The sequence below is a fragment of the Duganella sp. GW821-FHT07F09 genome (genome assembly GCF_059418705.1).
The window spans coordinates 516,487-723,161 of sequence record NZ_JBWKQJ010000003.1; the positions used below are offsets into that span (position 1 = coordinate 516,487).

Here is a 206,675-nt window from a genome sequence, read left to right on the forward strand (position 1 = left end):
GCGGATGAAGTCGTCCGTACCGAAGACGCGCACACTCGTTTGCTGGAAAGCCATGTCTGATATAACCGCTAACGCCGCCATGAGCGACGACCCAAGCGCGCGCTACTACGTAGCCGACCACCACCCGGAGAACGGCACCCTGCTGGGCTTCTGGCTCTACCTGATGAGCGACTGCCTGCTGTTCGGCGCGCTGTTCGCCGCCTACGCCGTGCTCGGCCGCAGCTATGCGGGCGGCCCGTCGGGCGCCGAGCTGTTCGAACTGGGCACCATCGCCCTGAACACGGCGTTCCTGCTGCTGTCGTCGATCACCTATGGCTTCGCCATGATCGCCGCCCAGCGCAAGAACCTGAAGTTCGCCATCATCTGGCTGGGGATCACGGGCCTGTTCGGCCTGGCGTTCCTGTTCCTGGAAATCGAAGAGTTCATGCACTTGATACACATCGGTGCCGGTCCGCAGCGCAGCGCGTTCCTGACCTCGTTCTTCGCGCTGGTCGGCACCCACGGTCTGCACGTGACCTTCGGTACGATCTGGCTGATCACCTTGATGTTCCAGCTGAAAAAACACGGCCTGACGGTCGAAAACAAGCGCCGCATGATGTGCCTGTCGATGTTCTGGCACTTCCTGGACGTGATCTGGATCGGTGTATTTACCTTTGTTTACCTGATGGGAGTCCTGCCATGAGCGCGCCACACAACCACGACCACGGTCACGGCCACGGCCATGATGACCACGGCCACGGCGAAGACGGCGCCCACGGCAGCCTGCGCGATTACGCCATCGGCTTCGTCCTGTCGGTCATCCTGACGGCCATTCCGTTCTGGCTGGTGATGGCCAAGGTGTTCGACAAGTCCAGCACCACGGCCGCCGTGATCCTGGCCTTCGCCGGCGTCCAGATGGTCGTTCACATGGTCTACTTCCTGCACATGAACGGCAAGAACGAAGGCGGCTGGTCGATGCTGGCGCTGCTGTTCACGCTGGTGCTGCTGGTGATCGTGTTGGCCGGCTCGATTTGGGTCATGTACCATATGAACCTGAACATGATGCCTTCGATGGGCTCGGATGTGCACAGCATGCACGACATGAAATGACGACTGGCGCATCGCGCCAACGTTCCCGCGCCCTGCGCGTCACCCTGGCCCTCGTGGCCGGGGTGATGTTCGCAGGGTTTTTTGCTTTGGGAACCTGGCAAATATTCAGGTTGCAGTGGAAGCTGGCGTTGATCGAGCGCGTCGACCAACGCGTACACGCCGCGCCGGCGCCGGCGCCCGGCATCGCCGACTGGCCGAAGCTGAGCGTCGAGGACGACGAGTACCGTCGCGTGCGTATCCGCGGCGTGTATCTGCCGGCCTCGACCACGTGGACCCTGGCGTCGCTGGAGCGCGGCATCGGCTATTGGGTGCTGACGCCGCTGTGCGCGGCCGACGGCGGCATCGTCATGGTCAACCGCGGCTTCGTGCCGGCGGGAACGGGCGGCTGGAGTCCGCGCCCGGCGCCGGCGCCGGCAGCGGCCAACGCCTGCGCGACGGTCGCTGGCGGCCCGGCGCTGACCGTCACCGGCCTGCTGCGCGTCAGCGAAAAGACCAGCTCGCTGCGGGCCAACGAGCCGGCGCGCAACTACTGGTACACGCGCGACCTGCAGGCGATCGCCAAGGCGCGCGGTCTGCCGGCGGTGGCGCCGTATTACGTCGATGCCGACGCCGCCTCCGCGCAGGTCGACCTGCCGGGTGAAGGCGTGCGTCCGATCGGTGGGCTGACGGTGATCTCCTTCGTCAACAACCATCTGGTTTATGCCGTCACCTGGTTCGCGCTGGCGCTGATGGTGGCGGCAGCCGCGTGGTGGGTCGCCCGGGATACACGCAGGGCGGATTAGCGGGCGAGGCCCGCTAACCGCCCCGGGGCCCATCGAAGGAACGCCCTACCTGCCGGTAGGGCTTAAGAGCGCAGCGTAATCGGCCATGCATGCGTCACCGAGGGCTCCCGCATGGCCGATTACGGCGTTCCGCCTAATCCGCCCTGCGTGGAACCCGACAAGGGATGGATCACGTAAAATAGCAGCGATGGCGACAAAATACCCCAACCCCTTCGACCGCGGTCGTCCCAACGCCCCCGTGGTCGAACCGCTGGCCGCCGTGAAAGCGTCGGCCAACACCATCACGCACGCGGCCGGCCACAAGAACATGCAGCAGCTGATCCAGCTGCGCTGGATCGCCGTGATCGGCCAGATCACCACCATCGCCGCCGCCTCGCAGCTGCTGGACGTGCAACTGCCGATGCCGGCCATGCTCAACGTGCTGGCCTGCCTGATCGCCTTCAACATCGCCAGCACCCTGCGCTGGCAGGAAAACCAGTTCGTCTCCAACAACGAGCTGCTGCTCGCGCTGACGGTGGACGTCGCCAGCCTGACCGCCCAGCTCTATTTGAGCGGCGGCGCCACCAACCCCTTCGTGTTCCTCTACTTGCTGCACGTGATCCTGGGCGCGGTGCTGCTGGAAGCCTGGTCGACCTGGACCATCGTCGCCGTCACCGGCGCCTGCATCGCCTGGCTGGCGCTGTTCTCCGAACCGTTGCGGCTGCCTCAAGACCACGAACGCGGCATCCTCAGCTTGTACGTGCAGGGCATGCTGGTGTGCTTCATCCTCGACGCCGCGCTGCTGGTGGTCTTCATCAGCCGCATCACGCGCAACATGCGCACCACCGCCGCCAAGCTGGCCGCCTTGCACCAGCGGGCGGCCGAAGAGGAGCACATTATTCGCATGGGCCTGCTGGCCTCGGGCGCCGCGCATGAACTCGGCACGCCGCTGGCCACCCTGGCCGTCATCCTCGGTGATTGGAAGCGCATGCCCGAGTTCAAGGGCAATCCGGTGCTGTTGGAGGAAATCGCCGAGATGCAGACGCAGCTCAAACGCTGCAAGTCCATTGTCAGCGGCATCCTGCTGTCGGCCGGCGAGACGCGCGGCGAATCGTCGGCCGCGACCACCATCAATACCTTCCTCGACGAGGTGGTGGCCGAGTGGCGCATCGGCCGTCCGGTGGTGGCGTTCGAGTTCGAGAACCGCATCGATCCCGATTTGCCGGTGGTGTCCGATTCGACGCTGAAGCAAATGATCTGCAATGTGCTGGATAATGCGCTGGAGGCGTCGCCGCAGTGGCTGCGCATGGAAGCCAGCCGCGAGGATGATGCGCTGGTGCTGCAGGTGACCGACGCCGGCCCCGGTTTCGCCGAGGCGATGCTGGCCCAATTTGGCAAACCGTATAATTCCAGTAAAGGACGGCCGGGCGGAGGGCTCGGGCTGTTCCTGGTGGTGAACGTGGCGCGCACCTTGGGCGGCGCCGTCACCGCCAGCAATCTGGAGCGGGGTGGGGCGATGGTGCGTTTGACGCTGCCGTTGTCGGCCATCGAAATCAAATCGGAACAAGCTAATCATGAGTACTGAAGAACGTTTGCTGTTGCTGGTCGAGGACGACGCCGCTTTCGCCCGCACCTTGAGCCGTTCGTTCGAACGGCGCGGCTACAAGGTGTTGCTGGCCGAGAACGTCGACGAGACCAGCGCGGTGCTGGTGGACCACTCGCCCGGCTACGCCGTGGTGGATCTGAAACTGAAGGGCAACTCGTCCGGCCTGGCCTGTGTGCAGATGCTGCACCAGCACGATCCGGAGATGCTGATCGTGGTGCTGACCGGCTTCGCCAGCATCAACACGGCGGTCGAGGCGATCAAGCTGGGCGCCTGCCAGTACCTGGCCAAGCCGTCCAACACCGACGATATCGAGGCGGCGTTCGAGCACGTCGCCGGCTCGGCCGAGCTGGAGCTGACCAACCGGTCGACGTCGATCAAGACCTTGGAGTGGGAGCATATCCACACGGTGCTGGCCGAGACCGACTTCAATATCTCGGAAGCGGCGCGCCGGCTCGGCATGCACCGCCGCACCCTGGCGCGCAAGCTGGAAAAGCAGCGGGTTAAATAATGGCACAAGCTTCATTTCCCGGCTTCGAGCCCGAACCGGAACTGACGGACCGGATATTTTTCGCGGTGATGCCGGATGGCGCGGCGGTTGCCGGGATCAATCAGCTGACGGCGGAGTTGAAAGCCCGTCACGGCATGCGCGGCCGGCCAATCGTCGATGCCAAACTGCATGCGACCTTGTGCAATCTGGGTGACTTTCCGGGCATGCCGGCCAGCCTGGTCGCGCGCGCGGAGCAGGCGGCGGCGTTGGTGGCCGCCAGCACGCCGGAGTTCGACGTCGCCTTCGATTCCGCTCAGACCTTCGTGAATCGTTCCCGCAACCGGCCGTTCGTGCTGACCGGCGGCGACGGCGTGGTGGGCCTGGTGGCCCTCTATAAAAATCTGGCGCAAGCGCTGCTCAAGGTCGGCATCGCCGGCAATCCGCCTGGCTACACGCCGCATGTCACGCTGCTGTACGACGACGTAACGGCCGCGCCGGAGCCCGTACCGGCGATCCAGTGGACAGTGCGGGAATTGGTGTTGCTGCACAGCCGGATCGGCCAGAACCAGCCGGTGTACGCCACTTTGGCGCGCTGGCGGCTTGCTAGCTAATAGCCAGAAGGGCTTCCTGCGCGACAACGAGGATGTATGCTGTGGGCATAGCCGCAAGCGGTGAATACAACCCATATTCACCGCAAGATATGCGGTAAATATCTTGCGTGTGCGGCGAAAGCGGTTAATAATCACCGCATGAATAGCGGCGATTACATGTATATTTGGCAGACCCCTGACTGGCCGGCGTGGTGCTTTGACCTGTCCGTACTGGCCGCTCCCATGGCCGAGGTTAGCAGGGCGCAAGGCCGTCTGGTCGGGCGTTTGGCAGACGTCGGCCTAGCGCTGCGCGACCAGGCAAGTCTGGCCGCGTTGACCGAGGACGTCGTCAAGACCAGCGAAATCGAAGGGGAGGCGCTCAACGTGTCTTCGGTCCGCTCGTCCATCGCCCGCCGGTTGGGCGTCGACATCGGCGCCCTTGCGCCGGCTGATCGCCATGTGGAAGGAGTGGTCGACATGGTGCTCGATGCGACGGCCAATTGCCACGCGCCGGTCACGCGGGATCGCTGGTTCGGTTGGCATGCGGCGCTGTTTCCTACCGGGTATTCAGGCCTTTCCAAAATCAATGCAGGTGCGTGGCGCGACGATGTCAGCGGCCCGATGCAGGTGGTCTCCGGTCCCGTCGGCAGGCAACGGGTGCACTTCGAGGCACCTCCCGCGTGCGTGCTTGAAGCTGAAATTGCTCTGTTTGTCGACTGGATAGACACCGATTCGAACGTTCCTCCGCTGATCAGGGCCGGTCTGGGGCATTTGTGGCTGGTGACACTGCATCCGTTCGACGATGGCAACGGCCGCATCGCGCGGGCCGTCTGCGACCTGCTGCTGGCGCGCGCCGAGGGATGTCCCCAGCGCTTCTATAGCCTGTCCGCGCAAATCCAGCGCGAGCGCAAGGCATACTATGAGATTCTGGAGCGGACGCAGAAGGGTTCGATGGACGTCACCGAATGGCTGCTGTGGTTTTTCGATACGCTGCGAGGCGCGGTCGAGCAGGCTCATGTCGGTCTCGACGTCGTTTTGGGGAAAGCGCGCTTCTGGCGACAATGGGCGGAGGCGCCGATGAACGAGCGTCAGATCAAGCTGCTCAACAAGCTGCTTGATGGCTTTGAAGGCAAGCTCACGACCAGCAAGTGGGCCGCTATCGCCAAGTGTTCGACCGACACTGCGCTGCGTGACATCACCGATTTGGTCGGGCGAGGAGTTCTGCGTAAAATGGATGCCGGAGGACGCAGTACGGGTTACGAGTTGACCGAAATCGCACCATAATCGCCGAAGGTAAAACCGTCATGCTGATCAGACGCTGTGCCGTGCTGTTTGTCGAGCCCCGCGAAGAGCTCGATATCGATTGGTCGTCGCTGTTCGCCGGCGAGAGCGCCTTGGGCGCGACGGTGCGCTGGATCGCGCTGGCGCCGCATCTCGGCGCCGAGGTCGAGATCGGCGGCGACGAAATGCTGGCCCTGGGTTGCATCAGCCTGACCTTGTGGCAGGAGCGCGCCGTCTGCGAGCAGAAGTCGTCGGCCGACGTCATCGCGCGTTTGCTCGCGCACGGCCTGCTACTGAGTGATGCGCCCGAAGGCGCGGCGATGCGCGAACGCGACGAGGTGCTGCGCTCGCAGCATTGGCGGCCTTTGTCCGCCACCGCGCATATATTCAGCCGGTGGGGCGATATGCGGGTCGACAAGGGCATGCAGTTCCCCAGTTTCGAGGAGTTGGTCGAATCGTACGGCACGCCGCCGGGACCTGTCGTCGAACGCGGGGCCCCCATTGACGCACTGACGCTGCCGGTTCCCGAGAGCGCCGGTTTGGACGAGACGTTGTTCAGGCGTTATACCGGACGTAACTTCGATCCTGTCGCAACCTTGCCGCTGGCAACCGCATCGCGGTTGCTGCAACGCGCCTTTGGCTCCCAGGGCGAGCGCGAGATGGCCCCGGATGCCTTTGTGTTGAAGAAGCTTAGTCCCTCCGCCGGCGGCCTGCATCCGACCGAGGCGTATGTGCTGGCGCAGCGCGTGGAGGGTGTGGCGCCGGGGCTGTATCATTACCACCCGGTGCGGCACGCGCTGGAGCCGCTGGTGGCGATGGATACCATTCGGACGGCGGAGCTGGCGATGCGCATGGTGGCCGATCAGGATTGGTTTGTCGATGCGCCGATGATGGTGGTGCTGGCGGCGCGCGTGGAGCGCAATTTTTGGAAGTACCGTAATCACGCCAAGGCTTATCGGGCGCTGTTGCTGGACGCGGGGCACTTGTCGCAGACGTTTTATCTGCTGGCGACCGAGGCGGGGATGCCGGCCTTTGTGACGGCGGCCGTGAATGAGGTCGATATAGAGCAGGCGTTGGGGCTTGATCCGTTGAAGGATATGGTGGTGGCGGTTTGTGGCTGCGGTGCGGCGTCGGGGGCGCAGGATACCGTGGAGATGCGGTATGAGCCTTGATGCCGATATGCGTCCCTGACGGCGCTTGCATGGCGGATTACGCTTCGCTAATCCGCCCTACGTGTTTTAGATTTGACTGACTACTCCTATGTTGACCATGAAAACTCTTTTTTTGCTGCCGGTCTTTTTGTTCGCCGGGTATGCGTTTGCCGATGCACCTTCAGCCACTTGGGACAAGCAGGCCAGCGGCGTCGAAGGGCGCTTGCGCGGCGTGAGCGCCGTCGATGACAATGTGGCCTGGGCCAGTGGCGCGGGCAATGCCGTGCTGCGCACCGCCGATGGCGGCGCCACTTGGCGCAGCCTGACACCGCCGGTCGACGCCAAGGCCACGCCGCTCGACTTCCGCGATATCGACGCCGTCGACGCCCGCACCGCCTACCTGTTGAGCATCGGGCCGTCCACGGCCTCTCGCATCTTCAAGACCACCGACGCCGGTGCCTCCTGGACGCAGCAGTATGTCAATCCCGATGAAAAAGGATTCCTCGACGCGATGACGTTCTGGGATGCGAACAATGGCCTGGTGGTCGGCGATTCGATCGACGGCCGCTTCCAGATTCTGCGCACCGCCGACGGCGGCGCGACATGGAACAAGATCGCCGCCGCCGCGCTGCCGCCAGCGTTGCCGAACGAGGGATCGTTCTCGGCCAGCGGTTCCAACATCGCCATGGCCGGCCGTGACGACGCCTGGATCGCCACCGGCAGCCGGGTGCTGCACACCGGCGATCGCGGTAAAACCTGGAGCGTCGTGCAGGCGCCGCTCGATAGCGGCGAGTCGGCCGGCATCTTTTCGATCACGTTCCGCGACGCGCTGCATGGCGTGATCGTCGGCGGCGACTATAAGCGGGAAGGCGCGGCCGTCAACAACGTCGCCGTCACCAGCGATGGAGGGAAGAGCTGGTCGCTGGTGCGCGAAAAAGGATTGTCCGGTTACCGCTCGGCGGTGAAGTACCTGCCCGGCGGCGGCAGGTCGCTGGTGGCGGTCGGCCCGTCGGGCGCCGATGTGTCGCGGGATGATGGCAGGACGTGGGCGCCGTTGGCCTATCCGACATCGGTCGCCGGCTTCGACGCGATCAGCTTTGCCGCCGGCCGCAAGACGGCTTGGGCCAGCGGCAATAAAGGAGAACTCGCGCGGGTGAAATTCGATTGAGGCGCGGACGGCGTTCAGCGTTGGCCCGACAGGAAGAACGGAATCGCGCCGGCGGCATTTTCAAGTTTGCCTTTGATGGTGTGACGATTGGCGGCGAGGACTTCCTTGGACGGTAGGCTACGCAGCGCTGGAATCTGGGCGGCGTCGATGCGGATGCCCAAGCCGCCGAGCGCCATTTGCGGGTCGCTCAGGAAGCTCTGGCGGAAGCCGTCGTCGCCGGACAGTTTGGACAGCAGCAGGTCGAGATCGTGCGGGGAATGCGAGGCCATGTGGTCACCTTTCGTGAGGGGGGGGGCAGGTTGATGCGTATCAATACGCAAGTCCATGCTAGGACAAAGCCTGAGCGACCTCAAGAAATTTCAACATAGCAATATGCTAGTGAGTCTGCCCGGTGTTTTCCATGGTCGTGGGCGGCGTTGATGATTGTTTGGCGATCTCGTCGTGCGCGCTGTGCATGACGATCTCGAACGCTTGCTGGAAATCGCTCAACAGTTGCGGCAACGCGGTTTCCCTCGCTCTGAGACGCTCCTCCAGCGCCGTCGCCGTCTCAAATAGATCGGGTGCGGAAATGTTTCCAGCCGCGCCACGGATCTTGTGTACAAGTTCGGCCGCCCGCGCCAGATCGTCGGCGTCGATTGCATCATGAATGTGTTGCAAAGTGGTGCCGAAGTCGTGGGCGAACAGGCTCAAAAGCCGCGTCAGCAGCGCGCCGTGGCCGCCCAGGCGTTCCAGCGCGGCGTTCATGTCGATGCCCGGGCGCGCGCTGGGCGGCGCCGCCGGCGCCGGGCCCGCGCCGCGCGGCGCGTCCGGCTCGTTCCCCGGCGCGCGTGCCGCATCGTGCTTCACCCAGGTGGCGAGCACGGCGTACAGCGTGTCCGGGTCGATAGGCTTGGTGACGTAGTCGTTCATGTCCATGTTCAGGCAGCGCTCGCGGTAGCCGGCCACCGCGTGCGCCGTCATGGCGATGATCGGCAGCGCGGCCTGGCGCTCGTCGGCGCGGATCAGCGCCGTGGCCTGGTAGCCGTCCATGTCGGGCATCTGTATGTCCATCAGCACCGCGTCGTACGGGCGCGCGTGGACCATGCGCGCCGCCTCCTCGCCGCTGGCGGCCAGGTCGACCCGGACCCCGGCGCGTTGCAGGATTTCGCTCGCCACCTGCTGGTTGATGCTGTTGTCGTCGACCACCAGCACATGCGCGCCGCGTATGCGCTGGACCGCGAACGAGGGCGGGGCGGGCGGCTTGACGGCGGACTGTCCGGCGTCCAGGCCGAGCGCCGTCATGATCGCGCTGCGCAGCAGGTAGGGGTTGGCCGGCTTGTCGATGAAGGGCATGCGGCGGGTCTGCTCGGCCGCCTCGATATCGTGCTCGCGCGCGTAGGCGGTGACCATGAGGATGGCCGGCACCTCGGCCAGCGCCGGGTTTGCGCCGATGCGGCGCAGTGTTTCCAGGCCGTCCAGCTCCGGCATGTCGGCGTCGATCAGCAAGATGTCGTATGGCTCCAGCTGCAACGCGGCGAGCGCCGCCGCGCCGGAGGCCACGGCGCGCGCCCGCAGTCCAAGGCCGACCAGCTGGATCGTCAGCATGTGGCGCGCCGCTTCGCAATCGTCGGCCACCAGCACGCGCTTGCCCAGTACCTGCGCCGGTACCGGCAGCAGGCGTGGCGTCTGGTCGGCGGCCGGCTGCAGCTGCACGGTGAAACTGAAGCTGCTGCCGACACCGGGTTCGCTGTCGACGGCGATCACGCCGCCCATCTTGCGCACCAGCTGTTGCGAGATCGCCAGTCCCAGTCCGGTGCCCCCGTAGAGCCGCGTGGTGCTGGCGTCGGCCTGGGCGAAGGCCTGGAACAGGCGCGCCTGCTGCTCGCCGCTGATGCCCAGGCCGCTGTCCTCGACGGTGAAGCGCAGCGCGAAGGCGCCGGGGGCGACCTCGGCGGCTGCCAGGTTCGGGTCCAGCTCGACCCGCAGTTCGATGTGGCCGCGCGCGGTGAATTTGAGCGCGTTGCCCACCAGGTTGACCAGGATCTGGCTCAGTCGCAGGGGGTCGCCCAGCAGGTTGGCCGGCACGTCCGGGGCCGACCAGATCACCAGTTCCAACCCCCTTTCGGCGGCGCGCCACGAGAACAGGTCGGCCAGCTGGTTGAGCGTGTCGGGCAGGTCGAAGGGCAGCGCCTCCAGTTCCAGCTTGCCCGATTCGATCTTGGAGAAGTCCAGCACATCGTTGATGATCTCGAGCAGGCTTTGCCCCGCGCGGCCGATTTTGCGGAAGTAGTCCAGCGGCTGCGGCGGCAGGTCGAGGTGTGTGCCAAGTCCGGCGAAGCCGAGGATGGCGTTCATCGGCGTGCGGATCTCGTGGCTGATGTTGGCCAGGAACTCGCTCTTGGCGCGGGTGGCCGCCTCGGCATTGGCGCGCGCCTGCTCGATCATGCGCAGCGCCCGCGCCTTTTGGTAGGCCGACACGAACGGTTCCTTCAGCGCCTTGAGCAGATCGAGGTCGCTCGCTTCGAACTTGGTCTGGTACTGGTAGTTCTCGAAAATCAGATAGCCCTCGACCTGGCCGTCGATCACCACGCGCACCGCCAGCATCGCGCAGACGTCGCCCGGTAGCGAATTGTGATGGTGAATTTCGAAGATGTCCGGCGCGATCATCGATTCGGGCGGGGCGTAGCGCAGCTCCGCCTGGCGCAGGTCGATGCTGTAGGCGTCGGCGGCGGCGTCGATGCGGCCCCAGGCCGCGCGCAAGGTGAGCGTCTCGGTGCCGGCTGCGCGCACCAGCGCCAGGGCCGAATCGATGCCCTTGATGACGGTCGATTCCTGCAGTATGGTCTGCAGCAGCGCGTCGAAGTCCAGCTGCTCGTTGATCGATTTGACGATGGCGTTGAGTTTTTCCAGATGCCGGGTGCGCGAGTAGACCAGCGCCTGCAGGGCCTCGCCCTTGTTGTGCAGCTGCCTGACGCGCCAGCGCACCAGCGCCCATGCCAGCAGGCCCGCGGCCAGCAGGTAGCCGGTCCTGGCCCACCAGGTCTGGTGCCAGGCCGGCAGCACCACCACCCGCAGCGACAGTTCATCGACATTCCACAGGCCCTCGCGGTTGCTGCCGCGCAGGCGCAGGCGGTAGGTGCCGGGCGGCAGGCTGTTGTAGCTGGCCACGCGGCGGCTGGCGTCGGCCTCGGTCCAGCGGCGGTCGAATCCCTCCAGCAGGTAGGCGTAGCGGTTGCGCTGTGGCGCGGAGTAGTCCAGCGCCGCCAGTTCGACCTCGAAGTTCTGGGTGTCCGGCGTCAGGGTCAGGGTCGGACCTTCGGGCGCGCTGAGCTGGTCGGGCGTGAGCGCGCGCTGATCGACCCGCACCGCGCTGATCACCAGCGGCGGACGATAGGCCCAGTCGTTCAGGCGGGCGGCGTACACCACCGCCATGCCGGAGGTGGCCCCGAACAGCAGATCGCGTTCATTGGTGACGGTGCTGGCGCCGATGAAGAAGGTGCGGAACGCCAGCCCGTCGGCGCGGGCCAGCGCGCGCGCCTTGAGCGTGGTCGCGTCGACCACGGCGATGCTGTCCGAGGTGGCGGCCCAAATGCGGCCGGCGGGATCCGACTGCAACGCCATGATGGTGCCGGTCGACAGTCCCTCGGCGACGCCGACCCGTTCGAACACCGGCGCGCCCCTGGCATCGCGCCCGGTCATCACGCAGATGCCGCCGCCGTAGGTGCCCACCCACAGCCGGCCGCGCCCGTCGATCACCAGCGAGCTGATAACGGCCTCGGAGAGCGCGGTGGGGAGGGCCGGCGCGGCGTGGATCTGCTCTATCTTTCCGGTCGCCGGATCGAGGCGATTGAGGCCGTTGCGGGTGGCGATCCACAGCGCGCCGTCGACATCGGGGACCACGGCGTGGATGCGGTTGTCGGTCAGCCCGCCGCCCTCCTGCGGGCCCTGGACGTAGCGCTTGATGGTGCCGGCGGCGACATCGTAGCGCAGCAGTCCTTCGAAAGTGCCGAGCCAGAGCTGGCCGTCGCGCTTCAGGATGGTGCCGATGCGCGGATACTGGTTTTCCTGCGGCAGGGCGATGCGTTTGACGGCCCTCCCGCCGCCCCGGGTGCGGTACAAACCGAGCTGGGTGCCGATCCAGGCCTCGCCGGCCTCCGCCTCGGCCAGTGCCAGCACCACGCGGTTGGGCAGCGCCGTTTCCGGCTGGTGCGGGTCGGGGCGCAGCGCCGCGCGCCGGGCGCCATCGGTCGCCACGATGTCGATGCCCTGGTCGGCCAGCGCGATCCACACTTCGCGGCGGCTGTCGGTCATCAGCGCGGTGACGGCCGCCTCCAGCTTGCCCTCGCCGCCGAACACCGAGTCGATGCTCTCGCTGTGCGGATCGTGGATGTCGACGCCGCGCTCGGTGCTGACCCAGATCATGCCGCTGCGGTCGCGCAGCAGCGCGGCGGTGCGGTCGTTGCTGAGGCTGAGCGGCACCGCCGGCTGGTGCAGTATGCGGTTGCTGCGGCCCGTGGCGGTGTGATACTCGACGATGCCGCCGCCGTAGGTGCCGGCCCACCAGGTGCCCGGCGTGCTCTCGGCGACCGACAGCACCATATTCGATTCCATGTCCTTGACGCCCTTGAGCGCGACCAGCTGGCCGCTGTCGGCCAGCGGATCGACCGTGCCCATGCCGCTTTTGAGCGTGCCGAAGGCGATCTGTCCCCGGCTGTTTTCGCCCAGCGCCATGACGGTGTCGCTCCAGCCGCTCCGGCCGGCGGCGCCGACCGGGATGGCGGCGATGGCGCCGCCGGGTTTCATCCGCGCCAGTCCGGTGCCGGTGCCGATCCACAGGTTGCCCGAGCGGTCCACCAGCAGCGCGCGGACCTGGTTGTCCGGCAGGCCCGGCGCGGTTTCGCGGGTATGGCTGGTCACGGTGCCCGCGACGGCGTCGTAGAATTTGAGGCCGGTGGGGGTGCCTATCCAGAGATTGCCCTTGGCGTCGCTGGCGATCGCGCTGACCAGGCCATGGCTCAACTCCTCGTTGATGCGGACGAAGTATTCCTTGCGATTGTCGTACATCGCCACGCCGGCGGTGGCGGTGCCGACCCACAGGCGGCCGCGCGCGTCGACGTGCAGGGTTTGAATGAAATCGCCGGGAATGCTGGTGGGGTCGGTGGCGTTGTGGTGGAAGCTGCGCACGCGGTAACCGTCCCAGCGCGCCAGGCCGCTCTGCGTGCCGATCCAGATGTAGCCGTCGCCGTCCTGCGCCAGCGCCATGCTGACGGGATGCGGCAAGCCCTGTTCGAGTCCGAGATGTTCAAACAGCGGCGTGGCCAGCTTGTCCCAGCGCTCGGAGCCGGCCCTGGCGGGGCCGGACAACATGGCGCCGGCCAGAAGGCACAGGCAGGCCGCCGGCGCGAAGGCGACACGGGACGGCGGGACGACACGGCATAGCCGAAAAAGTCGACCAAGGGCGGCGATACAGGCATGCAGTGATAGGGCATGGATGTTCAAATCAGGGCATTCTCCCGGCAAGTGATTATCAGCATACGGAATAGCCGGCCGAAAGTCCATGCTTGCGGCGCGAATTCGCCGCCGCTTGTACAATCGCCGTCAGCACCGCCTTACAAGGAATTACCCTCTCTATGAAACCGTCGCTATGAAACCTCAATTACTGGTGCTGGCCGCCAGCCCCTCCGCCGCCGTCATGGAACAACTGGACCTCCACTTTCAATGCCACCACGCCTGGCGCCAGCCGCGCGAGGCGCAGCCGGATTACATACGCGGCGTGGCCGCCGGTGTGCGCGGCCTGCTGACCACGGGCGCGATCGGCGTCGGCCCGGCGCTGCTGGAGCAGTTGCCGGCGCTGGAAATCGTCGCCGTCAACGGCATCGGCACCGACGCCGTGGCGCTGGAGGCGACCCGCGCGCGCGGCATTGTCGTCACCAATACTCCCGGCGTGCTGACCGACGACGTGGCCGATCTGGCACTGACGTTGTTGCTGGCGGCGGCGCGGCGCCTGCCGGCGCTGGACCGCTACGTGCGCAGCGGCGCCTGGGAGGCGGGCCAGCCGCTGGCGCCCACGCGCGCCCTGCGCGGCAAGGTCTGCGGCGTGTTCGGCTTCGGCCGCATCGGCCAGGCGGTGGCTGCGCGGGCCGAGGCGTTCGGCATGCGCACGTTGTACTTCCAGCCGCGCGCGATCGCCGGCGTGGCGCAGGAGCGCAGCGCCTCCCTGCTGGAACTGGCGCGGGCGAGCGACTATCTGGTGGTGTGCGCGCCCGGCGGCGCTGCCACGCGGCACGCGGTGGACGCGCAGGTGCTGGCGGCGCTGGGGCCGGAGGGCACGCTGGTGAATATCGCGCGCGGTTCGCTGGTGGACCAGCAGGCGTTGATCGCGGCGCTGCGCGAGGGCGTGTTGGGGATGGCGGCGCTCGACGTGTTCGACGACGAGCCACGCGTTCCGGCCGCGCTGCGCGGGCTCGATAACGTGGTGCTGGCGCCGCACGTGGGCAGCCTGACGGTGGAGACCCGCCACGCGATGGGGCAACTGGTGGTGGATAACCTGCTGGCGCATTTCGACGGGGGCGCGCTTCCCACTCCCGTCGTATAAATTGCCGTGTGGTAATTAAGGCGTCATATTCGTCGCGTATAGTGATTAATGTCGGTGTTATAACATTAATTACTCGGAAGAACTGTCGCGATGAAACTCCCTCAATTGAAAACCGGCGCGCGCGTGCTGGCGTCGTTCGCCATGCTGCTGTTCGCGATGGGCTGCATGTCGGCCGTGTCGCTGTGGCGCCTGCAGTCGGCCAACGACACCGCGTCCAACCTGGTCGATGAAAAACTGGCCAAGCAGCAGCTGACGTCCGAGCTGCTGGGCGTGGCCGAGCTCAATGGCTTGCGGGCGATCTCGATCGCCCGCAGCGACAGCCTGGAAGTGGGCGACATCTTCCACGCGCAGTTGGTCGCCGGCGAAAAGGTGGCGGCGGGTATGGATCGCCAACTGGCCGCGATGCCGGCCGACGGCGTCGAGCACGAGCTGTTGGTGGCCGTCGGCGCCAGGCGGGCGGCGTATCAGGCAGTGCGCGCAGACCTGTTCAAATTGAAGGACGGCGGGCGGATACAGGAAGTGAGCGACTTGCTCGACACCGGCCTCGGCGCCGCTTTCGGCGCCTACACCGGCGCGCTGCAGAAACTGCTGGCGTATCAAACGCAGGAGGCCAGGACGATGGCGGCGCTGTCGGCCAGCCAGTACCAAAGCAGCCGCGCGCTGCTGATCGGCCTTGGCTTGGCGACCTTGGCGCTGGGCGCCGTGCTGGCGTTGATGCTGACGCGCAGTATCGTGCGTCCGCTGACGCGGGCGGTGGCGCTGGCCGAACAGGTGGCGGCCGGCCAGCTGCACGTCGTCATCGAGCATGGGCGCGGCGACGAGATCGGCCAACTGTTCGACGCGTTGAGCCACATGACCGGCCGCCTGGCCCACACCGTCGGCCGGGTGCGCGACGGCGCGGTGGCGATCGACTCGGCCTCGCGCGAGATCGCCAACGGCAACATGGATCTGTCGCGCCGCACCGAGCATCAGGCCGGGGCGCTGCAGGAGACCGCGTCGGCGATGGTGCAACTGACGTCGGCGGTGCGCGAAAACAGCGGCAACGCGCGCCAGGCCAACGCGCTGGCCTTGTCGGCGTCCGAGGTGGCGGAAAAGGGCGGCAAGGTGGTGTCGGAAGTGGTGCGGACGATGGCCGGCATTAACGACTACGCGCACAAGATCGTCGACATCACCGGCGTGATCGACAGCATCGCCTTCCAGACCAATATTCTGGCGTTGAACGCCGCCGTCGAAGCGGCGCGCGCCGGCGAGCAGGGACGCGGTTTCGCGGTGGTCGCTTCCGAGGTGCGCAACCTGGCGCAGCGTTCGGCGGCGGCGGCCAGGGAGATCAAGAAGTTGATCAACGACTCGGCCGAGCAAATCGCCAGCGGCAGCGCGCTGGCCGAAAACGCCGGCGCGACGATGGACGAAATCGTGCTGAGCGTGCGCAGGGTCACCGCCATCATGGCCTCGATCAGCACAGCCAGCGCCGAGCAGGAACACGGCATCGGGCAGGTCACCACCGCCATCGGCGAGATGGACGGCGTCACGCAGCAGAACGCCGCCCTGGTGGAGGAAGCGGCGGCGGCCGCCGGCGCGATGCAGGCGCAGGCGAAAGAACTGGCGCAACTGGTGGGCTCCTTCCAGATCGACGCCACGACGCGCAAACCACCGATGCCTACGAAATCCGGCGTCCATCGGATCCACGTAGGGCGGATTAGCGCAGCGTAATCCGCCACGCATGCGTTGCGGCGGCCCATCCACTGGCCGATATTGCTGTAAACTAAGGGAGCCCAGCACTACTAACTCTCCCGAACCATCCATGTCCGCTCCCAAATCCCCCTCCGGCACCCCGCCCATGTTCAACCTGGCGTGGCCGCTGCTGGTCGAACTGGGATTGGCGATAGGCGCCGGCGTGGTCGGCACCGCGCTGGCCTCGCGCATCTCGGACGCCGCCGGCGGCGCCTTCGCGATCGCCAGCCAGGTCTCGGCCACCCTGTTCATCCTGTTCCGCATCATCGGCGCCGGTGTCAGCGTGGTGGTCACGCAAAATCTCGGCGGCGGCCAGCGTGACGCCGCCGACAAGGTCGCCCGCGCGGTGGTCGGCGCCAGCACCTGGCTCGGCGCGGTCGCGGCGCTCGCCGCGCTGGTGGGCGCCAATGGGTTGCTGCACCTGCTCAACGCGCCGCCCGAGGTCTTCCCGCTGGCCGCGCCGCTGTTGATGGCGCTGGCGCCATCGCTGTTGTTCGACGCCTGGAACGCTTCCATGGCCAGCGTGATGCGCGCCCATCTGCGCACGCGCGACACGCTGCTGGTGCTGATCGCCATGCACGCCAGCCACCTGGCGCTGGCCATCCCGCTGATGTACGGCTGGGGCCCGGTGCCCGCCATGGGCCTGCCCGGATTCGCGGCGGCGTTGGCGGTCAGCCGCGCCATCGGCCTGGCGCTGCACCTGTGGCTGTGGCGCATCCACCTCGGCGTCACCCTGGTGCGCGGCGACTGGTGGCGCTTGCCGCGCCGCGAGCTGGCGGCGGTGCTGCATATCGGCCTGCCCGGGGCGGCCGAGAATATCGCCTACCGCCTGGCGTTCATGTTCAGCGTGGCGACGGCGGCGCAACTGGGCGCCACCGCCCTGGCGACCCAGGCCTACGTGCTGCAGTTGATGGGCGGGGTGATGATGTTCAGTATCGCCACCGGCCTGGCGGTGGAGATCGTGGTCGGCTACCTGATCGGCGCGGGCGACCTGCGCGAGGCGCACGCCGTGGTGCGGCGGGCGCTGAAAATCGGCTTGGTGGCGTGCGTGGTGATCGCCGCCGCCGCCGCGCTGGCCGGGCGCTGGCTGCTGGGATGGTTCACGCAGGACCAGCAAATCATCGACGCCGGCATCGCGCTGTTGTGGATCACGGTGCTGCTGGAGCCGGGCCGCACCTTCAACCTGGTGGTGATCAACGCGCTGCGCGCGGCCGGCGACGCGCGTTTTCCGGTGATGGCGGGCGCCTTGTCGATGCTGCTGGTACTGGCCGGCGGCAGCTGGGTGCTGGGTGTGGTGCTGGGCTGGGGCCTGGTCGGCGTGTGGATCGCCTACGTCGCCGATGAATGGATACGCGGCTTGATCATGTGGCACCGCTGGCAAACCCACGCGTGGGTGCCGCACGCGCGGGCCTCGCGCAAGCGGCTGCGGCCCGTGATCGTGGTCGAGGGATGAAAAAACCGCCCGGATGCGGGCGGTTTTTATCGCGCGGTTTTACTGCACGGTGAGGATCACCTTGACCGTGTCGTCGACCTGCGATTTCTCGATATAGCCGATGGCGCTCGGGTCGGCCGCCACGGCCTTCTTCACTTCGGCGCTGGAGGCGTACTCCTTGGGCGCGCTGGCCTTGCCGGTGAAGACCAGCTTCGACCAGATGGCCTTGACCTGCGTGGCGTCCTTGTCCAGCACCTTTTTATAGAACTCGTTGCGCAGCGCGCCGTCGGTGTGTTCGATGGGCGTGAACAGGGTCGATTTACCGAGGAAGAACTGGCCCGCCTGTTCGCTGAACATGCGCGTGGCGGGGTTCTTCGGATTGACGATCACCACGATCTCCGCCGCGAACGAAGGCGCGGCGAACGCGCAGACACCCGCCGCCAGCAGCAGCTTGCCGATAGTCGTTTTCATGTGGCTCTCCTTAGAAGACGAAATCGATGGCGGCGGCGTAGACGGTCACGGATCTGCCGTTGAAGCCGGGCTTGACGTTGATCAGGGTGCCGTTGCCGCCGCCCTTTGGTTTAAGGCGGTCGACCTGCACCTTCAACGCCGCCGATTTATAGAAGTCCCAGCGGATGCCGACGGCGTCGCTCGATTGTTCGCCGCCCTTGATCGCGCCGTTGAGCCCCGCCACCAGGCCGGCCAGCGGGCCGGTGGTGGGCAGCGATGAGAATTCGCGGATGCTGTCTTGCTTGACGTCGCCGTGCACATAATAGGGCACGAATTTTCCGTAGCGGTAGCCCAGCATCGCGTACCACGAAGTGGTATCTGGCACGAGGCGGGTATCGGTCTTACGCACGCCGTATTCGGCCTGGGCGATGATGTTCTTGTAGTCCATGACCAGGCCCAGCGAACTGAAAGTGCCCTTGAAGTCGATCACGTCCAACTGGTCGTCGATACCCAGGCGGGCCGCCTTGGCGGCGCCGACCAACTGATCGAGCCCTTGATTATGGATGCTGACGTTGGCCTGCGCATGGCCGATGCGGTAGGTGAAGGGACCATTTTCGAGCGACACGTAGGCCGCGACCGTGCCGACGTTCGAGACGGTGCCTGGAGTCTTGGATTTGGCCGTTCCGGCGGCCAGTTGCGCCGTCACCGTGCTGTCGCCGTAACCGTGCTGGTAGAGGATGTCGCCGCCGTTGATGGAGTCCATCGGCACCTGCGCGTAGACCTCGGTCGGTGGGCGCAGCATCGTGTTGGCATAGCCGACGTTGCGCACGTCCGAGATCATATAGATCGGCGCGGCGATGCGGCCGAGGCGTACGCTGAAATCGTCGTTAATCTTGTACTTGGCGAACGCCCATGCCAGCGTGCCTTTGTACTCGTCGTATTCCCCGCGTTTGAGCACCAGGCCCTGCGCGGTAAAGGACAGATTGTCGCTGTATTTGGCCGTGGCCTGCACGCCGAAGTTGGAATCGACGCCGGTGCGGAAGTCTTTGCCGGCGCCGGAGGCCTGGCTGACGCGGCCGAACTCGGCCAGATCGGTGTTGGTCCTGGTGAGCGCGCCGGTGCCGAATCCGCTGATGGTGATCGGCAGGCCGTCCTGCGCGTAGGCCGTGGCGCAAAAGGCGCCGAGGACCGCCAGCGCCATCAGCGACTTCATCGCGGGAGTGAAAACTGGGGTGCTGGCTAAAGTGCGGTTTGCAAGCCTGGTTTGTTTCATCGTGTTCCCTCCGGTGGTTGTGTCTGGACGTCTTGGCTGTCCTGATCGTCTTTTTTAGTGTGGCTCGGAAGGCGTTGATTTGGGTCAAATTTATACGGAAATGTCACAATTTCGTTGTTCATGGGCAACGACTTGCAATATGGGATCGCTATCATGTGACACAAACGGCAAGCTTTCCTAAGCCATGTCTGTGATTTTCGGCACGTCCGCCGGCGCCGGGCGCAACCGGGTCATGACACAAAGTCGGCGGCAGGGGGGAGGGGTGTCAGCGCGCGTCGGGGCGCGGTGTCGTGGGCAGGTTGCGCACGATGGCGCGCAGCATTTCCTCGACGTCGATCGGCTTGGCGATGAAGTCGTTCATGCCGGAAGCGATGCATTGTTCGCGCTCCGAGGCCATCACGCCGGCGGTCATCGCCAGCACGGGCAGCGTCAGTTTCAGTTCGGACCGGATCAGGCGGGTGGCCTCGAAACCGTCCATTTCCGGCATCTGCACGTCCATTAAAACCAGGTCGTAGCGGTGCGACTCTGTGCGCAGCAGGTCGACCGCCTCGCGGCCATTCTCGACCGTGTCGATGATGGCGCCGGCGTAATCGAGCATGCTCTTGGCAACCAGCTGATTGATCGGATTGTCCTCCACCAGCAGGATGCGCGCACCGTCGACGCGCAGGCCGGGGGGCGGTCCCGAGGCGGGCGACTGCGCCGCATCGGCGGCGGACCCGGAATCCGGCGTCGCCGGAGCGCCGGCATTTTCCGATTTTTCCTTGTCCGCCGCCGATGTTTCGCGCGCGGCGCGCGCCAGCCGCACGGTATCGTGCAGGCGCTGGCCGGTGACGGGTTTGAGCAGCACCGCGTCGGCGCTTTGCGCGCCGTCGGCGAGCAGCAGCTTGCCCTGGCCGAAGGCGCTGACCATCAGGACGATGGGCGGCGCGCCGGGGTCGGCGGCGCGTATCGCCGCCATCGTCGCCAGGCCGTCCATGTCGGGCATGTTCCAATCCACCAGCACGGCGCCATAGCGGCCGGCGGCCCCGCGCAGCAACGTCAGCGCCTGCTCGCCCGAGCCGGCGCAGTCGCAGCGCCAGCCTTGCGCGCGTATCGTTTTGTACAGATAGCGGACGCTGACGGGATCGTCGTCGACCACCAGCAAATGCTGCGCGGGCAGGCCGGCCGCATCGTCGGCCGCCGGCGCGTGGGCGCGCAGCATGGGCACCGTCAGCACGAATTCGCTGCCGACGCCCGGCGTGCTGCGTACCTCGATCGCGCCGCCCATCAAGGCGGCGATGCGGCGCGAGATCGCCAGTCCCAGGCCGGTGCCGCCGAAGCGGCGCGTCATCGAGGCGTCGGCCTGGGAGAAGGGCGCGAACAACTGCGCCAGGCTGTCGGCCGGGATGCCGATGCCGCTGTCGCTGACGGTGAAGCGCAGCGTGGCCGCGGCGCCAGCCGCCGGGTTGACGCCGGCGGCGCCGGCCACCAGTTCCACCAGCACCGCAACCGAGCCTTTTTCGGTGAACTTGATGGCGTTGCCGACCAGGTTGACCAGCACCTGCTGCAGCCGGTGGCCGTCGCCGAGCAGCGCCTGCGGCACGCCGGGCTCGATGCCGATGGCCAGCTCCAGGTCCTTCTCGCCGCCGTTGACGGTCATGATGTTGGCCAGCGTCTCCAGCACGGCGCCGAGCTGGAACGGCGCCGGCGACAATTCCATGCGGCCCGCCTCGATCTTGGAGAAGTCCAGCACGTCGTTCAGGATGCCGAGCAGCGAGTTGCCGGACGTCCGTATCATCTCCAGGTACTTTTGCTGGTCTGCCGACAGCGGTGTGTTGCTCAGCAAGTGCGTCATTCCCAGCACGGCGTTGAGCGGGGTGCGGATCTCGTGGCTCATGTTGGCCACGAACTCGGTCTTGGCGCGGCTGGCCGCTTCGGCCAGGTCGCGCGCGGCGATCAGCGAGCCTTCCGACTCTCTCAGCGCGCCCGTCATTTGCCGCGCCAGCGCGGTGGCGTAGACGTGGCGCGCGGTCAGCGCCCGCACCACGCCGAAGAACAGCAGGCTGATGATGACGCCGGCCAGCAGCACGATGTGCGATTTCTGGCGGTCGATGGAGCGCTCGAAGGCCGGCAGCGACGTGAAACGCAGCGTCCAGCGGTGCTGCAGCAGCTCGAGCGGCATCTCGCGCGCGAACGGATTGGGATAATGCAGGCGGTCGTTCTCGGTGCGGTCGGCGGCGCTGGCGTACAGGCGCGCCCTGGCGTCGGCCTCGTCGCCGTCGAAGATCTCCAGCCGGATCGCGTGCGCGCCCGCGTGGTTTTCCGCCTGCCCGCCGGCGCCGAGCAAGTCGCGCATCAATTCCTCGGCCAGGATAGGGCTGTAGGCGTAACCCTGCAGCGCCGCCATGCGCTGCTCCGGCGTCGCGCCGGCGGACAGTCCCGCCTGTTTGCGGTAGACCGGAAAATACATGAGGAAGCCCGGCTGGTGTCCGTCCCTCGCGCTCTGCACCAGTTCCACCTTGGCGCTCAGCGCCGGCATGCCCGAGCGCGCGGCGTTGCGCAGCGCCACCTTGCGGATTGGTTCGGAAAACATGTCGTAGCCGAAGGCGCGGCGGTTGCGCTCGTCGAAGGGCTCCAGGTACAGCACCGCCACCGAGGCCGGCGGCGGGGGCGCCGCTTGCGTCGCATCGAGCGACCAGACGCGGAACTCCGGATAGCCCTCCTGGCGCACCTGGCGCTCCAGTGCCGCGCGCTGGTCGTGGCGCAGGAAAATCCCGTAGCCCAGCCCCATCACGCCGGGGAAGTTGTTTGGCAGGTCAAGGCCGGCGGCGAAGTCGCGCCACTGGGTGCGCGTCGGCTCCTGCTCGGCCTTGAACAGCGCCTGGGCACCGCGCAATCCCGATTCGTAAAGGGCCATGCGCTGGACGATGCCGCGCGCGATCTCGGCGGCCTCCGCGTCGAACCGTTCGCGCGCGCGCCGTTCGGTGTCCACCGCCACCAGGTGCCACACCAGAACCGTCAGGCCCACCCCCAGCAGCAAGGTCGCCCATTGCGCGGCGCTGTGTTCCCGCACGTTCGTCTGCAGCCGTTTGCGTTCGCTGGCGTCGGCGCTCAGCACCAGGCCGATCAGGCTGCACAACACGATGAAGCTGTCGAGCGAGATCAGCGCGTCGTTGAGGGTGCCGGCGGCGAAGGGACCGAGGCCGTTGACGGTGCCCAGCACCGCGCCGGCGGCGGCGCACATGTACACGGCACTGGCGCCGCGCAGGCCGTAGCGGTAGGACGCCCAGGCCACGCACAGCACGAACACATAGGGCAGCCATCCGAGGTGGTCGTCGGGCGAATAGGCGCGGAAGAAGACCATGGCGATCAGCGCCAGCAACGCCGCCAGCGACAGCGCCACCTCCAGCACGCCAGGCCAGCGCCAGGCCAGCGACCGATCCATCCGCCAGACGACGATCGCCGGCGTCACCAGCAGCACCCCGGTGGTGTCGCCGACCCACCAGGTCAGCATGACGGTGGCGTAGGCGTCGGCGCCGGCCAGGCCAAAAAGCACCAGGGTGGTGGCGCCGATGCCGGCGCTCACCAGGCACATGGCCATGGCGACCAGTGCGAACTTGTAGACGTTCTGCAGCTGGCCTATCGGTTGGGTGGCGTCGGCGTAGCGGCGTATCAGCCAGGCGCCCGCCAACGCTTCGAGGGTGTTTCCGATGGCGATGGCGCAGGAGGCCAACGCCACGGCGCCGCCCAGGGGCAGGCCGTTGGCGTGGAAGGTGGCGAGATTGGCGGCGAAAGCTCCCAACATGATAGCCGGCCAGGCGCGGTAGCCGAGCAGCAGGATGGCGGCGAAGGCGATGCCGGACGGCGGCCAGACGGGGGTGGCGTTGGTGTTGGCGAAGGCCAGCAGCAGGCTGGCGCGGGCCACCAGCGCGTAGCAAAGCGCCAGCAGCGCAAGCCCGAGTAGCCGTTTTGGCGTGTTGGGCGCGCCGGCTTCCCCGGTCCAGGCGGAGGCCAGGGAGCGCTCGGATGCGGCCGGGGAATCCGTATCGTGACCTACGCGCATGGCAGCATGTTCTAGTTATCGGAATGGCACACGGCCACTATATCGTATTTACATCCGGGTTTGCGCGTTTCGCGCCGCCGGCATGCATTTCGCGCCGTTTGCGCGCCGTTCGTCGCACCGGCCGCCGGCGCCGGTCGCCTCCCCCTAGAGTGGAGTCGTGATTCCACCACCCTGACCAACCTTGCCAACGGAGCCCGACATGACACGCCAGACCGCGACAGCCATCCTTGCCTTCCTCTTCACCGCCACCGCCGCCAGTGCGGCCGACCTGACCATCGCAGTCGATGGCGTGGCCAGCGCCGATGGCAAGGTGATGGTCGCTATGTACAATTCCGCCGATGCGTTTCGCGGCAAGCCTTACCGGGCGCTGATGGCCCCGGCGACGGCGGGCACCGTCACGTTGAAGTTCACGGAGCTGCCGGCCGGCGACTACGCCTTCGCGGTCTATCACGACGCCAATGGCAACGGCAAGCTGGATATGAACGCCGCTGGCATGCCTGTCGAGGACTACGCCTTCAGCAACAACGCCATGGGCAAGCGCGCCGCGCCAAGCTACGAGGACGCGCGCTTTCAGTTGCCGGCCGGCGGCGCCGCCGTCAGCGTCAACCTGCGTTGAGAGGGGACTCCGATGAGCCAACGCCGTCAATTCCTTTCCCGTGGCATCGGCCTTGCCGCCCTGGGGGTGTCCGCCGGACCGGCGCTCGCCGATAGCGAGACCTCCCGCCGCTTCCACCAGGCGCTTGAGCGCGATCCGCGTCTGTCCGTATACGCCGATACCAGCGGCGAAATGGCAGGCGTCGCAACGATGTCGGGCCGGATGCCGCCGGACTTGAACGGTGTCTTCTACCGCAACGGGCCGGGACGCTTCGAGTTGGGCGGCGAGCGCTATCACCACTGGTTCGATGGCGACGGCTTTGCCCAGCGCTGGCAAATCGGTGGCGGCAAGGTCGTTCACCGTGGCCGGTTCGTGGCGACGAAAAAGTTCGAGGACGAGAGCCTGGCGGGCCGCTTCCTGTACCCGGCGTTCGGCACCCAAATCGAGCGCCGGGCGGTGAAAAACAATGACAGCGTCAACGTCGCCAATACCAATCTGCTGCCGTTCAACGGCGCCGTGTACGCGCTGTGGGAGGGCGGCTCGGCGACAGAACTCGATCCGGAGACACTGGCCACGCGCGGCGTCAAGACCTGGCGCGCCGATCTGAAGGCCATGCCTTTCTCCGCCCATCCGAAAATGGACCCCGACGGCGGCGGCCTGTGGAACTTCGGCAATCCACCTGGCGGCGACCGGCTAATCATCTACCGCCTGAGCGCCACCGGCGAGGTAATGCGCACCGCCATGGTGCCGGTGCCCGGATTGAACATGGTGCACGACTTTGTCGTCAGCGGGCGCCATCTGATCTTCCTGGTGCCACCGTACGCCATGCGCGCCGATGCCGGTCTCAGTCTGGCAGAACGGCTGCGATGGGACGGCGGCGCCCGGCCGCTGCGCGCGGTCGTGATCGACAAGAATACGTTGGAACTGCGCCAGGTGTTCGAGTTGCCCGCGCGTTCCGTCTTCCATCTCGGGAACGCGTTCGAGGACGGTGCGTGCACGCGGCTGGACGCTGTGCTGCACGAAGGCGACATCCTGCCCGACCCCGCGCTGCCGATGCGCGGGGACATGCGCGAATACCGCGAGGCGCGCAGCAGCACGGTGCAGATCACGCTGGACTATGCCAGCGGCCAGGCGCGCGAGGCGCGGCTGTTCGGCGTCAGCGAATTCCCGCGCGTGGCGCCACAGGTGGTGGCGGCGCGCCACCGCAGGTTGGCGGTGCTCGGCGCCGACGGCGTCGGCAAGGATCTGGTTATGAATACCGTCAATCTGATCGACACCGACAGCGGCAAGGCGGATAGCTATGCCTTCGGCGCCGGCTGGCAAGTTGAGGAGCATGTGCTGGTGCCCCGGCGCGGGGCGCGCTCGGAGACCGACGGTTATCTGGTGGGCGTGGCGCAGGACACGCGGCGCGGGCAGACGGTGCTGACGGTGTTCGACGCGCACAACATCAAAGCCGGTCCGAGGGCGCTGGCGCGACTATCTTATCGCGCGCCGGTTTGCTTTCATGGTAACTTTCTGGCGACATGAATACCACTCACGACACCATCACGGGCGGCAAACCGCATCCGATCGCGCATCCGCTCGAAGTCATCCCCTTTTTCCGGCGCTGGCCCCACTCGGTGCCCCGCAACGTCATCTACACGGTCATCTTCAGCTGTGCGGTGGCGCTGGTGCTGACGGCGGTCGACATGGCCGGGGGAGCGAGCAGCCAGAGGCTGCGCAGCGATTTTCCTACCACGCTGGTCATCTCCAATTTGATCGGTGGGCTGGTGTATGGCGGGATGCTGGCGTTGAATCGCTCGCTGGACGGGTGGGTGGCCCGCCTGCGCGGTGCCCGGCGCATGCTTTTCTACGTGGCGCTGATGTCGGTCAGCGTGCCGTTTGGCATAGGACTCGGGAATCTGCTGATGAGCAGGGCCGATCCCCTGATGGTGCTGGGCCAGCGCGGCGTGTGGGTGTATTCGCTGGCGACGGGGGTGATGGTCGCCGGTTTCATGTACCTGGTCCATCGGAGCGGGGAACGGCGGATGCAGGCGGCGATGGCGGCGGCGCGCAGCAATGAACTGATCGCATCGAGCCAGCGGCTGCTGGCCGAGGCGCGCCTGCGCGCCTTGCAGGCGCAGATCGAGCCGCACTTCCTGTACAACACGCTGGCCAACGTGGTCGGCCTGATCGGCACCCAGCCGGCGTGCGCGCAGCATATGCTGGAACGATTCATCGACTACCTGCGCGCCAGCCTGGCGGCCAGCCGCGGCGACCAGGCGACCTTGGCCAGCGAGGCGGTTTTGCTGGCGGCGTATCTGGATGTGCTGGCGGTGCGCATGGGCGACCGGCTGCGCTACCGCATCGACGTGCCGGACGATCTGCGCGGCTTCGCGATCGCGCCGATGCTGCTGCAGCCCGTGGTGGAGAACGCGATCACCCACGGCCTGGAGCCGAAGGTGGAGGGCGGCGAGATCGCCATCAGCGCGCGCGTGCTGGGCGACCGTGTGTGCGTGGAGGTCAGCGACACCGGCGCCGGCCTGGCCGGCCAAGGCGCGGGGTCGAGGAAGCAGGGCGGCGGCGTGGGCTTGAGTAACCTGCGCGAGCGCCTGGCCAGTTTGTACGGCGGCGCGGCTCGGGTAGAATTACTGGAAAATCAACCTTGCGGCGTGACGGTACGCCTGATGCTGCCTTTGAATGCGAGTCCGACATCGATACCTTCCGCGCCCTGATAGCCGACGACGAAGCGCACCTGCGCGATTATCTGGAGGGGCAACTCAACGCAGTGTGGCCCGAATTGCGGGTGGTCGCCAAGGCGGCCAACGGACTCGATGCGCTGCGCCTGATCGACGAGCAGGCGCCCGACGTGGTGTTCCTGGATATCCGCATGCCGGGCATGACAGGGCTCGACGTGGCGGCGCGGCTGGTGGCGGGGAGCAAGCCGCCGCACATTGTGTTCGTCACCGCGTTCGACCAGTATGCGGTGGAGGCGTTCGAGCATTCGGCGGTGGATTATTTGTTGAAGCCGGCCAGCCTGGACCGCTTGACGAAGACGGTCGTGAAGTTGAAGGCGGCCTTGCGGGCGAGGCGCGAGGCGCCGGCGGCGGGCGGCGTGACGGCGGCCGCTTTGCAGGCCTTGTTGGCGCAACTGGGTGGCGCGGTGGCGGTGGCTCCCGCGGTGGCGGAGCCGCTGCAGTGGATACGCGCTTCGCAGGGCGATCAGACGCGCCTGATTTCGATCGACGAGGTGGTTTATTTCCAGAGCAATGACAAGTACACGAGCGTGTTTCTGGCCGATGGCGAGAGTTTGATACGCACGCCGATCAGCAAATTGCGCGAGCAGCTCGACGAGCGGCAGTTCTGGCAGATACATCGTAGTGTGATCGTCGCGGCGCGTCATGTGGCGGGAACCCGGCAGGATTTTCGCGGACGCTTGATGGTGCAGCTCAAGGGGCGTAGCGAGCAGCTGGTGGTGAGCCGCAATTACGTGGATTTGTTCAGGCAGATGTAGAGAAATTCTAAAACACGTAGGGCGGATTAGCGCAGCGTAATCGGCCATGCATGCGCCGCCAGCGGCTCATCGATGGCCGATTACGGCGTGCCGCCTAATCCGCCCTACGTGTCCATGTGGTCACGCGGGCGTCGCCTTACTTGGCGACGACCGGCTTGACCTTGGCCGCGGCTTCCTTGGCGCGGGCGCGCGCCGTTTCCACGTCGTCCGCCGTCGCCAGCGCCACGCCCATGCGGCGGCGCGCGAACGATTCCGGTTTGCCGAACAGGCGGATGTCGCTGCCCGGCACGCGCAGCGCTTCGGCCACGCCTTCGAACGCGATGCCGGCCGCTTCGTGCTGGCCGTAGATGACGGCCGAGGCGCCCGGCGCCTTGAGCGCGACATTGACCGGCAGGCCCAGAATCGCCTTGGCGTGCAGTTCGAATTCGCTTTGCACCTGCGTCGCCATGGTCACCATGCCGGTGTCGTGCGGACGCGGGCTCACTTCCGAGAACCATACCATGTCGTCCTTGACGAACAGCTCGACGCCGAACAGCCCAAGGCCGCCCAGGTCGGCCGTCACCTTGCCGGCGATGTCGCGCGCGCGTTCCAGCGCCACCGGGTCCATGCGGCATGGCTGCCACGATTCGACGTAGTCGCCTTGCACCTGCACGTGGCCGATCGGTTCGCAGAACTGCGTTTCCACCCGGCCGTCGGCGCCGATCGAGCGCACCGTCAGCAGCGTGATCTCGTAGTCGAAGTCGATGAAGCCTTCGACGATGACGCGGCCCGAGTCGACCCGGCTGCCGGCGGCGGCGTAGTCCCACGCGGCCTTGACTTCGGCGGCGCTGTCGATCTTCGACTGGCCTTTGCCCGACGACGACATGACAGGCTTGATCACGCAGGGGAAGCCGATGGCGGCGGTGGCCGCCTCCAGTTCCGCCAGGCTGCTGGCGAAGCGGTACGGCGACGTCGCCAGGCCGAGCGTCTCGGCGGCCAGGCAGCGGATGCCTTCGCGGTTCATGGTCAGCTGCGCGGCGCGCGCGGTGGGGATGCAGGTGATCTTGCCGGCTTGTTCCAGCGCGGCCAGCGTGTCGGTGGCGATGGCTTCGATCTCCGGCACGATCAGGTCCGGCTTTTCCTGCTCGATCAGCGCGGCCAGCGCGGCGCCGTCGGTCATGTTGATGACGTGGGCGCGGTGCGCGACCTGATGGCCGGGCGCGTTCGGATAGCGGTCGACGGCGATCACTTCCACGCCCAGGCGCTGCAGCGCGATGATGACTTCCTTGCCTAGTTCGCCCGAGCCGAGCAGCATGACTTTGGTGGCGGTGGGGGACAGCGGCGTGCCGAGGATGCGTGGAGTGTTCATGGTTGGTTCAGGAAAAAGAAAGTAAAGGCGTCAGAAAGAGTAGACCAGGGTCACGGAGGTTTGCGTGTCGGTGTTCTTTTTATCGTCGGGCACGTTGGTGTCGCTGCGGACGCTGAACGCGGCCTTCAACTGCATGGTGTTGTTGATCTTGGTGCGCAGCGACGTTTCCGCTTCCGAGTGCGTGTTCGAGGTGCCGCGTTCGACCATCAAGGTTTGCTGGAACAGGGCGTTTTCGCTCAGGCGCCATTTGAAGTTGCCCGCGCCGCGGATGGTTATGCCGTTCTCGGTCTCGCCGGTGTCGCGCGCGCCGCGGAAGTAGCCAGGACCGATCTCCACGTCCACGGTCTTGGTCTCGGACTGGTAGACCTGGGTGCCATAACCGACGCCGATCGTCGAGTAGCGGATGTAGGCGCCGAACCTGTCGTCGACGTGCGTGGCCAGCGCGAACAGGCGGTCGCGGTCCTGCATCAACTTGTACGCGGCCTTGGCCGACAGCGAATAGCGCTGCGCCGAGCGCTCGCGCACTTTTTCGCCGTCGTTGTTGGTGACCTGCTCGTCCTTGAAGTAGCCGGTGGCGATGTATTCGTTGCTCCAGTCGGGAAGTTCCTGCTTGGAATCTATCTTGCCGGTAACGGAGGTGCCGACAGTATTGCCCGAGGTGGAAATCGCGCCCAGTTCGGCGGAGGTGCTCCAGCCGTAGGGCGGGTCTAGATCGACGGCGGCCGCGTGGCCGCAGGTGAGTGATAGCGCTAGCGCGGGTACGAACAACAATTGTTTCATAGGCATGGGAGGGCGGGGCCGGGCATTGCCGGCGGTGCGTCGTCTTGTACGGAAGAAGCCGCTATTGTACCCGACACCGATTACGTGTGGTTCCGTACAGAGCGGGCCGGTTCAACGGAGGATCATTGCCCCATTAGCTGAACGGGGTAACCATCATGAAGACATCACTGAAACCGACAAAAATGCTGCTGTGCGCCGGCCTGTTCGCCGCCACCGCCTGCGCCACCTCGTTCACCGGCGCCGCCATCAACCGCTGTGTCGACCCGCAGGGCGCCGTGCTGCTGACCGACGCCGATTGCCCGCAGGGCAGCCGCGTCGCCAACGACGAGGCCGTTAGCGACACCGGCGCCGATGGCATCGTCATCAACAGCGGTGTCGAGCGCGTCGTCCCCGGGATTCAGGGCGGCGCCGGTCTGCCGCGCAGCCGCTGGGCCGATTTGCCGCGCCCCTTGGTGCGCAAGGCCGGCGGCACGGATGCGATGACCTTGCAGGCGGCCCGCAGCACGCTGCAGATGCAAGACGAATTGCGCCGCCAGAGCCGCGTGGCGTCGCGTTAATTGGCATGGCCGGCTCGCTCGCGCGGCCGACAAAGCCTGCGCCGGCGTCAGGCCGCTTCGCGCCGATCGGCGGCCACGACGTAGCGGTTTTTACCGGCATGCTTGGCCGAGTACAGCGCCCGGTCGGCATGGCGGTAGCTGACCGAGAGGTCGGCCCCCTTGTCGAATTCGGCGATGCCGATGCTGATCGTGCGCGCCGGCACGCAGGCCGCCCGTACCTCGTCCAGTAGCCGGCCGGCGAACACGCACGCGTCGGCAAGGTCGCCGTGGAAGACGACGCCGAATTCCTCGCCGCCCAGCCGCCCGCACAGGTGGTTGGCGGACAGCTTGCCGATGACGGCGGCGGTTCTTTTCAGCACTTCGTCGCCGGCGTCGTGGCCGAGGGTATCGTTGATTTTCTTGAAGTCGTCGATGTCGATCATCAGCAAGTGCAGCGGCCCCGCCGTTTGCTGGGCGGCGCGGGCGTCGAGGGTGAACTTGCGGCGGTTGCTCATGCCGGTGAGGCTGTCCTTGAACGCCAGCACCGTCAATTCCTTGCGGGCGCGGAAATTACCAACGCGCAATGTCAGAAAAAAAATGTTGAGATAGACGCCGATGCACAGGCTGCCGCCAACGGCGACCAGCGCCAGGTTGAAGTCGAGCTGCCCCGGCTGGCCGGGGAAATTGCCCACGCCGAGGACCAGCCAGATGACGGCGACGGTGGCGACGTAGTTGATCAACCCGCTAAACACCGGCGCCGAGGCCAGCGCCATGGCGATGCCGATCGGCAGCACCCAGAACACCGGATACGCGGTTTGGTCCACTAACAGCCGGAACGCGATGGCGGTGGTCACGGCCCCCAGCACGCCGCTGGCGATCAATTGGCGCAGCGAGCGGGCGCGGACGGTCATCAACAGGCTGGCCAGGATACCCGGCGCACCCAGCAGCACCTTCAGGTGACCATTGCCGTTGGAGCCGAACAGTAGGGTGATCGAGCACAGCCAGGCGATCAGTCCGAAGGCCTGGGTCAGGATGACGACCGGACGGCCCTCGACAAAAAATTGTCGTTGCTGTTCGGGATCGCCGATGAAATAGGAGTAGGCAAAAAGTTTTCGCATGCGCGTTCGCATATAATTTCCCAAGAGTATAAATCTTGTGCATCGGAAAAAATAGTGATTTTCGTGTAAATGTAGGCGAAATCGCAGGAGTTGCTTAAACTTATCAACAATTACTTAAATGCAATTACCTCGCCGGCGCCTCACGGCGCGACCGAATAAGTGCGTTTCAAGCAGCGCAGCACAAAGGTCGAGCGGCTGTGGCGCAGCCCCGGAAGCTTGTATAGTTTGCGGCGCAGGAACTCCTCGTAGCCTGCCGTTCCGGCCACCGCCACCTTGATCAGGTAGTCGTATTCGCCGGTCAGCAAATAGGCTTCCATCACCTCCGGCAGCTCGGCCAGCGCCTTGCCGAACTTGTCGAAGATGTCGTCGTCGTGGCGATCCAGCGTGACCTCGATGATGACGGTATCCGGATAACCCAGCGCCGTCTGGCTCAGCAGCGCGGTGTAGCCCTCGATCATGCCGCCTTCCTCCAGCGCGCGCACGCGGTTCCAGCACGGCGTGGTCGACAGGCCGACCTTTTCGGCCAGCTTGGTGTTGCTCAGCCGGCCATCCTGGCGCAGCTCGCGCAAGATGCGGCGATCGATCTCGTCGATTTCCATGTTTTGCTCCCGAAAAGATGAATATTCCATGGATTTTACATGTTCCGGGATGATGTTCTTGGAAAGTGGCGGAATCGGGGAAATTCCGGAAGCCTATTTCGCCCCGTTGTGGATATTCTGATGGCATGAATACCACACAGAAAAACTATCGTTTTTGCATCGAGCCGGATGCGCCCATCGCCACGCTGGAGGCGGCGCTGGCCGTCGTGCGCCGCCTCGGCATCGAGTTGCGCGGCCTGCGTACGACCGCCGGCGCCCACGGGCTGGAGGTGCATCTGCGCCTGGCCGCGCCGGAGGAGGATCCGCTGGTGTTGTGCCGCATGCGCCTGCACAACGTCATCGGCGTGCAGGCGATCCGCGAGTCGCCGCCGTCCGGGCCGCTGTGAGCCCGTATGTTTACGTGAGGCTGTACTTCACCAGGAAAACGATGGCGATGATCCAGACCACCGGCTTGACCTGGCGCGCCTGGCCGGTCAGCAACTTGAGGCCGGCGTAGGTGATGAAGCCGAAGGCGATGCCGTGGGCGATCGAGTAGGTGAACGGGATCACCAGCGCGGTGATCGCCGCCGGCACGCTTTCCGTGGTGTCGCTCCAGTCGACGTCGACCAGGTCGCGCAGCATCAGGCAGGCGACGAACAGCAGCGCCGGCGCGGTGGCGTAGGCCGGCACCACGCCGGCGATGGGCGCGAAGAACAGGGCGGCCAGGAACAGCAGCGCCACCACCAGCGCCGTCAGGCCGGTGCGGCCGCCGGCCTGCACGCCGGCCGCGCTTTCCAGATAGGCGGTGGTGCTGGAGGTGCCCAGCACGGAGCCGGCCACGATGGCGCAGCTGTCGGCCAGCAGCGCCTTGTTGAGGCGTTCCATCTTGCCGTTGACCAGCAGGCCGGCGCGGCTGGCCACGCCCATCAGGGTGCCGGTGGCGTCGAACAGTTCCACCAGGAAGAACACCAGCACCACGTTGAACAGCCCCATCGAGATGGCGCCCGCCAGGTCGAGGTGGAACAAGGTCGGCGAGATCGACGGCGGCAGCGACATGAAGCCCTTGAAGGTGTTGCCGCCGAAGAAGAAGCTCAGCACGGTGACGGCGACGATGCCGATCAACAGCGCGCCCGGCACGCGCAGCCGGTCCAGCGTGACGATCAGCAGGAAGCCGAGGATGGCCATCAGGGTGTGCGGATTGTGCATGTCGCCGACGGTGACCAGCGTTTCCGGGTTGGCCACCACCAGGCCGGCGCTTTTCATCGCGATCAGCGCCAGGAACAGGCCCAGGCCCACGGTGATGGCGACCCGCAGCGAATGAGGAATGCCGTTGACGATGTGCTCGCGCACCTTGAACACGCTAACGGCGATGAACAGGCAGCCGGAGATGAACACCGCGCCGAGCGCCGTCTGCCACGGCACGCCCATGCCGAGCACCACGGCGTAGGCGAAGTAGGCGTTCAAGCCCATGCCCGGTGCCATGCCGATCGGGTAGTTGGCGTACAACCCCATGATGAGGGTGCCCAGCGCGGCGGCCAGGCAGGTGGCCACGAACACCGAGTCCTTCGGCAGGCCGGCGTCGCCCAGGATGGCCGGGTTGACGAAGATGATGTAGGCCATCGTCAGGAAGGTGGTGACACCCGCGATCGCTTCGGTGCGGATGGTCGTGCCGTGCTCGGCGAGCTTGAAGAATTGGTTGAGTGACATGGCTGGTCATGGTCCTGGTAGACCCGGTATCGCGGGGAGGGCGAAGGATAGCACGACCCCGGCGCCACCCCGGACATCGCATATTGTATTGCCTTTTAGATATAGAGGTGTCAAAATGCAAAATCTGCTGCCTGTTTGACAGCACTAGTTGCTTTATCGATACGGGGCCACCGCACCAACATGGAATTCGCTTTATGAAAGCCCGTATCTGGGGCGCGCGCGGCTCGTTGCCGGTGGCGCTGAACCACAAACACATCCGCGCCAAGCTGGTCTCGGCGCTGGTGGGGGCGATCGGCCGCGATCTCGACTCGCGCGAAAAGGTGGCGTCGTACGTCGACAACGAGCTCGATTTCGACGTGCGCGGCACTTATGGCGGCAATTCCAGCTGCGTCGAGGTCGAGGCCTGGGACCCGGCGGCCACCACCGACCACATCATCCTCGACCTCGGTTCGGGCGCGCGGCCGCTGGCCGGCGCCAAGCTGGCGCGCTACGGCCCGGCCAATCCGCAGACCTACCATGTGTTCATGTCCCATCTTCATTGGGACCACATCATGGGCTTTCCGTTCTTTACGCCAGCCTACATTCCGGGCAACCGCATCATCATCTACGGCTGCCACGCCGAGCTGGAGACGGCGTTCCGGCGCCAGCAGGACCCGATCAGCTTCCCGGTCGGCTTCGACCAGCTGGCGGCCACCATCGAGTTCGTGCGCATGGAGCCCGGTGTGCCGGTGATGGTCAAGGACGTGAAGGTGACGGCCAAGCGCCAGCTGCACCACGGCGATTCGTATGGCTACCGGCTCGAGCGCGGCGGGCGGGCCATGGTCTACAGCACCGATTCCGAGCACAAACTCGATGACGCCGACGGACGCGGGGCGTTCGTGGAGTTCTTCCGCGACGCCGACCTGGTGATCTTCGACGCCATGTATTCGCTGGCGGAGTGCGTGTCGGCCAAGGCCGATTGGGGCCACTCGAGCGGCGCGGTGGGCGTGGAGCTGTGCCGGCTGGCCGGCGTGCGCACGCTGTGCCTGTTCCACCACGAGCCGGTCTACGACGACGCCCGCATCTCCGGCGTGCTGGCCGAGACGCGCCGCTACGCCGCCGCCACCGGCGAGACGCCGCTGGAGGTGGTGTCGGCCTACGACGGCATGGAGATCGACCTGTAAGGTCTCAGTCGGCGATCGCGTGGCCGTCGCGGCCGTTGTGCTTGGCCGCGTAGAGCGCGCTGTCGGCGCGCGCCACCAGCTCGGCGGCCGATTCCCCCTCGCCATGGTGCAGCGCCAGGCCGATGCTGGTGGTGACCGCCATGCCGGTGTCCGCCACTATGAACGGCCGCCGGATCGCCTCGACGATCTTGAGCGCCATCCGCGCCGCCTCGTCGACGTGCGCCACCTGTTCGAAAATGATGATGAATTCGTCGCCGGCGACGCGGGCCACGGTGTCCGAGGCGCGCACGTTGGCCGTCAGGCGCGCGGCGAATTCCTTGAGCACGGCGTCGCCGGCGCCGTGGCCGCGCGTATCGTTGATGGCCTTGAAGTGGTCGATGTCCAGGTAGGCCAGCGCCAGCGGCTGGCGATTGCGCCTGGCGCGCACGATCGCCAGTTGCAGTATCTCTTCGAACATGCGGCGGTTGGCGATGCCGGTGAGCGTGTCGATGCGCGCCAGCTGCGTCAGGCGCTGCTCGATTTCCTTCATGCGCGTGGTGTCGTGGGTCAGCGAGTAGATGCCGACGACGGCGCCGTCGGCGCCCAGCTCCGGCACGAAGGTGGTCTCCAGCGCGTGTTCGCCGCCGTCGATCCTGGCGGTGTGCTCGTAGGTGGCGTTGTGGCCCCGGTAGGCGCGGTCCAGGTGCGGCTGCGCCAGCGCGTACTGGGTCTTGCCGATGCCTTCGACCAGGTGGCGGCCGATCATTTTGACCGGGTCCATGCCGAACCAATGCAGGAAGGTGGCGTTGAGGAATTGGAAGGTGCGCGCGTGGTCCAGGTAGGAGATCAGCACCGGCAGGTTGTCGGCCAGCGTGCGCAGGCGCTTTTCGCTGGCGGCGATCTTGCGCTCGTAGGCCACCCGCTCGGTGATGTCGTGCAGGAAGGCGGTGGCGTAGTAGGCGCCGTCGTGGCGCAGCGCGCCGAGCGACAGTTCGACCGGCACCTCGCCGCCGTCCTTGTGCAGCGCGGCCACCCGCACGCGCGAGTTGATCAGCTTGCCCACATGGCCGTCGGCGAAGCTGCGCATGCCGGCGCCGTGCTTGCCGCGCAGCGCCGGCGGGACGATCAGCTCGGCGATGTCGCGGCCGACCGCCTCCTCGCGCGTCCAGCCGAAACTGCGCTCGGCGGCGGCGTTCCACTTGGTGATGATGCCGGTGGCTTCGCAGCTGACGAAGGCGTCCGGGGCGCGCTCGAGGATGCTGCTGATGAGCGCCTCGCTGTCGCGTATCGCCGTTTGCGCGGCCTCGCGCTCGGCCATCAGTTCGTGGAAGGCCACGCTCAGCGCGCCGATCTCGTCGGCGCGCCCGCGCTGCAGCACGCCGATGTCGGCGCGGCCGCCGCGGATGTCGTCGATGTGCCCGCGCAGGCGGCCCAGCGGCCGCAGCATCCACTGCACCGCGATCCACGCCATCAGCCCGGCCAGCGCGGCGCAGGCGGCGGCGCCCAGCATGGCCTTGTGGCGCATGGCGATCATCGGCGCGAACGCCTCCTCGACCGGGAAGCGGGCGCCGATGATCCAGTCCGTCGTCCGCAGCCGCTTGTAGGTGTAGATGCCGACGCTGCCGTCCCTGCCGGTGGTCTCGGCCCAGCCCTCGAAACCTTTGAGGGCGGCGTCGGTGACGCTGTTGCGGCCGGGCCGGTCGTTGATGTGCTTGAGCAGCAACGAGCGGTCGGGGTGGTGCAGCAGCACGCCGCCGGCGGTCATCATGAAGGTATAGCCGGTCTTGCCGCTCTTCTGCGCCGCCACCTGCTGCATGAAGGTGGGATTGGCCAGGTCGATGCTGCCGCACAGCAGCATGACGGCGCGTCCGGCGGCGTTGAACACCGGTTGCAGGATCATGATCGCGGGCCGGCCGGTCAGTATGCTCTTGAAAGGCGGCGAAATCGCCGGCCGGGCGGCCGCCAGCGTGCGTTCGAAATAGGCGCGCGCCTCGCCACCGGGGTCGAGCGCGGCGGCGCCGTCGCCGGCGGTGTTGAGCAGCACGCCGTCGCGGTTGTAGATGTGCAGGTTGAGGAAGCGCCCGCGCGCCACCGGATGGCGGGCGACGAAGGCTTGCATGCCGGCGGCGTCGGCGCCGTCGCCTTCGCCGAGGGTGTCGGCCAGGCTGGCCAGCAGCACCTTGCGCGAGGTGATCTGGGCGTCGACCTGGGCGGCGGCCGACGACAGCAACGCGTATTGCTGGTCGCCGATCACGCTTTTCATGTCGCGCTCGGCCAGCACCAGCGCCACCCAGGCCACCGTCATCGTGGCGGCCAGAACCAGCATCACGACGACCCCGGTCATGCGGAACTTGAGGCTGCGCGGAAGTCGTGCGAAAACGGCCATGTCGCTCTTCGGATATGCGTTGGGGCAAGTATTGCATACCCTTTCAGGCAAGACCAGCGGGTACAATCGCCGCTGCCGACGGTCATCGCGGCGCCGGCGCCGGCCACGTCACTGCCGCTTGCCGGCCTTTACAAGGAATGCGGAGTATGCTGCAAGCAATTTTGTGGGACAACGACGGGGTGCTGGTCGATACCGAACGGCTGTTTTACGAGGCCAACCGGGAGCTGTTCAGGCCGCTTGGCCTGGAGCTGAGCGAGCAGCACTTTTTCGACTGGTACCTGGCCGACAACCGCGGCGCCTGGCATTTGCTGGAGCCGGCCATGGACGAGGCGCAAATCGAGGCGGCGCGCGCGCACCGCAACGAGCGCTACGCGCTGCGGCTGGCGTCGGAGCACATCCCGGCCATCGCCGGCGCGGCCGAGGTGCTGGCCAGCCTGGCGCCGCGCGTGCGCATGGCCGTCGTCACCAGTTCGATCCGCGAGCACTTCGAGATCATCCACGGGCGCTTGCCGCTGCGGCGGCATTTCGAATTCGTGCTCACGCACGAGTCCTATGCCAACAGCAAACCGTCGCCCGACCCCTATCTGCTGGGCCTGGAGCGGCTGGGCGTGGCGGCGGCCGACGCGCTGGTGGTCGAGGATTCGCCGCGCGGCCTGCAGGCGGCGATGGCGGCCGGCATCCGCTGCGTCGTCCTGCGCAACGCGCTCACGCGCGGCCACGATTTCCCCGGCGCCTACCGGGTGGTCGACACGATGACCGAGTTGCTAGCGGAGATAGAACTGCTGTTGTCGGTGGAAAGCTGACAAGCGAAACAGCGATTGCGGCGTAGCAGCCGTGCGACATCCCCGACGGCGTTTCAGTAGCATGGTTCGCGTAGATGCTGAACATGTTCTGAAGAAAGGAGTCCATCATGCCCCGAGGAGCAAGCCCCAAGCGCGAGCACGAGTACAAGGAGCTGGAACACAAGTTCGAACAGGAAGGACGCTACCCCGGCCGCGAGGAGGAGGTGGCGGCCCGGATCGTCAACAAGCAGCGGGCCGAGGCCGGCGAAACCAAACAGCCGCCCGGCCGCACCGGCACCGGCCACCGCCGGCGCAATACCACGCGCCGCGGCAAGCCGTCCTGAGGTCGCCGCTTTCGTTGTCAAAGTTTTCACCCATACCGTGAAAAACAATTTAAAATTACAAGCAGTGTTATAGCAATGGAAATATAAAACAAGGCCTCTGGTAGGGCGGATGTTTTGAAAGGGTCGAATCCTGACGGGTTCGGCCCTTTTTGTTTGGGGCGCGGTCGGCTAGAATGCCGCCTCCAAAATCTGCCCCAGGGAAATATGAATTTGTTTCAGAAAAGCGTGGCCGCGACGGCCGCCGCTTGCGGCCTGATCGCCACGTCGGGCCTGTTTTCCGTCGCGCCGGCCCTCGAGGCCCGCGCCGCTCCAAGCCGCTGTGCCACCCACTACGTCGACGGCCGGCTGCCGGAGATCGCCAACCGCAGGCTGGGCGCCGCCACAACCGAGTTGTGCTATGGCGTGTTCGGCGTCATGCATTCAGGTATCACGCGCACGCCGCTGTGGTCGGCCGAGCACCTGACCGCCGACAATATCGCCGCCGCCGGGGACTTGTCGCGCGAGGACAGCTTCCACGCCGAAAAGCGCCTGCCGCCCGGCGCCCGCGCCGAGCTGGACGACTACGCGCGCAGCGGCTACGACCGGGGGCACATGGCGCCCAACGGCGACATGCCGGACCGCCGCACCCAGCACGAGAGCTTCACGCTGGCCAACATGGTGCCGCAGGACGCCGACAATAACCGCCATCTGTGGGCCGGCATCGAGGCGGTGGTGCGCAAGCTGGCGCAGAAGGAGGGCGACCTGTATGTGATCACCGGCCCGGCCTTCATCGGCCGGGAACTGCGCAAGGTCGGCAACGTGCTGGTGCCGACGCATTTGTATAAACTGGTCTACAGTCCGCGCCAGCGCGCCGGCGCCGCGTATTTCGTCGAAAACCGCGCCGACGCGGAGTACGAGGTGCTCAGCGTCGCCGAACTGGAAAGCAGGATCGGCATCGATCTGTTACCGTCGTTGTCGGCGCAGCGCAAGCAGGAGCTTCTGCGCCTGCCGCATGCGCGGCAACGCAAGGGCAAGGAAAGGAGCAGGCAATGGGCCAACTGAGCATCACATTCATTCCCTATGCGAACGAGTCGGATGTGCTGAACATCGGGCATCTGACGATCGAGAACCGGGTCGACCGCATCACCCTCAGCGGCGACGTCGACCTGACCGCCGACCGGCGCGGGCTGGCCGACGCGCGGGCGCTGCACCAGCTGCTGGGCGATGTCGTGGCGCGGCTGGAGGCGATGGAGTTGCCGGCCACATTGCCGGCGCCGTCCGCACGGAGTGTGGCCAATCCGTTCGAGTGACGGCACGTGACGCCCGCGGTGGAAAGTGCGGCCGCCGTTCTGGGTTTATTTACAACATCTTGAGACATCCGGCGCCCCGGCATGGCGCGGAGGCGCCGGCGGCGACGGATGATGTTACTATAGGGCAATTAACAATCACGCTTGACCAATCATGGCCACGACCACAGGAATTAACGCGATAGATTCATTGCTGCACAGCAGCTGGACGAGCACCCCCGGTACCGCCGTCGGGCTGACTTACAGTTTCCTGACCGCCGCGCCGGCCACCGCCAGCACCCAGGATGCGAACGGCTTCAGGGCGATGACGGCGCAGCAGCAGGCCGCGGTCAAGGTCGCGCTGGCCACTTGGTCGGCGGTGGCGAATGTCACCTTCACGCAAGTGACCGCCGGCGGCGACATCCAGGTCGGCACCAACAATCAAGGCACCGACAGCAGCGCTTACGCTTACCTGCCGGACGGGCGCGGTCCGACCTACATGTACACCAACAACCAGTACGCGGCCGGCTCCACCTACGCCGAGGGCGACTTCGGCCGGTCGGTGCTGATCCATGAATTTGGCCATACGCTGGGATTGAAGCACCCAGGCGACTATAATTCGACCGGCGAGCACTCCGAAGGCCCGTACCTGCCTGCCGCGACCGACAATCTGGACTATACGCAGATGTCGTATAACACCGGCGCCGGCTTCAAACTGAACGGCAATTACGGCGTCACGCCGATGATGTATGACATCCTGGCGATCCAGTATATGTACGGCGCCAACACGACCTATCACACCGGCAACGACACTTACCGGTTTGGCGCGGATGCGGCGCCGCAGTGCATCTGGGACGCGGGCGGCACCGACACGCTCGACTTCTCGGCTTGTGCCGGGGCTACCGTCATCAATATGAACCAGTTCGGCTTCAGCTCGACCGCGTCCGGCTATGACAATATATCGATCGCGCTGGGCGTGACGATCGAACGCGCGATCGCCGGCAGCGGCGGCTCCATCATTTTCGGCAACGACGCCGGCAACACGATCACCGGCGGCATCGGCAACGACAGCATCTACCTGGGCACGGGCAGCGACACCGTCAATGGCGGCGGCGGTTCGGACAAGGTGGTGTTCGATAAAGCCTTTGGCGCTTATGCGGTGGCGGGTAGCCAAGTCGCGTTGACGGTGGCGGGGGAGGGCGATGACGTTCTCAGCAGAATTTCCACACTGGAGTTCAGCGACCGCACGATACAGCTCTCCAGCTATGGCATCTTGCACGGCGCCACCGCCGGCGCCGACGCGTTCACCGCCGGCGCCGGCAACGAGCTGTTCTCCGGCGGCGCCGGCGCCGATACCATCGCCTACAACGGCGCCCGCGGCAATTTCACGATCGCCGGCAGCGGCGGCTCGTTCACCGTGAGCGATAAAACCGGCGTCGGCGGCGTCGATCTGGTCGGCGGCGTCGAGCGTTTGCTGTTTTCCGACGGCAACGGCGTCGCGCTCGATGTCGATGGCTTCGCCGGCCAGGCCTTTCGTCTATATCAAGCGGCCTTCGATCGGACCCCGGATTTTTCCGGTATGGGCTTCTGGCTCCTTCAGCTCGATAAAGGGATGGACTTGCTCGCGATGTCTCAGGATTTCCTCCGCAGCGGCGAGGGGGTGGCGAGTTTTGGCTCGCTGACGGATGCGCAGTTCGTCACCTCCCTGTACGCCAACGTGCTGCACCGGGCGCCGGACGCGGGCGGCTTTGATTACCACGTAGGAAACCTCGCTGCCGGCAACACCAGGGCCATGGTGTTGCTGGACTTTTCGGAATCGATCGAAAACCGCGCCGCGCTCATCGGCGTTACCGGCAACGGCATCGAGTTTACGATCGCTTAGCCGCTTCGACGATGGCGGCCGCCATGTCGCTGTCCGCCGAGGGCAGGCTGATGCGGTTGCGGCCCATGTGCTTGGCGCGGTAGAGCGCCGAGTCGGCCGCCGCGACCAGCTGGCTGGAATCGTTGTCCGGCGCCGCCAGCGCGGTGGCCGCGCCGATGCTGACCGTGACCACATGTCCTTGCGTGCCCAGGTTGGGCATGTGCAGTTGCTCGACGCGGCAGCGGATGCGTTCGGCCACGATGGCGGCGCCCTTGAGCGACTGGTTGGGCAGGATCACGGCGAACTCCTCGCCGCCGTAGCGCGCCACCAGGTCGTTGGTGCGCATTTCGCTGGCCACCGCCTTGGCGATGCGCTGCAGGCACTCGTCGCCGCCCAGGTGGCCGTAGGCATCGTTATATTGCTTGAAATTGTCGACATCGACCATCAGCAGCGACAGCGGCTGTTGCTGGCGCAGCGCGCGCTGCCATTCCGCGTACAGCGTGTTGTCGAAGCAGCGGCGGTTGGCCAGGCCGGTCAGGCCGTCGCGCGTGGCCAGCTGTTCCAGCGCCACCTGCGCGCATTTTTCGTCCGTCACGTCGCGCAAGGTCTCGACCACCGCCAGCAGCTTGCCCTCGTTGTCGACGATGGGGCTGGCGTCGGCGGCCAGGTAGCGGCGCCGGCCGATGCGCGGCATGTCGCACCAGTTTTCCGCGCGCAGGTTGCCGTCGGGGTCGGCGCGGCGCTGGCCGTGCGGGTCGGCGCCCCGGCCCAGCAGCACCAGGTCGGCCAGCGTGGTGCGCTGTTCATGGTAAAAGCCGCGCCAGTGGTCGGTGGTGGCCAGCACTTCCCAGGCGTCGACCGCCGTCAGGCGCTCGCAGGCGCGGTTCCAGATGATGACTTTACCGTGGCAGTCGAGCACGAAGGTTGGAATGACCAGCAATTCCATCATTTTGAGCGCGAATCCGTGCGGCTGCTCCGGCTGGGGATATTCCATCACATGCTGAATCTTGGGCTTGCGGTTCATGACGGCGGCCTTTGGGGGATATGGGTACGAAATCTGGATGGGAGGTGCCGCAAGTGCTATGGCAGCGGGAACGACATCGTCAGCGCCGTGCCGCTGCCTGGCGCGGTGGCGACATCGAAACGTCCGCCGGCCTCCGCCACCCGTTCCGCCATGCCGCGCAAGCCGTTGCCGCGCCGGGCCGGGGACGCGGTGTCGGTCGCGGCGTGGGCCGGGGCGCGGGCCGGCCCGCCGCCCTGGCCGCTGGCGATGCCAACCCCGTTATCGCGCACGGTCAGGCTCAGCCGGTCTTCGGCGCGGCTGATGCCCACCGAGACCTGCGACGCCTTGGCGTGGCGGGCTATATTGCTGAGCGATTCCTGCAATATCCGGTAGATGACCTTGTCCATGCCGCCGTCGATGCGGCCGTCGGCGGCGATGGCGCCGGCGTCGAGCTGGCAGGGAATGCCGCTGAGGCGCGAGAACTGCGCCACCTGCTGTTCGACCGCGCCCCGCAGGCCGTCGCGCAAACCCTCCGGCTGCAAATCGCGTACGATGGAGCGCATCGAACGCAAGGTCGAGGCGATCCGCTCGTCGACCTTGTGCAGCGCGTCCTTCAGTTCCGGGTGCTGCGCGGCCAGCGCGCCCAGCTCAAAGCTCATCGCCAGCAAGTGCTGGCCGAGGTCGTCGTGCAGGTCGCGGGCGATGCGGCGGCGGTCGGCGTCGCGCAGCGATTGCTGGCTCTTGCTCAGGTGGCAAACCTGGCGGCGGGTGTCGGTCAGCGCCCGCTCGGTCAGCGCGCGGCTGCAGCGCTCGTGCGACAGCCTCGCTTGCAAGCGCGCCTCGATCGTGGCGAACGCGCTGCGTTGCCGTTGCTGCCGCCACAGCAACAGCAGGGCGAGCCAGGCCAGCGCGCACACGCCGGTGACGATGAGATCGATCTGGATGACTTGCGTCGCGTAGTTCATGGTGGTTCGTCCCCTGTGGTCGGGCGCCGGACCGGTGCACTTGGTTAGATGCCTGAAGTCGGTCGCCACCCTGTGAAAATACCGTGGTTGCCGCACAGCAGCATTGTGCGAGGTCAACTTCCGCCGGAAACCGCGAAAAAGTGTCGCGTGGGATATAATTGAGGGCTGTCCAATCGGGAACTATCGTGACTTACAGCATCAAAGAGATCTTTTACACACTGCAGGGCGAGGGCGCGCACGCCGGCCGGCCGGCGGTTTTCTGCCGTTTTTCCGGCTGTAATCTGTGGACCGGCCGCGAGGGCGACCGCGCCGGCGCCGTGTGCCAGTTCTGCGATACCGATTTCGTCGGCACCGACGGCGAAGGCGGCGGCAAGTTCAAGACCCCGGAGGAACTGGCGGCGACGATCAACGCGCTGTGGCCGGCCGCCCACCCGGCCAGCAAGTACGTGGTGTTCACCGGCGGCGAACCGTTGTTGCAACTGGATGCGGCGCTGATCGCCGCCATGCACGCGGTCGGCTTCACGATCGCCATCGAAACCAACGGCACCTTGCCGGTGCCCGATGGCGTCGACTGGATCTGCGTCAGCCCCAAGATGGGCTCGACCCTGGTGGTGACCAAGGGCAGCGAGATCAAGGTCGTGATTCCGCAGACGGGCCAGGACCTGGCGGCCTACGAACAGCTCGATTTCGAGAATTTCTATGTGCAGGCGATGGACGGCCCGCTGGCCGAGTTCAACACCAAACTGGCGATCGAAACCTGCAAGCGCAATCCGAAATGGAAGCTGAGCCTGCAAACCCATAAACTTTTACAAATACCCTAAGAAAAGATGTCATGCTGACTATTACCCGCAAGCTGGAATTCGACGCCGGCCACCGCATTCCCGACCACAAGAGCCAGTGCCGCAACCTGCACGGCCACCGCTATACGCTGGAAATCACCCTGACCGGCAACATCATCACCGCCGAAGGCAATTCCGACAACGGCATGATCATGGATTTCTCCGACATCAAGGCGCTGGCGAAAGAGCACCTGGTCGATGTCTGGGACCACGCCTTCATCGTCTACGAGAAGGACGCGGCGGTGCGCGACTTCCTGGCCACCTTGCCGGGCCATAAGACCGTGGTGATCGACCGCATTCCGACGGTGGAGAACCTGGCCCATGTCGCGTTCGCCATCCTCAAGTCGGCCTACAAGGACCGCTACGGCACCGGTTTGCACCTGCACAAGCTGGTGCTGCACGAGACGCCCAATTGCTGGGCAGAGATCACCGATGCCTGACGCGATGTCCGATGCGCCGCCAGATGATTTTATGCGGCTGGCGCTGGAACAGGCGCAACACGCGTGGGATCTGGGCGAGGTGCCGGTGGGCGCCGTCGTCGTCAAGGACGGCGTGGTGATCGCGCGCGGCTACAACCAGCCGATCGGCAAGCACGATCCGACCGCGCACGCGGAAATCGTCGCCCTGCGCGCGGCCGCCGAGGTGCTGGGCAACTACCGGCTGCCGGGCTGCGAGCTGTATGTGACCCTGGAGCCGTGCGTGATGTGCTCGGGCGCCATGATGCATGCGCGCCTGGCCAAGGTGGTGTACGGCGCCACCGACCCGAAGACCGGGGCCTGCGGCTCGGTGGTCGATCTGTTCGGACAGGAACGATTGAACCATCATACCGAGGTCAGCGGTGGCGTTATGGCCGAGGAGTGCGGCGCCATGCTCAAGAGTTTCTTCGCCGCCCGCCGCGCCGCCGCGGCCGCCGCGCGCCGCGCCGCCCAGGAATAAGCCTCCCGGCAAGACGTTTCCCCGGCCCGCGTTTCCAGACACCGGCAAAAATGGTATGCTGAAGCCACGATGCGCTGCGCATCGTCGGCATCGCCGCCAGCCCCTTCCCGGAGACCGCTTTGGCTACCGCAAAAGCAAACGGCATTACGCTCACCTACGAAGCCAGCGGCAACCCGCAGGATACCCCCGTGCTGCTCATCATGGGCCTGGGCATGCAACTGATCGCCTGGCCGCAGGACCTGGTCGACGGCCTGGTCGAGCAGGGCTATTACGTGATTCGCTACGACAACCGCGATATCGGCCTGTCCAGTCAATTCGACCATTTCAAAAAGCCCAACCTGATGCTGGCCTACCTGAAGTCGCTGGTGGGCTGGCGGCAGTCGCCCGCGTACACGCTCAACGACATGGCCAACGACGCGCTCGGCCTGCTCGACGCGCTGGGCATCGCCCGCGCCCACGTGGTGGGCGCCTCGATGGGCGGCATGATCGCGCAGATTTTCGCGTCGCGCTTCGGCGCCCGCACCCTCAGCCTGACGTCCATCATGTCGAGCAGCGGGCGGCGCGGCCTGCCCGGGCCGACGTCGGCCGCGCGGGCGGCGCTGATGCGCGGTCCCGGCAACGCCAGCGGCCGCAAGGAAGTGATCGACCACGCCGTTGGCGTGTTCCGCACCATCGGCAGCCCGTCGTTTCCGACGCCGGAGCGCCAGTTGCGCGCCAATATCGAGCGCGCGCTCAACCGCAACGTCAATCCGGCTGGTGTAGCCCGGCAGATGGTGGCCGTGGTGGCGTCGGGCGACCGCACGCCGCTGCTGCGCAAGATCGCCTGTCCGGCGCTGGTCATCCACGGCGCGGCCGATCCGCTGGTGCCGGTCGCCTGCGGCGTGGACACGGCCGAGGCCATCCCCGGCGCCAAGCTGCAGGTGATCGAGGGCATGGGCCACGATCTGCCGCCGCAGTTGATCGAGCGCCTGCTCGCCTTGCTCGACAACCATCTGCGCGGTAATATGACACCGGACATGCCCGCACTGATCGCGCGTCGCGCCGGCAGCGGCACCCCTCAACAATAGCGCTTCACGTTGAACTTCAAAATAGAGTTGCGAAACAATTTGAACACGAAAAAAATCGGCATCGCCATTGTCGCGCCAGGTGGCGCCGCGCCCAACGCCGCCGCGCTCCAGGCCGGCGTCGCCCGGCTGGAACGGCAGGGCTTCCTGGTCCACAATTATTATGACGACGACAAGCGGCACCTGCGCTTCGGCGGCACCGACGCCGCCCGCCTGGCGCAGCTCGACGCCGCCGCCGCCGATCCGGAGGTGCGGATCGTCATCGCCCTGCGCGGCTCCTACGGCATGACCCGGCTGCTGCCGATGATCGATTTCGCCGCGATGGCCGACAGCGGCAAGTTGTTTGTCGGCTACAGCGACTTCACCGCCTTCCAGATGCCGCTGATGAAGCAGACCGGGCGCATCAGCTTCGCCGGGCCGATGATGTGCGACGACTTCGTCCGTGAGGAAGCGGAAGCCTATACGATGGCGCAGTTCTGGGACTGCCTGCGTGGTCCGCGGCACGGTGTGCGCGGCGAGGTGGCCGACGGCCGCGCCGACAACCCGGTGGTCGACCTCGGCGGCAGGCTATGGGGCGGCAACCTGGCGATGATGGTCAGCCTGCTCGGGACGCCGTATTTCCACGCGCTGGACGACGGCATCGTGTTCATCGAAGACATCGCCGAGCATCCTTACCGGATCGAACGCATGGTGTTGCAACTGCTGTACGCGGGCGCGCTGGACGGCCAGCGGGCGCTGGTGCTGGGTGATTTTTCCGGCTACAAGCTGGGCGCGCTGGAAAACGGTTACGACTTCGAAACCATGCTGGCCTATCTGCGCGAGCGCTTGCCGATGCCGGTGCTGACCGGCTTGCCCTTCGGCCACATCAAGCGGCGTGCCACCCTGCCGTATGGCGGGACGGCGCGGCTGGTGTCGGACGCGCGCGGCTTCGAGCTGACGATCGGCGACTATCCGACCTTGTAGCGCGCCTTTGCCGCGCGCGTCGTCATTCGACGCGGCGCACGCGCGGCGGCTGTTTGGCCCCGTCGACCTCGAAGAAGATGGTGCCGATGGCGTTGCGGGTCAGGACCACCTTGGGATTGGTGCGCTCCATAAACCATTCCGAGCTGCCGTCCACCACCCGCCAGACCTGGCCGTTGGCCAGCGTGAAGCGGGTGGTGGGGCCCCAGCCCTCGATCTTGCCGACGACGGTGCTTTCGATCGATGATGGGGTGTCCGCTTTGCGCTTGGCGATCGTGTCCATGCCGAAGCCCGCCTCCGGGCTGGCGGCCGGCGCCGGTGCCGCCGGCATGGTCGCCGGAGCGGCCACGGCGCCAGGCGCCGCGATGGCGGCCGCTTTCGGCGCGCCGGCGGCGGCCACCGGAATCGCGTCGTAGCACGCGACACGGTTGGCCACGTCGGCGATGGCGCGGCAGTGGAGTAGGGCGCGATCGTCGGCCAGCGCGGAACCGGACATTGCCAGCAATACAAGCAAAGCTTTCATCGAATACCTTCCAAGTTGAGATTCCTGATTATATATAACCGCGTCGATAACGACCGGCAAAAAAAAAGCCCGGGCGCGTGAGCGGCCGGGCTGTCGAAGAGAGGAGGGAGACCGCCTCCTCTTGGTGCTGGGTGCGTGGTGTCAGTTCCTGAAATTCATCCCGACCATGATGCGGCGGCCGGCGTAGGACGTGTCGAGCAGGTTGGGCGTGCCGTCGGCGAAGGCCGCGTACTGGGCCTGGCTGTTGGTGGTCGAGCTCAGGTTCAGGTTGCGGCCCTCGGCGAAGATCTCCATGTTTTTGTTGATGCGGTAGGCGATCTTGGCGTCGACATAGCGGGTGGCGTTCTTGAAGTTCGGCGAACCCGGGTTGTATGGCGTGATGGTGGTGCGTCCGCCGGCCGCGTTCGGGTAGTTGTTGACCGCCGTGCTGCCGCAGGCGGCGATGCAGCTGAACTTCTGGCCGACCGCCTGCAGCGAGACCCGCATCGACAGCGCGCCGTCGTCGTACCACAACGAGGCGTTGTAGGTGTACTTCGATTCGCCGACCGGCGGCAGCGCCTCGCCGGTGAGCAAGTCGACCACGCGCTGGTCGGTGTTCTTCGAGCGCAGCTTGGTGTAGTTGAGGTCGACCCCGGTGTAGCGTAGCAGCCACGGCAGGAAGGTGAAGGCGGTCTTGCTGCCGTATTCCAGGCCGGTGCGGGTGATGTTGGCGCCGTTCTCGTAGGTGCGGTAGTCGAAGCCGAGGTTGTCGAGCGAACGGCCGGTCTGCGGATCGATCAGCCCGGAACCGTTGAACAGGCTGACCGCGCTCTTGCCGACCACGGTGCTGCCGCCGACCTTGCCCACCTGGCGGAACGCGCCCACCGAGAACGAGGAGTCGTCGTTCGGATACCATTCCAGCGCCAGGTTCTGGTTCTGGTTGGTCTGGGCCTTGAGCGCCGGGTTGCCGATGGTGCCCGAGCAGCTCTGTTCCTCGTCGTCCCGGCGCCGCTCGTCATAGGTGCAGGTGCCGGCCGGGATCAGTGCGTTGACGGGTGGGCGGGCGACCTGCTTGGCGCGGTTGTAGCGCAACACCACCTCGTTGGGCACCATCCACAGCGACAGGTTCAGGATCGGCAGGTAGTCGGTGGTGTTGGCGTCGAGCGCGGTCAGCTTGCTGGCCGTGGCGCTGATGGTGCCGCCGGCGGCGTTTTGGTTGAGCGGATCGTAGGCGGCCGTCTTGACGATGGAGGTGAAGCTCATCACGCCGGTGGCGTGGACCTTGGTGCGCACCACGCGGTAGCCGAAGTTGCCGTCCAATTCCATGCCGAACGGCAGGCGCCGGTTGGTGAACGGGATTTCGTCCATGCCGAAGTCGGTCATCAGGTAGGCCGCCGTGGTGCGCTCCTTGAAGGTGCTGACCGGCTGTCGATAGACCTTGCCGTCGTTGGCGGTGCATTCCTTGACACAGTCGAAGTTGACATTGGGCGAGTTGACCAGGCTGAACACCTTCTCGACGTCGATCTGGTTCCAGCCGTCGATCAGGCCGGCCGGCCGGTCCGGCATGCCGTTGAAGAACGGGGTGTTCCGCTGCGCCATCGATTGCGCGATGATGTCCTGGAACTGCTGCTGCGTCATGAACGTGTTGCCGGAGCGGGCCGATGCCGGGTCGGTGTTGGGCACGTAGCCGGTCGCGCACGGCTTGCCGCCTGGTCCCAGCGAGCCGGGGGTGTCGGCGCAGCCGGAGAAGAAGCTGCGCACGTTGGCGCTCGGCAGGATCACCGCCGGCACGTAGCCGGGCTTGCCGAAATCACCCACCGCCGTTTGCACGGTCGAGCCGCCGCCGCCCCAGCTGCTGCCGGAGGTTTGGCGGAAGTTGAAACCACTCTTAACGCGCTTGAAGAACGGCACTTTCTCGCCGAGTGCATAGCTGAAGTCGGCCTTGGCGGTGCGCTCCTCGGTCTCGGCCATCCTCGGCGAGAAGCTGATTTGCGGCGCCTGCGTGCTCAGCGGCTGCTGGTCGATGGTGTAGGCCGGCACGGCGGGGCCCTTCGGACCGGCCTCGACCGCCTTGGTGTCGACGCCGGCCGGGCGCACCTGCGCGTAGATGGTGGGATCGGCCTGGTTGAAGGCGCTACCGGCCGGCTGTTCGTAGGTCCACAGGCCGTTGGGCAGCACCCGCATCGTGGTCGGGCCGTAGTTGTAGCTCCAGTTGGTGCGCTTGTCGCCGCGCTGCCACTTGGAGCGGGCGTCGCCGACGAAGAACTCGGCCGCGAAGCCGCCGTCCTTGTACACGCCGCCGGTCTGGAAGTAGCGGTCCGTGGTCTTCATGACGTTGTGGATCTGGTCGGTGTTGACGTTGGCGTCGCTGATCGTGTATTGCGTCACATGGTGGTTGGCGTCCACAAGCACCGAGCGCGGGTCGACGTTGGCGACGACGCCGTTGGCCGGATACAGGTTGGCGCGGTAGCTGGCGCCGTCGTACAGGTAGTAGCCGGAGCCGGGCACGGCGCTGCGCACGCCGGCCGGCGTGTCGGTGTAGGTCGGCCCCTGGTAGGTCGGGCTGTAGGCGGTCGCGGGATTGGTGTTCAGGCCGCCCAGGCCGTAGGTCTGGTTGTTGTCGTCCACTTCGCGGCGCGCGTAGTTGACCTTGCCGTACACGGTCAGCTGGTGGTTGACCTTGAAGTCGAAGCGCAGGTCGACCGTGCCGCGCTTTTCCTCCTGGCGCTTCTCGATGAAGCGCACCAGCGACGGCGTGTAATCGTTCCATTGGTTCAGGCAGCTCAGCAGCTCGTTGCCGCGCGCGTTGATCGCGGCGTTGCGGGCGGTGTTGCCGTTGACGGCGTTGGCTTGCGCCGTGGTCAGCGCCGGGAAGGCGGCGTAGCAGGCCGCCTTGTTCTGCGCCGCCGCCGATTTGTTCAGGATGTCGGCCGGCGAGGCGTGGTCGAAGAAGCCGCCCGCCGTCAACGGCGAGCGCAAGGTCGGCGCGTTGACGGCCGGGTCGTTCGGCGACAGGGTGCCCGGCTGGTAGGTGAAGGTTTTGTTGGGCGAATTGTCGAAGTCAACGTTGCGCGCATAGCCGGCGTTGCGGGTGGTGGCGACCTCGGACGAGTGCGACTCGTTGACCACGCGCGAGGTCGAGGCGTTGAGCATGACGCCGAAGCGGTTGTCGAGGAACTTGCGGGTCAGGATCAGGTTGGTGTCGGGCGACCACTCCTTGTTTAGCGAGCCTTGCGAGCCGGCCAGGCGCAGCGAGTAGAACGGGTCCTTGAAGTCCAGGCTGGTGCGGGTCTTGATGATGATGCCGCCGCCGAGCGAGCCTTCGGTCATGTCGGCGGTGGCGCCCTTGACGACGTCGACGCTTTTGATCAGATCGGCCGAGAGCGAGCGGAACTCGACGCCGCGTCCGCTGCCGCCGCCGTTCATGTCGGTGCCGCCGGCCGATTGCACGCCCTGGCCGTCGATTTCGACGCGGGTCAGGTCGGCGCTGTTGCCGCGGATGGCGACGCTGACGCCCTCGCCGAAGTCGCCGCGGTCGAGGGCGACGCCGGAAATGCGCGAGATGGCCTCGCCGATGTTGCGGTCGGGGAAAGAGCCGACGTCGTCGGCGACGATCGAGTCCATCGCGGTGGCGGCGTTCTTCTTGCGTTCGATGCCCGATTGCTGGGCGGCGCGCTGGCCTTGGACGACGACGGTTTTGATTTCCGTGGCGGCCGGCGCGGGCGCGGGCGTTTGCGCCGCCGGTGCCTCCGGCTTGGCGTCCTGGGCGGCGGCATGGCCGGCGACGAGCGAGGCCAGCGCGATCGAGACCGCGTAGGCGATTGGTTTGAGGCTCAGTGGTGTGGCGCGCGCGCCTTGGGTGTGTCCGTGCATGCTGTCTCTCTCCCTGACTGGCCTTCGCGGCCATTTTTTAGCGCCGGTGGTGTTCGCCCGGCTGATATATTAGCGATTAGTCTAGTGTCGAAAACAGGCGCGCGGATTGTTAAATGGAAAAGAATCACCCGCTTGAGCGGGATATTGATTTGGGCGGAAAACGGGTGTTTGAGGGGGGATTTTGTTATCGACCTGGTCGTCGGCCGCTGGCGGCGCTTGGCGGATTACGCGCTGCGCGCTAATCCGCCCTACGTGGTTCAGATGGGCGTCCGGGTCCACGGCTGGCGGCCACGCGCCCCGATCCGCCGGGGAGACACGTAGGTCGGATTAGGCGGAACGCCGTAATCCGACATGTGTGGACTGCCGACGGCGCTTGATTTATTTCGCCGGCGGGGACCGGCACGGGCTGGGTGTACACCACCACCGACTGCGGCGGTACCGGGGCGGCTTTGGGCGTGGCGTTGTTGAGAACGAATGTGATCACCGTCAGCGCGGTGCCGCCGAGGACGATCGCGGTGCCGACCACCCATTTGATCATGTCGGCGAAGCCTTTGTGCATTTCCACCAGCAGGGCGCTCACTTTGCCGGTCAATTCCAGCTGGTGTGCCGCCAACTCCGACTGGCGCGCCTCGATCCGTGTCAGTCGTTCCCTGGCGTCGGTTGCGAACTCTTCAAGTCTGGCGATGCGCTCATCCATTTTGCGTCCTTCCCGGGGACTAAAAGCCGCTTGGTTAACAAAATGGTACGCCATGTTTTAGCCCCTGTCCCCGGTGCCGCGCGGTGGGTGCTGTATAATCTCGCATTTCCGCCTAACGGCATGATTTAATTAAGAAAAGCCCAATTCAGAATGCTATCCACCGCTAACATCACCATGCAATTCGGCGCCAAGCCGCTGTTTGAAAACATCTCCGTCAAGTTCGGCGATGGCAACCGCTACGGCCTGATCGGCGCCAACGGCTGCGGCAAATCCACGTTCATGAAAATCCTGGGCGGCGATCTGGAGCCTTCGGGTGGCAACGTGATGCTGGACACGAACGAGCGCCTGGGCAAGCTGCGCCAGGACCAGTTCGCCTATGAGGAAATGCGCGTGCTCGACGTGGTCATGATGGGCCACACCGAGATGTGGGCCGCGATGCAGGAACGCGACGCCATCTACGCCAATCCGGAAGCGACCGACGACGATTACATGAAGGCCGCCGAGCTCGAAGGCAAGGTGTCCGAGTACGACGGCTACACGGCCGAGTCGCGCGCCGGCGAGCTGCTGCTGGGCGCCGGTGTGGACATCGAGCTGCACAAGGGACCGATGAGCAACGTGTCGCCGGGCTGGAAGCTGCGCGTGCTGCTGGCCCAGGCGCTGTTCTCGAATCCGGACATCCTGCTGCTCGACGAGCCGACCAACAATCTGGACATCAACACCATCCGCTGGCTGGAGGACGTGCTGAACGACCGCAACTCCACCATGATCATCATTTCCCACGATCGCCACTTCCTCAACCAGGTCTGCACCCACGTGGCCGACATGGATTACGGCACGTTGAAGATCTATCCGGGCAACTACGACGAGTATATGTTTGCCTCGACCCAGGCGCGCAACCAGCAACTGGCCAACAACGCCAAGGCCAAGGACAAGGTCGCCGAACTGCAGGACTTCGTGCGCCGCTTCGCCGCCAACAAGTCCAAGGCCCGCCAGGCCACCTCGCGCGCCAAGCAGATCGAGAAGATCAAGGTCGACGACATCAAGCCGTCGTCGCGCGCCTATCCGTTCGTGCGCTTCGACGGCGAGAAGAAGCTGCACCGTTTGGCCGTCGAGGTCGACAGCATCGCGAAGAAATACGACCGCCAGCTGTTCAATAACTTCAGTATCATGGTCGAGGCGGGCGAGCGCATCGCCATCATCGGCGCCAACGGCGCCGGCAAGACCACCTTGCTGCGTTGCATAGGCGGCGACGACATCGCCGGCCTGCACGCCGACCACGGCACCGTCAAGTGGGCCGAGAACGCCAACGTCGGCTACATGCCGCAGGATCCGACCGAGGAATTCGCCAAGGACACGACCTTGACCGACTGGATGGGCGACTGGACCCAGGAAGGCGACGACGACCAGGCCGTGCGCTCGATCCTGGGCCGCCTGCTGTTCGGCGGCGACGAGGTCAAGAAGTCGGTCACGGTGCTGTCCGGCGGCGAGAAGGGCCGCATGATGTACGGCAAGCTGATGCTGGGCCGCCACAACGTGCTGCTGCTCGATGAACCGACCAACCACATGGACATGGAATCGATCGAGTCGCTCAACATCGCGCTGGAAAAATACGCCGGCACCCTGATCTTCGTCTCGCACGACCGCGAGTTCGTGTCGTCGCTGGCCAACCGCATCATCGAGATCAAGGAAAACGAAGTGGTCGATTTCCGCGGCAACTACGAGGACTACCTGACCAGCCAGGGCATCGACTAACTTTTTTCCTTATTCACGTCGGAACCATGCAAACCATAGAGATCAAATCCGTCGAGTACGATCATCCTCAAGACGGAGCCAGCTGCACCGCCCACGCCTGGGCGCGCACGCCAGCGACACCGACGGCCGAACAGCGCACCGCGCTCAAGGCCCGCATCAAGCAACTGCTGGTCGAGAAGGAGGCGGTGCTCGTCTCGCACTACTATGTCGACGGCGACCTGCAGGACCTGGCCGAGGAAACCGGCGGCTGCGTCTCCGATTCGCTGGAGATGGCGCGCTTCGGACGCGACCATCCGGCCAGGACCTTGGTCGTGGCCGGCGTGCGCTTCATGGGCGAGACCGCCAAGATCCTCAGCCCGGAGAAGCGCATCCTGATGCCGGACCTGGACGCGACCTGTTCGTTGGACCTGGGCTGCCCGGTCGATGAGTTCACCGCCTTCTGCGACGCCCATCCGGACCGTACGGTGGTGGTGTACGCCAACACCAGCGCGGCCGTCAAGGCGCGCGCCGACTGGATGGTGACGTCGTCGATCGGCCTCGACATCGTGGCCCACCTGCACGCGCAGGGCAAGAAAATCCTGTGGGCGCCGGACCGCCACCTGGGTTCCTACATTCAGAAGCAGACCGGCGCCGACATGCTGCTGTGGCAGGGCTCCTGCCTGGTGCACGACGAGTTCAAGGGTGTCGAGCTCGAGCTGCTGAAGGCGCAATATCCGGACGCGAAGATACTGGTGCATCCGGAGTCGCCGGCCAACGTGGTGGCGCTGGCCGACGTGGTCGGCTCGACCACGCAGATCATCAACGCCGCCGTCGAATCGGACGCCGACACCTTCATCGTCGCCACCGACAACGGCATCCTGCACAAGATGCGCGCGGCCGCGCCCGGCAAGCGTTTCATCGAGGCGCCGACCGCCGGCAACAGCGCCACCTGCAAGAGCTGCGCGCATTGCCCGTGGATGGCGATGAACGGCTTGCAGAACCTGGCCGACGTGCTGGAGAACATGGAAACCAGCACGACCAACGAGATCCACGTCGATCCGGAGATCGGCCGCCAGGCGGTGGTGTCGATCAACCGCATGCTCGATTTCGCGGCGGCCAAGAAGGCCCGGGTGCAGCCCGGCGCCGACCTGGCCAAGGAAGCACAACTGTTTTCAGGAATTGGTCCCGCATGATGAGTACCTTGTTGAATAAATTCGCGCCCTTCGATGATGCGCTGAAGACGGCCTTCGAGGCCAATCTGCTGTCGGCCTTGCTGGAAGACGTCGGCACGGGCGATTTGACGGGCCTGCTGGTGCCGGAGGGCGGCCGCTCGACCGCGCGCGTGATCGTGCGCGAGGACGCGGTGCTGTGCGGCGCACCGTGGTTCGAGGGCGTGATGAACTGCATGCAGGCCGGCATCGAGATCGACTGGCGGTACGCCGAGGGCGACATGATGAAGGCCGACAGCGTGGTCTGCGTCATCCAGGGCCCGGCGCGCGCGCTGTTGACGGCGGAACGGGCGGCGTTGAACTTCCTGCAACTGCTGTCCGGCGTGGCGACGGCCACCCGCAAGTACGTCGACGTCATCGCCGGCACCAACGCGGCCATCCTCGATACCCGCAAGACCTTGCCGGGCCTGCGTCTGGCGCAGAAGTACGCGGTGCGCGTCGGCGGCGGCCAGAACCAGCGCCTGGCGCTGTACGACGGCATCCTGATCAAGGAAAACCATATCGCGGCGGCCGGCGGCATCACCAACGCGGTGCTGGCCGCCAAGCGTTTGGATAAGGGAGTATCGATCCAGGTCGAGGTCGAGAACCTGGACCAGCTGGGCGAGGCGCTGGCAGTGGGCGCGGTGTCCATTCTGCTGGATAACTTCAGCAACGAGATGATGCGCGAGGCGGTCAAGATCAATGCGGGCAGGGCGCTGCTGGAGGCGTCGGGCGGCATCAACTTCGATACCGTGCGGGCCATCGCCGAAACGGGCGTCAACCGCATTTCGATCGGAAGCTTGACAAAAGATGTGCGGGCCACAGACTATTCTTTGCGAATTGTCAACTAAATTATTTAAAAAATATGCAAATAATACAATTGTTAAAGATGACTTAAAGCTAATATAATCTCCCTTGTTCTTTTGCCACTATTAACCAGGGAGATAGTTAGATGAAATTGAAACATGTTGTAGGTATGTTCGCGTTGGTGGGTTTGAGCGGTTTCGCGCAGGCCGACAACTTCGTCAACGGCGGCTTCGAATCCGGCAGCACCAGTGGTTGGACCACCGGCGGCGGCTATCGCGGCGGCAGCCCGAACGCTTCCATCACGCCGGCGGATTTCCTTGCCGGTGGCGCCCTGAACTCGGATGACGGCGCCCGCGGCGTGATCATCGACAAGAATTATGTCGATCCCAACGTGGGCGCGTTGATCGGTGCGACCGTACTCGATGGTAACTATTCGTACCGCGTGGAAGACACCACCTACGGCGGCTACGGCACCGTGATCAGCCAGCAAGTCAAGAACTACACCGATACCGACATCTACTTCGGCTGGAAGGCCGTGCTGGAAAACGGCGGCCACGTCGAGGACGAATCGGCTGCGATGATCCTGACCTTGACCGACAACACCACCGGCCAACTGGTCCTGAGCCGCACCTACAACGCCGGCAACGGCGGCGGCGGCGTCGATTCGCGCTTCCAGTCCTCGGGCGATTTCTTCTACACGGCGGCATGGCAGCTTGAGCACCTGAGCATCGACCAGTCCTTGTCCGGCCACGACTTCACGTTGTCGCTGCTGGCCGCCGACTGCGAGCCTACCGGCCACACCGGCTACGCCTATATCGACGGCTTCGGTTCCTATGTTCCGCCGGTACCCGAGCCGGAAACCTACGCCATGATGCTGGCCGGACTGGGCATGATGGGCTGGGTGGCACGCCGCAAGAAAGCCGCCAAGGCCTGAGTAAGGGTAACGACGGGCCGCCGGCGTCGAGCGACGATTGCGGCGCTGCCGCGATGAGCTGCTAGAATCCTCCTTGTTGCACGGTATGTTGTGCCGGATGCTCCGGCAGGGAGGCTGCTTGCGCGTGATCGCGGCGTTTCAGGAAGACCCATTGGCTTTTCTCGTTCGACGGCGTCTGCTGTTCGGCACGTGCGGCATCGCGCTCGGCGCTTTGCCGCATTTTGCTTTGGGCGCCGACAAAGCGCCGCTGCGGGTGGTCGGCACGCATTTCGAGGGCGTCTACGAGCGCCAGTCCGACGGCGGATTTTCCGGCCTGGGTGTCGAGGTGGTGCGCTTGCTCGCCAGGCGCCGGGACTGCGCCGTGCAGTTCGAGGTCTATCCGTGGCGGCGCGCGCAGCAGCGCGTGGCCATGGGACTGGCCGACGTGCTGGTCGGGCCCTACAAATCGGCCGAGCGCGAGCAAACCATGCGCTTCAGCGAACAGCCGTTTTTCCAGGACCAGGTGGCGTTTTATTCGCGCGCCAAGGGCATGGTGTTCTGGGGTGGTGACTACGCCGCGCTCAAGGGCAAGCGCATCGTCACGCTCAACGGCTGGAGTTACGGCGCAGCCTTCACCTCGGCGGCGGCGGGCTTGAATATCAGTGTCGCCAACAACGTCGAAAACGGGTTGATGATGCTGGTCTACGGCCATGTGGACATGTTCGCCAGCAACCGGCGCGACACCGATCCGGTGATACAGCGCATGGGCTTGACCGACAAGCTGCTGCCGGTGGCGCCGCTGATCGATACGCAGAACGCCTATTTCGCCTTTCCCAAACTGCCGATCGGCGCGGAACTGGCCGGCGCCTTCGATCAGTTGCTGTCGGAATTGAAGAGCAGCGGCGAATTGCGCCGCATGGCCCGGCGCCACCTGGTCAGCGTGCCCTGACGGTGATGGCCTTGCGCATGCGGGTCAGCGGCACTTGCACCGGACCGGGCAGGGTGATTTCGAAGGTGTCGACCTCGCTGAAGCCGCACGCCAGGTACAGCGGCACGCCGGGCATGGTGGCCGCCAGTTCCAGCGTGTGAAAACCGGCGTCGGCGGCGGCGTCGGTGCAGTGTTGCAGCAGCAGCCGGCCCAATCCCCGGCGGGCGGCGGACGGCTCGACGAAGAAGGCGCGGATGCGGGCCGGTTCGGTGGCCGGGTCGAGCAGCGCGTCGACGCCTTTTTTGGTCCGGTCGGCGCCGAACAAGGTGCTGCGCTTGCTCCAGCCGCCACAGGCCAGCAGCTCGCCTTGCTGCTCGATGAGGAAATAGGTCTGGTCGGCCACCAGCTGGGTATCGACGCCGAATACGTGCTGGGTCACCGCCCGCGCCTGTTCGGCGGTGTAGAAACCTTCGCTCAGTTCGATGCCGGAGCGCTTGATCAGCGCTTCCATGGCGGGAATGTCGGCGGGCGCGGCGGCGCGTACGGTGACCGTCATGCTGCCGCTCCTTAACTACGCCGCGGCGGCATCAGGATGCTCGGCAAGGCCTTCGGCAACGTTTCCGGATAGTCGCGGCTGAAGTGCAGGCCCCGGCTTTCGCGCCGCTGCAGCGCGCTGTTGACGATCAGGCTGGCCACGTCGACCAGGTTGCGCAGTTCCAGCAGATCGTGCGTGATGCGGAAGTTGCGGTAGTACTCGTCGATTTCCTCCTTCAGCAGCGCGATGCGGTGCTGCGCGCGCTCCAGGCGCTTGGTGGTGCGCACGATGCCGACGTAGTTCCACATGAAGCGGCGCAGTTCGTCCCAGTTGTGGGAAATGACCACTTCCTCGTCGGCGTCGGTGACGCGGCTTTCGTCCCAATCGGGCAGGTAGGGCACTTCGCCTTTTTCCTTGGCGGCGATGTCGCGCGCGCAGGCGCTGCCGATGACCACGCATTCGAGCAGCGAGTTGCTGGCCAGGCGGTTGGCGCCGTGCAGGCCGGTGCAGGCGGTCTCGCCCACGGCGTACAGGCCGGGCAGGTCGGTGCGGCCGAACAGGTCGGTGACCACGCCGCCGCAGGTGTAGTGCGCGGCCGGCACGATCGGGATCGGCTGCTTGGTGATGTCGATGCCCAGTTCCAGGCAGCGCGCGTAGATCGTCGGGAAGTGTTCGATCAGGAACTCGGCCGGCTTGTGGCTGATGTCCAGGTGCACGTAGTCGAGGCCGCGTTTCTTGATCTCGAAGTCGATCGCCCGGGCCACCACGTCGCGCGGCGCCAGCTCGGCGCGCTCGTCGTGGGCCAGCATGAAGCGCGTGCCGGCGGCGGCGCCCGCTTCGGGCGGCAGCTTGAGCAGGCCGCCCTCGCCACGGATCGCCTCGGTGATCAGGAACGATTTGGCGTACGGGTGGTACAGGCAGGTCGGGTGGAACTGGATGAACTCCATGTTCGAGATGCGGCAGCCGGCGCGCCAGGCCATGGCGATGCCGTCGCCGCTGGCGGTGTCCGGATTGGTGGTGTACAGGTAGACCTTGCCGGCGCCGCCGGTGGCCATGACGGTGTGTTCGGCGGCGAAGGTCAGCACTTGGCCTGATTTTTCGTCCTGCACGTACAAGCCGTAGCATTTCGGCTGGGAATGGCCCTTCTTGACCGGATGCAGCTTGTCGGAGGTGATCAGGTCGATCGCGCAGTGGTGCTCGAACAAGGTGATGTTCGGATGGGCGCGGACTTTTTCCTCCAAGGTGACCTGTACCGCGTGGCCGGTGGCGTCGGCCGCGTGGATGATGCGGCGCTGGCTGTGGCCGCCTTCGCGGGTCAGGTGGAAGCCCAGTTCGGCCGACGCGTCGCGCGTGAACGGCACGCCTTGCGCGATCAGCCATTCGATCGCTTCGCGGCCGTGCTCGACGATGTAGCGCGTGGCGCTCTCGTCGCACAGGCCGCCGCCGGCGACCAGGGTGTCGTCGATGTGCTGGGTGTGGCTGTCGCCGGAATCGAGCACGGCGGCGATGCCCCCTTGCGCCCAGTTGCTGGCGCCGTCTTTGAGCGCGCGTTTGGAGATAATCGCGACTGTGCGCGTTTCGGCCAGGTGCAGGGCGACCGAGAGGCCGGCCAATCCGCTGCCGACGATTGCAACATCAAATTTCATGATCACATGTGAAATGCTGTAAGGAAGCATGACTATAGACTATTTGTCACACCTTCGTCATATTCCCCGTTTTTTGCCTGGTCTTTATCCCTTTTCCGCGCCCGGTTTGCGCTGGCGCCGGTATGCGGTTGCGGGCGCTCAAAGCGAACGGACCTGCTTGTCTCCATCATGAAAGTTCCGCCGGTCAGAGCGGCAGGGAGCTTATTGTGATCAGAATATTTCATCATTACGTGTCGAAAATGGCCTTCATGCTGATGCTGCTGGAGCTGCTGGTGTTGTTGACGGCCGCTGTCGCCAGCGCGCCGTTGTGGCGGCAGGGCGGTCCCGCGCCCGAGAGCCTCTATCCGCCGGCGCTGGTGTTCGCGCTGGTGCTGGTGTTCAGCATGGGCGCCCTGGGCATGTACCAGCATAACCAGTCGCGCGAAGATATCAAAAGTACGTTCGTGCGCATCCTGCCGTCGTTCGTGCTGGGTTTCGTGCTGTTCAGCCTGTTGGCGCAGCTGCTGCCGGGCACCCAGTTCGTGCGCCTCGGCAGCGTGGTGTTCGTCGTCGGCGGCGCGGCGGTGCTGCTGGCGCGACTGCTGGTGTTCACCTCGGCGCAGTCGAGCATGCTGGAGAAGCGCCTGATCATCATCGGCGACGGCGCCACCGCGCGCGAATGCATGGAACTGGCGACCACGGGCATCGGTTTCCACCAATTCCGGGTGGTGGGCTGCGTGCCGGTCGAGGGCGAGCCGCGCTGCGTGCCGCCGACGATGTTGCTGCCGCCCGAGCTGTCGTTGCTGGCGCTGGCGCGGCGCCATGCCGCCGACGAGATCATCGTTTCGGTGGGCGACCGCCGCAACGGTGCCTTCCCCGTGCGCCAGCTGCTCGAGTGCGCGCTGGGCGGCGTGCGCGTGACCGACGCCGCCAGTTTCTTCGAGCGCGAGGCGTGCCAGATCCGCGTCGACTCGCTGCAGCCGAGCTATTTGATTTTCGGCGGCGGTTTCGACCAGAGTCCGCTGCGGGCGGCGGTCAAGCGCGCCTTCGACCTGCTGGCCAGTGGCGCGATCTGCCTGGCGGCGTTGCCGGTGATGCTGCTGGCGGCGCTGGCGATCAAGCTCGAGGATGGCGGGCCGGTGTTTTACCAGCAGGAGCGGGTCGGCCGCGACAACCGGCCGTTCAAGGTGCTGAAATTCCGCAGCATGCGGGTCGACGCCGAGCTGGACGGCAAACCGAAATGGGCGTCCCGGGACGATCCGCGCGTGACGGCGGTCGGGCGCTGGATACGCAAGCTGCGCATCGACGAGTTGCCGCAGATGCTCAATGTGTTCAAGGGCGAAATGAGTTTTGTCGGTCCGCGCCCGGAGCGCGCCTATTTCGTCGAGCAGCTGTGCCAGGAGATCGCCTACTATAACGTGCGGCACGGCATCAAGCCGGGCATCACCGGCCTGGCCCAGGTGCGCCACGGCTATGGCGCCTCGGTCGATGACGCCGTGCGCAAGCTGCAATACGACCTTTATTACGTCAAGAACAACAGCCTGTTCCTCGATTTGCTGATCCTGATCGACACGGTGCAAGTCGTGTTGTTCGGCAAGGGGCGTTGATGCGGTGGGACTGGCTGCAGGGGGTGCCGTCGCAGCTGGTGCCGGTGGCCAGCTACGGCGTCGCGGCGGCGGCTTTCCTGCTGCTGGCGGTGTTGCTGCTGGGACGCTGGCACGCGCGTCCGCACGCCCGCGCGTTCGGCATGGCCGCTTTGCTGACGGCCGCTTGGGCCGGGGGCGCGGCGGCCTCCGGCGCGATCGACCGTATGTCGTTGCTGCTGCTCGATGGGCCGGAAGTGCTGCGCACTGCCGCATGGCTGGCCCTGCTGCTGGCGTTGAGCACCAGCGGCTGGCGCTTGCGCGTTTGGTTGGCCGGCGTCGCCTTGCTGGTGCTGGTGCAATTGGGTGGCGCGCTGCTGCCGGAGGCGGTGCTGGTGGGCGCGCAAGCCTGGCCGGCGATGCTGGCAGTCGTCCGGCTGGTGCTGGCGGTGCTGGGCATGCTACTGGTCGAGCATGTATATCGCGGCGCCCAGCAGAACGCGCGTTGGGGCATCAAGTTCGCCTGCCTGGGCATCGGCGCCTTGTTCGCCTACGACTTCTATTTGTACAGCGACGCCTTGTTGTTCCGCCGGATACATCAGGATATCTGGGCCGCGCGCGGGGTGGTCAACGCGCTCAGCGCGCCGCTGCTGGCGGTGGCGGCGACGCGCAATCCGGTGTGGACGCCTGGCTTGCTGCTGTCGCGGCAAATCATGTTCCGTTCGGCCGCCTTGCTGGGCTCCGCGCTGTATCTGCTGGCGATGGCGGGCAGCGCGTGGTATTTGCGCTACGTCGGCGGCGCCTGGGGCGCGGTCATGCAACTGGTTTGCCTGGCCGGGGCGGCGCTGTTGCTGACGGTGGTGCTGTTCTCGGGGACCATGCGGGCGCGGCTCAAGATCTTTATCAACAAACACTTCTATCAGGGGCGCTATGACTACCGGCACGAGTGGCAGCGCTGTACGCATGGCCTGGCCGAAGAGGGCGGGCCGCTGTCGGAACGGGCCATCCAGGCGCTGGCCGGGCTGGTCGAAAGCCCGGCCGGCGTGTTGTGGCTGCGCCGCGACGACGACTGCTTCCAGCCGGCCGCCAGCTGGAACATGCCGCTGCCGAAGCAGGAGATCCGCGGCGACAGCGATATTTGCCGCTTTCTGGAGCAGCGGCGCTGGGTCATCGAGATGCCGGAGTGGCGCCGCCATCCCCGGCGCTATGGCGATCTGCCCTTGCCGGCCTGGCTGACCGAGACCCCGAGCCTGTGGCTGGTGGTGCCGTTGACATTGGAGCGCAGGCTGTCCGGCTTCATCTGCCTGGCGCGTCCCCGGACGGCGCTGCAGCTGAACTGGGAGGTGCGCGACGTGCTGAAAATCGCCGGCAGCCAGGCCGCCAGCTATCTGGCCCATCGCGAATCGGCCGACAACCTGGCGGTGGCGCGCCAGTTCGAGTCGTTCAACCGCATGTCGACCTTCATCGTGCATGATCTGAAAAACCTGGTGTCGCAGCTGTCTTTGTTGCTGGTCAACGCGGAGCGTCATAAGGCCAATCCGGAGTTCCAGGAGGATATGCTGCAGACGTTGTCGCATTCATTGGACAAGCTGAAGCAGTTGCTGCTCAAACTGCGCCGCGACGAGACCTTGGACGTGGCGGCGCCGCTGGCGCTGGACAAGTTGCTGGCGCGCGCGGTCGATGGCTGCGCGGCGCTGCGGCCCAAGCCCACGCTGGAGCTGCGTGGCGCCGGCCTGACCGTGCTGGCCAACTGGCAGCGGCTGGAGCGGGTGATCGGCCACCTGATTCAAAACGCGGTGGAGGCGACGCCGCGCGACGGCAAGGTCGCGGTCAAGCTGCTGCGGGCCGGTGACGCCGCCGTCATCGAACTCAGTGACACGGGCCACGGCATGACCGAGGAGTTCATCCGCGACCGCTTGTTCAAGCCCTTCGAATCGACCAAGACGGCCGGCATGGGCATCGGCGTGTTCGAGAGCCGCGAGTACATGCGCGAGGTCGGTGGGCAGCTGGAGGTGATCAGCGTGCCGGGGAGGGGGACCACCTTCCGCGTCACGCTGCCGCTGCAAAAGGAAGCGCCAACGCCACAACCGGGAGAGAAGCATGGCGAAAAATAAGCTGCTGGTGGTGGAGGACGACGCGGGGCTGCAAAAGCAGCTGCGCTGGAGCCTGGACGCCTACGAGGTCGTGGTGGCCAACGACCGCGAGTCCGCGATGGCGCAACTGCGCCGCCATCAGCCGGCCGTGGCCACGATGGACCTGGGCCTGCCGCCGGACCCGGACGGCGCCACCGAGGGGTTGGCGCTGTTGCAGCAGATCCTGGCGGCGTCGCCCGACACCAAGGTCATTATCCTGTCCGGCAACCAGGAACGCGCGCACGCGCTCAAGGCGATCGCCATGGGCGCCTATGATTTCCATCAAAAGCCGCTCGACGCCGACACGCTGTCGCTGGTGATCGCGCGCGCCTTCTATCTGCATGCGATCCAGCAGGAGAACCGCCGCATGTTGCAGATCCAGTCCGATTCGCCGCTGTCGGGCATCATCAGCCGCGACCCGGGTATGCTGAAGGTGTGCCGCAGCGTCGAGAAGGTGGCGCCGTCGTCGGCGACCGTGATGCTGCTGGGCGACTCGGGCAGCGGCAAGGAGTTGATCGCGCGCGGCCTGCACAACCTCGGCGCGCGGGCGGACAAGCGCTTCGTCGCCATCAACTGCGCGGCGATACCGGAACATCTGCTGGAGAGCGAGTTGTTCGGCTACGAAAAAGGCGCGTTCACCGGCGCCCAGCGGCAAACCCTGGGCAAGCTGGAACTGGCGCACGGCGGCACCTTCTTCCTCGACGAAATCGGCGACATGGCGATGGCCCTGCAGGCCAAGCTGCTGCGCTTCTTGCAGGAGCGCGTGATCGAGCGGGTGGGCGGCAGGAGCGAAATCAGCATCGACGTGCGCATCGTCTGCGCCACCCATCAAAACCTCAAGTCGCTGGCCGATGCGGGCCGCTTCCGCGAGGACCTGTACTACCGCCTCAGCGAGATCGTGTTGATGATACCGCCGCTGCGCGACCGGGTCGGCGACAGCGCGCTGCTGGCGCACCACTTCAAGAACAAGTTCTGCGCCCGCGAATCGCGCCCGGTGCTCAATTTCAGCCCGGAGGCGCTGGCGGTGATCGAATCCTACGGCTGGCCGGGCAATGTGCGCGAGATGGAGAACTGCATACGCCGCGCCGTGATCATGGCCGACGGCCCGCAGATCACGGCCGCCGACCTGGGTTTGCCGGACAGCGCGGCCGAGGAGGAAAACGTCAACCTGCGCCAGGCGCGCGACGCGGCGGAATACAAGGTGATGGTCAAGGCGCTGGCGCGGGTGGACGGCAACATCGTCAAGGCGGCCGAGCTATTGGGCGTCAGCCGTCCGACCTTGTACGATTTGATGAACCACCACGGTCTGAAGTAGCTTATTGGTCGGCGCGCCACTGGCCGGCGTCGACCAGTTTGTTTTTCAGGCCGGGCAGCGGGAAGCCCATGCCATAGGCCTTGCCGGCGCTGGCGCGGGCCTTGTCGTAGTCCTTCTTCTTCAGGTAGAGCAGGCCCAGATTGTAGTGGGAGGTCGGATTGTCCGGCTCCAGCAGGGCGGCTTGTTCCAGCTGGTCCAGCGCGGCGTCGGCCTGGCCCAGCGCCAGCAGGTAGCTGCCGAACAGCGAGCGTACTTTCGCGTCCTTCGGGCGGAAGCCCACCGCGCGCTGGAAATAACAATCGATGGTGTAGCGCGCGCCGTGCGGCTTGCGGTTCTTGTCGCGCAGCGCAAGGCGCGTCATCGCCCCGAGCGCGCGGTGATGGTTGGGGAAGTGGTCCAGCGTATAGCCGATATCGCCGCCGAGGGGGCCGGAGGCGCCCTTGACGAGCTTTTCGACGTCGGGTGTGAAGTGGAATTGCTCGACCACGCCCAGGCCTGCGCGGTCGTCGGCGTTGGTGTAGTCGCCACCCGGCTTGTGCGGGACGTAGGCCGGGCAATCCTGGCCGGCCGCCGTGGTGGCGGCCGTCGCCGGCGCGGCGAGAGCGATCGAGAGTAAAAACAGCGCGGCCGGTTTCATGGTTGCTCCTTTGCGGCGGGGAGTTCGGGGGCGCCGGCCAGCTTGGCCTGCACGAAGGCGGACAGCGTGCCGATGGTGGCGAAGTGGCGCGCGCCGATTTCGTCGTCGTCGACGGCGATGCCGAAGTGCTCTTCGAGCGCCATCAGCAGGTTCACCACCGCCATCGAATCGAACTCCGGCAGGCTGCCCAGTAGCGCGGTGTCCGGGTCCAGCGGTGCGCGGCCCAGGGCTAGCGTGGTTCTGAGGACGTCGCAGACTCTTTCGGTGGTGGACATGGATGCTCCCGTGGTGTGACATCGGCCAGCGCGCTGGTGTCGAAGCTCAGTTGTGGAAAGGATGCGGCGCTGCGCGATAGGTGGAAATAGGGCGCCATGGTGGCGAACATCCACTGCCATGCGCCGCAGCGGACGAACAGCGCGTCGCCAAGGCGCACGGTGCCGATGCGGGCGTGCGCGCGCAGCGAGGCGGAGTTGAAGGCGGAGATGCGGCTGCAGGTCCAGCGGATGTCGCGCTCGCGCAGTTGCTGGCGCGCCGTGTCCCACAGGCGGGGAAAAACCCAGCCTAGCCGTTCGTCCGGATGTATCCAGACGTCGAAGTCCCAGCTGGCGTGGCGGGAGACCAGGCGGTAGCGCGCCCGCACCTCGTCCTCCTGGTACGCGTCCAGCACCAGCCACAGGAAGCCGGCCAGGCGGCCGTGGCGCCACGCGGCCAGGCTGTGCGCGCCCTGGGCGAAGCGCTCGCGCACCACCGCGTGGGGACGCGGATAGCCGTCCGGCAGCGCCGCGTCCTGCGCGTGGGCGTCGATCCGGATGTCGGCGCCGCGGCCGGCGCAAATGGGTTTGTCGCCCACATATTGGGCGACGAAGCGGTAGCGGTGCAGCGTGCAGCCGCCGGCGCTGGCCTTGTCGAGCGTGCGCCCGAGCCAGTACAGGACGGCGTTGAGCCAGCCCAGTTGCGCGAGTGTGTGACGCAGGCCAGTGGTCATGGAAGCGATCGGAAGGTGAAGCTTAAGGTGGAGCCTGGGGCGGAGCCTCGATTAGACAATGGCGGGGGGCAGGCGTGTTTGCGCCAGCACAAGCGCGCCGCCGGCTTGACGAGCGTCAATAACCCCGGGACCGATTGTCTCAATCATAGAGGATGGTTTTCCGTCTTGCCCGGCCATAACAATCAGAAGGACCTCCGATGAAACCCTCGACCGACGATCTTCCGCAGCATGCGGCGCTGAAACAGTTTCCGGTGCAGGACGGTTGTCTGCAACTTGGCGGCGTGCTGCTGACCGTCTTGTTCCAGTCCGGGGCGTACGGTTTGACCGCCAGTCCGACCGCCTTCCCCGGGCATCCCGCGCCGCTCGAGGTGCCGGTATGAGCGGCCTCTGCGGTTATCTCGGGCGCCTCCAGGATGAGATCGGCGGCAACAGCGCCGCGCTGCTGCGGCGCATGGGCGAACGCATGGCCGAGTTCGACGCCACACCGGTCCAGACCTTGCAGTCCGGCGCCAGCGGCTTGGCGGTGGCCGCCCAGCCGGGCAGCGTCAGCCTGCATAAGAAGGATGGCGTGCTGGCCGCCGTCTGGGGCCGGCCGATGCTCGACGGCAGCGCCGAACAGGTCGCGCTGCGGCTGGCCGGCTTGTGGAGCGTGCGCGGTCCGCAGGCGTGCGCCGCCTTGTCGGGCGCGTTCGCCGTCTGCATCGTCGACTGCCTGTCCGGCCAGGTGCTGCTGGCGGTCGACCGCGGCGCCACCTATCCGATGCACTATCAGAGCGCGCCGCACGGTTTGCTGTTCGGCTCGTCCACCTCGGCCTTGCAACTGCATCCGTTCTCCAAGGCGGAGCTGGACGCGCAGTCGATCTATAACTACCTGTATTTCCACATGATACCGGCGCCGCGCACGGTCTATCGCCATCAATACCGTCTGCTGCCGGGCGAGTTCGTGCACTACCGGCGCGGCAGGCTGGAGCGCGGCAGCTACTGGAAGATGCAGTTCGAGGAGCAGCGCACGCAGTCGTTCGAGCAACTCAGGGAACAATTCCTGTCGACCTTGGAGGAATCGGTGCGGCGGGTGGCGGGCGGCGCCAGAACCGGCGCGTTTCTGAGCGGCGGCACCGACAGTTCGACCCTGGCGGGCATGCTGGCCCAGGTGCAGGGAACGGCGCCGAGCACGTATTCGATCGGTTTCGAGGTCCCCGGCTACGGCGAGATGGCTTACGCGCGCATGGCCGCCAGGCATTTCGGCACCGACCACCACGAACTGTATGTGACGGCCGACGACGTGGTGGCGGTGGTCCCGCGCATCGCCGACGTCAGCGACCAGCCGTTCGGCAACGCGTCGGCGGTGCCGGCGTACTACTGCGCGAAGATGGCGCAAGCCGACGGCCTGGGGCGCCTGCTGGGCGGCGACGGCGGCGATGAGTTGTTCGGCGGAAATGAGCGCTATGCCCGCCAGGCGGTGTTCGAGCGCTATGAACAGCTGCCGTCGTCGTTGCGCCAGGTGGTGCTGGAGCCCTTGCTGTTCGGCGTCGCGGGCGGCCTGGACCTGCCGCCGCTGCGCAAGGCGCGCAGCTATGTCGAACAGGCGCTGGTGCCGATGCCGGCGCGGCTGGAGACGTATAACTTGCTGCAGCGCTATGGCGCCGCCGAGGTGCTGCACGCGGAGTTCCTCGCCAGCATAGACCCGGGCGCGCCGGCCGCCCAACTGAGCGCCTGCTACTGGGACACCCAGGGCCTGAGCCAGATCAACCGCATGCAGGCGCTCGACCTGCGCTACACCCTGGCCGACAACGACCTGCCCAAGGTGCGCAAGGCCTGCGAGCTGGCCGGCCTGGAGGTGGCGTTCCCGTTCCTGAGCGACGAGATGCTGGCTTTTTCCGCCCGGCTCAGCCCGGAGGACAAGTTGAAAGGCACGCGGCTGCGCTATTTCTTCAAGCGGGCGCTGCGCGGGTATCTGCCCTCGACCATCCTGCGCAAGAAAAAACACGGCTTCGGCCTGCCGTTCGGCCACTGGCTGCGGACGCACGCGGGTTTGCGCGCGCTGGCCTTCGACAGCCTGAGCGACCTGAAGTCGCGCCGCATCGTGCGCGCCGACTTCATCGATACGCTGACGGGGAATCTGGTCCATGAGCATCCGGCCTACCACGGCACCATGGTGTGGGTGCTGATGATGCTCGAGCAATGGCTGCGCCAGCAGGCCGGCCGCCGCAAGGCCGATCTCAGCCGCCAAGAGCCGGCGGAAGCGATGCGCGGCGCCTGACGTTTTCGCGGTAGCGGTTTTGCAGCAGCCGCATCAGGAAGCGCGCGCTGTCCCGCTCCCATGGCGTGTAGCGCGGCAGCTGCCACGGGTCGCTGCCGGGGCCGGCGGCGCCGGCGACGGTGCTCAGCGCCGCCTCGAAGCCCAGCGAGCGCACCATGTCGAGGTGGCGGCGGTCGTAATCGGCGCCCGGTTTGCCGTTGGGATAGGCGAACATTGTCACTTGTCTGCCAGCCAAAGCTTCCAGCACGGCTTTTCCCTCGGCGATGTCGGCGTAGGCGTCGTCGTCCGGCATGGCCGCGAGGATGGGGTGGCGATGGGTGTGGGCGCCCAGCTCCATGCCGGCCGCGAGCAACTGGCGTATCTGGCCGGAATTCATCATCAGCGGCTGCCGGCGCGCCGGCGCCAGCCGCCCGGCCATCATCTGCCGCCGGGCGAAGGAAAGATATTTCAGCTGCATCAGCACCTGGTCGATCGCCTGCCTCTTTTGCGCGGGCGTGAAACCGGGCAGCGAGCCGCAGCCGATCATCGAAAAATCCAGACGGCCGGCCGGCGCTTGCCTGACGTAGTCGATCACGTCGTCGTTCCACATCCTGCCACCGTTCAGATACGCCGTGGCGATGAAGAAGGTGGCGTGCAGGCCATGGCGCTGGAGCACCGGCAGCGCCAGCTCGGCGTTGTCGGCGTAGCCGTCGTCGAAAGTGATGCACAGCGCGCGGGAGGGCAGGGTTCCCTGCCGAAGCTGGCGCACCGCCGCGGGCAGCGGCATCACGCGGAAGAAGCGCTTGAGCAGGCGCATCTGGCGGTCGAAGGCGGCCACGTCAGGCACGTCGGGCAGCAAGGGGTCCGGCCCCGCCAGCACCCGGTGGTAGATCAGGATCGACAGCGCCCGTGTGCCCATCATCGCGGCACCTGCGCGGTGGCCCGGGCCGGGCGGATCGGCTTGACGGCGGCTGGTCCACCCGGTTCGGCCTTGCGCCGCTCGACCAGGATGCGGATCGCGACCACCGCGCCCATCAGGTAATAGGGGACGTCGAAGTACAACAGGCTGAGGAAGGCGCCGCCCACGGCGAAGCCGATCAGGCTGGCCTGTATGGTTTTCGCCAGGCTGCTGGCCCAGGCCAGGTCGGGGATGTCGCGGCTGTTGCGGACGATCCAGTCGGCCGAGCGCCAGGTGAGCCAGCCCAGCAGCAGATAGATGGCCAGCCCGATAAAGCCATGCTCGCCCAGCGCCTGGAAATAGATGCTGTGCGCGGCGTGGACGTCGGTCGGATCGGGCGCGTACAGGAAGAAGGTCGACGCCTCGGCGGGCTCGAAGCCGCCGCCGAAGAAGCGGTCCTTGGCCATGTTGTAGGCCATGTACCAGGCGTTGATGCGGCCCATCGCGGATTCGTCGGTCTGGTATTCGTCGATGGTGTCCATGCGCGCGGTCCAGCGGTCCGGCATGAACAGTAGTGCCAGCGGCGCCAGCAGAACGATCAGGATGCCGCCCAGCAGCTTGCTTTTGCTTTTGATCCACATGAAACCGAGCATCCCGGCGATGGCCAGCAGTCCGCCGCGCGAGTAGGAGCCGAGCGCGGCCAGGGCGGACAGCAGCATCATGGCGTTCATCGCATGCCAGACCCAGCGCTTCTCGCTGCTTTGCTGCAGGTAGCGCATCAGCGGAATGGTCATGATCAGCGCCAGGGCGATTGAATTGTTATCGCCGATAAAGGTGCCATTCGGCCCCCACACGCGGTCGGCGCCGCCGCTGCGGATGGTGAACACGCCACCCTTGACGCCGTAGTAGCCGAGCGACAAGGTCAACACCCAGATCATCTTCTGAATATCCTCGCGCTTGCGGACCACCGCCATGGTCACCAAGCTCATCAGCATGATTTTCATCACCTTGTTCCACTGCTGGACGGCGGAGGCCGGAAAGATCGCAAACAGGGTGGTGACGTTCATCCACAGGATGAAGGCGATCAAGGTGTAGGTGATGCCGGAGGCGGGCAACGTCTTCGGCTGGCGCGAGATGGCGACGCTGAACAAGGTGGCGACGGCGATGATGAAGGCGAACGGGAACGTCGTCGCGAAACCCCAGCCCTGGGTGTGGGGATTCATGACGCTGATCCAGATCCACATCAACACGCCGTTGACGGGATTCTTGACGATCAGCGGCAAGCTGCCGAAAACGATCAGAGTGACGAGGATGTCGCGCATGCGGATGGCAGTCGTTGATGCGGCGCAAGGATTGCGCCTGAGCCTGTCAGTACACTGGTTTTTTAACCTGAGCTATCTTAGGACAGAGGAGAGGCCCGCTTGTTGACTGTGCTCATGGCTACTTACGATGGGGTAGCGACTTTGCCCGCCGTGCTGGACGCTTGTTGCCGCCTCGAGCCGCCGGACCAGCCCTGGCAAATGCTGATAGTCGATAACGGCAGCATGGACGGTACGGGCGAACTGATCGCGCGCTACACCGATCGGCTGCCGTTGCGCTGCCTGCGCGAGCCGCGCCGGGGGAAGAATGTGGCCCTGAACCTGGCGCTGGAGACCGTGTCGCGCGAGCCGGGCGGCGACGGCGACCTGCTGATCTTCACCGACGACGACGCCACGCCCGCCCCCGACTGGCTGCGCCAGTGGGAAGCCTGCGCGCGCGACCACCCCGACTATGCCGTGTTCGGCGGCGCGATCGTGCCCGATTGGGCCAGGCGGCCGCCGGAGTGGCTGGAGCGGCTGGCGCCGCTCGGACTGACGTACGGGCTGACCACGCCGTCGTTGCCGGACGGTCCGCTGTTTCCCGGCCTGGTGTGGGGCGCGAACATGGCGGTGCGGCGCGCGGCTTTCGACGCCGGCCACCGCTTCGATACGTCGGTGGGGCCGAACGGGCAGGCCTACGCGATGGGCAGCGAGACCGAGCTGACCCGCCGGCTGGCGCTGGCCGGTTACCGGGTCTGGCATTGCGGCGCGGCGCGCGTGGCCCATCACATCCGTGCCCATCAGATTAAAACTTCCTATGTGTTGAAGAAGGCCTGGCGCTTTGGACGGGGCAAATACCGGCAGGACCGCCCCGGCATGTTTCCCGAGCTGCTGGGCTTGCCGCGCTGGATGTTGAGCCGGTATCTGCTCGAGTGCGCACGGCTGGTGCGGGACGCGGCGCGGCGCGATCGCGACGGCGTGTTCCGGCGCCGTTGGGAGATGGCGTATCTGCAGGGCTATTTTCACGAGGCCAGGAAGGGGCGGCGCAACAACCAGAGCCGGAAAAATATTCTGGTGACCAGCTATTCCGGCGAACTGGGCGGCATGGAGCTGCGCATGGCCCAGGAAGTGCGCTATCTACAGGCGGCCGGCTACGACAGCGGGCTGGCGATGCGCCGCTTCGGCGGTCTGGACGCGTGGGCGCGGCGCCTGGCGGGCGAGCAAATCAGCCTGGCGGAGTTCGATCCGCCGCTGTTCTTCGAACAATGGGAGTGGCGCCGGCTGAACCTGTGGCGGGCGCGGCTTCTGGCGGGACGCCGGTTGCGGGCGTTCCGGGCCGACCTGGTGCATGTCGCCTTTTGCTGGACCCATTACGGCGCCTCGGTGCTGTGGCTGGCGCGGCATTGCCGCGTACCGGCAGTGATCAGCGTCCATAACGCCTTCCAGCCGGCCAGCTTCAACGCCTGGCATCAACCGTTGCTGAAGCAGGCCTTTGGCGGCGTGCGCGGCATCTACGCCGTGTCGGAGTCGGCCATGACGCATTTCATGGCGCTGTACCAACCGTTTATCGCGCCGTCGACCCGGCTGGCGGTGATCCCCAACTCGGTCGACATCCGGCGCTTCCGGCCTTGCGCCGCGTTGCGGGTCGCCGCCCGTCGGCGGCTGGGCTTGCCGGAGGATGCCTTGGTGATCGGTTCGATAGGGCGCCTGTCGGAGCAGAAACAGCCGGGCGCGGCGCTGGCGATGCTCGGCATGTTGCGCAAGGCTTTCCCCAATCTGTATCTGGTGCTGGCGGGGACCGGCCCGCTCGAAGCGGACGTCAAGCGGCAGGCCGACCGCATGGGGTTGAGCGCCTATGTGGTCTTCACCGGCTTCGTGTCCGCCGTCGAGGAATTGCTGCCGGCGCTGGACGTGCACCTGCTGCTGAGCCGCAACGAGGGCTTCGGCATCTGCACGATCGAGGCGATGGCCTGCGGCGTGCCGGCGGTGGCGACCGATGTGCCGGGCAGCTCGGACATCCTGCGCGGCAGCGAGGGCGGCATATTGATTCCCAACGGCGACATGAAGAACGCCGTGCCCATGGTCGCCGCGCTGCTGATCGATCCGGAGCGGCGTGCCGTCATGGGCGGCAAGGGCCGCGCCGAGGTCGAGCGACGCTATAGCGAGGAAGTCGTTGGCAAGCTGGTGCACGCCTTTTATGACGGTCTGGTCTGAGATGCGGGACGCAACCATACTCTTGATCCGCGTCATCCGGCTCCCCTCCGCCTTGTATAGCATGTTCAGCATGGCCCGCTATTTGTTTGTCGCGCCCGCGAGGTGAAGCGGCAGGCCAAGCTCGTCGACCGCAAGGCGCCGACCCTGCTGACCAAACAACCCGCAAAAGGATAGCGTATGCGCGTCGGAATCCTGTCATATCCCATGCTGTTCCAGCGCGAGGGCGGCTTGCAGGTGCAAGTGCGCTCGACGATGGACGCGCTGCGCCAGCTCAAGGTCCCGGCGCTTCAGGTCGAGCTGGTCGATCCCAACCATCAGCGGCTCGACAGTTTCGACGTCATCCATGTGTTTTCCGCCATCAACGGCAACTACCGGCTGGTGGAGCTGGCGACCGAGATGGGCGTGCCGGTGGCGTTGTCGGCCTTGCTGTCGCCCAGTTGGACCAAGGCGGCGGGACTGCGCGCCAGGCTGGCCGATGGCTTGACCGGCCATTTGACGGGCTGGAATGTGCAGACCAGCTACGCCCAGACCAAGCGCGCGCTGCAACTGGCGCAGATGGTCATCGCGCTGGGGCCGGCCGAGCGGGCCGCCATCGTCGATGGCTTCCGTACCGACGGCGGAAAAATACGGATGCTGCCCAACGGCATCAGTCCGCGCTTCTTCAGCTCGGACCGCCAGGCTTTCGTCCGCCATACGGGCTTGAACGGCCCGTTTGTGTTGATGGTCGGCGCGATCTCCCCGTATAAGAATCAGCTGGCGCTGGTCAAAGCGCTGGAAAAGCACGATTTGCCCATCGTGCTGATCGGTAGCGCGCAGCGCCAGCACGAGGACTACCTGCAGGAGTTGCTGGCCTCGCCGAAGGTGCACTGGCTCGGTCAGCTCGACCACAACGATGCGTTGCTGGCCAGCGCCTACGCGGCCGCCTCGGTGCTGGCGCTACCCAGCCAGGGCGAAGTCTACCCGCTGGTGGTGCTGGAGGCGCTGGCCGCCGGCACACCGGTCGTGATGACCAATGAAAGTGCGTTGAGCCTGCCGGCCAGCGGCTTTGCGCTGAGGCAGTTGCGCTGGAACGACACCGACGCCTTGTGCACGGCCATCGTCGATTTTGTCGCGCGGCCGCCACGGCGGGCCGAAGTGCGGGCGCTGGTGGAGAAATTCACGTGGCAGCGCGTCGCCATGCAGATCGCCGATTGCTACCAAGAGCTGCACCGGCGCGACTGCGCGAATCAGGAAGAGCGCCGTGTTGTTTAATTCGTTTGGTTTTTTGTTTCTGTATTTGCCGGTGGTGTTAGCGGGATACTGCATGTTGGCGCGCTGGCGGCCGCGCTGGACCATAGCCTGGCTGGCGCTGGTGTCGCTGTTCTTCTACGGCTATTGGGATACGCGCTACCTGCCGCTGCTGCTGGCGTCCATCCTGTTCAACTATTGGTGCGGCATGCGCATCGGCGCCGCCGGTGCCCTGCGCAAACGCTGGCTGGTGTTCGGGCTGGCGGCCAACCTGGCCTTGCTGGCCTATTACAAGTACGCGAACTTTTTCGTCGCCAGCCTCAATCGGATGGCCGGGGCGCAGCTGCAAGGCTGGGAAATCATCCTGCCGATCGGCATCTCCTTTTTCACGTTCACGCAAATCGCCTTCCTGGTCGATTGCCATCGCGGGCTGGCCGGCGACGGCGAGTACAGGTTCACCCACTACACCTTGTTCGTCAGCTATTTTCCACACCTGATCGCCGGTCCGGTGCTGCATCACAAGGAAATGATGCCGCAGTTCGACGCGCGTCCGGGGCCGAACGCCGCCGACTTTGCCGTCGGTATCTCGATCTTCGTCATGGGACTGGCTAAAAAGGTGCTGCTGGCCGATCCCTTGTCGGTGCTGGTCGGTCCGGTGTTCGCGCCCGGCGCGGAACCACGGCTGATCGAGGCCTGGATAGGCGCGCTGGCCTACACGATGCAGCTCTACTTCGATTTCTCGGGTTATTCCGACATGGCGATCGGGCTGTCGCGGCTGTTCGGCGTGAAGCTGCCGCTCAACTTCAATTCGCCGTATCAGGCGGCCAATATCAGCGAGTTCTGGCGCCGCTGGCATATGACGCTGTCCCGCTTCCTGCGCGACTACCTGTATGTGCCGCTGGGCGGCAACCGTCGCGGGCGGGTGGCGCGCTACCGCAATCTGCTGTTGACCATGGTGCTGGGCGGTCTGTGGCACGGCGCCGGCTGGACCTTCGTCGTCTGGGGCGCCTTGCACGGCTTGTATCTGGTGTTGCATCACGCCTGGCTGGCGCTGGGCGGACCACTGCCCGGGCAGCGGTGGGCGCGCGGCCTGACGTTCATCGCCGTGATGCTGGCCTGGGTGGTATTCCGCGCGCCGGACCTGGCGACGGCGGGCGATATCCTGCTAGCCATGGCCGGCGGCAACGGCGTCGCGCTGCCGCGCGGCATGGCCGCCTACGCGCCGTCCTGGCTTGCGGTCGGCCTGGAGCCGGCCTTTACGGGAATCCGCTGGATCGACTTCAGCGGACCCGGCGTGCCGACCTTGCTGCTGGCCCTGGCGCTGGCTTTCCGGGCGCCGAATACCCAGCAAATCTTCGGCCATTACGCGCCCGCCATCGACAACGTCATCGCCCGCGGCTGCAAGCCGCAGTGGACCTGGACGCCCACCCGCGCCTGGAGCCTGACGTTCTCGCTGGTGTTTCTCGGCTGCCTGTTCAGCATGAACAGGGTCAGTGAATTCCTCTATTTTCAATTCTGATCATGCCCCTGCATCCCCCGGCCGAATGGCGCAGCTATGTGACGATCTTTGCCGGCGCCGGCGCGCTGGTGACCTGCGCGGTCGGCTTGCTGAACTATCATGTCGACCCCTATCTGACCCACCAGTGGGACACGCCGCGGGTTCGGGAGCTGCGGCCCGGACGAGAAAAGCTCAGCGCCTGGGGCAAGACCTATGCGCTGGCCAAGTTCCAGCCCGCCATCGTCTACGCCGGAAATTCCCGCACCGAGCTCGGCCTGCCGACGCGTACCAGGCTCTTCCCCGGAAAGGCTGTCTTCAACGGCGGCCTGTCCGGTGCCTCGCTGGGTGACGCCATCGCCATGGTGCGCCATGCGAACGCGGTCAGCCGGCTGGAGACGGTCATCTGGGGCATCGACGCGCCCTCATTTTCCATGGGGACCGGCAATACCGATTTCGACCGCGAACTGGTGGCCAGCGACCGTTTTTATCTGGTGCGGCGCGCCCTGATCAATGTGAAACGGGCCTTGACGACGGACATGACCGTGGATTCGATCCGCCTGCTGCGGGGCACGTTCGGGCGATCCTGTCATTCGAGCCTGGCGTTTTACGGCCAACGCGACGACGTCTGCGTGCGCGACCGTATCGACGGCTGGGGCGGCACGGGTAACGCGGTCGTGCCCCGGCTGCGCGAGTATATCCGGGGCACGGGACCGACCGCCGAGGCGATGTCCGCGCTGGATAAAAGCCTGGCCGAACTGTGCAAGGCGGGCGGCAAAGTGCGGCTGTACATCAATCCGACGCATGCGATGACGTCCGACGCGCTTTACCGGGCGGGCAAGTGGGCGGCGATGGAAGCGTGGCAGGGGCAACTGGCCGGGCTGGGCCAGCGCCACCGCGCGGCCGGTTGCGATGCGCGCATCTTCGATTTCTCCGGCTTCAACAGCATCACCACCGAAGCGATCCCGCAGGCGAGCGGCATCGCCGACATGCTGTATTTCTGGGAAACGTCGCATTACCGGGTCAACGTCGGCGGGATGATCCTGAACCGCATGTTCGGCCGCGACGACGATGTGCCGGCCGATTTCGGCGTCGAACTGACACCGGGTGCGATATCCGGGCACCTGGCCGCCCAGCGCGCGGCCAGGGACCGCTATCATGTCGAGCACCCGCACGAAAGCCGGATGGTGCTGGACGTCGTGGCCGAGGCGGCGCGCCAGCCGCCTACGGCACGCTGAGAACGGCGCAACCCTTTTCGCAGGGCCGGCTCGATTGATCGAGCGCCGGGAATTCCTTTTGCCAGCGCTGCAGGACCGTGCGTTCGTCGGGACGGGCGGCGTCGTCCAGGAAGACGCTGGCGCCCCGGGCCAGCGACTTGAACAGGAGCGGGCCGGCGGGATAGCGCGCCAGCGAGCGCGTCGCCTGCGGCGGTCCGTCGATGACCAGCAGGTCGATCTCCAGCCAGGCGGGCAGGGAGGAAATGTCATACCAGGGCCATTTCTCGTCGTTGAGCAGGTGCGGGCGCAATGGCGCGTCCAGCACTTGCGCCCAGGCCTCCAGCCCGTGGCGCCGCAGCTGGGCGCGCGTCAGCCGCGCATACTCGGGGTCGTGTTCGAGGCTGAACACCATGCCGGCGCCATTCATCTGCATGCAGCGCGCCAGCACCAGGGTCGAGGTGCCGCTGCTGCATTCGACCACCGTCGCCGGCCTGGCCGAGCGGGCGTGCCGCGCCAGCTCCAGCAGGATATCGGGCGACGCCGCCCAGCCGCGCGTCGGCGGCAGGCTGTGCTTCAGGTCGAGTTCCACGTACAGGCCCTGCAGCGCCTCCATCTGGCGAAACAGGCCGGCGCTGTCATGGTGCGACTGGTCCCTGACATCGTGCAGCAGGATGTGGACCAGCCGCAGCTTGTGCAGCATGTACAGCGCGAGCACCAGCAACGTCAGGGTTCCGGCGGAGTAGGCGAGGGTGGGCATGGGCGTTCCTTTCTCGGGGTGTCAATGACCGGCCACTTTGCTGATGACGTAGCGGTGCTTGCCGGAGGCTTCGGCCGGAATGGTGGTCACCTCGTGGATCAAAATCTCGACCGATGCGCCCAGCCGCGCGCGGAACTGGCTGACTATGCCCAGGCGCAGCGACGCCGGCAGGCCGTCCACGCTCACTAGCAGGACGCGGGTGCAATCCAGGCTTTCCTGGATGATCTTGAAGGCGCGCACCTGCGGCAGGTCGCGCAGGATATAGATCAGCGCCAGGCCGTGCATGAGGGTGCCGTCGCGGGCGACGACGAAGTCGGTCACCCGGCCTTCGATGCGCTTGAGCAGGGGCAGGCCGCGCCCGCAGCGGCACGGCTGCGTGTCGAGCGCGCCGATGTCGCCCGTTTCATAACGGATGAACGGAAACTCGCCGCTGGCGAGGTGGGTGACGACGATGGCGCCGCTGTCGCCGGGCTTGACCGGCCGGCCGCGCTGGTCGAGGATTTCGACAATGACGTCCTCGGCCGTGATGTGCATGCCGCCTTCCGGACATTCGTGGGCGAGGAAGCCGGAATCGCGACCGCCATAGCCGTTGGCGACCGGCGCGCCGAACGCGGTGGAGAGCAGCGCGCGTTGTTCCTCGTACAGCCGTTCCGCCGTGGCGAACACGACCTTGACGCCGATGCCGTCGAGCGCGATGCCGCGCGCCTGGGCGTGCCGCACCAGCAGGCTCATGACCGACGGATAGCCGAACAGCATCGCCGGGCGCCGCCGCTTCAGCAGCGCCAGATGCTTGTCCATGCGGGCGGGCGACAGGTCGAAGGCCGGCAGCAAGGTGCTGCGTAACAGACGGTCGCGGCGGGCGCGCCAGTGGTCCTGCGCCTTCAGTTCGATCGGCGAGCCCCACAGCACCGCTTCGCGGTCGCCGATATCGACGCCCCACCAGCGCGTGGCGCGCCATTTGGCCGCGACGTCATGGCTGACGCGTTCCTTGCCTAGATAGAAAATCAGCGGCTCGCCGCTGGAGCCGCCCGTGGTGAAGCGTTGCAGCGGGCCGGCGGTCGAGGCGATGAACTGTTCGCGGTGGTCGTTGATATCGCACTTGCGCAGTACCGGCAGGGCGCGCAGATCGCGCAGGTCGTGCACCTTTTTGGCGTCGAAGCTTAGCTCCGCGAATTGCCGGCGGTAATACGGCACGTGTTGAGAAGCGTGCAACAGCAACGCTTTCAGCTGTCGCAATTGCAAGGCTTCGATGTCACGCGCGGGCAACCATTGGCTTTGCTCCATACGCCGGAGCAAGGCGCTGCTGTGGTGGCGCTTGAGCAGCTCGTGCAGCGGAAACAGCAGCTTGGACGCCCACGCCGTGTAGCCCGACGCGGGTGGCCGCTTGAGCACGCGCCGATACTGCGCCATCAGCAACGGCGCGACCCGCTCCCAGCTGTAGCGCCGCGCTTGCAACAGTCCCTCGATGATGAGCCGTTCGGCCTTGCGCTCGTCGCGCAGCAGCGACAGCATCGCCCGCGCCATCGCGCCAGCGTCGCCCGGCGGCACCAGCAGGCCGTTGACGTCGTGCGTCATCAAATAGGGGATGCCGCCGACATCGGTGCTGACCACCGGCACGCCGCTCGACCAGGCCTCCAGCACCGAGCTCGGCATGTTGTCGGCCAGGCTGGGGTTCAGGACCAGATCGGACTGCCGGTACAAGCCGGCCATGACGGCGTGCTCGGTCTTGCCGGCGAAACGGACGGCGTCCCGCAGATCGAGCTCATCGGTAAGCGCTTGCAGGCGCGGCAGGTCCGGCCCTTCGCCGCAGATGGTCAGGCGTGCGTGCGGTAGTGCCCGGCGGACCGTCGCGAAGGCGCGCAGCGCGCTGGCGTTGTCGTACAGCGGCTCGAGGTGGCGCGCCACCAGGATCGCGGCGCCGCCGGCGGGCTTGGGCGTTTGCTCCGGGGACGGCCGGAAGCGCGCGAGGTCGACGATGTTGGGGACGATCTGGACGACGATGCCATGACGATCGAAGACCTCGGCCAGGAAACCCGATGGCACGATGACGGCGTCGGCCCGGCGCAGGCTGAAGCGCACCAGGCCGGCGCTGCGGGCCAGGAAGGGCTGCGCCTCGCCGCCGCGATAGTTGACGACCACGCCTTTGCCGCGCAGGCGGCCGATCCAGATCGCCGGCGCGGCGAACAGATGCCAGGACCAGCCGGAGTTCGCCATCACATGCAGCAACTGGACGCGGCCGGCCGCCTGCCACAACCGCCACAGATACGGCAACAGGCGCACGGCGGCGCGCACGCCGCGCAGGCGCGCGATCCATGACGGCCACGGCGGGTTGACCTGAAGCACTTCGACCTCGGCGCCGGCGGCGCGCAGCAGCGCCGCCAGTTGCACGGTCTGGTTGGCGATGCCGCCGGCCGGCGGCGGCAGCGGTCCGACCAGCGCAATGCGCAGCGGATGCAGGTCATGCGCCGCTTGGCGGCCGGGGGCGCCATACAGGCCGTCGCACGGCTTGTTCTTGTCGGGTTCGTTCATGTGCGCGGGGCCGCCAGGCGCCGATAGATAGCGCCGTAGCGGGCCACGCTGCCGCGCCAGTTGCGCTCGTTTTCGACGTAGGCGCGCGCCTGGGCGCGCAGCGTCGGCCACGCTTGCACCTGGCGCACCAGGCCGATCACCCCGTCGGCGAGCGCGTTGGCGTCGCCGGCCTGGAACAGCATGCCGGTCTTGCCGTGCTCGATCATCTCCCGGTGGCCGCCGACGTCCGAGGCGACGATCAGCCGCCCCTGCGCCATCGCTTCCAGCGGCTTGAGCGGCGTGACCAGTTCGGTCAGGCGCATCGGCAGGCGCGGATAGACCAGGATGTCGACGATCCGGTAGTAATCGTCCACCTTGTCGTGCGCTACCCGGCCGGCGAACTTGACGCGCCGCTCGACCCGCAGTTCCACGGCCAGCGCCTTCAGTTCGTCCTCCTGAGGTCCGCCGCCCACCAGCAGCAGTTGCAGCGACGGCACCGCCGCCAGCATGCGCGGCAGCGCCCGGATCAGCAGCGCCAGTCCCTCATACGCGTAGAACGAGCCGATGAAGCCGAGCACCAGGTGGCCGGTCAGGCCCAGCGAGTGCGCCAGCAGCGCGTCCGGTGGGGCGTTGCCGCTGAAACGGCCGCTGTCGACGGCGTTCGGTATCACCGTCACCTTGGCCGCCGGGATGCCGCGCGCCACGATGTCGGTACGCAAGCCTTCGCAAATGGTGGTGACGGCGTCGGCGCGCTTCAACACATGGTTTTCCAGCGCGCGCGTCAGCCGGTAACGCAGGCCGCCCGCCCGGCTGGTGCCGTGGTCGGCGGCGGCGTCCTCCCAGAACGCGCGGATCTCATAGACGACCGGAATGCCGAGCGCGCGGCCGACGCGCAAGGCCGCGACCGCGTTCAGCGCCGGCGAGTGGGCGTGTAGGATGTGCGGCTTGACTTTCCCGGCGACTTCAAGCAGGCGGTGGTGCAGGCCGGCGATCACCCCGACCTGGCGCAGCACCGGCAGCCGCGCCCACCATTGCCGCAACGGCGCGGTGCGGAAAAAGCGCCAGCCATCGATCTCCTGCTCGGCCGCCGGCGCGGTGCCGGGGGAGTCCGCCGGTTCGGTTGAAGATCCGGCCGAGTACAGGCTTTGCTTGGCGCCGGTCAGGTGGAACGTTTGCCAGCCCAGCTTGCGCTGCTGGTTCAATATCGCCAGGGTGCGGAAGGTGTAGCCGCTGTGCAGCGGCGCCGAATGGTCGAGTATGTGCAGGATCCGCATGCTCATGCCGCTTGCCTTTCGGTCGATTGGTTCGGCGTGTCCAGCATCTGGCGCAGGAAGGATTCGAACATCATCAGCGACCACAACGGCGCGCTGTGGTCGCGCCGTCCGGACTGGTGCTGCGCCATCAGTTCGCGCACGTGGGCCAGATTGAACAGGCCGCAGTCGGCCAGCACCGGGCTGTTCAGGCAGCGTTGCAGGCGCGGTCCCAGCGGGCCGCGGAACCAGTCGGCCAGCGGCACCGAGAAGCCCATCTTGTCGCGGTAGAGTATTTCCTGTGGGAGATAGGGTTCCAGGCCCTTCTTGAACAGGTATTTGCCGACGCCGCGCTGCAGCTTGAGCGACGGCGGCAGCCCGGAGATCCATTCGACCAGTTGGTGGTCGAGCAAGGGCACGCGCACTTCCAGCCCGTGCGCCATGCTGGCGCGGTCGACCTTGGTCAGGATGTCGCCCGGCAGATAGGTTTTCAGGTCCAGGTACTGGATCAGCGACAGCGCGTCGTCGGCCGGGCAGGCCGCCGCGTGCTTGCGCAGCACTTCCACCGCGCGGTACTGGCCGATGTTGCGGCGCAGGGAGGGGCTGAACAGTTTCATGCGCATCTGGTCGCTCATGATGGAGACGCCGTGGAAATACGCCGCCACCGAATCGCGCGCCAGTCCCTCGAAGGTGGTCTTGGCGCGCAGCGGACGCGGCGCCCAGTCGGCCTTCGGGTACATGCGCCCCAGCGCGCCGAACACCGGCTTGCGCACCGACAGCGGCAGCATCGAGCGGAACCGCTCCTCGTGCAGGTGCCAGCGGTAGCGGCGGTAGCCGGCCAGGTTCTCGTCGCCGCCGTCGCCGGACAGCGCCACCGTCACGCGCTGGCGCGCCAGTTGGCAGACGCGGTAGGTGGGCAGGGCCGAACTGTCGGCGAACGGTTCGTCGTACAGGCAGGCCAGGTGGTCGATCAGGTCGGCGTCGTGCTGTTCGACGCGCTGGCTGTGGTGGTTGGTCTGGTAGCGCTCGGCCACCAACTGCGCGTACGGCGACTCGTCGAACCTGGTGTCGCCGAAGGCGATCGAGCAAGTGTTGACCGGGCGCGAGGATTCCTGCGCCATCATGGCGACCACGGCGCTCGAATCGATGCCGCCCGACAGGAAGGCCCCCAGCGGCACCTCGGCCACCATGCGGATGCTGACGGCCTCCCGCAGGCGCGCGACCAGTTCGTCGGCGGCGTGCTCGGGGCTGACCAGGCGGTGCGGCTTGAACGGCACGTCCCAGTAGCGCTTGGGCAGGCCGGGCGAGCTGCCTTTGCGCACCAGCAAGGTGTGGCCCGGTTCCAGCTTGCGGATCTGGCGGAAGATGGTGCGCGGCTCGGGGATGTAGCCGTAGGCGAAATAGTCCTCGACAGCCAGCGGATCGAGCTCTCGGCGCACGCGGCTGTGCGCCAGCAGCGCCTTCATCTCCGAGGCGAACACCAGTTGGCCGTCGTCGAGCAGCGCGTAGTGCAGCGGCTTGACGCCGAGCCGGTCGCGCGCCAGGAACAGCGCTTGCTGCTTGCGGTCCCACAGCGCGAAGGCGAACATGCCGCGGAAGTGATGCACGCAACGCTCGCCCCATTGTTCCCAGGCGTGCACGATGACCTCGGTGTCGCAATGGGTGCGGAAGATGTGGCCGAACTGTTCCAGCTCGCGCTTGAGCGCCGGAAAGTTGTAGATTTCACCGTTATAGACGACCACCACCGTGTGGTCTTCGTTGAACAGCGGTTGCTGGCCGCTCTTGAGGTCGATGATGGCGAGCCGGCGATGGCCGAGGCCGATGCCGGGTTCGCGATGCACGCCGCTTTCATCGGGGCCGCGGTGGGCCTGGACGTCGGTCATGCGCTGCAGGAGCCCGGTGTCGATGTCGGGCTGTCGATACAGATCAAATATGCCGGCGATCGCACACATGGCTATCCTTTCATCGGGGGCAATTGGGTGAGCCTGTCGTAGACGGCGAGGTAGGCGTCGGCCATCGCCATGAGGCTGAATTCGGCGAGCACGCGGCGGCGCCCGTGGATGCCGTGGTGGGCGGCCAGTCCGGGAATGCGGTAGTAGGCGCCGATGGCGTCGGCCAGCAGTTCCGGGCTGCGCGGCGGCACCAGCGTGCCGGTCCAGCCGCTTTGGACCACATCGGCGTTGCCGCCGACGGCCGTCGCCACCACCGGCAGCCCGGTGGCCATCGCTTCGAGGATGGTGTTGGAGGTGCCCTCGGCCAGCGACGGCAGCGCGAACACGTCCATCGTGCGCATCAGTTGCGAGATGTCGTCGCGGGTGCCGGGCAGCCACGCCAGGTGCGATACGCCCGCCTGGTATAGCAGGTCGAGGCAGGCCTGGCGGCAGGGGCCGTCGCCGATGATCATCAGGCGCATCTGTTCCTGCGCCATTTCGTCCTCCGCCAGCAGCAACAGGAAGGCGTGCACCAGCGACATGTAATCCTTGACCTCGACCATGCGCCCGACGCTGCCGATGACGAAGGAATCCTCGCCGAGGAAGCCGTCCGGGCCGACGGCGGCCGGCGGCCCCAGCCTGGGGTGGAAGTGGACGCTGTCGACGCCGTTGCGGATGTGGGTGACGCTTTGCGGGCGGGCGCCGATGGTGCCCACCAGCCACGCCTCGAGGTCCTTGCTGACGGCGATGAAGTGGCCGATCAACGGCCGCAGCAGCTTGCGCAACAGGCGGTAGCGCAGCTTGCGGCCGTACAGGTCCTTCATGTCGCGGCCGTGTTCGCCATGCACGCGCAGCCGCACGCCGGCCGCCGCCGCCAGCAGTTGTCCCTCGAGGCTGGACAGGTTGCGGGTGTGGATCAGCAATGGCTGCAAGCGTCTGAGCGTGCGGAACAGACGGAAATAGTGCGCCCAGTCTTTTCCCTCGCGTTTGTTGATGCTGATGATCTCGACGCCGGGACGGCGGATGCGCCGCGAAAAGTCGCTGTCGTCCTTCATGCAGACTATGGCGTGGCGATAGCGGTCCGGCGGCAGGTTGTTGATCAGGTTCACCAGGCCGTTTTCCAGTCCGCCCACTTCCAGCTGGTGGATCAGATGGACGATCAGCGGTGCGCAGGCGGCATCAGCGTGCGGCGACATGGCGCAATCCCTGGTCGATGGCCGGCCGCATCGCCAGCAGCAGATCGTGCATGGCGCGCTCGGCGACGCCGGCTTCCTCGTCGTAGGCGGACGCCAGCACGATCTCGGCGCCGCTGTCGTCGCCGCCCAGCAGTTTGCTTTTCGCCAGCATCAGCTTCATCAGTTGTGGACTGGCGGTGTCGACGCCGTCCTGCCGGTACCAGCGCCACACCAGCAGCTTGACGCCGGCGGCCTGCTCGACGCTTTGCAGGACGGTCAGCTTGCGGCCGCCGACGCTGATGTCGCGCCGCATGGTGCTGATTTCATTCCAACGCGGCATGCCGTCGACCACCTTGCGGCGCACCGCCGCCAGCAGCTCCGAATGCCGGACCTGGTGGCGGTACCAGGTCAGCTGCAGCGACACCGTGCGGCGGCCGTCGCTGTAGTTGAACGACCAGCGTTGCGGCCGGCCCATGTGCAGCACGTGCCAGTCGGTGGTTTGCATCGGACTGGCGCGCCATGGCGCCGGCGGCGGCGACACCGTCAGCGGCGGCGCGGGCAGCTGGTCCGGCGCGGCGGGCCGCAGCGCGACGTGCGCCAGCAGCGGCCAGATCGCGGCGACCCCGACCACGGCGACGGCCATCCGTACGAAGCTGGTTGTGCCCGGCGCGGCAAGGCTGGCCGAGATGCCCGGCACGGCGCGTTGCCGCGCGGCCGGCTTGCCGCCGCCGCTGTCGTCGCTGCCGTCAGTCTCGCGCCAGCGCGCGCCGACCCAGAACAGGACGGCCGACACCACCCCGAAGAAGACCCAGCCGTAAATCAGGTGGTCGATGCCGATCGCCAGGGTCATATCGCTGCAGTGGCCGATCAGCACGATCAAAAAGGCGCGCAGGGCGTTGGCGAGCACCGGCACGACCGCCGAGACGGCGATGAACAGCAGGCGCCGCCGCAGGCTGCGGTAGGTCGTGTACGCGTACATGGCGCCCAGCGCCAGCGAGGCGATCAGGTAGCGCAGGCCGCTGCACGCCTCGACCACCGACCAGTTTCCGCTTGGCAAGGACAGGAAGTTGTTTTCGCGGAATACCGGAATGCCCGACAGCTGCAGCAGCAACACCGTGCAGCGGGCGGTGAACTCGATCAGCGGCGGGATGAAGATCTCGCCGAACGGCACCGCGAGCAACAAATAGCAAAGCGGAAACGCGATGGCGCGGGTGTAGCGCGTGCCGAGCAGGGCCAGCACGGTCGCGCCCAGCATGAGTGCCAGGCAATACTGTTGCAGCACGTGGACGTTGGCGACCGCCGACAGCAGCCACAGCGCGCCGAGCGCTGCCAGCGCGAACAGCGCCGGCGGCGCCGGCTTGACGGGCAGGGTCGAGAGGTGGCGGCGCCGGCGCCAGATCATCCATCCGACGATGGGCGGGATTACGAAGCCGTGGGCGAAAGTCTCCGACACCAGCCATACGCCGACGATGGCGTCGAGCGTGGCGAGATGCATCAGCAGCACGGCGCACAGCGCGAACGCCACGCAGACGTGGGCGACCGCGCGGGCGGCCACCGCGGCCGGCTTGGCCCGCGGCCTGCGCACGGGCGACAACAGGGTCGCGGGATCGGCGCTCATAGGGCCTTCTCCGCCAGGACGGCCGCGTCCCGCGCGACGCGGCCGTCCTGGCTTTCCAGCGGGAGCGCCTGGTCCGCCAGATCCGTCTGGCCGGCGTCCTCCACGCCCAGCGCCGCGCCCAGTCGTTGCAAATTGGCGTCCCAGCGGTAGTCGCGCAGTATCCTGCGGCGCGCGGCCACACCGATGTCGGACGGCGAGGCCAACTCGCGCCCGACATGGTAAATAAATTCGCCGGCGTCGGCCGCGCGCAGCACCTCGGTGCCGACGGCGGCGCCGATGCCCTCCAGCGCCTGCGGCGTGGCGATGACGGTCTTTTGCATCGCCATCGCCTCCAGCACCTTGTTTTGCACGCCACGGCCGATGTGCAGCGGCGCGACGATCACGGCGGCATGGCGCAGATAGGGGCGGATGTCGGGGACGGTGCCGCTGACGAACACGCCCGGCAGGCGCTTGAGGGCCAGCAGGCTGTACGCGGGACGGGAGCCGACGATGTGGAACTGAAGCTCCGGGAACCGCAGCCGCAGCGACGGCATCACGCGCTCGGCGAACCAGATCGCCGCCTCGATATTGGGCGCGTAATCCATGGCGCCGGTCAACGCCACCACGCGCGCGGTCGCATAGGGGCTGGCAAGCTTGTGCCGCGGGGAGAAGTACTCGCTGTCGACGCCGTTGTTGAAGTAGTCGATCTTGTGGTCCGCCTCGGGCGCGCGCAGCCGGAACAGCGACGCCTCCGCGCGCGACACCAGCATCACCTGGTCGAAGCCCTTGGCGACGAGGCGCTCGTACTCGAGCAATTGCGTGCCTTCGCGGCGGTACAGCATCGACAGCGGCCAAGTCTTGCCGTCGGCGTAGCCCTGCCATTTTTCCGAGTCGACATCGACCAGGTCCATGACGCGCATCAGCGGGCCGTGCTCGCTCTCGGACGGCAGGTATTGCGCCATCGGCCCGGAGAACGCCAGCGCGGTGCCGATGGCGTGGGCGTCGAGCGTGCGGTTGACCCAGCGTTGCAGCCGGGCGCTGCGGAAATATGGCAGGCTGAGCGGCTCGTCGGTGACCAGCCCGCGCAGGCTCGACAGGCGTGCCCAGCGCGGATGGGTGCGGATGAAGCACGAGCTGGCGCAACCGGCGGCCAGGTGCTCGGCGTAGCGCAGGTCCTCGGCGCGGTCGATGAAGGTGCCGAGGTGCACGCGGAAGTGGCGCTGCAGGTAGCGCAGCACGTGGTAGGCGCGTATCTTGTCGCCCTTGTTGGGCGGATACGGAATCCGATGAGGCAGAAACAACAGGTCCCGCATGATGCTATCCCAGCTGGCGGACGATGTGCGGTCCGATCGCGTTGGCCACGGGCAACGGCAGCAAGCGCCATGCCTTGATCATCAGCTGGAAGCGCGGATTGAGCGGCTGCACGTCGCTCAGCCTGCTGCCGCGATGCAACTGGCATTCGTAGTGCAGCGGTTGCGGCTCGAAGCCCCAGTTCTTTTTGAACGCGAACGAGCCGGTGCCGTATTTGCTGCGCCCGAAGTCGAACAGCCGGCAGCCGTCGCCGCAGGCGCGGCGCATGACTTCCCAGTACATGAAGTCGTTGGCGGCCAGCGCGCGCGCGGCGGCGCCGCCGCCACCGTAATAGGGGATGATCTCGCCGCGGAAGTGGAAGCTGAGCACCGAACTGACGGCTTTGCCGGCGTGCTCGATGCTCAGCACTTCGCAGTCGTCGCCGAATTCGCGTTGCAGCACGCCGAAGTAGCGCCGGCTGAAGACCGGCGTGCCGAGCCGGTGGACGCTGGCCGCGTAGCAATCGAAGAAGCGCGCCGTGTCGGCGTCGATGTGGCTGCTGAGGCCGGACGCCATGCCTTTGCGCACCATCGCGCGGTGTTTGCGCGGGATGGCCAGCAGGTTGTGCTCCGGCTCGGCCAGCAGCGGCTTGCGGAAGGTAGCGTAGACGTCGCGGGCCAGCCATTCCGGATGGCGCGGGCGCAGTTGACGGTATTCCAGGTGGTCGACCCCCAGGCGCCTGGCCAGCGCTTGCGCTGCGCGGTCGACGGCGTCGGCGGCGGCCGGTTCGGTGGCGGCGATGCCGCCGTAGACGCAGAACGGCAGCGAGCTCAGCGTGTTCCCGAACAGCAAGCTCTTGACCTGCGCCAGCGGCAGGATGGCGTGGATTTTCCCCTCGCGCTCGGCGTACAGGAACCAGGTCGGATGTCCGAAGGCGGTTTCGATCACTTGTTGCCAGCCGGCGCGGTGGAAGAAGGTCGCGTCGGGGCAGCGCTGCACGAAATCGTCCCAGCGGGCGCGGTCATGCTGGCCCATCGCACCCACGGTGTATGAGCGCGGGCTGTGCTGGCTGTGCGGCATCATGCGGCTCCCGGAAAAATATCGTCGATACGGCCCCAGCGGAAGTCGCCCAGCAGCCTGTTGATGCGGTGTTCCATGCGGTGCAGGTTCAGGTAGTGGCGGAAGCGGGTTTTGATACCGATGCCGGCGGGCCTGGGCTGTCCCGGGTCCAACTCCCAGGGGTGAAAGTAGAATATGCCAGCTTGCCCGTCATGCGAGTTGATGCGTCGCAAGGCCCAGCGCGAGGTGGCGTAGGGCAACAGTCGGAAATAGCCGCCGCCGCCGGCCGGCATATTGCGCCCCAGAACGCGTACCGTGCTGATCGGCAGTTCCAGCAGGCCGCCTTCCCCCGTGGGGCGGGAGGCGAAACGGGGCGCGTCGGGCATGCCGTAATGGTCGTGGCGGATCGGATAGATGCTGGAACTGTAGCGGTAGCCCGCCGCCTGCAGGCTGTCGAGCGCCCACAGGTTGCCGGCGGCGATGGAAAAGCTTGGCGCGCGGTAACCTTTGACGGCCTGGCCGGCCAGTTGTTCGAGCAAGTTCTTGCTGAGCGTGATGTCGCGGCTGAAGTCGGCCCTGGTCTGGTCGCTGGCGCGCCGGTGGGCGTAGCCGTGGCTGGCCAGCTCGTGGCCGCCGTCGACGATGCGCCGCACCAGCGCCGGATAGCGCTCGGCGATCCAGCCCAGGGTGAAGAAGGTGGCCCGGACCTGATGCGTCTCCAGCAGCGCCAGGATCAGGTCGACGTTGCGCTCGACCCGGCACGGCTGCGCCGCCCATTGCGCGCGCGCGATGTGGGCGTCGAAGGCCGAGACCTGGAAATAGTCTTCGACATCGATCGTCAGCGCGTTGCGCATGGGAGCGATGGCGGCTGCGCTGGCGACGCTCATGGACGCCCGTCGCGACGGCCGGACAGCCACAGGCCGATGGCGGCGGCGATGCGCTCGGCAGCCCGTCCATCCCAGTACTGCGGGATGCGTCCGGCCTTGCCGCCGTAGCGCAGGATGTCGCGGCACAGCGCCAGGATCACGGCCGGGTCGCGTCCGGCGATGGCGTTGCTGCCCTCGGTGACGGTGACCGGACGTTCGGTGTTTTCCCGCAGGGTAAGGCACGGCACGCCCAGCGCCGTGGTTTCCTCCTGCACGCCGCCCGAATCGGTGAGGACGACCTTGGCGTTCTTCATCAGGCTGAGCATGTCGAGATAGGGCAGCGGCGGCATGCAGGCCAGGCCCGGCGCGTCGAGCAGGGCGGTCAGCTCGTGTTGCCTGAGCATGGCGCGCGTGCGGGGATGCAGGGGGAACAGAATCGGCAAGTCCCCGCTGAGCTTGATGACGGTCTCCATCAGCGCGCGCAGGCGCTGCGGATCGTCGACGTTGGACGGCCGGTGCATGGTCAGCAGCGCGTACGGTTCGCCATCCGGAACGAAGCCGGACAGATTGGCGTCATTCAAGACCTTGGTCACCGGCGGCGCGTGCGGCAACTGGCGCAGCAGCGTATCGATCATGACGTTGCCGACAAAATAGATGCGGTTGGCCGGCACGCCTTCGCGCAACAGGTTGCTCATGCCGCTAGATTCGCTGGTGAACAGCAGCTCGGACAATTGGTCGGTGAGGAGGCGGTTGATTTCCTCCGGCATCGAACGGTCGTAGCTGCGCAGGCCGGCCTCGACATGGAAAACGGGAATGTTCTTCTTGGCCGCCGTCAGCGCGCAGGCCAGGGTGGAGTTGACGTCGCCCACCACCAGGACCGCTGTCGGCGCGGTTTGCTCGAGCACCGGTTCGAAGCGCCGCATCACCTCGGCCGTCTGCACGGCATGGCTGCCGGAGCCGACCTCCAGGCGGAAATCCGGCTCGCCCAATTCCAAGGTCTTGAAGAACTGCCCATCCATGTCCTGGTCGTAGTGCTGGCCGGTGTGGACCAGCATCGTTTCAGCCCGATAATCGGCCTGCTTGATGGCGCGCAGCACCGGCGCCACCTTCATCAGGTTGGGGCGCGCCGCGACGACGCAGGCAATGCGGGGAATATGGCGAATCGAGGCAGTCGGCATGGCGGCTCTCCGTTTAGAACGCCACCGTCAGGGCGGCACTGACACCATTTTCCCGGTAGCTGCCTCCGGTATTGCTGGTGTGGCGGCTGTGGCGCAGACTGACGTCGGCGCCGATATTGGCTTGTAGTTGATGCGACAGCGACACCCGCACCATGCTGTTGCGGTCCTCGCGCCCCGTGCTCAGCGATTGGACGCGGTTGTGGCCGGCGCCGACGGACAGGCCGCCGCGCGCCGACACGCGCCAGTTCCAGCCGATCTGGGCGGCGCTCTGGCTCGTGTGGTCCTCCAGGGCCAGCTCGTCCGGCCCCAGCAGCACGCTGTCGATCGCGCTGCTGGTCTGGGCCAGGCGCCGCGTGGTCGACAGGTGCAACGCCAGCGCGCCGCGCGTGCCGCTGTAGACGGTGGCCAGGCGCATCGATTTTTGCAGGTAATAGCGGTGGCTGAAGAAGTTGACGTTGCCGTCCTTGCCCAGCATCTGGGAAATCATCAGGAACACCTTGATGGTTTGCAGCCGCTTTTGCGGATCGGGGACGCGGGTTTCCCATAGCTGGTAAAGGAAGTCGCTCAGTCCGGCCGGCGGGATGCTGAGGAACTGGCCGTGGGTGCTGGTGATGTCTTCGCTGTAGTTCAGCGTCCACAACATGCTGCGCATGCGGTAGGAGGCGTCGAACGTATAGGTCTTGCCGAAATACCGGCGGCCGAAACTGCCCGACACCATGGTGCGCGGCGATGGCGACCAGGTGGCGCCGGCCGACCAGTAGCGTCCGGCCGGCGCGCCACGGGTCGATTCGTAATCTTTTTTCTCGTAACCGCCGGTGCCGAACAGCGAGATGCTGTTGGTGAGCGGAGTGCTCAAGGTCAGCGCGCCGTCGGTCATCGTCACCGGTGCGGTCGCGGCGTCGTCGATGTGCCTGCGGTCCAGATTGAGGTCCCAGTTCCAGCCGCGCCCGCCGTTGTCGCCGGTCAGGCGCAGATGGGCGCTGTTGTTTCGCACGCCCAGCCGGTTGCCGCTGTCGACCCGCTGATGGTCGTAGCGCAGCACCGCCGTCGCCAACCCGCGAAAGTAATGTTGCAGATAGGGGCTGAAGCTGTGCGAGCGGACCTGGCTGCTGTTGCCGGTCACTTGCGTAGCATCGGCCCGCTGCGGGCCGAAGGCCGAGATGTTCTGCAGACCGATGCTGGAGCGCGCGTCCAGATACAGCCAGTCCGGCAATACTTCGGCGTGGCCGGCGGCGTCGAGGTGCTGGTTGGTGCGGTCGGCCTGGCGCGTGTACAGCACTTTTTGCAGCGAGTACGACAGCACCAGGTTCAGGCGCGGGCCGTCGTTGGCGGTGATGTTGACGCCGGGCGAAACTTCCGTCGTCAGTTCGCCGCGCGCGCGTTCGGCGGGGGCCAGGTGGACGTTGTCGGTATAGCTTTCGCGCACGCTGAGCATCGGCACGACGCTCCAGTCGGCCCCTTGCGCCGCGCCGGGCAGGAACAGCAGGATGAACACCGGAATCGGCGAATGGCACATGCGGACCGCGCGCGGCGCGAACCTAATCATAATAACCATAGTATTCGCCACCGGGAAAACCCTTGCTTTTGTTATAGATGAGGCTGACGTTCGGGCAATGCTCGATGCGCCGCAGCGCTTCCTTGACGTCGTGCTGCGTGGTGCGTTCCGACTCGACCACCATCAATATCTGTCCCATCTGCGCGGCCAGCACGCTCGCCTCCGTGGTCAGCAGCAGCGGCGGCGAATCGAAGATCACGATGCGGTCGGCGTAGCGCTCGGCGATCTCTTTGAGCAGGCCGCTCATGCTGCGGCTGGCCAGCAGCTCGGTGGCATGCTTGTTGGCGCGCCCGGCCGGCAGGATGCTCAGGGTGCTGACGTTGGTGCGCAGGATGACATCCGACAGCTCGGTCTTGTCGCGCAGCAGGATGTCCATCAGCCCCGGCTCGGGAGGCAGGCCCAGCACCTTGAGCACCGACGGCCGGGCGACGTCGGCGTCCACCAGCAGCACGGTGATGTCCATTTCCATGGCGATGCTCATCGCCAGGTTGACGGCGCAGTAGGTCTTGCCTTCGCCGGGCAGCGCGCTGGTGACGACGATCAGGTTGCCGTGGCGGATGGGGGGCGTGTCGTTGTCGCCGCGCGCGTTGCGCAGCAGCGGGCGTTTGATGATGCGGAAGTCCTCGGCGACCGGGGTGCGGCCGCCGTCGTGCGTGACCATGCCCAGTTGGCCCAGCCGCGCCAGATTCAGCTCGACACAGCGGGGCGACGCCAGCGCGGCCGTCTGGGCGGGGGGAACCGGCCCGGCGGGCAGGATAGGCAGCTCTTTGGTTTCGTCCATGGTGGATCCGGTTGGTCGCTATCGCAGGATGGTGCTCGCCAGCACGCCGCCGTAGACCATGAACAGGCTCGACAGGGCGGCGCCGAACGCGTACTTGCCGCGTTTGCGCTTGATCTTCTCGCCCTCGGTCCAGTTCATCGATACCGTGCCCAGCACCGGCAGGCCGGTGCGCTCGCGCAGTTCGCCCGGCCGCAGGAAGGTCGGCCGCACCTGGCTGATCAGCAGGGCGGTGGCGATGCCCGTCAGCAGCGCGCCCACCAGTACCACGCTCAACAGCAGCGGGCGGTTCGGGCCGATCGGCGTCAACGGCACGGTGGGTGGATCGATGATCTTGAAGGTCATCATGTCGGTGGTGGAACTGAGGTCGCCCGACAACTTGGCCGCCTCGCGCCGGCCGACCAGCTTTTCGTAGTTGTCCTTGTTGATCATGTAGTCGCGGTTCAGTTGGGCCAGCGCGGACTCGACCTCCGGCACCGCATTGGCTTGCGCCAGCAGCCGCTCGTGGCGCGCGCTGAATTCCTGCACCCGGGCGGCGATCGAGGCCACCTTGGCGTCGGCCGCCGCCTGCGCCACCTTCAGCTGCTGCAGCATCGGGCTGAAATTTTTGCCCGGGTCGCCAGAGGGCTTGAGTTTGCCTTCCTCGACCTTGCGCGCCTCCAGCTGCGCCACCAGGCGCTTGGCGGCGACGATGTCGGGGTGCAGCTCGGTGTATTGCAGGCGCAGCGCGTCGAGGTTCTTGTTGATGGCCGAGATGCGGCCGTCGAGCTCGGGATTGTCGATGCTGGCCGGCGTGGCCAGCGTATCGAGGATGGGTTCGTCGCCGCTGATCTGGCTGGTGATGGCGTTGCGCGCCTGTTGCGCCTCGACCAGCTCCAGCTTGGCCGTGTTCAGGGCGTCGGATGATTGTTCGAGCTGGGTCGAATAGTCCGTGCCCTGGCGCGGCAGCAGGCCGGTGTTCTTGCGCTTGAATTCCTTGAGTGAATTCTCGGCGGCGATCAGCTTGAATTCATACGCCTTGATCTGGTCGTCGATAAATTGCACGGCTTTACGTGTTTCACCATTCTTGCCTTTAAAACTGCCTTCGAGGAATATCGTCAGCAGCGATTGCACGACGTCGCGCACCAGGCGCGGATTGCGGTTGCTGTAGCTAATCGTGTAAATATCGTAATTGCCGGTGCCGCCGATTTTTATCTTGCCCATTAATTCGTCGAGCTGGCGTTGCTGGTCGCGCGGGGTTTTGGCGTTGATGTCCAGATCGACCATGCGCACGACGCGTTCGACGTTGGGACGGCTCAACAAGGTGCGGCTCATGATGGACACCTGCTGCTCGACGTTGGGCACGCTCGTCATGCCCGCCAGCAGCGGCTTGAGGATGCTCTGGGTGTCGACGAAGACGCGCGCCGTGGTTTGATAATCGTCCGGCAGCATCGCCACCTTGGCCCAGCCCAATGTCGCCACCAGCCACATGACGGAAATGGCGTACCAACGGTATTTCCATATCCCTTTAAGGCTGGATGTCAGCTGGTTGATTAACTCCTCCATATTCAATTGTCTCCACTGACAGCGCACTCGGGAACTTAAATTATATGGCTGGGATAATACAAATTTCCCTTAACTCCAAGCTGCTTGAGGCAGATCAAGCGGAGTGGGCCGTGTTTTCTGAATGATGGACTCCAGACTATTCAACGGAAGCGGTCATGCATACCTACCTGCGGTTTTCGGCTGGCGCGATGGTGGCGGCGGCCCTGTTGCTGAGCGCGTGCGCAAGCCGGATCTCCCTGGTGCCGCCGGACGAGCCGCCGGCGCAACTGGCGTACCTGATCGGCGCCGGCGACAACATCAACATCAATGTCTGGCGCAATCCCGAAGTGTCGGTCAGCGTGCCGGTGCGGCCGGACGGCAAGATCACCACGCCGCTGGTCGAGGATCTGCAGGCCGCCGGCAAGACCTCCACCGAGCTGGCGCGCGACATCGAGAAGGCCCTGGAGAAATACATCCAGCAACCGATGGTGACGGTGATCGTGACCAGCTTCGTCGGGCCGTATTCGCAGCAGATACGGGTGATCGGGCAGGCGGCGCGGCCGCAGGCGCTGGCCTACCGCCAGGGCATGTCGCTGATGGACGTGCTGATCGCCGTCGGCGGCATCACCGATTTCGCCGCCGGCAACAAGGCCAACCTCATCCGCACCGTCGACGGCACCCGGCGCGCGGTACCGGTGCGCCTGCACGACCTGCTGCGAAAAGGAGATATTTCCGCCAATGTTGCCGTGCTGCCCGGCGACGTGCTGGTGATCCCGGAGGGCTGGTTCTAGCCTGGGCGCCGGCCGCGCAAAAAATATATTTTTAAAAGTAGGGAACTTTTTGGCAAATGTCGAGGTCTGACCTGCATGCCCAGTCGCCCCTTTGCCGGCGGCTGGCCGACAGACCTGACAGGATGCCAACCGTGCAACACGACGATGCGATAGTTTCCTTTGAAGCCAATACAGGCCTGCGCGACCTTGTGGTCGGCGAGGGCAAGGAAGAATCGATACTGGATCATCCCCTTGATCAGCAAACATTTCATATACGTATGGCCAATTCGCAGGGCCGGCGCGAGGCGGCCAGTCTGCTGCTGAAGAAAATGTACGGCTGGCGCGGCTACTCGGTGGACCCCAACGCCACCCATTCACCCAATAAAATCACCCTGTTCGCCGAAACCGGCGGCCAAACCGTCGGCACGATGTCGCTGTGCCTGGACACGCCGGAGATCGGCTTGCCGGCCGACGAGAACTTCCTCGACAAGCTCGACGAACTGCGGGGCCGGCAGCGCCGCCTGTGCGAACCGTCGCGGCTGGCGATCGACAAGGGCGTGTCCAAGCGGGTATTCGCCGCGCTGATCCACATTTCGTACATTTACGCGCGCAATATTCACAACTACACGGACTACATCATCGAGGTCAATCCGCGCCACGTGATGTTTTACAAGCGCATGCTGGGCTTCCGCGATTTCGGCGGCGAGCGGCAATGCACGCGGGTCGGGGCGCCGGCCGTGCTGCTGCGGCTGGAGTTGGCGTACATGGGCGAGCAAATCCGCAAGTTCGGCGGACTGATGGAAACGCACAACAACGAACGCTCGTTCTATCCGTACTTCTTCCCCACGTGGGACGAGCCCGGTATTACCGGGCGCCTGATCAACGGCCAGACGTGAGGAGGGCGCCTAGCGCCCGGCGTGCGTATTGCCCAACTTGTCCGACTTGCCCAGCGCGATGCCCAGGTGGTTGCGGATGTCGGTGTTCGCCGGGGCGAGCGCGGCGGCCTGCTTCAGCAACGGCAGCGCCCGGTCCAGCTTGCCCTGCTCGACCAGTATCCAGCCCAGCGTGTCGAGGATGATCGGGTCGGCCGGCGCGGCCTTGTGCGCCTGCTCGGCCATGCCGAGGGCGCGCGGGTCTTTTTGCTGCTGGTACAGCCATGCGAGATTGTTCATGACCACCGCATGGTTGGGCGTCAGCTTCAGCAACTGCTCGAATTGCGCGATACCGGCCGGGAAATCCTTTTCGGCCAGCAGGCTATTGGCGAAATACAGCCGCGTGGTGCGGTCGTCGGCGTGCTTGTCCAGCCACTGCCGCATGCGCGCGCGCGCCTCTTGGGTCTTGCCGGACTGAACGAGCGCGCTGTACAACGGTATCAAGGTAGGCCCCGATGGCTGCATGTCGTAGGCTTTCTGATACATCGCCAGCGCGGGCTGCATCTGTTTCTGCGCCATCAGCACGTCGCCTTCGAGCTTGTAGCCCAGCGGGCCGTCGCTACGGGCCTTCTGGAAGCCCCTGACCGTTTGCAGCGCCCGCGCCCAGTCGCGCTGGCCGATCAGCAGCCTGGTCAGCGCGACCTGGGCTTGCGGATAGTCGGGCCGCAGCGACAGCGCCTTGTTCAGCGCCCTGGCCGCGCCGTCGTTGTCCTTGACGGCGGCGTGGGCGTCGGCGATGCGCAACTGCAGTTCCGCCGAGGTCGGCTGCAGCACGGCCAGCTTGGTCCAGTTTTCCAGCGAGCCGTCCTTGTCGCCGCCGCGGGTTTGCAGCTCGGCCAGCATCGCCAGCACATTCGAATTCGACGGATCGGTCGCTTGCAGCTTTTGCGCCAGCACCAGCGCCTTCGACAGCTCGTTGGCGCTGGCGTAGAAGCTCACCAGCCGCAGCGACGCTTCGACATTGTCCGGATGATCGCGCACCACCTGTTCGAGCCAGGTCCGCGCCTCCGCTGGTTTGGACTGCGACAAGGCCAGGTCGGCCAGCGCGCCCATCACGTCGGCGCTCTTCTTGTCCTTGGCCAGCGCCGCCTGCAGGCGTTGGCGCGCCTGCTCGGGTTTCTTCTCCTTCAAATCCATCTGCGTCAGATTGTTCAACGCGGGCATGTACAGCGGTTCGAACTTCAGCGCCTTCTCGAAGCTCGCGCGGGCGCCGGCGTTGTCGCGGTTCATCAGCAGGACCCCGCCCTTGAGGTTCTGCACCATGGGATTGCCGTCCTGCTGGGCCTCCAGCCGCTTGACGGCCTCCAGCGCCTTGCCGTACTCCTTGTTGCGCAGTTGGCTCAGCACAAGCAGCACGCCGGCGCGCGAGGACTTGACATCCATTTTGGTCGCGCGCTCCAGCTCGGCGATTGCGCGGTTGTTGTCGCCCATGCCCATGTGACTCATCGCCAGCGCGGCGTGCAGCATGGTTTCCTGTGGCGCCAGCTTGGCGGCCCGCTCCAGGTAGCCCGCCGCCTGGGGGAACTGGCGCAGCCGCATGTGGATTTCGCCGGCCAGGGTCAGCATTTCCAGATCCTGCTGGTGCGAGGGCAGCAGCGGCTCGATCGTCGCCAGCGCCTGCGCCGGCATGCCGGTGTTCATCAGCACCGTGGCCAGCAGCTTGCTGGCGTAAGGATGGCCTCGATTGGTTTCCAGGAATTTGCGCAGGTATTGCTCGGATTGTGTAAACAAGCCCAGGCCGCGCAGCACGGCGCCCATCAACAGGTTGCTGGGCAAATGGTCGGGGGCGGCGCGCAGCACGCGCTGTAAGTTTTCTTGTGCGACGGCCAGTTTGCCTTCGCGGAAGTCCAGCAGCGCCTCGGTGTAGAGCAGCATCAGATTGTTCGCCGCGACCCGGCGGGCGACGCCCAGTTCGGCGCGCGCCTCGTTGAGCTTGCCGGACTGGATATGCAGGCTGGCGAGGTCCACGTGCGCCTGCACTTGCACCGGATGCAGCTTCAGCACTTTTTGATAGGCCAGCAGCGCTTCGGGATTCTTGCCCTGCAGGCGCAGAAGGTCGCCTTTTTGGCGCCAGGCATCGACGTCGTTCGGGGTGTGCGCCAGCGCGCGTTCGACCAGCGCCATCGCCTTGTCGTGCCGGTCGGCTTGCAGCGCCAGCCGCACCTGGCCGAGCAGCGCGGCCGGATTGTCGGGATGGCGCACCAGCGTCTGTTCGAACAGCTGGGCCGCTTCGTCGACGCGGTTCAGTCCAACCAGCGCGTGGCCGCGCAAGGCCATCAGCCTGGGCTGCTGTTCGTCGGCTTTGATCTCGTTGAGGATCTTGTCGTATTGGCCTTGCAGCAGCAGGGTTCTGCCCAGCAAAGGCAGGACGTCGCCGGAGTTGGCGCCCAGTTCCCGGGCGCGCCGCAATTCCTTTTCAGCCGACAGCGTGTCGCCGGTGTCGAGGTAAAGCTGGCCCAACATCAGTCGCGCCGCGCCGTTGGCCGGCGTCCGCTGCAACAGGTTCTTGAGCTGGATGACGGCCGACTTGGGTTCGCCCCTGGCCACGTGCTGGCGCGCCGCCGACAGCAACTGGTCGTCGCTTTGCGTGCGGCCGCAGCCGGCCGCCAGCGACAAGATCAACGTAGCCAACAAGGCTTGCCGCAAAGGGAAAGGGGGCATGGGATTCTCCTGATTATCGATCTCCCTAGGGTAGGAACGATGGCGGCGGGCGCCGTTGATCGGACGCAAAGCGGGGCGCCGAACGGGGCCTATCCAACGCAAAGGGCCGTCGTTTGTGCCATCTCAAGCGTGACCACGACACCGTCCGTAGAATCGGCGGGACGTCTTTTAACGCTCTCAAACGAGGTGCTCAAATGGAAGTGGTCGCCGTTGTCGGTCTAGGGTATGTCGGCTTATCGCTGGCGGTGTCGTTCGGCACGCGCCGTCGCACCATCGGACTGGATTTGTCGGCGCGCAAAGTCGCCAGCTACCGCCGCGGGATCGATCCCGGCGGCGAGGTGTCGGAACAGCAGTTCGCCGCGTCGCGCTGGCTGGAGATGGGATGCGACCCGGCCGCGCTGGCCGAGGCCGACTACATCATCGTCGCCGTGCCGACGCCGGTCGACAGCGCGCACAATCCGGACTTCTCGGCGCTGGTCGGCGCCAGCCAGTCGGTCGGCCGCCACATGAAGCCGGGCGTGGTGGTGGTCTACGAGTCCACCGTCTACCCCGGCGCCACCGAGGAAATCTGCATACCGATCCTGGAACAGTGCTCCGGCCTGACGTGGCAGCGCGACTTTCATGTCGGCTTCTCGCCCGAGCGCATCAATCCGGGCGACAAGGAACACACGCTGACCTCGATCCGCAAGGTCGTGTCCGGCGACGACGCGCCGACGCTCGACCGCGTCGCCGCGCTGTACGAGGAAGTGGTCGAGGCCGGCGTGCACCGCGCCTCCAGCATCAAGGTGGCCGAGGCCGCCAAAGTCATCGAGAATACGCAGCGCGACCTGAACATCGCGCTGATGAACGAGCTGGCGATCATCTTCGACCGCCTGGAGATCGACACGCTGGAAGTGTTACAGGCGGCCGGCACCAAATGGAACTTCCTGCCGTTCCGCCCCGGCCTGGTCGGTGGCCACTGCATCGGCGTCGATCCCTACTATCTGACGCACAAGGCAGAAATGCTGGGCTACCATCCGCACGTGATCCTGGCCGGGCGCCGCATCAACGATGGCATGGCCAAGTTCGTGGCCGAGAAGACGGTCAAGGAAATGGTGCGCGCCGGGTTCAAGTTGAAGGGCTGCAAGGTCAACGTGCTGGGCCTGACGTTCAAGGAAAACTGCCCGGACCTGCGCAACTCCAAGGTCGCCGACATGATACGCGAGCTCGAATCATACGGCCTGCAGGTGCACGTGCACGATCCGGTCGCCGACGCCGACGAAGCCATGCACGAATACGGGGTCAAGCTGGAGAGCTGGGACGAACTGCCGTGCGCCGAGGCGCTGATCTCGGCTGTCGCCCACCGCGAGTTGTCGGCCCGGCCGCTGGAGCAGGTGCGCGAAAAGATCGCCGCCGCCGGCTGCTTCATCGATCTCAAATCGCAGTTCGACGAGGCGGCCCTGCGCCAGGCCGGCTTGAGCGTCTGGAGGCTGTGATGAGCGACTATGAAAACGGCACGCCGGCCACCTCGGTATACCAGTCCGCCCGCGAGCACCTGGAGCAGGAACAATACCGCTGGGTCATCACCGGTGCCGCCGGATTCATAGGCTCCAACCTGTTGCAGGCGCTGCTCGAACTGGGCCAGCGCGTGGTCGGTCTGGACAATTTTCTGACCGGCTACCGCCATAATCTGGAACAGGTGCGCGACCAGGTCGGACCGGCCGCCTGGCGGCGCTTCGAACTGATCGAAGGCGACATCCGCGACCAGGCCGCCTGCAGGCGGGCGTGCGAGCGCGCCGACTTCGTCCTGCACCAAGCCGCGCTGGGCTCGGTCGCCCGCTCGATCGACGATCCGCTGCTCAGCAACGACGTCAACGTCGGCGGTTTTCTCAACGTGCTGGACGCGGCGCGGCTGGCCGGCGTCAAGCGTGTGGTGTACGCGGCGTCGAGCGCCACCTACGGCGATCATCCGGCGCTGCCGAAGCGGGAAGACCAGATCGGCAACGCCTTGTCGCCGTACGCGGTGACCAAGCACGTCAATGAATTGTATGCCGCCGTGTATGCGCGCTGCTACGGCGTGCAGACCATAGGCCTGCGCTATTTCAATGTGTTCGGCCCACGGCAGGACCCTTGCGGCGCCTACGCCGCCGTCATCCCGCTGTGGATCGCGGCGTTGATAGAAAGGCGGCCGTTGGTCATCAACGGCGATGGCGAGAGTAGCCGCGACTTTTGCTATGTCGCCAACGCGGTGCAGGCGAACCTGCTGGCGGCGCTGACCGGCAAGCCGGCGGCCGTCGATCAAGTCTACAACGTCGCGCTCAACGCGCGTACCAGTCTGAACGAGCTGTATCTGATATTGCATGGCTTGCTGGTGGAGCGCTACCCGCACCTGCGCGACCACCAGCCCACGTATGGCGAATTCCGCGCCGGCGACGTGCGCCATTCGCAGGCGGATATATCGAAGGCGTCCAACCTGCTGGGTTACGTGCCCACGCACGACCTGCGGCGCGGCCTCGACCAGGCGCTGCGCTGGTACATCGCGCAACTGGAAACAAGTAGGGCGGATTAGGCGGGACGCCGTAATCGGCCATGCGCGCGCCACCGACGGCATCAAATGGAAAAACAGATTTTTATGGCTGCAGGCCGGTCGTCGATGCCCCAAGCGCATCGCTGGCGAAACGTGCGGGCAAAAAAAAACCGCCGCACCCGGAGGTGTAGCGGTTTGATGTCCGGATGAGGGGACCGTGATATGGGAGCTTAGCGCGGCGCGTAGTTGACGCTGGTCGCTTCCTTGATCACGCGGCCGGCGGTGCGCGCCGCGTTGGCGGCGCCGGCGCCACCCATGCCGTCGCCGGCTTCGTGCGCCATGCCGACCAGGCCGACGGCCGCCTGGGCATCGCCTGCGCTGGCCGCCCGTTCGAACAAGGCGATCGCCTCGTTGCGCTTGGCCGGGTTGGACAAATACCGCAGTGCCAGCTCGCGCTGGGCCACCGCAGAGCCCTGGTCCGCCCATTCCTGTAAACGTCGTTCCGCCGCCGGTTGGCCCTGCGGACCGATTTGCATCGCGGCGGCTTCAATCACGGTCGAGGCGGGTACGGTACCTTCCTGCGCCTGGCAGGCGATCAACGCCCCGACCAGAACCAGAACCGACGATACCAACACACCTGACTTGTTGAATAAATCCATATTTTAGTTACCCTTGGTAATCGCCGTTTAAGACGCAATGCACCATTATACTTGCATCTCGGCAAATTGTCTCTTACGCAATAATACGCAGAGACGAATTTCGTGTGCGAGAGCTTACGACATCGTCAAAATCCGTGTCGCACGTCCCGCGCAGCAGCGCTGTGGTTCGTGCGCCTGTTGGATGGTGGCGATATTAACATGAACACTTTGACGCTTTGGATTGCAAGTGGCGAATCAGGGTAACAATTGTAACCATTCGTTAACCCGGCCAAAAGTGCCGGAATGGTGCATGCCAGTGTGCGCTGCAACATGACCGTTCGTTACGATTTCGAGCAAGATTGCAAGAGAAATTGGAAGCGGGATTGGAAGGTTTAATGCGGAATCGCGCGACGACGGAACGTCATCGCGGAGAAAGAAGCGGCCTTATGCGCGGGTGGTCTTGCCGTCCAGCGGAGCGTTGTGCAGCAGCCAATCCCCGGCCTGCCGCAGGACAAGCTGGTATTCGGATTCCAGGTCGGCGAACAGGTAAGGGATGTGCTCGGTCTGACGCTCGGCCAGCGCCTGCTCCAGTTTGAGCGAGGACGCCACCAGACGCCTCGCCCCCAGCGTGCCGATGGAGCCGCGCAGACTATGGAAAATCTTGCCGGCATCGACCAGACGCTCGTCCCGGATCGCCGCGCCAGCCTGATGGAAAGGGGTCATGCCGGGCGCGCAGGCGTCGCGGACGATTTTGGAGACGATCGCCAGCGCCTTGTCGTCGTTGCCCATGTATTTGAGCAAGGTGGCGACAGAGAATACATTCTCTTCGGGTCCTGACGGACTGGTTTCAGACATGCGGCACTCCAGAACGAAACTAATTGACTAATAATACACTGGTGAACGATGTTGCCGTACAGATTGTTTGAACTTACTTGAACTTACTGAGCTCGGATTTAAGCCAGATCAATACACTATTGTTGACCGTTGCTGAATTGCTGCGCCAAGGTTTGCAGCGGCACCGCGGCGGCCGCCGGCGCGGTACCGGCCGGCGGTGCGACACGGACCGGCTTGCCGCCCGTCTTCGCCGCATGCAGCACGTTGCTGGTGGCTTCAGGCGCCGCGTTCCACACCGGATTGTCGAGGCCCTCGAACACGCGCTTGAGCTGGTCGCCCCAGGTGTTGCGGATCATCTGGAAATACTGGTTGCGCTCGTCGATGGTGACGAAATGCGTGACCGCCAGCGCGTCGGTCTCATAGACCAGCAAATCGAGCGGCAGGCCGACCGAGACGTTGGAGCGCAGGGTCGAATCCATCGAAATGAGCGCGCACTTGGCGGCATCGTCCAGGCTGGTGGCCGGCGTCACCACGCGGTCGATGATCGGCTTGCCGTACTTGGCCTCGCCGATCTGGAAATAGGTGTTCTCGTCGTGCGATTCGATGAAATTGCCGGCCGAGTAGATCTGGAACAGGCGGCAGCGCTCGCCCCTGATCTGTCCGCCGAAAATTATGCTGACGTTGAAGTCGATGCCAAACTCGGCCAATGACTTGGCGTCGCGCTCGTGCACCCGGCGCACGGCGTCGCCGAGGATGCGGGCGGCCTCGTACATGTTCGGCGCTTCCCACAGGCTGCCGCCGTCAGTCGCCTGCTCGGACACCAGTTGGCGGATCGATTGCGAAATCGACAAGTTCCCGGCGGTCATCATGACCATCATGCGGTCGCCGGGCACCTCGAACACGCTCATTTTGCGGAACGTGCCGACCTGATCCACGCCAGCGTTGGTGCGCGAATCGGATAAAAACACCAGCCCGGCATCGAGGCGCATGCCCACACAATAAGTCATCGTCGTAAAGTAGTGAATATAAGTACGACTATTTTACACGTGGTAATTACTTGGCCCCGATTTTCACATCGACCGCCATCGATTCCTGGCCGCCGCCACGCCGCACGCCGCGCACCGGCGCGGCCGCGTCGTAATCGCGGCCGATGGCCAGACGGCAATAGGCGTCGGTCATCAGGCGCGCATGCGTGACGTCGATGCTGATCCAGCCCACGTAGTCCTTGTCTTCGGCCCAGGCGTCGACCCAGGCGTGGCTGGCCGCGTGCCCGGTGTCCTCGGGATCGATGTAGCCCGACACGTAGCGCGCCGGGATGCCGTGCGCGTGGCAGCAGGCCAGGAACAGGTGGGCATGGTCCTGGCACACGCCCTGGCCCAGCGCCAGCGCGTCGCTGGCGGTGCTGGTGACCACGGTCGCACCGCTTTGATACCGGACCGCACCAAAGATGTGCTCGGCAAGCGAGAGCAGGTCCTTGCTCTGCGCCCGGCCGTCCGGCAGGCAGGACGCGGCCAGTTCCAGGATGCCTTGTGTGGCCTCGGTCAAGCGCGTCGGCACCGTGAAGATCAGCGGCGGCAGCGTGTCGCCGTTCGGCACCCGGCCTTTGAGCGGCGCGACGGTCTCGATCACGCCGGCGGCGACGATGGCCAGGCCCTGGTGCGGCGTGTCCATCGTCATCATGTGCGACAGGTTGCCGTACGCGTCGGTGTAGGCGTGCACATGGCCGGGCATGGCGATATTCCACGACAGCACATGCTGCTGCGGCTCCTTGCGCGGCGTCAGGTGCAACTGCTGGATGGTGTAGGCCAGGGTCGTGGTGTAGGTGTAGCGGGTTTCATGCCGAATATTCAGGAGCATTTGCCAGCCTTTCGCTCAAGCCGCCAGCGGCACCAGGAAATCGCGGCTGACGCGGTCGCCCAGTTGGTTGATGTCGGCCAGGAAGCGGGTCAGCGTCTCGTGCAGGCCTGCCTCCAGGATGTCGTCGATATTGCTGAATTGCAGCGCCGCGCGCAGCCGTCCGGCCAGGCGCTCGGTATCGGCCGACACGTCGTTGCGCACCTCGGCCAGGTTCTGCACCACCTCGTCCATACAGGCCAGCAAGGAGCGCGGCATGTCCCCGCGCAGCATCAGCAGTTCGGCGATGCGGGCCGGCGTGATGACGTCGCGGTACACCTTGCGGTAGATCTCGAAGCCCGACACCGAACGCAGCAGCGCGCCCCAGTAATAGAAATCGTGCTGGCTCATCGCCTCGCTGCGGGTGGCCTCGGCGCCGCCGCCATGGAATTTGACGTCCAGGATGCGCGCGGTGTTGTCGGCCCGCTCGAGGAAGGTGCCGAGACGGATGAAATGCACGGCCTCGTCGCGCAGCATGGTGCCCACCGTCACCCCGCGCGATAAATGCGAGCGGAACTTGACCCATTCGAAGAATTTGCTCGGGTCGTCCTCCAGCAAATCGCTGTCGAGGCGTTTCTGCATGTCCAGCCAGGTCTGGTTCTGGATTTCCCACACCTCGGTGGTCAAGGTGCCGCGCACGGCGCGGGCGTTCTCGCGCGCCTCGGTCAGGCAGGCGACGATCGACGACGAGTTGTCCGGATCGCGTACCATGAAATCGATGACCTCGCGCGCCTCCAGGGTCTTGTGCTTGGCGTCGTAGGCGGCTTGCAGCTCCGAAATGCCGAGCATCGCCCGCCATCCATGGGCGTTGTTCTCGTCGGACTGCGGCAGCATCGACGTCTGCACGTTGACGTCGAGCATGCGGGCGGTGTTTTCGGCGCGCTCGGTGTAGCGGGCCATCCAGAACAGGTGATCTGCGGTACGGCTTAACATAATGTCTCCTTAGCGTTCCAGTATCCAGGTGTCCTTGGTGCCGCCGCCTTGCGACGAATTCACCACCAACGAACCTTCTTGCAATGCCACCCGGGTCAGGCCGCCCGGCACCATCGAAATGGTCTTGCCCGACAGAACGAACGGACGTAGGTCGATGTGGCGCGGCGCGATGCCGTTCTCGACATAGGTGGGGCAGGCCGACAGGGCCAGGGTCGGCTGGGCGATATAGCCGTCCGGCTTGGCCAGCAGGCGCTGGCGGAAGTCCTCGATCTGCGCCTTGGTCGACGCCGGGCCGACCAGCATGCCGTAGCCGCCGGCGCCGTGCACCTCCTTGACCACCAGCTCGCCCAGGTTGGCCAGCGTATAGTCCAGGTCCTCTTTTTTGCGGCACTGGTAGGTCGGCACGTTGTTGAGCACCGGTTCCTCGGACAGGTAGAACTTGATCATTTCCGGCACAAAAGGATAGATGGATTTGTCGTCCGCCACGCCGGTGCCGATGGCGTTGGCCAGGGTTACGCGGCCGGCGCGGTACACCGACAGCAGGCCCGGCACGCCGAGCGAGGAATCCGGACGGAACGCCAGCGGATCGAGGAAATCGTCGTCCAGGCGGCGGTAAATCACGTCGACGCGCTTCGGCCCGCGCGTGGTGCGCATGAACACGGTGTTATCGCTGACGAACAAATCCTTGCCCTCGACCAGCTCCACACCCATTTGCTGGGCCAGGAAGGCGTGCTCGAAATAGGCCGAGTTGTACATGCCCGGCGTCATCACCACCACCGTCGGATCGTTGATGCCCATCGGCGCGACCGAGCGAAGGTTGTCGAGCAGCATGTCCGGATAGTGGTCGACCGGGGCGATCTTGTTGCGCGCGAACAGTTCCGGGAACAGCCGCATCATCATCTTGCGGTCCTCCAGCATATAAGAGACGCCGGAAGGCACGCGCAGATTGTCTTCCAGCACGTAGAAGTCGCCGGCGCCGGCTCGCACGATGTCGACCCCGGCGATGTGGGCATAGATGTCCGACGCCACGTTGATGCCCTGCATCTCCGGTCGGTACTGGGCGTTTTTGTAGATCTGCTCGGCGGGAATCAGGCCGGCCTTGATGATGTTCTGGTCGTGATAGATGTCATGAATGAACATGTTCAGCGCCTTAACGCGCTGAACCAGGCCGGTTTCCATCTTTTTCCACTCGGCGGCGGGGATGATGCGGGGAATCGTATCGAAAGGGATCAGCCGCTCGGTGCCGGCGTCGTCGCCGTAGACGGCGAAGGTGATGCCGACCCGGCGGAAGGTCAAGTCGGCCTCGGCCCGCTTTCGCTCGATGGTTTCGGCCGACTGGCGCTGGAGCCAGCCGCAAAACTCGCGATAGTGTTCACGTACCTCGGCGCTGGCATGGTGTGCCAGGCCGTCAGCGGTCATTTCGTTGAAAAATTTTGCCATGTCGAACGTTCCTCTGTGGAGTGCCTTTACCTTCTATCAAGAAGTGTGCCAGAGGAAATGCCCGATATTGGTGCGTTTACACTATTGGGATAGATACACTATGGATGATAAGGACGCAAAACGCCAAGGCACGCTACGAAGCATACCTTGGCGATGGGAATTGTGTTGGACAGAATGCAATCGTGCTGTCCCCTCAACAATTACAGGTTGCCGCTGCCGGAGCCTCCGCGGCTGCTGCCGTATCCCGGATCGCTTTGCAGGCTGGAGCTGCCGGCGCCCATCACACTGCCGCTGGCGGTACGGGTACCGAGGGCGCCTTGCTGGGTGCCGTAGAAATTGTGCAGTTGGGTGCTGAACTCGGCGCTGGCCATATCGGGCCAATTATCCTTGTCGAAGCCCGGCGCGTTCTTCAGGTGGTCTTTCGACACGTCCAGCAGGAAGCGCTTGTTGATGGTGTCCAGTTGCAGGGCCTCCCAAGGCACGGCGAACAGCTTGTCGCCCATGCCCAGCCAGCCGCCGAAGGACAGCACGGCGTAGGCGACCTTGCCCTGACGCATGTCGAGCATGATTTCCTTGATATCGCCCAGGTCTTCTTCCTGGCGGTTGTAGACATCCTCGCCGATCAGCGTGTCTGCGCCCATCAGGCGGGGGCCGGGGCCGCTGTTGATATCGAGCTCGTTGTCGGTATCGGTATAAATGCCATAGGTGTCGCGGTCTAGGTAGCTCATGATGGTCTCCAATTGGTTGAACAAGTCCCGTCATATATGCCGCGGGAACAAGGTTCATCATGCGTCCAGCGCGACGGTAGAGGTATAGGTGCGCGTGCGGTGTCGATGTAGGACGGGGATGAGTTACTGGGGAACATACCGTACGGGAAATACGTAGGGCGGATTAGCGCAGCGTAATCGGCCATGTGTGCGTCCCGACGGCTCACGCATTGGCCGATTACGGCGTTCCGCCTAATCCGCCCTACGTGGAACCGAGGCCGTCCAGCGCGAACGGCGGGGTTTCACCGCGCAGCGCGCCCGCCAGCAGTTTGGCGGTGCCGCAGGCGAACGTGAAACCCAGCGCGCCGTGGCCGACGTTGAGCCACAGGTTGTCGTAGCGGGTGGCGCCGATGATGGGCGCGCCGCCCGGCGTGGCCGGACGCAGCCCGGCCCACGTCTCGACGTTGTCGTAGTCGGCCGCGCCCGGCATGGCTTCCTTCGCCAGCCGCATCAGACCCTGCACGCGGCGACGCTCGACGACGAGCTTGGCGCCGACCAGATCGACCATGGCCGCCACCCGCAGGCGGCCGCCGATGCGCGCGTACAGCACCTTGCGCTCGAAGTCGGTCACGCTGATTTCCGGCGCGCGGTCGACCGCGCGTATCGGCGCCGTCAGGCTGTAGCCCTTCAGCGGGTACAACGGCAGGTAAATGCCGGCGCGCCCCGCCAGGTCGCGGCTGTCGATGCCGGCCGCCAGTACATAATGATCGCCGCCCATGCGGCCGACGGAAGTGTCGAGCGCGCTCACCCGGCCGCTTTCGACCATCAAGGCGTGCACATCGGCGTGGACGACACCAACAAAATTGGGATGTGCACGCAGGCGCAGTTCCAGCGCCAGACAAAAGGCGTGGCAGTCGGCCACCGCCTCGCCGGGATTGAAGATGCCGCCCGCCAGCACGTCGTGCAGCGCCGCCAGGGCCGGTTCGCGCGCCACGGTGGCGGCCGGCGACAAGATCTCGGCATCGGCGGCGGCCAGCCCGGCGGCGCGCTCGAACGGCTCCCGGCTGCGATACACGATCAGCTTGCCGGCGTCGCGCCAGGCGAACTCGGACGGCGGCAGTAGCGGCGACAGTTCGGCCATCGCATCGCGGCTCAGTTCGCCCAGTTGCAACAAGGTGGCGGTGGTGCGGCGGTTGGCGTCGGCATTGCAGCTGCGCAGAAATTGCAGGAACCAGCGCCATTGGCGCGGGTCGGCCTCGGGGCGGAAACGCAGTGGCCCGTCCCGCTGCAACAACCACCGCAGCGCCTTCAGCGGCACACCGGCGTCGGCCAGCGGCGCCACGTAGCGATAGCTGAGCTGGCCGCCATTGCGGTAGCTGGCCATGCTGCCGACCTGCGGCTCGCGCTCGACCAGGCGCACCTGAAAGCCCGCCTCGGCCAGCCACCAGGCCGACGTCAGGCCGACCACGCCGCCGCCGATGACGACGATCTCGCTCATCGTTTACTGTCTCCCGATGACAACAACATTGTTCTTATGGCCGGCGGCATGCCGGGCTGGATGCGGCACAGAATAACGTGGCCTTCGCCCCGTTGCCAATGAAAACCGGCGCTGCCACCATAACCTTTAGGAATGCGCGTCCGGCAACGTTTCATGCCTCAAGCCCGCGTTTGGCGATTACACTGACAGCATCGAACCCATCGAGGCATGCCGATGCTCAGAACCGAAATTCCCAGCCAGGAACATGCCGCCCTGGACCAATATCCGGTGCCCGACCTGGTCGAGACCCTGATCGCCGACCAGTTCAACGCCATCGCGGCGGTCCGCCATGCGGCCGCGCAGATCTGCGCCGTCGTCGAGGCGGCCGTGCCCCGCATCGCCGCCGGCGGACGCCTGATTTACGTGGGCGCGGGCACCTCTGGCCGGCTTGGCGTGCTGGACGGCGTCGAGCTGCATCCCACTTTTTCATGGCCGCACGAACGGGCGCTGTCGCTGCTGGCCGGCGGCAAGGGCGCCATGTTCCAGGCGGTCGAGGGCGCCGAGGACGATGCCGGCCAGGGCGCCGCCGACCTCGCGGCGCTGCGCCCCGGTCCCAGGGACGTGGTCCTGCTGCTGGCCGCCTCGGGTGCGACGCCGTACGTGCTGGGCGCGCTGGAGGCCGCCCGCGCCAGCGAGGCGCTTACCGTTGGCATCGCCAACAATCCGGGCGCGCCACTGGTGCTGCGGGCGGCGTTTGGCATCACCCTGGACACCGGGCCGGAGATCATTTCCGGCAGCACCCGCCTGAAGGCCGGCACCTCGCAGAAAATCGTGCTCAACACCATCTCCAGCGCCATCATGGTTCGCCTGCACAAGGTCTACGGCAACCTGATGGTGGACATGAAGCCGAGCAACTCCAAGCTGGTCCAGCGCGCCGTCGCGCTGACCATGCACGCCACCGGCGCCGACGAGGCCCGCGCCCGCGCGGCGCTGGAACAATGCGGCTTCCACGTGAAAGTCGCCATCGTCGCCTTGCTCAAGCAATTATCGATACCGCAGGCGCAGGCCTTGCTCGACCGCAGCGCAGGCAGTGTGCGCGCCGCGCTGCTGCTACAGTAGCGGGAAGATGCGTTATTGAAAGAGGAACCATGCGGTTACGGCACATAGAGGTATTTCACGCGATCATGCAAGTCGGCACCATCAGCGGCGCCGCGCAGGTGCTGCACATTTCCCAGCCGGCCGTCACCAAGGTGCTACAGCATTGCGAGCTGCAACTGGGCATGCCTTTGTTCGAGCGGGTGCGCGGCAAGCTGTATCCCAAGCCGGAGGCGCACCGCCTGTTCGCGGAAACGGAAAAGCTGCACCGCGAACTGCAAGGCATCCGCCGCCTCGCAGCCAGCCTCAAAAGCCGGACGGTGGAAACCATCCGCCTGGTGGCGACGCCGACGATCGCCGTCAGCGTGCTGCCGCAGGCAATGAGTGAGTGGCGCCGCGCCTTCGCCGATACCCGTTGCGAGCTGGCGACCCACCACACCAGCGAGATCATTAACACGCTGCGTCTCGGCGAGGCCGATCTCGGCCTGTCGCTGCAGGACCCGCGCCATCCCGGCATCATCGCCGAACCGATCGCGCAAGGGGTGATGACGGTGATCGCGCCGCCGGGCAGCTGGTCGGCGGCGGAGGAGTGTGAACCGCTGTCGGCGTCGGGCCTGAGGGGCGAACTGATCGGCTACACCGACAACGATCCGTTGGGCGCACAGGTGGAGGCGGCCTGCGAGGCGCAAGGCATCGCGCCCTCCATTCACACCGTGGTGCAAACTTATCAGATCGCCCGCTCGCTGGTGGAGGCGGGTGGCGGCATGGCGGTGGTGGATCCCTTCACCGCCGCCTCGGGACGCGGGCGCCTGCAAAGCCGGCCCTGGTCGCCCGCCATTCCCATCCCGCTCTATCTATTGACGCCAGCACACGCGCCGCTATCGCACGGCGCCCGCCGCCTGGCCGACAGCATCGCCACTGCCGCCCGGGCGCTGCTCGAATAGAGCAGCACCCATTGAAGGTCGATCAAGACCTCAGCAGTTGATGTGTTTTCGCCCAATCACGCAGCGCGTCGTTCAAGCGGGTTTGCCACCCGTCGCCCGTTCCCTTGAACGCCTCCACCAGATCGCGGTCAAGACGAATGTTGGTCGCTACCTTGGTGCCGCTGCCGGCCGGCCGGCCACGTCCTCGAACCGGCATCACTTCGGCCCATTCTTCGTCGGTGTAGGGCCTGGCGTCGGGATCTTGCATCGCCGCTTTGGTGATGGCGGCGTCCTCTTCCGTGGTAGGGACCACCGTCCCCGCTTTAAGCTTCGGCATATCGTTTTACCTCTCTCAAGTGGTCGAATCCGATGTCCATGCGAATAATCGTAGATACAAATAATTGGCTGGTCAAGCTATATTTGTGTATACGTTTATTTAAAGGCGTCCCTGCTGGCAGGGAATACGATTGCACTTTATTATTTACTTCGTGGCAAAAATGATACAAATGCCATTCCGCAAATCGGGCCCGGTTGGCATCCTCCTCCTGCGCCGCTCACTTTATGACTAAAAGTTATAACCTCAATAGCTATTTTCATTGGATGGCGACAAAGTCGAGCGGCTAATCTGGGGTGGCGGGACAGCGCGGCGCAATGACGCCGCCAACCGCCAAGCTCGATAGATCGCAGGCACATCAAAGGGAGAGGCCGTGAAGGTTAAGAAACTGGCGCACATGATTGCGCTGATAGGTGTCGTGGCACCGGCATCGGCACCGGTGCTGGCGCAAAGCGGCGAACCGAGCATGCAACGGGTCGAAATCACCGGCAGCAGCATCAAGCGGGTGGCCAAGGAGGGCGCTTTGCCGGTGCAGGTGATCAACTACGACACCATCGAAAAGCAGGGCATCACCAGCACCGAGCAGTTGATCCGCACCCTGTCGGCCAACGGCACCGGCGCCGACAACATGACTTCCGGCAATAACGTCTTCGGCGCCGACGCCGACCGCGTCAGCGGCGGCGCCTCGTACGCGTCGCTGCGCGGGCTCGGTCCCAACAGCACCCTGGTGCTGCTCAACGGCCGCCGCATCGCCACTTACGGCGCCAGCGGCAAGTCGGTCGACCTGAACGCGATCCCGCTGGGCGCCATCGCCCGTGTCGAGATCCTCAAGGACGGCGCCTCGGCCATCTACGGCACCGACGCCATCGGCGGCGTCATCAACTTCATTCTGCGCACCGACTATCGCGGCCTGGAGGCATCCTACACCGGCAACTTCACCGAAGAAGGCGGCGGTGCCAAACGCCGCTTGTCGTTGCTCGGCGGTACCGGCTCGCTGCAGACCGACGGCTACAACCTGATGGGCAGCGTCACCTACGACAACGACGAAAAGCTGAGCTCGCGCGAGCGCTCGTTCGCCAACGGCTTCCAGCCCGCGCGCGGCCTGTCGCCGGACACCACCGGCACGCCTTTCGCCAACCAGCTCAACGGCCCCGGCACCGCGCTGGGCGCGGGCTTCAGGATGCCTGGCGACAGCACCACCTATTTGCAGGCGAACCCGCTGAGCTTCCAGGGCAAGTGCGATTCGATTCCCGGCATGTCGCAGTACCAGACCGCGCTATGGAAGGACGTCACCGCCGCCAGCCGCAGCACCTACTCGTGCGCCTATGATTACGGCGCCGACTACATCATCAGCTTCCCGGTCGAGCGCCTGAACGCCGTCTCGCGCGGCACTTTGCAGATCAATCCGGACCACAAGGTGTTCGTCGAGGCCTTGTACGGCCATACCAAGGCCACCTCGGAGTTGACGCCGGTGCAGATCTCGACCACCATCGCCAACGGCGGCGTCTATCCGGTCGGCGGCGCCTACTACCAGGACCTGTCGCCGTACATTTCCACCTTCGACAAGACCAAGCCGATCTCGTACAAATGGCGCGCCAACGACTGGGGCTACCGCAAGCAGGAGAACGTCACCGACAACGCCCGCCTGCTGCTCGGCGCCGAGGGCGTCCTGCTGGGCAAGTGGGACTACCGCGCCGGCGTGTCGCACGGCGAGAGCAAAACCAAGACCCGCTTGCTGGACGGCTATGGCTACACCAGCAAGATCTACGCCGCGCTGGGCACCGGCCTCATCAATCCATGGCTGACGCCAGGACAGTCGCAAACGCCAGAGGCGATCGCCTTGATCGACTCCACCCGTTATCGTGGACCGCTGCAGCACGGCAAGACCAAACTGACCCAGATCGACGGCAACATCTCCGGCGAGGTGATGCAGCTGCCGGCGGGAGCAATGTCGATGGCGGTCGGCTTCGACCTGCGCCGCGAGGGCTACAGCTTCGCGCAGGATGTCGACGCCACGCAGATCCTGCTGGCGCCCGGCAACGCGGCGTTGAATGAAGCCACGCGCGACATCAAGGCTTTCTACACCGAGCTGCTGGTGCCCGTCACCAAGGAGCTGGAGGTGCAACTGGCCGTGCGGCGCGACCACTACAGCGTCTTCGGCGACACCACCAACCCGAAGGTGTCGTTCCGCTACCAGCCCAATAGTTCGCTGCTGTTCCGCGGCTCTGCCAACAAGGGCTTCTTGGCGCCGAGCTTCACGCAACTGTATTCCGGCAGCCTGCTGCAGGAACTGCCGAACGGCATCATCGACCCGATTGGCTGCCCGGCCAATCCCGGCAATCCGGCTTTCTGCGCCATTCCGCGCCTGGAGTATCTGACCGGCGGCAACACCAAGCTGAAGCCGGAAACTTCCAAGCAGGGCAGCCTCGGCGTCGTCGTCGAGCCGGTCAAGGGCTACTCCGCGTCGCTGGACTATTGGGCCATCAACACGCTCAACCGTATCCTGAACCGTACGCCGCAAGTGGTGCTGGCCAACGCGGCGGCGCTATCCGAGAACATCGTGCGCAATCCGGACGGCACCATCGCCTATGTCCAAGCCGGCTGGATCAATGCCGCCGGCGCCAAGACGCGCGGCGCCGATCTGAGCCTGCGCGGCGAAGGAAAAGTCAGCAATTACAACTGGAACTTCAGTCTCGACGGCACTTACACCAACAGCTTCAAGTTCGCCGAGTTCGAAGGACAGGAGTACAAGGAGTACGTGGGAAACTTCTACACCCGCGACCTGTATCTGCGCTGGAAGCACAACGCCAGCATCGGCCTGTCCAAGGGCGACTGGAGCGCCATGCTGATCCAGAACTACAGCACCGGCTACAAGGACCAGTTGCCGAACGCGGGCAAGTCGGCGCCGCCGCCGGGATTCAATCCCAACGTCAAGGCCTATACCAAGTATGACCTGTCGGCCACTTACAGTGGCATCCGCAACACCACGATCACCGTGGGCATCCAGAACATCCTCGACACCGATCCGCCGTTCACGGCGCACAACGTCGACGAAGTGGTGGGCGCCGGCTGGGACCCGCGTGTCGCCGATCCGCGCGGCCGCTCGCTCAGCGTCTTGCTGAAGTATAAGTTCCTGTAATGTCCGGGGGATTCAGCCGGCGGCGGTTCGGCAACCTGCTGGCCGCCGCCGCGCTGGCAACGGGCGCGACGGCGGCCGCCGCCGAGCCGTCGTCCAGGCGGAGGAAAACCATGCGTCTGATTAAACCTGCCAGATTGCTGCCGGGCGATCTGGTCGGCATCATCGCGCCGGGCGGGCATACCAACGAGGAGGCGCTGGTGAAGGCGGTAGGCAATATCGAATCGCTGGGCTTGCGCGCGCGTGTCGGCAACAACGTCCACTATGTCTACGGCAACTATGCGGGCACCGTCCAGCAGCGGCTCGATGATTTGCACGGCATGTTTCTCGATCCGGAGATCAAGGCGGTGTGGGCGATAAGGGGAGGCTCGGGCTGCATCTCGCTGCTCGAACACATCGATTACCGGCTGATACGCGCCCATCCGAAGGTGCTGATCGGTTATTCGGATATCACGTGCCTGCATCTTGCCTTGCTCAAGCATGCCGGGCTGGTGACTTTTCATGGGCCGGTGGCGTCGTCGACGTTCTCCGAGTACGCCGTCACCCACATGCGGAACGTGCTGATGACGCCGCACGACAACTACACGATCACGATGTCGCTGGAAAACGCGCTGGCCGGCGAGGAACATGCCAACTATAAGATCCGAACCATCCATGCGGGCGTGGCGACCGGGCGGTTGATCGGCGGAAACTTGTCCCTGTTCAGCGCGCTGGCCGGCACGCCGTATGCGGCCGACTTCACCGATGCCATCCTGTACCTGGAAGAGGTCAACGAGGAGCCGTACCGTGTCGACCGCATGATGACGCAGTTGCAGCTCAGCCAGGGGTATCGGAAGGCCGCCGCCGTGATGCTGGGGATTTTTGAAAATTGCGAAGGGATCGAGGGCGAAAGCGCGCTGTCGCTGGACGAGACGGTCGACCAGCACCTGCTGCCGCTGACGCGTCCGGTGGTTGCGGGGTATTCTTTCGGGCACATCCGGCATCAGTTCACCATGCCGGTTGGCGTACGCGCGCGGCTGGATACGGGGCAGCAGACGTTGACGTTGCTGGAGCCGGGGGTGGTTTAGGGCCTGCGTGGCCTTCGGTCAGGCGCTGTGGGCGGCTCGCCGATGGCGGATTACGCTTCGCTAATCCGCCCTACGTGATCCCGGGTGATGCGCCGTTCGGGAGACACGTAGGGCGGATTAGCGGGCAAGGCCCGCCAATCCGCCCCGGGGGCCCATCGAAGGAGCGTCCTCCTGCCGGAGGACTTGAGAGGCGGAACGCCGTAATCGGCCATGAGCCGCCACCGACGCATGCCGGCACCAACCCAATGGTACACTGCCGCCTTTCCCGCAAGTCTCACTAGCCCCGATGCACCCATCCCCAAACCCCGAATCCGCCCCGACCGAGCTGCGCGCCTACGCGCTGCATTGCCTGCAGGAAGCCGATCCGGCCAAAAAGGTCGCCGCCGTCGCCGCCATGGCCGCAGCGTCCGCCGCCGGCCTGTGCCCGCCGCACCCGGCCGCCATCCTGCAGGCCACGGCCGCCATCCCCGGCCGCCCGCAAAAACCCGACCTGGTGCCGCCGCGCGAAGTGGGACGCCGCGCGATGAACACGCTCGAAGGCCGCGCCATGTTGATCCACGCGCTGGCGCACATCGAATTCAACGCCATCAATCTCGCCCTGGACGCGTTGTGGCGTTTCCCTGACTTGCCGCCAAGCTATTACACCGACTGGTTGCGCGTCGCCGACGAGGAAGCGTTGCATTTTTCGCTGCTGGTTGCGCACTTGGGTGCGCTAGGTCACACATACGGCGATTTCACCGCCCACGACAGTTTGTGGGAGATGGTCGAGCGGACCACCGGCGACGTGCTGGCCCGCATGGCGCTGGTGCCGCGCACCCTGGAGGCGCGCGGCCTGGACGCCAATCCGCCGCTGCGCGCCAAGCTGGCCCAGGCCGGCGATATGCCCGCCGCGCACATCCTCGACATCATCTTGCGCGACGAGATCGGCCACGTGGAGATCGGCAATCGCTGGTACAGGTATTTGTGCGGCCAGAACGGCCTGGAGCCGGGCGCCGCCTATGCCGACCTGGCCTTGCGCTACCGCGCCCCCGCATTGCGCGGCCCGTTCAATGTCGAAGCGCGTGTGCAGGCCGGTTTCACGATGGACGAGATCCGCGCGATGGGAGGTTGAGCCCGGTCAGATTGCCTAAACCACCGGCTCCATTGCCTGATCCAACAGTGCGAATCAACCGCTCCGAATGCGCTTAATATTAATGAGACTGCCTCATCCAGAGTAGGCCTTTAAAACATTAGCCAACAGGACGCGAATACAATGGACGACCTAAGCCAAGTAAAAATTTCCCGGCGCGACGTGCTGATCGCGGGCGCCTTGTCGGCCACGGCGGCGGCCGTGCCATCCGCTTCAAACGCCCAGGGCACGGCGGGCGTGGCCAACGGCGCCGCCGGCGCGCCGCCGGTGCTGGCCAAGGTGTCGCTCCAGGTCAACGGCGAAGTCCGCAAGCTCGAGCTCGACACCCGCACCACCTTGCTCGACGCCCTGCGCGAGAATCTGCACCTGACCGGCACCAAGAAAGGTTGCGACCACGGCCAGTGCGGCGCCTGCACGGTGATCGTCGACGGCCGCCGCATCAATTCCTGCCTGACCCTTGCCGTGATGCATGAAGGCGCCAAGGTCACCACCATCGAAGGACTGGGCACGCCCGGCAAGCTGCATCCGATGCAGGCCGCCTTCGTCAAGCACGATGGTTACCAGTGCGGTTACTGTACCCCGGGTCAGATCTGTTCGGCAGTGTCCGCGCTCGACGAGATCAAGCAGGGCATCCCGAGCCACGTCAGCCCCGATTTGACGGCGCGTCCGCTGCTCAACGCCACCGAATTGCGCGAGCGTATGAGCGGCAACATCTGCCGCTGCGGCGCCTACTCCAACATCATCGATGCGATCAGCGAAGTCGCCGGGAGCGCCGCATGAGAGCCTTTACCTATCAGCGCGCGCAATCGCCCGCCGAAGCGGCCGCGCTCGCCGCACGTACGCCCAACGCCAAGTTCATCGCCGGTGGCACCAATCTGCTCGACCTGATGAAGCTCGAGATCGAAACGCCGGCCCACCTGATCGACGTCAACGGCGTCGGCCTGGACAAGATCGAAGCCACGCCGCAGGGCGGGCTGCGCATCGGCGCCATGGTGCGTAACACCGACCTGGCCGCCGACGAGCGCATCCGCCGCGACTACGGCGTGCTGTCGCGCGCCTTGCTGGCCGGCGCCTCGGCGCAGTTGCGCAACAAGGCCACCACCTCCGGCAACTTGCTGCAGCGTACGCGTTGCCCTTACTTCTATGACACCAACCAGGCGTGCAACAAACGCACGCCGGGCAGCGGCTGTTCGGCCATCGCCGGACACAGCCGCAACCACGCCATCGTCGGCGTCAGCGACGAGTGCATCGCCACGCATCCGAGCGATATGGCCGTCGCCATGCAATTGCTGGATGCGGTCGTCGAGACGGTCCGGCCCGACGGCTCCACCCGCAGCATTCCGATGGCGGAGTTCCACCGCCTGCCGGGCAAGACGCCGCATATCGAAACCACGCTGATGCCGGGCGAGATGATCACCGCCGTGACCTTGCCCAAGCCGCTGGGCGGCAAGCATTTCTACCGCAAGGTGCGCGACCGCTCGTCCTACGCCTTCGCGCTGATCTCGGTGGCGGCCGTCGTGCTGCCGGACGGCACCGGCAGGGTCGCGCTGGGCGGTGTCGCCCACAAGCCCTGGCGCATGCCGGGCGCCGACGACAGCATGCCGCGCGGCGGCAAGGCCGTGGCCGCCCAGTTGCTGGCCGGCGCCAAGACCACCCACGAGAACGCCTTCAAGATCACCCTGGTTCAGCGCACGATAGAATCTGTGCTGGCGGAAGCGAAGAAAGCCTGACGCCATGAAATTCACCACTCCAGCCACCACCAATCCGATCGACCAGCTCAAGCTCGTCGGCAAGCCCCTGGACCGTATCGACGGCCCGCTGAAGACCACCGGCACCGCGCCGTACGCGTATGAACAGCACGAGGCCGCGCCCAACGCGGCCTACGGCTACGTGGTCGGCGCCGCCATCGCCAAGGGACGCATCGTCTCGATGGACCTGGCCGCCGCCAAGCGCGCGCCCGGCGTCATCGCCATCGTCACCGCCGACAACGCCGGCAAACTGGGCAAGGGCAAGATGAACACCGCCAAGCTGCTCGCCGGACCGGAAATCCAGCACTATCACCAGGCCGTCGCGCTGGTGGTCGCCGAGACCTTCGAACAGGCGAGGGCGGCCGCGCAGCTGGTGCAGGTCAAGTACGCCGCCGCCAAGGGCGCCTACGACCTGGCCAAGGAAAAGGACAAGGGCGTGCCGCACAAGGACAAGGAAAACGCCGATTCCAAGGTCGGCGACTTCGCCAGCGCCTTCGCCTCGGCGCCGGTGCGCATCGACGCCACCTACACCACGCCCGACCAGTCGCACGCGATGATGGAGCCGCACGCCTCCATCGCCAAATGGGACGGCGACAAGGTCACCGTGTGGACCTCGAACCAGATGATCGCCTGGGGCCAGGGCGACGTCGCCAGGACGCTCGGCATCCCCAAGGAAAAAGTGCGGCTGGTGTCGCCGTACATTGGCGGCGGCTTCGGCGGCAAGCTGTTCGTGCGCTGCGAGGCGGTGCTGGCCGCGCTGGGCGCCAAGGCGGCCAACCGGCCGGTCAAGGTCACGTTGCAGCGGCCGCTGATGTTCAACAACACCACGCACCGGCCGGCGACGATCCAGCGCATCCGCATCGGCGCCAGCAGGGAAGGCAAGATCACCGCGATCGGGCACGAGAGCTGGTCGGGCGACCTGCCCGAAGGCCAACCGGAAACGGCGGTCAACCAGACCAAGCTGCTGTACGCCGGCGCCAACCGCATGACCAAGATGCGCCTGTCCGTGCTCGACCTGCCCGAAGGCAACGCCATGCGCGCGCCGGGCGAGGCGCCGGGCTTGATGGCGCTGGAGATCGCCGTCGACGAACTGGCGGAAAAGCTCAAAATGGACCCGGTGACCTTCCGCATCATCAACGACGTTACGCACGATCCGGCCAAGCGCGAGCGCAAGTTCTCGCAGCGGCGGCTGGTCGAATGCCTGCGCAACGGCGCCGAACGCTTCGGCTGGAGCGCGCGCAGCGTGGAGCCGGGCAAGGTTCGCGATGGCCGCTGGCTGGTCGGCATGGGCGTCGCCGCAGCCTTCCGCAATAATATCGTGATGAAATCGGCCGCCCGCGTGCGCCTGGACGGCAAGGGCGTCGTCACGGTCGAGACCGACATGACCGATATCGGCACCGGCACCTACACCATCATCGCCCAGACCGCCGCCGAAATGATGGGACTGCCCATCGACAAGGTGGTGGTCAAGCTGGGCGACTCCGACTTCCCGGTCTCGGCGGGCTCGGGCGGGCAGTGGGGTGCCAACAGCTCGACGGCTGGTGTGTATGCCGCGTGCGTCAAGTTGCGCGAGGCGATCGCGCAGAAGGCCGGCCTGAATGCCGCCGAGGCCGAGTTCACCGGCGGTTCGGTGCGCGCCGGCGGCAAGTCGGTCACGTTGCAGCAAGCCGCGCAGGACGGCGAGATTGTTGCCGAGGACACCATGGAGTACGGCGACCTCGACAAGAAGTTCCAGCAATCGACCTTCGGCGCGCACTTCGTTGAAGTGGCCGTCGACGCCTACACCGGCGAAACGCGCATCCGCCGCATGCTGGCGGTGTGCGCGGCCGGTCGCATCCTCAATCCCAAGTCTGCGCGCAGCCAGGTGATCGGCGCGATGACGATGGGCGCCGGCGCCGCGTTGATGGAGCACCTGGTCATCGACAAGCGTGGCGGCTTCTTCGTCAACCACGATCTGGCGGGGTATGAAGTGCCGGTGCACGCCGACATTCCGCACCAGGAAGTGATTTTCCTGGACGAGACCGATCCGATCTCGTCGCCGATGAAGGCCAAGGGCGTGGGCGAGCTGGGTATTTGCGGCGTGGGCGCGGCCATCGCCAACGCGGTGTACAACGCCACCGGCGTGCGGGTACGCGACTACCCGATCACGCTCGACAAGCTGATCGAAAAGATGCCCCTGACCGCATAACCGGCTTAGTGTTGTTAAAGTTATCAAGATTGGGGAGGTCGTTCCCCCGTGGTTCCACGTAGGGCGGATTAGCGCAGCGTAATCCGCCAGTTTGTGATCCGTCAGCGGCCCAAAACCCGGATATTGCGGAGGCCGTGTAGAAATGGTGGACCTGACCCCGGATTGATCAGCGCCATGAGTATTTCTCATAGCCAAGCGTAACGATGGTGGAGCTGCTCTACCATCGTTACGCCGAATCAATCCAGGAGCATATCGATGACCCACCCGATGTCCCGGCGAACCGTGCTGTTCGCCGGCTTCGCCGTTCCCTTGCTGAGCGCCTGCGCCCGCATGCCGTCCGGCCCGCGCCACCCGCAGCAGCAGGTGCAAGTCAGCGCCCCGTTCGACATGCCGACGATCGCCATCCCCGATTTTTCCGCCAGCCCACGCTTTCCCATCACCGACTTCGGCGCCGACCAGAACGACCAGCACAAAACCTCCAGCGCCATCGCCGCCGCCATCACGGCCGCTAGTGCGGCCGGCTCCGGCATCGTCGTCGTTCCGCCCGGCACTTGGCCCACCGCCAGGATTCACCTCAAAAGCAACGTCAACCTGCACCTCGCCAACGGCGCCACCTTGCTGTTCTCCGAAAAGCCGGCGGACTACCTGCCGGCCGTCCTCAGCAGTTGGGAAGGGCTTGAATGCTATAACTACTCGCCGCTGGTCTACGCCTTCGAATGCGACAACGTCGCGATCACCGGCGAAGGCAAACTCAAGGCCAAGCTCGACGTCTGGCGGGAGTGGTACAAACGCCCGAAACCGCATATGGACGCGCTCGTGGCGCTGTACAAGCTGGCCGCCAGGGAGGCGCCGGTCAGCGAGCGGCAGATGACCACGGGCGAAGCCAACCTGCGGCCGCAGTTTATCCAGTTCAACCGATGTCGCCACGTGCTGGTCGAGGACGTCAGCATCGAGGACAGTCCGTTCTGGGTGTTGCACCCGCTGCTGTGCCGCGATGTCGTCATCCGCCGCGTGAAGATCAGGGCGCATGGCCACAACAACGACGGCGTCGATCCGGAAATGACCCAAAACGTGCTGATCGAAGATTGCGTGTTCGACCAGGGCGACGACGCGATTTCCGTCAAGTCGGGCCGCGACCGTGACGCCTGGCGGCTGGGCGTGCCGTCCAAAAACATTGTCATGCGCAATTGCCGCATCAAGAACGGCCACCAGCTGCTCGCCATCGGCAGCGAACTTTCGGCCGGCGTCGAGAACGTGCTGGTCGATAATTGCCACTTCGACGCCGCCGATTCGGCGACCGCGAGTACGATCAACAACTTGCTATACGTTAAGACCAATGAACGGCGCGGCGGCTATGTACGCAATATTTACATGTCCAACGTCAGCGCCACCAAGGTCGCCGGCGGCGTGCTGTGCGTGGAAACCGATGTTTTATATCAATGGAAGAACCTGGTGCCGACCTACGAGCGCCGACTGACACCGATCGAAGGTTTGCATGTTGGCAATATCACGGTGGGCGAAGCCGCCTTCGTCTGCCGGGTGACGGCCGAGCGCGAGATGCCGGTCAGGACGGTCAAGCTCGACAATATCAAGGTCCGGAAGGTGCTTGGAGCGCCGATCTTGACGGAAAACGTTGTCGGTTTCGTCAACGCAAGCTAGTCGGGCCGGACCCGCGACAATCGGGCGCGGGTCCGGCATGGATTACAATGCATGCTTCTCAACACTGAAAGCAGCGCATGGAATGGCTATTCGACCCAAACATTTGGGTCGGTCTGTTTGCATTAATCGTTCTCGAAATCGTACTTGGCGTCGACAATCTCATCTTCATCGCGATCCTCGCCGATAAACTGGCGCCGGAGCAGCGCGACAAGGCGAGGCTCGTCGGCCTGAGCCTGGCGATGCTGATGCGCCTGGGCTTGTTGAGCGTAATGTCCTGGCTGGTCACCCTGACCGAACCGCTGTTTTCGATTGCCGCGCTAAGCTTCTCCGGACGGGACTTGATCCTGCTGCTGGGCGGCTTCTTCCTGCTGTTCAAAGCCACCATCGAGCTGCACGAGCGGGTCGAAGGCAAGGTGCACGACGTCCAGGGCGGGTCCAGGGTTTACGCCGGTTTCGGCGCCGTCGTGGCCCAGATCATCGTGCTGGACGCCGTATTTTCGCTCGACGCCGTCATCACGGCCGTCGGCATGGTGGACGACCTTGGTGTAATGATGGCCGCCGTCGTCATTTCGATGGTGGTGATGCTGCTCGCCTCCAAACCGTTGACCCGCTTCGTCAACGCCCATCCGACCGTGGTGGTGCTGTGCTTGAGTTTCCTGCTGATGATTGGCCTGAGCCTGATCGCCGAGGGCTTCGGCTTCCACATTCCCAAGGGCTATCTCTACGCCGCCATCGGCTTCTCGGTGGTGATCGAGGCGCTGAACCAGTTGGCGCGCCGTAATTTCGTCAGCCGGCAATCGCATGTTCCGCTGCGCGACCGTACCGCCGATGCGGTGTTGCGCCTGTTGGGCAGCAAGAAGCGCGTCGCCGCCGGCGGCGAGGAAGAGGACACCGCGACCACCGTGGTGCCGGAAGCGTTCGAGCAGGAGGAGCGCAACATGGTCAGCGGCGTGCTCAGCTTGTCCCAACGCTCGGTACGCTCGATCATGACGGTCCGTTCCAACATTTCGTGGATCGATCTGGATGCCGACACGGCCACGATCCAGGGCCAGATCCTGGAAACGCCGCATAGTTTCTTCCCGGTCAGCCGGGGGCATTTGGACAACATCATCGGTGTGGTCCGCGCCAAGGAGTTGATGGCCAACCTGGCGCGCGGCGTCGAGATTCCGCCCGAGCACATCCGCGAGCCCATCATCATGCCGGAAGCCAGCGGCGTGCTGAAGGTGATGGAAACCTTGAAGCGTTCGCGCGGGCAACTGGTGCTGATCGCCGACGAGTACGGCACCATCCAGGGCGTGGTGACGCCGATCGATATTCTGGAAGCGATCGCCGGCGAATTCCCCGACGAGGACGAGCAGCCGGATGTGCAGGAGCAGGGGCCGGGCTGCTGGCGCGTCGCCGGCACGGCCGATCTGCACTATCTGGAGCAGGTGCTGGAGACGGACGAACTGATCAGCGAGAACGATGACTACACATCGCTGGCGGGCTTCATGCTGGAACGGCTCGGCAACCTTCCGACGGTGGGCGAGGCGGTCGAGGTCGACGGTTTGCGGTTCGAGGTGATCGAGGTGGTGGAGCGGCGCATCGCGTCCGTGCTGGTGACGCGCGTCGAGCCGACGCCGCCGGTCGACGAATAAATTGTTGGGCCGTCGGCGGATCTGTGGCGGATTACCGCGTTCCGCCTAATCCGCCCTACGTGTCTCCTGATTCATTCATACGCCATGTCCGCCGCCACGAAGACACGTAGGGCGGATTAGCGCAGCGTAATCGGCCATGTATCAACCGTCGGCGGCCCATTTTCCGGCCACTGACGTCCCCGCCATCACCCCATCCGCCGCAAAATCGCATACATATTGTCGCTAAGCGGACTGCGATCCAGCATCGACATCCGCACCACATGCAACCCGGCAAGCTCGGCCGTCGCCTTCAATGTCTCCGGCGTAAAATAATTCACATGATCCGGCCATCGGAAACCGCACCAGCGCGACCCGCGCAAATACCGGTTGAGGCAATTGTAATTCGGCACCTTGACCAGAATCGATCCACCCGGCTTGAGCCGCTTCGCCGAGCGCTCCAGCACCGCTAGCGGATTGATGTCATGCTCAAGGAAAGACGCCATGATGATGACGTCGAAATAGCCATCCTCAAAATGTCCCAGCCCATCCATCGCTGACGCGTGCACACAACGTCCTCCGGCCTTGCGCAGCTTGCCATCCGATATCCTCGACAGCTCTTGCGAGATCTCTATCCCGTGCGGTACGCTTTTGCCGCGCAGCTCCGCCGGCAGCGACTTGAATAAATCATCCAGCAGCGAGCCCCAACCACAGCCGACGTCGAGCACATTGATGCGCGCGCCGCGCGCGTCCCGTATCAGCCGCTGCACCAGGGTCAGGCTCTTGTTGCGTTTCAGGATGCGGCCGCGAAAACGTTTCAGCGCGGTGCTGATCGCATAGCGCAAAGGCTCGGCTTGCTTGCGCGCCTGCGTTTCCTTCTCGAACGTCACCTCATACGCGAAATCCCGCGACAACTCCTCGTAAGCGGGAGGATTGGCCAGGAAAACAATGCCGGTCTGCTTGCATTGTTTAAGCCGCCAGGGCGAGGGCGCGTACGGCAAATCGATTTCGTCGCCGCCCTGCGCGCGGAGCGGAGAGATTCTGAGTTGTGCAGCGATAGTCATAGGCTGATGTCCGGCTGGTCGGTTGCGGGGGCGTGCCGAGCAAGACTAGCATTGACATATTGCAGAACGATGACCTCGCTCAATTGTGCTACATGGGTGTCGCGCCGTAGTAACGTGCCGCGCCATCGGGGATGATATCGATACGGTCGAGGATGAAGCCGGGGTCCATCGCATACAGCCGCAGCCGATGCTTGCCCGGTGCAAGCCGCCGAGGCGGCAGCGACCTGACCGCCGTATTGCTCAGCACGTTGAGCTTCCACTCGTCGCTGCGGCCGTGGGTGCGGTAGTCGAGTATCGCCAGCGGCCCGTCATCGATGCTGTAACCCAGCCTGAGCTGGTTTTCCGACGTCAGCGGATGGGTGGGGAGGGCGACGATGTTCAGGCCGACCGGATCGACGGAATCCGTGTGGAACTCGATCACCAGCGGCGCCGCCGCGTCGGCCTGGTTCGCCTCGACGGAGGGCAAGGCCAGCGACGAGCGCAGCACCGCCCCCATGCTGCCCAGTTCATCGATCCTTTGCCATTGCGGATGCGGTGCCGCGCTGTATGCGGCGATCGATACCGTGCGGGGCCGGGCTGCCGGCGCCGGCGAGGTGGTCGCCGCCGCCGAGGCGCCGCCCGCGGATACCGGCCATGTGGGCTCGGCGAACACCGGCAGGCGGCGCGGCGCCATGTCCATCATGTGGCGCCACTTACCGTTGGCCAGGCCGTTGTATTCGGCGGTGTCGGCGACGATGGACCGGTGCGCCGCCTTGGCCTCCGTCACATACTGTCCGGCGCGGGCGCCGGTGTTGCCCGGCAAACTTGCCAGTTCCAGTTTCAGGATGCGCGCGTTCAAGCTGGCGCTCGCGCGTACCGGATACAACACCAGTTCATAGAACGCGTCGCCGCGGTCGGCGGGCATCGCTTGCGCCAGCGCCTCGGCCCGTGCGGTAATGGCCGCATACCGCTCCAGACGCCGCCGCGCCTCGTCGCCGCCCGATTGCAGGTACGCGGTCGGCCGGTTCGGCGTGGTCGGCTCGGTCTGGCCAAAGCCCATGAATTCCGGCCGGCGCTCCCATGCCAGCGCGTAGTACTCCATCATGATGTCGGTGATCTGCCGTGCCCGGTCCGCACCGAACTGGCGTGTCATCCAAGCGCGCAAATGCTCGCTGGGCGCCTGCTCCAGCAAACCGTGGTCAAAAGCCAGATCGAGGAAGTACTGGCTCAGGTACTCCAGCGGCTTGATATCGCCGACGTTGGCCACCCACAGCTTGCGGGCGCCGGTGTGCCTGGCACGCTCCATCTGCTCGCGCACCAGCGAGGGATGCGTCGTGCCCAGCCACAAGTAGTCGTGCGGCCGGCCCCAGTACGACAAGTGGTAATAGAGACCGGCGCCGCCGGCGCGGCGCGCCTCGGTTTCGGTACTGAGCTGGCTGATATAGCCGTAATTATCGTCCGGCCAGATCAGGCTGATGTCATCCGGCACCTTCAACCCGGCCTTGTAGATGTCGAGCACCTCCTTGTACAAGGTGAGCACCTGCGGAATCCGTTCCGGCGGACGGCCCTGCGCCTTGGACAGCAGGCCCCGCTGGACATCGATGACCTGTTCGACGCCATCGCGCGCCTCCGGTATGGTTTTCGCGCCTTCCATGGCGCTGTCGTGCACGCCGCGCAAGCCGACCGACATCAGGGTCTCGAAGCCTTTCACTTGCTGAACCCGCTCGTCCCAATAGGCGATCATGCGGTCGCGGTTGGTGAAGAAGTTGAACGGCCCGTTCGTTTTCAGATCCCACTCACGCACGTTATTCCGCATCATCGGCTCGGCGTGGGAGGTGCCGACCACGATGGCGTAATCGCGCGCCATCTCCGGGTTGCCATCGATCTGATAGAAGGGTTTGGTCGAGTCGTGCATTGCCGGCCACAGCGTATTGGCCTTTAATCGCCACATCAGTTCGTAGATTTGCGCATAGGTGGCGGGGCCGATATCGCCGGTGTTCCGGTCGTAGGTCTTGGCCGCCCAGGGCTGCAAGCCCCAGTCCTCGTCGTTGAGGAAAATGCCGCGGTACTGGACCGATGGCGCGCGCGAGAACACGGTGGCGTCACCGACGGCGACGCGGGCCAGGCGGCGCGGCGTCACGTCCGCCCACCATTCCCAGGCCGAGACGCCCAGGTCGCGCGTCAGGTCCACCACGCCATAGACGGTGCCCCGGACGTCGGAACCGGCGATCAATACGTAGTTCTGTCTTTTGGAGCGGACGACCAACCGTTTGTGCCGTTCCCACTCGCCACGCAACGCCGCCAGATCCAGGCCGTCGCGTTTGGCGACCTGGCGCAGCAGCGGCGTATCGTAGGCGCCGATGATGACGCAGGTCTTGCCGCAATCCTGCAAGCGCGACGAGATGCGTGGCGCCTTGCCGCTCAGCGCCCGCAGGTCGCGGCCCAGCAGTTGCGCCGCCAACGCATAGGTCTTTTGATCTTCATGAACGATGGCGGCAACGGGACCGCCTTGTTGGTACAACGTCAGCTCGCCGGCGCCGGCTTGCCCGGCGAAGGCGAGCCAGGCCCAGCCCGCCAGCGGTCCGGTGAGCCTCATCGTTGCGCGCCGGCCGGGGCCGCGACATTCACCGAACCCGGCATGATCTCCAGCGGCACGCCACCGCGCACCGTGCGCAGGTTGACCAGCTTGACAGGCTCCAGCGCGTTGGCGGGCTTGCCGTCGGTGGTGACCGCCAGCGCGACGGTGTTGGCGCCGTTCGGGTTCAGGATGCCCGGCGGGATCACAAACGTGCGTTGCGGACCGATGTGGGCGATGAACTGCCCCATGTTCCAGCCATTGACGAAGATCAGCGCGCGGTTCTCGCGCTCCGAGCGGGGCTTGGTGGTATCGCCGAACGCCAGGCCAAGCTGAATGTCGTGGCCTTTGGGCAAATCGAGATCGAACGACGTCCGCAGCCAGTAGGTTCCCGGTGCCGGCGGCGCGTCGCCGGTTTTGGCTTTGGTCCAGCCGGCGCCGGAGGTCTTGCCATCAGCCGGCGGCAAGTACCAGCCCTGGCGTTCGCCGTACAGCCCGCCATTGTTCATCGGGCCGCGCACGACATCGACGATGTTCTCTCCGCCCTGCGTGCCCTGGATGCGCCACGCGATCGGCACGGCGTAGCGTTGACCGCCGCGCGACGTCAGCGAGGCGGAGATCAAGCCGCGCGCCTCGCGGTGATAGTCGTCGGCCATCAGATTCCAGTTGTGCGAGTTGTTGCGCACCATGACGGCGATCACGTGCGGCCCCTTGGCCAGCTTGTCGCCGAGCGGGAACTTGACGCTGTCGGTGGTCTCGGGGAAGGAACGGCCCACGTCCAGCTCGTGCTGGCCGATGAATTTACCGTCGATCCACACCTGTATCATGCCGGCGCCACCGGCGCCGTAGAACAGCTCCAGCTGATTGTTCTTGGCGTCGGCAAGGTCGAGCCGGCCGCGATACCAGACGTCGCCGTGGTGGAAGCCGTAGTCGCTCATCGACAAGGTCGGCTGGCCGCGCTCGGGCATGGTCCAGGTCTGCGCCGCCGAGGTGCGGTTGTCGGCCTTGAGCCAGGCCGAATCGTCGAACTTCGGCTGCGCCTCGGGGCTGTCCATGCGCCGCGTCCAGCCGAGCGTGCCGAGGTCGGGCAGCTTCACCGCGTCCGGTCCCTTGAGCTCGACGGTGCGCAGGCTGCCGTCCGGCTGGGAGGTGAGCGGAAGGTTTTCGCCATTGAAGGTGACGGCCGAAACGGACGGCCCCCAGATCTGCATATCGCTGGCAGCCGTCGTATCGCCCGTCAACGCCAGCTTGCCGCCGGCCAGGGTGGCCGAGCGCACCATCGCCGGGCTAAGCTGAAGCACCTGGCCGGCCGGCGTTTTCTGTGTCCAAAACGCGATGCTGTTCTTCTCGTCGGCCAGCAACAATAGCAGCGGCGTGCGGCCGCCGCCGGAAATACGCACGCGCGCCAGGCCATCGTGCACATAATCGAGCTTCAGCACGCCGTTCTCGTAGCGCGATGTCACCTTGCCTTCGACGACTTCCACCTTCGGCGCGCTGGCGTAGCGCAGCAGCGTCTCGCCGGGTTCGCCGGCGCGGCCGTGCAGCAGCGCGATATCGCGGTCGCCGTTGGCGAAGTGCGTCTGGAGTTCCGATGTCGAGTAGACCAGGTGATGGCGCTCCAGCTTGTATTCGGCCAGCAGCATCTTGGCGTCCTGGCCGTTCAGGCGCAGCGGCACCTTGTAGTTGCCATTCTTGGTGGTGAGGTCGAAGGTGAAGCTGTCGTTCGTCAGCAGGTCCGACGGGCTGTGGACCGCGAACAGGATATGCGTGTCCAGATCGGGATTGATATTGTGGTAGACCTTGACCTTGTCGGACGAGGTCTTGATCTCCGCTCCCTTGTCCATCTTCGCCAGCGCCTGCTCGGCCGCCTGGACCAACATGCCTTGCTGCTTCAGGCCGAAAGCCTTGGCGCGCAAGCCCCTGTCTTCGGAGATCGGCGCGCCGTAATCGTAGGAGGTGTACACCACCGGCCCGGCCAGCCAGCCCCACGAGGTGCCGCCGAACGTCATATAGATGTTATGGATCGTGATGCGGTTGATCAGGTTGGTGCCGTAGAACACGCGTTGATAGCCCGTGCCCTGGCGCTCGCCGGTGCAATTGTAGGTGCCGTTCGAGCCCCAGTAGTCGAACCAGCCGCCACCGAGTTCGGCGGCGAAACCCGGCGTCCTGGGCGACGACAGGGCGCCGATCTTCGGCGAGTTCTTGCCGTAGATGCCCCAGTCCGGCGCCTTGTTCGGGCCGGAGGGATCGGCGTGCACGTTGCAGGTGCCGCCGGGGTAGCCGTCGAACGCGTACATATCGGTCGGGCCGGGATTGGCCCATGGCGCGGTCGAATCCTTGGGCGTCCAGTCCGGCAGCCGTCCGGCGGCGTTGTGGAAGAACGGCACGCTGATGCCGTCCGCGCGTGCCTTCTTGGCCAGGTGCTCCATGTGGCGCACGTGCTTCGGCTCTACCTTGCCCAGCTCGTTCTCAAGCTGGTAGGCGATGACGTTGCCGCCGCCGGTGGTGATCTGGTGGCGCGCGATGATGGCGTTAATTTGCGTCATCCATTCGTCGACGGCGGTCAGGTAGACCGGATCGTCGGTGCGCGCCTCGGCGCGGTTGCGGAACATCCAGCCGGGATAGCCGCCGCCGGTCAGCTCCGCGTTCACGTACGGGCCGGTGCGGGCGATCACGTACATGCCTTCCTCTTCGGCGATCTCGAGCGCGCGTTCGACGTTGCGCACATGCGAAAAATCGTAGACGCCGGGCGCCGTGGAGTGGTAGCCCCAGTCGAAGTAAAAGGCCACGCCGTTGAAGCCGAGCGCCTTCATCTTCTGTATGACGTCGCGCCATAGCGAGGGATTAGGCAGGCGGAACGGGTGGATCTCGCCGGACCACACGACCACGCGCTTGCCGTCGATCAGCATCGAGTGTTCGTCCCAGCTGACCTTTTTCGGTTGGCCTTTCGGCTTGATGGCCAGCGCCAGCGCCTTGCGGTCCTCGACCAGCACCGAGGCCTGGCCGATGATGCCGGACACGCCGCCTAATTGTTTGGCCGCGCTCCAGGTGTGCAAGCCGTCCTGGCTGTCGGAATACCAGCGGCGGCCGGTAGCGGCGTCGCCGAAGTAGAGCCGCCAGTGCCCGCTCGGCAGCTTGATCAACGAATGTGCGCCCGACGTAACGCCCCAGTTGGCCCAATCGCCTCGCTTCTCGACGGTCCAGGGGCCTTGCAGCGACTTGGCGCCGGCCATCTCGATCAGGCCGGTGGTGCCATTGCGGGCGAGGGCGGTATAGCCGCCGTCCGTGACGGCGACGATCGTGTCGACATAGTTGTCCGGCAAACCTTGCAAGGCCTGCGGCGCCGACCATGCGCTGAAGTCCGCGTTCGGCGTCAACACATAGCTGCCGCCGGTTGAGCGCGAGACGATGGCCTTCAAGGCCCCATCCTTGTCGTGCAGCCATTCCGGCGCGACGGCCTGGGCGTTGCCCGGCAGTGCCAACGGCACATTCCGCACAAAGTGCCAGTTCTTCAGGTCTTGGGAGCGGGTAAGGCCGAGTTCGGCGTTGTTGGCGCCCGTTGCATACAGCACGTAATAATAGCCGTCGCCGTGACGCACAATCGCCGGGTCGCGCATCAGCTTGCTCGGCGGCCGGTACGCATCGGAAGCGAGCGACGTGAAGGTGATACCGTCCGTGGACGAGAACAGGCTGAGCCAATTGTCCGACGAGCTATTGAAACTGGCCATCAAGAACGCCGACGCGTCGGCCGCACCGGCGCGTGCCTGGCTGGTCTGGCGGTCCGCGTCCGACGCCTGGGGAATGCCCAGTTCCTGGGCGGCGCAGCCCAGCGCCAGGGTAGCGCCGCCAATGCAGGCGATGGTCTTGTGAGCGATGCGGGTGAAGTTCAGCATGGACCTATTTCAGTGAGGTAAGAACCACACATCATAAGTCCTTATGCCGGCGAAGCAACGCGCCCATCAATCAACAAGTTGAGCGATTCATACGGCGCCGCAGCGCTTTTTCCGCCTCGACGACGATTAGCATCGCCACGCCGACGCCCACGATGGCCACACCGTCCAGCCAGTCCACCGGACGCGTGTCGAAAATCGTCTGCATGAACGGCAGGTAGGTAAAGGCGCACTGCGCCAGCACGGTGAGCGCCACGCCGCCGATCACGGCCGGCGTGCCGAGCACGCCCCGCCAGGTCAGCGAGGTGCCGTGCACATAGCGCACGCTGAACAGATAAAACACTTCGAGCACGACCAGCGTATTGACGACGACGGTGCGCGCCATCGCCGTGCCCAGGCCGCGGCTCTCCACCCAGAAGTACATGCCGAAGGCGGCGGCGACAAACAGGGCCGACACGAACAGCATGCGCCAGAGCAGGTCGAGCGTCAGTATGGCCTGGCGCGCGGCGCGTGGCGGGCGGCGCATCGTGTCCGGCTCGGTCGGCTCGAAGGCCAGCGACAGCCCCAGCGCCACCGCCGTGACCATGTTAATCCAGAGGATTTGTATCGGCGTGATGGGCAACGCCAGCCCGAGCGCGATGGCGGCGATGATGGTCAGCGCCTCGCCGCTATGGGTGGGCAGGGTCCAGGCGATCACTTTCATCAGGTTGTCGTAGACGGTGCGGCCCTCGCGCACGGCGGCGACGATGGAGGCGAAGTTGTCGTCCAGCAGCACCATGCCGGCCGCTTCCTTGGCCGCCTCGGTGCCTTTGTCGCCCATGGCCACGCCGATATCGGCCCGCTTGAGCGCCGGCGCGTCGTTGACGCCGTCGCCGGTCATCGCCACCACGGCGCCGCCGGCCTGCAAGGCTTGGACCAGCCGTAGCTTGTGGAGCGGCGTGGTGCGGGCGAAGACATCGGTTTCGCGCGCCACGACACCCAATTGCTCGTCGTCGAGGACGTCCAGCGCGGCCCCGCTCAGGGTCTTGGGCTGATCCGCGATGCCAAGCTGGCGGGCGATTTCCGTGGCGGTCACGGCGTGGTCGCCGGTGATCATGACGATACGGATGCCGGCGGCGCGGCAGCTCGCCACGGCGGCGGTCGCCTCTTCGCGCGGCGGATCGATCAGTCCGGCCAGTCCGATGAATGTCAGCTGGTCGACGTCGTCGAAGCTCAGGCCTTGCTGCTCCGGCCGGCCCGGCTTGACGGCGAAGGCCAGAACGCGCTGGCCGCGCGCGGCCAGGCCGTCCACCCGCGCCTGCCAATGCGCGGCCCGCAACGCGCGCTCGCCATCGGCGCAGCGCTCGCGCGCGCACAGGGCCAGGATGTGCTCCGGCGCGCCCTTGACGAAGATCGCGCTCCCGTCCTCGTGGCCGTGGTGCAAAGTGGCCATGAAGCGGTGCGCGGCGTCGAACGGGATCTCGTCGGTGCGCGGAAATTGTTTGCGCGCCAGCGCCGGGTCGAAGCCGGCCTTCATCGCCAGCGCCACCAGCGCGCCCTCCATCGGGTCGCCGTCGACCCGCCATCCTTGCCCGCCCGGTTGCAAGGCGGCGTCGTTGCAGAGCAGGGCCGCGCGCGCCAACTCCATCACATCCGGCCGCGCCGCCGGATCGATCTCCCGGCCGCCGGCGTACCAGTCGCCCGCCGGATCGTACCCGGCGCCGGTGGCCTCGTAGGTGTCGATCCCGGTCTCCACGGCGCGCACCGTCATTTCATTGCGGGTCAGCGTGCCGGTCTTGTCGGTGCAAATGACGGATACGGCGCCCAAAGTCTCCACCGCCGGCAGGCGGCGAATGATGGCGTTGCGCGCCGCCATGCGCTGGACGCCGATCGCCAGCGAAATACTCATAATGGCCGGCAAGCCTTCGGGAATGGCCGCCACCGCCAGCCCGACGACCGCCATCAGCGCGTCGGCGGCGGGGTAGGCGCGCACGTAGCGCGCGAACAAAAAGGTCAGCGCCGACACCGCCAGTATCACCAGCGTCAACTGTCTGGCGAAGCCGGCCATCTGGCGTACCAGCGGCGTTTGCAGCGTGTCGATCTGGCCGACCAGCGCACTGATCCCACCCAGCGCGGTGCGCGCGCCGGTGGCCGTGACGACGCCAACGCCCTGGCCGGCGGCGACCAGGGTGCCCGACAGCGCAATTGATGCGCGCTCGGCCAGCGCGGCGTCGTCCGCGACGGCCGGCGTGTCCTTCTCGACGGCGGCCGACTCGCCGGTCAGGATCGCCTCATCGATCTTGAGGTTGCTGGCGCGGATCAGGCGTAGGTCGGCCGGGACGCGGTCTCCCGCCTCCAGCAACACCACGTCGCCGGGCACCAGTTGGTCGGCGGCTATCGTTTCGCGGCGTCCCGCGCGCCGCACCGACGCGCGCGTCGCGCTCATGCCGCGGATGGCCTCAAGCGCCGCCTCGGCGCGGCCCTCCTGGAAGAAGCCGATGGCGGCGTTGAGCCCGACCACCGCCAGGATCACCGCCGCGTCGACCACGTGGCCCAGCGAGACGGACAGCAACGCGGAAGCGATCAAGACATAGATGAGCAAGTTGTGAAATTGCAGCAGCAAGCGCTTGATGGCGCTTTGCCGGGGCGCTGCCGGCAGGGTGTTTGGTCCGAATGCCGACAGGCGGCGCCCGGCTTCGTCCGGCGGCAGGCCGTCGTGGCCCGAAGCCAGGCGCGCGATTGCGTCGTCGGCGGCCAGGGCGTGCCAATGGGTGTCGCCCAAAGCGGCGGACGGCGATTCGCCATGCACGCCACTATCGGGACGACCCCGCGATATCGACGGCATTGTCATCGTTTGCTCCACAAGGGGTTTCGGCGGGGGGCGACGAATGTTGCTGATCATTCATTCGTCGCAAGCCATCCTATAGTACCTTGCAGCGCTCAAACTTTGAGCTATGTCAATTTTTAGCCGCAAATCCCCGGGCTGGCGCCGGTTGTCCGATCAAAGCGACTTCAGGAACGCCAGCACGGCCTCGCGGTCAGCCTTCGACAGCGCCTCGAAGCGCTGGCGCGAGCGGTCCGCCTCGCCGCCGTGCCACAGGACGGCCTCGGTCAGCGTGCGGGCGCGGCCATCGTGCAGGTAGCCGGCCTTGGCGCCGCCGCCCATGACCTTGTCCGTGTAGCCGATGCCCCACAGCGGGGCGGTGCGCCACATCGCGCCCTTGGCCTGGCCTTCGACGAACTTGTCGGCCAAGCCGGCGCCCATGTCGTGCAGCAGCAAGTCGGTGTAGGGACGGATGGTCTGGTTGCGCAGCTCGGCGAACAGGTGGCCTGGACCGGTCTTGATTTCGGCCGTATGGCAGGCGACGCAGCGCATGCCCTGGAACAGCCTGGCGCCGGCCGCGACCTGCTGCGAGTCGACCCGGTGCTCGTCGAGCGGCGCCACGCCTTTAGGGAAGCCGCTGGCCACGCTGCGCTGGGCCGGCACCGCCACCAGCGCCAGATAGTTGGAGATCGATTGCAGATCGCCCTCGGAGATGCCGGCCTGGGACGCGCCGGCGCGGCAGGCGACCGGGCCGTTGACGCAGTCGCGGCTGCGGTAGACCGGCGAGGTCACCGCCATGTCGAGCAGCAGCGCGTCGGCCGACTGCTGGCGCAAGGTCGCCTTGGCCGCCTTCCAGCCGAAGCGGCCCACCCGCACCGCGCCGCTTTCCGGATCGTAGACGTAGTTGGCCACTCCCTTGACGCCGTCGGCGTCGGGCGCCGTACGCGCCAGCGCAAGGATGCTCGCCTCCGGTATCGCCTCGAGCAAGCCGGCGCCTATCATCGGCTGGGCCGCGCGCAGCGAGAAGATGTCCGGCGTCGCGCCCTCGAACGCCAGGGTCGGCTTGCGCAGTTCGACCGTGGTGCCGTCGGCCAGCTTGACCAAACGCGTCTCGAAGCCGGCCACCCGCACGCCGTTGCCCCAGTTCTGCGGCTTGCCGGTGGACGAGATCGCGTTCATCCGCACCGCCGTGCCATATTGCGGATGCGGCAGCTGTTGGCCGCTGGCGTTGGCGGTAGCGACCCGGATCGACATGCTGTCGAGCCGCTGGTTGATCGCCGCCGGCGCCGGGCTGCGGCCGTTGTTGACGTGGCAGGCGACGCAGGCGGACTGGTTGAACCGCGCCCCCTGCAACCCCACCGCCTGCGCGTAGCGGTCGTTGCCCGGCTCGTTGTGGTCGCCGGTGGTGAAGTTGGTGTGCACCAGGCGCCGGCCCTCGACGAAGCGCTGCATGTTCTGCATGCCGATATTGTTGTGCGGCTGCTGGAACATGAACAAGCCGTTGTCCGAGTAGTTGTAGGACACCGAACCGGCACCCCCCGATAGCGTCTCTTCGGGCAACGGGATCGTGTTGAGGCGCGGCTGGACGCCATACCAGGGCTTGAGCCCCGCGCCAACCACGTAGGCCCATTCGTACGAGTAATAGCGCACGCCGCCGTTGTCGCCCTTGGCGGCCAGCGCATCGACGGTGGTGAACATCGATGGCGACACTTCGATGACATCGCCCACCGCCAGCGGACGGCCCCTGACGGTGGTGCCGTTGGGGAAGCCATCGGCGCCGAGCCCGGCGTGTCCCGGGTAGTTGTCGACCCGGATCGTGCAGCCGTTGTTGATGCCGTTGGCGTTGGTCAGCTTGCCGTTGAGCGGATAGGCCACCGGCCTACAGATGGCGACGTTGTCGTCCACCAGCTGGCCAGGCGCCATCCAGCCGTAGCCGGTCACGCCGGGACGGTCGAAGCCGCGGAAGAAGGCCACGCCGCCCTTCAGGAAGTCGACCGTGGTGTACTGGTTCACGGTCAGGGTCGGCTTGGTGACGCCGGCCACGCGGCTGTTGTCGATGATCTCCACGCCCCAGGTGCGGTTCTTGAAGTACTGCGGCACGAACGTCAGGTAGTTGCCGGGCCCCTTGTCGCGCGGCAGGCCTGTTGCGGCGTCGACCGTCTCGTTGGGGCCGTAGCCGATCTCGTTCCAGTCCTCGCCGCGCTCGCGGCCGTGGCGGGCCAGGCCGCGCGCGCCGAAGCGGGTGACCAGGGTACCGTCGGCCAGGGTGAATTGCAGCGTCTCCAGCGGCTGGTCGGCCGAGGGCAGGGGAGCCCAGCCGGCACCGCTGGCGGGGAAGTTCAGCGGCGACGTCGCCACGCCGGCCAGCGTGTTGTCGCTGCCCGGCGTCTTGAATTCCACCTCGTACAGTGAGTAGCCGTACTGGCTGGCGCGGGCCACGCCCTGCAGGCGCACGTAGCGGGCGTCGATGCCGAGGTTGAAGAATTCCTCGGTGCCGCCCTGGCCGTTGGCGACGGCGCGCCGCAAGGTCCAGTTCTGGCCGTCGTCCGAGACCAGCAGGTTGTATTGCTTGCCGTAGGAGTTCTCCCAAAGCAGCTTCATGTAGCCGATCGGCGTCTTGGCGCCGAAGTCGAACTGCAGCCAGGCGCCATCCTCGAACGCGCTGGCCCAGCGCGTGTTGGTCTTGCCGTCGATCGCCATGGCGGCCGACTGGCCCGGGTTCTCCAGCCTGGAGGAGGTGGCCGCGACCGGTTTGATCGCCACGCCGGGCTGGGTTGGATCGGTTGGTGGCGGAGCCGGCGCGGGATCGGTCGGCGCCGTCACCGGCGTGCCCGAGAACGCCTGCACCTCAATGATCGAGTAACCGTATTGCGTGGCGCGCTTGACGCCCTTGATGCGCAGATAGCGGCCCAGGCCGTGCAGCCCCGTCAAATCCTCGGTGCCGCCCAGGCTGTCGTCGACGCTCTTGATGGTGGTCCAGCTGGCGTTGTCGTCCGACACCTGCAACAGATACTGCGACGCGTGGGCATTCTCCCAATCGATGCGCACGCGGGTGATGATTTCGGTCTTGCCGAAGTCCAGGGTCAGATACTGGTCGTCGGCGAAGCCGCTGCCCCAGCGGGTGGCGCTGTTGCGATCGACGGCGGCGGCAGCGGACAGGTCGCCGCGCTCGGCGGAACTCGCCGTGGCGCCGGCCGGCGTCAGCGCCACTTCTGCAGAGACGGCCGCGCCCTGTATCTTCATGGCGCTCAAGGTGCGCGGGGCGGACTGGGCGGTTTCTTCGCCGCCGCCTCCGCAGGCGGTCAGCAAGGCGATCAAGGCCAGGGGCAAGCCCTGGATGGGGAGCCTGCGCAAACGTCGCAGGTTGAGTTGGTGGCGACGCGGCAAGCGATACATTCCAGTCCCTTTTTGTATGGTTGGCGATGGCGGCGATCCGCCGATGGAAACGTTTCCATCGGCGGAAGCTAACGGCCCGATCCCGGTGCGAATCCAGGCCCGTCCGGACACGCCGGATAATGACGTGTCAGAACTTATCAGTTACAAAAATTTCGATTGAGCAACGTTGCTGAAGATATCTTGTGTTGAACCGTGTGTCAAGGCAGGTCACGAAAATGTCATGGAAGCCGATAGGCAAGAACTGACGTGGCCACGTCGCGCACGGGCTGAAGCCGTGCGTTGTGGTCCCGAGGAGTCTATTTACTGAGTAATTCGTCGAAGGTCATGCGCGAGCGCGCCAGTTCCCAGTCCAGACTGCCGATCGTCTGGTGCTGGCTCATCACAGTGACTTCCGGTTGTGCCGATGCCGCCGCCGCTCCGTGGACTTGAGCGGGATGCGCTTCGGCACGACGCGTGCCCGCCGATTCAGGCACCTCGGCTTGCAATACCGCCTGTATCTCGGCCAGGCGCTCCTTGAACTGCTCGACCCTCGGGTCGTCGGCGGCAAGGACCAGACCCGGTTTGGTCTTGGCCAGCTCGGCGATGGAAACAACCTCGCCTTGAACGCGATACGGATTATTGATGCGGGACATAATGGCGGCTCCGTTGGTGGTATTGCGTCTGTAATATCAATGCATGCTGCTGGACGATAGCGGGGGGAGGGGAGTAAACATTTTACTCCCCACTCCGGCGAACCGGACTTAATCTAAATCAATTGGAAGAGATCGACCCACTGGCTGTCCGAGGTATAGGCCCATTCGACGAAGGTATTCACATCGCCGGCATGCCGCTGTTGAGCGTGTGGACGTAAAGATCGTCGCCGAGGCCGCCGCTCAGCCGGTCGAAACCGTTGCCGCCGACCAGCACATCGGCGCCGCGTCGGTGCCGCCGCCGTGGATAAAGTCGTCGCCGTCGCCGCCATACATCGTGTCGTTGCCGGTCTGGCCGATCAGCGCGTCGTCGCCGCCGTTGCCGTAAAGCAGATCGTTGCCGGAACCGCCCTGGATAAAATCGACATAGGCGCTGCCATGGACGGTATCGTCGCCACCCAGGGCGTTATATCCGTGCGCGGTTTCGGGCGGCTTTGGGGCGCCGAAAGTGCTCATATAAAATACATCGGCGTTATTAGTACCACTAGCTGCAGCCATTGAACCTCCAATATGAAAGTTTGAATATGCGGTCAGGTTAATAAAACGCTTATCTTGAATATTAAATAAGCACGCCGATATTGCCACGAGGAACTAAAGCCAGTCAACGATATTTTGTGCGTGATGGTTACATTTGATTCCGATGTATCAATTCGCGCGGAATGCAACTGGGGCACGCAAGAAATAACGCAACCGGGATGGGCATTGCAGCGGGCGCGCGGGCCCGCGCCGAGCTTCCAGTTCTGCGGCAAGGGCCCGTCATCGCCGAAGTTGGTTGATCAGCTTGGTGGAACAAAAATACGCGTTGGTGAACCCCAGACGAAGGTAAAATAAGTACAAGATTTATGTTAAAGTAATTTTCGGGAGTCCCCGTTCGGCGGCGCCAACATGCCAGGGACGATATCAACGCGTCATCGACTGCGTGATTGGAATGTGTATGGTTCCCTTGACGATACGGTTGTTCGGGCGGTTCGACGTTTGCCGTGGAGATGAATCGTCCGACGCGCTGAACGCCCGCCGCGCGCGCGAGGTTTTTTCCTATCTAGTGTTGCATCGAAATCAACCGCAACGCCGCGAGACGCTGGCCGACATCCTGTGGGAGGACGCGCCGCCCGAACAGTCCCGCAAGTATCTGCGCCAGGCCTTGTGGCAAATTCAAACCGCGTTGCGTCCGCACGGCGACGGCAACGGCGCCCAACCGCTGGGCGTGGATCCGGAATGGATCCAGTTGAACAGTTGCGACCAACTGCGCGTGGACGTGATCCGTTTCAAGGAGGCGATCAACAGTTGCCACGGGATCAGCGGCGCGAAACTCGACCATGCCGCCAGGCAGTGCCTGGAGGAGGCGGTGTGCCTGTACCGTGGCGAGCTGCTCGAAGGCTGGTGCCAGGACTGGTGCTTGTTCGAAAGGGAACGGCTCCAGGCCGACTTTCTCGACGCGTTGGAGAAGCTGGTCTGTTCCTACGAGGCGTGCGGCGACAGCGAACGCGGTCTCGCCCATGCCAAACGCATGCTCGCCGTCGATCCGGCGCGCGAGCAGGTCCACTGCCACATCATGCGCCTGCACCTGCAGACCGGCAATCGCACCGAGGCCGTGCGCGAGTTCCAGCGTTGCGAACGCGTGCTGATGGAGGAGCTCGGCGTGAAGCCGTCCCAGCAGACCCGTGCGCTGTACGAATCGATCCGCGACGGCGGCCTCGACAATCCATGGCGCGAGTTGAACGCGATCGGCACCGTCGCCGGGCCTGCCCCATTCCAGTACGACCAGTTGCCGGCGTTGGTGGACTTGCTCGGGCGGGTGCAGCACATGCTCGCCGGCATCGAGACCCGCTTGCGCCAGGATATCGCGGCCGGCGTGCGCCGCCGCGAGTCCGACTGACCGCGCGCCCACGCGTGGCCGACGAGACGCCCCGACAGACGCCCGCGAGACGCCGGCGCGACGAGCGGCCGGTATAAATGACCTGTGATCCGCGCGATCGGATCGGTTCATTTTGCGCGTAGCGGCAACTCCATGCACCGGGGGTTCTACGGAGACTTTATCCTTCATCGTCAAGCTCTGGCGGGACGGCGACGATGCCAACCCGGCGTCCGCGCGCTGGCGCGGGCGGGTCACCAGCGTGGCGGGCGGCGAGCGTCTCCATGCCAACGGGCCCGACGAGGTTCCCACGCTGCTGGCCCGCCAGATCGAACGATCGGGCATCCGCCTGGGCTGGACCTGGCGCCTGCGGATCAGGGTGCATGGTTGGAGGCGGGCATGGAAGTGAGCAGGAACGATACGTCGCAAAAGGACATGTTCGCCCGACATCGCGTCGATGCCGGCTCGTGGTCCCCCCGGCCAGCAGGCCACCCTTGACGGAGAAACCTATGCCAGCGGCACTGACCTATCCCGGCGTCTACATCCAGGAAGTACCCAGCGGGGTGCGCACCATCACCGGGGTCGCCACCTCGATCACGGCCTTCGTCGGGCGCGCCTCGGCCGGCCCCACCGACGAGCCCGTGATGCTCACCAGCTACGCCGATTTCGAGCGCCGCTTCGGCGGCCTCGACGTGGCCAGTCCGATGAGCTACGCGGTGCGCGATTTCTATCTCAACGGCGGCAGCCTGGCGCTGATCGTGCGCGTGCTGCACGACGACGCCCGCGCCGCCACCATCGGCCTGGACGATGGCGCCAGCCCGTCGACCGGTGTCGTGCTGGTGGCGTCGAGCCGCGGCGCCTGGGGCAACCGCCTGTCCGCCGCCGTCGACCACGACACCGACCGCGCGCTGCCGCGCAGCTCGCCGCCGGCCACCGACGACCGGCGCTTCAACTTGACGGTGCGCTACCGCCCGCGCGCCGGCCGCGACGAGTTCATCATCGAAACCTTCGGCTCGGTCTCGACCACGCCCGGCGACGCGCGCTTCCTGCCGCTGGTGCTGGAACGCGAATCGGCCTATGTGCGGGTGCAGGGCGCGATGCCGGCCGCGCGCCCGCCGTCGAACGTGACGACGGCCGGCGCGCTGCGCAGCGTGAACTGGGTCGACGCCGACGCCGGTTCGGGCACGGACGGCACCGACATCGACGACGCCGACGTGATCGGCGAGCAAGATCCTAAAACCGGCCTCTACGCGCTGAACCGGGCCGACCTCTTCAACCTGCTGTGCATCCCGCCGCGCAAGCGCGACACCAGCAGCCTGCCGTCGAACTACACCGCCACCTCGGCCCAGGTGTACGCGGCGGCGCTGGCCTTGTGCGTGAGCCGGCGCGCGATGTTGATCGTCGATCCCGATCCGGCGTGGGCGACGCAGATCGCCGACGCCATCGACCACGCGATCGACGGCCGCAACGACCTCAACCTCACCGGGCCGTCGGCCCGCAACGCCGCGCTGTACTTCCCGTGCGTGCGCCAGGTCGATCCGCTGCGCGACAACCGGATCGACACCTTCGTGCCGAGCGGCATCATCGCCGGCGTCATCGCCCGCACCGACGTCCAGCGCGGCGTCTGGAAGGCGCCCGCCGGACTTGACGCCTCGCTCGACGGCGTCCAGGACCTGCAGCTCAACATGAACGACCTCGAGAACGGCCAGCTCAACCCGCTGGGCATCAACTGCCTGCGCTCGATGGGCGTGAACGGACGCATCGTCTGGGGTGCGCGCACGCTGCGCGGCGCCGACGCCAGCGCCGACGAATACAAATACCTGCCGGTGCGCCGGCTCGCCTTGTTCCTCGAGGAGAGCCTGTATCGTGGCACCCAGTGGGCGGTGTTCGAACCCAACGACGAGCCATTGTGGGCGCAGGTGCGGCTCAACGTCGGCGCCTTCATGCAGGGCTTGTTCCGCCAGGGCGCGTTCCAGGGCGCCACGCCGCGCGACGCCTACTTCGTCAAGTGCGACCGCCAGACCACCACGCAGAACGACATCAACCTGGGGATACTGAACGTGGTGGTCGGCTTCGCGCCGCTCAAGCCGGCTGAGTTCGTCGTCATCCAGATCCAGCAGATGGCCGGCCAGATCGCCGCCTGACCTCACCGGAGACTCCATCATGGCCCAGTTCAGCGTCAACGGTCAGCGCTTCGACCCGTACAAAAACTTCAAATTCCGCGTCAAATGGGACGGCCGTTTCGTCGCCGGCGTCTCCAAGGTCAGCGCGCTCAAGCGCAGCACCGACCTGGTCGAGCACCGCGAGGGCGGCGATCCGTCGACCACGCGCAAATCGCCCGGCCGCACCAAGTTCGACGCCATCACGCTCGACCGCGGCGTGACCCACGACACCGAGTTCGAGAAATGGGCCAACAAGGTCTGGAATTTCGGCTCGGGGCTGGGCGCCGAGGTCTCGCTGAAGGATTTCCGCAAGGACCTCATCATCGAGGTCTACAACGAGGCCGGCCAGTTGGTGATCGCCTACAAGGTGTATCGCTGCTGGGTTTCCGAGTACCAGGCGCTGCCCGACCTCGACGCCAACGCCGGCGCGGTCGCGATCCAGCACATCAAGCTCGAGAACGAGGGCTGGGAACGCGACTACGACGTGGTCGAACCGTCCGAGCCGAGCTTCACCGAGCCGGCCAACTGATCCCCCGCGATGACCGCCCTCGACCCGACCGACATCCTGGCGCTGTGGGAGCGCGGCGCGCGCCGCCACCCGCTCGACCGCAGCGCGCTGCTGTGCGCCCGGGCGCGTCCCGACTGGCCGGCCGCGAGCATCGTCGACCGGCCCCTCGGCCACGTCACGGCCGCGCTGATGCGCTTGCGCGAGGCCAGCTTCGGTCCGCGCATCGAGTGCCATGTCGATTGCGGACATTGCGGGACGCGGCTGCAGTTGCTGTTGCGCACGTCGGAGTTGCTGGCGCCCGAACCGGCTGATACGGCGGAGCTTGAGGTCGAGGTGGCCGGCCGCCGCGTGCGCCCACCCGGTCTGCGCGACCTCGCCGCCGTCGCGCAGGAACTCGATGCCGGCCGTTCCGCGCGCCAGTTGCTGGCCCGTTGCACGCTGGGTGGCGACGACGCGGCGCCGATCTCGAACGACGCGCTGCGCGAAGTCGAGGATGCGCTCGAAGCCATCGACCCGAACGCCGACCTCGCGTTCGACGTGCATTGCGAAGCCTGCGGCGAGCGCCGCACGGCGCAACTCGACGCCGGAGAGTTGCTGTGGGACGAGATCGACGCCCGCGCCCGCGCGCTGTTCGCCGAGGTCCACACGCTGGCGAGCGCGTATGGCTGGAGCGAAGGCGAGATCCTGGCCCTTGGCGCCGCCCGCCGGGCCAGCTACCTTGCGATGGTGGGATCGTGAACGGGCTGCTGCACCGGATGGCGGCGCGTGCGGCGGGCACCGCGGTGGCGGTGCGTTCGGATGTGGGCTTGGCGTATGCCGGTGGCGGGTCGGGGTTCGGCGAAGTCGACCCGGCGCGGGCGCTGGCCGGCGAAGCCCAGGCGCACGGTCCGACCGCCGCGGCGGCGCTGGCGCGGACGCCGTCCCCTCCAGCGACACCCGCGCACCAACCGACCATGCCGACCGCCGTCGCCGCCGATCCAGCGGCCCTTTTTGACGCCGTCCGCACACCGCCGGTCCTGGCCGACGCGCCGACCGTCGCCGCCCCGGCGCAGGTCACGCCAGTGATCGCGCCCGACACAGGAGTCGGGCAGGGCGTCGACGCGACGCCGCAAGCGCACACGCCGCCGCGCCTTGCGCAGGCGCCGACCGGATCCGAACCCGTGATGCCGCCCCCGATGCGCTGGATGGACACCTCTCCCTGCGCGGTATCGCCCGCCGACGGCCCCGCGCCGCTGCTGCCACGCGAGGCGCGCGGTCCGATGCCGCTTGCGCCCGTGCCGCAAACGGCGGCCCGTCGCGGCGCCTTGCCGCAAGGCGCCGCCGCACCCCGGGAAGAAGCCGACACCGAAGTCCATATCCACATCGGCCGGATCGACGTGACTGCGGCGCGGGAGACGCCCGCGCCGCGCCGCCGTGCGCCAGCGGCGCCGGCGCCGATGTCGCTCGACGGCTATCTGGCCAAGCGGGGCCGCCCATGAGCACGGCCTTGGCGATCGCCGGCGTGACGGCCGTGTTGCGCGACCTGCTCAACGACGGCATCATCAACCACAACATCAGCGGCGTGCTTGGCAGCAGCGTCACCGTCAGCGTGCTGGCGCCCGACCGGGTGGTCGCCACCGGTGGCACCGAGGCCTCGCAGATCAACCTGTTCCTGTATCTCGTCACGCCCAACCCCGGGTGGCGCAACGAAGGGCTGGCGTCGCGCGATGCCAGCGGCCGCCTGCGCCTCAGCAATCCGCCGCTGGCGCTCGACCTGCACTACATGGTGTCGGTCTACAGCGCCGGCGATTTGCACGCAGAGATCCTGCTCGGCTACGCGATGCAGCTGCTGCACGAGATGCCGGTGCTCACGCGCGACGCCATCCGCACCGCGCTGATCCCGTCGCCGGCCACCGGCACCGCGCTGCCGCCGGCGTTGCGCGCGCTCGCCGACGCCGGGCTGGCGGACCAGATCGAGTTGATCAAGCTGGTGCCGCAATACCTCAACACCGAAGAGATGTCCAAGCTCTGGACGGCGATGCAAAGCCACTTCCGCCCGAGCGCCGCCTACACCGCCTCGGTGGTGCTGATCGAGGCCCAACAGCCGGTGCGCTCGCCGTTGCCGGTGCTCAGCCGCGGCGAGGTCGACCCGGCCACCGGGCGCGATCGCGGCGTCGTCGTCAACCCGGGGCTGGTGCCGCCGGTGCCGATGCTGACCGCCGCCGTGCCGCCGTCGCGCCAGCCGGTGGCGGGCATTGGCGACACCATCGATTTGCGCGGCGACTTCCTCGACGGCGCCAACCGCCAGGTGCTGCTGTCGAACGACCGCTTCGAGGTCGAGACCACCATCGCCGCGCTGCCGGCGCCGGCCAGCGGCGCCGATACGCTGCTGCGCTTCGAGCTCGCGCCGGCGTTGGCCGCGACGCTACCGGCCGGGCTCTACCGCGTCGGCGCGCGGCTGCTGCGCGCCGGCGATCCGGCCCCGCGCGAGACCAACCGCATCGCGCTGACGCTGGCGCCGCGGATGACCAACCTGCCGCTGGCCGTGACCCGCGCCGGCGACGGCTCGGCCAGTTTCACGATCGACTTCACGCCGGCGCTCAGGGTCGGGCAAACCGTGGTGCTGGTGCTGGGGCAGGACCAGTTCGCGCCGCAGGGCCTCGGCTCGCCCTCGGCCTCGCTCGCGTTCGTGATTCCGAACGCGCCGGTCGGCGCCTTGCTGGCGCGGCTGCGCATCGACGGCATCGAAAGCCCGATCATCGATCTGTCGCAGGAGCCGCCGGCGATACCGGGGTTCCTGAACCAGCGGGTGGTGATCACATGAACGCACCGGATCGCCACCACGATTGGCCCGAGATGAACCAGCGCCTGCTGGTCGCCGAGTTCGCGCGGCTCAAGCGGCGCCTGGCGAGGGGCGCAACGGCCATCGACAGCGCCACCGGATCGGACACCGCATTCGACACCGCGCAAGACAGCGCGGTCGACGTCGCGCGCGCGGCGCTGCGCCATCCCGGCGCGCTCGACGCGGTGGCCGACGCCTTCGGCCTGAGCGTGTTCGAGCGTGCGATCGTGCTGTTGGCGGCGGGGGTCGAGATGGACAGCCAGGTGGCCGATCTGTGCGCCAGGGCGACCGGTCAACCGGAGCGGCCCTGGGCGACCTTCAGTCTGGCGCTCGCCGCGCTGGACGACGCCCATTGGAGCGCGCTCGCGCCGAGCCGGCCCCTGCGCCGGTGGCACCTGATCGAAGTCGAAGAAGGTCCATCGCTCGCCGCGGCGCGCCTGCGCTTGGATGAGCGGGTGCTGCACTTTCTCGCCGGCGTCGACTACACCGACCCGCGGGTCGCGGCGCTGTCGCGGCCGGTCGACGCGCCGCCGTCGATGGCCCCCAGCCATCGCGAACAGTCGCGCGGCATCGCCGCGGCGCTGGAGGCGCGCCGGGTCGGCGAGCCCGCCGGCGGCACGTTGCCGCTGGTTCAGCTTCATGGCGACGACGCCGACGCGCGCGCCGAGGTCGCCGCCAGCGTCGCCGCGCTGGGCGGCTGGAGGTTGCGGGCGATCGACCCGCAGGCGCTGCCCGGCGGCGCGCCCGAGATCGCGCTGCTGGCGGCGCTTTGCGAGCGCGAGGCCGCGCTCGGCGGGCTGGCATTCTTCATCGAATGCGCCGCCGAACCCGCGTCGCCCGCGCTGTCGCACTTCATGGAGCGCATGGGCGGGCAGTTGTTCGTCGGCTCCGAGCGGCCGTTGCGGCCGCGGCGCGACGCGCTGATCCACAACGTCGCGCGCGCGCCGGCCGACGAACGGCGCGGCCTCTGGCTGGAGGCCCTGGGCGGCGCGATCGACCCACACTCGGCCGAGTTCGACGCGGTGGTCGCGCACTTCAGGTGCGGCGCGCGCAGGATCGCCGAGATCGGCGCGACGCTGCGGCCGGGACCACTGGCCGCCGGCGTGCTGTGGCGCGCCTGCCGCGAGAGCGCGCCGGCACGGCTGGCCGAACTGGCGCAGCGCGTCGAGGTGCGCGCCGAGTGGGACGACCTGGTATTGCCCACGCCACAGAAGGAACTGCTCGGCCAGATCGTGGTGCACACGCGGCGCCGCTTCGAAGTGCACCATGCCTGGGGCTTTGGCGCCAGGAGCGGGCGCGGCCTGGGTATCACCGTGTTATTCACCGGCGACAGCGGCACCGGCAAAACGCTTGCCGCCGAAGTGCTGGCGCGCGCCCTGCAGCTCGACCTGTTCCGCATCGACCTGTCGGCCGTGGTCAGCAAGTACATCGGCGAGACCGAGAAGAATCTCAAACAGGTGTTCGACGCGGCCGAGGATAGCGGCGCCATGTTGCTCTTCGACGAAGCCGATGCCCTGTTCGGCAAACGCAGCGACGTCAAAGACAGCCACGACCGCTACGCCAACATCGAGGTCAGCTACCTGCTGCAACGCATGGAGGATTACAGCGGCCTGGCCGTGCTGACCACCAATCACCGCGCTGCGCTCGACGCCGCCTTCATCCGCCGGCTGCGTTTCATCGTCCAGTTCCCGTACCCCGAAGCGGCCGAGCGCGAGGCGATCTGGCGGCGCGCGTTCCCTCGCGCGACGCCGACCCGCGATCTGGCGTACGCCAGGCTGGCGAGACTGCAGGCGGCCGGCGGCCACATCCACAATATCGCCCTCGGCGCCGCGTTTCATGCGGCCGACGAAGGGGTGCCGGTCGGCATGGCGCACCTGCTGCGCGCGGCGCATGCCGAAGCGGCCAAACGCGAGCGCACCATCAGCGACGCGGAAACCCGAGGTTGGCTATGAAGCGCCTGGTCCTGCACATCGACCGGGTCGTGCTCGACGGCATGGCGCATGGCGAGCGCATGGCATTCGAGCGGGGCCTGCGCGCCGCGTTCGCCAGCGCGCTCGCCGCGCCCGGCGCCGGCGAACGCTGGGCCAACCAGCCGGGGGCCGCGCGACTCGACGCCGGACGCGTGCGCGTGGCGGCCGATGCCGGCGCCTTCGACATCGGGGAGCGCGCCGCGCGGCGGATTGTCGGGAGCGCGACGCCATGAGCGCCGGCGCGCGCGTGGCGGCGGTAGCCAAGGCCGCGCAAACGGGGGCAGGGGGAGCGCTCGCGGCACCCCGCCAACCCGTGCCGGCGCCTTGGTCGGGCGGCGCCGGGCGGCTGCAACGGCGCTGCGCGTGCGGGGCGGGCGGCGCGAAGTCGGCCGATTCTTCAGCCGATTCTTCGACCGATTGCGAGAGCTGCCGCCGGAAAGCCGGCGCCGGCCTGCAACGCAAGCTCACGCTTGGCGATGCGAACGACGCCTTTGAAGTCGAAGCCGACCGCGTCGCAGAGCGGGCGGTCGGCGGCGCCGCGCCGCTCGCATCGGACGCGTCGCCGACGGTCATCACGCCGCTCACGGTGCAGCGGCGGACGGCGGAGGAGGAGTCGGCGCAAGCGGTCCCGCCGATCGTCGGCGAGGTCCTGTCGGCTTCGGCGCAACCACTCGACCGGCAGACGCGCAGCTTCATGGAGGGCCGCTTCGGACATGACTTCGGGCATGTGCGCATCCACCTGGACGCCAAAGCCGCCGATTCCGCCAGGAGCGTGGCCGCCCAAGCTTACACGGTCGGCTCGCATATCGTCTTCGGCGCGGGGCGCTACGCCCCCGGCACCGACGCCGGCCGCAGGTTGCTGGCCCATGAACTCACGCACGTGGTGCAGCAGACCGGCACGCTGGCGCGCCAGCCGGCGCCGGCCGCCCCGGGCGGCGCGCCGCCGGCGACCGCGCCGTCGCCCGGCCAGCGGGTCTTGAACCTCGCCGCCGTGCTCGAATCGTATGCGAACCGGGCTGACACCCGCGTCGCCGCCAGCGGCGAGGGCGCCACCGCGATCGGCCGCGTGCGCGCCCACCTGGGTGAGTTGCGCTCCGGCATAGAGCGCCTACGGCAACTGGCCGCCGGCGGCGACGCCCCGGCATGCGCGGCGGCCTTATCGGGCTTCACCGCCGCCCGCCTGCGTGTGGCGTCACGCTCGCTGGTGCCGGCCGGCGTCGCCAACCGCATTGCGATCGCCGAGCAGGCGCCGCCCTCGCTGGCGGCCAAGCCGCTCGAGATCGGCGCCCCGCAAGGCGCCGCCGAGGCCGAGGCCGACCGCGTCGCCGACGCCGTGCTCAAGGGCGGCGGCGCGCCGCCCGCGATGCACGCGGCGCCGCTGCGAATGCAGCGCTACCTCGATCCCCAGGCGCTGCAGCAGGCGGAGCAGAACCTGCCGGCGCTCACCGCAGCGGCAGGGGTCACCCTCGAAGGCGCGACGATCGCGGCCGGTGCGATCGCGGCCGGCGGCGGGCCGCCGGGCTGGGTCATCGGGCTGGCGATCGTGGCGGTGGTGGCGGTGGTGGCGATCGGCGGTTACCTGTATTACCGCAGCCAGTCGCCCGAGCCGGAGGTGCTGCCGCAACCGCAACCGCAACCGCAACCGCGGCCCCAGCCCGAGGTCGATACGGTGCCGCGCGCGGACTCAAAACCGGTGACCGACACCCCGCAGGCGGAAAGGAAGCGGCGCCGCAAAAACTGCTTCGAGCAAAATCCCGGCGCGATCGCCTGCGAGGAGCCGGTCTTGGACGGCGACGAGATGCGCGATGAGATCGTGGCCCAGTTCCTGTACGAGCGCGACTATTCGTTCGCCGACTTCACCTGCTCGCAGTTCGGCGCGCCGGCGGCGGCCGGCGTTATCAACGATTGCGACGGCGCGCCGGCGATCGGCTACCATTGCCGCATCAAGGGCTCGTCGAATATCGTCAGCATCTTCGCCTGTCTGTGCTGCGATGCCGAAGGCAACTCGCGCTTCCAGTGGAGCAAACCGCACTGGTCGGACAACCAGAGCCGGCGGGGGAAATGATGAACGTCGCCATCGGAACCGGCCGCCGCGTATCGCTCGCGCAGGGCATCGGCATCGGCATCTGCAAGGAGACCGTGACATGAGCACCCGTGCGCAATCGCAGCCGAAAGCCATCGGCTCGCCGTCGTCCGACGCCTGGCTGGGCGCCGCGTTTCTTTTGCAAAGAAAGTGCGCCTGTGGCGCACCTACTACAGCTTCGGGCGCTGAATGCGCCGACTGCGCCGGCAAGCGCCCGGTGCAAGCCAAACTCGCCGTCCGCGCCCACGACGACGCGTTGGAGGTGGAGGCCGACCGGGTCGCCGACCAAGTGCTGGAAGCGTCGTCCGGCGCCACCGCCGTCGGCGCCATCTCGCGCATCCAGCCTGGCCAGGCGCCGTCGGGCCAAGCGGCGGGAGTGGCGCCGCACAGCGTCGAGCGGGTGCTCGCCGACGGCGGCACGCCACTGGCGCCGCAACTGCGGCAGGCGCTGGCGCCGCGCTTCGGCCACGACTTCTCGCGGGTTCGGGTGCACGCCGACGCGGCCGCGCAGCAGTCGGCCCGGCAGATGGGCGCCCAGGCCTACACCGTGGGACACCACATCGTGTTCGGCGAGGGCCGCTTCGCCCCGGATACGCCGCAAGGGCGGCGGCTGCTCGCCCACGAGCTGACGCACGTGGTGCAGCAGTCGGGGCTCGGCGCGACGGCGGAGGCCACGCGCCAGCCGGGCCGGGCACCCACGACGGCCGCGCCGGCGTCGCACGGATGGGTGCAGCGCGACACCCCGCCCGCCAAGCCCAAGGTCCCGGCCTGGACGGCGGCCGACCTGAAGGCGATGCTCGACGCCTGCGACGGTGGCCTGGGCATCTGGGCCAAGGCCAAGAAGGCCAACAAGGACAAGGAACCGGTGGTCAAGCCCGGCGCGGGCGGCCAGACCGACAGCGAGACCGGCGAGATCACGCTGGACCAGACGCGGGACAAGTGTTTCGCCGTCCAGCAACTGGTGCAGGAACTGTCCAACCTGTCGCGCATGGCCGACTTCAAAGCGATCTTCACGTCGGCCATCGCCGGTGATGTTAGCCGCATCGACTTCATCAAGCGCATCGAACGGATCGAATACGAGACCGGCGTCAAGAACGTGCTGACGGCGTTCGATGCCTGCAAGGACAAGTGGGGCTGCAAGACCACTCCCAAGGAATGGGCGCGCAGCGCCAAGAATTTCGAGGAATATTTCGACAAACTGTTGAGCGATCTGCATAAGGAACACTATGGGGAGTGGTGGGACAAGAACGTCAAGGCCGCCTTCGACAAGAAGCACCCGACCAAATGACGGCGTCCGATAAATTAGCAGGTGCCGGCGACGCCGTCACCACCAATGCCACAGCACAGGACATCACAATGACCCAGGAACACACCAACGCCATCGCGCGCGGCGCACCGACCGTCGTGCTGCATGCCGGCGCTCTGCGGTTCGAGCTGGTGCGCATCGCGCCGGGCCAGTTCGACATGGGCTCGCCCGACAGCGAAGCGGGCCACGCGGCCAATGAGGCGCCGGTGCGGCGGGTGCGCATCACCCGGGCGTTCTACCTCGGTCGGTACGAGGTCACGAGAAGCCAATACGCAGCCGTGATGGGCGCGCCGCCCGTCGACGCCGGGCAGGACGCCTTGCCGATCAGCCAGATCAGCTTCGCGCAGGCGCTGGCCTTCGTCGAGCGCCTTGCCGCCATCACGGGGGCGACGGTGGGCTTGCCGACCGAGGCGCAATGGGAGTACGCCTGCCGCGCCGGCACCCCGGCCGGCGCCGACCTTCAACGCGTGGCCTGGACGCTCGAGAACGCCGCCGGCACGGCGCACCCCGTTGGCGGCTTGCAACCGAACGCATGGGGCTTGCACGACATGCTCGGCAATGTGTGGGAATACTGCGCCGATTTCATCGACGACTACGCCACGATGGACGATGCCGACCCGGTCGGCCTGGTCAGCGGGTCGCATGGCGCGATGCGTGGCGGCGGCTGGATGCACGGGCACGAGTACTGCCGGCCCGCGGCCCGGTTGATCAGCGACGACATGTTCGGCGGCGCGGGCATCCGGATCGCCGTTGGCGCGGACGACGGCGCCACGCCGGCGCAGAGGCTCTGATGAGCACCTTCCCCAACTCCCCCAAGCTGATCAAGGCCGGCCTTGTCATAGTCGACGCCGCCAGTTCGCGGGTGCTGCGCATCATCTCGCTGCAATACAACAGCGACACGCTGAGCCGCACGCTGAGCGCGCAGAGCGCCGGCGGCAACGAGCACGACCGGGTCGAACCGATGCGCTTCAAGGGACCGGCGGTGGAGACCCTCAAACTCGAAGCCGACATCGACGCCACCGACCAACTCGAGTTCCCCGGCCAGAACCCGAACGCGGCCCAGTACGGCATCCAGCCGCAACTGGCGCTGCTCGAATCGCTGGTGTATCCGAGCGCGGCGCAGCTGGCGGCGGTCGACGCCCAGGCCGGCTCCGGCACGCTGGAGATCGCGCCGATGCTGGCGCCGCTGGTGCTGTTCGTGTGGGGCAAGAACCGCATCGTGCCGGTCAAGGTCAGCGATTTCAGCGTCACCGAGGAAGCCTTCGACCCCGCGTTGAACCCGATCCGCGCCAAACTCAACCTGGGCCTGCGCGTGATGTCGACCGACGACCTCGGCTTTGGCTCGAAAGGGGGCAGCATCTACATGGCCTATCTGCACAACAAGGAGAGGCTGGCCGGCAAGGTCCAGGCGGCCGGCTTCGCCACGCTCGGCATCGGAGGGATCGCCTGATGGACCCGGTAACCGCCTTTTTGCAAACGAACGCCTTGCTGCCGCCGGCCTTCGCCCCGGACAGCCGCTACTACGGCATCGCCACGTCGCAGCTGGTGCAGGCCGACGGCCGCACGGTGGTGTACGTGCAGCGCCGCTTCCTGCCGCCGCCGGAGAACTTCGCGCCGCTCCAGAGCGTGCTGGTGGTGGCCGGCGACCGCCTCGACAACCTGGCGGCGCGCCACCTGGGCGACCCGGCCCAGTCCTGGCGCCTGTGCGACGCCAACCGCGCGATGCTGCCCGAGGCGCTGGTGGCGGCGGTCGGCGCGGCGCTGGTGATCACCCTGCCCGAAGGGGTTCCGGGAGGCGGCGATGGCGGATAAACTGGCCAAGGGCATCCAGATGACCTTGATGATGGGCCCGGTCATCCCGGTGCCGGCGCCCCGGGTGGTGATGGACGCGCTGACCGGCGTCGAGGTGCGCACGGCCGACGGCGCCGCCAGCGGCTTCCAGCTCACCTTCCAGTTCTCCAGCCGCTCGGAGTTGAACGCGATCTTCGTGATCGCCGCCGGCAACAGCGCCTCGCTGGGCACGCCGCCGCTGCGGGTGCTGCTGATCGTCACCCTCAACGGCGCCGCCCAGCCGCTGTTCGACGGCGTGATGACCAACGTCGAGGTGCAGGCCGGCAGCCGGGGCGGCCCCGGCACCGTCACCGTCACCGGCGAGGACCTGACCAAGGTGATGGACATGCAGGATTTCAGCGGCCTGCCATTTCCCGCCATGCCGATCGAGGCGCGGGTGGCGCTGCTGTGCGCCAAATATGCCGCCTTCGGCGTGATCCCGCTGCCGATCCCGATCCTGTTCCCCGACGTGCCGATCCCGATCGACAAGATCCCGGCGCAGAAGGGCACCGACCTGCAATACATCCGCCAACTGGCGGACGACGTCGGCTACGTGTTCTACATCGAGCCGGGGCCCAGGGCCGGCACCAACATCGCCTATTTCGGCCCCGAGATCAAGATCGGCGTGCCGCAGCCGGCCCTCAACGTCGACATGGACGCGCTCACCAACGTCGAGTCGCTCAACTTCAGCTTCGATCCGACCAAGGGCGTGCTGCCGATCGTGTTCATCCAGAACCAGCTGACGCGGGTGCCGATCCCGATCCCGATCCCCAACATCAATCCGCTGCAGCCGCCGCTCGGGCTGCTGTCGACGCCGATCGCCAGTCTCAAGATCCTGAAGGACACCGCCAAGCTCAATCCGATGCAGGCCATCGCGCGCGGCCTGGCCGAGGCCAAGAAGTCGCAGGATTCGGTCAGCGCCAACGGCAGCCTGGACGTGCTGCGCTACGGCCGCGTGCTCAAACCACGCGGCCTGGTCGGGGTGCGCGGCGCCGGCCTTGCGTACGACGGCCTGTACTACGTGCAAAGCGTCACCAGCACCCTCAAGCGCGGCGAGTTCAAGCAAAGCTTCAACCTGACCCGCAACGGTCTTATCTCCATCACTCCGAGGGTACCGGTATGAGCGAAAAATTCTTCGGCAAGTACCGCGGCATGGTGCTCAACAACATCGATCCGATGCAGATCAACCGCCTGCTGGTGCAGGTGCCCGACGTCGGCGGCCTGATCCCGGCCACCTGGGCGATGCCGTGCGTGCCGGTGGCCGGCATCCAGAACGGCATGGTCGCGCTGCCGATGATCAACGCCGGCGTCTGGATCGAGTTCGAGCAGGGCGATCCCGACTTTCCGATCTGGGTTGGCTGCTTCTGGGGCAGCGCGGCCGAGGTGCCGGTGCTGGCGCGCGCCACGCCGCCGGCGGTGCAGGCGATCACCTTCCAGACGCCGCTGCAAAACGGCCTGACCATCAGCGACCTGCCGGGTCCCACCGGCGGCATCATGCTCAAAAGCGCCACCGGCGCCACGCTGATCGTCAACGACACCGGCATCTATATCCAGAACGGCAAGGGCGCCTCGATCGTGATGACCGGCCCCACCGTCACCGTCAACGCCGGCGCGTTGACCATCGTCTAAAGGAGCGCCCATGCCCGGACCCTTGCTTCATCTCGGCGCCACCGTGTTGTGCAGCCACGGCGGCCAGGCCACGCCGAGCGCGCCGAACCCGCGCGTGCTGGTCTCGGGCCAGCCGGTGGCCACCATGGCGGCGCCTTACCTGGTGGCCGGCTGCGCCTTCGCGCCGCCGGCCGGCAACGGACCGTGCGTGACGGCGCAATGGATGGTGGCGGCCACCCGCGTGCTGGTGGGCGGGGTGCCGGCGGTGCTGCTCGACAGCCAGGCCATGTGCACCCCGACCGGCACGCCGCTGCTGCCGGTGATGGCGCAAACCCGCGTGATCGGAACCTGACATGAATTCCGCCTTTCCCTACCGGGTCGACGGCCGCGGCCGCACCGCCGAGGCCGAGCACGACGACCAGCACCTGCGCGACATGATCGAGCAGGTGTTGTTCACCGTGCCCGGCGAGCGCGTCAACCGGCCCGACTTCGGCTGCGGCCTGCTGCAGCTGGTGTTCGCCCCCAACAGCACCGAGCTGGCGGCGACCTTGCAGATGCTGGTGCAGGGCGCGTTGCAGCAGTGGCTGGGCGACCTGCTGCGCATCGACGCGGTCGACACCGACAGCACCGACGCCACCTTGTCGGTGCGGGTGCGCTACACCGTCCTGCGCACCCAAGCCAGCCACAGCGCGGACTTCAGCCAGCGGGTGGCGCCATGAGCGGCCAATACCTGTGCGGTGCGCCGGGGCGGGTCGAGGCGCTGCGCGCGGCGGCGCTGGCCAGCCCGCCGCGCCTGCTCAACGGCATCACCTACCTTGAAGTGCTGCCGGGCCAGCGCCGCCTCGCGGTCCACTTCGTGCACCCGCTGGCGCTGGTGCCGGCCACGCCGCTGACAGCGGCCAATCTGGAAATCCGCGGCGGCGTGCGGTTGCGTGACCCGCAGGTCACCGGCATCGGCGTCGAGCACGACGTGCTGCTGGTCGATGTCGCCAGCGCCGGCGATTTTTCGCGCTACACCCTGCGCCTGGTGGCCGATGCCGGCCAGGCCGCGCCGCCGGAAGGGATCGATCCGGCGCTGGCGCAGGTCGCCTTCAGCTTCAAGGTCGATTGCCCCAGCGATTTCGACTGCCGCGCCGAGCGGGATTGCCCGCCGGCGCCCGGCGGCGGCCCGGCGATCGACTACCTGGCGCGCGACTACAACAGTTTCCGGCGCCTGCTGCTCGACCGCATGTCGGCCCTGATGCCCGACTGGCGCGAGCGCCACGCCGCCGACCTGCTGGTGACCCTGGCCGAGGCGGTCGCTTTCCGCGGCGACGAGCTGTCCTACTTCCAGGACGCGGTCGCCACCGAGGCCTATCTCGGCACCGCGCGCCAGCGCGTCTCGGTGCGGCGCCACACGCGCCTGCTCGACTATCCGTTCCATGACGGTTGCAACGCCCGCACCTGGGTCGCCTTCGAGTGCGGCGCCAGCGCCGACGGCCAGACCTTGGCCGGTTGCGACCCCGACACCGGCCTCGGCGGAGCCCAGGTGCTGACCCGGGTCCCGGGCTTGCCGCCCGTGATCGGCGCCGCGCTGCTGCAGGAGGCGGTCGACGCCGGCGCCGAGGTGTTCGAGCTGCTGCGGCCGATCACCTTGTACCGCGCGCACAACGCGCTGCGCTTTTACACCTGGAGCGACGAGGAATGCTGCCTGCCCAAGGGCGCCGTGCAAGCGTTCCTGCGGGACGGCGAGAACGAGGGAGGGATGGCGGGCGGCCGCCTGCGCCTGCGCGTGGGCGACGTGCTGGTGTTCGAGTCGCTGGCCAATCCGGCCACCGGCGCGGCGGCCGATGTCGACCGCCGCCAGCGCCACGCGGTGCGCCTGACCCGGGTCGACCCCGAGGCGCCGCTGAACCTGGGCGTGCGCGGCGTCGCGCCCGCGCGGCGCGATCCCGTCACCGACCAGGCCTTCGTCGAAATCGCCTGGGGCGCCGACGACGCGCTGCCGTTCCCCCTGTGCCTGTCGGCCCGCATCGGTGGCGTGTTGCATGCCGACCTGGCCGGCGCCTGCGCCAACGTGGCGCCGGCCGACCATGGCCGCACGGCGGCGCGCGCCGAGCCGCTGCTTGGCCTGCCCGGCGGGCGCGTTGCGCGTTACCGGCTGGGGCGGGGGGCGCTGGCGCCGCTGACGCAGCAGGGTCTGGTGCGCCCGGCCGACGGCGACGGTGAAGCGCTGATCGACCTGGGCGAGGGCGCCAGCGCCACCGCCAGCATGCGGCGCGGGCTGGCCGACGTCCGCCCGGCGCTCGAGGTGCGCAGCGACAGCGACCGGCGGCGCTGGGTGGTGCGGCGCGACCTGCTCGCCAGCGGCGCCGAAGCGGCCGAATTCGTCGTCGAAACCGAGAACGACGGCCAGCCTCTGCTGCGCTTCGGCGATGGCGTCAACGGCCGCCGGCCGCGCGCCGGCGAGGCGCTCAGCGCGCGGCTGCGCACCGGCAACGGCGTCGCCGGCAATATCGGCGCCGAGGCGCTCGGCCACATCGTCAGCGCGCTGGGAGCCGACGCCATCGGCGCGGTGCGCAATCCGCTGGCGGCGGCCGGCGGCATCGACCCGCAGCCGCTGGCCGAGGCGCGCCTGTACGCGCCGCAGGCGTTCCGCCGCCAGGAACGCGCGGTCACCGCCGCCGACTACGCCGCCGTCACCGAACGCGCGCCGCAGGTGCAGCGCGCGGTGGCGACGCGGCGCTGGACCGGCAGCTGGCACACCATGTTCATCACCGTCGACCGGCGCGCCAGCCTGACGGTCGATGCCGGCTTCGAGGCCGACCTGCGGCGCCGGATCGAGCGCTACCGGATGGCCGGCCACGACGTCGAGATCGACGCGCCGCGCTTCGTCGCGCTCGACATCGCGCTGCACGTCTGCACGGTGGCCGGCTATTTCGCCGCCGACGTCGAGCGCCGCCTGCGCGAGGTGTTCAGCGGCGCCACGCTGGCCAATGGCGAGCGCGGCTTCTTCCACCCGGACCAGTTCAGCTTTGGCCAGCCGGTGTATCTGAGCGCGCTGGTGGCGGCGGCGATGCGGGTGCCGGGCGTGGCCCACGTTACGCCGACCCGCTTTCAGCGCCGCGGACGCGCCGCCGCCGGCGAGCTCGCCAGCGGCCGCATCGCGCTGGCGCGGCTCGAGATCGCGCGGCTGGACAACGACCCCAACGCGCCGGAAAACGGCCGCATGCAATTCGACGTGGACACCGGAGCATGAGCATGGACATCGATACCGACCAACTCGACGACTGCCATTGCTGCGAGGGCGCCAGCCTGCCGGCTCCGGTGCGCAACGATCCGGGCCTGCCGGCGCTGCGCTACCGGGTCGACACGCAGCCCGGTTTTTACGCGCGCATGCTACAGCGCTTGCCGGTGGCGCGCGCCGACGCGCGCCAGGCCGATTCGCCACGGCCGCTGGCGCGCCTGCTGACCGGCAGCGGCGACGATCCGAGCGTGGCGCTGCTCGATGGCTGCGCCTGCGTGGCCGACGTGCTGACCTTCTACCAGGAGCGCATCGCCAACGAGGGCTTCCTGCGCACCGCCACCGAGCGCCGCTCGGTGCTCGAACTGGCGCGCGCCATCGGCTACGAACTCAAACCCGGGGTCGCCGCCAGCGTACACCTGGCCTTCACGGTGGAGGACGCGCCCGGCGCGCCCGGGGAATGCGCGCTGGCGCGCGGCGCCCCGGTGCAAAGCGTGCCGCCGCAGGGCAAGCTGCCGCAGGTGTTCGAGACCAGCAATGCCATCGTCGCCCGCGCCGCCTGGAACGCGCTGCGCCCGCGGCAGACGCGCCCGGCCGACATGGCGCTGTTGCCGCTGCCGGCCATCGGTGGAACAACGCGCCAAGCGTTGGTGCTGGTCGGGCCGCGCGGCAGCTTCCCGACGGAAGACAGCGCCAACCTGCACCGCGATCTGCCGAGCCAGAGCCTGTTCCGCCTGACGCCCGAACTGGGCGGCGAGGGCCGGGTCGACGCCATCGAGGTCGGCCGGGTCTACTTCACCGACGCCACCGGCGGCATCGCCGGCGGCGACTTGATGCTGTTCTCGGCCAAGAACGGCACCGCGCTCGCCTCGCTGGTGCTGCGCGTGGTCGACGTGGTGGCCGAACCGGCGCTGCGGCGCCTGCGGGTCGACCTCGAACCGCTGCCGGCCGTCACCGCGCCGACGCCGCCGCCCATCGTCAAGTGGGTGGTGCCGTACGCGCTCACGCCGGTGCTGAGTTTCGCGCGGGCCCGGATTTCCCACGTGCCGTTCACCCGCGACGAGCTGACCAGCACCGTTGCCAACCAGGCCTGGCGTGAACGCGATTTGCAGGCGATGATCGGCATCCAGCGCTGGAGCGCGTCCAGCCTGGTCAAGGCGATCGCCAAGCCCGCCGAAGGCCCGCCGCTCGCCCCCGAGGCGGGCGCCTTCGGTTTCGGCGCCAAACTGGGCTTCTTCGGCAACAACGCGCCGCGCTGGGCGCTGCTGCCCACCGCCACCGCCAACATCCATGGCGACGCCTATCCCTTGCCATGGGATAAAGGCGACACGCTCCCCACCGGTGGCACGCTGGGCGACTCGCGCACCATCTGGCAGGACTCGCAGGGGGCCGCCATCGAGCCGCACGCCTACCTGGAACGCGCGGTGCCCAACGTCAACCGCGCCAGCTGGGTGGTGTTCGACGCGCCCGACCAGGCGGCGCGCGCGTACAGCGTGTTCGACGCGCGCGAGAGCTCGCGCGCCGACTATGGCCTGTCCGGGCGGGCGATGGCGCTGAGATTGGCCGGCGCCGATGGCCTGGTGCTGTCGGAGACGCCGCCGCCGTTCCGCTTCCGCAGCACCACCGCGCACGTCGCCAGCCGCAAGCTGCCGCTGGCCGAGCTGCCGATCGAGACCCCGGTGGCGGCCGGCGACGCCGCCATCGAACTCGATCGCATGGTGCTGGGACTGGCGGCCGGCCAACCGATCGCGCTCACCGGCGAGCGCCACGACCTGCCGGGCGTCGACGGCGCCGAGATCGCGCTGCTCGACGAGATCGTGCACGCCGACGGCCGCAGCACCCTGCAGTTGCAAAAGGGATTGCGCTATTCGTACCGGCGCGACGCGCTGAGGATCAGCGCCAACGTGGTGCACGCGACCCACGGCGAGAGTGTCGCCGAGTTGCTCGGCAACGGCGACGCCGCGCTGGCGCACCAGAGTTTCATCCTCAAGAAGCCGCCCACCACCCATCTGTCGGCGCCCACCCCGCGCGGCGTCGAGAGCACGCTGGAGGTGCGCGTCAACGGCGTGCGCTGGGACGAGGTCGATTCGCTGTACGGCGCCGCGCCCGACGCCACCGTGTATTCGACCCGCATCGACAACGAGGCCCGCATGCAAATCATCTTCGGCGACGGCGTGCAAGGCGCGCGCCTGCCGACCGGCAGCGTCAACCTGGCCGCGCGCTACCGCAGCGGGATCGGCCCGGATGGCGAGGTCGCCGCCGGCACGCTGACGATGTTGCGCGCCATGCCGCTGGGCCTGCGCGGCGTCGGCAACCCGGTGCCGGCGGCCGGCGCCGAAGGCCCCGAACAGCTGGCCGACGCCCGCCGCAACGCGCCGCTGACCCTGCTCACCTTCGAACGGGTGGTCTCGCTGGTCGACTACCGCGACTACGCGCGTGGTTATCCCGGGGTCGGCAAGGCGCGCGCCGACGTGCTGTGGGTGGACGGCGCCAACCTGGTGCAATTGAGCGTGGCCGGCGCCACCGGCGGCCCGCCCGGCGACGACGTCATGGCCAACCTGCCGAAGTCGATCGCCGGCGCCAGCGACCCGTCGCAGCGCTTCGCGGTGGCCGCCTATGTGCAGCGCTACTTCAGTTTCGGCGCGCAGTTGGCGATCGACCCGCGCTACCGCTTCGCCGACGTCCAGGCGGCCGTCGCCGCGCTGCTGCTGGACGAATTCGGCTTCGCCGCGCGCGACCTGGGCCAGTCGGTCACGGCGGCCGAGCTGATGGCACGGGTGCACAGCGTGGCCGGCGTGCTGGCGCTCGACCTGACCACGCTGCAGCCGTATGCCGACGGCCCGGCGCCGGCCGCCGCACTGCTCGACCCAGTGCTGGACGCGGTGCCGGCGTCCGGCGCGCGCTGGCACGCGGCCACGCGCGCCATGACGCCGGCCGAGCTGTTGCTGATCAATCCCGCCGCGCTGACCCTGACGGAGATGATCCCATGAGCCTGTTGATGCCCGAGCGCCTGTACCAGCTGCTGCCCGCCATCCACCGCCTGCGCGACGCCGAGCAGGGCGAGCCGCTGCGCGCGCTGCTGGGGGTGATCGAAGACGAGCTGGAACGCATCGAGGCCGACACCGCCGGCCTGTATGACAACTGGTTCATCGAAACCTGCGACGAATGGGTGGTGCCCTATATCGGCGACCTGCTGGGGGTGCGGCCGCTGCGGGCGATCGATTCGGCCGGCGTCAGCGCGCGCGCCTACGTCGCCAACACGCTCGGCTACCGGCGCCGCAAGGGCACGGCGGTGGTGCTCGAACAGCTGGCGTTCGACACCGCCGGCTGGCCGGCGCGCGCGGTGGAATTCTTCGCGCGGCTGGCGACCGCGCAGCACCTGAACCACGTGCGCCCGGCGCCGACCGCCACCGCCGGCGTGCGCGACGCCGCGCGCGCCGAGCTGGCCGGCTACGCCGGCGGCGCGTTCGACCCGTTCGCCCACACGGCCGAGGTGCGGCGCGCCGCCACCCGCGGCGGGCGCCACAACATCCCCAACATCGGCCTGTTCCTGTGGCGCCTGCGCAGCTACGCGATCGGCACCGGCGCGCCGGGCGACGAGGCGCCCGACTTCGCCAGCGCGCGCAATATGGGGGCGTGGTGGAGCGTGCACCCGGCCGGCTGCGACGCGCCGTTGTTCAACCCGGCGCGCACCGAAACCACGATCACCCACCTGGCCGAGGAAGACAACGTGCCCGGCCCGTTGCGCGGACTGGCCCTGAGCGCCGAGCTGGAACGCCTGCGGCGCGGCGTCGCGCTGCCGGCGCCACGCTTCATGACCGCCAACGATCCGGTGCTGCGGGTGTGGGCGCGGGTCGGCGGCGACAGCGTGCCGGTCGAGGTGCGGCGCGAGGATATGTACTGGTGCGAGATTCCCGACGACGTCGAACTGGCGCTGCCGGTTCCGCGCGCGCTGGCCTTCGACGTGGCGCGCGGCCGGCTGGCGTTCGCCACGGGACTCGATGTGCGCGAGGTGTGGGTGCACAACAGCTACGGCTTCTCGGGCGACCTGGGGGGCGGTCCCTACCAGCGCGGCGCGGCGGTGCGCGGCGCCAACCGCCTGATCGCGGACGATCCCGCCGCGCCCGAGGAGCTGAGCGGCTTTTACGATCCGGCGGTGTGGCAGGCAGGCGTTTCGCACCTGCTGCCCGACGACGGCAGTGGCACGCTGTTTCCCAGCCTGGCCGGCGCGCTGGCGGCGTGGAATCTGCAACCGCCTGGACGCACCGGCGTGATCGTGCTGATGGACAGCCTGAGCGAGGACGCCGGCGCCGCCGCCAGCCCGCCGCAAGCGCTCGAGATCGAGATCGGCGCCGGCTCGCGGTTGCTGATCGTCGCCGGCGAATGGCCGGCCACGCCGATACCTGGAGCGCCGCCCGGCGCCATCGCGCGCGTGGCCGGCCAATTCGAGGCGCGCCAGGTGCGCGCCCACGTGATCGGCGACTGGGTCGTGCGCGGCAGCGCCGCCGCCGGCTCGCCCGACGCCGGCGCCTGTTTCATCAACGGCGTGCTGATCGAGGGATTGCTGACGGTCGCCCCCGGCAATCTCGGGCGGCTCGGACTGGCCCATTGCTCGCTGATCCCGGGCCATGGCGGCCTGTTTGTCGCGCCCGCCGGCAACGAGCGGCTCACGCTGGCGCTCGAGCACACCATCTGCGCCGGCATCGAGGTGCCGGCGCCGATCCGCGGCGTGGCGATCGGCGACAGCATCGTCGGCACCGGCGACGGCTCGCCGGCACTGAGCCTGGATGCGCCGGATACCGCGCTGACGCTTGAGCGCAGCACATTTTTCGGTGGCGTGACGGGCCTGAGCCTGTCGGCCACCGACTGCATCTTCGGCGGCGCCGCGCGGGCGCTGCGGCGCCAGACCGGCTGCTTGCGTTTCTCGTACGTGGCGCCGGGCTCGGAGGTGCCGCGGCGCTACCGCTGCCAGCCCGAGCTCGAGGGCTCGACGCGCATCGATGCGTTGCGGGCCGCCGCCGCGCCGGGGGCGCCGCCGACGCCGGCGCAGGAGGCGGCGATCCGCGCCGAGGTGGCGGCGCCGATCCGGCCGCTGTTCGTCTCGCGCCAATATGGCGACCCCGGTTTCGGCCAACTGACGTTGCGCTGCGCCGCGCAAATTCGCGGCGGCGCCGAAAGCGGCGCGGAAATGGGCGCCTTCGAATTCCTCAAACAGCCGCAGCGCGAGGCCAATCTGCGCCAGGCGCTCGACGAGTATCTGCGTTTCGGCCTGGAGGCCGGTCTTCACTTCGTCAACTAACGAGCAACCGACAAGGACTGACATGAACGGCGATCTCTCCCGCGAAAGCTTCGACCCCGCGCGCCACTACAGCGCGGTGCGATTGCAGCAAGGCCGCATCGTCACCGATGCTGACTGGAACGAGCAGGGCGATCTGACGCGTTATCGCGCCGAGCGCCTGGCGCGCGACACGATCGGCGCCTGCGGCGCGCCGATGGCGACCGCCGGCTATGCGCTGGTGGCCGAAACCAATGCGCTGGCCGTCCTCGCGGTCAACGCCAACGTGGCCTGGGTCGGCGCCGAGGACGGCGCGCTGCTGACCACCGCCAATGCCGGCGCCGACTGGACCCTGGTCGACCTGCACAGCATCGCGCGGGTGCGCGCGCTGGCGCAGGCCGGCGGGGTAGGCTGGCTGGCCGGCGACGGCGGCCTGCTGCGCAAGAGCACCGACCAGGGCGTGAACTGGACCGTGCAGCAATCGGGCACCGTGCAGGCGCTGCGCGGCGTCTCCGGCTTCGACGCCGGCCACGCGTGGGCGGTCGGCGATGGCGGCGTGGCGCTGTCGACCAGCGACGGCGGCGCCAATTGGGGCCTGGCGCAAACCGGCGCGGCGCGGCTGTACGCGGTGCGCTTCATCGACGCCGTCAACGGCCTGGCGGTCGGCCAGGCCGGCGCCATCGTCGCCAGCCGCGACGGCGGCCACACCTGGACCGCCGCGCCCAGCGGCACGGCGGCCCATCTGCGCGCGCTGGCGGTGTTCGGCACCACCCTTGCCTGGGCGGCCGGGCAGGACGGCTGCATCCTGCGCAGCACCGATTTCGGCGCCACCTGGCTGCCCTGTAATTGCCCGTCGCCGGAGACCCTGCATGCGATCGCGTTCCGCGATGCCGCCGAAGGCTGGGCGGCGGGCGAGGGCGGGGTGCTGCTGCACAGCACCGACGGCGGCGCCAACTGGACCCAGCTGGCGGGCGGCGGCGCCACCTTGCGTTCGATCTCGCTGAACGCCGGCGACCCGGCCTGGATCGCCGGCGACCAGTCGACCGTGCTGCGGGTCGGCGGTTCGGCGCCGGCGGCGGCTCTGCCGGCGGTCAACGTCTCGATCACGCCGGGACGCTGTTACGTCGACGGCGTGATGTGCGAGCTCGAAACCCGCACCTCGTACGGGCGGCAGCCCGACGGCGGCGTGGCCGCGCGCCTGGCGGCGGGCGCCTATCTGCTGTATCTCGACGTCTGGCAGCGCCACCTGTCGGCCCTGCAGGCGCCGGCCATCCGCGAGGTCGCGCTGGGCGGGCCGGACACCGCGACCCGCTCCCAAACCGTGGCCCAGGTCAGGGCGCTGACGCTGCCCGGCGCCAGCCCGTTCGACTGGAACTGCGCCTCCAGCCTGCCCGCGTGGGACGCGCTGGTCGACGCGCCGCGCCCCCGGCTCGCCGCCCGCGCCGAGCCGCAGCTGGCCGCCGCCAACCTGTGCGAAATCGCCGCCACCGCCGGTTACCGGCGCCTGGAGAACCAGTTGTACCGGGTCGAGGTGCACCAGGGCGGCGCCAACCCAACCTTCAAATGGTCGCGCGAGAACGGCTCGGTGGCGTACGCGGTGCTGGGCGTGAGCGTCAACGCCGCGCTGAACCAGACCACCGTGCGGGTGGCCGCGCGCGGGCTCGACGACAACCTCGACGTCTCCGCCCACGACCGCCTCGAGCTGGTCGACGACAGCACCGAACTCGGTGCCCGCGCCGGCGTCATGTTCGAGTTCGCCAACGACGGCGACGACGAACTCGAGCTGGTGTTGTCGGGCGTGCCCGGAGGACCGCTCGGCCAGAGCCCGGAGCGCCACCCGGTGCTGCGGCGCTGGGATCACCGGCCGGAGGTGGCCGGCGCGCACACGCTGCCCATCGTGGAAGGCGCCTGGCTCGATCTCGAAGACGGCGTGCAGGTACGCTTCGCGCCCGGCGGCAGCTACCGCGCGGGCGACTACTGGCAAATCCCGGCGCGCACCATCAGCGCCGACGTCGAATGGCCGCGCGACGACGATGGCGATCCGGTGGCGCGCCCGCCGGCCGGGGTGGCCGACGCCTACTGCCGGCTCGGCATCGTCGAAGTGGACGGCGATGGCCGGGTGACGGTCGCCAGCGACTGCCGCCAGCTGTTTCCGCCGCTGACGGCGCTCGAACAACTGCTATACGTATCCGGCGACGGCCAGGACGGGGTGCCCGGCGCCGCGCTGGCGCAGCCACTGGCGCTGCGGGTGGCGCGCGGCGGCGTCCCGGTGGCCGGTGCCAGGGTGCGCTTCGAGGTCGAGAGCGGTGGCGGCAGCGTGGGCGGCTCGCTGTGGGAGTTCGAGACCAGTACCGACGACGAAGGCCAGGCCGGTTGCGATTGGACGCTCGGTCCCGCCGCCGCCGCGCCGGCGCGCTTCCAGCGGGTGCGCGCCAGCCTGCTCGACGCCGACCACCGCGCCGTGCCCGGCCAGATCGTGGTGTTTTGCGCCACCGCCTCGTTCGCGCTGGAATACGTCTCCGGCGACGGCCAGCAGGCCGCGCCGGGCGCCGAGCTGCCGCAGCCGCTCGAAGTGCGCGTGGCCAACGGCGTCGATGGCATCGCCGGCGTCGCCTTGCGCGCGGTGGTGGAGCAGGGCGGCGGCGCCGTCGTCGGCCCGGCCACGCCGACCACCGGCCCGCAGGGCTTCGCCGCGATCGGCTGGCGTCTGGGCGCCGGCGGCGCCCAGCGCCTGCGCCTCGAACTGCTCGGCGCCGACGGCCAGGTGCTGCAGCGTCTGAGCTTCAACGCCACGGTGGCGACGGCGTCCGGCGGCGGCGGCTGCGACATCACGATCGGCGTCGGCGGCCGCTTCGAACGGCTCGACAGCGAGCTGCTCCAACGACTGTTGGAGGAAGGGCGGGACGCGGCTTGCATCTGTTTCATGCCCGGCACGCACAGGTTGGACGGCCTGACGGCCGACGGCCGCGGGGAAGGGCGCCTCAGCCTGCACGGCTGCGGCCACGCGTCGGTGCTGCGTACGGCCGACGATATCGTCCTCACGGGCTTCACCGCGCTCGAACTACGCGACCTGGTGATACAGGCCGACGGCCAGACCGGGGTCGTGCTGCAGAAAAACCAGGAAGTGCGGCTGGCCCAGGTGCGGATCGACCGCCGTCGCGAAGCGGCGCGCCGCCCGGCCTTGCGCATCGCCGGCGCGGAACGGGTCGCCGTGGTCGCCTGCGCGGTGGCGGCCGCCGTGCCGGCGGTGGCGGCGGTGTTCCAGGACATCGGCGGCGATTGCCGCATTGTGCAGAGCAGCTTCGGGGGCATCGTCAGCTTCTATGGCGACGCCGAAGGCGTGCCGAACCAGGACATACTGCGCAGGCTGATGGACCTGAACCCGGAACTGCGTTTCGAACGAGGACAAGGGCAGCTCATCTTCAGCGATAACACGGTATCGATGCTGGCGATCGGCGCGGACATGACGCAACGCCTGCTCGAAAACGACGCGGGGGGGCTGTTCGCCACAGCGGTCCTGCATGGCAATACGCTGATGGAGCAGAACAATGTGTTTGCCGCCAATCTGCTCGGTTTCCATTCAAACTGCTTCGTCCGCGTGCCGCAAGACGGCTCCACGCCGTACGGGGTGATGGTCGCGAGCATGGCAACCGCCAGCGGCAATCTCGCGGTGAGGGTCGGCGACGAAGCGATCCTGCGCTTCGTGCCGTCGGTTGCCGACAGATTCGCGCGGGCGGCCAACCGCATCTTCATGACGCCGTTCAAACAGGTCGCGGACACCTGACCATGGCCGCGCCCATGGTACAGGCGGCACCAGCGGCATCGGGGGAACCCGGCGACTTCGCGCGCTACCGCGACCGGCATCGTGGCGAGACGATCCTGGTGTGCGGCTGCGGCGCGTCGCTGGCGCAACTGACCGGGCCAGAACGTTTCGTGACGATAGGCGTGAACGACGTCGGCCGGCGCTTCACGCCCGACTATCTGGTGGTCGTCAACGAGCGCCGGCAGTTCGACCTGGAGCGCTATGTCCACGTCGAGCGTTCCGGCGCCAAGGCGGTGTTTTCGCAGCTCGATCTGGCGCACCCGCGCGCGGTGCGCTTTCGGCTTGGACGGCGCGGCGGCACCGAGCGCGCCGATCCCGAGTGCCTGCATTACACCGCCAACTCGCCGTATGTCGCGGTCAACCTCGCGCGCCACATGGGGGCGGCGCGGATCGGGTTGATCGGCGTCGACTTTACCGACGACCATTTTTTCGGCGCTTCCGGCCCCCATCCGCTGGCGCGCCAGCTCGCGCAGATCGACCGAGAATATGGCGCGCTGTTCGAGGCCTGCCGGGCCGACGGCGTGCTGCTGGCGAATCTGAGCCGGACCAGCCGGCTCACGTCCGTGCCGCGCGCCGACCTTGATACATGGGGGGAGCGCGATACCACCTCGCCGGGGACTGTGACGCCGAGCGCGCGGCGGGTCTTTTTCGTACACTACCGGTTCCTCTCGTGCGGCACCGTGTTCGACACGGGTCTGCGCGAAGCGGCGCGCACGCTCGGCGTGGCCAGCGAGCATGCCGACTGGGACGACCCTCGGCTGTGGCAGAAGGTCGGGCGCTTCGCTCCGGATTTGCTGTTCGTCGTCCACGGCCGGCGTTTTGTGCAGCGCCACGGACTGCGCTTCAAGGCCTGGCGCTCGGCGGTGTGGCTGGTCGACGAACCGTACGAGGTTGACGACACGGCCGCGTGGTCCGGACAATTCGACCACGTGTTCGTCAACGACCGCGCCACCCTCGATCGTCATCGGCATGCCCATTTCTTACCGGTGGCGTACGCGCCGGAGCTGCATCACGCGGCGGCGGACGCGGTGCGGCGCCACCGCGTGGGATTCATCGGCGGCGCCAACCCGTCGCGCGAGCGCATGCTCGCCGGCCTGGCGCGGCGCGGATTACTCGACTACGTGGTCGGCGGCCCCTGGCGCGAAGCACGGCTCGGCGCGCTGTGCCTGGCGGCCAATATTCCGGCCGATCAGGCGGCGGCGCTGTACCGGGACACCAGCATGGTCGTCAACGTGTTCCGGGATCGCCACCACTACAACCACGCCGGGCTGGTGGCCACGTCGATGAACCCGCGCATTTGCGAGGCGCTGGCCTGCGGCGCGCTGGTGCTCAGCGAGCCGCGCGCGGATCTGTCGCGCGACGTGCCCGAGTTGCCGGTGTTCGGCGGCCCGGACGAAGCGGCCGCGCTGATCGAACATTTCCTCGCCGATCCGGCGGACCGCGCGCGCGTGCAAAGCGCGTGCGCGGTCCGCCTGCGCGAGGCCACTTACACCCACCGATTAAGGACAGTCATGGAACTCGCCCTCGCACCAATGCCGTCGGCCCGCGTCGTGCCGCGGCCGGACGCCGCCATCGATACGCAGTGCTCGGATGCGGCGATGGTGTCCTTCGACGCCAACTGGGACCATGTCGGCGCCGCGGCGCGTGCCGGTGATGGCGACGAGATCGTGCTCGACCCGGGTCCGCATCGCGGTCCCGGCGCGGAACGCGGACTGGCGAGCCGCGCCCGTTTCGACGCCGTCGAGCTATCCTTCGAAGCGTGTCTCGAACCGGGTGCGTGCCTGATCGCGAAAGTACACCAGGCCGACGCGGTCGACCAGACCACCAATTCCTACCATCTGCTGGTGGACGAGCGCCGGGCCTACTTGGCGCGTCACCGCCACGTGTTCCGCCAGCTCGACTCGCCGCTGCGGGCCTGGGTGCGATTCCGTCTTACGTGCCAGGGCGGGGTGCTTTCGCTGTGGCGCAACGAACAACTGCTGCACCGCGTGCGCGATCACGAACTGAGCTCCGGCTTCGCCTTCATTGGCGCGCAGGGCGGAACGGTGCGGGTGAGGGGGCTGCGGCTGGCGGCGCCCGAGGCGCGCGCCGGCGCGGTCGACACCGACGAGGCGGACCAACTGAAGGCGGTGGCCACCGGCACGCCGCGCCTGACCATCGTCACCACGGTCTACGATCGCGTCGAATGTCTGCGCCAATGCATCGCATCGGTCCAGCGGCTGGCGTTCAGCGATTACGAGCACCTGATCGTGGCCGACCATCCGCCGGGCGAGGTGCTCGAACAGATCGAGGCCATCGTCGCGCGCGCCGACGACCCGCGCATCGGCCTGTACAACCTGACGCGGCGCCATAACAACTGGGGCATCGCCCCGGCGGCGGCCGGCCTGCGGCGCGCGCGCGGCGAGTACCTGAGTTTTCTCTCCGACGACAACGGCTACACGCCGGACCACGTCGACAGCTTGATGCGGGTGCTCGACCGCGAGCCCATGCTCGGTTTCGTCTACAGCTCGTGCCAGTACGACGGTCGGCTGGTGCTCAACCACCCGGTGCCGCGCCCGGGCCGCATCGATCTGGGCCAGCCGATGTTCCGGCGCGAGCTGTTCGAGCTCCATCTCGCCGATGACCTGCCGTTCGATATGATGGCCTGGGACTGGCACCTGATCGACGCCCTGATGCGCCGCGGCGTGCGCTGGCGGCATGTCGACCGCCAGAGTTTCATCTTCCGTCTGGCACAGTACCCGCGCCTGTTGGCGGGATGACGGACGGCGCCGGAAAATGATCTCCTACTGCATCGCCGTCTACCGGCCGCGCTACGCGCGCCTGCTGATCGCCGACCTGGTGGCGAAGACCAGCGTGCCGTTCGAAATCCTGGTCTGGCTCAACGTGGCCGATGCCGCGCTCGACGCCGACATCGCGGCCGCTTGCGCACGGGGCGTGCCGCTGCGGGTGATCGGCCGCACGCCGGAAAATATCGGGATGCGGGCGTACGCCGCGCTGTTCGGCGCCGCGCGCCATCCGCTGATCGCGCAGCTCGACGACGACGTGGTCTGCATTTCGCGCGGTATCGCCGAGCGCGCGGCACGCCTGTTCCGGCGTTTTCCGGCGGTGCGCCAGCTGGTGGCCGATGTCTGGCAGGACGAACACACCACCGGCGCCCGTCCACCGCTCGACCAGTACCGCGTGTTCGACGCGGCGGAGCGGCTGCACAGCGGCCCGATCGACGGCTGGTTCTCGATTTACCACGGCAGCATTCGGCCATTGCTGGCGAGTCTGCCGCGCGAACACTATATGGCGCTCGGCGGCGCGGTGCGCGCCGAACTCGGTCGGCGCGGGCAATTCGGGCTGCTCGACCTTGGCAGCAAGGTGTTCCACGTGATCGGCCCGGCCTACGCCGATGCCTTCGGCATGCTCGACTTCGAGATCGCCAAGTACCGCGGCCTGGGCCGGCACGAGATCGTCGCCTGGTACGAGCACTATCGCGCCGAACGGGTATCGACGGAGCTGCTGACCGATCGCGTCGCGGCAATTCGCGCCACGCTCGACGCAACTGTCGCGGCGTGAGCGTGCGGCCGTGCTAACAGCGATATTCAGGCGGTTCATTTCGCGTTGAAACCGGCGCGGTATCCGTTACCGGAGCGCATGCGTCCGCCGGTCCGACGGGACTGGGTAACACGACGTGGATCAAAGACGCGGCCGTCTTTTGGGCTAAGGTCAAACCTCGTGACTATCATCGAGGGAGCGACATTATGGACGCGCAAGTCAACAGCGGTTTCCAGGCCCGGCTCAATCTGATGCGGCTGCTTGCGGCGGGGATGGCGGTCATCTATCACGTGCGCTTTCTGCTGTTCGCCGGCTATCCGGAGGTCTCTGAAAAAAGTCTTCCCCTGACATTGTTCTATTTCGTCACCAGCCTGGGCCACGAAGCGTTCGTCATGTACATGGTCATCAGCGGGGTGGCCCTGGGCGGACTGTCCATCCAGCGCTGGCGCCACGGCGTCGATCCGGAGGTCGACCTGCTGCGCCGTTCGGCGTGGTTTTATTGTTTGCTGACACCGGCGCTATTGCTCGGCGGCGCGTTGGACTTCATCGGCACCCGCGCGCTGGCGCATCCCGAGGTGTATGCCTACTTCACGATGTTCTCGCCCAGCCTGGACCTGCGGGCCTTCGCCGGAAACATGCTGATGCTTCAGCGCTTTGTCGTTCCCGGACTGGGCAGCAACACAATGCTCTACCTGCTGGCGTACGAATGCTGGGCCTACCTCGCGCTGGCAGCGTTGTTCGTGCTCGGCAAGCGTAGCCGGACGCTGGGCTGGTGCGCCGCCATCGCCGTCGCCTGGGCGGGAAGCGTGCTGGCGCCGGAGTTCCTCGGGTATCTGCTGTTGTGGATCATGGGGACCGGGGTCGGCTGGCTCGGTTACAACACCAGGGTACGCTTCCAGCGCCGCTACGGCATGCCGATATGCGTCATCGGTCTGTTGGTTTCACGCTGGGGTGGCGCGCACGTCGAGCAAGTGCCGGAGGCGCTGATTCCGGCGGCCCGGATGGCGCTGGACTTGGTGTTCGGCGCCAGCTTCGCGTTGCTCACGGTGTCCTGGCTGACGGCGGGTGCGAAGCAGAAGCCAATCTTGTGGCTGCGCTGGGCCGCGTGGCGGCTCAACCGCTGGTTCAGCGGCGCCAGCTTTGTGCTGTTCACGACGCATTTCCCTTTCATGATGTTTGTCGTCGCGGTCGCGTCGGCGGAGTTTCACGTGCCGATCGGCGGCCAGCCGGGAGCGTTCGCCTTTGCGATGTTCGGCGCGACGGTCGCGGCGATCTACCTGTACGCGTATGTGTTCTCGGCCGTGGCGTCGCGCCTGGCAAGGACGGTGCGGCGAAGAATGCGCGCCCGGAGGCTGGCGAAAGTGGCCTCGCCAATTTAACCCCGGGTGCGCTGCGGCTGGCTAGCGCGTGGCGCAGAAACCGAACGACTGCGTGCCGCCCGGCTGCACGGTGGCGTTATGGCTTTGCCCCGTCGCCGTCAGCGTCGTGCCGGCCTGGTTCCACACGGCGCCCCACAGGTTGTTGATGGTGCCGGCCACCGTGAGCTGGACGTTCCATTGCGCCGGCTGGCTGCCGGCATTGCTCACCGTGACGTCCGCGCAATAGCCGGCGCCCCAGTCCGAGTTGGTCTTCAAGGTCGCGGTCACGGCGCCGGGCGGCGTGGTGGGCGGATTGGTCGGCGGCGTGGTGGTGCTGCCGTCCCATAAGCGCTGCAGCAACGCCAGCTTGTCCGGCCACACGGTTTTCCAGTCGTCCTGCAGGATGCCGCCGGTGTCGCCGCTGTTCGGATTCCACGACCAGTAGAACAGGCCCGTCATGCCGCGCGGTTTCAGATAGTCGACCAGCGCGTCCTGCCAGATCTTGTCCTTGGGGCTGCCGCCGTGGCCGTACTTGCCGCCCGCTTCGCCCAGCACCACCGGATAGTCCTTGGCGAACTGGCCGAAATGGGTGTCCCAGATCGCCGGCATATTGGCCGGGAAGTTGGGCGCGTCGAAGTACGACTGGTTGAAGACGTCGGGGCCGTACACGTGCGGCGACAGCACCAGCTTGTTGCGCGGGATGTCGAGCGGTTTGCATTTCAACGGTTCCAGATTGCCGCCCCAGAATATGCCCTGGTTGCCCGAGCAGACCGGGTTCGTGGCGATGCCTTCGACGAAGATCAGCAGCTTCGGATTGACCGCCAGGATGCGTTGGGCGGCGCGCTCGGCGGCCAGGTTCCAGTCGGTCGATACGTTGCCCGTGCCCCAGGTGGCGGCGCCGTGCGGCTCGTTCTTGAGGTCGAGCCCGACCAGGTTGCGCAAGCCGGAATACTTCTGCGCCAGATACTCCAGATCGGCCAGCCACTGCGCCTCGCTGTACGCCGGCGTGTACCACAACTCCGAGATGGCCTGGCAGTCGGGCCGGTGGTGGTCGAGCAGGATGTAGATACCGCGCCGGTCCAGTTCGGTCAGGAAGACGTCCAGCCACTGGCGCGATTTGAGCCCCACCAGGTCGGGATTCAGGTTGGCGTTGATGACGCCGCCGGGAGGCGAGCCCTCGCCACGGAAGGTGGCCGGGCAGACCGGCACGCGCACAGCGTTGAAGCCGCTGGCCTGGATCTGGTCGATCATCTCTTTCCAGTTGCGGGCCCACAGGCCGTGCACCGTGCCGTCAGGTGTCTCGAAGCCGAACCAGTTCACACCCCGCAGTGGCACGGGCTTGCCGGCGTCGTCGAGGATCTGCGTGCCGGACACCGTGTAGGCCTGCGCCGGGGCGGTCGCCGCCACGCCGAATGCGAAGGCCAGCGCCGCCACCAGCGTCGTTGCGCTGGTAGATATGTTCAGTGTTTTCATGATGTTCTTTCTAAATTTAGATGGTGGGAGTCATAGTCCGGCGGGCAAATCCGGATAGGCCAGCGCCGCCAGCGCGCCCGCGCCGGGAAAGGCCGCGCTCAGGTCGTTGTAGCCGGCCGCCGCGTGGCGGTAGCGCTCGCGCGTGGCCGCCAACGCCGCCTCGTCGCGCAGTAGTTCGCTGCGCAAGCCTTGCACCGCGCCGCTGGTCGCCAATGCGGGCACATGCTGGGCATTGGCGACCAGCACGAACAGCGCGCCGGTCAGCTCACCCTGGTATCGCTTGTAGCGTTCGATCGCGCGCAAGTCCCCGAGCAGTTGTTCATGCGCCGGCATCTTGGACGCGCGCGCCAAGGCGTCGCGCGCGCGGACGGCGATCGCCGGGTCGAGGCCGTCGGCGTTGCCGACCGCCGCCAGCGCGGTGCTCGCCGCTTTCGCGCGGGCGGCGTGGATCTGCGCCAGTTCCAGCCAGGCGGCCGCGCTGGCCTCCCTGGCCTCGGCGCGGGCCAGGTGATGCCGGCCCGCGCCGATCGCCCCCAGCACCAGCAGGCCCAGCAGCGTGGCCATGGCCACGGTTCTTCGTTGTATTGTCATGGTGTCTCCTTTTTATGAAAGCGTTGTGGGCGGTCGCGCGCACGGTGCGCGCGGCCGCCTTCACGCTATTTGACGACGATGGTGCAGCTGCGGCCGGCCCAGGTCAGGCCCACCGGCACCGGCTTGGCGCCGCTGTAGCCCAGTTGCATCCCGAACTCGACGCTGCCATTGGCCGGCACCGTGGCGTTGCCCAGCGGCGTGGCGACGAAGCCACGGCCCGAGGTCGCCAGGGTCGTGTTCCACGAGTTGACCAGGGTGACGTCGTTGGACGCGGTCCAGCTCAGCGACCAGCCGTTGATGGCGGTGGCGCCAGTGTTGCGCAGCACCACGCGCGGCACCTGGCCGCTGCCCCAGTCGCTGCTGGTGTCGAAGTCGACCGCGCAGCCGCCGGGCAGGGCGTCCTTGTCGGCCTCGGTGGCGGCGACCAGCACATCGGTCGCGCCCGGCGCCGACACCCGGAAGCTGGCGGTGCCGTTGACGCTGTCGGCGTCGTTGGCGGCCGCCAGGGTGACTGTCTGGGCGGCGTTCCAGTTGGCCGTGGTGAAGCTCAGCGAGGCGCCGCCGGCGACGCTCAGATCGGCATCGCCGCTGGCGCGCGCCACGCTCACCGCCACCGGTCCGCTCGGCGCGCTGGCCAGCTGCACCTGGAAGGTTTTCGTGCCGCCCTCGGGCACCGTGACCGGCGCGCCGCTGACCGACAGCACCACCGGCACCACCACGTCCTTGTCGATCTCGGTGGCCGTCACGCTGGTCGACAGGTAGCCGGTCGCGCTGAAGCCGAAGGTGGCGCTGCCACTGAGCTGGTCGGCGTCGACGGCGGCCCGCAGCGCGACGGTCTGCGCCACGTTGTAGTTGGCCGGCGTGAACGTCAGCGCGGCCGTCTCCGTGCCCAGGTCGGGATCGCCGCCGGCCGCCTTGACGATGGCGACCGTCAGGTTGGCCGCCGGCGCCTTCGACAGCGAGATGGCGACGCTGGCGGTGCCGCCCTCCGGCACCGAGACGCCGGTGGAATCGGCCAGGATGGCCGGCGAGTCGGCCTGTTCGACCAGGTTGGCGTAGTCGTTCAGCGCCATGGCGATGTCGGCCTGGGCCCAGAAGCGGTGGTAGCGCCAGGTCGGGGCGGGGCCGCCGTCCAGGTGGGCTTTCAGTTTCGGCCATTGCGGGTCTTGCTGGTACTTCGGCCGCAGGCTCAGGAAGGTCGAGCTGGCGTCGATGGTGGCGCCCTGGGCGTTGGTGCCGGTCCAACCCGGCGGCACGTACACGCCGGAGCCGGTGGCGGCGTTGTACGTGGCCGTGAAGCGCAGGTAGTCGGTGCGCTTCTCGTCGACCGCCACGCCTTGCGGGTCCTGGTGCTTGGCCCACATGCGGTCGAGCAGCTCCTTGGCCAGGGTCTTGGCGCCGGCGTTGTTGGCTTTGGCGCCGTAGTAGATCAGGGTGCGGGCGAACGCGGCGGCGATGCCGACATCGCCGGTGCCGTCGACCACCGTCACGCGCAAGCCGGCGTTGGCGCCCGGCGCGGCGGCGTTCCAGTTGTCCGGCTGGCCGCTCCACGACAAGGTGTTAGGAATCGTGTAGGTGCCGTCGGCGTTGAGCGTGGTGTTGGCCGAGGCCCACGCCACCCACTTGTCGAGCACCGCCTTGGCGCGCACGTCGCCGCTGGTGTAGTAGTACTCGGCCACGCGCTGCATCGACCAGGCCTGGAAGCCGAACCAGGTGTTCGAGGCCGGATCGTGGTAGACCGGTTTCTCGTCGTAGAACATGCCGTGGAAGGTGGCGGTGCCGGCCGGCGGCGTGCCGTAGCCGCCGCCCCAGCTGTTGGTGGCGCCGCCGGCGATGGCGCCCTCGGCCGATTGCAGCCAGCGGTAGAACTCGATCTGTCGGCCCAGGCTCTTGCCCCAGTCGCCGGCGGCCGTCGGCGACAGCGGCTTGAACTCGGTCTGGGTCGACAGCACCCACGCGGCCAGCGGATTCTGGTAGCCGAAGTGGTTGTGGCTGGAACCGATGCGCCATGCCCAGCCGGCGCTGCTGTCGGTGGCGCCACCCCAGGCGTAGTACCAGCTCAGAAGATAGTGCTGGTTGTCGCGCATGCCCTGGGCGTCGGCCGCGCCGCTGCCGCCGGGGCAGGTTTGCGTGCCGATGCAATTGCCGATCTTCTTGAAGTACTTGTCGAACATCGCATAGCGTAGGTAGTCGCCCATTTTCGCGGCCTTCTTGACCAGGCTGGCCACGTCGGCGCTCTTGCCCTGCGCCTTGGCCCATTCCGAGGCCCAGTAGATCGCCTGCACGGCGCGGGCGTCGGCGTCCGGCGCGTTGGTGTAGCGCCACTGCCTGGCGTAGCTGGAGTCGCCGATGAACAGGCTCAGGAAGCCCTGCGTGCCGCCGGTGCGGCCCCATTTGAAGGTTTCGCACGATGGATGCGGGATGGTTTCCCACACCGATTCCTGCGAGCCGCGCTGGAAGGTGTTGATGTAGGAGGGACGCGTGGTGCCGTCGCCGCAGCGGCCGTAACCGTACCAGTTGTCGACGTCGAGCAGCCAGTGCATGCCGTAGATGTCGCGGTTGCCGTAGGTGCTGAACAGCTCGGCGCTGATCGGGTCCTGGCCGACCGGCACGCCGCTCGAGATCGGCGCCGGGTACTGGTTCGGCAGCGGGAACTCGCCGGCGTAGGTGGCCGGCTTGGCGGCGTTGTAGAAGCTGTTGGTGGGCTGGTCGGCGGGGGCCGGGATGATGTATTTCTCCATATTGGCCCAGGCGGCGTTGAGTGGTGCCCAGTCGCCGGTGACGCGGCCGTACTGCGCCTCCAGCCACAGCCAGAAGCTGTAGGTTTCGGAGGTGGTCTCGTGGCCGTGGTCGGGCGCCTCGACCATCAGGGTTTCGATCGAGTGGTAGGGCACGCCCTCCGGGCTGAAGTAGCCGTTGGCCGGATTTTTGATTTTTTGGTACTGGGCCAGGAAGCGCTTGGTGTACTCGGCGTCGGCCGCGTGCGCGGAGGTCGCCAGCGGCAGGCCGACGATGGTGGCGGCGCCGGTCGTCAGCGACAGCGCCAGCAGGCCGCGTGCGAGGCCGCGCGCCCAGCGCCGCGCCTGGCGCCGGAGCTTGCGGTCGGGCGGTGCGAACGAGCGGGCGGTGGTTGGCGTGAAGGTGGTTGTAACCGATGGGGTGTGCATGTTGTCTCCCTTTATTCTCAAATTGAAGTGTGAACATCCATGGCGCGCGTGAGGCCACGAGCGCTTGCAGCGCGTGCGCCGGCCCATGCATGCGCGCACGGCCAGGCACGTTGTCACGCCTGCGCCGATTGCGCGGCGACAGCGGGACACCGGCGGGCAAAAAAATGCCCGACGAGACAGGACAGCGCCGGTCGGGCCGGTGCTGTGAAACGCGTGTTGTTATGGGTGCGTGGGCGGAGGGCTAACGCTGTCGGAAAATAAAGCGGTCTTCAGGATGACGCGCGGAACGAGGAATTGAAATCGTTTTCATATTCGCCTCGAAAAAAAGCGATCGATGATCGCTTGATCATTTGAGCGCGTCCGGCAGCAAGCGTGCGGACGCGGATCGTGACGCGGCGGAAGGTGTGCCCCCGTACTTTTGGGCCGGTTGGAGCCGTGCAACTCAGGGTAAAGAGTAATCTCGGTGGTAGTTTAAAGTCAAGCTTGCGTAAGATATTTATTCGACGGGCGTAAACGCGACAACTTGCATCGTGGACGCGACCGGATTCGACGATGCGGCGCCACGGCCCGGGCCTGTACAGCGCGGCGTCGTCGCGTGTAGAATGCGCGCTGAATACGTGAATGGTGTCCTCCCGCTTGTCGGCGGGAGGGTGAAACGGGAAGCCGGTGACGCGCGGGATTTTCATCCCGCGCCAGTCCGGCGCAGCCCCCGCTGCTGTAAGCCTGACGACGTCGATCGTACGCCACTGTGCAACGCACGGGAAGGCAGGATCGGGGAAGGATGACGGCGAGCCAGAAGACCGGCCAGTCACGATGTGTTACGTAAAACCCGGGGTGCGGTTTTACTTGATATTTGTTTTTTCCCGTTGTCGCCACAGCAGTCGCGCGCCGCCGCGCGTGTGTTCGTTCGCGCCGCCGTTGCGGCCGCGCGCGCCGCAAGCGTGGCGGTGCGCGTGCCGTCGCGACCTTGACCGCCCGGAGTTTCCGGCACCTGACCACGTAGACATGCCCATGAATCCTTCCCGCCTCGCCCACTTCCCGTCCACCCGTCCGATCGTGGCCGCCATCGCGCTGCTATGCGCCCATTGCGCCGCCGCGCAGCAGACCCAGCCCATGCAGACCGTCACCGTGACGGGGGAGGCCGCGCGGGACGGCGAAGGATTGGGGCTGGCGCATCGGAACGGCAGCGCCAGCCGCCTGGATCTGCGCGCCGACGAGCTGCCCGCCAGCGTCGAGTCGCTCGGCGCGGCGGCGATGCAGGCGCGCGGCGACCTGCAGGTCAAGGACGCCATCACCCGCACCACCGGCCTGACGGACATCAGCTCGCCCGGCAACGGCATCGCGTATTCGGCGCGCGGATTTAGCGGCAACAACGCCGTCGCCATGCTGGAGGGCGGACAGCGGCTGCTGGTGGGTTCGGGCACGGCGACGTATCCATCGGACCCGTGGGGCTACGATTACATCGAAGTGCTGCGCGGCCCCGGCTCTGTGGTCTACGGCAGCGGCACCACCGGCGCCACCATCAACGCCGTGCGCAAGGCGCCCAGCCGCGACGCCGCGTTCGAGGCGATGGCCGGTGCCGGCGGCGGCCGCGCGCTGCGCGCGGGCGTCGGCGGCAGCGGCGCGCTGGGGGAGCGGGGCGCGTTCCGCGTCGACGCCTACGCCGACCACAGCGACGGCTTCATCGACCGCGGCCAGGCGCGCCACGCCAAGCTGCTGACGGCGTTGACCTACGCGCTGACGCCGGACCTCGACCTCGATGTGCAGCTGGACCATCTGCAACAGAAACCGCAACGCTACTTCGGCACGCCGCTGGTGAACGGCGGTCTGTCGCGCGCGTTGCGCGACCAGAACTACAACGTCGCCGACGCCGATATCGATTTCGCCGACGACAAGGCCGTGGCGCGGCTGACGTGGCGCGCGACGCCGGCGCTCACCGTCAGCAACGAGCTGGCCTACATGAAGGCGCGGCGCAACTGGCGCAATGTCGAAACCTATGTCTACGATCCATTGGCCGGCGTGGTCGACCGCAGCGACTATATCGCCATCAAGCACAATCAGGAACAGACCGGCAACCGCCTCGAGGCGCGCTGGAACGGCGGCGCCAGCCGGGTCGTCGCCGGCTGGGAGGCGGCCACCATCAATTTCACCCACACCAATAACTCGCCGTACGGCGGCGCCTCCAGCGTGGCGCCGACCGGATTCGATCCGGGCCGCTTCGACAGCCCGGACGCGCTGCGCCCCAACTTCGCCACCGACACCACCACCAATGCGCTCTATGTCGAGGACGCCTATAGCATCACCGAGCGCCTGCTGCTGTTGGGCGGCGTGCGCCACGACCGTTATCGGGTCGCGCTGGCCAGCCTGCGTGGAGCCGCAGGCTTCACCACGACGTTGCAGTCGACGGCGGCGCGCCTCGGCCTGAGCTGGAAGGTGGCGCCGGACACATCGTTGTACGGGCAGCTCAGCACCGGCAGCGATCCGTTGACCAGCCTGCTGTCGATGAACCTGGCCAACAGCCGCTACAAGCTGACGCGCTCGCGCCAGCTGGAGGGCGGCGTCAAGCAGTCGCTGGCCGGCGGCAAGGCCGAATGGACCGCCGCGCTGTACCGCATACGCAAGGACGACATCGTCACCCGCGATCCGGCCAACCCGGCGTTGTCGGTGCAGGGCGGCTCGCAATCGTCGCGCGGCGCCGAGTTGAGCGCCAGCGTCGGCCTGGCCCGCGCGTGGCGGCTCGACGCCAACCTGGCCTACACCGACGCCAGTTACGACAGCCTGATCGAAGCCGGCAACGTCTCGCGCGCCGGCAAGCGTCCGACCGATGTGCCGAGGGTCTCGGCCAATTTGTGGCTGGGCTACCGCGCCGACGACTGGCGCGCCGGCGCCGGCGCGCGCCACGTCGGCAAGCGCTTCATCGACAACGGCAACACGCAGGCGCTGCCGGCGTACACCACGCTCGACGCCACCATCGGCTGGAACGTCAACCGCAACCTGCTGGTGCAGCTGAATCTGCGCAACCTGGGCGACAAGCTGTATGCGAGCACGTCCTACAGCGACAGCCAGTATCTGCTGGGCGAGCGCCGCCACGCCGAGTTGACGGCGCAGTGGCGTTATTGAGTCTCGTCGGGCAGCGAGCGCAGATACGGCCACGGGTAGATCCCGCGTTCATGGCTGTCGCCGAAGACCAGTTGCAGGCCGTAGTTGCCGATCATCCGCAGGTGTTCGACTTGCGATGTTTGCTGAGATAGCTCCGCTTTGACGCCGAGCAGCCGTTGCGACTGGCACTGCGTGCATTTGCAGTGCACGCGCAGTTGGGCATGCGGCCATTGCTGCCGCACGCCATCCTGCCAGACGATCGTCAGTACGCGCGCGGCGCGGTCGTTACTGATTTCGCTTGGGTAGTCCATCAATGTCTCCCGGTGGCCGCGTGGATCTGTTCCAGCGCCAGGCGCGCGGCCTTGCGCACCTCGGGATCGGGATCGGCCGCCACCGGCTCCAGCGCCGGCAGCGCGGCGGCGTCGCCAAGCTCGCCCAATGCCAGCGCGGCCTCCTTGCGCAGGTTGCTGATCGAGTGGGTCAGCACGGGCAGCAGCGCGGGCAGGGCGGCTGCGTACTTCAGGCGGCCCAGGCTGCGCGCCGCGCGCAGCCTTATCTGCCAGTAGCTGTCGTCGAGCGCCGCCATCAGTGCCGCGCCGATGGACGACGGATTGGTGGCGTCGCCGCCGTCCCGGACCCAGGCCAGCTTGCCCAAGGTCGTTGCCGCTTCCTCGCGCACTTGCCACACCGGATCGCGCAGCGCGTCCAGCAAGGCGGTGGCGGTGTCCGCGCCGGCGCCGTAGCCGGCGGCGCCCACCGCCGCGCGCCGCACCTCGGCGTCGGGATCGTTGCTGATCAGGGCGGCAAGGGCGGGCAGCGCGTCGGGCTGTTTCAGGTACCCGAGCACGGCGACGGCTTCGCGGCGCACGCCGGCGTCGCTATCGGCAAGCGCGGCGAGCGCTGGCGCGTAGCTGTGCGGCGAGCGTAGTTCGCGCACGGCGCGCAGCACGGCGGTTTTTACGAATGGGTCGGCGTGGGCGAGATGGGGCAGCAGCACTTGCGCGCTTTCCGATTGCTTTACTTCGCTTAAGCTTTGGGCCGCGGCCAGCCGCGCGCTTTGGTCCGGGTCGCCCAGCAGCAGGGCGAGGCCGGCGACGCCGTCAGCGGTTTCGAAGCCTTCGAGCGCGCGCGCGGCCTCGGCGCGGACGGTGGCGTCGGTGTCGCGCAGCGCGTCGATGAACAGGCCGGCGTGTTCGTCGCCGGCCCAGTCGGCCAGGTCCAGCAGGGCGATGCGGCGGACGGTGGCGTCGGGGTTGGCCAGGCGCTCGCGCAGGTCGGTGTCGTCGTCGGTGGTGTTCATGTTGTCCTTATTCGATGGCTGATGCGTCTTTCGGAATCACGTAGGGCGGATTAGCGCAGCGTAATCGGCCAATGCCTGCTTCGTCGGCGGCGCATGCGTGGCCGATTACGGCGTGCCGCCTAATTCGCCCTACGTGTTTTAGATTTTTCATATCGCGAATTGCAGCTGGCGCGTTGTGGCGGCGCCCAGCGGGCTCAGACGCTCCAGCGGCAATTCCGCGTTGGCCGGATGTAGCAGCTGCAGGCAGCGCCGCTTCAGCGCCGTGAACTCGGGCGATGTCACCAGCGACGAGTCGCGCGGGCGCGGAAACGGCACGGCGATCTGCTCGATGATGCGCCCGGGTCGCGGACTCATCACCAGCACGCGGTCGGCCAGGAACAGCGCCTCGTCGATGTCGTGCGTGATGAAGACGATGGTGGTGCGGATGCGCGCCCACAAGTCCAGCAGCAGCTGCTGCATCATCAGGCGCGTTTGCGCGTCGAGCGCGCCGAACGGTTCGTCCATCAGCATCACGCGCGGGTGGTTGATCAGCACGCGGGCTATTTCAACCCGCTGCTTCATGCCGCCCGACAGTTGCGCCGGGTAGTGCTCGGCGAACGCTTCCAGTCCCACCAGGGCCAGCAGCTCCAGCGCGCGCTGGCGGCGTTCGGCGCGCGGCACGCCTTGCATCTTCAGGCCGAAGGCGACGTTGTCGACCACTTTGCGCCACGGGAACAGCGTGTGGTGCTGGAACACCAGGCCGCGCTCGGCGCGCGGGCCGTCGATGGCGCGGCCGTCGACGGTGATGACGCCACGGCTGGGCCGCAGGTGGCCGGCCAGCGCGCCGAGCAAGGTCGACTTGCCGCAGCCCGACGGGCCGAGCAGGCAGACGAATTCGCCCGGTTGCACCGTCAGGCTAACGTCCTGCACCGCCTCGAACGCCTGCGCGCCATGGCCGACCCGCAGATGCAGCTTATCGATCTCAATTTTGCCCACGCTCATGGCTTGCCCTCCGGTTGGTGCCAGGGCATCAAGACCTGGCCGATGGTTTTGACCAGCGCGCTGCTGCCCATGCCCAACAGGCCGATGACCAGCATGCCGACGACGATGTCGGCGTAGTTCTGGATCGTGTACGACGCCCAGGTGTAGTAGCCGATGCCGAACTGGCCGGAGATCATCTCCGCCGTGACCAGGCAGAACCACGCCGTGCCCATGCCGATCGACAGGCCGGTGACGACGCTGGGCGCGGCGCCCGGCAGCACCACCTCGGTGAAGATGGCGCCTCGCCCGCCGCCCAGGCTGCGGGCCGAGGCGACCAGGCGCGGATCGATGTTCTCGACGCCGTGGACGGTGTTGAGCAGGATCGGAAACAGCGCGCCGGTGAAGGTGATGAACACCATCGACAGCTCCGACGACGGGAACATCAGGATCGCCAGCGGTATCCAGGCGACCGCCGGGATCGGGCGCAGCATTTCCAGCGGCGGCATCAGCCAGGTCTCCAGCCGGCGCGAGCGGCCGATGGCCAGCCCGAGCAGGATGCCGACCAGCGCGGCGACCAGAAAGCCGCTGAACACCCGCGCCAGGCTGGCCTTCAGATGGCCCAGCAACTGCGGCGATTGCAGCAGGGTCCAGCCGGCCTGCGCGACCTCGGTCGGCGGCGGCACGTTTTGAAACGTCACCAGGCCCAGGTTCAGGTGGCTGGTCGAGGCCCATTGCCAGGCCAGCAGGCATACCAACAACGAGGTGGCGCCGGCGCCCCAGCGGGTGGCGCCGGGGCCGATTCCCGCAGCCAGGCCGCCGCCCGGGCCGGAGCCACGGCCGGCGACGCCATGGCCGGCGGTGCCCACCGCCGCGATGCCGCTGCCGCCGAGCGCTTGCTGTGTGCTGTCCATCGGCGCGCTCCTAGTTGGCCGCCAGGGCGGGCGTGGCGCCGCGCGCGGCGGCGAAGTCGAGGACGGAGCCGCCGTTGCGGGCGGCCCACGCTTCTGCCGACGCGCGCGTCAGGAAGGCGCTGGTGTCGCCCTTGACCGTCACGAACCAGGCGTCGCGGGCGAACAGCTTCAGGCCGCTGTCGCGGTCGTGGGCGTAGACCACGCGCACCTTCTTGCCCTCCTTTTCAAGCTGGCGCAGCGCGCTGAAGGCGCTGTCGGCGCGGCTGTAATGGCGCACCAGCGGCTCGCCGTCGACCCAGACCTGCGTCAGGCGCGAGAAGTCGGTGATCGGCTTGCCGGTGGCCGCGTCCTTGGCCACCAGCGGCAGGCGATTGTAGTTCTTCAACCGCGCGTCGTAGTCCAACCCGGCCTGCTTGAAGGCGGCGCGGATGTAGCGGTCGTCGATGAAGGTGTTGACGTCGAGGTCGTTGTCGGTGCGCTTCATCAGCCGCAGCGTCTCGATCGACGTCTTGACGGCCTGGCGGTACTCCGGCTTCCAGCTGAAGTCGCGCGTCTGCAGGCCCAGCGGGCCGTGGAACAGGTAGTCGACCTCGGCCTCGATGCCGGTCACCTTGGCGATCAGTTCGCTGTACTTCTCCGGCTCGGCCGCGATCAGGCGGTCGGCCTCGATGGCGGCGCGCAGGAAGGCGTTGACGATCTCGGGGTATTTGGCGGCGTAGGCGGCGTCGACCAGGCTGCCGTGCAGGGTGGGGGACTTGGCCTGCGAACCGTCGAAGATCTTGCGCGCATAGCCCCTGTGCGGGAACAACTCGGCGAACGGCACGAAGTCGGCGTGGGCGTCGATCTTGTTGCTTTGCAGCGCCGATCCGGCCACTTCCGGCGCCTGCGTGACGACGGTGATGTCCTTGTCCAGTTCCCAGCCTTGCGCCTTGATGGCGCGCAAGAGCATGCCGTGCGCCGTGGAGGCGAAAGGCACCGAGATGGTCTTGCCCTTGAGCTCGGCGAGCGACTGCACCGTCGACGCCTTCGGCACCACGATGCCGTTGCCGCTGCCTTGCACGCTGCCCGACAGCACGGTGACGAACAGGCTTTTCTTGCCGGCCTTCTCGAACGCGGCGCCGTTGAAGGAGCCGGGGAAGTCGGCCATCGAACCTATGTCGAGCTTGCCGGCCACCATCTCGTTGGTCAGCGGCGCGCCGGACGTGAAGTTCTTCCAGACGATCTCGTATTGCGCGTCCTTGTACTTGCCGTCGCGCGGCAGGTACTTTTCCAGCAGCTTCAGTTCGCGTATCAGCAGGCCGCCGGTGGCGCAGTTGATCGTCGTGTCCTGGGTGCCGATGGCGATGCGGATGGTTTCGGCGTTGGCCGCGCCGGCGCCCAGGGCCGCCAACAGCAGGGTGCTCAAAGTGCGATGCAAGAACATGTGATTCTCCAGAAAGGTCAGCGCAACAAGTAGGGAATATCGACCGTGACGGCGCCGGTCGGGCAATCTTTTTCGCACGGCATGCAGTACCAGCATTCGTCGAATTTCATAAAGGCCTTGCCTTTGGTGAAGTCGATGGCCAGCACGTCGAGCGGGCAGACGTCGACGCAGACGGTGCAGCCTTTGTCGGCGATGCACAGCTCTTCATTGACGCGGACCGGAACGCTGCTTGGGTTGAGCGCGATGGGCATGGTGTTCTCCTTAAACGGCAAGCGCTTCGGCTTGCGGCGCGGTATGGGCGGTGACGGCGGCATCCTTGCCGATGCGCAGTCGTTGATAGGCCTGCTTCTCCTGTTCGTCGAGGGCGACGATGTACGGCTCCAGCGGACGCTTGAAGCAGGTCATTTCGCCGTCGACTTTTTTCAGCTGCACATGGCACAGCCACTCGGCGTCGTTGCGCTCGGGATGGTCGACCCGGTTGTGGTACAGGCCCCAGCGGCTCTCGGTGCGGAACAGCGAGGCGCGCGCCGCCATCTCGGCGCAATCGCGGATCGCATGGACCTCCAGCGCGCGCATCAGCTCGTGCGGGCCGGCGGCCGACAGCCGGTCCAGGTCGGCACGTATGGCTTCGAAGCGGGTCAGGCCGATCTCCATCTTGCGCGTGACCTTGGGCGGCTGCAGATAGTCGTTGACCATGCGGCGCAGCTTGTACTCGACCTGGGCCGGCGGCAAGCCGTCGGCGCGGCTCAGCGGCGCCCAGACCCGTTCCCGTTCGGCCTCGACCTGGGCGTCGTCGAGCGGCGCCAGTTCGGTGTCGGCGCAGCGGCGCGCCGCGCTTTCGCCGGCCAGCTTGCCGTAGACGAAGGCGCCCAGCATGTAGTTGTGCGGCACGCAAGCCAGGTCACCGGCGGCGTACAGGCCGGCCACCGTGGTCTCGGCATGTTCGTTGACCCACACGCCGGAGGCCGAGTGGCCACTGCACAGGCCGATTTCCGAGATGTGCATCTCTACCATCTGCTCGCGGTAATCGGTGCCGCGTCCCTCGTGGAATCTGCCACGGCTGGGCCGCTCGTTGGTGTGCAAAATCGTCTCGATGGTGCTGATGGTTTCCTCGGCCAGGTGGTCCAGCTTGAGGAACACCGGGCCGTTGCCGCCCTGCAGCTCGTTGTAGAACTCCTGCATCATCTGGCCGCTCCAGTAGTCGCATTCGATGAAGCGCTCACCCTTGTTGTTGGTGGTGAAGCCGCCGAACGGACCCGTCACGTAGGCGCAGGCGGGGCCGTTGTAATCCTTGATCAGCGGATTGATCTGGAAGCACTCGATGCCCGACAACTCGGCCCCGGCATGGTAGGCCATGCTGTAGCCGTCACCGGCGTTGGTCGGGTTCTCGTAGGTGCCGAACAGATAGCCCGAGGCAGGCAGCCCGAGCCGGCCGGCGGCGCCGGTGGCCAGCACCACCGCCTTGGCGCGGATCACGTGGAAGTCGCCGGTGCGGCAATCGAAGGACATGGCGCCGGCGATGCTGCCGTCGGCCGCCGTCAGCAGCCGCGTCGCCACCAGGCGGTTGCTGATCTCCACGCGCTGGCGCTTGAGGCGGCGGTACAGCACCTTCTTGATGTCGTGGCCCTCGGGCATCGGCAGCACGTAGGTGCCCATGTGGTGCACCTTGCGCATCGCGTAGTCGCCGGTCTCGTCCTTTTCGAACTTGACCCCCCAGCGGTCCAGTTCCTCGATCATCGGATAGCTGTTTTCGGCATAGGTCATCACCGTGCGCTGGTTGACGATGCCGTCGTTGGCGGTGGTGATCTCCTTCACATACTGCTCGGGCGTGGCGAAGCCGGGCACGACTGCGTTGTTCAGGCCGTCCATGCCCATGGAGATGGCGCCGCTGCGCTTGACGTGGGCCTTCTCCAGCAGCAGCACGCGCAGCTTGGGGTTGGCTTCCTTGGCCTTGACGGCGGCCATCGGGCCGGCGGTGCCGCCGCCGATCACCAGCACGTCGACGGTTTCGATGATGGTTTGCATAGTGGTTTGCTCCGGATGAAAAACGTGGGGGCGCTCAGGCGCGGCGCGCGATCTGCAGGCGATACTGGAAGGCGTCGCCACGGAAATACAGGTACTCGAAGTCGAGCGGCGTGCCGTCGGCCGCGTGGGTCAGGCGCTCGATGCGCAGCAGCGCCGTGCCCGCCTCGATGCGCAGCGCGTGGGCCAAGGTGTCGTCGGCCAGCATGGCGTCGATCTGCAGGTCGGCCCGGCCCAGCGCGATGCCGTAGTCGTTTTCCAGGATCAGGAAGATGTCGCGCCCGGCCAGGTCCTCGCGGCGCAGGCGCTCGCCGATGTCGGGCGGCAGATAGGTCACCTCCAGCGAGACCGGCTCGCGGTTCAGGTGGCGCACGCGCTTGATCTCGGCGACGTCGGCGCCGGCCGCCAAGCCCAGCCGCTGCGCCACGTGGGCCGGCGCGGCGATGGTCTTGTGGCTGGTGACCTGGTTGTAGATCTCGTAGCCCATGCGGCCCATGGCCTCGCCGAAGCCCTCGAGCTGGGTCAGCTGCTGGAAGGCCTTGGGCTTGGAGACGAAAGTGCCCTTGCCGGGGATCTTGAAGATCACGCCTTCCTTTTGCAGGTCGTTGAGCGCCTGGCGCACGGTGATGCGGCTGACGCCGAAGATCGTGCTCAGCTCGCTCTCGGCGGGCAGCTTGGCGTGGGCCGGATAGCTGCCGTCGAGGATACGCTCGCGCAGGTTTTCCTTCACCTGCGTATAGAGCGGGACGGGGGACAGTTCAACGGTACGGAAATTGGTCATCGGTTCACCTGGTCGGCATAACCTGTCATAACAGGTCATGACTATCGAAAGAGCTTGCAGTCTATCGAGGCCGTTTCAGCGTGTGAACGAATGATTGTGTGTTTGCTTATGCGGAAAATTTTGGATCGGGGGCGGACCCCCCCCCTGGGTCTTAAGCAGTCTTAGCCACGTGTGGCCAGATGGAGCATCGGATGGTGCTCATAGTGGCCCACGCCGTTTTTCACGATGGGATCTTGCGCGGTCAGCAGGGAGATATCCTGATCGTCGTCGATCCGGTAGAGCGACACCCCGTAGCCGCCGGCCGGGTCCATCACCGGTCCGTGCGCGACGATCAGGCCTTGCCCGAGCAGCTGGTTGAGGTAGGCGCCGTGTTGCGCCATCCACGCCTTTTCGTCGTCGGACATGGTCGCCAGGAAATCGGCGCGCGGCGGAATGTATTTGCACAGGTAGTACTTCATGGTTCGCTCCTTGTTGAGTGATGTCAGGCGGCCGTTTGCACGCTTTTGAGGATCGAGCCCTCGAACATCTTGGGCGCGTATTGTTGGAGGAACAGGATCATGCCGGTCATTTTGCCCACCGGATTGCTGAACTTCGGTTCCGCCGTGCCGATCAGCCTGGTGATGGTGTTGACCACGGCGTCGGGCGACTCGGCCTCGTCGATGCCCTTTTGGGTCGCCGCCTTGACCTGGCGGCGGTAGCCGTCGTAGTCGGCGATGCCGCCGCCGCTGGCGGCCACGGCGTTGTGGCCGAGATTGGTTTTGAACCACACCGGCTCAACCATGCTGACCTTGATGTTGAAAGCATTCAGTTCGAAGCGCAGCGACTTGAAGTAGCCCTGCACGGCGTGCTTTGAGGCCGTGTAGTACGACAGGTTCGGCGGCCCGATCAAGCCGACGATGGAGCTGACGGTGATGATTTGCCCCTTCTTCTGCGCGCGGAAGCGTGGCAGCAGCGCGTTGGTGAGCTTGACGGTGCCCCAGAAGTTGGTCTCGAACTGCTGGCGGCCCAGGTCGATCGGCGTTTCCTCGGCGATGCCGGTGACCATGTAGCCGGCGTTGTTGACCAGCACGTCGAGATTCGGCGCGAAGTCGAACAGCTCGCTGGTGAAGTCCTTGATGGATTTGTCGTCGTCGATATTCAGGCGCAGCAGTTTGAACGGCACCTTGCCGGCGTATTTCTCGGGCTCGCGGCTGGTGCCGATGACGGTATGGCCCTGCCGATGCAGGCTAGTGGCGAGCAACAGACCAAAGCCGGACGAGGCACCGGTGACCAGAATCGTTTTTTTCATTTTGAATACCCTATTAGAAAGATTGAGTGATCCCAGACAAACATGGCTGGTGATGGGATAGCCGTACTTTGCCCGCGAAACGCGTCGCGCGCACTCGCCGAGCGCGCCAATCTGAATGCCGAACGCGCCAACCTGACGCGAAAGCGTGGCGCCTTCGGCTATTGCCCTGGCATGATCGGCGAGCTAGACTAGACTCATGAATACTGCAAACAAGCCTTCCCGCGCCCCCGCGCTCGACTACTCGGTCTGGCCCGGCTGGCGGGTCCTGATGCAGGATGCCGGGCTGGCGACGGCGCCGATCCTGCGCCGCGCCCGGTTGCCCGGCGACCTGTTCGCGCGCCAGAACGTGCGCCTGGACCCGGACAGTTTCTTCAACCTGTGGAACGCCATCGACGCCGAGGCCGTGTCGCTCGACGCGGACTTGCCGGCGCCGCTCAGAATCGCCCGGGTGATGTCGTCCGACTGGTTCGACCCGGAACTGTTCGCCGCCTTGTGCAGCGCCAACCTGTCCGACGCGCTGGAACGCATCGCCAAGTATGTCCGCTTGATCGCGCCCATGTCGATCAAGGTCGAACGCGGGCCCGTCCAGACCACCGTCAGCATCGCCTTCCTCGGGGACGGCAAACCACCGCCTGCCGTATTTCTGGCCTTTAAGATGGTCTTCTTCCTGCAACTGGGGCGGCTGGCCACCCGCAGCGCCATCCAACCGCTGCGGGTCGGATGGCCGGCGGCGCCGGGGCCGGGACTCGAAGCGTCAACCTACGCGGGCTTCTTCGGCGTGCCGGTGGTCGCCGCGCCGTCGGCCATCCTGGTGTTGTCCACCGCCGACGCCGAGCGTCCCTTCCTGACCGAGAACCACAAGATGTGGCTGTTCTTCGAGCCGTCGCTGCGCCAGCGGCTCGCCGATCTGGACCGGACGGCCGGCATGGCGGACCGGGTGCGCGGCACCTTGCTTGAAACCTTGCCGGCCGGCGAGGCGTCGATGCAGGCGGTGTGCCGCCGGCTCGGGGTCAGCACCCGCACGCTGCAGCGCCGTTTGCAGGACGAGGGCACCACCTTCCAGCAGACGCTCGACACGCTGCGCGACTCGCTGGCCCATCACTATCTGCGCAACACAGCACTGTCGGGGGCGGAAATCTCCTTCCTTCTGGGCTTCGAGGACGCCAACTCCTTCGCCCGCGCGTTCCACGTCTGGACCGGCAAAACGCCGCAGGCGGTGCGGCTCGAATCGGGCGCTTAGCTCGGCCCGTCTTCACCCGTTTCATCCTGGCGCGTTCGGCCGTGAGGTTGGCGCGTTGGGCGAGTGCTAAATGGCCGTGCGGTGGGCAGACTAGCGAGGAACCAGCAAGTTCACGCTTACCCCCCACCAACCCCATTTAGAACGGGAGCACTCGCATGTACAAGTCCAAGATCGTCGTCCCTTCCACGCCAGCAAACACTACCGCCCAGGTAACGCGCCGCACGGCACTCGTCGCGGGCGTGGCGGCTCTGTCCGCGCTGTCCTTGCCCATGCCCGCGCTGGCGCACGGCGGCGGCGCGAACGCGACCCCCACGCTCTTTGTCGAGGTCGGCGGGCGCAAGCTGGCCTACCGCTCGGTGGGGAAGGGCAAGCCCATCGTTCTTGCCCATCGCTTCCGCGGCGTGCTGGATCTGTGGGACCCCGCTTTCATCGACGCGCTGGCGGCCCAGGGTTTCCGCGTTATCACCTTCGACCATTCGGGCATGGGGCTGTCGACCGGCCAACGGTCTTACGATCCCTCCGCGCTGGTGAAGGATACCAAGGAGCTGATCGACGCGCTGGGATTGAAAGACGTGGTGATCGGCGGCTGGTCCTTCGGCGGCATCGTCGCCCAGATCTATGTGGCCATCTTCGGGGCCAGCGTCAGCCACGCGGTGCTGATCTCGACCACGCCTCCAGGCAAGCTGGTCAAGCCGGGCGAGCAACTTTTCTACGACCTCGCGGCACAGGGGCCCGCCACGCTGGAGCAATATACGGACATGTTCTTCGAGCCGAAGGACGCCGCCAGCCGCGCCGCTTCCCAGCGTTCGTTCGAGCGCATCTTCGCGCGCAAGAGCGGCCGCAGCCCGGACGTGCCGGTGGAATGGGCGCTGACGCAGGTGCCCCATTCGCCGCCGAACCCGATGTTTCCCTCGGACGAGGTGTTGCAGGCGTTGAAGAACACCAACGTGCCTATCCTGCACCTGGGCGGCGACCACGACCTGTCGGTGCCGGTCGAGAACTGGTACGCGCTCAACGGCCAACTGCCTACGCTGAACCTGATCACCTTCCCGCGCGCCGGCCATGCGGCTCACCACCAGCATCCGGAGATGGCCGCCGCCCATATCGCCGCGTTCGTCAAGGGCACGCGCAAGGCCTGAGCGGTCGGCCCCGCCATTCCCCGTGCTTCCCCCGCTTACCTACAGGATCAACTTTGAAACTCCAGACCGCTAGAATATTAAGGATGGCGCCGGCGCGCGCCTTGTCGCTGTTGCTGTCGGCGCTGCCCGTCGCCGCGCAGGCGCAGGACGCGCACGCCACGTTCGAATTCGCCAAGGCGCCCGGGCGCCTGCCCAAGAACGTGGTGCCGCGCGAGTACACCGTCTCGATCACGCCCGACACCGCCAGGCTCAGCATCGCCGGCACCGAAAGCATCGTGCTCGACTTCACCAGCGCCGAGGCCACCATCCAGTTCAACTCGCTGAACCAGAAGCTGCGCGACGTCCGCTTCGACGGCAGGCCGGTGCGCTCGGTGACGTCGGACGACAAGGCGCAATTGACCACCGTGACGCTGGCCGCGCCGGCCGCCCCGGGCCGCCACACGCTCAGCTTCGCCTACACGGGCAAGATTGATCAGGAGCCGCACGGCCTGTTCCGGCAGCAGTACGTGACACCGTCCGGAGACAAGGGCGCCTTGCTGAGCACGCATTTCGAACCGGTCGGCGCGCGCCGCATGTTCCCTTGTTGGGACGAGCCGGCCTTCCGTGCCGTGTTCAAGCTGAACGTGACGGTGCCGGCGGCATGGGCAGTCTACTCGAACATGCCCTCGACCGGCCGCCGCGCCAAGGGCGCGCTGGCCACCACCAGCTTCGCGCCGACGCCGCCGATGCCGTCCTACCTGGTCGAGTTCACCGGCGGCAAGCTGGCGCACATCGCGGCCGAGCGCGACGGCGTCAAGTTCCGCGTGGTCGCGGTCGAGGGCCAGCAAGAGGGCGGGCGGCAGGCGCTGGCAAACGCCCAGGACATCCTGGCCGACTACACCGATTACTTCGGCGTGCGTTATCCGCTGCCCAAGCTCGATTCGATCGCCATTCCCGGCGGCTTCCAGGGCGCGATGGAGAACTGGGGCGCGATCACCTATAACGACCAAGTTTTGTTGCTGACCCCGTCGAGCACCATGGGTGACCGGCAGACCGCCTACAGCATCCAGGCGCACGAGATCGCCCACCAGTGGTTCGGCAATCTGGTGACGATGGGCTGGTGGGACGAGTTGTGGCTCAACGAGAGTTTCGCCTCGTGGATGGGCGCCCGGCAGACCGACCGGCGCCACCCCGACTGGCGATGGTGGGAACAGCAGGACGAGGCCAAGGAAACCGCCATGGACGCCGACGCCACCGCCAACGCCCACCCGCTGTTGCAACACGTGACCAACGAGCTGGAGGCCAATGCCGCCCTCGACCGGGCGATCACCTACCTCAAGGGACAGTCGGTGTTGCGCATGCTCGAGGCCCACCTGGGCGAAGACGTGTTCCGCGACGGCATGCGCCGCTACATGGCGGCCCACGCCTACGGCAACACCTTCAGCGGCGACCTGTGGCGCGCGCTCGATGCCGCCAGCGGCGCCAAGGTCGGCGACATGGCCGCGTTGTGGACGTCGCAGCCGGGCTTTCCGCTGGTGTCGGTGGCGGCCAGTTGCGACGCCAGCGGCGCCCGCACCATCGAACTGTCGCAAACGCGTTTCCTGTTGCAGGGGCTGGGCGGCGGCGCCGGCCGCTGGCAGGTGCCGTTGCAGGTGCGCAGCGGCCTGGGCGCGGCGCGCCCGGTGCTGTTCGACGGCGCCGGCCGTACTGTGGCCGCCGGCCGCTGCGACGAGCCGTTGAGCGTCAACGCCGGCGCCATCGGCTACTTCCGCGCCGCCTACGACGACGCCACGCTGGCGCTCAACACCCGCCACTTCGGCGCCTTGCCGTCGGCCGACCGCATCGCCTTGCTGGACGACCAGTGGGCGCTGGCGCGCGCAGGCGCCCAGCCGCTGGGCAGCTACCTGGCGCTGGCGGCGGCGATGGGCGACAGCACCAACCTGCGCGCCTGGGATCAGATCACCGACGCGCTGGACTCTATCGAGACCGCCGAGCGTGGCCATCCGGGACACGCCCGCTTCGTTGCCCACGCGCGTGCCATCATCAAGCCGCAGGCCGACCGCATGGGCTGGACCGCGCCCCCGGACGAGACGCCGGGGGAGCGCAAGCTGCGGCGCATCCTGCTGGGCGACCTGGGACGCTGGGGCGACCCGCAGGTGATCGGCGAGGCGCGCCGGCGCTTCGCCGCGTTCGTCGCCGACCGGGGTGCGCTCGGCGACGACGACCAGGCCATGGTGCTCGGCATCGTCGCGCGCAACGCCACGGCGGCCGAGTTCGACCAGCTGCACGCGATCGCCAAGGCACATAGGGACGAGACCGAGCTGGCGCGCTACTACACCGCGCTGATGCAGGTGCGCGACCCGGCGCTCGGCGCCCGGGCCGCCGCCATCGTGATGTCGGACGAGATCCCGGCGCAGGCCGAGCGGCTGCGGCTGGAACTGCTCGGGTACTTGAGCGCCGCGCAGCCGCAACTGGCCTGGACCGTCTTCAGCGACAACGTTGCAAAAGTGCTGGCGCCGTTCCAACCGTCGGGCCCGGAAATTATGGCCCAATTCTGCCCCGAGCTCTTCTGGCGGACGGTCCCGCTGGACCAGCTGGAGGCGTGGGTCGCGGCCCGCGTGCCGGCCGAGTTGGCGCCGCGGCTGGCGCGCTCGATGGAGATGGCGCGCTTCCAACTGCGGGAGACGACGGCGTTGGCGCGCCAGGCCGACGCCTACCTCGACGACTTGGCGGCGCCGGCGCGCTAGCCCGAACGTTTCATGAGTTGCCGCACGTTCTGCGACGTGCGGAATTTTCGACCGTAAGTAAACCTATGCCGGTTCCTCATGCAGTCTTGCCGTAGCGCTGACGAGGTCCGCGTCTTGGCTGGCGTCCGGCGGGCACTGTAGGGAAATCCTTCAAAACATTCGGGATGTGCTGATTGGGACAGGCCGCTTTGTTGCTATAGACTCAGGTGCGATTGTTTCCCCGTCTACCTAAAGGATTAACCTTGAAATTTCAGCACGCTAAAATATTACGGATGGCGCCGGCGCGCGCCTTGTCGCTGGCGCTGCTGTCGGCGCTGGCCCCCGCCTTGCAGGCGCAGGCGCAGGACGCGCACGCCACGTTCGAATTCGCCAAGGCGCCCGGGCGCCTGCCCAAGAACGTGGTGCCGCGCGAGTACACCATCTCGATCACGCCCGACGCCGCCAGGCTCACCATCGCCGGCACCGAAAGCATCGTGCTCGACTTCACCAGCGCCGACGCCACCATCCAGTTCAACTCGCTGAACCAAAAGTTGACCAACGTCCGCTTCGATGGCAAGCCGGTGCGCTCCGTGACGTCGGACGACAAGGCGCAATTGACCACCGTCACCTTGGCCGCGCCGGCCGCCCCGGGTCGCCACACGCTCAGTTTCGCCTACACCGGCAAGATCGAGCGGGAGCCGCACGGCCTGTTCCTGCAAAACTATGTGACGCCGTCCGGCGAGCGCGACGCGCTGCTGAGCACCCAACTGGAGGCCACCGACGCGCGCCGCGTGTTCCCCTGCTGGGACGAACCGGCCTTCCGCGCCGTGTTCAAGCTGAGCGTGACGGTGCCCGCCAAATGGGCCGTCTACTCGAACATGCCGGCGGCGGGCCGCCGCGTCAAGGGCGCGCTGGCCACCACCAGCTTCGCGCCGACGCCGCCGATGTCGTCCTACCTGCTCGAATTCACCGGCGGCAAGCTGGCCCATGTCGCGGCCGAGCAAGACGGCATCCAGTTCCGCGTGGTCGCGGTCAAGGGCCAGGAGCAGGGCGGCCGGCGCGCGCTGGCCGAGACCCAGCAGATCGTGGCCGATTACACCGACTACTTCGGTGTGCGCTATCCGTTGCCCAAGCTCGATTCGATCGCCATCCCCGGCGGCTTCCTGGGCGCGATGGAGAACTGGGGCGCGATCACCTACAACGACCAGTTGCTGCTGCAGACGCCGTCGAGCACGATGGGCGGCTGGCAGACCTCCTACAGCATCCAGGCGCACGAGATCGCCCACCAGTGGTTCGGCAATCTGGTGACGATGGGCTGGTGGGACGAACTGTGGCTCAACGAGAGTTTCGCCTCATGGATGGGGAGCCGGCAGACCGACCGGCGCCATCCCGAGTGGCACTGGTGGGAGCGGCAGGACGACGCCAAGGAGGCCGCGATGGACGCCGACGCCACCGCCAACGCCCACCCGCTGCTGCAACACGTGACCAACGAGCTGGAGGCCACCGGCGCATCCGATCCGGAGATCACCTACCTCAAAGGGCAGTCCGTGTTGCGCATGCTCGAGGCCCACATGGGCGAGGACGTGTTCCGCGACGGCATGCGCCGCTACATGGCGGCCCACGCCTACGGCAACACCTTCAGCGGCGACCTGTGGCGCGCGCTCGATGCCGCCAGCGGCGCCAAGGTCGGCGACATGGCCGCGTTGTGGACGTCGCAGCCGGGCTTTCCGCTGGTGTCGGTGGCGGCCAGTTGCGACGCCAGCGGCGCCCGCACCATCGCGCTGTCGCAAACGCGTTTCCTGTTGCAGGGACTCGGTGGCGGCCAGGGCCGCTGGCAGGTGCCGCTGCAGGTGCGCAGCGGCCTGGGCGCCGCGCGCCCGGTGCTGTTCGACGGCGCCGGCCAGACCGTGGCCGCCGGCCGCTGCGACGAGCCGCTGAGCGTCAACGCCGGCGCCGTCGGCTACTTCCGCGCCGCCTACGACGACGCCACGCTGGCGCTCAACACGCGCCACTTCGGCGCCTTGCCGGCGGCCGACCGCATCGCCCTGCTGGACGACCAGTGGGCGCTGGCGCGCGCAGGCGCCCAGCCGCTGGGCAGCTACCTGGCGCTGGCGGCGGCGATGGGCGACAGCACCAACCTGCGCGCCTGGGAGCAGATCACCGGGGCGCTGGAAACGATCGAGCAGGCCGAGCGGGGCCAGCCCGGCCATGCCCGCTTCGTCGCCCACGCCCGCGCCGTCATCACGCCGCTCGCCGAGCGCATGGGCTGGAACGCCGGTCCGGACGAAACGCCGGGCGAGCAAAGCCTGCGGCGCATGCTGCTCGGCGACCTGGGACGCTGGGGCGACCCGAAGGTGATCGCCGAAGCGCGCCGGCGCTTCGCCGCGTTCGTCGCCGACCGCAAGGCGCTGGGTGGCGACGACCAGGCCATGGTGCTCGGCATCGTCGCGCGCAACGCCACGGCGGCCGAGTTCGACCAACTGCACGCGATCGCCAGGGGCCACCGGGACGAAACCGAGTTGATGCGCTACTACCGCGCGCTGATGCAGGTGGGCGACCCGGCGCTGGCCGCCAAGGCCGGCGCCATCGTGATGTCGGACGAGATACCGGCGCAGGCCGAGCGCGGCCGGATGCAACTGATCGGCCACTTGCGAGCGGCCCATCCGCAACTAGCCTGGACCATCTTCAGCGGGAACGTCGACAAACTGATCGCGCCGTACCAGCCCATGGGCGCGGTGATGATGGCCCAATACTGCCCCGGCATGTTCGGGCGGACGGTGCCGCTGGACCAGCTGGAGGCGTGGCTGAAGGCGCGCGTGCCGGCGGAGCTGGCGCCGCAGCTGGCGCGGGCGATGGAAACCGCGCGCTTCGAGTTGAAGGAGACGGCGACGTTGGCGCGCCAGGCCGACGCCTACCTCGACGCCGGCGCGGCGGCGCGCTAGGGCGCCGCCGCCTTCGTTACATGGCGTCGGCGGCCAGCGCCTCGCCCGCGCCCAGCCCGGTGCCGCTGGTCCAGGCGGCGCCGCCGACGTCGAAGTCGCTGCGGCAGGTCGCGCCGGGCGCGTAGAAGGCCGGGTCGTAGCCCCAGCCGGGGACGGCCGCCTCGCTTTGCCGATCGAAGGTCTGGCTGGTGGTGTCGTAGGTGTTGTAGCCGTGGTGAACCCACCAGACATCGTTGCCGTTTGGCCGGTCGGCGCTGGCGCCGGGCCCGGTGCGGCCGTAGCCGGCGATCAGGTAATTCTTGCCGACGTCGTTGGTCGTGCTCAGGTTGTAGCCCTTGACGGGGCCGACGGCGCGGTCCAAGTTGAGGATGGCGATGTCGGCGCCGCGGCCGGTGTCGTTGACGCCGGCCCACAGCGGATGGACGTGGGCGTCGGACGCGGCCACCGCGCGCACTTCGCCGGCCGAATATAAACATTGCATTATGGAATATTTTCCAATGTTACGCGTTGGCCGGGGCAATCGTGCGCGCGGCCGGCACGGGGGCGGCCGCGGTCTTGAACGCGGCCACCATGCGCGTCAGGCCGTCGGACTGCTCGCGCAGCGAATCGGTGGCGGCGGCGGCCTGCTCGACCAGCGCGGCGTTCTGGTGGGTGACGTTGTCGAGCTCGCCGATGGCCTGGTTGATCTGCTCGAGGCCGATGCTTTGCTCGGCGCTCGCGTGCGTGAGCTCGGCGATGATGCGGCCCACGTCGTCGATGCGCTGGACCACCTGCGCCATCGTCGCGCCGGCCTGGCCGACCAGCAGGTTGCCCTTGTCGACCTCGGTCACCGAGTCGCCGATCAGCGCCTTGATTTCCTTGGCGGCGTTGGCCGAGCGTTGCGCCAGCGCCCGCACCTCGGCGGCGACGACGGCGAAGCCCTTGCCCTGTTCGCCGGCGCGCGCGGCCTCCACGGCGGCGTTGAGCGCCAGGATGTTGGTCTGGAAGGCGATGGCGTCGATGACGCCGATGATCTCGACGATGCGGCGCGAGGCGGTGTTGATGGCGCCCATGGTGTCGACCACGCGGGCGACGGCGGCGCCGCCGCTGACGGCCGTCTCGGTGGCCGTGAGCGCCATGGCGTGGGCGCGGCGGGCGTTGTCGGCGCTCTGGCCGACGGCGCTGGTGATCTGCTCGAGCGCTGCGGCGGTCTGCTGCAGCGCGCTGGCCTGGCGCTCGGTGCGGCTCGACAGGTCCAGGTTGCCGGTGGCGATCTCGCGCGCGGCCATGGCGATGCTGTCGGCGCCGCCGCGCACGCGCAGCACGATGTTGTTGAGGCCGCCGTTCATGTCGCGCAGCGCCCGCAGCAGCTGCGCCGTCTCGTCGGCGCCGGGCGCGGAGATGTCGGCGCTCAGGTCGCCGCCGGCGACGGTGCGCGCCAGCGCCACCGCCCGCGCGATCGGCGCCGTGATCGAGCCGCTGATGCGCCAGGCCACCAGCGCGCCGAGCCCGAGCGCGGCGGCCGAGAACACCAGCATCAGGCGCAGCGAGTCGCGGTAGGCCGCCTCGGCGAGCTGTTCGTCGTCGGCGGTCTTGGCCGTTTGCAGGGCGATGAAATCCTCGATCCGCGTTTGCCACGCGGTGTTGGCCGGCCCGGCCTGCGTGAGCAGGAAGGCGGTCGCGCGCGCGCGGTCGGTGTGGCCGATGGCCTCGAAGCGGTCGTTGAGCGGGCGCGTGGCCGCCTGCGCCGCTTTGATGGCCGCCATCAGCGCCTGGCCGGCCGGGTCCAGCGGCATGCGCTCGAGCTCGGCGCTGGCGAGGTCGTAGGCGCGCCGCGCCGCCTCGATCTTGCGGTGCTCGGCGGCCGCCGCCGCCGGGTCGTCGAGCAGGGCGATGGTGCGGATCACGCGCGCCACGATATGGGTCTGGTGCTCCATGCTCTCGAGCAGCATGATCTTGCGGGTGTTGACGTCGGCGATGTGGTGCAGCGCGTCGTTGGCGCGCGTGAGGCCGCGCACGCCGCACAGCGCCACGCCGGCCAGCAGCGCGAGCAGCAGCGCGTGGCTGGCGCCGAGGCGGATACCGATGTTGAAATTGGCGATCTTCATGAAGACTCCATGATGGAAGTGAGGTGGACCGGCGCCGCGCGGGTGGCACCGGCGGCAAGATTAGCCGAGGTGATGTATTTCTTCAAAGCAAAAAATAGGGCCTTTTTCCACGGTGTTGTATTCGCCCCCGGCGGCGCCGGCACGGCCCGGTTTATTTTCGGCGCCGCCACGGCGGGCGGCGGCGCGCCGGCGCAGGCGCGCCCGGCCATGGTAGGGATTTCCCTACCAGGCCCGCGCCGCCGCCCTACGGCACAATCAAGAATGCCCGATGGCGCGGCCCCGCCCGTGCGGGCATGCTGTGGCATACGAACGCCGAAGCCGATTAGGAGAACACGATGTCCCACACCGCCATGCCCGCCGCGCCGGGCCCGGCCCGCACCCGCCGGCGAGGATTGTTGTAACAATGGAACAAGAAAACGAAACCGGCGTGTTGTCTGGTAGCATGATCGCTCCGAATGTTGCGATTTGCCCTGGAGAGCCGTTCCCCATCATGATACGAATTCTGATCGCCGACGACCACGCGATCGTGCGCGGCGGCCTGCTGCAATTGTTCGCGCTGGCGGGCGACGTGACGGTGGTGGCGCAGGCCACCAACGGCGGGCAGGTGATCGAAAGCCTGCGCGGCGAGCCGTGCGACCTGGTGCTGCTGGACATGTCGATGCCGGGCATCAGCGGCATCGAGTTGATCGGACGCATCCGCGCCCACGCGCCGACCTTGCCGATCCTCGTGCTGAGCATGCACAACGAGGCGCTGGTGGTACGGCGCGCGCTCAAGGCCGGCGCCAACGGCTACATGACCAAGGACGGCGACCCGGAGACCTTGCTGCTGGCCGTGCGCAAGGTCGCCGGCGGCGGGCGCTACATCGATCCCGGCCTGGCCGAACAGATGGTGTTCGAGGGCGAGGGCGGGCAAGCCGAGCGGCCCCACGAGCAATTGTCCAACCGCGAGCTGAGCATCTTCCGCCTGTTCGTCGGCGGCAAGAGCGTCAACCAGATCGCCGAGGAGCTCGCCATCAGCAACAAGACGGTGAGCACCCACAAGGCGCGCCTGATGCAGAAGATGGGTTTCCAGAGCAACGCCGACATGCTGCGCTACGGCATCGACCACGCGCTGGGCCAGTAGCCCGGGGCCCCGCCGCGCGCCGGAGAACGCCATGAGCATGCCACCCGACCTGCGCGACCGCACCATCCTGATCGTCGACGACACGCCGGCCAACCTGACGCTGGCCGTGGCCATGCTGCAGCAGCACGGCCTGCGCCTGGCCGTGGCCCACAGCGGCGACGAGGCGCTGCGCCGGGTCGCCTTCGCCCCGCCCGACCTGATCCTGCTCGACGTGATGTTGCCCGGCATCGACGGCTTCGAGGTGTGCCGCGCCCTCAAGGCCGGGCCCGCCGCCGGCGCGGCCGTGCCGGTGATCTTCATGACCGCGCTCACCGGCACGGCCGAGAAGGTGGCCGGCTTCGCCGCCGGCGCCGTCGACTACGTGACCAAGCCGCTGCGCGCCGAGGAGGTGCTGGCGCGCGTGACGACCCACCTGCGGCTGGCCGCGATGCAGGCGCAGCTGGTCAAGCAGAACGCCCTGCTCGAGGACGAGAACCGCGAGCGCCGCGCCGCCGAACGCGTGCTGCAGCAATACCGCGACAGCCTGGAGCTGCAGGTGGCCGAGCGCACCGCCGAGCTGCGCGAGCTCAGCGCCCACCGCGAGAGCGTGCGCGAATGCGAGCGCAAGCACATCGCCCGCGAGCTGCACGACGAACTGGGGCAGTCGCTCACGGCGCTGCGCATGCAGGCGGCGCTGCTGCGGGTGCGCTTCGGCGCCGAGATCCCCGGCCTCAACGAGCAGGTGCGCGCCATGACCGAGCTGGTCGACCGCACCATCGGCGTGGTGCGCAACGTCGCCACCAGCCTGCGCCCGACCGTGCTCGACATGGGCATCGCCTCGGCGCTCGAGTGGCTGGTCGACGAGTTCCGCCGCCACAGCGGCCTCGATTGCAGCCTGACGCTGGCGCTGGGCGATGCCCAGCTGAGCGAGCCGCAGGCCGTCGCCGTGTTCCGCATCGTGCAGGAGTCGCTCACCAACGTCGCCCGCCACGCCGACGCCAGCGAGACGGCCGTGTCATTGCGCCGCGACGGCGACGTGTGCGAGCTCGAGGTCGAGGACGACGGCCGCGGCTTCGACCCGGCGCGCACGCGGGCCCATTCGTTCGGCCTGCTCGGCGTGCGCGAGCGCGTGCTCAGCCTGGGCGGCCAGCTGACCATCGCCAGCCAGCCCGGCGGGCGCACCCGCATCGTCGTGCGCCTGCCGCTGGACCGGGCATGACGGCGTGGCGCCGGCGGCTCGCGCCGCTGGCCCTGATGGCGGCGCTGATGGCGGCGCGGGCCGCGCCCGCGCCGCCAACCGCACCGGCGCCCTGGGAAGCGCTCACGTTGCCGATGTTGCAGGCCGTCGGCGCGCCGCAGGGGCTGGGCAACGTGGTCGTCACCGCCATCGCCCAGGACCGCGACGGTTTCCTCTGGGTCGGCACCGCCGGCGGACTGTCGCGCTGGGACGGCTACCGCTTCCGCAACTACACCCACGCGCCCGGCGACCCGCGCTCGCTGCCCGACAACATGGTGACGGCGCTGCACGCCGACGGCCAGGGGCGGCTGTGGGTGGGCACCGGCGCCGGCGGCCTGGCGCGCTACGCGCCGGCCGGCGACGACTTCGTCAACTACCCCAGCCCCGCCGGGCCGGCCGACGGCGACGTCACGGCGATGGCCGACGCGCCCGGCGGCGACCTCTGGCTCGCCACCGCGTCCGGCCTGGTCCATCTGCGCGGCGCCGGCGATCCGCGCCGCGCCAGCGCCGTGCGGGTGCGCCCCGACGGCGCCGCCCCGGTCGACGCCGCGTCCGACTTCATCGGCGCGCTGGCGCCCGGCCCGGACGGCACGCTGTGGGTCGGCACCGGCCACGGCTTGATGCGCCGCGACCGCGACGGCCGCTTCACCGACGTGCCGCTGCCGCCGGCGCGCGGCTACGCGGGCGGCACGCCGGTCCATGCGTTGTGGTTCGACCATGCCGGCCTGCTGTGGATCGGCACCGGCGGCGACGGCGTGTACGTGCTCGACCCGCGCGGCGGGCCGATGCGCCGCTTCGCCGCCGGCGCCGCCGCCGCCGACCTGATGAAGCGCATCGCCGTCAGCGCCATCGCCGAGCCGGTGCCGGGCGAGATCTGGGTCAGTTCGCTGTATGACGGGGTGGCCGTCATCGACAGCGCCAGCGGCCGCGTGCGCCCGTTGGCGTACACGCCGCACGCGCCGGGCGGGCTGTCCAACAGCGTCGTGTACACGCTGTTCGGCGACCGCGCCGGCGCCTTGTGGATCGGCACCGGCAACGGCTTGAACCAGCGCCCGCCCGGGCAGGCGGCCGGTTCGCTGGCGCCGCGCCAGGGCGAGCGGCCGGGCTTGTCCGGCGACGAGCCGGCGATGATGGCGCAGGCGCCCGACGGCACGCTGTGGTTCGCCCAGCTGCGCCAGGGCGCCGACGTGGTCGGCGCCGCGCGCGCGCGGGTGGACCACTGGCGGCAAATGCGCGCGCCGCTCAACGGCATCGTGCCGTCGGCCGCCATCACCGGGCTGGGCGCCGTCGAGCGCGGCAAGATGTGGCTGGCCACGCCGTCGGGCCTGTTCCGGGCCGGCCTCGACGGCGGCGCCAGCGCGCCGGTGTCGGCGCCGTGGCTCGACAAGCGCGTGGTGGTGCGCGTGCTCGCCGCCGTCGACGGCAGCGTGTGGCTCGGCACCACCAGCGAGGGGCTGATCCAGGCCCGCCTCGACGGCGCCGGCGTGCTGCGCCGCATGCGCCGCATCGAAGGGCTCAGCGGCACCGAGACGACCGTGCTGCTGGCCGGGCCGGCCGGCTCGCTGTGGGCCGGCAGCAGCAGCGGCCTGGACCGCGTCGACACGGCCAGCGGCGCCGTGCTCGAGAAGATCGGCGCCGACCGTGCCGATCCCGCGTCGCTGTCCCACCCCTACGTCGGCAGCCTGCTCACCGACCGCCGCGGCCGGCTGTGGGTCGGCGTCGGCAGCGGCGTCGACATCCTCGAGCGCGGCGCCGACGGCCGGCGCCGCTTCCGGCGGGTCGACCCGGCCCAAGGCTGGGCGACCCCCGGCGTGGGCCAGCTGCTCGAGGACCGGCAGGGACGGGTCTGGGCCAGCACCGACGCCGGCATCGCCGTCATCGACCCGGACAGCCTGGCCGTGGACATGCTGGGGCCGGCCGGCGGGGCGCTGTACGCGCCCTATTGGGCCGGTTCGGGCGTGGCCGCCGCCGGCGGCGAACTGCTGTTCGGCGGCACGGGCGGCGTCACCATCGTGCACCCGGAGCGCTACCGGCCGTGGCGCCTGGCGCCGCCGCTGGCCGTCACCGAGGTGCGCGTGGGCGGCAAGCCGGTGCCGCCGGGCCGCTACCACGGCGGCGCCGGCGCCGCGCTGGAGGTGCCGGCCGACGCCAACAGCTTCGCCGTCGGTTTCGCCGCGCTCGACTTCACCGCGCCCGAGCGCAACCGTTATTCCTACCGCCTCGACGGCTTCGACCGCGACTGGACCCACGCCGACGCCGCGCAGCGGCTGGCGTCCTACACCAACCTGCCGCCGGGCGACTACCGCCTGTTGATCCGGGGCACCAACCGCGCCGGCGTCTGGAGCGCGGGCGAGCTGGCGTTGGCGGTGCGGGTGCTGCCGTGGTGGTGGCAAACCTGGGGGTTCCGTGCGGCCGCCGCGCTGGCCGGGCTGGCCGCGCTGTACGGCGCCCACCGGCTGCGCATCTGGCGCCTGGCGGCCCAGCGCGGCGCGCTCGAGCGCGAAGTGGCCGCCCGCACCGCCGAGGTGCTGCGGCAAAAGGCGCTGGCCGACCAGCAGCGCGGCGAGGCCGAGCGCCAGCACCGCCAGGCGAGCGAGCGCAACGCCGAACTGGCGGCGGTCAACGCGGTGGCGCACACGCTGGCGGGCAAGCTCGAGCTCGACCAGATGATCGCGCTGGTGGGCGACCAGGTGCGCCGCCTGTTCCAGGCCGAGCGCGCCTGCATCACCTTGCTCGACGAGGACAGCGGCGCGCCCCTGGTGGCCTATACCCATGGCCAGGTCCATGCTCACGACCGGGCCGACGCCCTGGCCGACGCCGACGGCGCGGCGCTGGGGCGCGTGCTGGCCAGCGGGCAGGGCGAGCTGGCCGCCCACGGCGCGGTGTCGGGCCTGTACGTGCCCATCATCGCCAACGGCGTCGTGCGCGGCGCGGCGTCGGTGCGGCGCGCCGCCGGGCCGTACCACGCCAGCGACCAGCGCCTGCTCGATACCATCGCCGCCCACCTGGGCGCGGCGCTGCAGAACGCGCGCCTGTTCCAGCAGGCCGAGGCGGCCCGGGCCCGGGCCGAGGAGGCCACCCAGGCCAAGTCCATGTTCCTGGCCAACATGAGCCACGAGATCCGCACGCCGATGAACGCGGTGATCGGCCTGTCCTACCTGGCGCTGGGCACCGGCTCACCGTCGCGCCAGCGCGACTACCTGCAAAAGATCCACAACGCCGGCAACTCGCTGGTGGGCATCATCAGCGACATCCTCGATTTCTCCAAGATCGAGGCCGGCAAGCTCGACATCGAGAACGCCGACTTCGACCTCGACGACCTGCTGGCCCACGTGGCCGCCATCGCCGGCGGCACCGGCGGCGGCGCGCTCGAATGCAATTTCGACGTGCCGGCCGACGTGCCCAGGCGCTTGCGCGGCGATGCCCAGCGCCTCGGCCAGGTGCTCATCAACCTGCTCAACAACGCGCTCAAGTTCACCGCCCGCGGCGAGGTGGCGCTGGCGGTGCGCGCGCCCGAGCAACAGGACGGGCGCGTGCGGCTCGTGTTCAGCGTGCGCGACAGCGGCATCGGCATGTCGGCGCCCCAGCTCGGCCAGCTGTTCCAGGCCTTCACCCAGGTCGACGGCTCGTCGACGCGGCGCTTCGGCGGCACCGGCCTGGGCCTGAGCATCTGCAAGAACCTGGTCGACCTGATGGGTGGCACGATCGCCGTCGACAGCGCGCCCGGCGTCGGCAGCCGCTTCGTCGTCGAGCTGTGGCTCGGGCGCGCCAGCGACGCGCTGGCGGCGGCGCCGGGCCTGCCGGCGGCGCTGGCGGCGCTGCGGGTGCTGGTGGTCGACGACAACGCCACCGCGCGCGCCGCGCTGGTGGGCACGCTCGGCAGCCTGGGCATCGCCGCCGTCGCCGTCGACGGCCCGCCCGCGGCCGCCGTCGGCGCGCTGGCCGGCGCGGCGCGCTACGACCTGCTGCTGGTCGACGCCGGACTGGCCGGCGCGGCCGGATGGGGCGGCGCGGGCGATGCCGCCGCGCCGCTGGTGTCGGCGCTGGCCGCCGCCGCGCGCGACGGCGCCGCCCCCAAGCTGGCCTTGCTGACCGGCGCGGCCGGGGACGGGCCGGACGGGGCCGGCGGCGCCAACGCCTGCCTGGTCAAGCCGGTGACGCGGGCCGCGCTGGCCGACGCGCTGCTGCGCCTGTTCGCGCCCGGGCAGCGCCGCGGCGCGCCGGGCCAGCGGCGGCCGCCCCCCCGGTTCGACGGCGCGCGCGTGCTGCTGGTCGAGGACAACGAAATCAACCAGGAGATCGCCGTCGGCCTGCTGGAGGCTTGCGGGGTCGCCGTCGACCTGGCCAACAACGGCCGCGAGGCGCTCGAGCGGCTGCGCGCGGTGGACGCGGCGCGCCACTACCAGCTGGTCTTCATGGACTTGCACATGCCCGAGCTCGACGGCCACGCCGCCACCGTGCGGCTGCGCCGCGACACCCGCTTCGACGCGCTGCCGATCATCGCCATGACCGCCAACGCCATGCCGGCCGAGCGCCAGCGCTGCCGCGACGAGGGCTTCGACGACCATCTGAGCAAGCCCTTGATACCGGCCGAGCTGTACCGCATGCTGGGCGCGCATCTGGACACGCCCGCGCGCGGCGCCTGGCGCGCGCCGCTGCCCGAGGGCGGCGTGCCGGGCCTGGACCTGGCGCTGGCCCGCCAGGGCGTCGACGGCGACGAGGCGCTGCTGCTCAAGGTGCTGCGCATGTTCGCCCGCGACGAGCGCGACAGCGCCGGGCGCATCCGCGCCGCGCTCGGGCGCGGCGACCACGCCGGCGCCGAGCGCCACGCGCACTCGCTGCGCGGGCTGGCCGAGGGCATCGGCGCGCTCGCGCTGGCGCGCCTGGCCGGCGACCTGGAACGGGC

Annotated in this window: 159 protein-coding genes, 1 pseudogene and 1 riboswitch (1 of these 161 running past the window's edge); of the genes and pseudogenes, 90 read left to right on the forward strand and 70 right to left on the reverse strand. The window is 67.1% G+C overall.

Annotated features, from left to right (window positions below; genetic code table 11):
• From cyoB to AC07P1_RS10815, 10 genes are all read left to right on the forward strand, one after another.
• Positions 1-60: the 3' portion of a cytochrome o ubiquinol oxidase subunit I gene (cyoB, locus tag AC07P1_RS10770; RefSeq protein WP_494695795.1), read on the forward strand. Its footprint begins 1,953 nt before the window's first position; only the last 60 of its 2,013 coding nucleotides appear in the window; its start codon lies beyond the left edge, outside the window; its stop codon occupies positions 58-60.
• Positions 53-682, forward strand: coding sequence for a cytochrome o ubiquinol oxidase subunit III (gene cyoC / locus AC07P1_RS10775; RefSeq protein WP_494695796.1), 630 nt, complete (start codon positions 53-55; stop codon positions 680-682). The genes cyoB and cyoC overlap by 8 nt, the downstream gene beginning before the upstream one ends.
• Positions 679-1,089, forward strand: a complete 411-nt coding sequence (gene cyoD, locus AC07P1_RS10780) for a cytochrome o ubiquinol oxidase subunit IV (RefSeq protein WP_494695797.1) — start codon at positions 679-681, stop codon at positions 1,087-1,089. Before cyoC ends, cyoD begins: the two co-directional genes overlap by 4 nt.
• Positions 1,086-1,871, forward strand: a complete 786-nt coding sequence (locus tag AC07P1_RS10785; RefSeq protein WP_494695798.1) for an SURF1 family protein — start codon at positions 1,086-1,088, stop codon at positions 1,869-1,871. The genes cyoD and AC07P1_RS10785 overlap by 4 nt, the downstream gene beginning before the upstream one ends.
• A 187-nt stretch (positions 1,872-2,058) precedes the next feature.
• On the forward strand, positions 2,059-3,435 hold the full coding sequence (locus AC07P1_RS10790; RefSeq protein ID WP_494695799.1) for an ATP-binding protein: 1,377 nt from the start codon (positions 2,059-2,061) through the stop codon (positions 3,433-3,435).
• On the forward strand, positions 3,425-3,964 hold the full coding sequence (locus AC07P1_RS10795; RefSeq protein WP_494695800.1) for a response regulator transcription factor: 540 nt from the start codon (positions 3,425-3,427) through the stop codon (positions 3,962-3,964). Before AC07P1_RS10790 ends, AC07P1_RS10795 begins: the two co-directional genes overlap by 11 nt.
• Positions 3,964-4,554 (forward strand): 2'-5' RNA ligase family protein, encoded by a 591-nt coding sequence (locus AC07P1_RS10800; protein ID WP_494695801.1) that lies wholly within the window; start codon positions 3,964-3,966, stop codon positions 4,552-4,554. The genes AC07P1_RS10795 and AC07P1_RS10800 overlap by 1 nt, the downstream gene beginning before the upstream one ends.
• Positions 4,555-4,692: 138 nt before the next feature.
• On the forward strand, positions 4,693-5,817 hold the full coding sequence (locus AC07P1_RS10805; protein WP_494695802.1) for a Fic family protein: 1,125 nt from the start codon (positions 4,693-4,695) through the stop codon (positions 5,815-5,817).
• A 20-nt stretch (positions 5,818-5,837) separates the two neighbouring features.
• Positions 5,838-6,986 (forward strand): putative peptide maturation dehydrogenase, encoded by a 1,149-nt coding sequence (locus tag AC07P1_RS10810; protein ID WP_494695803.1) that lies wholly within the window; start codon positions 5,838-5,840, stop codon positions 6,984-6,986.
• Between the two features lie 97 nt (positions 6,987-7,083).
• The gene (locus tag AC07P1_RS10815) at positions 7,084-8,133 is read left to right on the forward strand and encodes a WD40/YVTN/BNR-like repeat-containing protein (protein ID WP_494695804.1); all 1,050 of its coding nucleotides are present in this window, start codon (positions 7,084-7,086) and stop codon (positions 8,131-8,133) included.
• A gap of 14 nt (positions 8,134-8,147) precedes the next feature.
• Here the strand turns inward: AC07P1_RS10815 and AC07P1_RS10820 are convergent, their stop codons facing one another.
• Complete coding sequence (locus AC07P1_RS10820) at positions 8,148-8,402, reverse strand: NHLP-related RiPP peptide (protein WP_494695805.1); 255 nt, start codon at positions 8,400-8,402, stop codon at positions 8,148-8,150.
• A gap of 106 nt (positions 8,403-8,508) precedes the next feature.
• Positions 8,509-13,479, reverse strand: a complete 4,971-nt coding sequence (locus AC07P1_RS10825) for a hybrid sensor histidine kinase/response regulator (RefSeq protein ID WP_494695806.1) — start codon at positions 13,477-13,479, stop codon at positions 8,509-8,511.
• Positions 13,480-13,756: 277 nt separating this feature from the next.
• Here AC07P1_RS10825 and AC07P1_RS10830 point away from each other — a divergent pair, with 277 nt between their 5' ends.
• The 3 genes from AC07P1_RS10830 (at position 13,757) to AC07P1_RS10840 (ending at position 17,891) form a co-directional block, all read left to right on the forward strand.
• Entirely contained in the window at positions 13,757-14,707 is a 951-nt protein-coding gene (locus AC07P1_RS10830; protein WP_494695807.1) for a 2-hydroxyacid dehydrogenase, read from the forward strand.
• A gap of 90 nt (positions 14,708-14,797) precedes the next feature.
• On the forward strand, positions 14,798-16,417 hold the full coding sequence (locus AC07P1_RS10835; RefSeq protein WP_494695808.1) for a methyl-accepting chemotaxis protein: 1,620 nt from the start codon (positions 14,798-14,800) through the stop codon (positions 16,415-16,417).
• Positions 16,418-16,508: 91 nt separating this feature from the next.
• Positions 16,509-17,891: an MATE family efflux transporter gene (locus tag AC07P1_RS10840; RefSeq protein WP_494695809.1), complete on the forward strand. Its 1,383-nt coding sequence runs from the start codon at positions 16,509-16,511 to the stop codon at positions 17,889-17,891.
• Positions 17,892-17,930: 39 nt separating this feature from the next.
• Here AC07P1_RS10840 and AC07P1_RS10845 read toward each other — a convergent pair whose 3' ends face one another.
• From AC07P1_RS10845 to AC07P1_RS10855, 3 genes are all read right to left on the reverse strand, one after another.
• Positions 17,931-18,341 (reverse strand): hypothetical protein, encoded by a 411-nt coding sequence (locus AC07P1_RS10845; RefSeq protein WP_315216597.1) that lies wholly within the window; start codon positions 18,339-18,341, stop codon positions 17,931-17,933.
• Positions 18,342-18,351: 10 nt separating this feature from the next.
• Positions 18,352-19,593 (reverse strand): hypothetical protein, encoded by a 1,242-nt coding sequence (locus AC07P1_RS10850; RefSeq protein ID WP_494695810.1) that lies wholly within the window; start codon positions 19,591-19,593, stop codon positions 18,352-18,354.
• A gap of 265 nt (positions 19,594-19,858) precedes the next feature.
• Positions 19,859-23,635, reverse strand: coding sequence for a CHASE domain-containing protein (locus AC07P1_RS10855; protein WP_494695811.1), 3,777 nt, complete (start codon positions 23,633-23,635; stop codon positions 19,859-19,861).
• 199 nt (positions 23,636-23,834) lie between these two features.
• Here AC07P1_RS10855 and AC07P1_RS10860 point away from each other — a divergent pair, with 199 nt between their 5' ends.
• From AC07P1_RS10860 to AC07P1_RS10875, 4 genes are read left to right on the forward strand one after another with little or no spacing between them, the layout of a single operon-like run.
• The gene (locus tag AC07P1_RS10860) at positions 23,835-24,251 is read left to right on the forward strand and encodes a DUF2141 domain-containing protein (RefSeq protein WP_494695812.1); all 417 of its coding nucleotides are present in this window, start codon (positions 23,835-23,837) and stop codon (positions 24,249-24,251) included.
• A gap of 12 nt (positions 24,252-24,263) precedes the next feature.
• Positions 24,264-25,757 carry a carotenoid oxygenase family protein gene (locus AC07P1_RS10865; RefSeq protein ID WP_494695813.1) on the forward strand — a complete coding sequence of 498 codons (1,494 nt, stop codon included), beginning with the start codon at positions 24,264-24,266 and terminating at the stop codon, positions 25,755-25,757.
• Positions 25,754-26,944 (forward strand): sensor histidine kinase, encoded by a 1,191-nt coding sequence (locus AC07P1_RS10870; RefSeq protein WP_494695814.1) that lies wholly within the window; start codon positions 25,754-25,756, stop codon positions 26,942-26,944. The genes AC07P1_RS10865 and AC07P1_RS10870 overlap by 4 nt, the downstream gene beginning before the upstream one ends.
• 20 nt (positions 26,945-26,964) lie before the next feature.
• Complete coding sequence (locus AC07P1_RS10875; RefSeq protein ID WP_363496440.1) at positions 26,965-27,723, forward strand: LytR/AlgR family response regulator transcription factor; 759 nt, start codon at positions 26,965-26,967, stop codon at positions 27,721-27,723.
• A 136-nt stretch (positions 27,724-27,859) separates the two neighbouring features.
• On the opposite strand, the gene purT is transcribed toward AC07P1_RS10875, so the two are convergent.
• Positions 27,860-29,071: a formate-dependent phosphoribosylglycinamide formyltransferase gene (gene purT, locus AC07P1_RS10880; RefSeq protein ID WP_494695815.1), complete on the reverse strand. Its 1,212-nt coding sequence runs from the start codon at positions 29,069-29,071 to the stop codon at positions 27,860-27,862.
• Positions 29,072-29,101: 30 nt separating this feature from the next.
• Positions 29,102-29,851: a DUF481 domain-containing protein gene (locus AC07P1_RS10885; protein WP_494695952.1), complete on the reverse strand. Its 750-nt coding sequence runs from the start codon at positions 29,849-29,851 to the stop codon at positions 29,102-29,104.
• A 155-nt stretch (positions 29,852-30,006) separates the two neighbouring features.
• On the opposite strand from AC07P1_RS10885, the gene AC07P1_RS10890 reads away from it, so the two are divergent.
• Positions 30,007-30,408: a hypothetical protein gene (locus AC07P1_RS10890; RefSeq protein ID WP_494695816.1), complete on the forward strand. Its 402-nt coding sequence runs from the start codon at positions 30,007-30,009 to the stop codon at positions 30,406-30,408.
• 47 nt (positions 30,409-30,455) lie between these two features.
• Here AC07P1_RS10890 and AC07P1_RS10895 read toward each other — a convergent pair whose 3' ends face one another.
• Both AC07P1_RS10895 and AC07P1_RS10900 read right to left on the reverse strand, forming a co-directional pair.
• The gene (locus AC07P1_RS10895) at positions 30,456-31,505 is read right to left on the reverse strand and encodes a GGDEF domain-containing protein (RefSeq protein ID WP_494695817.1); all 1,050 of its coding nucleotides are present in this window, start codon (positions 31,503-31,505) and stop codon (positions 30,456-30,458) included.
• Between the two features lie 140 nt (positions 31,506-31,645).
• Positions 31,646-32,104, reverse strand: coding sequence for an Lrp/AsnC family transcriptional regulator (locus AC07P1_RS10900; RefSeq protein ID WP_494695818.1), 459 nt, complete (start codon positions 32,102-32,104; stop codon positions 31,646-31,648).
• A 125-nt stretch (positions 32,105-32,229) separates the two neighbouring features.
• Between AC07P1_RS10900 and AC07P1_RS10905 the strand changes: the two genes are divergently transcribed.
• On the forward strand, positions 32,230-32,490 hold the full coding sequence (locus AC07P1_RS10905; protein WP_494695819.1) for a hypothetical protein: 261 nt from the start codon (positions 32,230-32,232) through the stop codon (positions 32,488-32,490).
• Positions 32,491-32,500: 10 nt separating this feature from the next.
• On the opposite strand, the gene AC07P1_RS10910 is transcribed toward AC07P1_RS10905, so the two are convergent.
• A complete protein-coding gene (locus AC07P1_RS10910) occupies positions 32,501-33,790 on the reverse strand; it encodes an NCS2 family permease (RefSeq protein ID WP_494695820.1) in 1,290 nt (429 codons plus the stop codon).
• Between the two features lie 194 nt (positions 33,791-33,984).
• On the opposite strand from AC07P1_RS10910, the gene AC07P1_RS10915 reads away from it, so the two are divergent.
• Positions 33,985-34,953, forward strand: coding sequence for an MBL fold metallo-hydrolase (locus AC07P1_RS10915; protein WP_494695821.1), 969 nt, complete (start codon positions 33,985-33,987; stop codon positions 34,951-34,953).
• A gap of 4 nt (positions 34,954-34,957) precedes the next feature.
• On the opposite strand, the gene AC07P1_RS10920 is transcribed toward AC07P1_RS10915, so the two are convergent.
• Positions 34,958-37,318 carry a diguanylate cyclase domain-containing protein gene (locus AC07P1_RS10920; protein WP_494695822.1) on the reverse strand — a complete coding sequence of 787 codons (2,361 nt, stop codon included), beginning with the start codon at positions 37,316-37,318 and terminating at the stop codon, positions 34,958-34,960.
• 146 nt (positions 37,319-37,464) lie between these two features.
• On the opposite strand from AC07P1_RS10920, the gene AC07P1_RS10925 reads away from it, so the two are divergent.
• The 5 genes from AC07P1_RS10925 to AC07P1_RS10945 all read left to right on the forward strand — a co-directional run bounded on the left by AC07P1_RS10925 (position 37,465) and on the right by AC07P1_RS10945 (position 41,591).
• Complete coding sequence (locus AC07P1_RS10925; protein WP_494695823.1) at positions 37,465-38,121, forward strand: HAD family hydrolase; 657 nt, start codon at positions 37,465-37,467, stop codon at positions 38,119-38,121.
• Positions 38,122-38,228: 107 nt separating this feature from the next.
• Positions 38,229-38,444, forward strand: coding sequence for a hypothetical protein (locus tag AC07P1_RS10930; protein ID WP_494695824.1), 216 nt, complete (start codon positions 38,229-38,231; stop codon positions 38,442-38,444).
• Positions 38,445-38,648: 204 nt separating this feature from the next.
• Complete coding sequence (locus tag AC07P1_RS10935; RefSeq protein ID WP_494695825.1) at positions 38,649-39,485, forward strand: DNA/RNA non-specific endonuclease; 837 nt, start codon at positions 38,649-38,651, stop codon at positions 39,483-39,485.
• Positions 39,473-39,733: a hypothetical protein gene (locus AC07P1_RS10940; RefSeq protein ID WP_494695826.1), complete on the forward strand. Its 261-nt coding sequence runs from the start codon at positions 39,473-39,475 to the stop codon at positions 39,731-39,733. The genes AC07P1_RS10935 and AC07P1_RS10940 overlap by 13 nt, the downstream gene beginning before the upstream one ends.
• 151 nt (positions 39,734-39,884) lie before the next feature.
• Positions 39,885-41,591, forward strand: a complete 1,707-nt coding sequence (locus AC07P1_RS10945) for a DUF4214 domain-containing protein (RefSeq protein WP_494695827.1) — start codon at positions 39,885-39,887, stop codon at positions 41,589-41,591.
• On the opposite strand, the gene AC07P1_RS10950 is transcribed toward AC07P1_RS10945, so the two are convergent.
• Together AC07P1_RS10950 and AC07P1_RS10955 are read right to left on the reverse strand one after the other, a co-directional pair.
• Positions 41,578-42,594 (reverse strand): GGDEF domain-containing protein, encoded by a 1,017-nt coding sequence (locus AC07P1_RS10950; RefSeq protein WP_494695828.1) that lies wholly within the window; start codon positions 42,592-42,594, stop codon positions 41,578-41,580. The genes AC07P1_RS10945 and AC07P1_RS10950 overlap by 14 nt on opposite strands.
• Positions 42,595-42,650: 56 nt before the next feature.
• The gene (locus tag AC07P1_RS10955; RefSeq protein ID WP_494695829.1) at positions 42,651-43,538 is read right to left on the reverse strand and encodes a sensor histidine kinase; all 888 of its coding nucleotides are present in this window, start codon (positions 43,536-43,538) and stop codon (positions 42,651-42,653) included.
• Positions 43,539-43,723: 185 nt separating this feature from the next.
• Between AC07P1_RS10955 and queE the strand changes: the two genes are divergently transcribed.
• The 5 genes from queE (at position 43,724) to AC07P1_RS10980 (ending at position 47,340) form a co-directional block, all read left to right on the forward strand.
• Positions 43,724-44,359 (forward strand): 7-carboxy-7-deazaguanine synthase, encoded by a 636-nt coding sequence (gene queE / locus AC07P1_RS10960; RefSeq protein ID WP_494695830.1) that lies wholly within the window; start codon positions 43,724-43,726, stop codon positions 44,357-44,359.
• Positions 44,360-44,370: 11 nt separating this feature from the next.
• Positions 44,371-44,817, forward strand: a complete 447-nt coding sequence (gene queD / locus AC07P1_RS10965; protein WP_363495767.1) for a 6-carboxytetrahydropterin synthase QueD — start codon at positions 44,371-44,373, stop codon at positions 44,815-44,817.
• Positions 44,810-45,313: a tRNA adenosine(34) deaminase TadA gene (gene tadA / locus AC07P1_RS10970; RefSeq protein WP_494695831.1), complete on the forward strand. Its 504-nt coding sequence runs from the start codon at positions 44,810-44,812 to the stop codon at positions 45,311-45,313. The genes queD and tadA overlap by 8 nt, the downstream gene beginning before the upstream one ends.
• A gap of 119 nt (positions 45,314-45,432) precedes the next feature.
• On the forward strand, positions 45,433-46,380 hold the full coding sequence (locus AC07P1_RS10975; protein WP_494695832.1) for an alpha/beta fold hydrolase: 948 nt from the start codon (positions 45,433-45,435) through the stop codon (positions 46,378-46,380).
• Between the two features lie 39 nt (positions 46,381-46,419).
• On the forward strand, positions 46,420-47,340 hold the full coding sequence (locus AC07P1_RS10980; RefSeq protein ID WP_494695833.1) for an LD-carboxypeptidase: 921 nt from the start codon (positions 46,420-46,422) through the stop codon (positions 47,338-47,340).
• 22 nt (positions 47,341-47,362) lie between these two features.
• On the opposite strand, the gene AC07P1_RS10985 is transcribed toward AC07P1_RS10980, so the two are convergent.
• The 3 genes from AC07P1_RS10985 to AC07P1_RS10995 all read right to left on the reverse strand — a co-directional run bounded on the left by AC07P1_RS10985 (position 47,363) and on the right by AC07P1_RS10995 (position 52,409).
• Positions 47,363-47,860: a hypothetical protein gene (locus tag AC07P1_RS10985; protein WP_494695834.1), complete on the reverse strand. Its 498-nt coding sequence runs from the start codon at positions 47,858-47,860 to the stop codon at positions 47,363-47,365.
• Between the two features lie 141 nt (positions 47,861-48,001).
• Entirely contained in the window at positions 48,002-51,712 is a 3,711-nt protein-coding gene (locus AC07P1_RS10990) for a TonB-dependent receptor (protein ID WP_494695835.1), read from the reverse strand.
• Between the two features lie 238 nt (positions 51,713-51,950).
• Positions 51,951-52,409, reverse strand: a complete 459-nt coding sequence (locus tag AC07P1_RS10995; RefSeq protein ID WP_494695836.1) for a hypothetical protein — start codon at positions 52,407-52,409, stop codon at positions 51,951-51,953.
• A 150-nt stretch (positions 52,410-52,559) separates the two neighbouring features.
• Between AC07P1_RS10995 and AC07P1_RS11000 the strand changes: the two genes are divergently transcribed.
• The 5 genes from AC07P1_RS11000 (at position 52,560) to AC07P1_RS11020 (ending at position 58,017) form a co-directional block, all read left to right on the forward strand.
• Positions 52,560-54,161, forward strand: coding sequence for an ABC-F family ATPase (locus AC07P1_RS11000; protein WP_494695837.1), 1,602 nt, complete (start codon positions 52,560-52,562; stop codon positions 54,159-54,161).
• Between the two features lie 26 nt (positions 54,162-54,187).
• The gene (gene nadA, locus AC07P1_RS11005) at positions 54,188-55,333 is read left to right on the forward strand and encodes a quinolinate synthase NadA (protein ID WP_494695838.1); all 1,146 of its coding nucleotides are present in this window, start codon (positions 54,188-54,190) and stop codon (positions 55,331-55,333) included.
• On the forward strand, positions 55,333-56,199 hold the full coding sequence (gene nadC, locus AC07P1_RS11010; protein WP_494695953.1) for a carboxylating nicotinate-nucleotide diphosphorylase: 867 nt from the start codon (positions 55,333-55,335) through the stop codon (positions 56,197-56,199). The genes nadA and nadC overlap by 1 nt, the downstream gene beginning before the upstream one ends.
• 101 nt (positions 56,200-56,300) lie before the next feature.
• Complete coding sequence (locus tag AC07P1_RS11015) at positions 56,301-57,089, forward strand: PEP-CTERM sorting domain-containing protein (protein WP_494695839.1); 789 nt, start codon at positions 56,301-56,303, stop codon at positions 57,087-57,089.
• A 151-nt stretch (positions 57,090-57,240) separates the two neighbouring features.
• Positions 57,241-58,017: a substrate-binding periplasmic protein gene (locus AC07P1_RS11020; RefSeq protein ID WP_494695840.1), complete on the forward strand. Its 777-nt coding sequence runs from the start codon at positions 57,241-57,243 to the stop codon at positions 58,015-58,017.
• On the opposite strand, the gene AC07P1_RS11025 is transcribed toward AC07P1_RS11020, so the two are convergent.
• Together AC07P1_RS11025 and nadB are read right to left on the reverse strand one after the other, a co-directional pair.
• A complete protein-coding gene (locus tag AC07P1_RS11025; RefSeq protein ID WP_494695841.1) occupies positions 58,004-58,552 on the reverse strand; it encodes a GNAT family N-acetyltransferase in 549 nt (182 codons plus the stop codon). The two genes, AC07P1_RS11020 and AC07P1_RS11025, sit on opposite strands and share 14 nt — an antisense overlap.
• Positions 58,553-58,563: 11 nt before the next feature.
• Entirely contained in the window at positions 58,564-60,177 is a 1,614-nt protein-coding gene (gene nadB / locus AC07P1_RS11030; RefSeq protein WP_494695842.1) for an L-aspartate oxidase, read from the reverse strand.
• Positions 60,178-60,383: 206 nt separating this feature from the next.
• Here nadB and AC07P1_RS11035 point away from each other — a divergent pair, with 206 nt between their 5' ends.
• From AC07P1_RS11035 to prsR, 3 genes are read left to right on the forward strand one after another with little or no spacing between them, the layout of a single operon-like run.
• Positions 60,384-61,763, forward strand: a complete 1,380-nt coding sequence (locus tag AC07P1_RS11035) for a TIGR03013 family XrtA/PEP-CTERM system glycosyltransferase (RefSeq protein ID WP_494695843.1) — start codon at positions 60,384-60,386, stop codon at positions 61,761-61,763.
• Positions 61,763-63,853, forward strand: a complete 2,091-nt coding sequence (gene prsK, locus AC07P1_RS11040; protein WP_494695844.1) for an XrtA/PEP-CTERM system histidine kinase PrsK — start codon at positions 61,763-61,765, stop codon at positions 63,851-63,853. Before AC07P1_RS11035 ends, prsK begins: the two co-directional genes overlap by 1 nt.
• Positions 63,840-65,186 carry a PEP-CTERM-box response regulator transcription factor gene (gene prsR, locus AC07P1_RS11045; protein ID WP_494695845.1) on the forward strand — a complete coding sequence of 449 codons (1,347 nt, stop codon included), beginning with the start codon at positions 63,840-63,842 and terminating at the stop codon, positions 65,184-65,186. Before prsK ends, prsR begins: the two co-directional genes overlap by 14 nt.
• Position 65,187: 1 nt before the next feature.
• Here the strand turns inward: prsR and AC07P1_RS11050 are convergent, their stop codons facing one another.
• Genes AC07P1_RS11050 through AC07P1_RS11060 form a run of 3 tightly spaced genes read right to left on the reverse strand, consistent with a single transcriptional unit; the run spans position 65,188 to position 66,808 of the window.
• On the reverse strand, positions 65,188-65,823 hold the full coding sequence (locus tag AC07P1_RS11050; protein ID WP_494695846.1) for a tetratricopeptide repeat protein: 636 nt from the start codon (positions 65,821-65,823) through the stop codon (positions 65,188-65,190).
• A complete protein-coding gene (locus tag AC07P1_RS11055; RefSeq protein WP_494695847.1) occupies positions 65,820-66,098 on the reverse strand; it encodes an acyl carrier protein in 279 nt (92 codons plus the stop codon). Before AC07P1_RS11055 ends, AC07P1_RS11050 begins: the two co-directional genes overlap by 4 nt.
• Positions 66,053-66,808 (reverse strand): GNAT family N-acetyltransferase, encoded by a 756-nt coding sequence (locus AC07P1_RS11060; protein ID WP_494695848.1) that lies wholly within the window; start codon positions 66,806-66,808, stop codon positions 66,053-66,055. The genes AC07P1_RS11055 and AC07P1_RS11060 overlap by 46 nt, the downstream gene beginning before the upstream one ends.
• 287 nt (positions 66,809-67,095) lie before the next feature.
• Between AC07P1_RS11060 and AC07P1_RS11065 the strand changes: the two are divergent.
• Positions 67,096-67,188, forward strand: a pseudogene (locus tag AC07P1_RS11065) (decarboxylase); the annotation flags it as partial.
• On the forward strand, positions 67,185-69,068 hold the full coding sequence (locus AC07P1_RS11070) for an asparagine synthetase B family protein (protein ID WP_494695849.1): 1,884 nt from the start codon (positions 67,185-67,187) through the stop codon (positions 69,066-69,068). The pseudogene AC07P1_RS11065 and the gene AC07P1_RS11070, both read left to right, overlap by 4 nt.
• On the opposite strand, the gene AC07P1_RS11075 is transcribed toward AC07P1_RS11070, so the two are convergent.
• Both AC07P1_RS11075 and AC07P1_RS11080 read right to left on the reverse strand, forming a co-directional pair.
• A complete protein-coding gene (locus tag AC07P1_RS11075; protein WP_494695850.1) occupies positions 69,028-69,969 on the reverse strand; it encodes a polysaccharide deacetylase family protein in 942 nt (313 codons plus the stop codon). The two genes, AC07P1_RS11070 and AC07P1_RS11075, sit on opposite strands and share 41 nt — an antisense overlap.
• Positions 69,966-71,267: a putative O-glycosylation ligase, exosortase A system-associated gene (locus AC07P1_RS11080; RefSeq protein WP_494695851.1), complete on the reverse strand. Its 1,302-nt coding sequence runs from the start codon at positions 71,265-71,267 to the stop codon at positions 69,966-69,968. Before AC07P1_RS11080 ends, AC07P1_RS11075 begins: the two co-directional genes overlap by 4 nt.
• A 114-nt stretch (positions 71,268-71,381) precedes the next feature.
• On the opposite strand from AC07P1_RS11080, the gene AC07P1_RS11085 reads away from it, so the two are divergent.
• From AC07P1_RS11085 to AC07P1_RS11100, 4 genes are all read left to right on the forward strand, one after another.
• Positions 71,382-73,457 carry a glycosyltransferase gene (locus tag AC07P1_RS11085; RefSeq protein ID WP_494695852.1) on the forward strand — a complete coding sequence of 692 codons (2,076 nt, stop codon included), beginning with the start codon at positions 71,382-71,384 and terminating at the stop codon, positions 73,455-73,457.
• 177 nt (positions 73,458-73,634) lie between these two features.
• On the forward strand, positions 73,635-74,708 hold the full coding sequence (locus tag AC07P1_RS11090) for a glycosyltransferase family 4 protein (protein ID WP_494695853.1): 1,074 nt from the start codon (positions 73,635-73,637) through the stop codon (positions 74,706-74,708).
• Positions 74,698-76,203: an MBOAT family O-acyltransferase gene (locus AC07P1_RS11095; RefSeq protein WP_494695854.1), complete on the forward strand. Its 1,506-nt coding sequence runs from the start codon at positions 74,698-74,700 to the stop codon at positions 76,201-76,203. Before AC07P1_RS11090 ends, AC07P1_RS11095 begins: the two co-directional genes overlap by 11 nt.
• A gap of 2 nt (positions 76,204-76,205) precedes the next feature.
• Positions 76,206-77,417, forward strand: a complete 1,212-nt coding sequence (locus AC07P1_RS11100; RefSeq protein WP_494695855.1) for a hypothetical protein — start codon at positions 76,206-76,208, stop codon at positions 77,415-77,417.
• On the opposite strand, the gene AC07P1_RS11105 is transcribed toward AC07P1_RS11100, so the two are convergent.
• From AC07P1_RS11105 to AC07P1_RS11165, 13 genes are read right to left on the reverse strand one after another with little or no spacing between them, the layout of a single operon-like run.
• Positions 77,404-78,153 carry a class I SAM-dependent methyltransferase gene (locus tag AC07P1_RS11105; protein ID WP_494695856.1) on the reverse strand — a complete coding sequence of 250 codons (750 nt, stop codon included), beginning with the start codon at positions 78,151-78,153 and terminating at the stop codon, positions 77,404-77,406. The genes AC07P1_RS11100 and AC07P1_RS11105 overlap by 14 nt on opposite strands.
• 21 nt (positions 78,154-78,174) lie before the next feature.
• Positions 78,175-80,682: a glycosyltransferase gene (locus AC07P1_RS11110; RefSeq protein WP_494695857.1), complete on the reverse strand. Its 2,508-nt coding sequence runs from the start codon at positions 80,680-80,682 to the stop codon at positions 78,175-78,177.
• Positions 80,679-81,935: a TIGR04063 family PEP-CTERM/XrtA system glycosyltransferase gene (locus AC07P1_RS11115; protein ID WP_494695954.1), complete on the reverse strand. Its 1,257-nt coding sequence runs from the start codon at positions 81,933-81,935 to the stop codon at positions 80,679-80,681. Before AC07P1_RS11115 ends, AC07P1_RS11110 begins: the two co-directional genes overlap by 4 nt.
• A 2-nt stretch (positions 81,936-81,937) precedes the next feature.
• Positions 81,938-83,863, reverse strand: coding sequence for an XrtA/PEP-CTERM system amidotransferase (locus AC07P1_RS11120; RefSeq protein ID WP_494695858.1), 1,926 nt, complete (start codon positions 83,861-83,863; stop codon positions 81,938-81,940).
• 2 nt (positions 83,864-83,865) lie between these two features.
• The gene (locus AC07P1_RS11125; protein WP_494695859.1) at positions 83,866-85,038 is read right to left on the reverse strand and encodes a TIGR03088 family PEP-CTERM/XrtA system glycosyltransferase; all 1,173 of its coding nucleotides are present in this window, start codon (positions 85,036-85,038) and stop codon (positions 83,866-83,868) included.
• On the reverse strand, positions 85,022-86,635 hold the full coding sequence (xrtA, locus tag AC07P1_RS11130; RefSeq protein WP_494695860.1) for an exosortase A: 1,614 nt from the start codon (positions 86,633-86,635) through the stop codon (positions 85,022-85,024). Before xrtA ends, AC07P1_RS11125 begins: the two co-directional genes overlap by 17 nt.
• Positions 86,632-87,927 (reverse strand): TIGR03087 family PEP-CTERM/XrtA system glycosyltransferase, encoded by a 1,296-nt coding sequence (locus AC07P1_RS11135; protein WP_494695861.1) that lies wholly within the window; start codon positions 87,925-87,927, stop codon positions 86,632-86,634. Before AC07P1_RS11135 ends, xrtA begins: the two co-directional genes overlap by 4 nt.
• A 4-nt stretch (positions 87,928-87,931) precedes the next feature.
• On the reverse strand, positions 87,932-88,987 hold the full coding sequence (locus tag AC07P1_RS11140; protein ID WP_494695862.1) for a FemAB family XrtA/PEP-CTERM system-associated protein: 1,056 nt from the start codon (positions 88,985-88,987) through the stop codon (positions 87,932-87,934).
• On the reverse strand, positions 88,984-89,850 hold the full coding sequence (locus AC07P1_RS11145) for an XrtA system polysaccharide deacetylase (protein ID WP_494695863.1): 867 nt from the start codon (positions 89,848-89,850) through the stop codon (positions 88,984-88,986). Before AC07P1_RS11145 ends, AC07P1_RS11140 begins: the two co-directional genes overlap by 4 nt.
• On the reverse strand, positions 89,847-91,007 hold the full coding sequence (gene wecB / locus AC07P1_RS11150) for a non-hydrolyzing UDP-N-acetylglucosamine 2-epimerase (protein ID WP_494695864.1): 1,161 nt from the start codon (positions 91,005-91,007) through the stop codon (positions 89,847-89,849). The genes AC07P1_RS11145 and wecB overlap by 4 nt, the downstream gene beginning before the upstream one ends.
• 13 nt (positions 91,008-91,020) lie before the next feature.
• On the reverse strand, positions 91,021-92,562 hold the full coding sequence (locus AC07P1_RS11155; RefSeq protein WP_494695865.1) for a TIGR03016 family PEP-CTERM system-associated outer membrane protein: 1,542 nt from the start codon (positions 92,560-92,562) through the stop codon (positions 91,021-91,023).
• Complete coding sequence (locus tag AC07P1_RS11160) at positions 92,546-93,343, reverse strand: XrtA-associated tyrosine autokinase (protein ID WP_494695866.1); 798 nt, start codon at positions 93,341-93,343, stop codon at positions 92,546-92,548. Before AC07P1_RS11160 ends, AC07P1_RS11155 begins: the two co-directional genes overlap by 17 nt.
• 18 nt (positions 93,344-93,361) lie before the next feature.
• Positions 93,362-94,885, reverse strand: coding sequence for an XrtA system polysaccharide chain length determinant (locus AC07P1_RS11165; RefSeq protein WP_494695867.1), 1,524 nt, complete (start codon positions 94,883-94,885; stop codon positions 93,362-93,364).
• A gap of 155 nt (positions 94,886-95,040) precedes the next feature.
• Between AC07P1_RS11165 and AC07P1_RS11170 the strand changes: the two genes are divergently transcribed.
• Both AC07P1_RS11170 and AC07P1_RS11175 read left to right on the forward strand, forming a co-directional pair.
• The gene (locus tag AC07P1_RS11170) at positions 95,041-95,655 is read left to right on the forward strand and encodes an XrtA/PEP-CTERM system exopolysaccharide export protein (protein ID WP_494695868.1); all 615 of its coding nucleotides are present in this window, start codon (positions 95,041-95,043) and stop codon (positions 95,653-95,655) included.
• A gap of 122 nt (positions 95,656-95,777) precedes the next feature.
• The gene (locus tag AC07P1_RS11175) at positions 95,778-96,530 is read left to right on the forward strand and encodes an N-acyl amino acid synthase FeeM domain-containing protein (protein WP_494695869.1); all 753 of its coding nucleotides are present in this window, start codon (positions 95,778-95,780) and stop codon (positions 96,528-96,530) included.
• 9 nt (positions 96,531-96,539) lie between these two features.
• Here the strand turns inward: AC07P1_RS11175 and prsT are convergent, their stop codons facing one another.
• Positions 96,540-99,227: an XrtA/PEP-CTERM system TPR-repeat protein PrsT gene (gene prsT, locus AC07P1_RS11180; RefSeq protein ID WP_494695870.1), complete on the reverse strand. Its 2,688-nt coding sequence runs from the start codon at positions 99,225-99,227 to the stop codon at positions 96,540-96,542.
• Positions 99,228-99,421: 194 nt separating this feature from the next.
• Between prsT and AC07P1_RS11185 the strand changes: the two genes are divergently transcribed.
• Positions 99,422-100,702 (forward strand): nucleotide sugar dehydrogenase, encoded by a 1,281-nt coding sequence (locus tag AC07P1_RS11185; protein ID WP_494695871.1) that lies wholly within the window; start codon positions 99,422-99,424, stop codon positions 100,700-100,702.
• Entirely contained in the window at positions 100,702-101,775 is a 1,074-nt protein-coding gene (locus AC07P1_RS11190; RefSeq protein ID WP_494695872.1) for an SDR family oxidoreductase, read from the forward strand. Before AC07P1_RS11185 ends, AC07P1_RS11190 begins: the two co-directional genes overlap by 1 nt.
• A gap of 188 nt (positions 101,776-101,963) precedes the next feature.
• On the opposite strand, the gene AC07P1_RS11195 is transcribed toward AC07P1_RS11190, so the two are convergent.
• The 8 genes from AC07P1_RS11195 to AC07P1_RS11230 all read right to left on the reverse strand — a co-directional run bounded on the left by AC07P1_RS11195 (position 101,964) and on the right by AC07P1_RS11230 (position 109,676).
• The gene (locus tag AC07P1_RS11195; protein WP_494695873.1) at positions 101,964-102,392 is read right to left on the reverse strand and encodes a hypothetical protein; all 429 of its coding nucleotides are present in this window, start codon (positions 102,390-102,392) and stop codon (positions 101,964-101,966) included.
• Between the two features lie 423 nt (positions 102,393-102,815).
• Entirely contained in the window at positions 102,816-103,226 is a 411-nt protein-coding gene (locus AC07P1_RS11200) for an Hpt domain-containing protein (RefSeq protein ID WP_494695874.1), read from the reverse strand.
• Positions 103,227-103,342: 116 nt separating this feature from the next.
• A complete protein-coding gene (locus tag AC07P1_RS11205; RefSeq protein ID WP_494695875.1) occupies positions 103,343-104,212 on the reverse strand; it encodes a proteasome-type protease in 870 nt (289 codons plus the stop codon).
• Between the two features lie 46 nt (positions 104,213-104,258).
• Entirely contained in the window at positions 104,259-105,062 is an 804-nt protein-coding gene (locus AC07P1_RS11210) for a transglutaminase family protein (protein ID WP_494695876.1), read from the reverse strand.
• A 15-nt stretch (positions 105,063-105,077) separates the two neighbouring features.
• Positions 105,078-106,031 (reverse strand): alpha-E domain-containing protein, encoded by a 954-nt coding sequence (locus tag AC07P1_RS11215; protein WP_315216738.1) that lies wholly within the window; start codon positions 106,029-106,031, stop codon positions 105,078-105,080.
• A gap of 9 nt (positions 106,032-106,040) precedes the next feature.
• Positions 106,041-107,471 carry a circularly permuted type 2 ATP-grasp protein gene (locus AC07P1_RS11220; RefSeq protein ID WP_494695877.1) on the reverse strand — a complete coding sequence of 477 codons (1,431 nt, stop codon included), beginning with the start codon at positions 107,469-107,471 and terminating at the stop codon, positions 106,041-106,043.
• Between the two features lie 200 nt (positions 107,472-107,671).
• Positions 107,672-108,199, reverse strand: a complete 528-nt coding sequence (locus AC07P1_RS11225; protein WP_494695878.1) for a PRC-barrel domain-containing protein — start codon at positions 108,197-108,199, stop codon at positions 107,672-107,674.
• 241 nt (positions 108,200-108,440) lie between these two features.
• Positions 108,441-109,676 carry a D-amino acid dehydrogenase gene (locus tag AC07P1_RS11230; RefSeq protein ID WP_494695879.1) on the reverse strand — a complete coding sequence of 412 codons (1,236 nt, stop codon included), beginning with the start codon at positions 109,674-109,676 and terminating at the stop codon, positions 108,441-108,443.
• A 213-nt stretch (positions 109,677-109,889) separates the two neighbouring features.
• Between AC07P1_RS11230 and AC07P1_RS11235 the strand changes: the two genes are divergently transcribed.
• Together AC07P1_RS11235 and AC07P1_RS11240 are read left to right on the forward strand one after the other, a co-directional pair.
• A complete protein-coding gene (locus AC07P1_RS11235) occupies positions 109,890-110,774 on the forward strand; it encodes an N-acetylmuramic acid 6-phosphate etherase (protein WP_494695880.1) in 885 nt (294 codons plus the stop codon).
• A 29-nt stretch (positions 110,775-110,803) separates the two neighbouring features.
• A complete protein-coding gene (locus AC07P1_RS11240) occupies positions 110,804-111,694 on the forward strand; it encodes a LysR family transcriptional regulator (RefSeq protein WP_494695881.1) in 891 nt (296 codons plus the stop codon).
• A gap of 22 nt (positions 111,695-111,716) precedes the next feature.
• Here AC07P1_RS11240 and AC07P1_RS11245 read toward each other — a convergent pair whose 3' ends face one another.
• A complete protein-coding gene (locus tag AC07P1_RS11245; protein WP_494695882.1) occupies positions 111,717-112,010 on the reverse strand; it encodes a BrnA antitoxin family protein in 294 nt (97 codons plus the stop codon).
• A 370-nt stretch (positions 112,011-112,380) separates the two neighbouring features.
• Between AC07P1_RS11245 and AC07P1_RS11250 the strand changes: the two genes are divergently transcribed.
• From AC07P1_RS11250 to AC07P1_RS11285, 8 genes are all read left to right on the forward strand, one after another.
• Entirely contained in the window at positions 112,381-115,146 is a 2,766-nt protein-coding gene (locus AC07P1_RS11250) for a TonB-dependent receptor (protein WP_494695883.1), read from the forward strand.
• Positions 115,146-116,210, forward strand: a complete 1,065-nt coding sequence (locus tag AC07P1_RS11255) for a S66 peptidase family protein (RefSeq protein ID WP_494695884.1) — start codon at positions 115,146-115,148, stop codon at positions 116,208-116,210. The genes AC07P1_RS11250 and AC07P1_RS11255 overlap by 1 nt, the downstream gene beginning before the upstream one ends.
• Before the next feature lie 286 nt (positions 116,211-116,496).
• Positions 116,497-117,321 (forward strand): ferritin-like domain-containing protein, encoded by an 825-nt coding sequence (locus tag AC07P1_RS11260; RefSeq protein WP_494695885.1) that lies wholly within the window; start codon positions 116,497-116,499, stop codon positions 117,319-117,321.
• Positions 117,322-117,462: 141 nt separating this feature from the next.
• Positions 117,463-118,119: an aldehyde dehydrogenase iron-sulfur subunit PaoA gene (gene paoA / locus AC07P1_RS11265; RefSeq protein ID WP_494695886.1), complete on the forward strand. Its 657-nt coding sequence runs from the start codon at positions 117,463-117,465 to the stop codon at positions 118,117-118,119.
• Entirely contained in the window at positions 118,116-119,069 is a 954-nt protein-coding gene (locus tag AC07P1_RS11270) for an FAD binding domain-containing protein (protein WP_494695887.1), read from the forward strand. Before paoA ends, AC07P1_RS11270 begins: the two co-directional genes overlap by 4 nt.
• 4 nt (positions 119,070-119,073) lie before the next feature.
• On the forward strand, positions 119,074-121,275 hold the full coding sequence (gene paoC / locus AC07P1_RS11275; protein ID WP_494695888.1) for an aldehyde oxidoreductase molybdenum-binding subunit PaoC: 2,202 nt from the start codon (positions 119,074-119,076) through the stop codon (positions 121,273-121,275).
• A gap of 255 nt (positions 121,276-121,530) precedes the next feature.
• Complete coding sequence (locus AC07P1_RS11280) at positions 121,531-122,934, forward strand: glycoside hydrolase family 28 protein (protein ID WP_494695889.1); 1,404 nt, start codon at positions 121,531-121,533, stop codon at positions 122,932-122,934.
• A 77-nt stretch (positions 122,935-123,011) separates the two neighbouring features.
• Positions 123,012-124,571, forward strand: coding sequence for a TerC family protein (locus tag AC07P1_RS11285; protein WP_494695890.1), 1,560 nt, complete (start codon positions 123,012-123,014; stop codon positions 124,569-124,571).
• A 185-nt stretch (positions 124,572-124,756) separates the two neighbouring features.
• On the opposite strand, the gene AC07P1_RS11290 is transcribed toward AC07P1_RS11285, so the two are convergent.
• The 8 genes from AC07P1_RS11290 to AC07P1_RS11325 form a co-directional block, all read right to left on the reverse strand.
• The gene (locus AC07P1_RS11290; RefSeq protein ID WP_494695891.1) at positions 124,757-125,611 is read right to left on the reverse strand and encodes a class I SAM-dependent methyltransferase; all 855 of its coding nucleotides are present in this window, start codon (positions 125,609-125,611) and stop codon (positions 124,757-124,759) included.
• A gap of 88 nt (positions 125,612-125,699) precedes the next feature.
• Positions 125,700-128,186, reverse strand: coding sequence for a glycosyl hydrolase 115 family protein (locus AC07P1_RS11295; protein WP_494695892.1), 2,487 nt, complete (start codon positions 128,184-128,186; stop codon positions 125,700-125,702).
• Positions 128,183-132,058 (reverse strand): beta-galactosidase, encoded by a 3,876-nt coding sequence (locus tag AC07P1_RS11300; RefSeq protein WP_494695893.1) that lies wholly within the window; start codon positions 132,056-132,058, stop codon positions 128,183-128,185. Before AC07P1_RS11300 ends, AC07P1_RS11295 begins: the two co-directional genes overlap by 4 nt.
• Before the next feature lie 70 nt (positions 132,059-132,128).
• Positions 132,129-134,885: a cation-transporting P-type ATPase gene (locus AC07P1_RS11305; protein WP_494695894.1), complete on the reverse strand. Its 2,757-nt coding sequence runs from the start codon at positions 134,883-134,885 to the stop codon at positions 132,129-132,131.
• A 150-nt stretch (positions 134,886-135,035) separates the two neighbouring features.
• Positions 135,036-138,101: a di-heme oxidoredictase family protein gene (locus AC07P1_RS11310; RefSeq protein WP_494695955.1), complete on the reverse strand. Its 3,066-nt coding sequence runs from the start codon at positions 138,099-138,101 to the stop codon at positions 135,036-135,038.
• Between the two features lie 449 nt (positions 138,102-138,550).
• Positions 138,551-138,886 carry a hypothetical protein gene (locus AC07P1_RS11315; protein ID WP_494695895.1) on the reverse strand — a complete coding sequence of 112 codons (336 nt, stop codon included), beginning with the start codon at positions 138,884-138,886 and terminating at the stop codon, positions 138,551-138,553.
• Between the two features lie 178 nt (positions 138,887-139,064).
• Entirely contained in the window at positions 139,065-139,160 is a 96-nt protein-coding gene (locus AC07P1_RS11320; protein WP_494695896.1) for a hypothetical protein, read from the reverse strand.
• Positions 139,127-139,399 (reverse strand): calcium-binding protein, encoded by a 273-nt coding sequence (locus tag AC07P1_RS11325; protein ID WP_494695897.1) that lies wholly within the window; start codon positions 139,397-139,399, stop codon positions 139,127-139,129. The genes AC07P1_RS11320 and AC07P1_RS11325 overlap by 34 nt, the downstream gene beginning before the upstream one ends.
• Before the next feature lie 478 nt (positions 139,400-139,877).
• Between AC07P1_RS11325 and AC07P1_RS11330 the strand changes: the two genes are divergently transcribed.
• The 24 genes from AC07P1_RS11330 (at position 139,878) to AC07P1_RS11445 (ending at position 172,323) form a co-directional block, all read left to right on the forward strand.
• A complete protein-coding gene (locus AC07P1_RS11330) occupies positions 139,878-140,819 on the forward strand; it encodes an AfsR/SARP family transcriptional regulator (protein WP_494695898.1) in 942 nt (313 codons plus the stop codon).
• Positions 140,820-141,304: 485 nt separating this feature from the next.
• Positions 141,305-142,939: a phage tail sheath family protein gene (locus AC07P1_RS11335; protein ID WP_494695899.1), complete on the forward strand. Its 1,635-nt coding sequence runs from the start codon at positions 141,305-141,307 to the stop codon at positions 142,937-142,939.
• A 19-nt stretch (positions 142,940-142,958) separates the two neighbouring features.
• Positions 142,959-143,486, forward strand: a complete 528-nt coding sequence (locus AC07P1_RS11340) for a phage tail protein (RefSeq protein ID WP_494695900.1) — start codon at positions 142,959-142,961, stop codon at positions 143,484-143,486.
• Positions 143,487-143,495: 9 nt separating this feature from the next.
• On the forward strand, positions 143,496-144,203 hold the full coding sequence (locus tag AC07P1_RS11345; protein ID WP_494695901.1) for a hypothetical protein: 708 nt from the start codon (positions 143,496-143,498) through the stop codon (positions 144,201-144,203).
• Complete coding sequence (locus AC07P1_RS11350) at positions 144,200-144,943, forward strand: hypothetical protein (protein ID WP_494695902.1); 744 nt, start codon at positions 144,200-144,202, stop codon at positions 144,941-144,943. The genes AC07P1_RS11345 and AC07P1_RS11350 overlap by 4 nt, the downstream gene beginning before the upstream one ends.
• The gene (locus AC07P1_RS11355; protein ID WP_494695903.1) at positions 144,940-146,268 is read left to right on the forward strand and encodes a Pvc16 family protein; all 1,329 of its coding nucleotides are present in this window, start codon (positions 144,940-144,942) and stop codon (positions 146,266-146,268) included. The genes AC07P1_RS11350 and AC07P1_RS11355 overlap by 4 nt, the downstream gene beginning before the upstream one ends.
• The gene (locus tag AC07P1_RS11360; protein WP_494695904.1) at positions 146,265-148,238 is read left to right on the forward strand and encodes an AAA family ATPase; all 1,974 of its coding nucleotides are present in this window, start codon (positions 146,265-146,267) and stop codon (positions 148,236-148,238) included. The genes AC07P1_RS11355 and AC07P1_RS11360 overlap by 4 nt, the downstream gene beginning before the upstream one ends.
• Positions 148,235-148,489 carry a hypothetical protein gene (locus AC07P1_RS11365; RefSeq protein ID WP_494695905.1) on the forward strand — a complete coding sequence of 85 codons (255 nt, stop codon included), beginning with the start codon at positions 148,235-148,237 and terminating at the stop codon, positions 148,487-148,489. The genes AC07P1_RS11360 and AC07P1_RS11365 overlap by 4 nt, the downstream gene beginning before the upstream one ends.
• 80 nt (positions 148,490-148,569) lie before the next feature.
• Positions 148,570-150,321: an eCIS core domain-containing protein gene (locus AC07P1_RS11370; protein WP_494695906.1), complete on the forward strand. Its 1,752-nt coding sequence runs from the start codon at positions 148,570-148,572 to the stop codon at positions 150,319-150,321.
• 79 nt (positions 150,322-150,400) lie between these two features.
• On the forward strand, positions 150,401-151,627 hold the full coding sequence (locus AC07P1_RS11375; RefSeq protein WP_494695907.1) for an eCIS core domain-containing protein: 1,227 nt from the start codon (positions 150,401-150,403) through the stop codon (positions 151,625-151,627).
• Positions 151,576-152,436, forward strand: coding sequence for a formylglycine-generating enzyme family protein (locus tag AC07P1_RS11380; protein ID WP_494695908.1), 861 nt, complete (start codon positions 151,576-151,578; stop codon positions 152,434-152,436). The genes AC07P1_RS11375 and AC07P1_RS11380 overlap by 52 nt, the downstream gene beginning before the upstream one ends.
• On the forward strand, positions 152,436-153,095 hold the full coding sequence (locus AC07P1_RS11385) for a CIS tube protein (protein WP_494695909.1): 660 nt from the start codon (positions 152,436-152,438) through the stop codon (positions 153,093-153,095). The genes AC07P1_RS11380 and AC07P1_RS11385 overlap by 1 nt, the downstream gene beginning before the upstream one ends.
• The gene (locus tag AC07P1_RS11390; protein ID WP_494695910.1) at positions 153,095-153,457 is read left to right on the forward strand and encodes a LysM domain-containing protein; all 363 of its coding nucleotides are present in this window, start codon (positions 153,095-153,097) and stop codon (positions 153,455-153,457) included. The genes AC07P1_RS11385 and AC07P1_RS11390 overlap by 1 nt, the downstream gene beginning before the upstream one ends.
• On the forward strand, positions 153,447-154,598 hold the full coding sequence (locus AC07P1_RS11395; RefSeq protein ID WP_494695911.1) for a hypothetical protein: 1,152 nt from the start codon (positions 153,447-153,449) through the stop codon (positions 154,596-154,598). The genes AC07P1_RS11390 and AC07P1_RS11395 overlap by 11 nt, the downstream gene beginning before the upstream one ends.
• The gene (locus AC07P1_RS11400) at positions 154,595-155,104 is read left to right on the forward strand and encodes a phage baseplate assembly protein V (RefSeq protein WP_494695912.1); all 510 of its coding nucleotides are present in this window, start codon (positions 154,595-154,597) and stop codon (positions 155,102-155,104) included. Before AC07P1_RS11395 ends, AC07P1_RS11400 begins: the two co-directional genes overlap by 4 nt.
• A 10-nt stretch (positions 155,105-155,114) precedes the next feature.
• The gene (locus AC07P1_RS11405) at positions 155,115-155,435 is read left to right on the forward strand and encodes a hypothetical protein (RefSeq protein WP_494695913.1); all 321 of its coding nucleotides are present in this window, start codon (positions 155,115-155,117) and stop codon (positions 155,433-155,435) included.
• A 1-nt stretch (position 155,436) separates the two neighbouring features.
• On the forward strand, positions 155,437-155,802 hold the full coding sequence (locus tag AC07P1_RS11410) for a GPW/gp25 family protein (RefSeq protein WP_494695914.1): 366 nt from the start codon (positions 155,437-155,439) through the stop codon (positions 155,800-155,802).
• Positions 155,799-158,321, forward strand: coding sequence for a putative baseplate assembly protein (locus AC07P1_RS11415; RefSeq protein WP_494695915.1), 2,523 nt, complete (start codon positions 155,799-155,801; stop codon positions 158,319-158,321). Before AC07P1_RS11410 ends, AC07P1_RS11415 begins: the two co-directional genes overlap by 4 nt.
• Before the next feature lie 2 nt (positions 158,322-158,323).
• On the forward strand, positions 158,324-161,296 hold the full coding sequence (locus tag AC07P1_RS11420) for a baseplate J/gp47 family protein (protein WP_494695916.1): 2,973 nt from the start codon (positions 158,324-158,326) through the stop codon (positions 161,294-161,296).
• Entirely contained in the window at positions 161,293-163,605 is a 2,313-nt protein-coding gene (locus AC07P1_RS11425) for a hypothetical protein (RefSeq protein ID WP_494695917.1), read from the forward strand. Before AC07P1_RS11420 ends, AC07P1_RS11425 begins: the two co-directional genes overlap by 4 nt.
• A 22-nt stretch (positions 163,606-163,627) precedes the next feature.
• Positions 163,628-167,365, forward strand: coding sequence for a DUF6519 domain-containing protein (locus AC07P1_RS11430; RefSeq protein WP_494695918.1), 3,738 nt, complete (start codon positions 163,628-163,630; stop codon positions 167,363-167,365).
• Positions 167,366-167,367: 2 nt separating this feature from the next.
• Positions 167,368-170,163 (forward strand): glycosyltransferase family protein, encoded by a 2,796-nt coding sequence (locus tag AC07P1_RS11435; protein WP_494695919.1) that lies wholly within the window; start codon positions 167,368-167,370, stop codon positions 170,161-170,163.
• Between the two features lie 16 nt (positions 170,164-170,179).
• The gene (locus tag AC07P1_RS11440) at positions 170,180-170,965 is read left to right on the forward strand and encodes a glycosyltransferase family 2 protein (protein WP_494695920.1); all 786 of its coding nucleotides are present in this window, start codon (positions 170,180-170,182) and stop codon (positions 170,963-170,965) included.
• 185 nt (positions 170,966-171,150) lie between these two features.
• Entirely contained in the window at positions 171,151-172,323 is a 1,173-nt protein-coding gene (locus tag AC07P1_RS11445) for a hypothetical protein (RefSeq protein WP_494695921.1), read from the forward strand.
• Positions 172,324-172,344: 21 nt separating this feature from the next.
• Here AC07P1_RS11445 and AC07P1_RS11450 read toward each other — a convergent pair whose 3' ends face one another.
• From AC07P1_RS11450 to AC07P1_RS11460, 3 genes are all read right to left on the reverse strand, one after another.
• Positions 172,345-173,775, reverse strand: coding sequence for a cellulase family glycosylhydrolase (locus AC07P1_RS11450; RefSeq protein WP_494695922.1), 1,431 nt, complete (start codon positions 173,773-173,775; stop codon positions 172,345-172,347).
• A 30-nt stretch (positions 173,776-173,805) separates the two neighbouring features.
• On the reverse strand, positions 173,806-174,366 hold the full coding sequence (locus tag AC07P1_RS11455; RefSeq protein ID WP_494695923.1) for a LemA family protein: 561 nt from the start codon (positions 174,364-174,366) through the stop codon (positions 173,806-173,808).
• A gap of 65 nt (positions 174,367-174,431) precedes the next feature.
• Positions 174,432-177,533 (reverse strand): glycoside hydrolase family 48 protein, encoded by a 3,102-nt coding sequence (locus tag AC07P1_RS11460; RefSeq protein WP_494695924.1) that lies wholly within the window; start codon positions 177,531-177,533, stop codon positions 174,432-174,434.
• A 605-nt stretch (positions 177,534-178,138) separates the two neighbouring features.
• A riboswitch (cobalamin riboswitch) is annotated at positions 178,139-178,356 on the forward strand.
• Between the two features lie 188 nt (positions 178,357-178,544).
• Here AC07P1_RS11460 and AC07P1_RS11465 point away from each other — a divergent pair.
• Positions 178,545-180,653 carry a TonB-dependent receptor gene (locus tag AC07P1_RS11465; RefSeq protein WP_494695925.1) on the forward strand — a complete coding sequence of 703 codons (2,109 nt, stop codon included), beginning with the start codon at positions 178,545-178,547 and terminating at the stop codon, positions 180,651-180,653.
• On the opposite strand, the gene AC07P1_RS11470 is transcribed toward AC07P1_RS11465, so the two are convergent.
• The 10 genes from AC07P1_RS11470 to AC07P1_RS11515 form a co-directional block, all read right to left on the reverse strand.
• Positions 180,647-180,943, reverse strand: coding sequence for a DUF971 domain-containing protein (locus AC07P1_RS11470; RefSeq protein ID WP_494695926.1), 297 nt, complete (start codon positions 180,941-180,943; stop codon positions 180,647-180,649). The two genes, AC07P1_RS11465 and AC07P1_RS11470, sit on opposite strands and share 7 nt — an antisense overlap.
• Positions 180,943-181,932 carry a HEAT repeat domain-containing protein gene (locus AC07P1_RS11475; protein ID WP_494695927.1) on the reverse strand — a complete coding sequence of 330 codons (990 nt, stop codon included), beginning with the start codon at positions 181,930-181,932 and terminating at the stop codon, positions 180,943-180,945. The genes AC07P1_RS11470 and AC07P1_RS11475 overlap by 1 nt, the downstream gene beginning before the upstream one ends.
• Positions 181,933-182,079: 147 nt before the next feature.
• Positions 182,080-182,913: an ABC transporter ATP-binding protein gene (locus AC07P1_RS11480; protein WP_494695928.1), complete on the reverse strand. Its 834-nt coding sequence runs from the start codon at positions 182,911-182,913 to the stop codon at positions 182,080-182,082.
• On the reverse strand, positions 182,910-183,803 hold the full coding sequence (locus tag AC07P1_RS11485) for an ABC transporter permease (protein ID WP_494695929.1): 894 nt from the start codon (positions 183,801-183,803) through the stop codon (positions 182,910-182,912). The genes AC07P1_RS11480 and AC07P1_RS11485 overlap by 4 nt, the downstream gene beginning before the upstream one ends.
• A gap of 10 nt (positions 183,804-183,813) precedes the next feature.
• Positions 183,814-185,226: an ABC transporter substrate-binding protein gene (locus tag AC07P1_RS11490; RefSeq protein ID WP_494695930.1), complete on the reverse strand. Its 1,413-nt coding sequence runs from the start codon at positions 185,224-185,226 to the stop codon at positions 183,814-183,816.
• Positions 185,227-185,243: 17 nt separating this feature from the next.
• Positions 185,244-185,477, reverse strand: a complete 234-nt coding sequence (locus AC07P1_RS11495) for a 4Fe-4S dicluster domain-containing protein (protein ID WP_090318490.1) — start codon at positions 185,475-185,477, stop codon at positions 185,244-185,246.
• Positions 185,478-185,487: 10 nt separating this feature from the next.
• A complete protein-coding gene (locus AC07P1_RS11500; RefSeq protein WP_494695931.1) occupies positions 185,488-187,251 on the reverse strand; it encodes a fumarate reductase/succinate dehydrogenase flavoprotein subunit in 1,764 nt (587 codons plus the stop codon).
• A 34-nt stretch (positions 187,252-187,285) separates the two neighbouring features.
• Entirely contained in the window at positions 187,286-188,029 is a 744-nt protein-coding gene (locus AC07P1_RS11505) for a GntR family transcriptional regulator (RefSeq protein WP_494695932.1), read from the reverse strand.
• Between the two features lie 161 nt (positions 188,030-188,190).
• Positions 188,191-188,487, reverse strand: a complete 297-nt coding sequence (locus tag AC07P1_RS11510) for a YciI family protein (protein ID WP_494695933.1) — start codon at positions 188,485-188,487, stop codon at positions 188,191-188,193.
• A gap of 23 nt (positions 188,488-188,510) precedes the next feature.
• Complete coding sequence (locus AC07P1_RS11515) at positions 188,511-189,317, reverse strand: SDR family oxidoreductase (protein WP_494695934.1); 807 nt, start codon at positions 189,315-189,317, stop codon at positions 188,511-188,513.
• Between the two features lie 196 nt (positions 189,318-189,513).
• On the opposite strand from AC07P1_RS11515, the gene AC07P1_RS11520 reads away from it, so the two are divergent.
• The 4 genes from AC07P1_RS11520 (at position 189,514) to AC07P1_RS11535 (ending at position 197,343) form a co-directional block, all read left to right on the forward strand.
• Positions 189,514-190,557: an AraC family transcriptional regulator gene (locus AC07P1_RS11520; protein WP_494695935.1), complete on the forward strand. Its 1,044-nt coding sequence runs from the start codon at positions 189,514-189,516 to the stop codon at positions 190,555-190,557.
• 155 nt (positions 190,558-190,712) lie between these two features.
• Positions 190,713-191,696: an alpha/beta fold hydrolase gene (locus AC07P1_RS11525; RefSeq protein WP_494695936.1), complete on the forward strand. Its 984-nt coding sequence runs from the start codon at positions 190,713-190,715 to the stop codon at positions 191,694-191,696.
• A gap of 53 nt (positions 191,697-191,749) precedes the next feature.
• A complete protein-coding gene (locus tag AC07P1_RS11530) occupies positions 191,750-194,422 on the forward strand; it encodes a M1 family metallopeptidase (RefSeq protein ID WP_494695937.1) in 2,673 nt (890 codons plus the stop codon).
• A gap of 242 nt (positions 194,423-194,664) precedes the next feature.
• Positions 194,665-197,343 carry a M1 family metallopeptidase gene (locus tag AC07P1_RS11535; protein WP_494695938.1) on the forward strand — a complete coding sequence of 893 codons (2,679 nt, stop codon included), beginning with the start codon at positions 194,665-194,667 and terminating at the stop codon, positions 197,341-197,343.
• Positions 197,344-197,359: 16 nt separating this feature from the next.
• Here the strand turns inward: AC07P1_RS11535 and AC07P1_RS11540 are convergent, their stop codons facing one another.
• The 3 genes from AC07P1_RS11540 to AC07P1_RS11550 are packed head-to-tail and all read right to left on the reverse strand — an operon-like array spanning position 197,360 to position 199,639.
• Positions 197,360-197,824 carry a hypothetical protein gene (locus tag AC07P1_RS11540; RefSeq protein ID WP_494695939.1) on the reverse strand — a complete coding sequence of 155 codons (465 nt, stop codon included), beginning with the start codon at positions 197,822-197,824 and terminating at the stop codon, positions 197,360-197,362.
• 19 nt (positions 197,825-197,843) lie between these two features.
• Positions 197,844-199,430, reverse strand: coding sequence for a methyl-accepting chemotaxis protein (locus tag AC07P1_RS11545; RefSeq protein WP_494695940.1), 1,587 nt, complete (start codon positions 199,428-199,430; stop codon positions 197,844-197,846).
• Positions 199,427-199,639 carry a hypothetical protein gene (locus AC07P1_RS11550; RefSeq protein WP_494695941.1) on the reverse strand — a complete coding sequence of 71 codons (213 nt, stop codon included), beginning with the start codon at positions 199,637-199,639 and terminating at the stop codon, positions 199,427-199,429. Before AC07P1_RS11550 ends, AC07P1_RS11545 begins: the two co-directional genes overlap by 4 nt.
• Positions 199,640-199,920: 281 nt before the next feature.
• Here AC07P1_RS11550 and AC07P1_RS11555 point away from each other — a divergent pair, with 281 nt between their 5' ends.
• The 3 genes from AC07P1_RS11555 to AC07P1_RS11565 form a co-directional block, all read left to right on the forward strand.
• A complete protein-coding gene (locus AC07P1_RS11555) occupies positions 199,921-200,553 on the forward strand; it encodes a response regulator transcription factor (RefSeq protein WP_494695942.1) in 633 nt (210 codons plus the stop codon).
• 31 nt (positions 200,554-200,584) lie between these two features.
• A complete protein-coding gene (locus tag AC07P1_RS11560; protein ID WP_494695943.1) occupies positions 200,585-201,751 on the forward strand; it encodes an ATP-binding response regulator in 1,167 nt (388 codons plus the stop codon).
• Positions 201,748-206,675 (forward strand): two-component regulator propeller domain-containing protein (locus tag AC07P1_RS11565; RefSeq protein WP_494695944.1); only part of this gene is annotated, 4,928 nt, incomplete at its 3' end. The genes AC07P1_RS11560 and AC07P1_RS11565, both read left to right, overlap by 4 nt.

Excerpts from the sequence above, each read along its gene's own strand:
- AC07P1_RS11110 (WP_494695857.1), bottom strand. The coding sequence starts at position 80,682 with ATGAACGAACCCGACAAGAACAAGCCGTGCGACGGCCTGTATGGCGCC.
- AC07P1_RS11160 (WP_494695866.1), bottom strand. The coding sequence starts at position 93,343 with ATGGACGAAACCAAAGAGCTGCCTATCCTGCCCGCCGGGCCGGTTCCC.
- AC07P1_RS11460 (WP_494695924.1), bottom strand. The coding sequence starts at position 177,533 with ATGCACACCCCATCGGTTACAACCACCTTCACGCCAACCACCGCCCGC.
- cyoC (WP_494695796.1), top strand. The coding sequence starts at position 53 with ATGTCTGATATAACCGCTAACGCCGCCATGAGCGACGACCCAAGCGCG.
- AC07P1_RS11325 (WP_494695897.1), bottom strand. The coding sequence starts at position 139,399 with ATGAGCACTTTCGGCGCCCCAAAGCCGCCCGAAACCGCGCACGGATAT.
- AC07P1_RS11515 (WP_494695934.1), bottom strand. The coding sequence starts at position 189,317 with ATGAAAAAAACGATTCTGGTCACCGGTGCCTCGTCCGGCTTTGGTCTG.
- AC07P1_RS11555 (WP_494695942.1), top strand. The coding sequence starts at position 199,921 with ATGATACGAATTCTGATCGCCGACGACCACGCGATCGTGCGCGGCGGC.
- nadB (WP_494695842.1), bottom strand. The coding sequence starts at position 60,177 with ATGAAATTTGATGTTGCAATCGTCGGCAGCGGATTGGCCGGCCTCTCG.
- AC07P1_RS11240 (WP_494695881.1), top strand. The coding sequence starts at position 110,804 with ATGCGGTTACGGCACATAGAGGTATTTCACGCGATCATGCAAGTCGGC.
- AC07P1_RS11205 (WP_494695875.1), bottom strand. The coding sequence starts at position 104,212 with ATGACTTATTGTGTGGGCATGCGCCTCGATGCCGGGCTGGTGTTTTTA.
- AC07P1_RS11070 (WP_494695849.1), top strand. The coding sequence starts at position 67,185 with ATGAGCGGCCTCTGCGGTTATCTCGGGCGCCTCCAGGATGAGATCGGC.
- AC07P1_RS10850 (WP_494695810.1), bottom strand. The coding sequence starts at position 19,593 with ATGAAACAAACCAGGCTTGCAAACCGCACTTTAGCCAGCACCCCAGTT.
- AC07P1_RS10990 (WP_494695835.1), bottom strand. The coding sequence starts at position 51,712 with ATGCACGGACACACCCAAGGCGCGCGCGCCACACCACTGAGCCTCAAA.
- AC07P1_RS11495 (WP_090318490.1), bottom strand. The coding sequence starts at position 185,477 with ATGCCCATCGCGCTCAACCCAAGCAGCGTTCCGGTCCGCGTCAATGAA.
- AC07P1_RS11540 (WP_494695939.1), bottom strand. The coding sequence starts at position 197,824 with ATGCAATGTTTATATTCGGCCGGCGAAGTGCGCGCGGTGGCCGCGTCC.
- AC07P1_RS11490 (WP_494695930.1), bottom strand. The coding sequence starts at position 185,226 with ATGTTCTTGCATCGCACTTTGAGCACCCTGCTGTTGGCGGCCCTGGGC.
- AC07P1_RS11475 (WP_494695927.1), bottom strand. The coding sequence starts at position 181,932 with ATGAACACCACCGACGACGACACCGACCTGCGCGAGCGCCTGGCCAAC.
- AC07P1_RS11480 (WP_494695928.1), bottom strand. The coding sequence starts at position 182,913 with ATGAGCGTGGGCAAAATTGAGATCGATAAGCTGCATCTGCGGGTCGGC.
- AC07P1_RS10785 (WP_494695798.1), top strand. The coding sequence starts at position 1,086 with ATGACGACTGGCGCATCGCGCCAACGTTCCCGCGCCCTGCGCGTCACC.
- AC07P1_RS10945 (WP_494695827.1), top strand. The coding sequence starts at position 39,885 with ATGGCCACGACCACAGGAATTAACGCGATAGATTCATTGCTGCACAGC.
- AC07P1_RS11190 (WP_494695872.1), top strand. The coding sequence starts at position 100,702 with ATGAGCGACTATGAAAACGGCACGCCGGCCACCTCGGTATACCAGTCC.
- AC07P1_RS11405 (WP_494695913.1), top strand. The coding sequence starts at position 155,115 with ATGCCCGGACCCTTGCTTCATCTCGGCGCCACCGTGTTGTGCAGCCAC.
- nadA (WP_494695838.1), top strand. The coding sequence starts at position 54,188 with ATGCAAACCATAGAGATCAAATCCGTCGAGTACGATCATCCTCAAGAC.
- AC07P1_RS11145 (WP_494695863.1), bottom strand. The coding sequence starts at position 89,850 with ATGAGCGTCGCCAGCGCAGCCGCCATCGCTCCCATGCGCAACGCGCTG.
- AC07P1_RS11060 (WP_494695848.1), bottom strand. The coding sequence starts at position 66,808 with ATGACCACTGGCCTGCGTCACACACTCGCGCAACTGGGCTGGCTCAAC.
- AC07P1_RS10870 (WP_494695814.1), top strand. The coding sequence starts at position 25,754 with ATGAATACCACTCACGACACCATCACGGGCGGCAAACCGCATCCGATC.
- AC07P1_RS10810 (WP_494695803.1), top strand. The coding sequence starts at position 5,838 with ATGCTGATCAGACGCTGTGCCGTGCTGTTTGTCGAGCCCCGCGAAGAG.
- AC07P1_RS11090 (WP_494695853.1), top strand. The coding sequence starts at position 73,635 with ATGCGCGTCGGAATCCTGTCATATCCCATGCTGTTCCAGCGCGAGGGC.
- AC07P1_RS10910 (WP_494695820.1), bottom strand. The coding sequence starts at position 33,790 with ATGTCACTCAACCAATTCTTCAAGCTCGCCGAGCACGGCACGACCATC.
- AC07P1_RS11085 (WP_494695852.1), top strand. The coding sequence starts at position 71,382 with ATGGCTACTTACGATGGGGTAGCGACTTTGCCCGCCGTGCTGGACGCT.
- AC07P1_RS11340 (WP_494695900.1), top strand. The coding sequence starts at position 142,959 with ATGGCCCAGTTCAGCGTCAACGGTCAGCGCTTCGACCCGTACAAAAAC.
- AC07P1_RS11270 (WP_494695887.1), top strand. The coding sequence starts at position 118,116 with ATGAGAGCCTTTACCTATCAGCGCGCGCAATCGCCCGCCGAAGCGGCC.
- AC07P1_RS10890 (WP_494695816.1), top strand. The coding sequence starts at position 30,007 with ATGAAGACATCACTGAAACCGACAAAAATGCTGCTGTGCGCCGGCCTG.
- AC07P1_RS11000 (WP_494695837.1), top strand. The coding sequence starts at position 52,560 with ATGCTATCCACCGCTAACATCACCATGCAATTCGGCGCCAAGCCGCTG.
- AC07P1_RS10815 (WP_494695804.1), top strand. The coding sequence starts at position 7,084 with ATGAAAACTCTTTTTTTGCTGCCGGTCTTTTTGTTCGCCGGGTATGCG.
- AC07P1_RS11440 (WP_494695920.1), top strand. The coding sequence starts at position 170,180 with ATGATCTCCTACTGCATCGCCGTCTACCGGCCGCGCTACGCGCGCCTG.
- AC07P1_RS11290 (WP_494695891.1), bottom strand. The coding sequence starts at position 125,611 with ATGACTATCGCTGCACAACTCAGAATCTCTCCGCTCCGCGCGCAGGGC.
- AC07P1_RS11230 (WP_494695879.1), bottom strand. The coding sequence starts at position 109,676 with ATGAGCGAGATCGTCGTCATCGGCGGCGGCGTGGTCGGCCTGACGTCG.
- AC07P1_RS11100 (WP_494695855.1), top strand. The coding sequence starts at position 76,206 with ATGCCCCTGCATCCCCCGGCCGAATGGCGCAGCTATGTGACGATCTTT.
- AC07P1_RS11505 (WP_494695932.1), bottom strand. The coding sequence starts at position 188,029 with ATGACCAATTTCCGTACCGTTGAACTGTCCCCCGTCCCGCTCTATACG.
- AC07P1_RS10930 (WP_494695824.1), top strand. The coding sequence starts at position 38,229 with ATGCCCCGAGGAGCAAGCCCCAAGCGCGAGCACGAGTACAAGGAGCTG.
- AC07P1_RS11375 (WP_494695907.1), top strand. The coding sequence starts at position 150,401 with ATGAGCACCCGTGCGCAATCGCAGCCGAAAGCCATCGGCTCGCCGTCG.
- AC07P1_RS11115 (WP_494695954.1), bottom strand. The coding sequence starts at position 81,935 with ATGCGGATCCTGCACATACTCGACCATTCGGCGCCGCTGCACAGCGGC.
- AC07P1_RS11155 (WP_494695865.1), bottom strand. The coding sequence starts at position 92,562 with ATGGTTATTATGATTAGGTTCGCGCCGCGCGCGGTCCGCATGTGCCAT.
- AC07P1_RS11365 (WP_494695905.1), top strand. The coding sequence starts at position 148,235 with ATGAAGCGCCTGGTCCTGCACATCGACCGGGTCGTGCTCGACGGCATG.
- AC07P1_RS11225 (WP_494695878.1), bottom strand. The coding sequence starts at position 108,199 with ATGAGCTACCTAGACCGCGACACCTATGGCATTTATACCGATACCGAC.
- AC07P1_RS11055 (WP_494695847.1), bottom strand. The coding sequence starts at position 66,098 with ATGTCCACCACCGAAAGAGTCTGCGACGTCCTCAGAACCACGCTAGCC.
- AC07P1_RS10855 (WP_494695811.1), bottom strand. The coding sequence starts at position 23,635 with ATGCGCGTAGGTCACGATACGGATTCCCCGGCCGCATCCGAGCGCTCC.
- AC07P1_RS11135 (WP_494695861.1), bottom strand. The coding sequence starts at position 87,927 with ATGCGGGACCTGTTGTTTCTGCCTCATCGGATTCCGTATCCGCCCAAC.
- AC07P1_RS11330 (WP_494695898.1), top strand. The coding sequence starts at position 139,878 with ATGGTTCCCTTGACGATACGGTTGTTCGGGCGGTTCGACGTTTGCCGT.
- AC07P1_RS11550 (WP_494695941.1), bottom strand. The coding sequence starts at position 199,639 with ATGGCCGGGCGCGCCTGCGCCGGCGCGCCGCCGCCCGCCGTGGCGGCG.
- AC07P1_RS11195 (WP_494695873.1), bottom strand. The coding sequence starts at position 102,392 with ATGGATTTATTCAACAAGTCAGGTGTGTTGGTATCGTCGGTTCTGGTT.
- AC07P1_RS11305 (WP_494695894.1), bottom strand. The coding sequence starts at position 134,885 with ATGACAATGCCGTCGATATCGCGGGGTCGTCCCGATAGTGGCGTGCAT.
- AC07P1_RS10900 (WP_494695818.1), bottom strand. The coding sequence starts at position 32,104 with ATGGAAATCGACGAGATCGATCGCCGCATCTTGCGCGAGCTGCGCCAG.
- AC07P1_RS11510 (WP_494695933.1), bottom strand. The coding sequence starts at position 188,487 with ATGAAGTACTACCTGTGCAAATACATTCCGCCGCGCGCCGATTTCCTG.
- queD (WP_363495767.1), top strand. The coding sequence starts at position 44,371 with ATGCTGACTATTACCCGCAAGCTGGAATTCGACGCCGGCCACCGCATT.
- AC07P1_RS11415 (WP_494695915.1), top strand. The coding sequence starts at position 155,799 with ATGAGCGGCCAATACCTGTGCGGTGCGCCGGGGCGGGTCGAGGCGCTG.
- AC07P1_RS11485 (WP_494695929.1), bottom strand. The coding sequence starts at position 183,803 with ATGGACAGCACACAGCAAGCGCTCGGCGGCAGCGGCATCGCGGCGGTG.
- wecB (WP_494695864.1), bottom strand. The coding sequence starts at position 91,007 with ATGCCGACTGCCTCGATTCGCCATATTCCCCGCATTGCCTGCGTCGTC.
- AC07P1_RS10795 (WP_494695800.1), top strand. The coding sequence starts at position 3,425 with ATGAGTACTGAAGAACGTTTGCTGTTGCTGGTCGAGGACGACGCCGCT.
- cyoD (WP_494695797.1), top strand. The coding sequence starts at position 679 with ATGAGCGCGCCACACAACCACGACCACGGTCACGGCCACGGCCATGAT.
- AC07P1_RS10885 (WP_494695952.1), bottom strand. The coding sequence starts at position 29,851 with ATGAAACAATTGTTGTTCGTACCCGCGCTAGCGCTATCACTCACCTGC.
- purT (WP_494695815.1), bottom strand. The coding sequence starts at position 29,071 with ATGAACACTCCACGCATCCTCGGCACGCCGCTGTCCCCCACCGCCACC.
- AC07P1_RS10805 (WP_494695802.1), top strand. The coding sequence starts at position 4,693 with ATGAATAGCGGCGATTACATGTATATTTGGCAGACCCCTGACTGGCCG.
- AC07P1_RS11075 (WP_494695850.1), bottom strand. The coding sequence starts at position 69,969 with ATGATGGGCACACGGGCGCTGTCGATCCTGATCTACCACCGGGTGCTG.
- AC07P1_RS11455 (WP_494695923.1), bottom strand. The coding sequence starts at position 174,366 with ATGACAATACAACGAAGAACCGTGGCCATGGCCACGCTGCTGGGCCTG.
- AC07P1_RS11125 (WP_494695859.1), bottom strand. The coding sequence starts at position 85,038 with ATGTCGCCGCACGCTGATGCCGCCTGCGCACCGCTGATCGTCCATCTG.
- paoA (WP_494695886.1), top strand. The coding sequence starts at position 117,463 with ATGGACGACCTAAGCCAAGTAAAAATTTCCCGGCGCGACGTGCTGATC.
- AC07P1_RS11500 (WP_494695931.1), bottom strand. The coding sequence starts at position 187,251 with ATGCAAACCATCATCGAAACCGTCGACGTGCTGGTGATCGGCGGCGGC.
- AC07P1_RS11355 (WP_494695903.1), top strand. The coding sequence starts at position 144,940 with ATGAGCACGGCCTTGGCGATCGCCGGCGTGACGGCCGTGTTGCGCGAC.
- AC07P1_RS10840 (WP_494695809.1), top strand. The coding sequence starts at position 16,509 with ATGTCCGCTCCCAAATCCCCCTCCGGCACCCCGCCCATGTTCAACCTG.
- AC07P1_RS11210 (WP_494695876.1), bottom strand. The coding sequence starts at position 105,062 with ATGCTCCTGAATATTCGGCATGAAACCCGCTACACCTACACCACGACC.
- AC07P1_RS10950 (WP_494695828.1), bottom strand. The coding sequence starts at position 42,594 with ATGAACCGCAAGCCCAAGATTCAGCATGTGATGGAATATCCCCAGCCG.
- AC07P1_RS11235 (WP_494695880.1), top strand. The coding sequence starts at position 109,890 with ATGCTCAGAACCGAAATTCCCAGCCAGGAACATGCCGCCCTGGACCAA.
- AC07P1_RS11300 (WP_494695893.1), bottom strand. The coding sequence starts at position 132,058 with ATGCTGAACTTCACCCGCATCGCTCACAAGACCATCGCCTGCATTGGC.
- AC07P1_RS10845 (WP_315216597.1), bottom strand. The coding sequence starts at position 18,341 with ATGAAAACGACTATCGGCAAGCTGCTGCTGGCGGCGGGTGTCTGCGCG.
- AC07P1_RS11025 (WP_494695841.1), bottom strand. The coding sequence starts at position 58,552 with ATGACGGTCACCGTACGCGCCGCCGCGCCCGCCGACATTCCCGCCATG.
- AC07P1_RS11445 (WP_494695921.1), top strand. The coding sequence starts at position 171,151 with ATGGACGCGCAAGTCAACAGCGGTTTCCAGGCCCGGCTCAATCTGATG.
- AC07P1_RS11165 (WP_494695867.1), bottom strand. The coding sequence starts at position 94,885 with ATGGAGGAGTTAATCAACCAGCTGACATCCAGCCTTAAAGGGATATGG.
- AC07P1_RS11465 (WP_494695925.1), top strand. The coding sequence starts at position 178,545 with ATGAATCCTTCCCGCCTCGCCCACTTCCCGTCCACCCGTCCGATCGTG.
- AC07P1_RS11410 (WP_494695914.1), top strand. The coding sequence starts at position 155,437 with ATGAATTCCGCCTTTCCCTACCGGGTCGACGGCCGCGGCCGCACCGCC.
- AC07P1_RS11015 (WP_494695839.1), top strand. The coding sequence starts at position 56,301 with ATGAAATTGAAACATGTTGTAGGTATGTTCGCGTTGGTGGGTTTGAGC.
- AC07P1_RS10800 (WP_494695801.1), top strand. The coding sequence starts at position 3,964 with ATGGCACAAGCTTCATTTCCCGGCTTCGAGCCCGAACCGGAACTGACG.
- AC07P1_RS11170 (WP_494695868.1), top strand. The coding sequence starts at position 95,041 with ATGCATACCTACCTGCGGTTTTCGGCTGGCGCGATGGTGGCGGCGGCC.
- AC07P1_RS10820 (WP_494695805.1), bottom strand. The coding sequence starts at position 8,402 with ATGGCCTCGCATTCCCCGCACGATCTCGACCTGCTGCTGTCCAAACTG.
- tadA (WP_494695831.1), top strand. The coding sequence starts at position 44,810 with ATGCCTGACGCGATGTCCGATGCGCCGCCAGATGATTTTATGCGGCTG.
- AC07P1_RS11420 (WP_494695916.1), top strand. The coding sequence starts at position 158,324 with ATGGACATCGATACCGACCAACTCGACGACTGCCATTGCTGCGAGGGC.
- AC07P1_RS10895 (WP_494695817.1), bottom strand. The coding sequence starts at position 31,505 with ATGCGAAAACTTTTTGCCTACTCCTATTTCATCGGCGATCCCGAACAG.
- AC07P1_RS11200 (WP_494695874.1), bottom strand. The coding sequence starts at position 103,226 with ATGTCTGAAACCAGTCCGTCAGGACCCGAAGAGAATGTATTCTCTGTC.
- AC07P1_RS10865 (WP_494695813.1), top strand. The coding sequence starts at position 24,264 with ATGAGCCAACGCCGTCAATTCCTTTCCCGTGGCATCGGCCTTGCCGCC.
- AC07P1_RS11220 (WP_494695877.1), bottom strand. The coding sequence starts at position 107,471 with ATGGCAAAATTTTTCAACGAAATGACCGCTGACGGCCTGGCACACCAT.
- AC07P1_RS11245 (WP_494695882.1), bottom strand. The coding sequence starts at position 112,010 with ATGCCGAAGCTTAAAGCGGGGACGGTGGTCCCTACCACGGAAGAGGAC.
- xrtA (WP_494695860.1), bottom strand. The coding sequence starts at position 86,635 with ATGAGCGCCGATCCCGCGACCCTGTTGTCGCCCGTGCGCAGGCCGCGG.
- AC07P1_RS10925 (WP_494695823.1), top strand. The coding sequence starts at position 37,465 with ATGCTGCAAGCAATTTTGTGGGACAACGACGGGGTGCTGGTCGATACC.
- AC07P1_RS11525 (WP_494695936.1), top strand. The coding sequence starts at position 190,713 with ATGTACAAGTCCAAGATCGTCGTCCCTTCCACGCCAGCAAACACTACC.
- AC07P1_RS11260 (WP_494695885.1), top strand. The coding sequence starts at position 116,497 with ATGCACCCATCCCCAAACCCCGAATCCGCCCCGACCGAGCTGCGCGCC.
- AC07P1_RS10915 (WP_494695821.1), top strand. The coding sequence starts at position 33,985 with ATGAAAGCCCGTATCTGGGGCGCGCGCGGCTCGTTGCCGGTGGCGCTG.
- nadC (WP_494695953.1), top strand. The coding sequence starts at position 55,333 with ATGAGTACCTTGTTGAATAAATTCGCGCCCTTCGATGATGCGCTGAAG.
- AC07P1_RS11185 (WP_494695871.1), top strand. The coding sequence starts at position 99,422 with ATGGAAGTGGTCGCCGTTGTCGGTCTAGGGTATGTCGGCTTATCGCTG.
- AC07P1_RS11425 (WP_494695917.1), top strand. The coding sequence starts at position 161,293 with ATGAGCCTGTTGATGCCCGAGCGCCTGTACCAGCTGCTGCCCGCCATC.
- AC07P1_RS11520 (WP_494695935.1), top strand. The coding sequence starts at position 189,514 with ATGAATACTGCAAACAAGCCTTCCCGCGCCCCCGCGCTCGACTACTCG.
- AC07P1_RS10830 (WP_494695807.1), top strand. The coding sequence starts at position 13,757 with ATGAAACCTCAATTACTGGTGCTGGCCGCCAGCCCCTCCGCCGCCGTC.
- AC07P1_RS11390 (WP_494695910.1), top strand. The coding sequence starts at position 153,095 with ATGGACCCGGTAACCGCCTTTTTGCAAACGAACGCCTTGCTGCCGCCG.
- AC07P1_RS10935 (WP_494695825.1), top strand. The coding sequence starts at position 38,649 with ATGAATTTGTTTCAGAAAAGCGTGGCCGCGACGGCCGCCGCTTGCGGC.
- AC07P1_RS11285 (WP_494695890.1), top strand. The coding sequence starts at position 123,012 with ATGGAATGGCTATTCGACCCAAACATTTGGGTCGGTCTGTTTGCATTA.
- AC07P1_RS11140 (WP_494695862.1), bottom strand. The coding sequence starts at position 88,987 with ATGATGCCGCACAGCCAGCACAGCCCGCGCTCATACACCGTGGGTGCG.
- AC07P1_RS11280 (WP_494695889.1), top strand. The coding sequence starts at position 121,531 with ATGACCCACCCGATGTCCCGGCGAACCGTGCTGTTCGCCGGCTTCGCC.
- AC07P1_RS11080 (WP_494695851.1), bottom strand. The coding sequence starts at position 71,267 with ATGCGCGACATCCTCGTCACTCTGATCGTTTTCGGCAGCTTGCCGCTG.
- AC07P1_RS10860 (WP_494695812.1), top strand. The coding sequence starts at position 23,835 with ATGACACGCCAGACCGCGACAGCCATCCTTGCCTTCCTCTTCACCGCC.
- AC07P1_RS10835 (WP_494695808.1), top strand. The coding sequence starts at position 14,798 with ATGAAACTCCCTCAATTGAAAACCGGCGCGCGCGTGCTGGCGTCGTTC.
- AC07P1_RS11545 (WP_494695940.1), bottom strand. The coding sequence starts at position 199,430 with ATGAAGATCGCCAATTTCAACATCGGTATCCGCCTCGGCGCCAGCCAC.
- AC07P1_RS11255 (WP_494695884.1), top strand. The coding sequence starts at position 115,146 with ATGTCCGGGGGATTCAGCCGGCGGCGGTTCGGCAACCTGCTGGCCGCC.
- AC07P1_RS11435 (WP_494695919.1), top strand. The coding sequence starts at position 167,368 with ATGGCCGCGCCCATGGTACAGGCGGCACCAGCGGCATCGGGGGAACCC.
- AC07P1_RS11175 (WP_494695869.1), top strand. The coding sequence starts at position 95,778 with ATGCCAACCGTGCAACACGACGATGCGATAGTTTCCTTTGAAGCCAAT.
- AC07P1_RS11295 (WP_494695892.1), bottom strand. The coding sequence starts at position 128,186 with ATGAGGCTCACCGGACCGCTGGCGGGCTGGGCCTGGCTCGCCTTCGCC.
- AC07P1_RS10995 (WP_494695836.1), bottom strand. The coding sequence starts at position 52,409 with ATGGATGAGCGCATCGCCAGACTTGAAGAGTTCGCAACCGACGCCAGG.
- AC07P1_RS11385 (WP_494695909.1), top strand. The coding sequence starts at position 152,436 with ATGAGCACCTTCCCCAACTCCCCCAAGCTGATCAAGGCCGGCCTTGTC.
- AC07P1_RS10920 (WP_494695822.1), bottom strand. The coding sequence starts at position 37,318 with ATGGCCGTTTTCGCACGACTTCCGCGCAGCCTCAAGTTCCGCATGACC.
- prsK (WP_494695844.1), top strand. The coding sequence starts at position 61,763 with ATGCGGTGGGACTGGCTGCAGGGGGTGCCGTCGCAGCTGGTGCCGGTG.
- AC07P1_RS10790 (WP_494695799.1), top strand. The coding sequence starts at position 2,059 with ATGGCGACAAAATACCCCAACCCCTTCGACCGCGGTCGTCCCAACGCC.
- AC07P1_RS11430 (WP_494695918.1), top strand. The coding sequence starts at position 163,628 with ATGAACGGCGATCTCTCCCGCGAAAGCTTCGACCCCGCGCGCCACTAC.
- AC07P1_RS11400 (WP_494695912.1), top strand. The coding sequence starts at position 154,595 with ATGAGCGAAAAATTCTTCGGCAAGTACCGCGGCATGGTGCTCAACAAC.
- AC07P1_RS10825 (WP_494695806.1), bottom strand. The coding sequence starts at position 13,479 with ATGTTGTCCGGCCCCGCCAGGGCCGGCTCCGAGCGCTGGGACAAGCTG.
- AC07P1_RS11310 (WP_494695955.1), bottom strand. The coding sequence starts at position 138,101 with ATGAAGATACAGGGCGCGGCCGTCTCTGCAGAAGTGGCGCTGACGCCG.
- prsT (WP_494695870.1), bottom strand. The coding sequence starts at position 99,227 with ATGCCCCCTTTCCCTTTGCGGCAAGCCTTGTTGGCTACGTTGATCTTG.
- AC07P1_RS11335 (WP_494695899.1), top strand. The coding sequence starts at position 141,305 with ATGCCAGCGGCACTGACCTATCCCGGCGTCTACATCCAGGAAGTACCC.
- AC07P1_RS11105 (WP_494695856.1), bottom strand. The coding sequence starts at position 78,153 with ATGCCCACCCTCGCCTACTCCGCCGGAACCCTGACGTTGCTGGTGCTC.
- AC07P1_RS10905 (WP_494695819.1), top strand. The coding sequence starts at position 32,230 with ATGAATACCACACAGAAAAACTATCGTTTTTGCATCGAGCCGGATGCG.
- AC07P1_RS11120 (WP_494695858.1), bottom strand. The coding sequence starts at position 83,863 with ATGTGTGCGATCGCCGGCATATTTGATCTGTATCGACAGCCCGACATC.
- AC07P1_RS11470 (WP_494695926.1), bottom strand. The coding sequence starts at position 180,943 with ATGGACTACCCAAGCGAAATCAGTAACGACCGCGCCGCGCGCGTACTG.
- AC07P1_RS11450 (WP_494695922.1), bottom strand. The coding sequence starts at position 173,775 with ATGAAAACACTGAACATATCTACCAGCGCAACGACGCTGGTGGCGGCG.
- AC07P1_RS10955 (WP_494695829.1), bottom strand. The coding sequence starts at position 43,538 with ATGAACTACGCGACGCAAGTCATCCAGATCGATCTCATCGTCACCGGC.
- AC07P1_RS11360 (WP_494695904.1), top strand. The coding sequence starts at position 146,265 with ATGAACGCACCGGATCGCCACCACGATTGGCCCGAGATGAACCAGCGC.
- AC07P1_RS10940 (WP_494695826.1), top strand. The coding sequence starts at position 39,473 with ATGGGCCAACTGAGCATCACATTCATTCCCTATGCGAACGAGTCGGAT.
- AC07P1_RS11215 (WP_315216738.1), bottom strand. The coding sequence starts at position 106,031 with ATGTTAAGCCGTACCGCAGATCACCTGTTCTGGATGGCCCGCTACACC.
- AC07P1_RS11050 (WP_494695846.1), bottom strand. The coding sequence starts at position 65,823 with ATGAAACCGGCCGCGCTGTTTTTACTCTCGATCGCTCTCGCCGCGCCG.
- AC07P1_RS11315 (WP_494695895.1), bottom strand. The coding sequence starts at position 138,886 with ATGTCCCGCATCAATAATCCGTATCGCGTTCAAGGCGAGGTTGTTTCC.
- AC07P1_RS11395 (WP_494695911.1), top strand. The coding sequence starts at position 153,447 with ATGGCGGATAAACTGGCCAAGGGCATCCAGATGACCTTGATGATGGGC.
- AC07P1_RS10985 (WP_494695834.1), bottom strand. The coding sequence starts at position 47,860 with ATGAAAGCTTTGCTTGTATTGCTGGCAATGTCCGGTTCCGCGCTGGCC.
- AC07P1_RS11560 (WP_494695943.1), top strand. The coding sequence starts at position 200,585 with ATGAGCATGCCACCCGACCTGCGCGACCGCACCATCCTGATCGTCGAC.
- prsR (WP_494695845.1), top strand. The coding sequence starts at position 63,840 with ATGGCGAAAAATAAGCTGCTGGTGGTGGAGGACGACGCGGGGCTGCAA.
- paoC (WP_494695888.1), top strand. The coding sequence starts at position 119,074 with ATGAAATTCACCACTCCAGCCACCACCAATCCGATCGACCAGCTCAAG.
- AC07P1_RS11345 (WP_494695901.1), top strand. The coding sequence starts at position 143,496 with ATGACCGCCCTCGACCCGACCGACATCCTGGCGCTGTGGGAGCGCGGC.